A 228,659-nucleotide genomic window follows, 5' to 3' on the forward strand; every position below is an offset into this window, starting at 1 on the left:
CGGGTAGCCGACATCCATCAGGCATAGGCCATCGGGGGGAGCGGTGGGGCCAGCCTTGCAGCGGTCCCGGGCTTCCAAAGCCTCCTTCACACGGTCCGGGTGCCACTGGTGATGGCCGACCAGAGCCAGCGTTCCGACCATGTTGCGGACCTGATGGTGCAGGAAGGACCGGGCCTGCACGTCCACATGGACATGGTCGCCTGAGCGGGTGATGGTGAGTTCATCCAGCGTCCGCAGGGCGTCCCGGGCCTGACAGGCCGCCGCCCGGAAGGAGGTGAAGTCATGCCCGCCCAGCAGATGGTTAGCTCCCTCCTGCATGGCCTCGACATCCAGCGGGGCACGGATGTGCCAGACGAACCCTTCCTGCATGGCCGGACGGGCGGGACGGTTGAGGATGGTATAGCGGTAACGCCGCCATGTGGCGGAGAAGCGGGCGTTCCAGCCTTCAGGAGCCGGGGCGGCTTCCAGAATGGAAATGGGGTGGGGCTTCAGATGGTAGCCGATGGCGTCCCGCACGGCCTTGCGGCTGAGGGGGGCATCATCGGGAAAGTCCAGATGGGCCACGAGTCCGGCGGCATGGACGCCTGAATCGGTCCGGCCCGCCGTCACGCTGCTGACCCTGCGGCCCTGCGTGAGATGTTCGGCGGCCTCCTCGATGAGCTGCTGGACGGAAAGGCCACTTTTCTGGCGTTGCCAGCCGACATAGGGCCGCCCGTCAAACTCGATGCGGATGGCCCAGCGGCTGATGCCGGGCGGGGCGGCGTCAGTCAAGGCGCATCCCTCTGTCCAGTTTCGTGCCACGGAGGAAGGCCTCCCGGTCCATCATGGCCCGACCCGGTTTCTGGATGCGTTCGATCCGCAGGCAGCCTGTCCCGCAGGCAATGGTCAGTCTGTCATCCAGAACCGTGCCCGGAGCGGGAGCCGAGGCCATGAGGGCGGCAGTTTCGGCCTCGTCAGGCAGGCTGACGGCTCCGATGCGGTAGGTCTGCCCCTCCAGCAGCGTGTAGCTGCCGGGCCACGGGATGAAGGCCCGTACCTGACGTTCAATCTCTACAGCCGGGCGGCCCCAGTCGATCTGCCCGTCCCTGCGTTCCAGCCTTGGAGCATAGCAGCTCCGGGAATCATCCTGTGGAACGGCAGTCGGCTGTTCCTCCAGCGTGCGGACGACCAGCCGGGCACCGATCTCAGCCAGCCGGTCATGCAGGCTGCCTGCCGTGTCCTCGGGTGTGATGGGGGTGGCCTCGGAGAGAAGGACGGCTCCGGTATCCAGTCCCCTGTCCATCTGCATGATGCAGACGCCGCTTTCGGCATCTCCAGCTCGGATGGCGGACTGGATGGGCGAGGCTCCCCGCCAGCGGGGGAGCAGGCTGGCATGGATGTTCAGGCAGCCGAGCCGGGGAGCCTTCAGGATGGCTTCCGGCAGGATGAGGCCATAGGCGGCCACGATGGCGGCATCGGCCCTCAGGCTCTGGAAGAAGGCCAGCTCTTCATCATTGTGGCGCAGTTTTTCCGGGGTCCGCACGGGGATGCCGAGCGCATCGGCCGCCTCATGCACGGGCTGACGCCGTAGGGCCTTGCCCCGGCCGGCGGGACGGGGGGGCTGCGTATAGACGGCGACAATCTCATGCCCGGCATTGATCAGGCCATGCAGGGCCGGGACGGAAAAATTCGGCGATCCCATGAAAACGAGGCGCATGGCTTACCGTCTCCGCTTCTGTTCCTTGGCCAGACGGCGCATGATCATGTTGCGCTTCAGGGAGGACAGATGATCGACGAACAGGATGCCATCCAGATGGTCGATCTCATGCTGGATGCAGGTGGCCAGCAGGCCGTCCGCATCCTGTTCGATGGTCTGGCCGTCCAGATCACGATAGCGGACACGGATGGATTCCGGTCGGATGACCTCGGCATACTGGTTGGGGAGGGAGAGGCAGCCTTCCTCCCGCACGGCCAGTGTCTCGGTGGACTCGATGATCTCGGGATTGATGAGGACCATCGGGCGGCGGGGTTCATCCTCCCGGGCGACATCAACCAGAACGAAACGCTGGCTGAGTCCTACCTGTGGGGCGGCCAGACCGATGCCGGGGGCCTTGTACATGGCGGAGAACATGCCCGGCAGGGCCTCACGGAGGGCGGTCATGTCTTCCGGGCGGACTTCACGGGCCACCTGGCTTAGCACGGGCTGGGGAGCGACAAGGATTGATGTCGGGGCGATGTCATCAAGCCGGTCGAGGAACTCTAGATTTTTCATGGCGGCATGTTAGCGGCTGGGGATGGGTAATTCCAGCCTGTTCTTCATGCAGGGCGTGTGGGGAGTGTGCCTCTTGCATCGGGAGTGTGCCGCCCTCATATGTTCCGGTGCAGGCGATGCCTCGTGAGGGTTGTCTGTCCGTATTCACGTCTCGCTCCCTGAGGAGGCACCGTAACGTCATGTCATCTGGACGTCTTTTCACTTCTCCCATGTTTCTGGGGTTTGATCATCTGGAACAAATGCTTGAACGGGCATCAAAAACAGCATCGGACGGGTATCCGCCCTACAACATCGAGCAGCTGAGCCGTACGGCACTTCGCATCACGCTGGCGGTGGCCGGGTTCGTCATGGATGATCTCCAGATCACCCAGGAAGACAACCAGCTCGTGATCCGTGGGCGACAGGCGGACGACACGCAGGGGCGTGTTTTCCTGCATCGCGGGATTGCGGCACGTCAGTTCCACAAGGCTTTCGTCCTGGCGGAAGGAATCGAGATTGCCGGTGCCTGGCTGGATAACGGCCTGCTGCACATTGACCTTCATCGTCCGGAGCCGGAGGTGCGGGTGAAGCACATTGCCATCCAGCAGGGCAGTTCCGGGGGAGCCGTGCGGGCCCCGGCACCACCGGCCCGTGACGTGGAGCTGGCCCGTGATCTGCCTCCTGTTGCAGAGGAGGAGCTTTTTGGCCGGGAATGACGAGAGGGGAGCTTCCGCCAGCGGCAGGCTGGCGGGAGACATGCAGGAACGTGCCCGGGCGATGACGGGAGCGGAGCTGCGGGACTGGGGGATGAAGGAGGTCGCCTATTTCCGGACCATAACGCATGAGGGGGCCACGCTGGTGGCCATTCATGCAGCGGACGGCACCCCGGTTGGCATTGCCGAGGATGAGGACAGTGCCGTGGATGCCATCCTGGAGCAGGACATGGTGCCGACCTTCCTGCAATGAAGGGCCAGCCGTGGGGTTGCCCTTTCCTGGCGGATGGAAGGCTGGATCATCGTCTGTTTTGCGAGCGGCAACGTGTCTGGATCCAGTCAAACAGCAGCCATAGGGGAAGGACTATGACGACCATGCAGGCGAGGTCGAGGAGGTCGCTGTGTCCGATGCCCCAGTAGAGGCTCAGCTGGTGGGAGGTACGGTCCGAGATCATGCTGCACGTGACGAAAGAGCAGGTTTGTGAACCTTCGAACAGGATTTTTTTCATGGCCTCCCCAGCATCCGGAGTGGACATGGGCACATCCACTTTTCCTGACAGATGCTGTCAGCTCATTATGGCAGGGGTGTGAAAGAGTTTTTTCCCTTTACAGGGAGAAATTCTCTCCCAGATAGACCCGGCGCACGTCCTCGTTGGCCACGATGGCTTCCGGTGTTCCTTCCATCAGGACACGGCCGCCATGAAGTATGTAAGCCCGGTCGATGACCTCCAGCGTCTCACGCACGTTATGGTCCGTGATGAGAACGCCGATGCCACGGTCCTTCAGATGGGAGACGAGGGCACGGATCTCACTGACGGCAATGGGGTCGATCCCGGCCAGTGGCTCATCCAGAAGGATGTAGTTCGGCTGGCTTGCGAGGGCACGGGCGATCTCGAGACGGCGACGTTCACCGCCTGAAAGGGCCAGGGCGGGCGAGTGCCGCAGGCGGGTGATGCCGAACTCGGCCAGCAGGCCGTCCAGCATGGCCTGACGCTTGTCCCGGTCCTTCTCGATGGCTTCCAGCGCAACAAGGATGTTCTGCTCGACGTTCAGCCCCCGGAAGATGCTGGCCTCCTGCGGCAGGTAGCCGACGCCCAGCCGTGCCCGGCGGTACATGGGCAGGGGCGTGATGTCGGCACCGTCCAGAGTGATGCTGCCCATGTCCGCCTGCACGAGGCCGACGATCATGTAGAAGCTGGTCGTCTTTCCGGCCCCGTTCGGGCCAAGCAGGCCGACCGCCTCGCCCCGCTGGACATGCAGGGAGACGTCATGAACGACGGTGCGCTTCTTGTAGCTTTTTCCGATGCCACGGGCCGCCAGCCCCGGCATGACCTGCCTGTCTTCCATGATCACTTGCCTGTTTCGTTGGGAACGATCAGCCCCTGTACCGGATTGCTGGACCCGGAAAGCATGTGGGAGACGCCCGTCTTCAGGTTCACGATGGCCTGGGAGCCGTTGTTCTGGTTCTGTCCCTGTGTGACATGGACATGCCCGATCAGCCTGGCCAGCTCCGGCCCGGCGAGATAGACGCCACGGTCGCCGGTGGCGGTCTGCCGTTCGGTCCGGATGACGACATGACCCCAGCCATAGGCACGGTCCAGGTTGCCGCTTCTGGATTTCTCCGTGCCCGGGGCCTGGCTGGCCCTGTTGGCGGCCTTCTGGGCATCGGAAAGTTCCACGGCCTGCATGATGTCGGCCGTGATGCGCTTGCCGTCATTTGTGTTGACGGTTGCATCGCCCCAGCCGATGGAAACCCGTGTGTGCGGGTAATATTCCACCAGGTCCCGGGCCGTCATCAGCTGGCGTGGCGTGGTGAATTTCATCGCCTTGCCGGTCATCAGCAGGACGGCCTTGTCGACGTCATAGAGGCCGTGGTCACCCCAGCCCTGATCTTCCAGATTGTAGATGTGGACATGACCGAAAGCCTCGACCCGATACAGCTCCATGTCGTCATCGCCGCCAGCCTGGCTGCCGTTGCCGTCGGTGGTGGCCGTACCGGCAGGTTTCTGCTTGGGGCGCAGATAGCCGACCAGAGTGTCGGCATCCACCGTCATGTCTCCCCGCTGGGCACGGGCACCGCCCGTCAGGGTGACGGTCTGGCGGTTGTGGTCGTAAATCTCTTCCTTCTTCCAGAACAGATGGACCACCTGACCATGTGACTGGTCCTGGGCGGCAGTCTCGGCGGAGACGGCCTCCGAGGAGGGGACCAGGGCACCGGCCAGCAGACATCCTGTGGCGGCAAGGAGCGCATGAGGGCGGAAAGAAACAGGGAGACGCATCATGCTTCCTTTATGGGCCTTTCGGTGTCGTGGGAGAAGAGGGGGACGGGGATAAATCATCAAAATGATTCGTCCGTCCGGCTCCAAGGAACTGAAGCGTGTCCGTCTGCTGGTCCATGAAGGCCCCTTCGGCATCCTGCGTGCCGAACGGTCCCTCGGCATGGACCCAGTCATGCGTGGCAATGACCTGCTGTGGGAGGTCGATGTCGGCGGATGGACTGTTCAGCAGGACGCCGTCACTGCGGTAGATCACGACATGGCCATTCAGCGTGAGCGTCTGCTCATGCTGGAGATACATGCCATTGTCCGCCCTGGCATGGACCCACTGATGGTTGTGCAGCATGATGTCCGCTTCCGGCTCGATCATGTCGATGCGGTCATGTTCGCTCTGCTGGGCGATGCGAGCCGTGATGGTGTAGGGCCTGTTGTGTGAGTCGACATCACGGTAGGCCGCATGTTCCATCATGCCACTGTCCGTATGGGTCCGGCGCATGATGGCCAGAATGGCACTGTTCTGATGGATCAGGTGATTGATCTCCGGCCATGTTGCCACCGAGAGCAGCAGGAGGGCCGCCAGACCGGGCAGCACCCACTTGGCCCGCCGCATGAGCAGACGCCGCCGGGCCATGTCCTCGGCGGAAGGTGGCGTCCGCCGCCTGTTCATGGCCTCCTGACGCAGGGCATCCAGCTGGCGTGTCTTTTCCAGACGGTCGGAGTCAAAATCCTCCCGGTTGGGGGGCGGTGCGCTCATGAAAGACCTGCCCGCAGGAGGTCATGGAGGTGCAGGATGCCGACGGGGCGGCGGCCTTCATCCAGGATGAAAAGGCAGTTCACCGGCACGGTGCGGTCATTCATGAGGTGGCGCACGTCCTGCGCCCGCATGTCCGCCGTGCCCGTCAGGGGCGTGCGGTTCATGATCTCCACGGCCGTGGTGTTGTCGAGGTCACGGTCAAGGGCGGGGCGGAGGTCTCCATCGCTGATGAGACCGGCGAGGCGGCCCTCATCATCCAGAATGCCGATGCAGCCGAAGCTCTTGCGGGTGATTTCCAGAATCACGGCCCGGAGGGACATGTCCTCACGGCCCAGTGGCATGTCCTGCCCCGTATGCATGAAATTGCTGACGGGGCGGAGCTGGGCACCCAGCGTTCCTGCCGGGTGCAGAAGGCCGAAATCATGGGCATTGAAGTTGCGGCGTTCCAGCAGGGCGATGGCTAGTGCATCTCCCAGGGCCAGCTGGAGCAGGCAGGAGGTCGTCGGAGCCAGCCCCATTGGGCAGGCCTCCGGGGCCGCCGGAATGATGAGGGGAATCTGCACCGACTGGGCCAGCGTGGAGGTGGCCTTTGTCGTGAAGGCGATCTGCATGAGGTTCAGGCGGGCGGCATGGAGCAGGACCGGGGCCAGCTCGTTGGTTTCGCCAGAATTGGAAAGGTAGAGGATGACATCGCCCTTCTCCACCATGCCGAGGTCCCCGTGGGCCGCTTCCGCAGGATGGAGAAAAAGGGACGGTGTCCCTGTGGAGGCCAGGGTCGCATTGATCTTGCGGCCGATGTGACCTGATTTCCCCATTCCCGTCAGGATGAGGCGGCCTTTCATTGTCAGGATGGCATCAAGGGCGGCATCGAACCCTTCCTGCATGGGGCCATGCAGGGCCTCTTCCAGCTGCTCAAGCCCCCGACGCTCTGTCTGGAGGGCACGGCAGGCGGTCGAAAGGGAATGTGAGGTCATGGAAGGACTTTATCAGGCACGATGGGCAAAAATGTCTGACACATCATAGCCGAGAAGGTCCAGCTTTGCACGGGCGGGGAGGAAATCATAGCAGCTCTGGGCAAGTTCACGCCGTCCCTCCCGGATGAGCATGGCTTCCAGCTTCTCCCAGAGGGCATGGAGATGCAGCACGTCGGAGGCCGCATACTGGAGCTGTTCGTCCGTCAGGGTCGGGCTGCCCCAGTCGGAACTCTGCTGCTGCTTGGACATCTCGACGCCCAGCAGCTCCCGGCTGAGATAGGCGAGGCCGTGCCTGTCGGTGAAGGTATAGACAAGGCGGGCGGCAATCTTCGTGCAGATGACGGAGGAGAGCGTGATGCCGAGATAGTGCTGGAGCACGGCCACGTCGAACCGGGCAAAATGCATCAGCTTGGTGACGGAGCTGTCCTGAAGAAGAGCCTTGAGGTTGGGGCAGTGCCCGTACCCACGTCCGCCCAGATGTTCCGGCACGAACTGGACGAGATGTGCCTGACCGTCCCCGGAGGAAATCTGCACGAGGCAGAGCCGGTCCCGGTGCGGATTGAGACCCATCGTCTCCGTGTCGATGGCGATGGAAGGACCCAGCTTAAGACCGTCCGGGAGGTCGCCCTCATGAAGATGAATGGCGTTGCGCGGAGTGCTCATAATTTCACCGGATTTTTTCTGAGGGGTCACTTCTGCCCTGCCGGGAGGGGAGAAAGTCTTGGTGCCCAGAAGAAGACTCGAACTTCCACGTCCTTGCGGACACAGGCACCTGAAGCCTGCGCGTCTACCAATTCCGCCATCTGGGCACAAAGCTGTAAGAGGAAGCCGTCTCCGTGAGGAAGTCGCCTCAGCTCTGTGTGGATGCTTCTACGGGGTCTGCGGGATGTCGTCAACAGGGAAAATGCAGTTTCCTGAAAAATAGACGGAGAGAATCATGCCCTGCCCATAATGGACCGATATGGACCTATTATTCTTCATGAAACTGATAATCATCCGCAAAATTAGAAACATACCAGAGGTAATTGGTCAGCAATGTTGACTGTTTTTTTGTGGGCAAGCTGGTATCTGTGTAGAAACTGTTACGTTTATCCTGCCAGAGGTCCGTGTTTCCCTTCATGACCGTCGGGGCAGGCGCACCTGATGGTGTGGGCATTTCTCAGGGATCGATCTCATAATGGCTGAACAGATGCTGCGGTTCGTAAACTGCTCCCAGAAACTCCCGGACAAACGCTCGGCTGCCGAGAGACGGAAGGATTTTTGCGAGATTTACGCCGGGTTCAGCCCCCAGAGGGCGCAGGAGCAGGCGTCACGCTGTTCCCAGTGCGGGATTCCGTACTGCACGGTTCACTGCCCGCTGGGCAACGTCATCCCCGAATGGCTGCGCCTGACGACGGAAGGGCGGCTGAAGGAAGCCTATGAACTTTCCTCCAGCACCAACAGCTTTCCGGAAATCTGTGGCCGCATCTGTCCGCAGGACCGTCTCTGTGAAGGGAACTGCGTCATCCGTCCGGGTTTCAGCAGCGTGACCATCGGGGCCGTGGAGCGGTACGTCACCGAGACGGCCTTTGCGGAAGGCTGGGTCCTGCCCCGTCTGCCTGCCGAGGAAACGGGGCAGAGCGTGGGGATCGTCGGGTCCGGCCCGGCCGGTCTCGCCTGTGCCGAGCGTCTGCGGGCCGCAGGGCATGAGGTGCATGTCTATGAACGGCAGGAAAAACCCGGCGGGCTGCTGATGTACGGGATTCCGGGCTTCAAGCTGGACAAGAGCGTTGTGGAACGTCGCTGGAAGCTGCTGGAGGAGCAGGGAATCATCTTCCATCTGGGACAGTCCGTCGGGCATGGCGACGGTGCTCTGCCGCTGGAGGAGTTGCGCCAGCGGCATGATGCCGTTTTTCTGGCCACGGGCGTGTATCGTGCCCGGCAGGTGAGGGGGCCGGGGGCCGGTCTGGCCAATGTGGTGGAGGCCCTTCCTTACCTCAAGGCCTCCCAGACGGAGCATGGGACTGCTGGCCTGACAGCGAAAGGCAAACGTGTCGTGGTGCTGGGGGGCGGTGATACCGCCATGGACTGCGTCCGCACGGCCATCCGGCAGGGGGCGAGGGAGGTGGTCTGTGCCTATCGTCGGGACCGTGACAACATGCCCGGTTCCCGTCAGGAGGTTCTCAATGCGGAGGAGGAGGGAGCCCGCTTTGAGTGGATGCTGACACCGGAGGCTTTCCTTGGTGATGACAGGGTGAAGGCTGTCCGCCTGCGGGAGATGCGCCTCGGGGCAGCCGATGCGGCGGGCCGCCGGGCCGTGGAGCCGACGGAATCCACCCGTGAACTGAAGGCCGATCTGGTCATCTGTGCGCTGGGATTCGAGCCGGAAGACCTGCCGGTTCTCTGGAACCGGCCCGACCTCGCCGTGACACGGTGGGGCACGCTGGAGGTCTCCGGCAGCGGGCATGAAACCAGCCTGCCGGGGGTCTTTGCCGGTGGGGACATCGTCCGGGGGGCGAGCCTCGTCGTCTGGGCCATCCGGGACGGACGGGACGCCGCCGATTCCATCATGAACCATCTGTCTGCCGGGGCGGCCCGGACCGCAACATCTGTCGGGGAGTGTGCCTGATGACCACCATGAACGAAACCACGACCATGACATCCGCTCCGGAAACGGCACGGGACTTCGTGAAGGCCTATCAGGCCAATGTTGAACGGCTGGAAGGGCTGTATGACCCGGCGCAGGAGCATGATGCCTGTGGTGTAGGGCTTGTGGCGGCGATGGATGGCAGGCCCAGCCGTGCCGTGGTGCAGGCGGGCATCGAGGCCCTGGGCAACATCTGGCACCGTGGTGCCGTCGATGCTGATGGCAAGACGGGGGACGGGGCTGGCATCCATGTGGAAATCCCGCAGAACTTCTTTGAGGATGCCATCCATAATGCGGGTGACCTGCGGATCGAGGGACGCATTTCCGTCGGGATGGTCTTCCTGCCCCGCACGGATCTTGGAGCGCAGGAACGCTGCCGCCAGATCATCGAGACGGAAATCCTGCGGTTCGGCTATGGCATCTATGGCTGGCGTCAGGTGCCGATTGATACGGCCTGCATTGGCGAGAAGGCCAACGAGACCCGCCCTGAGATTGAGCAGATCATGATCCGCAACACGCTGGGGCGTGATGAGGAAACGCTGGAACGGGACCTCTACGTCATCCGTCGTCGGATCGAGCAGGAGGCGACACGGGCACAGGTGGAGCTGTACATCTGCTCCCTGTCCTGCCGCTCCCTCATCTACAAGGGCATGTTTCTGGCGGAAAACCTGACGGATTTTTACCCGGACCTGCTGGATGAGCGGTTCGTCTCCCGTTTTGCCATCTATCACCAGCGTTATTCCACCAACACCTTCCCGAAATGGAAGCTCGCCCAGCCTTTCCGCAAGATCGCCCATAACGGGGAGATCAACACGCTCTCCGGCAACGTCAACTGGATGCGGGCGCATGAGACACGGCTGAGCAGCCCGGTGCTGGATGACTACATGGAGGCCCTCAAGCCGGTCGTGCAGGTGGCGGGGTCCGACACGGCGGCTCTGGACAATGTCTTCGAGCTTCTGACCTTCGCCGGACGGACGGCACCATCCGCCAAGGCCCTGCTGATCCCGGCGGCGGCAGGGGCGAATTCCTCCCTGTCCGCCCGGGCCAAGGCGTTCTACCGCTACTGCAATGCCGTCATCGAGCCGTGGGACGGTCCGGCGGCCCTGTGCGGGACGGATGGCCGCTGGATCATCGCCGGGCTGGACAGGGCCGGTCTGCGGCCGCTGCGCTACAGCATCACGAAGGACGGGCTGCTGATCGTCGGGTCCGAGACGGGCATGGTGCGTGTACCGGATGAGGCCATCGCCCTGCGCGGGCGGCTCGGGCCGGGGCAGACCCTTGCGCTGGACCTCGATGAGGCCCGTTTCTATATGCCGGATGACGTGCTGGACATGCTTATCAACCGGCAGGATTATGAGAGCTGGATCAGGGACGGCATCGAGGATGTCGGGCCGCTGATGGCCCAGGTGACGGAACCGGACGGTATTGACGCCGAGACGCTGCGCCGCCGCCAGCTGGCCGTCAATCTGACCTATGAGGACATGGAGGCCACGCTCCAGCCGATGGTGGAGAATGGCAGCGAGGCTCTGGCCTCCATGGGGGATGACACGCCGCTTCAGGTGCTGTCCCGGCATTATCGGGGGCTGTCCCACTATTTCCGGCAGGGATTCAGCCAGGTGACGAACCCGCCGATCGACAGCCTGCGGGAAACACGGGCCATGAGCCTGGTGACGAGGCTGGGCAATCTGGGCAATATCCTTGCCGAGGAAGCGGGCCAGTGCCAGCTTCTCCAGCTTTCCAGCCCCATCCTGACGAATGGCGAGTTCAGCCGTCTTCAGGAGATGTGTGGCAGGCATGGTGAGGTCATCGACTGTACCTTCCCGCTGGCCGAGGGCGAGGACGGGATGCGGGCGGCTCTGACGCAGATATGCCAGAAGGCCGAGGATGCCGTGCGGGGTGGCTGTGCCCATCTCTTCCTGACCGATGAGCATGCCACGGAGGACCGTGTGGCGGTTCCCATGGTGCTGGCCGTGGCGGCTGTGCATGTCCATCTCATCAATCACAGCCTGCGGACCTTCACCTCCGTGAATGTCCGGGCCTCCGATGTGCTGGACGTGCACAGCCTCGCCGTGATGGTCGGGGTGGGAGCCTCCACGGTCAATCCGTGGCTGGCCCAGCAGAGCATTGCCGACCGTCTCCAGCGGGGGCTGTTCGGAAAGATGACCCTGCGGCAGGCCATGGAGCAGTACCGCAAGGCCGTGGACAAGGGGCTGCTCAAGATCATGTCCAAGGCGGGGATTTCGGTCGTCTCGGCCTATCGTGGCGGGTACAATTTCGAGGCGATCGGCCTCTCCCGTGCGCTTGTGGCCGAGTTCTTCCCCGGCATGGCGTCCCGCATTTCGGGCATCGGCCTGCCCGGTATCGCCCGGAACGTCATCAAGGCGCACAGGCAGGCATGGCAGCCTGCCAACGTGTCTCCGCTGCCCATCGGGGGGCGGTACAAGATCCGCCCGGGTGGGGAGGCGCACTCCTTTTCGGCCAGTGCGGTCCACATGCTGCAGACGGCAGTGCAGGCCAACAGCTACAGGCTCTTCCGCCGTTATGCGGACGCTCTGGAGGCGCAGGAGCCGGTCGCCCTGCGTGATCTGCTGGATTTCCGTTCCAGCGCACGGTCCATTGACGTGGATGACGTGGAAGGCATCACCCAGATCCGCCGCAGGCTGGTTGCCCCGGGCATCTCCCTCGGTGCGCTGAGTCCGGAAGCGCATGAGACGCTGGCCATCGCCATGAACCGCATCGGGGCGAAGTCCGATTCCGGCGAGGGAGGCGAGGACCCGGCCCGGGCCACACCACGGCCCAACGGGGACAATGCGTCCTCGGCCATCAAACAGGTGGCGTCCGGCCGCTTCGGCGTGACGGCGGAATATCTCAACAATTGCCGGGAGCTGGAGATCAAGGTCGCACAGGGGGCCAAGCCGGGCGAGGGAGGCCAGCTTCCGGGCTTCAAGGTCACGGAGCTGATCGCCCGTCTCCGTCATGCCACGCCGGGCGTCACGCTGATCTCGCCGCCGCCGCATCATGACATCTATTCCATCGAGGACCTCGCCCAGCTGATCTACGACCTCAAGCAGATCAACCCGGAGGCGACCGTGACGGTGAAGCTCGTGGCCCGGACGGGTATCGGGACCATCGCCGCCGGTGTGGCCAAGGCCAAGGCTGATGCCATCCTGATCTCCGGCCATTCCGGCGGGACGGGGGCCAGTGCCCAGTCTTCCATCTATTATGCTGGCCTGCCGTGGGAAATGGGGCTGAGCGAGACCCATCAGGTGTTGATGCTCAACCGTCTGCGCCACCGGCTGAAGCTGCGTGTCGATGGTGGAATCAAGACCGGGCGTGACGTGGTGATCGCCGCCATGCTGGGGGCCGAGGAGTTCGGCATCGGTACGGCGGCTCTCGTGGCAATGGGCTGCATCATGGTGCGGCAGTGCCATACCAATACCTGCCCTGTCGGTGTCTGCGTGCAGGATGAGGAGCTGCGGAAGAAGTTCGAGGGCACGCCGGAGAAGGTCATCAACCTTTTCACGCTGATAGCCGAGGATGTCCGCAACATTCTGGCCCGTCTGGGATACCGCTCCCTCGAGGAGATCATCGGCCGGACGGACCTGCTCCATCAGGTCTATCGTGGCTCGGATTATCTGGATGATCTGGACCTCAACGCCCTGCTGGTGCAGGCGGATACGGGCGGCTTTGCCCGTCACTGCACGCTGGAGGGACGCAACGAGGTCCCGGACACGCTGGATGCACAGATCATCGCCGATGCGCAGCCGCTGTTCGAGCGGCGGGAGAAGCTGCATCTGCACTATATCGTCCGCAACACGCATCGTGCGGTGGGGACGAGGCTGTCATCCCTCATCACCCGTCGCTTCGGCATGGCCAGCCTGCCGGAAGGGCATCTGACGCTCTCCCTGCGTGGGTCTGCCGGTCAGTCCCTTGGGGCCTTCGCCGTACAGGGGCTGCGCATCGAGGTGGAAGGTGATGCCAACGACTATGTCGGCAAGGGCCTCTCCGGAGCCACTCTGGTGCTGCGGCCCAGCAGTGCCACACCCTGCGCCACGGAGAAGAATTCCATCATCGGCAACACGGTGCTTTATGGTGCGACGGCGGGGGCACTCTTTGCCGCCGGGCAGGCCGGAGAACGGTTCGCCGTGCGGAACTCCGGTGCCGTGGCCGTGGTGGAAGGCTGTGGCTCCAATGGCTGCGAATACATGACAGGCGGTACGGTCGTTGTTCTGGGCAAGGCCGGGGACAATTTCGGGGCAGGCTTCACGGGTGGTACGGCCTATGTGCTGGACCGTGATGGTGACTTTCCGAAACGGGTGAATCACGACACGGTCATGTGCCAGCCCGTGACGGCCAGACGGTGGAAGGACGAGCTGCGGGGCCTCGTGGAGCGGCACGAGCGTGAGACGGGCAGTGCCTATGCGGCGGATATCCTGCACCACTGGGACGAGGTCTTGCCGAAGTTCTGGCATGTCGTGCCGAAGGACTATGCCCGCATCATCGGGTATGAGGAGGCCGATCTCAGAAGCCTGTCGGCCTGACGGGAGCCGCCGGGGCTGGGCTGGATGATGGGCTGTGACAGAAAAGAGAGTTTTCACAGCCTCCTCGCTTGGCTAGTCTGATGGGATGACGACATCATTTCTCAAGACACGCTCTCTTGCCCGTCTGCCGGAAGGCAGGCAGGTTTCTGCCCCGGAAGGTGAGGCGGCTGCGCCCGTGGCCGCCCCCCGCTGGGACCTTTCCGACCTCTATGCCTCCCCGGAAGACCCGGCCATTGAGTCGGATTTCGTCCGGCTGGAGCATGTGGCCCGGACATTCGAAAACCGCTGGAAGGGTACGCTGGGCAAGGCCTCTCCGGCCGATCTGGCCCATGCCCTCCAGGGCTATGAGGTGATCGAGGAGGGGCTAGGGAAGATCGGCTCCTATTCCCAGCTTCTCTTTGCAGCCCACACGACCGACCCCGCCTGTGGCCGTTTCGCCCAGAGCGTGCGGGAACGTCTGACCGCCATTTCAGCCTTTCTGCTGTTCTTCCCGCTGGAGCTGAACCGGCTGGATGATGCAGCCCTTGAGAAAGGCTTCAGCGAGAATGCGGAGCTGGCCTCATGGAAACCTTATCTGCGGGACCTGCGGGTCTTCCGCCCCTATCAGCTTTCCGATGAGGTTGAGCGTGTCCTGATGGACATGGCCGTCTCTGGCCGGAATGCGTGGGTGCGGCTGTTTGACGAGACCATGGCCGGGCTGATGGTCTCCTTCGAGGGGAAAGAGCAGCCGCTGGGCGACGTGTTCAATTACATGACGGACAGCGACCGGAAAAAGCGGGAAGAGGCGGCCAGGGCCATCAGTGCCACGCTGGCAGCCAACAACAAGCTGCTGGTGGACATCACCAACACGCTGGCCAAGGACAAGGCCACGATCGACATCATGCGGGGCTATCCTCGTCCTGTCAGTGGCCGCAACCGGGCGAACATGGTGGAAGATGAGGTGGTGGACGCGCTGGTGGATGCCGTGCAGTCGTCCTTCTCCCGTCTCTCCCATCGTTATTACGGCATGAAGGCCCGCTGGCTGGGGCTGGAAAAGCTGGAACACTGGGACCGTAACGCCCCGCTGCCTGATGTGCAGGACAGGCGGCTGAGCTGGGATGAGGGCAAGGCGATTGTCCAGCGTGCCTATCAGGATTTTGATGAGGAGATGGGCCGCCATGCCAGCACGTTCCTCAACAGCCCGTGGATCGATGCGGCAGCCGTACCGGGCAAGTCTTCCGGGGCGTTTGCCCATCCGGTCGTGCCCTCCGTGCATCCTTACCTGCTGATGAACTATCATGGCCGTCCCCGTGACGTCATGACGCTGGCCCATGAGATGGGGCACGGCATCCATCAGATGCTGGCCGGGAAGAAGCAGGGCTATCTCCGTTCCGACACGCCGCTGACGCTGGCCGAGACGGCCTCCGTCTTCGGGGAGATGCTGACCTTCCAGTCCCTGCTGGATGCGGAGAGTGATCCGAAACGCCGTCATCATCTGCTGGCCTCCAAGGTGGAGGACATGCTGAACACGGTCGTGCGGCAGATCGCCTTCTACCAGTTCGAGGTGCAGGTGCATGATGAACGCCGTAGGGGCGAAATCCCTGCCGAGCGTCTTGGTGAAATCTGGCGGGACGTGCAGACACGCAGCCTTGGCCCGGCCTTCAGCTTCACCCCGGATTATGACCTCTACTGGTCATACATTCCGCATTTCATCCACTCGCCCTTCTATGTGTACGCCTATGCCTTTGGCGACTGTCTGGTGAATGCGCTTTATGGCGTGTATCAGGACAGCCCGGCAGGCTTTGCGGAAAAATACAAGGAGATGCTTGCCGCCGGTGGCACGTTGCGCCATCAGGAGCTGCTCGCACCGTTCGGGCTGAATGCCGGTGATCCGTCCTTCTGGAACCGTGGTCTGGATGTCATTTCCGGGCTGATCGACCAGCTTGAGGCTGAACCGGCCGCATGAGGATGAAAGCCGGCCTGCATGCCATGCGGGCTGGCACACTGCCTGACAGGGCAACAGGTAAGGGTTGAGATCATGGCACGTGAACGTGACATCGACAGGACGGGCTTTGTCGATAACATGCAGCGCATGTTCCGGGCCTCCAGCATGGTGGGGGGTGTTGCGGCCCGCATGGCCGGGCACAAGCTGGGCCTGCGGAGCAACACGACCACCCATGCGGAGGAGCTGCGGGCCGTTCTGGGCAACCTGAAAGGCCCGATGATGAAGGCTGCCCAGCTTCTCTCGACCATTCCCGGTGCCCTGCCTGATGACTATGCCGAGGAGCTGGCCCATCTCCAGGCCAATGCGCCGCCGATGGGATGGAATTTTGTCCAGCGGCGGATGAGGGCCGAGCTGGGGGCGGGGTGGGAATCCCGCTTCCGGTCTTTCAGCCATGAGGCCGTGGCGGCGGCGTCGCTGGGGCAGGTGCATCGTGCGGCTCTGGCTGACGGACGTGAGGTGGCCTGCAAGCTGCAATATCCCGGCATGGCGGGAGCCATGGAGCAGGACCTCCGGCAGCTGAAGCGGGGTCTGGGCGTGTTCAGCCTCGTGGGCAATGCCATCCGGCAGGATGAGGTCTATGCCGAACTGGCCGAACGGATGCGGGAAGAGCTGGATTATACACGGGAGGCCAGCCACCTGCGGCTCTACAGGCTCATGCTGGCGGACGTGCCGGAAGTCACCGTGCCTGCTCCCGTACCCGGGCTGGTCACGGAACGGCTGCTGACGATGGACTGGGTGGGGGGGCGCTCCATGAAGTCCGTGCTGGAGGAACAGCTCCCGCAGGAAGAGCGCAACGCCATTGCGGTTGCGCTGTTCAAGGCTTGGTACAGGCCCGTCTATCATTATGGTGTCGTGCATGGTGACCCGCACATGGGCAATTTCACCGTGCGGCAGGATGGTGGGCTGAACCTGTTGGATTTCGGTTCCGTACGCATTTTCTCGCCCCGGTTTGTCGGTGGTGTTCTGTCTCTCTTCGATGCCCTGCGGGATGGCGATGAGGAACGGGCCTACGAGGCCTATCATGACTGGGGCTTCAGGGACATTTCACGGGAGCGGGCTGCCGTGCTCAATGAGTGGGCACGCTTCTTCTATCGTCCTCTCATGACGGATGAAATCTGCAACGTGGAAGAGAGCAACAACCCGCAGGAGGCCCGCCGGGTGCTGGAGCATGTCTATGACGGGCTGAAGCGCACGGGCGGCATCACTCTGCCACGGGAATTCGTCATGCTGGACCGCTCGGCCATCGGGCTGGGCAGTGCCTTCCTGCGGCTGGGAGCACGGGTGAACTGGCACCGGCTCTTCATGGAGCTGACGCAGGATTTCAATGTGGATGTTCTGGCGGCCCGGCAGAAGGATGCCCTGCGGAAGGCGCAGGTCCAGCCCGCCAGATGAAGGCAAGGCCGGACGGGTGAGCATACCGGTCCGGCCTTGCCTGTCAGGATGGGCAGGGAACTGTCAGCGGAAGAATTTGCTCAGCAGGTTGCCGCCGATTTCCTGGATCACGTCCTGCTGGAGGGCCTTGCCGAAGCTGGCGAAGCCGCTGCTCTGCTCACCGGAGCTTTCGCCCCCATTTTTCTCGCCGAGATGGCTCACCAGACCGGCCAGCTGGCCGACGAGGTCTCCGGCATGGCCTTGGCCATTCTGGAAGATGGAGGAAATCTGCTGGAGGCTCGCAGCCCATTCCCCAGCCTGCGTGTCGCCATTCTGCGAGGCGTCCTGCATCTGGCCGATCAGCCGGTCAATCAGCTGGAAGGCCTGCTGCGCCGTGTTGCGGAACTGCGTGTAGCTCTGCTCGATCTGTTCGATATCCATAAGGTTCTGACCTTTTTGTGGAAGTGGAGCCTCAATGGGCAGTCAAGAGGCAGACCAATGGTAAACAACCTCCCAAAAACTGCCAGTCTTTTTATGAGGAACAGGCAGTGAGGGGAAGAGGGTGCATTTATTCCAGTAAAGGCATCTTGTGGCAGCGGACAGATGTGCCCATTTAGGGGCAATGACAGTCTCTTCGTCGTCCCGCAGAAAGAAAAAACCTGTCGCACCCCGCCAGACGGATTTTTTCCCTGAAAAACAGCCCGCCAAACCGAAGATCAACCGGTTTGTCGTGAAGTCCGATTACGAACCCTCCGGGGACCAGCCGCAGGCCATCGCCGCCCTGCTGGACGGGCTGAAGGCTGGGGAGCGGGACCAGGTGCTGATGGGCGTGACGGGGTCGGGCAAGACCTTCACCATGGCCAAGGTGATTGAGGCGGCGCAGCGGCCCACGCTCATCATGGCTCCCAACAAGACACTGGCGGCCCAGCTCTATAGTGAGATGAAACAGTTCTTCCCCGACAATGCGGTGGAATATTTCGTTTCCTACTATGATTACTATCAGCCGGAAGCCTATGTGCCCCGCTCGGATACCTTCATCGAGAAGGACAGCCAGCGCAATGAGCGCATCGACCGGATGCGCCATGCTGCCACGCAGGCCCTGCTGGAAAGGAACGATGTCATCATCGTGGCCTCCGTGTCCTGCATTTATGGTATCGGCTCGCCCGAATCTTATGCCCGCATGAAAATCCGCCTCGTGCCGGGGGAGATCATCGACCGGGACGATCTGATCCGCCATCTGGTGGAGCTGCAATATCAGCGGAATGATCTGGCCTTCGAGCGTGGGTCATTCCGGGTGCGGGGGGAGCAGGTGGACATTTTCCCCATCCAGAACGAGGATAGGGCGTGGCGTGTCATGCTCTTCGGGGATGAGGTGGAGAGCATCACCGAATTCGACCCGCTGACGGGGGAGAAGACGGCTGATCTTGAAGAGGTCAGCCTCTATGCCAGCTCCCATTATGTGACGCCCCGCCCTACGCTCAATCAGGCGATGGTCAGCATCAAGGATGAACTGCAGGACCGCATCCAGTATTTCAGGGACAAGGGAAAGCCGCTGGAGGAAGAACGCATCCTCCAGCGGACCAATTTTGATCTTGAGATGCTGGAAACGACAGGCGTCTGCAAGGGGATTGAGAACTACTCCCGCTATCTTTCAGGTCGCCGTCCCGGTGATCCGCCGCCAACCCTCTTTGAATATCTGCCGGAAGATGCCCTGCTGATCGTGGATGAAAGCCATGTCGGCGTGCCCCAGATTGGCGGGATGGAACGGGGGGACCGTGCCCGCAAGGAAACGCTGGCAGATTTTGGGTTCCGTCTTCCCTCCTGTCTGGATAACCGGCCCCTGTCTTTTTCGGAGTGGGATGCCTTCCGGCCGCAGAGCATCTTCGTGTCCGCCACGCCGGGGCCGTGGGAGATGGAACAGACGGAAGGCGTGTTTGCCGAGCAGATCATCCGTCCGACCGGCCTGACAGACCCCATCACTATCATCCGACCCGTGGAAGGGCAGGTGGACGACCTGCTGCATGAGGCCAGGGCGACCATTGCCGAGAATGGCCGTGTCCTCGTCACGACCCTGACCAAGCGCATGGCTGAGGACCTGACGGAATATCTTTCCGAACATGGCGTGAAGGTGCGGTATCTCCATTCCGACATTGATACGCTGGAGCGCATGGAGATCATCCGGGACCTGCGGCTGGGAGCCTTTGATGTTCTCGTGGGCATCAACCTGCTGCGGGAAGGGCTGGATATTCCCGAATGTGCCCTTGTGGCGATTCTCGATGCGGACAAGGAAGGATTCCTGCGGTCCCGTACCTCTCTGGTGCAGACGATCGGCCGTGCGGCCCGTAACGTGAATGGCCGTGTCCTGCTCTATGCGGACAAGGAAACGGACAGCCTGCGCTACGCCATCGAGGAAACGGCCCGCCGCCGGGAAAAGCAGATGGCCTGGAACGAGGCGCACGGCATCACGCCGCAGACGGTCCGCAGCCGCATCAGCGACACGCTCTTTCAGGAAGAGCTGGCGGGCAAGGAAGCTCCGCCGGAGTCTGATCCGCAGCTCACCATTGACGATCTGCGCAAGAAAATGCGTGAAGCGGCGGCAGAGCTGGACTTTGAGCAGGCTGCCGCCCTGCGGGATGAGATCCACCGGCGGGAGGCCAGTGACATTGGCCTCATCGCTCCACCTCCGGCAGCTTCGCAGGCCAGACAACGCAAGACGACCAGACGGAAAAAGAAGGACTGACCATGCTGGAACTCAAGAGAGACGGGCAGAGCCTGACCATCCTGCCGGAGACGGGAGCTGCCCTTGGCCAGTGGCAGGTGCACGGGCATGACATGTTCCGTCCGGTCGCCAATCCGGCCCTGCGGAACCAGAAGGGCGTGGCCGTGGGGGCCTATCCTCTGCTGCCCTATGTCAACAGGATTGCTGACGGGCATTTTGCCTTTGGGGGGGAAGAGCACAGGCTGCTCCCCAACATGGAGGGCTGCCCGCATCCCATCCATGGCAATGGCTGGGAGCATGAATGGCAGGTGACGCACAGGGCGGACAGTCACGCCATCCTGACCTTCGATCACACGCCTTCTGATGATGGGGCTGGTCGGGGGGAGTGGCCCTATGCCTATCGGGCCGTCATGTCCTACGAGCTGCGGGCGGACGGGCTGCATGTCTCCATCGTGATCCGGAACAGCGATACGGTCGATCAGCCGGTCGGTCTGGGGTTCCATCCTTTCTTCCATGCGGAGGCTGGCTCCCGTCTGAAATTCGCGGCGGACTCGGTCTGGTTGACGGACGGTCACGGCCTGCCGACCGAAAAAAAGGTTTGCGAAGGTGAGTGGGATTTTTCGAAAGGACAGGCCCTTGAGGAGCTGAGGCTGGATAACGGGTTTGTCGGATTTGCCGGTCAGGCCCGGCTGGAGCAGCCCGGTGGCCTGCCGGGCCTGACGGTGGAGGCGGACCGGATTTTCTCGCATCTGGTGGTCTTCTCCCAGCCGGAGGAGGGCTATGTGGCCATCGAGCCGGTCACGAGCATGACGGACGCCATCAACAGACCGGAGGTTGCCGGACGTGGCGTGCATGTGCTGGCACCGGGGCAGAGCCTTGGCGGCATGATCCGCTTTCGTGCCGATGCCTCACGTCGCCCGGCGGAAGGCTGACGCCGGATGGCTGCCGAGAAGATTGCCCTGCACCGTTATCTTTCCCCACAGGGTGCGGCCCGGATGCGGGCGGAGCTGAAGGAGCTGACCCAGAAGGAGCGGCCGCAGGTCGTGGAGGTCGTCTCATGGGCGGCGAGTAATGGCGACCGTTCGGAGAATGCGGACTATCAGTATGGCAAACGCCGCCTGCGGGAGATTGACCGGCGCATCCGCTTCCTGACGAAACGGCTGGATCAGGCCGTGATCGTCGATCCGGCAGCCCAGGCCAACCGGAACCGTGTCTTCTTCGGGGCCACCGTCTGCTATGCGGATGAGGAGGACCGTCGCTATACCGTGACGATCCTTGGCGTGGATGAGGCCCGGCTGGAGCATGGGGAGGTCAGCCTGCAGGCTCCGGTGGCCCGTGCTCTCATGAAAGCTGCCGTGCATGATGAGGTCACCATGCAGACACCATCCGGCCCCGTCCTTGTGGAAGTGCTGTCCATCGCCTATCCGGCCCCGGCCTGATATGGTGGGGTCCTGAAAGAAACCGTTCGGTCCTGAACTGCTTTTGCGGAGTTATTCTTATGGTCCAGTCCTCTTCCTCCCGGCGGCGTGTTGCCGTGCAGATGGACCCGCTGGAAGACATCAACATTGACGGTGATTCCACCTTCGCCCTGATGCTGGAAGCCCAGCGTCGGGGGCACGAGCTGCATGTCTATCACCCCACCACCCTGTCCCTGCTGGAAGGGAAGGGCACGGCGGGCCGTCTCCAGGCCCGGAGCCGCAGGGTGACCGTGCAGCGGAAGAAGGGCGATCACGCCGCCTTTGGTCCGGAGGAGGTTCTGGACATCGGTTCATGTGATGTCGTGCTCATGCGCCAGGACCCGCCTTTCGACATGGGCTACATCACGGCGACCCACATGCTGGAGCATGTTCATGGCACGGGCGAGGGGCAGGCCCTCGTGGTGAATGACCCGGTGTCCGTACGCAATGCACCGGAGAAGCTGCTGGTCACGCATTTTCCCCAGCTCATGCCGCCAACGCTGGTGACGTGGGACCGGGAGGCGATCGTGGCCTTCCGGCAGAAGCACAGGGACATCATCCTGAAGCCGCTTTATGGCAATGGCGGAGCGGGCATTTTCCGGGTGAAGGAGGATGACGAGAATTTCTCTTCCCTGCTGGAGATGCACTTCTCCCGCTCCCGTGAACCGCTGATGGTGCAGCGTTACGAGCCTGCCGTGCGGCTGGGGGACAAGCGCATCATACTTGTGGATGGCGAGCCGATCGGGGCGATCAACCGTGTTCCCGCACAGGGCGATGCCCGCTCCAACATGCATGTCGGCGGCCGTGCTGAGCGTGTGGAGCTGACGGACCGGGACAGGGAAATCTGCCGGACCATCGGCCCGTACCTGAAGGAACATGGCCTCATTTTCACGGGGATTGACGTGATCGGGAACTGGCTGACGGAGATCAACGTCACCTCCCCGACGGGCCTTCAGGAACTGGACCGTTTTGACGGCATCAACAGTGCCGGGATGATCTGGGACTGCATCGAGGCCCGTCTCTCCTGACAGGTCGGAGACGGTGAGGGGGCGGCGTGCCGCTTCTCTCCGCTGCCAGGGCAGGTCAGTGACCGTGGCCTGATTTTCCTTCCTCACCGGAGGGTTTTTCCGATGGAGAGGAGGGGTGTTCTTCAGGGGATGAGGTGTCCGTTCCGGCTGTCTCATCCTCTTCCCTTTTGGGGGAAGGATACAGGTTCTCACGGAAGGGGATGGGCGTGCCGTCCGGGAAATAACCGTTGTCTATTTTCATGTTTTTCGGCCGCCTGTCCCGGGTAAAACGGTTGATGAGCCAAGGGAAGAGCCGGTCCTTGTAATAGACGACATACAGTGCTCCCCAGAAGAACAGGCAGAGAAGGAGCAGTATGAGATCAAGATGTTTCATCACATAATCCTGATATGAGTTCTGGTTCTGTATATGACAGGTAAACCAAATTTTTTCGCATAATATCGTCCGGATACCTTGTCAGCCAAGGGCGTTGGGAGGCAAGAAAGGGCGGACTGATCCGTATCAGTGGCGATAATGCTCCCCGCTTTGTTGGGGGCAGACAGTTGAGGCTGCATTTTCATGGTGTCTTCCCTTAAACCCCGTTCTTCTCTTGATGCTGATAGCGTGCGTGAGGCCTATCGCCGTTGGGCACGAATGTATGACAAGGTTTTTGGTGGTGTCTCCGCTTTCGGACGGCGGCGGGCCGTGGCGGCTGTCAATGCCCTGCCGGGGGAGCGTGTGCTAGAGGTTGGTGTCGGTACGGGGCTGGCCCTGCCTTCCTATGGAGCGGACAAGCGCATAACCGGAATCGATCTTTCCGAGGACATGCTGGCCCTTGCCCGGGAACGCGTGAAGCGTGATGGCCTGCGTAACATAGATGAACTTATGGTGATGGACGCCGAGCATACCAGCTTCGCTGATGACAGTTTCGACATCGCCGTCGGCATGTTCGTGGCGTCTGTCGTGCCTAACCCGGACTTGCTGCTGGCGGAGCTGAAACGGGTCGTCCGGCCGGGGGGACACATCCTTTTCGTCAATCATTTCCTTGCGACAGGGGGCGTCCGGCTGAAGGTGGAGAAGGTCATGGCCCGGGCCTCCCGTGCGCTGGGCTGGCACCCTGACTTTGCCATTGAATCCCTTCTGCCGCCGGAAGACATGGCCCGGGCGACCATCACGCCCGTTCCGCCAGCCGGGCTGTTCACCCTCGTGACATTGCCTCATGAGGGGACTAAGTAGGAAGCATCACCCGCTCCCGTGACGGAGCGGACGTTTCATTGTTGTAACAGGCTGGCGGAATAGCGTGACTTCAGGGCCATTATTTCAGACAGTGTCTTCCTCCCGTCGTGGGGGAAGTGGCGGGGCGTTTTTTCTGCTGGCGTTGTTTGCCGGTATGCTGGGGGGCGTCATGGGGCTGCCTTTCCTGCATATGCATCCCTCGGCGGGTGTCATCGTCTCCCATGCCGTGCTGATGACCTTCTATGTGGTCTGCCCCGCCTTTCTGGGAGGGATGGCCCCGTGGTTCCTGCCGGAGCTGCTGAAGGGTGAGGGCATGGCCCTGCCATCTGCGGCCCGCATCGGTTTTGGCGTGCTGGCCGTCGGGGCGTTCCTGCTGCCGGTCATGCCGTCTGTCGGGCTGGCTCTCTGGTGTGTCGGCGTTCTGGCTCTGGCCTTCAACGTGCTGGCCACCGTGCTGGAGATGCGTTCCATTCCGTTCCGTCAGTGCCCGCCCCTGGTCTGGGCCTTTCTGGCGGATGCCCTGTCCATGCTCATCATCGCCCCCGTCCTGCTGGCCTTCCTGCTGCGGAGCGGCATGGCCGGAGCCGGACCGGATGCCCTGCTGACGGTTCTGCGTGGCAGCGTGGAAATGACCCTGCTGAGTGTGCCGTCGCTCGGAATCATATTGGCGGCCCTGCTGCCCGTGGGCCTGAAGCAGGGACTGGTGGCCCGGTGTGCGCCCTATGCCTTCGGCATCATGGGCGTGGTGCCGGTTCTGCTCTGGGCGGACCATCTGTTCGGTGAGCTGTCATCCTCGGTTTACAGGGGAGGGCTGACCGTCGGGCTTGGGCTGCCCTGTCTGGTCCTGCTGGTGGCCTTTGCCGGTGATCTCTGGCGTGTGTCCCTGCCTTCCGGCTCTGTCGCAGGCTGGGCGTCCGGAGGGCTGGTCCTGCTGCTCGCCGGGTGGGCGGCGATGCTGACCGAACCTCTCTGGGCCTCGCAGACCATGCAGCCGGGGGCCTTCATGCTGGGTGCTGCCGGTCATCAGCTGGTGATGTTCGGCAGCCTTCTGGCCCTCAGTGCCGCCTTCTATGGCTGGTGCGGGAGCAGGCTGGTGCGGCGTGGCCGGTTCTTCGCCATTTTTGGGACGGTCCATGCGATGGTCACCTTTGCCGGTGCTCTCTGTTCCGTCCTGCCGCAGATGGTCCTGCCCGCCGCCCTGCTGATGGGAACCAGCCTGCTCATGTTTGCCCTGCCCGCCGGAATGGTGTGGTATGGTATGCTTGTTGAACGGACCCACGGGGTGACGGGACTTCTTCGTAAACAGTAAGGCGTTTTTCCATGCAGGCATCATCCGGTCTTTCAGCGTCTCCACTGGCACGGTTTCTGGGGACGCTGCGTGTGGAGGGGCAGGATGGAGATGCCGCCCTGCAGGACTGGATAGCCCTGCTCAAGCCGCGTGTGATCTCGCTTGTGGTCTTTACCGGCCTTGCTGGCATGGCCGTGGCCCCGAAATGGCCGCCAGTGCCCGTAGGGCTGGTCATCATTGCCTGCATCTGCATCGGGGCTGGTGCCGCCGGTGCCATCAACATGTGGTATGATCGTGACATTGATGCGATCATGAAGCGGACCAGGGTCCGTCCTGTTCCCGGTGGGCGTGTCCAGCCGACCAGTGCGCTGGTCTATGCGGTCGTGCTGTCGGTGGTCTCGGTCGTGCTGCTCTGGCTGACGACCAACCTGCTGGCCGCAGGTATTCTGGCCTTTTCCATTTTCTTCTATGGTGTGATCTACACCATGTGGCTCAAGCGCAGTACGCCGCAGAACATCGTGATCGGTGGTGCAGCCGGGGCCTTCCCTCCCATGATCGGCTGGGCGGCGACGATGGGATCGCTGGACGTGCTGCCGGTGGTGATGTTCGCCATCGTCTTTCTGTGGACGCCTCCGCATTTCTGGTCGCTCTCCCTCTATGCCTGCAAGGATTATGAGAGTGCGGGCATCCCCATGCTGCCGGTCGTGAAGGGCGCACGCCATACACGCTGGCAGATCGTCATTTACACTTTCATTCTGGGGGCCGTATCCCTCGTGCCGAGCGTGGTCGGGCAGTGTGGCTGGTTCTACACGGTCTGTGCCAGCCTGCTGGACCTCGGCTTTATCTATTACGGCCTGCGGGTCCTGTTCGACAGACAGGATGAGAAGGGGAACAGCCTGACGAAAGACAGGCCTGCCCGTCATGCGTTCCGCTATTCACTGGCCTATCTGTTCTTTCTCTTCTGTGGCCTTCTGATTGACAGGGTTCTTCTGGCATGAGCGATCGTAACACTCCCGTCCGCCGTCAGGGCCGTCTGTTCGGTATTGTCTTGGGGCTTTCCTTCTTCACGCTGGCCCTTTTTGTGGTGGCCTTGTACCGGTTGTGAGGCCTGTCCCGTAGGGGAGAAAGAAAATCCCCGCTTTCCTGTTCCATGGAGGGTTCAGGAAAGCGGGGGTTTTTCATTCAGGCAGAACGGAGAGGCAGGGTGAGCCGCCTCCCGTCCTGAGGGTCGATCACCCGGCCTGCTGGATGGCGGAAAGGATCCAGTTGCCCCGGCCATCAGCCCGGAGGAAGGTCCAGAGTTCCGTCACTGTCTGGCGTTCGGTCTTGCTGCCGTCCAGAACGTTGCCCATGCTGTCGGTGGTGACATCAATGGCGGAATATTGCAGGGCCACGGTGGCGTAGGTGATGGTGCCTTCCCGCCAGGCTTCGGACAGGTCACCCCGCAGGAACTGGACATCGGAGATGATGTTGCGGGCACCACGGCTCGTCAGTTCAGAAAGCTGGCTGTTGAAATAGCTGACCATTTCTGGCGTCGCCATGCGCTGGAGGGACATCATGTCCTGTGCGCTCCAGGCAGCCTGCACGTTCATCAGGAGGTGCTGGAAAGCACTGTAATCTTCATTCGTCAGCGTGACTTCCTGTGACGGTGCCTGCTGGGGCTGTGGACCGGAGAAGGGAGAGGCTCCGCCACCGGCAGCACCGAACGGACCGGCTCCCGAACCGCTGGACGTGTCGTTGGAGGAACGCTTACGCCAGAACTTGATGATGAGGTTGATGATGAAGGCGACGATCAGCACCTGAAGGAGGAAGCCGAAGAAGGACCCGCCGCCCCCGCTGAAACCGCTGAAGAAGCCATGCCCGCTCAGCATGCCGAACAGTCCGGCACCCAGAAAGCCGCCAGCCAGCCCTGTCAGGAAAGGATGACGCATGGCGAAGGATGGACGGACACTGCCGCCAAAGGCCGGACGGCTGAAGCTGCTCCCTGCGGCTGGAGCCGAATAGGAAGGGGAGGAGTAGGAGGGTGTCCGGGGCGTCATGCTGCGGTCCATGGGGCGGGTCCAGCTGGGAGCCACGCTTGTCTGCGGCGGTGCGCTCCACGTGCGGGAGCCACGGCTGCCCATGGAGGACCCCATGCCCGCCCTGGCATCGGCAGCCGGCGCAAGGGCGAAGAGCGGCAGGCAGAGCGTTGCCGCTGTAAGAGGAAGAAGACGAATACGCATAATCTTGGTCAGTCTCCAGCAAGACTCATCTGGTCAATACGGATGGTCGGAGCATGATGGCCCGCCATCAGGTTGAGATCATTGGCGGGGAGGAGCCGTGCAAACATGTCGGGCAGACTGCCTGCTACGGTGATTCCTGAAACAGGTTCGGCAATCTCGCCATTGCGGATCATGAAGCCTGAACCGCCACGGCTGTAATCCCCTGTCAGCATGTTGATGGCATTGCCCATCAGTTCTGTGATCAGCACACCTTCCTTGATATCACGTCTCAGCTCTTCAGGGGAGTGGGTGCCTGCATGAAGGAAGAGATTGGATGTCCCGGGTCGGACGCTTCCCTCGCCACTGCGGCTGGCCCGGCCATTGCTGGCGGGCAGGCCCAGCCTGCGGGCGCAGCGGCTGTCGAGCAGCCAGTGGTGGAGCCGTCCGTCTTCCACGAGGTTCAGGGGCTGGCAGGCCACGCCCTCCCCATCAAAGGGGCGGGAGCCGGAGAGGCGGGGCAGGGTCGGGTCGTCCGTGATGGTGATTCCCCGCCCAAACACGGCATCGTTCAGCCTGTCCTTGAGAAAGGAGGCTTCCTGCACGATGGCGGACCCGTTGATGGCTCCGGCGAAATGGGCCAGCAGGGACCCTGCCACACGGGGATCGAACAGGACGGGATAGAGGCCCGTCCTGGGGCGTACCGGATTCAGTCGGGCGAGGGCACGGCGGGCCGCCATGTGGCCGAGGCTGGCCGGACTGTCGAGGTCCGCCTGATGCACGGTATTGTGAAAGGCATAATCCCGCTGCATCAGCGTTCCCGTACCGGCCAGAATGCTGATGCCGTAACCGTGCCCGCTGCGCCGGTACTGTCCGGCAAAGCCCGAGCTGGTGGCCAGGGCGACGTCCTGAAGGGTCGTGCTGGCCGAGGCCCCGCTACTGTTGGTGATGCCGTCATGCGACAGGGCGGCGTCTTCCATCTCCCGTGCCCTGTCCAGCAGGGTCTCCATCGTGGGGGCGGCAGCAGGGTCGAGCAGGTCAAGTCCAGCAACCATGCTGGCCGGGACGGGAATGAGCGGCCGATCAGCCAGACCATCATCCGGGGATGGGGGAACGACCCTGGCCATGGCGCAGGCCCGCTCGGCAAGCTGGTCCAGGGCGGCCCGGCCCAGCTCATTCCCGGAGACGGTGGCGACACGTCTCCCATGAAAGACACGCAGCCCGAGGGACAGGCTCTCCGCATGGCGGAGGCCCTCCGCCTGGCCCTGCCGGATCATGGCCGAACGGCTCCGGCCACGGATCACGACAGCATCGGCATGGTCGGCACCGTGCTGGCGGGCGGCCCTCAGGGCGGCTTCAAGATGGGGCAGGAGGTCGGTCATGAGGTGTGCAGTGCGGCGTGGATGGCATCCGGCCCGGGGATGTTGCGGGCTGGCCCCATGGTCGCCAGCGTCGGGGCCCCGTTGAAGATGGTCCGGGCCATGGCCAGAACGTCCTCTTCCGTCACGGCGTCAATCCTGCGGATCATCTCCTCGGTGGAAATGATGCGGTCATGGACCTGAATCTGGCGGGCGATTTGGGCACAGCGGCTGCCCGTGCTTTCCAGAGACATGAGAAGCGAGGCCTTGAGCTGCGTGCGTGCCCGGTCCAGCTCCTCCCGGCCGATGCCTTTCTGGAAGGTGCGGAGTTCATTCAGGGCGGCAGGAATCAGTTCGTCCGTCTTGTCTGGTCCGGTCCCGGCATAGAGGCCGAACATGCCGCTGTCCGCAAAGGGGCTGGCAAAGGTGTAGACGCTGTAGACCAGCCCGCGCCGTTCCCGGATTTCCTGGAACAGACGGGACGACATGCCCCCCCCCAGCAGGGTGGAGAGGATCATGGCACTGTAATAGCCTTTTTCCCGATAGCCGGGGGCGGGGAATCCCAGCAGGAGGTGAACCTGGTCCAGTTTGCGGTCCGTCTGCTTCAGGCCGCCGACATACCGGCCCGGTACGGCCTGTGGAGGAGTGTGCGTGGGCAGGTCGGCAAAATGGGTGCGGACGAGGTCGACAACCTCGTCATGATGGAGGTTGCCCGCTGCGGCGATGACCATGTTCTGCGTGCTGTAATGCTCGTGCATGTAGGCCATGAGTGTCTCCCGGCTCATGCTGGCGATGCCATCCTCCGTGCCAAGGATGGGGCGGCCCATGGGCTGGTCGGGATAGGCACATTCCTGGAAATGGTCAAAGACGATGTCATCAGGCGTGTCGTTCGCCTGACCGATTTCCTGAAGGATGACCCCACGTTCCCGCTCCACCTCTTCCGGGAGGAAGGTGCTGTGGGTGAGGATGTCCCCGATGAGGTCCACGCCGAGAGGCAGGTCGTTCTTCAGCAGTTTGACGTAATAGGCCGTGTTTTCCCGGGCCGTGTAGGCGTTGAGATAGCCACCCACATTTTCGATCTCTTCCGCAATGCGGATGGCAGAACGACGTTCCGTTCCCTTGAAGGCCATGTGCTCAAGGAAATGGGCCGCCCCGTTGGTGGCCTCGCTTTCATGGCGGGTGCCGGCGGCAACATAGGCCCCGAATGAGACGGTTTCGACACGCTCCATCCGTTCCGTCACGATGTTGAGGCCATTTTCAAGGGTCGTACGTCTGATCTGTTCGCTCATGCAGTTCTGCGTGTCCATGTCTGATGAAGGAGTGGAAGTGTCTGGAATATGGGGTGCCGGGAGTCTTTTTCCAGTCCCCCCGTTTTTTACGGGGCAGACGGAAAAGGGGACAGCCTGATGAGGCCATCCCCTTTTCATGGTGTCCTTATCCGGTCCGGGCGGCCTCAGCAGCCCCGGTGTGCCCGTACGGCTGCCTTGACCTTCTCCAGGTCGTTGGGAAGAACCTCGTACCGTTCCTTGCGGGAGAACAGGTCCGCCAGATGGGGCGGCAGCTCGGGATGGATGCCGGTCGCCTTCTTCACGGCATCGGGGAATTTGGCCGGGTGGGCCGTGGCTGCGGCCACCATTGGCACGCCAGCCTCACGGAAGCGGCGTCCCGCTGCCAGCCCGATGGCGGAGTGTGGGTCCGCCAGATAATGGCTGCCAGCGTACAGCTCCTTCATCGTGGCGGTCGTCTGCTCGTCACTCAGGGCGATACCGTGGAAGGTCTCCCGGATCTGCTCCCAGGCATCATGCGGCACGGCCATGCAGCCCGTCTGCCGGAATTCTTCCATGATGGCCCGGCAGCGGTTGGGATCACGGCCCAGCATCTCGAACAGCAGACGCTCGAAATTGGACGAGACCTGGATGTCCATGGAGGGGGAGAGGCTCGGCTCGACCTGTCGCTTCGTCATGTCGTTGTTCAGCAGGAAGCGGGTCAGGATGTCATTCCTGTTGGAGCCGACGCAGAGATGGTCGACGGGCAGGCCCATCTGGCTGGCCACCCAGGCGGCCAGGATGTTGCCGAAATTGCCGGTCGGCACGGCGAAGGAGACCGGCCGGTCCGGTCCGCCCAGGGCGAGGGCGGAGCGGACGTAATAGGGAACCTGTGCGGCGATGCGTGCCCAGTTGATGGAGTTGACGGCGGAGAGGGCGCAGTCCGTGCGGAACGCTTCATCAGCGAACATGGCCTTGACCATGTCCTGGCAGTCATCAAAGTCACCTTCCACGGCGATGTTGAGGACGTTGTCCTCCAGCACCGTGGTCATCTGCCGCCGCTGGACTTCCGACGTGCGGCCGTACGGGTGGAGAATGACGATGGACACGTGTTCCCGGCCACGGAAGGCCTCTATGGCGGCGGACCCCGTGTCCCCGGATGTTGCGCCAACGATGGTGACATGATGGTTGCGCTGTTTCAGCACATGCTCGAAGAGGCGGCCAAGCATCTGCATGGCCATGTCCTTGAAGGCCAGGGTCGGGCCGTGGAACAGCTCCAGTGAAAAGAGGCCGTCTTCCACCTCGACCAGAGGGGCGACGGCTGCATGATCGAATCTGCCATAGACGTCCTGCGTCATGGCCCGGAGGGTGTCACGGTCTATGCTGCCCTCGGTGAACAGGCCGATGACCTCTGCCGCCAGATCGGCATAGGAGAGGCTGCGCCAGCTTGTCAGGGTATCGCGGGGAATGTGCGGCCAGTGATCGGGCATGTACAGCCCGCCATCACCAGCCAGACCGCTGAGCAGGATGTCGGAGAAGTCGGGGGCAGCGGCATCCAGTGTGCCGCGGGTAGATCGATAACGCATGCCCCCACTATATCACCGAAATGCCGTCAGGGCAGGGTAATTTCCAGAAGATGCTGGTGTTTGTCCCCGCCTGCCGGAGAGGCCCCGCCTGTGGAGGGCCGGGGAGCCACGAGGACGGCCAGGCGGCGCAGTGGTCCCTCCCGGCCCTTGAGCAGTGTGGCGGCCTGGGCACCGTAGAGCCTGTCATCATGCATGAGCCGCCACGGCAGCCGGTCCGCCCCGAAGGAGAGCAGATCCCCGTGGTCGATGTCGACCATGTAGAGCGTGTCGTTCCGGTCGATGGCCAGCCCGCCGAGGCTGGGGGTACGCCGCCAGTTCGTCATGGCCTCGATGCGTTCGGCCGGGCCAAGGCTGGTGTCGGTCAGGATGCCGGTGCCGATTCGGTAGAGGGGGCCTGTCGGTGTCTGGTAGAACAGCCATTCCCTGCTGCGGTCCAGCAGGAGGAAACGGACATTGCCGCCCGTCTCGGGCTGGCCAGCTGCCGTGGTGACAGGCTGGCCGTGACGCATGAGGGCACTGTGACCCATCAGGGAGGGCACGCCTTCCAGAAGACGCTGTGCCTGCCCGCTCTTGAGGTCGATCACCACGAAGGCCGGTGCTCCCTCGTCAATCAGGAATGCCTTCGTGTCCGTCACCTGAAGGGCCGAGATGTGGCTGCCGACCACGAGGGCCTCGCCAAGCCCGATATGGTCAAGGATGACGCCCGTGTCGGGAGCGATGTTGAGAAGGGCGGGCTTGGGAGCCTGCGTGACGGCCCAGAGGCCCTGGGCCGTGGCTGTGAAGGCGGTGATGGGAGGCAGTTCGTCCATCAGCGGGCCGAGACGGCCATCGACCGGGTCCAGCCGGTAGAGCTTGCCTGCCGTGCTCAGGGCAAAGGGCGACCCGTCAGGCAGGGACGTCAGGGCCGGGGCCAGCGGTCGGCTCACGGCCTGCTCGCTGACGATCTGGGCCGGGATCGCCGCATCCTTCCACGGGCGGTCCGCCTGGGCAGGAGGGCTGAGGCCCAGAAGGGCGGCGGCGAGGATAAAGGCTGAAGCCAGAAATGAGGACAGACATGTTTTCATGGCAGGTATTTTGGGGCTTCCGGGTGCTTTTGCAAGTTCTGCCTGTTCCGGCCCGTCCGGGTGGTGGGGGAACAACCGGCTGCCCGTGTCTCCCGGACAGCCCGGGCGAAGGGGAGGGCCATGCCCAGTGCGATGCCCGTGACCGGGGCCGTGAAAGCCCAGAGAAACAGCCCGTCCAGCCCGTCCAGAAGGCAGGCCCCGGCCAGTCCGGTGGCGGGCAGGACCCTGCGGACGTGCCGCTGCATTCTGCCGTCCGGTGGCAGATGGCAGGGATTCTGCCGCCTGTAATCGGGCAGGCCGTTGAGGTGGAGCAGCCAGACCATCGTCCACAGGCCTGCGAGCAGGAAGAAGCTGATCATGCCGTTTCTCCAGACTGATGACGCCTGAGATAGAGCAGGCTGGTCAGCCCCAGGCAGGCTGCCAGACCGTCAACGGAGCCGAACAGGAACGGGCGGCCCGTATGAAAGGGCCGCGTGAGCAGGTCCAGCCCTGTCAGGCCAAGGCCCATGACGGCCATAAGGCCGAGCTGGTGGCGGGCGGCCTGTCGGGTGATGAGACCATGAAACAGGGAGACCCCCCAGAGTCCGAAGAAGAGGGCCTCTTCCCACAGGATGGTGGAAAGGGAGGCCGGAGCCGGAAGACGGGTGCTCCAGAACAGGGCCAGAGTGGCCAGTGGCAGGCCCAGCAGGGTCGCCGTAGCCAGTGCCCTGTAGAGGTGCTGGAGTCCACTTCGGCATGGGGAGACGGTCCCGGCATGGGCCAGCCCGTTCCGTTCGGACTGGGCCAGCCCGTTCCGTTCGGACTGGAGGAAGAGCACGATTCCGGACCCGATGATGAGGCAGCCCACCAGACCGCTGAGGCAGTAGAGCCAGCGTGTCACGAGGCCCGCCCAGCGCAGGTTGTGCAGTCCCACGAAGAAGCCGTGTACGGTCGGGCAGGTGGCCCGGGGCGGCAGGGTGGGGTGGGAAGGCGTCAGGGCCTGTCTCTGGAGGCAGAAATGCAGGGTGTCGGGACCATAGAGGCCGATTTCCCTGCCGGTCTGCATGAAGAATCCATCCGCCACCGTGCCCCACTGCCGCAGGCCGTTTTCGGTCAGGCCGTCGATGATGGCGGGAGACAGGGAAAGCGGCATGGTGGTGCGGGCCTGATGGCGGCTGGCATGGCCTGAGGGGTGATGGGGCGGGTTCATCATGTGGATGAGCTTCTGGGACTGGAGGACCACGCCGGACAGGCCGATGATGAACAGGACAGGCAGACTCAGCGTGCCGCACAGCAGGTGCAGGTCCAGCCAGCGGCGTTGGGAGGCGGCCCGGGGGCGGAAAAGCAGCAGGTCCGGCAGGAAGCGGCGCAGCTGGAGCCACAGGCCTGTCAGCAGCGTGACGAGCAGACCGATGCCCACTATGGCCGTCAGCAGCTGCCCCCACGGGCTGGGCAGATGAAGGCTGGCATGGAGGGTCACGAAAAACGTACCGCCGGTGACGTCATGGTCTGTCAGCGGCAGGCCTGTGTCAGGCGCAAGGGCCGGACCGAGGAAGATGTGACCGTCATAGTGCCAGAGGCGGAACACGGGGTCCCGTGGAGAGGGCAGTTTGAGGAAGGCGAAGGTGCCCGTGTCGAGCTGTTTTTTCAGTTCCTGTCCGGCCTTCAGCAGGCCGGTGCGTGTCATGGCGGGCAGGGGGCTGTGGAGGGCGGTACGGGGCTGCATCCAGCCCTGAATTTCCGGGGAAAAACAGGACAGCGAGCCGGTGAAACAGAGAGCGAACAGGAAAAGGCCAGCCGGGAAGCCGATCCAGCGATGGAAAAGGCGCAGTGCGGTGCGGAGCCTTGGGGACATGATGGACGCAACACGGCATAAATGAGAATGATTCTCATTTATTACGGTGTCTGGATAGTTCTGTAAATGGGGCGGAGGGCAAAAATGACAGGGATGTAAAAAAAGGTGAGGGGAAAAGGGTTTTTTTGTGAAAAAAAGTTGAGAATGATTATCGTTAACATATAAAGCGGCACTCATTCAGTTTCACAGTTCAGGATGGGCACGCATGGTTATTCCTTTCCGTTTTTCACGCAGAACCGTCAGCCTCTGGTGCCTGCTGGCAGGCAGCACGCTGACAGGGCATCCCGTCTGGGCCGCCGGAGATGAGGGCGGAGAACAGCCAGCAAAGGGTCAGATGGCACGGTCCGGCCAATCGGATGGCAAGGCTGACATCAGGAAAAAGAGCGTCGGAAAGGACCGCCAGCAGGCGGACGCTCCCCCGGTGGAAACCATCCTCGTCAAGGCACGGCGGCGGGAGCAGATGGAAGTGAAGCTGGGCGGGCAGGCAGGCGTGCTGGGCAACAAGAAGGGGCTGGACCTGCCCTTCAACCTGCGCAGCTATACGTCCAGCATGATCCTGAACCAGCAGTCCCAGACACTGGGGCAGGTGCTTCAGAACGACCCGTCCGTGCGGACGACCTATGGTTTTGGCAATTTCTCGGAGACGTTCATCATCCGGGGGATGCCGGTTTACGGGGATGATGTGGCCATCAACGGCCTGTACGGAATCAGCCCCCGACAGCTGATTTCTCCCCAGCTCTATGATTCGGTGCAGGTGCTGAATGGGGCGAGTGCCTTCATCAACGGAGCCGCTCCCGGGGGAACGTCGGTCGGCGGCAACATCAACCTCCAGTTCAAACATGCGGGGAGCGAACCGCTCGCACGTCTGACGGGCGATTACACCAGCAGGGGCCAGGGTGGCGGAAGTCTGGATGTGGGACGTCGCTTCGGCAGGGATGACCAGTTCGGCATCCGTTTCAATGCGGCAGGCATGGACGGCCAGACCTCCATTTCCGGTGAGCGGCGTCATTCCGTTGCGCTGGGTCTGGATACGGACTGGCGCAATGACGACACCCGGATCAGCCTCGACATCAATTATCAGAACCAGAACGTCCAGCAGGGGCGGGGGTCCGTGGTACTGAATTCCGGCCTGACGGCCGTTCCCAGACCCACGAGACCGGGTCGCAACTGGAGCCAGGGCTGGAGTTATGAAGACATGCACTATGTGTTCGGGCTGCTCAATGTCGAGCATGACCTGAACAGCCATGTCATGCTCTATGGCACGTTCGGGGGCATGACAGGCCATGAGGAAGGCAATTACGACACGGTTTATGTTTCGGACGGGCTGAAAGGCACCGGCTTTGGATACGGGTCCTACGTGCCTTACCAGCAGACCAATGAAAGCACCCGGGGTGGCGTGCGGGCGCATTTCAGGACAGGTTTCCTGAAGCATGAGGTCAATGCTGGTGGGTCGGCCCTGTGGTCGGAGGCCTCTACGGGCTATGCGGGTGGCATGGTCGGCGATACGAGCCTGTATGCCCCCGGGACTCAGGCCAGGCCGGCGTCTGTCCATCATGTTTCGGCAACGCCAGCCACGAAGACGCAGCTTTACAGCCTGTTCTTCTCGGACATGATGTCTTTCTGGCATGACCGCATCGCCCTGACGGGAGGCTTCCGGTACCAGCACATTCTCCAGAACAGCTACCAGTACACGCCGACCCATTATTCCCGGGATGCCATCACGCCCGTGGTCGGGCTGGTGGTGCATGTGGCCCGCCATGCCTCGCTCTATTTCAACCGTGTGGAGGGGCTGAACCAGGGGCTTCAGGCCCCGGCACGGAGTTCCCTGTACCCCAATCTGGTCAATGCGCAGCAGTTCCTGTCACCGACACGGACCGTCCAGTATGAAGTTGGCGGGAAATATGACATTGGCCGCTTCAGTGCGTCCCTGGCCTTCTACCGGCTGGACCGGCCGACAGGGCTGGTCGAGGATTATGGGACGGAACAGATATTCAAGGCCAGTGGCAGGCAGCGCAATCAGGGCATCGAGCTGAACGTCAATGGCGAGATCATTCACGGGCTGCGCTTCAACGGGGGCAGTGCCCTCATCCAGGCCAAGCAGGTCAAGGGGGACTATGTCGGCAACAGGGCCGTCGGGATTCCCGGTTATACGATTAACGGGAATCTGGAGTATGACATTCCCTTCGTGAAGGGGCTGACCCTGACGGGGCGTGTCACCCATACGGGTCATCAGTGGGTCAATGTCCAGAACTCCCTGCGGATTCCGAACTGGACGACCTACGATCTCGGTGCCCGCTACACCTTCATGATGACACCGAAACGCCCGATGACTTTCCGTTTTGGCGTGGAGAACCTCACCAACAGCCATTACTGGGCTTCATCCTACACGGCGTTCAGCAGCGTGAACGGTTATCTGACCCAGGGGCTGCCACGGACCTTCAAGGCGTCCTTCTCGACCGACATGTGAACCGGGTCGGGCAGGGCCATGCCATGCAGGCACGCCCTGTTTCCGTCAGGAGATGTCCGCTTCCGTGTGGCGGAGCGTTTCCAGCAGGGCTGCCTGAAGGGCCTCTTCCTGTTCCGGCGTGGCCAGCTTGCGGCCCTCAGAATCCGTCACATAGAACACGTCCACGGCCCTCAGCCCGTAGGTCATGATATGGGCGGAAGAAATGTGCAGCTTCAGGCGGCTGAGCGTTGCGGTGATGTTGTGCAGCAGGGCCGGCCTGTCCCGCCCGTTGACCTCGACGATGCTGTGATTCTCCGACGCATCATTGTCGATGAGGACACGGGAGGGAATGGGAAGGGCCTCCAGCCGCCGGGCGAGGGGGAAGCTGGCGGCACTGAGTGTCTCGTCCAGATTGACGTCCCCTTCCATGACCTGCGTGATCGTCTCACGCAGGCGTTCCACATGTTCCGGCTCCAGAAAAGCCTCGCCGTGGGGGGCCTGGAACCAGAACGTGTCCAGCACCATGCCGTTGTGGAGCGTATGGATGCGGGCATCGGCGATGGTGGCCCCGCAGAGGGCCAGTGCCCCCGTGATGCGGGAGAAGAGGCCCGGCTTGTCCTTGCAGAAGACGGTCAGTTCCGTGATTCCCCGGCTCGGGAGGGGGACGATGTCCATGATGATGGCGTCGTCACGCCCGCCCGCCCGGTGTCGGCTTATCAGCCCGGCATGGCGGACATGGCTCTGCGGGTCGAAGCTCAGCCAGTAGCCGGGGCTGCCCAGTTTCATGAAGGAGGCGATGTCTGCGGAGGCCATGCCCTCATCCATCAGTGCCTGTTGGACGAAGGCCTTGTTGTGTTCCACCCGTTCATCATCTTCCCGGGCTTGCAGGCCGCCTTCCAGCACGTCGGCGATCCGGGTGTAGAGTCGCCCGAGCAGGGTGGCCTTCCAGGCGTTCCATGCCCGTGGGCCAACGGCCCGGATGTCGGCGATGGTGAGCAGGAGCAGCATCCGCAGCCGCTTGGGTGACTGGATGATGTCGGCCAGGTCCAGGATGGTCTGGGGGTCGTCAATGTCCCGGCTGAAGGCGGTGCGGGATAGCAGCAGATGGTGCAGGACCAGCCAGGAGACCGTGTCCGTGTCGCTGGCGGAGAAGCCGAGCTGCTGGCAGATGGAGGTGGCGATGTCGGCCCCGATCTCGGAATGGTCCCCGCCATGTCCCTTGCCGATGTCATGCAGCAGGGTGGCCAGATAGAGCAGGGGCCGCTGTGTCATGGTGCGGGCCAGCCTGTAGGCCAGCGGCAGCTCGTCCGTCATGCGGCCCTGCTCGATCATCCGCAGGACACGGACGGATTCGATCGTGTGGGCCTCCACCGTATGGATGTGATAGCCGTCAAACTGCGTCCGGCCCAGTATGCGGGACCAGCCGGGCAGGAGGTGGGAGAGGATGCCCGTCTCGTTGAGCAGGGGCAGCCAGAAGATGCGGCTGTGTTCGTCATCCTCCTCATGCTCCATCTCACTGATGGCTGGCTGACCGGGAAGAACGGCAGGCGGGACTTCGGATGCCGGTTCGCACAGCAGCTTTATGAAGAGCGACGAGGCTTCCTCATTGTGGCGCAGCGTTGCGCTGTGCCGTTCGAAGCGGATGATCTGCTGTATGGCGGCCGGGTGCAGGGCCAGCTGATGACGGCGGGCGCAGTCCAGAAAACGGAGGACGGTTATGGGTTCACGCACGAGGACCAGCGGGTTGGGCAGGCTCAGATAGCCGTCAATGCGCTGGAAGCCGTCCGGCCCCGGCTCGACCCGGGGAGGACGTTGCTGAAGCTGGTTGCGCAGGTGGAGCAGGATGGCGGGCTGGAAGACATGGGTCAGCCGCATCACGGCCCGGGCCATGAGGAAGTGGTGGCGCATGAAGCGTTCCACGCCCCGCTGGTGCCCGTGGTTGCCGTAGCGCATCCGTGCCCCGATGATGGGCTGTACGTCGAAGGTCAGCCGCTCCTCGTTGCGGCCCGTGATGTAGTGAAGGTTGAGGCGGACCGTCCAGAGGAAGTTCCAGAGGCTGCGGGTGCGGGATATTTCCCGTTTCGTCAGCAGGCCGAGCAGGGTGCAGGCTGGGGCCAGCCCCTGCGCCCGCTGGAGGTTGGACTTGATTGAAAGTCCGTTGCCCAGGACGGCGTAGCCGATCCAGTTCAGGACCTGAAGGTCCCGCAGGCCGCCCTTGCCTTCCTTGATGTGCGGTTCCACCAGATAGGGGGTCTCGCCGAACCGTCGGTGCCGGTCCTCACGCTGGGCGATGGCCTGGAGGACGAACCGTTCCAGGGCCGGGCCTTTCAGATGAGCCTCCAGCTTTTCCTGAAGGGACAGCACGAGGGCGTTCTGGCCATAGAGGGGGCGGATGTCCAGCAGGGTGGTGCAGGATGTCTGGTCCGTCCGAGCCATCTCCATGGCACTCTCTATGGTGCGGGTGGCATGGCCGACTCTCAGGCCCAGGTCCCAGAGCGTGTAGAGGACATATTCGATGGCCTGGATGAGCGTGTCGGAAGGGGGCCTGTCCGTCAGGAAGAGCAGGTCCACGTCACTGAAGGGAGCCAGAAGCCCTGCCCCGTAACCACCCGTAGCGCAGAGGCAGAAGGACTCGCCTCCGGCTGATGGATGGTCAGGATGGGGAAGGCCGGCATGGCGGGCCAGCTGCTCGATGATGTGGTCCATCAGCAGGGCCAGGTTGCGGGCCGTCGCCACGCCGCTGGTTTTGCGCTGCTCGAACTGCTGGTGGATGCGCCCCCTCTGTATGCCGAGTTCTGTCCTCAGTTTTTCCAGGGCTTCCTGACGGGGAATGGCTGGCTGGTAGGAGGAGGCTGCCCTGGGATGGGATGCGGCGGGGGCGGTGGGAGCAGACATGACGGCTCTTTTATTGGCGGCTGATTCTGACGGAAGCGTCGTAATGTTCAGAAAATCATTTTTCATCCGGAACGTCCACCTCGGAAAGCCCTTCGATCATGTTTTTCAGATGATAGAGGGCCGTGTGCGCCTCTCGTGGAGACAGGGAGTCGGGGTCAATCCCGTCCAGTTCGCGGCGCAGGGATTCCAGGGCAGCCAGCGTGGTGGAGGAGATGTCAGGGGAAGAAGGTGCGGGGTCGTCCGGGGCCGGTGGCATGGCCGCTCCGGCCTGTTCGAACAGGGGCAGGCTGGCGGGCTGTCCGGTCTGGCCCCGTTCGCTCTCGAGGCGTGCCAGCAGGACCCGTGCCCGCTGGAGGACGGAAGCCGGAATGCCTGCCAGTTTTGCCACATGCAGGCCCCAGCTTTTCTGGGCCAGTCCGGGCCGGACCTCGTGCTGGAAGACGACATGGCCCTTCCATTCCCGCACGGCCATGGTGCAGGCGGCCAGCCGGGGGAGGGTTTCCAGCAGGGCACCGAGTTCATGAAAGTGCGTGGCGAAGATGGTGCGGCAGCGCAGCTGGGAGTGCAGGGCCTCCAGCGTGGCCCAGGCGATGGAGAGGCCATCCAGCGTCGAGGTGCCCCGCCCGATCTCATCCACTACGACAAGGGAGCGTGGTCCCGCCTGATTGAGGATGGCGGCGGTCTCCGTCATTTCCACCATGAAGGTGGAACGCCCACGGGCCAGATCGTCGGCCGCCCCCACACGGGAGAAGAGCCGGTCCACGATGCCGATCGTCGCCTCCTGTGCCGGGACGGGCAGCCCTGCCTGCGCCAGAATGACGGCCAGGGCGTTCTGCCGCAGGAAGGTTGATTTCCCGGCCATGTTGGGGCCTGTCAGCAGGATGGCGTGTTTTTCCGGTGGCAGGGTGCAGTCATTGGCAATGAAGGCCGTGTCATGGGCGGCCTGGTCGTGCAGGGCTGCTTCCACCACGGGGTGACGGCAGGCACGGAGCGTGAAATCCTGCCCGTCAGTCATGGTGGGGCGGCACCATGTGCCACGGTCCATGATGCGGGCGCAGGAGATCAGCGCATCCAGCTCGGCCAGGGCACGGCCGACATCATCAAGGGCAGGGGTGTTGAGGCAGTGCTGGGCCAGGTCGGCAAAGAGGTGACGTTCCAGCTCGTCAGCCTTTTCCGATGCTTCCAGAATGGCCTGGTTGAGTGAGGAGAGTTCCTCATTGGAGAAGCGGGCCAGACTCGCCGTGCCCTGCCGCAGGCTCAGCCCCTCGTGCTGGCGCAGTTTCCTTCCTGCCGCCGCAGGAACCTCGATGACGTAGCCGAGCTGGTTGTGATGGCGGATGCGCAGGCTGGAAATCTCATAGTCTTCCGACAGGCGGACCTGCAGCTGGGCGATCAGGCGGCGGCTGTTGTCCCGCAGGTCCCGCTGGCGGTCCAGCTCGGCATCAAAGCCGGGAGCGATGACCCCACCATCTTCGATCTTGACGGGTAGCTCGGTGTTGAGGGCGGCCTCAAGCCGTTCTAGCAGGGTGTCGGCCCGCCCGTACAGACCAGCTCCGATATGGCGGATGCGCTCGGGCATGCCGGTTTCTGTCAGTCCGCCGAGTATCCCGGTGATCTGATCCGCTGCCCGGAGCGTGTCCCGGATGGCGGCAAGGTCCCGTGGGAGGGGGCGGCCGCTGGAGATGCGCCCCAGGGCACGGGCGGAATCGGGAGCCTGCCGGAGGATGTCCCGCAATGTTCCCGTGGGCTGGGGATGCTGGTGAAGCCAGCTCCAGCCCTCCTGTCGCTGCGTGATGAGGGTGAGGTCCGTGCTGGGGGTGCTGACCCAGTGGGCCAGAAGGCGGGTACCGGCCGCCGTGGCCGTCTGGTTGACGCTGGTGAAGAGCGTGTGCCTGTTGCCGCCATCCCGGGACTGGAGAATGTCGAGGCTGCTGCGGGTGGCCGGGTCCAGCCCCATGATGCTGTCCAGCCCGTGGTCGATGGGAGGGGCCAGCCGGGGCAGCCTGCCCGCCTGGCTGCGGCGGACATAGTCCAGCAGCACGGCACAGGCGATGACCTGCTCGTCACGGAAGTCTCCCAGCGCATCCATCTGGGCCACCTGATAGGCCGCCGTCACGGTGCGTTCTGCGGCCTCCCGGCTGGGGCGGGCCGTGGAGGGGGTGATGATTCCGGCATGGTCCGCCGGGATCAGGGCCGGGTCGGAGAGAATTTCCGAGGGGGAGAGGCGGGCCAGCAGCTCGGCCAGGGTATCGGCCTCCAGCCGGAGCAGTTCCAGCGTGCCGGTGGAAATGTCGATCCAGGCCGCCCCGAGGCAGTGCCTGCGGCGTCTGTCCGGGGCGACGATGGCCAGGAGCGTGTTGGCCCGTCCGGCCTCCAGCAGTTCATCTTCTGTCAGGGTGCCGGGCGTGATGACACGGACGATCTCCCGGCGGAGCGGGCCTTTCTGGCCCTTGCGGGGGATTTCCGTCTGTTCGGCCACGGCCACCCGGAAGCCTCGGCGGATGAGCCGGGAGAGATAGACCTGCGCCGTGCCCACGGGCACGCCACACATGGGGATGGGTTCCTCATCATGAGTCCCCCGGTGGGTGAGGGTGATGTCCAGCGCAAGGGCGGCCGCATGGGCATCGCCAAAGAAAAGCTCGTAGAAGTCTCCCATGCGGAAGAAGAGCAGGGCATCAGGCTCCTGATGTTTCAGGCTGAACCACTGCTCCATGGTCGGGGTGACCTTCCCCGTTCTCTGTGATGGAATGGGAGGGACGGATGGCTTCTGATCGACCATGCAGGGGAAAAGACCTCACCGTTTTTGATACAGGACTGGATATACCCCCGAGGTTAACAGGGATTTAAATGAAAATGCGACCATTTTCTTATCATGAGATGGTGATGGGAAGTCATGTACTGTCATGAGGGAGGGATAAACAAGGTCTTCTCTTGCCACAACCTGCCCCGGGGCGGCATGGTGGCCCCATGAGTACTGCACCAGAAAATCATGTTGTTTTTGAAGATGTTCTGCCGATGGCCCAGGGCCTGCTGGAAGCCGAGCGGGACGAGATCGCCAATCTGGCCAATATTGCGGCATTGCTGTTCGAGGCGATGGCGCAGGTCAACTGGGTCGGCTTTTACCTGATGAAGGGGGGCGAGCTGGTCCTTGGTCCGTTCCAGGGCCGGGTGGCCTGCACGAGGATCGCCGTAGGTCGAGGCGTCTGCGGGGCTGCCGTGGCCGAGCGGGCCGTGCAGCGTGTGGCGGATGTCCATGCCTTCCCCGGTCACATCGCCTGTGATGGAGCCTCGGAATCGGAGATCGTCCTGCCCATCATGAAGGATGGGGAGGTGCATGGCGTGCTGGACATCGACAGCCCCGTGAAGGACCGTTTCTCGGCAGAGGACCAGCAGAGGCTGGAGGCCCTTGTCCGGCTTCTGGAATCGCACATCTGATGGCGTGTCCCGCCTGTCTAGCGTCTGAAACGCCGGAGCAGGCGGGTACGGAGTTCTTCCAGCCCCAGCACACGCAGGGCCACGAGCAGCCCGCCATAGAGGGCTGCGCTGCTGCCGATCAGGACGATCAGGATGCAGAGCCGGGGCAGGGCGTGCCATTCCGGTAGGCCGGTGGCCAGAAAGCGGGCACAGCTCCAGGCCCAGATTCCCATGATGAGGGCCGCCACCATGATGCGGATGGCCCGTGACAGGCTCGTGACGGTGGGGCGGAACGAGTCCCGTTTCCAGAGCAGCAGGGCCAGTGCCCCCATGTTGACGATGGCGGCCAGCGTGCTGGCCAGCGGCGGAGCCAGATGGGCCAGCGTGCGGTACAGCAGCAGGTTGAGGGCCAGGTTGATCCCCATGGTGACGAAGCCGATGCGGACCGGTGTCGTGGTGTCGCCTTCGGCAAAGAAGGCCGGGGCCAGCAGCTTGATGATGATGAAGGCGGGCAGCCCGAGCGCATACATGCGGAGGGCTGCGGCGGAATTCTGCACGTCATGGGGCGTGAAATGCCCGTAGCCGAACAGGGTGGCCATGATCTCCGGTGCCAGGCTGAACAGGCCGATCATGGCGGGGAGGCTGAGCAGCAGGGCGTAGTTCAGGGCCTGGTTCAGGCTGGTCTGGAGGGCGGAGCGGTCATTGGCGGCGACGTGACGGGTGAAGAGCGGCAGCAGTGTCGTACCAAGGGCCGCCCCCAGCACGCCGAGGGGAAGCTGGTTGACCCGGTCCGCAAAATAGAGCCACGAGATGGAGCCTGTTGGCAGCAGGGTGGCGATGATGGTGTCGATGGTCAGGTTGATCTGCGTGACGCCGGAGCCGACCAGCCCCGGGAGCATCCGGCGCAGCAGCAGCCGGATGTCGGGCGACAGGGCCGGGCGGACCAGTGGCACCGTCAGTCCGGCCTTTCGGGCTGCCCAGAGCAGCCCGGCAAGCTGGGCGATACCGGAGAGGGTGATGCCCCATGCGCTGGTCGGGGCGACATGCTGGTGCCCCCAGAAGGCCCCTACAAGAATGGCGACGATCCCGACGATGTTGAAGGAAATGTACGCCGCCGAGGCGGCTGCGAAATGGTTGCGGGCATTGAGGATGCCGGCGACCAGGGCTGCCCCGCAGATCAGCACCGTATAGGGCATGGTGATGCGGGTGAGCTGCACGGCGATGGCGAAACGGCCCGTGCCGTGGGAGCGGAAGCCGGGGGCAATGAGGTCGATCACCCACGGCATGAAGATTTCTGCTAGAATGGTCAGCAGGCTCAGCCAGAGCAGCAGGAGGGAGAAGGCCTGCCCGGCCAGCAGAAGGGCAGCCGGTGGGCCTTCCTTCTCATAACGGGATGTGAAAAGCGGAACGAAAGCGGCGTTCAGGGCCCCTTCTCCGAAGAGGCGGCGGAACATGTTGGGCAGGCGGAAGGCGATCTGGTACGCATCCTGCACGGGGCCGGCTCCCAGAAACATGGCCAGAAGCTGGTCCCGCACCAGCCCCAGCAGGCGGGACAGCATGGTCCAGCTGCCAACGGTGAGAAGGTGACGCAGCATCGTTCAGGCGTGTTTCCGGCTTACCCGGCGGATCTCCTCCAGCAGGCGGGGGGCCTGGGGGTCTGTCAGCGGAGTGAACCAGCGGTGCAGCTTTCCCTGACGGTTGATGAGATATTTGTAGAAATTCCAGCGGGGCAGGGAGAGGAAGCCTCCTGCCTTCGCCAGCCAGCGGAACAGCGGAATGGCCTCCGTTCCCCGGACGACGGAGCGGGCCGCCAGAGGGAAGCTCACGCCATAACGACGCTGGCAGAACTGGCTGATCTGCTCCGATGTGCCTGGCTCCTGTCTGCCGAAATCATTGCTGGGCACGCCAAGCACGATGAGGCCATCTGGCGAGGAATGTCCCATGTCACGCCACAGGGTCTGGAGGCCCTCATATTGCTTGGTGAAGCCACATTCGGAGGCCGTGTTGACGACCAGTACGGGGCGGCCCCGCCACTGGGAGAGGTCAATCTCTCCGCCTTCAAGGGCGGGGAGCCGGAAATCATAAAAGCTGGTCATGATGGGGCCTATTCAAAACGGGTGGGACGGTCTAGCAGCTCGTCACGGGCCTGATGGGGGGTCAGCTCCCCGGACAGGAGACGGGTGATGACATTGATGATGGGGGTCTCGATGCCGAAACGCTGGCCAAGCTCCTGCAATGTCGGGGCTGTCAGAACGCCCTCGGCCACCGTGTCACGCTGGGCGAGGATGTCCTGTATGTTCTCGCCTTTTCCCATGGCCACGCCCAGGCTGTAATTGCGGGACCCGGCCCCCGTGGCGGTCAGGATCAGGTCGCCCATCCCGGCGAGACCATACATGGTGCGGCCCTGTCCTCCCATGGCATCGACAAGGCGGGCCGTTTCGGCCAGCGCACGGGTGATGATGGCGGCTCTGGCATTTTCACCCATCCCGGCACCGACACTGATGCCCGCCCCGATGGCGATGACATTCTTGGCCGCCCCGGCGATCTGCACGCCCAGCGGGTCCGTGCTGGCATAGAGGCGCAGGGTGGGGGTGGTGAGTCGTTCGGTCAGTGTCGTGACGAAGGCGAGATCATGGGCGGCCAGCGTGGCTGCGGCGGGCATTCCCCGGGCCACCTCGATGGCGAAGTTGGGGCCGGAGAGGACGGCGGCTGGTCGGCCGGGCATGGTCTGCCCCACGATCTGGAGCGGAAGCAGGAAGGTGCCCCGCTCCATCCCCTTGCAGCATGTGACGACCGGCACGTCGGGCTTCAGCTGCTTCTGGAGGGTCAGGGTGACATCCCGCAGTCCCTGCGTGGGGACGACAAGCAGCACGATGTCGGCTTCCGTCGGCAGGTCGCTGGTGACGGTGATGGCCTCCGGCAGGGTGACCTGTGGCAGGTGCGGCAGGGCACGGACTCCTGCCGGAACGGGGGTGCGTGTCCAGAGGGTGACCCGGGCGATGCGGGAGAGGGTGCAGGCCAGAGCGATGCCCCATGCTCCGGCACCGATGACGGCAATATGTGGCTGGACGGTCATGCGGATGGTTCCATCAGAGAGCTGTGTCCGGTGGAGGACGTTTCCTGTGTGGCCTGAGGCCGGTAGGGCTGGCGTTCACTCAGCGGCCAGCGGGGGCGGGGGGCCAGGGTGATGTCGTCCGGCACCTCGCCCTGTTTCAGCCGTTCCAGCGCAGCCCAGCCGATCATGGCGGCATTGTCGGTGCAGAGACGCAGAGGCGGTGCAAGGAAGGTGATCCCGTGCTGGCTGGCAATCTCTTCCAGCCTCTGGCGCAGCACGCCGTTGGCTGCCACGCCACCGGCCACCACGAGCGAGGTGACCTGCGGCACCAGAGCCAGGGCGTTGAGGATGCGGTCCGCCATCACGTCCGTCACGGCCTGCTGGAAGGAGGCGGCGAGGTCGGCGGCCACCTGCCGGGGCAGGGCCTCACGTCCGTATGGTTCGATGTGGCGGGCGACGGCCGTCTTGAGGCCGGAGAAGGAAAAATCGCAGCCGGGGCGGCCTTTCAGCGGGCGGGGGAGGCCGTAGGCCTGCGGGTCGCCTTCTCTGGCGAGTTTCTCCAGTGCCGGGCCGCCGGGCCAGCCCAGTCCCAGCATCTTGGCCACCTTGTCGAATGCTTCCCCGGCGGAATCGTCAATCGTGCCTCCGAGGCGGCGATACTGGCCGGTATCCTCCACGGTGATGCACTGGCAGTGTCCGCCAGAGACGAGCAGGGCGAGATAGGGGAAAGCCGGAGCCGTCTCACCCGGTCGCAGGGCCGCAGGCAGGCGGGGGGTCAGGATGTGGCCTTCGATATGGTTGATGCCCATGAAAGGCTTCCCGCAGGCCATGGCCAACCCCTTGGCGTAGGAACTGCCAACGATCAGCCCGCCAATCAGGCCGGGGCCGGTCGTGGCGGCAAAAAGGGCGATGTCCTCCAGCTCCAGCCCGGCCCGCCGGAGGGTCAGCTCCACCAGTTCCGGCAGGGCCTTCAGGTGGGCACGGGCGGCCAGCTCCGGCACGACACCGCCCAGGGCCGCATGATCCTCCTGCGAGAGGACGCTTTCCCCGAGCAGTGCTCCGTGGGCGTCCAGAATGGCGCAGGCGGTGTCATCGCATGAGGTCTCGATGGCCAGAAGCGGCGTCAGGTGGGAAATGTCAGACATGATCGGTTCATTATGGCGGATTCTTCGGAGCATGACACCCCTTCCAGAATCGGTTATGGAGGGAACACCATGAATGCTTCAAACTTTTCCTCCGCAGCACTTCAGAAAATTGCTGCCGAAGCGGCCCGCCGCTCCCATGTCCAGGCCCCGCCGGACCGCCGCAAACTTCCCCTGCGGGTCGGGACACGGGCGTCCCCGCTGGCACTGGTGCAGACGCGGCACTTCCTGACCCGGCTGACCCGTTTCTGTCCCGTCCTGCGGGACATGGGGGCCTTCAAGGAAGAGCAGATGCAGACCTCCGGAGACCTGAACCTCAAGGACCGTCTTGCCGAGATCGGTGGGAAAGGGCTGTTTTCCAAGGAGATTCATGAGCTTCTGGCCGTGGGCGGGATCGATTTTGCCGTCCACAGCCTCAAGGACCTTGAGACACACCTGCCGCCGGGGCTGGTGCTGGCCTGCACGATGAAGCGTGAGGATGCCCGTGACGTGCTGATGCTGCGCAAACGGGGCGTGAAGGTTGATCCTGAAAGACCGTTCGACTGTCTGCCGGAAGGGGCACTCGTGGGCTGTGCGTCCGTCCGCCGTCAGGCGCAGATGCTTCATGTCCGGCCGGACCTCCGCTTCACCCTGCTGCGGGGCAACGTGCAGACCCGGCTGGACAAGCTAGGGGCGGGACAGTGCGATGCGACGCTGCTGGCCTATGCGGGACTGAAACGCCTCGGCATGGAAGACCGCATCGACGTGCCGCTCTCTCCCGAGGTGATGCTTCCGGCCTCCGGGCAGGGTATCGTGGGCGTGACGGTGCGTGAGAGTGACCATGAGCTGCGGGAGCTGCTCTCCGCCATCGAGGACCCGGAGGCCCGGGCCGTGGCCACGGCGGAGCGTGCCCTGCTGGCGGAGCTTGACGGTTCCTGCCGGACGCCGATTGGCGGTTATGCCCAGCTCAAGGACGGGCGGCTTCACCTCTCCGGCCTTGTGGCCAGCGAGGATGGTACCTTCCTGCTGCGCCGGGAAATTGAAGGGTTGCCGGAAGATGCGGCCCGGATGGGCTACGAGCTGGCCTGTGAGCTGCGGCGGGACACGCCGCCCACCATTTTTGCCCAGATCGTGCAGCCCTGACGTCAATGCGTCCTGCGGTGCTGGTGACACGGCCCGAACCGGGGCTGGAGGAGACGGCCGGTGCCGTGCGGGCGCAGGGCTGGCGGGCAGTGGCCTGTCCCGTCATGAGGATGGTGCCGTCTCCGCCCCTTGCCGATCATCCGTGCAGGGCCATGCTGGTGACGAGCGGGCAGGCCCTGCCGTTTCTGGCCCGTCAGGACCGTGACCGTCTTCTGCTGACGGTCGGCCGCCGCACGGCGGAGCGTGCCGTGGCAATGGGGTTCCGGAATGTCGAGGCGGCGTCCGGGACGCAGGACGGGCTTGAGGCCCTCTGTCGGCAGAAGGGGCTGGATGGCCCTGATCTCATGCTGGCCTGCGGGCGGGGGCGGCATGGGCAGCCCTATGGTATCGGGCTGGCGGAATCTCTGGGAGCACGATGGGTCGAGGCCTATCAGGTCCACCCCATGAAAGCCCTCCCGGGGGAGGCTCTGGAGGTTCTGGAGGCGGGGGAGGCTGGTGCCGTTCTTTTCTATTCCAGCGAGACGGTGGCCCTGTTCATGGAGCTGTGTCCGCCAGAGCTGCACGGGCGTCTGGCGCAGTGCCGGTGTCTCTGCCTGTCCCATGTCATCGCAGGCCGTGCCGGGGAGTCCGGCCGCTGGAGGACGCTGGAAGTGGGTGATCCGTTGAAGCTTCTGGGGGTGAGGCGGCCCTGAAAAAAAAGGCGGACCGTGGAGGCCCGCCTTTCCCTGGTCAGACTGTCCGGGGGACAGGATCAGGCTTCGCCTTCCGGCTCGGGGAAGTTCTGTTCCTGTCTGGCATGCCACATGGCGGCGAAGTCGATCGGCTGGAGAGCGACCGGCGGGAAGCCGCCATCCCGCGTGACGTCGCTGATGATGGCCCGGGCGAAGGGGAAGATCAGGCGGGGGACTTCCACCAGCAGGATCGGCTCGATGAGGTCCTGCGGCGGGTTGTCCAGCGTGACGATGGCGGCATAGGCCAGCTCGGCGATGAAGACGACCGGGCCGGGTTCCTCGCTGCCTGCTGCCGGGGCTTCCGTGGCCTCGGCCCGGATGAGCAGCGTGACCTCATAGATGGACTGTTCCTTCTCGATGCGGCTGGCCTGCACGTCCACGTTCACGTTCACCTGCGGGGGGGCCTGAAGGGACGTGAATGTCGTGGCCCCACGGGGCACCTCGAAGGAGAGGTCCTTGGCGTACTGAAGGTTGATGGCCAGCGGCAGGGCCGGGGGGGTATTGTCCTCTGGTGCTTCGGGATTCGTCTTGTCAGACATCAGGATCATCCTTGCATGATGTGAACAGGGAGTGCCTACAGGCTGCCGGGCCGGCCTCTCGGTGTGGCATTCCGGTTTCCTGCCTGGGCAGGTCTTCACAAGGCGGTAGCATGTCTTCCGGGAGGGGCCAAGCAAGATGGACGATCTTTATGGCCGTTCCGCCCGGGACAGGCGGTGGAAGCTCTTGAGATTGCCACGGGAGCATTCTACCTTTAGGGCATCGTGCGGAGAGGTCGCCGCAGGCCTTGTTCCCGAATGTGATGATTAGGACGTGAGATGGCGGATTTCCCCTGGGATATCGTTTTTTGGGCCGTGCTGGCCGTCGTGACGGGCAGTGCCGTGTTTTTCGTGCTGGGACGCCGCGTGGGGGCCCAAGCCATCCGGCAGGAGCAGATGCCGGCAGCACGGGCCGTCGGGCAGCGGCAGGAAGGCGGAACGGTCGAGACCCCCAGGCCACCGCCTCTGCCCGGCCGTGTCGGGCCGGAGCAGAAAGCGACCGAATATGGTCTGCCAGAGGCGGGCACGCCTCTGGGGCAGTCGCTCGTCCGAGTCGGCGTGAGCATCAGCGGCTTCTCGGCGGAATATTTTCTCAAGAATGCCGAAGATGTGTTCGCCCGCACCATCAAGGCCTTCGCCTGCGCCGATGTCGGGACGCTGGAGAAGACCGTGAGTCCCGCCGTGCTGGACTCTTTCAGGAGTGTTCTGGAGGAGCGTCAGCGTCGTCAGGAGCAGGTGCATCTGGAACTCCGGCGCATTGAACGTCTGGACTATGTCACCGCCGTGACCGCTGACGCCACGGAGAGTGGAGCGGCCCGTCTCGGGGTCAGGATCGTGTCATGGCAGGTCAGCTACTGCCGGGATGCTTCAGGGACCATCATCGAGGGAACGGAAGCCCTGACGGAGTTCCGTGACCGCTGGACCTTTGAACAGGGCGTAAACGGCCAGTGGAAGGTGGTTGCAACAGAGGCTGACTGAGGCTACCCCGCTAGACAGGTTCGTCTCCCACCGGGGAGGTTGGGTATGTTGTAAGGCCCGGCAGGGTTCATGCCGGGGGCTGGTGTGCTCTGTTATGATAAGACGCTGTTTTTCTTCCGCTGGCCTGATGGTGGCCCCGCTGATGCTGGCCCTGGCCGGGTGCATGCCCGGTGTACCCACGGGCAAGGTGGGGGTGACGCCGGTCGGCTTCAGTTATCTTTCAGGCTGGGATCATGAGGATCACACCGCACTCCTCGGCATGGTGAAGCTGGAATGCCAGCGCATCGCCCATCTGCCGGAGGGTGCTCCTCTCGGGGGAGCCAGCACCCTGCCTTACGGGCGGCAGATGAAGGACTGGCAGAACGTCTGTGCGGCGGCCTCCGCCATGCAGGGCAGCAGTGCGACACAGGCCCGCCAGTTTTTCGAGAGCTGGTTCCAGCCTTACCTGATCAACCAGCAGGCCTTCTATACGGGCTATTATGATCCCGAGGTGTCGGCGTCCCTGACACAGGGAGGCGAGTACCAGATTCCGGTATATGGCCGTCCCAAGGACCTGCTACGGGGCCGCAACGAGAAGGGGGAGCTGGAGTATGGCCACTGGGTCAATTCCGTCTTCCGTCCCTATGACGACCGGGCCACGATTGATGGTGGCTCCCTCCAGGGGAAAGGGCTGGAAATCGCCTGGCTGAAAAGTCCGGTCGACCTGCTTTTCCTCCAGACCCAGGGGTCCGGCCGCCTGCGCCTTCCCGACGGGCAGCAGGTCTTTCTGGGGTATGATGGCCGGAACGGCCAGCCCTATGTGCCGATCGGCCGGGTGCTCGTCCAGCGCAGGCTGATGAAGACCGAGGACGTGGATGCCCAGAGCATCCGGGACTGGCTGGCCAGAAATCCCGATCAGGCCATGTCGGTGCTGGAGGCCAATCCGAGTTATGTTTTCTTTCGCCGTACGCAGCGCACGGCCGATGAGGGGCCGACCGGTGCGTTCGGTCTGCCACTGACCCCGCAGCGGTCTCTGGCCGTGGACAAGCGGTTCGTGGGTTACGGGATGCCTGTCTGGGTCGACATCAGCGGCAAGGATGCGCAGGGGCGGTTCGTGACGTGGTCCCGCATGACCTTCGCCCAGGATACGGGCAGCGACATACGGGGAGCCGGGCGTGGTGACCTCTTCCTGGGCTGGGGTGACAGGGCGGCGAAAATTGCCGGTGACATGAAGAATTACGGGCGGATGATGGTTCTCGTGCCCCTTCCGGCTCCCGGGGTCGGCGATGTCCCGCAGGACGGCACCGTGGCAGGAGCCAGCGCAGCAGGGGCGGGGCAGACATCTAGATGATACGTGCGCGTCGTGAGACGCTGGGGAGACATGCACTCATCCGGGGGGACTGCCTGAGCGTCATGCGGCGTATGCCTGCGGGCAGCGTGGATGTCGTGGTGACATCTCCGCCCTACAATCTCGGTCTGGCCTACCGCAGCTACAAGGACAGTCTCTCCGAGGAAAGCTATCTCGACTGGATGGAGCTTGTCTGCTCCAAGGTAGCCCGTGTCATGCGGGATGACGGGTCTTTCTTCCTGAACATCGCCGGGTCGTCGGCCCAGCCGTGGCTGCCCTTCGAGCTGATGGTCCGGCTGAGGAAGATTTTCACGCTTCAGAACCATATTTCATGGATCAAGTCCGTGGCGGTGGGTGAGGTGACATATGGACACTTCAAGCCGGTGAACTCACCCCGCTACGTCAACCGGAACCATGAGCACATTTTTCATCTGACGAAACTGGGTGACGTGGAGCTGGACAGGCTCGGGGCGGGCGTGCCCTTCACGGACAAGAGCAACATCAACCGCCGGCAGCATCGGGAAGACCGCCGCTGCCGGGGGGATACGTGGTTCATCCCCTATGAGACGGTGCGGAGCCGGTCGGCCCGGTACAGCCATCCGGGAACCTTTCCCGTCGCCCTGCCGGAGCGGTGCATCCGCCTGCATGGCCTGAGGCCGGACATGATGGTGCTGGACCCCTTCATGGGAACGGGGACCAGCCTCATTGCGGCGGAGTCCCTGAACGTGAGGTCCATCGGGATAGAGGCTGATACGACATATGTCCGGTTTGCACGCAAGCGGCTGCGTGCCATGATAGCGCAGGGCAATGATGCTGGGCTGTGATGAGAGACGGGGCGCAATAAGGTGGCAAGACGGATTCTGGGAGAGGATGAGGCGGCGTTGTGGCGTGCGTTCGTGCATGACGTGGCCCCTCTGCGGACAGGCCGGAATTCTGCGCCCGTTCCGGTGGCAGCGTCTTCTGGAAAGGAGGCCAAGGCTCCAGCCGGGGCCGGTGTGACCGGTGGCCGGGCAGGGCGCATGGTGACGGTCCGGCTGGTGGAGATGCCCGCCGTACAGCCTGTCCGTTCCCGTCCGGCACCGCATGTGGGCGTCCGCTCGCCCGGCCTGGATGACACGCAGTGGCGTCGCCTGTCCCGTGGTCAGATGAGGGTGGATGCCCGGCTCGACCTGCATGGCTATGTCGTGCAGGAGGCGTTCGAGGAGTTTCACCGTTTCATGCAGCGTAGCCGTGTCATGGGCTGGCGGTGTGTGGAGATCGTGACGGGGCTGGGGAGTGGCGCACGGGGCGGCAGCATCCGTCGGGAACTGCCTCAGTGGCTGCACCGTGCCGACATCGCCCCCATGGTGCTGGGGGTCGTGCACAGCCATCAGGGGAATCAGGGAGCGTTACGGTTTCTTTTACGGAAAAAACGGTAGAGAGATGATGAAGGATCATTCTCTCCTTGGAGAAGGAGGGAAGGTTTTCTATAACATTAATATCGAGAATGATTATCAATTGAGATAGGGGGATCACGAGGCAGGAGACGGGTCTTCTGCGGGATGGTCTTTCAGAGAGAAGGCGTAGGAACATGATTTCACTGAAGACCCTGCTGGGTTCCGCCAGTGTCATGCTGGCAGTTCTGGCTGGTGGCGTCCTGCCGGTCCATCAGGCGCAGGCGAAGGATGTCCGTGACATCACGGGAGAGGTCGTGTCCGTTCCCGACCATCCACAGCGGATCATTCTGGGGGAAGGGCGGCTGATCTACGCTCTGGAACCTCTGGAGGGCAGACACCTGTTCGACCACATCGTGGGCTGGCAGGGTGAATTCCGTGAGGCGGACAGACAGAACTACGAGCAGATGCTCAAGACGTTTCCGGAGGCCGACAGGGTCGCCGTGATCGGCCGGACGACTGCTGACACGATCAGTCCGGAGAAGGTCCTGGACCTCCATCCCGACCTCGCCATTTTCAGCACGACCGGTCACGGGCCGGGGCAGTCCGGCGACGTGACGGCCCGCCTGAAGGCGGCGCACATTCCCGTGCTGTTCGTGGATTTCCGGCAGGACCCGGTGAAGACGACCGTGCCCAGCATGCTCATCCTCGGCGAGGCCCTTGGTCATGAGGAAGAAGCTAGGGCCTATGCGGAGTTCTACGAGAGCCGCCTGAAGACCATCCGTGCGGTGGTGGACACCATACCGGAGGCCCAGAGACCCAGCGTGTTCATCAACATGCTGGCCGGTGCCCGGGAGAGCTGCTGCCACACGGCAGGCCGTGGCAACATGGGAGCCTTCATTGAGGCCGCAGGTGGCCGCAACATCGCCGCCGATCTTCTGCCGGGTTATATCGGGGATGTTTCCGCCGAGATGGTCATTGCCAGGAACCCTGACGTGCTGATCCTCGATGGCACCCGGGGACCGGGCAACAGCGGGCCGGGGCTGAAGATGGGGTCCCAGGTGACGCCGGAACTGGCGCAGGCCTCGCTCGACGCCCTGCTGAAAGCACCGGAGCTTGCCGGGCTGGGGGCTGTCCGCAACGGGCGGGCCTATGGAATCTGGCATACCTTCTATGACAGCCCGTTCAACATCCTGGCCATTGAGGTCATGGCGAAATGGTTCTATCCCGACCGTTTCAGGGACCTGGACCCGGATGCCGACCGCAGTCTGGTGCAGGGCCGCTTCACAGTGATGCCTAACAGCGGGACATATTGGATCAAGGCGAATGCCCATTAAAGAGACAGGAACGGAGACGGACGGGTCATCAGCCGAGATGGCCCGTCTGGCAGCCCGGCTGACAGGAATACAGACCTCTTACATAAAGCTGACCCGTCACAGGATCGGCCTTCTCGTTCTTCTGGCGGGGCTGATCGTCGTTTCCCTCCTGCTGGACTTCTCTCTCGGTCCGGCAGGTCTTGGGCCGAAGGCACTCATGCATGCGCTTCTCAATCCCTCATCCGGGACGAATGCGGTTATTGTATGGCATATACGCCTGCCTTATGCCCTGATGGCCGCCCTGGTGGGGGTCGCCCTCGGGATTTCCGGCGGGGAGATGCAGACGGTCCTGGACAACCCTCTGGCCAGCCCCTACACGCTGGGCGTGTCCGCAGCGGCGGCCTTCGGGGCCTCGCTGGCCATCGTGCTGCACTGGCATGTGCCTTACGTGCCGGAAAACTGGATGGTCCCGCTGGATGCGTTCGTCTTCGCCGTTGGTTCTGCCGGACTTCTGGAGCTTGTGGCTCGGGCACGGGGCCATTCCACCGCCATGGTCGTGCTGTTCGGCATTGCGCTGGTGTTCACGTTTCACGCCTTCGTGGCCCTGATGCAGTTCATCGCCGATGAGGACGCCCTTCAGGACCTCGTCTTCTGGACGATGGGCAGCCTGACCCGGGCTGACTGGGGCAAGATTTCCGTCATGGCCATCGGCTGCCTTCTGGTCCTGCCCTGCTGCTTCCGGGCAGCTCCGGCCCTGACGGCCCTGCGGCTGGGGGAAGACAGGGCGGCCAGCTATGGGGTGGACACACGGCGGCTGAGGATGATGTCCCTGCTGCGCATCAGTGTGCTGTCCGCCCTGGCGGTGTCCTTTGTCGGGACGATCGGCTTCGTGGGGCTTGTGGCTCCGCATATCGCCCGCCGTCTGCTGGGGGAGGATCACCGTTTCTATCTGCCGGGGTCTGCCCTGTGTGGGGGCCTCATCATGTCCCTGGCCTCCATTGCGGCCAAGAACATCCTGCCGGGCGTCGTGATCCCGGTGGGGATCGTCACCTCGCTGGTCGGGATTCCGTTCTTCCTCACCGTGGTTTTGAAAAAGGGGGGCTGACATGGTGGAGTGTCAGACGCATCAGCTCGAGGTTGAGAATTTCAGCGTCCATTACGGGCGACGGAAGGTCCTGCACGACATGACGCTCGCCCCCATGCGGGCGGGCCGGGTGACGGCCCTGCTGGGGCCGAACGGTTCGGGCAAATCCACCTTCATGCGGGGTGTGGCAGGCCTGACACGGGCGGAGGGGCGTGTCAGGCTGGCGGGGCAGGACCTTTCGGGACTTGGGGTGGGCGAGCGGGCCAGACTGGCGGCCTATCTGCCCCAGACCCTGCCGCCCGCCGTCCATCTTCAGGTGATCGAGGCCGTGATGGTGGCCCGTCGGGCCGGTGAGGCCGTGTCTGCCGAAATGGCCCTGAGGGAAAGCACCGACGTTCTAGAGGAGCTGGGCATCGGCAGGCTGGCCCTGCGTTACATGGACGAGCTTTCTGGCGGGCAGAGGCAGATGGTGGGGCTGGCGCAGGCTCTGGTGCGTCGCCCGGCCATGCTGCTGCTAGATGAGCCGCTGAGTGCGCTGGACCTGCGGTACCAGTTTGCCGTGATGGATGTTGTTCGCCGTGAGACACGCAGGCGCAACATCGTGACGCTGCTTGTCGTGCACGACCTGAACATCGCCCTCCAGCGGGCGCATGATGTCGTATACATGCGGGATGGCCAGCTTGTGGCGCAGGGAGCCGTCATGGCCGTGACGACCCCGGCGGTGCTGGGGCAGGTCTATGGTGTCCAGACCCGCCTTGAGGTCTGCCCCCGTGGCCTGCCTCACGTGCTGGTGGATGGTATTTTTGAGGATAATTGAGTGAGGCGCAATCTTTATTGTTGTAGGTTCAGGACTCATTGATATGAGTGGCCGGATGTGGTTTAGGCTCCGAAAGGGGACTAAAGGTGAGATATCTAATCGGCTGATGGACGAGCAGATGAAGTATTTGCAGCTTTTCTCCCGAAGGGCCACGACAAACCTCGTGTTATTGAGGACCGTTGTGTGTTGAGAGGGATCATTTTTGTTAACAGAAATGGTCTGTGTTGGCGTGATGCACCTCGAGTTATATTCTCGAGGCGGAAATCCCGAAAGAAACCAGCAAAACACGATCAACGGAAATGCAAAAGACGCAATCGTATTGAGATTATGTTCGGGAGGCTCAAAGGCCGGGAAGACAGGTCGCAACACCTTATGACGGACGCCCCTCCGTATTCTTCTCGGCAATCTGCCTCGCCGCAACCAGCATGAAATTATTTTTTATGCTTATTTAAAAAATCTGAAAGTGGTTTATATGGAATTCTTTTTAATTTTCCAAAATTAGTATCCTCATTGAAGTCTTTCCCTTCGGATTCTTTCCGTCCATACGTATTTTCATCTAAAGGAATTTCATTTCTTAATTTTTCTAATCCTGCTTTACTGCGGATAACAGGAGTTTCAAAGTTTCCATGCCATTTGCCGCCTGAAGTTAGAAGACGTTTATCTCGAGCGAGTACACAATCAATAACTGGAAAAGCTTCAACATCAATTATAGCCGGGCTTACGAAATCTGGATTATCACGCCTTTCCTGTAATTTATATGCAATTACAAGAAGAACATCTTTATCTGTTTTTACATTTTTAAGAGTAACTTTCTGAGATAGTCTCGCTGATGGCTCTCTAGGAGTAGGCGGTGTTTTCATTGAAATATTTTCATCAGGATTAACATAAAGAAGTTTCAATTCTATTCTAAGACCAGATTGTTTGTGCTCATAATCAGGATATCCTTCTCTTTCTCCAAGTATACCATCGGCTTTACTCAATCCATGCGCAAATCTTTCTGCCTGTTCCGATCCACCAGGGTCTTCATTACGAATAATTTTATCTAATTGAGGAATAGAGGCATCCACTAGGGTTCCTACAATAGTTCCTATTTGAGATGGCTCAAAAGTTTCAAGGGTATCTTTAGGAAGCTGTAATATGGGCAGTTGAACCCCAATAAGACTATAAACCGATTCTTTTAGGTATGAAAGCTTTTCTGCTGGAGGATGCTCGTAATCGTTGGGGTCAAGAGAATAATTTTTTGGGTCATATTTTTTTTTAGGCATTACATACTTTCCCTTATTTGCTCGGGGAGTAGTCTCAACCATGGAATATTAATAGCATTTGCCAAATCGACAAATTCTACAATATCTATTTTCCTTTGACCTTTTTCTATAAGACCAATAGTTTCTGCCGTTAAAAATGTTTTACCTTTTTGTTTTAAAATATTACTCACTTGGATAAGTGATAGTTCTTTACTTTTGCGTGCTGCTAACAGCGCACCGCAAATTGCAGCATGCCTCATATCATAGATAGCTTTAGTCATAATCACTCCCTTGTCTCCCGATGATCTTATGACGGAAACAAAAATCGTCTAAATATTCGAAATTTCTGTTTACACAGACGATCGTCTTGTGTACCCATCTGGAAAGTCTGAAGATGAGGGCATTATGGTGGGTAGACACAAATTAAATCCGGAGAGAAGGGAAACTATTCTTTTGCGCCTACAAGAGCTTCTTATGGCTAACTCTGGAGAAAATGCTTATGAGGAAGCATTTAAAATAATAGTTGCAAAAATATTTGATGAAATAAATGTAAAAAATAAAAAAAGTAAATTATTTAAGAATTATAAAACGCCAAAAGAAACCAGAGAAAATATTAATAAACTTCTTTATATGGCCTTAGAAAACTGGCCAGGTTCTTTAGAAGAAGGAAAAACAAATTTAAATGATACACATCTGGATATTTGTGTATCTGAGATTTCTAACATTACCCTATTAGACAAAAATATAGAAATAATAGATGATCTTTTTGAATATCTTGTTTCTTCTGATTCTAAAGGAAATAAAGGTCAATATTTTACACCAAGAAGTGTAATAGACTTTGCAGTTCATTTGATTGATCCCAAAATACACGAAAGTATTATAGACCCATCCTGTGGATCAGGAGGTTTTCTTGTACATTCATTGAATTATATAAAAGAAAAAAATAAAAATTCGTATAAAAATAACGTTTGGGGATTCGACTTTGATCCAAGAGCCGTAAGAATAGCAAGAACTTTACTCAGAATATCAGGAATAAAAAACCCAAATATATATAACGTTAATAGTCTAATAAACAATAAATCGCTTGATTTTTTAATAAAAACTAATAAAAATTGCTGCTTGCCAGCAAGTATAGAGTCGATTATGAATGTTGAATTCAACCAGAAATCTAAGTTTGATGTTTTATTTGCTAATCCTCCTTTTGCTGGAGAAATAAAGGAAGAGCATATATTAAACTCTTATGATATAAGTAAAGAAAAATCATCAATAGAAAGGGATGCGTTGTTTTTGGAAAGGTGTATAAACCTTTTAAATCCAGGAGGACGGTTTGCTATTATTTTACCCCATAATAAGTTGGCTGGAGTAGCATGGAAAAAATTACGAATATGGCTCATGCGGAGAGTGAAACTATCACTAGTTGTCGGACTTCCTCGTGCAACATTTATGCCGCATACACCTCAAAAAACAGCCCTTGTAATCGGAGAAAAACGGCGGAATAATGTTTCTTATCCGCCTAAAAATGAAGAAATAATGTTCTCTATTTGTGATAAAATTGGTAAAGATAGTTCAGGGCGTCTTATCAAGAAAATAGATTCAGACGAATTTTCTTCTCTATGGGAGCGATCCGATCATGATTTGCATGAAATATTATATCAATATCAAAATTATTTAGAAAAAAAGGAGAAAATATAATGTCTATTTTTAATATTATTAGAAGTGGATCTTTGTCAGAATACTATGTTTTGGCACCAGAGAGATATGATCCTCGTCGCTTGCAAAAAATTACACAGGATTCAGTAAGTTTGGAAGAGCTTTTTTCTATTGAGAATCCAACATTGTCAAAAAGAAATATTTTTGATAATGAAAAATATATTGTCATTGATACAGGTGATAGTTTTGAAGGTATAATAAATAATGGAAAAAAAGAAATTTTAGGGAAAGATGTTGGTAGTTCTAAGAAGACTGTTACATACGGAGATGTAATAATATCAAGGCTTAGGCCATATTTAAGACAAATTGGTTTTTTAGACAAAAGCTTTTTTGATGGAAAAAAAAATATATTAGTTAGTACTGAATACTTCATATTAAAATCGAGGGATTCTGATATAAACTCATCTTGGATTGTACCCTTCCTCTTGCTGAGTGAAATTCAAGAGTTATTATCAAGAGCACAAGAGGGGGGGCACCACCCAAGATTCAGTAAAGCTACACTTAGTGAGATAAAAATACCAATGAACATTGTTGATGATAGAAAAAGACTTTCCTTTGAAGTGGAAAAATATATAGATAGAATACAATTGAGCTACAAGTTTTTACGAAATCTAACCAATAATATAGAAAATATTATGCAAATCTAATGTTGATTTTTGGGGAAAAGCCTCTAGGCAGAGAACATGCTAGTTGTAGCGAGGCAGATTGCCGAGAAGAATACGGAGGGGCGTCCGTCATAAGGTGTTGCGACCTGTCTTCCCGGCCTTTGAGCCTCCCGAACATAATCTCAATACGATTGCGTCTTTTGCATTTCCGTTGATCGTGTTTTGCTGGTTTCTTTCGGGATTTCCGCCTCGAGAATATAACTCGAGGTGCATCACGCCAACACAGACCATTTCTGTTAACAAAAATGATCCCTCTCAACACACAACGGTCCTCAATAACACGAGGTTTGTCGTGGCCCTTCGGGAGAAAAGCTGCAAATACTTCATCTGCTCGTCCATCAGCCGATTAGATATCTCACCTTTAGTCCCCTTTCGGAGCCTAAACCACATCCGGCCACTCATATCAATGAGTCCTGAACCTACGGCCAGATGACGGCCGGTGGCATGGACATCAGGATGGCCTCCGTGTTGCCACCTGTTTTCAGGCCGAACAGGGTGCCCCGGTCATACAGGAGGTTGAACTCCACATAGCGGCCCCGTCGCCGGAGCTGGGCCTGACGGTCTTCGTCCGTCCAGGGGGTGAACATCCGCTTGCGGACGATGCCGACATAGCTGTTCAGGAAGGCTTCTCCCACGTCCCGGGTGAAGGCGAAGTCATTGGCGAGGTTCTGGCTGTCCAGCCAGTCATAGAAGATGCCTCCCAGCCCACGGGGTTCGTTGCGGTGCTTCAGGAAGAAATATTCATCACACCATTTCCTGAAGCGGGGGTAATATTCCGGATCGTGCCTGTCACAGGCTTTCTGAAAGGCCTGGTGGAACGTGGCCGCATCCTCGATGGCCTCCGGGCTTTTCGGGAACATGGGGGTGATGTCGCCGCCACCACCGAACCACCCCTTTGAGGTGATGATCATGCGGGTGTTGAAATGTGCCGCACTGACATGGGGGTTGCAGGGGTGCGCCACCAGCGAGATGCCTGTGGCGAAGAAGCGGGGGTCTTCCTCCGCACCGGGAATGGTCTTGCGGAATTCCGGCGAGAATTCACCCCAGACGGTGGAGACGTTCACGCCGACCTTCTCGAAGACACGCCCTTTCATGATGGACATGACACCGCCACCGCCTTCTGGCCGGTCCCAGGCCGTACGCTGGAAACGCCCCGGCTGCTCATGCCCGGCCAGAGCGGGAGCATCCCCGGCTGCCGCCTCGTCTTCCAGAGCCTCATAGGTGGCGCATATCCTGTCCCGCAGACTCTCGAACCAGCTGCGGGCCTCGTCCGTCAGGCCGGCATGGGGCAGGTCGGGCAGGGCAAAGGGCGTTGAGGATGGCATGGGCATCTCCTGATCTGTAAGGGCAGAAACGGGCAGGCGTGTTGCCCCGTATGTGTTGTCCTGACCATTCATAGGCCAAAGGTCTCATCATGACTTACTGGCTTTTCCTGATGCTGTAAAAAGGGGGGGCGGGCCTGCCTGTTGATTTTTGGGTTGGTCTTCTGAAACACTCTCCGCTATCTGATGGAGGACTGCCGGAAGGGTTGTGCGGGATTGTGTGACCTGCGGGCGGCCATCAGGTCGAGGCAGGATGAAGTGAGGATTTATGGTTGCAGACAAGATGATCGAGCCTGTCATTGGTGTCATCGGAGGTTCCGGCCTCTATGAGATTGACGGGCTGGAAAACCGGGAATGGCGTCGTTGTGAATCCCCCTGGGGTGCCCCTTCTGATGAACTCCTGTTCGGCACGCTGGAAGGCGTCCGCTGCGTGTTCCTGCCCCGTCATGGCCGTGGGCATCCCATTCCGCCATCCCGCCTGAACTACCGTGCGAACATTGATGCTCTCAAGCGGGCCGGCGTGACGGACATCATCTCCCTGTCCGCCGTGGGGTCTCTCAAGGAGGAGCTGGCCCCGGGCAACTTCGTGCTGGTGGACCAGTTCATAGACCTGACACAGGGGCGTCCCCGGACCTTCTTCGAGGAAGGCTGCGTGGCCCATGTCAGCATGGGTGAGCCGGTTTCCGCCCGCATGGCCACCACGCTGGCTGACGAGGCCGAGAAGCTGGGCATCACCGTCACACGGGGCGGCAGCTATGTCGTGATCGAGGGGCCGCAGTTCTCCACCCGGGCGGAGAGCCAGCTTTACCGCTCCTGGGGGGCGTCCGTCATCGGCATGACGAACATGCCGGAGGCCCGTCTGGCCCGTGAGGCCGAGATGAACTACGCCACGGTCGCCATGGTGACGGATTATGACTGCTGGCATGAAGAGCATGAGAACGTCACGGTGGAAGCCGTGGTCCGCACCATGAAGAGCAACTCCAAACATGCTCGGGAGCTGGTGCGCCGGGCCATTCCGGCCCTTGGCAAGGCCCGTCCCATCTGCACCGGCCCCGGTGCGGCTGAGCGTGCGTTGGATAACGCCATCATTACGCCACCGGAAGCAAGGGACTTTTCCGTTCTGGCCCGTCTGGATGCCGTTGCGGGGCGTGTGCTGTTCAGCTGAGCGGCCAGCCTGACGGTTCCGTGAAAGGAGGACCTCCCTGCCGGATGGCGGGGAGGTCTTTCCGTATGTGGGGCCTTCAGAAACCGTGCAGCAGGCCCCCGTCCACCGGGATACGGGTACCGGTGATGTAGGCGGCCAGAGGGCTGGCCAGGAAGGCGGCCATGTTGCCCAGCTCTTCCGGCTGACCGTAGCGGCCTGCGGGCACGCCATTTTCTTTTTGCCTGCGGAATTCTTCGAGCGGAATGCCAGCCTTCTCGGCCCGTATCCTGTTCAGGGAGACGATGCGGTCGGTCTCGAAGCGGCCGGGAAGAAGCGTGTTGACGGTCACACCATCACGGGCGACCTCCCGGGCGAGGGTCTTGCCCCAGTTGGCCAGGGCGGAGCGGAGTGCGCTGGACAGGACGAGATTAGGTATGGGCTCCACCACGCTGGTGGAGGATACCATGATGATCCGGCCGAACTGCCGCCGCCTCATGCCCGGCAGGTACTGGCCGACAAGCTGCATGACGGGAAGGAGCATCGTGGCGGCTTCCTTCTGCCAGAGGTCCGGGTCGCAGGCCGTGGCAGGCCCTATGGGTGGGCCGCCACCATTGCCGATGATGATGTCCGTTTCCGGCATGATGTCCCGCAGCGTCTCAAGGCAGGACCGGACACTGTCAGGGTCGGAGAAATCCATCCTGTGCCAGAGGGGGGTGGTGCCCGTTTCGTCTGCGAGGGATTGGGCCGTCTGGCGCAGCCTGTCTTCACTGCGGGCCAGAAGGCAGGTCTGGACGCCTTCCCGGGCCAGTGCACGGGCGATGCCCAGTCCAAGTCCCTGACTTCCCCCCATGATGATGGCGGAGCGGCCTTTCAGATGAAGGTCCATGTGGCAGTCTCCTGTTCCTGTGTGAGGCCCCGTCATGGGGCTGGCAGGGGGCAGGATCGGCTCCACACGGGGGGAAAACAAGAGGAAAGAGGGAGGGGCAGGAATGATAACGATATCCTGTCATTTTCCTGATGGTGTCAGGCAATAACGATTAAAAAAACAGCAGCATCATCGGCACGGCCTTCTTGACGCTACAGGGGGCCGTCACTATCTCTCACTCGCCCCGTTCGATCGGGGAGTTTACTGGTGCGCTGCTAGAATGAGCGCAATAACCCGGCTGCGCTGCTTTATGGAAGGGCCAGCCTAAAATGGAGTGATCCATGACGAAGTTTCGTCCCCTTCACGACCGTGTAGTGGTCCGCCGTCTGGACGGTGAAGAAAAAACCGCCGGTGGCATCATCATTCCTGAGACCGCCAAGGAAAAGCCGATGGAAGGCGAGGTCCTGGCCGTCGGGTCCGGTGCCCGCAATGAGCAGGGTCAGGTCGTGCCGCTGGATGTCAAGGCTGGCGATCGTGTCCTGTTTGGCAAGTGGTCCGGTACCGAGGTGAAGATCGGCGGTGAAGACCTGCTGATCATGAAAGAGAGCGACATTCTGGGCATCGTCGGCTGAGGCCACATTCCCGGATATTTTTCTCTCTGACCATCTTTGAAGGAATTAGGTGTTATGGCTGCTAAAGACGTGAAATTTGGTGCTGATGCCCGTGAGCGCATGCTCCGTGGTGTTGATATCCTTGCCAATGCCGTGAAGGTGACGCTCGGTCCGAAGGGCCGCAATGTCGTTCTGGACAAGAGCTACGGTGCCCCCCGCATCACCAAGGACGGCGTTTCCGTCGCCAAGGAGATCGAGCTGGCCGACAAGTTCGAGAACATGGGCGCACAGATGGTGCGTGAAGTGTCCTCCAAGACCAACGATGTGGCTGGTGACGGCACCACGACCGCTACCGTTCTGGCCCAGGCCATCATCCGTGAGGGTGCCAAGGCCGTCGCTGCCGGCATGAACCCGATGGACCTGAAGCGTGGCATCGACAAGGCCGTGCTGCGTGTCGTGGAAGAGCTGAAGACCCGTACCAAGAAGATCTCTTCCCAGGACGAGATTTCCCAGGTCGGCACGATCTCTGCCAACGGTGAGTCCGAAGTCGGCAAGATGATCTCCGAAGCCATGGAGAAGGTCGGCCATGAGGGTGTCATCACTGTGGAAGAGGCCAAGGGCCTGCACACCGAGCTGGATGTCGTGGAAGGCATGCAGTTTGACCGTGGCTACATCTCCCCGTACTTCGTGACGAACACGGAGAAGATGACGGCTGATCTGGAAAACCCCTACATCCTGATCCACGAGAAGAAGATCTCTTCTCTCCAGCCGATGCTGCCGCTGCTGGAAAGCGTCGTGCAGTCTGGTCGCCCGCTGCTGATCATCGCCGAGGAAGTTGATGGTGAGGCTCTGGCCACGCTGGTCGTCAACAAGCTGCGTGGTGGCCTGAAGATCGCTGCCGTTAAGGCTCCGGGCTTCGGTGACCGTCGCAAGGCCATGCTGGAAGACATCGCCATCGTGACCGGTGGTCAGGTCGTCTCCGAGGATATCGGCATCAAGCTGGAATCCGTCACGCTGGACATGCTTGGCACGGCCAAGAAGGTGCATATCGACAAGGAGAACACCACCATCGTCGAGGGTGCCGGTGCTGCCGAGGGCATCAAGGGCCGTTGCGCCCAGATCCGCTCCCAGATCGAAGCCACGACATCCGACTATGACCGTGAGAAGCTCCAGGAGCGTCTGGCCAAGCTGGCTGGTGGCGTTGCCGTCATCCGTGTCGGTGGCAGCACCGAGGTTGAGGTGAAGGAGCGCAAGGACCGTGTTGATGACGCCCTGCACGCAACCCGTGCCGCTGTTGAGGAAGGCATCGTCCCGGGTGGTGGTACGGCTCTGGCCCGTGCAAGCCTGCTGTTCGATGACCTGACCTTCGAGAACGATGACCAGCGTGCTGGTGCCCAGATCGTCCGCAAGGCCCTTCAGGCTCCGCTGCGCCAGATCGCCCACAATGCCGGTGAAGATGGTGCCGTGATTGCTGGCAAGGTGCTGGAACTGAGTAACTACAACGAAGGCTTTGACGCCCAGAAGGGTGAGTACAAGGACCTCGTGGCTGCCGGTATCATCGACCCGACGAAGGTCGTCCGCACGGCCCTTCAGGATGCAGCCTCCGTGGCTGGCCTGCTGATCACCACCGAAGCCATGGTTGCCGAGCGTCCGGAGAAGAAGTCCGACGATGCTGCCGGTGCCGGTATGGGTGGCATGGGCGGAATGGGTGGCATGGGAGGTATGGGCGGCTTCTGATCGCTCATCCTTTCCCATCCCGGTCACTACGGCCGGGATGGCCTCCTGTCCCGTACGGGCAGAAAGAAAAGCCTCGCTCTTTCGGGAGCGGGGCTTTTTTGTGTTTTAACGGTTCAGGAAGCCGTCAATGTCGGCCAGTGCTTCGGTCAGGGACAACCGCTGGACGGGTACGCCATCCGGGAAGGCCGAGAGAAGGCGGGACGGCATCCGGCTGTCCAGAATGATGAACACGCCCCGGTCATCAGCACGGCGGATGAGACGGCCGAAAGCCTGGCGCAGGCGCATCCGGGTGATGAGGTCGTCATAGTCACCCGGCCTGCCGCCGGAAAGATGGCGGCGGCGTTCCCGATGCAGGATGTCGGGCCGGGGCCAGGGGGTGCGTTCCATCACCACCATGCGGAGTGCCTCTCCGGGAACATCCACGCCATCCCGCATGGCATCCGTGCCCAGCAGGCAGCTGTTCGTCTCGGTACGGAAGACATCCACCAGCGTGGCGTTGTTCATGGCATCCACATGCTGGGCATAGAGGGGGATGTTCTTCATCCCCAGTGGCTCATGGATGCGGCGGTGGACGTCCTTCAGCCGTCGGATGGCTGTGAACAGCCCCAGTGCTCCTCCATTGGCAGTTTCAAAAAGGGCCTGAAAGGCCTGCGCCTGTGCTGCCGGGTCCCGTGAAACGTCCGTGATGATGTAGGCCCGTGTCTGGTGGGCATAGTCGAAGGGACTCATCAGGGCCGCCCGCATGGGGGGCTTGAGGAAATGCGCCGTGCCCAGACGGCGTTCGGCCTTTTCCCATCCGGCTTCCCCGTCCTCATCCGGACTGCGGTCCCGCAGGGTGGCGGAGGTGATGAGCAGCCCGTGCGTGGTGCTTTGCAGGGTGCTGGCGAAGGGAATGGTCGGGTCCAGCCAGTGGCGGTTCAGGGCGATGTCATGTCCTGCCTGTAGGAGCCGTGTGGCGGGCAGGGGTTCACGATGGATGAAGTCCACATAGGTGGGAAGCCCCCGCTGGATGGTCGGCTGGTCCATGATGGCCCGCATCATGCTGATCCACCCCTGGAGGCGGGAGAGGGCACGGCGGTACAGGCTGCGTATGGTTCCTTCCAGCCGCTGCTGGAAGCTGGTGTCCGGGTCTTCGTCCTGATTTTCCAGTGCTTCCTGAAGATGTTTGATGATCCGGTCCAGCGGGGTGACGATGTCCTGAAGGGCCGTGAGCAGGGCCTCGGCCCGTTCCCTCAGCGGGGCGGGGATGGGGTGCAGGTCGCATTCCTGCCGGGGGTAATGGCCCTGTTCGCCCCGTGTCTGCATCTGTATCTCATCCATGCGGGCATCAAGCTGCATGTCCAGCATCTGGAGGAAATCCTCGGCAGGCTGGGCGGGGGAGGATTCCTCCACTGCCGTGGCCAGGGGCATGTCCTCATCATCGTCACTGGAGGCAATGTCAGGGGAAGTGTCCTCCTCCGTCAGGGGGCTTTCCGGCTGGGGTGGGGTCAGACGGGCCTGTCTGGCTTCATGGAGGCGGCCGCTCCAGCCCGGGCGTGGAAGTCCTTTCTGGGTGGCATGGACGAGGTCCTGAAGACAGTCCTTCAGGGCAGGGAGACGCTCGAGCAGGTCTTCCATGCGGCGCATCAGCCCACGGGCACGGGAGCGTCCCCCTTCTGCCCCGAGGATCCAGCGGCGCAGGTCAGCCGCTTCCAGCCCGGAGAAGACCAGGGAGAAGGCACTGTCCGCCGCATCGGGGATGTGATGGCCCTCGTCGAAGACATAGCGGGTGGGGACGCCATTCTCGTCCGCCAGATTGCCGGGGGCCATGTCCTGCGGCAGCATGGCGTTCCACGCCGCCTGGGACAGGACGAGCGCATGATTGGCGATGACGAACCGGGCATGTTGCGCACGGCGTATGCCATGCTCGATGAAGCAGCTCTGATAATGCGGGCAGGCGGAATGGATGCATTCGCCCCGCCGGTCGGCAATCATGTTCAGCAGCCCGGGCTGGAACAGGTCCCCGAACCAGCCGGGCAGGTCGCCTCCCATCAGGTCGCCATCCTCCGTGGTTTCGGCCCAGAGGGCAAGAAAGACCAGCGGGATGAGGCCGGGCTGCCCCTGTGGCTGGCGGTTGAGGAGAGCTGTGGTGATGTCCTCCAGATTCAGGAGGCAGAGATAGTTTTCCCGCCCCTTGCGGATGACGGCAAGCTCGTGCCGTTCTGTCGGGCTGGGGTAAAGGCGGGTCAGTTCCTGTTCGATCTGCCGTTGCAGATGGCGGGTATAGGTGCTGACCCAGACCGCTCCGTCATTCTTTTCGGCCCAGAGGCTGGCCGGGGCGATGTAGCCCATCGTCTTTCCGGTTCCCGTTCCGGCTTCAGCCAGCATGATGTTGGGTGCATTGGCGACATCCCGGGGGGTGAAGGCATAGCTCGTGGCCGAGGCAAAGTCGGCCTGACCGGGGCGGGGTTCCGCATTCCTGCCCAGCAGGGCGGAAAGACGCCTGCGGGCTTCCTGCTGGCTGACAGGCTGGCTGCCGGCGGGCGGACGGGCGGCACGGTCCTCCCACTGGGGCAGGCGTTTCCATATTTTCAGGGCATCGGCCTTCCGGCCCCTGCTGGCAGGGGGGGGACCGTCCTGAGGAGGGAGGGCATCCTTCACGATGTCGTGCCAGCTCCATCCGGCCCGTTCCAGGGTGGGGAGCAGGAGGTGGAGCGTGGCGATTTTCTGGGGAGGCTGCCCTGACAGTTCATCGAGAAGATGACGGGCGATCCGGTAGAGGATGTCGGCCTGTAGGGGGGCCGTGTCAGCCGGTTCGGCAAGGCCCAGCTCCAGGGCGAGACCACGGGCCGTCGGGGTCACGCTGCGGGCCGGATGGACGAGAAGGAACAGCTCCAGCAGGTCCAGCCAGGGGGCGGGAGGAGGTTCCGGGGGCAGCTCCAGCAGGCGGAGCGTGGCAGGGCCGTGGATGAGCAGCGGCGGGGGCAGCAGGCGGAGCGTGTTGCGGACCTCAGGGAGGGGAGTGTCCAGCACCTCCCCGTCAGGCGTGATGAGGGAGGAGAGGCCGTGCCGGGCGATCAGGGCCGGAGCGTCGAGGAAGGAGCGGAACAGGCTGGACATCCCCTCCCTCATACACAGGAAGCCTCCTTTCTGCGAGGAGAAAGCGGCCCTGCCGCTCCCCTGAATACTTGACCGGGAGGGGGAGGGTTCATAATTAGTCCTATGCAGAAAAATACGCCTTCGTCTCAGAATGATTCGTCTTTCCCCAAGCTCTGGCCGTTTGAGGAAGCCCGTAAACTGGCCGCCCGCGTGGCAGACAGGGACCCCAGCAAACCGGTTCTGATGGAGACAGGCTATGGCCCCTCCGGCCTGCCGCATATCGGCACGTTTGGCGAGGTGGCCCGGACGACATGGGTCCGTCAGGCCTTTGAGAAGCTGACAGGCCGCAGGACCCGTCTTCTGGCGTTTTCTGATGACATGGATGCCCTGCGCAAGGTGCCGGGCAATGTCCCCCAGCAGGAGATGCTGGCCGAACATCTCGGCCTGCCGCTCTCCCGCATTCCCGACCCGTTTGGCACGCATGAGAGCTTTGCGGCGCACAATAATGCCCGCCTGCGCCAGTTCCTCGATGCGTTCGGGTTCGATTATGAATTTGCCTCCGCAACCGATTACTACACGTCCGGCATCTTCGATGCGGCCCTGAAGCGTGTTCTGGAAGAGCATGACCGTATCATCGAGGTGATCGCGCCCACGCTGGGCAGGGAGCGGCGGGCGACCTATTCCCCCGTGCTGCCGATCCATCCCGAGACGGGCCGTGTCATGCAGGTACCCATCATCAGCGTGAACCCGGAGGCCGGAACGGTCGTCTGGAAGGATGAGGATGGAAAGAGCTTCGAGACGTCCGTCTATGGCGGGCAGGCCAAGATGCAGTGGAAGGCCGACTGGGCCATGCGCTGGTATGCCCTGGGTGTCGATTACGAGATGTCCGGCAAGGACCTCATCGACAGCGTGAAGCTGTCCTCCAGGATATGCCGCATCCTTGGCAGCGAGCCGCCGCTGAACCTGACCTACGAGCTGTTCCTTGACGCCAACGGGCAGAAGATCAGCAAGTCCAAGGGAAATGGCCTTTCCGTGGAGGAGTGGCTGCGGTACGGCCCGTCGGAGAGTCTGGCGCATTACATGTTCCAGCAGCCGACCCGTGCCAAGCGGCTCTATACGGACATGATTCCCAGAGCCACGGACGAATATCTGGCCCTTGTACAGAAGGGCGGGCAGCAGGATACGGAGGAGTTCCTCTCCAATCCGGTATGGTTCATCCATGAGGGGAAACTGCGTCCGCAGGATACCAGCCCGGTTTCCTTCACGGCCCTGCTGAATCTGGCCAGCGTGGCCAATGCCCGGGAAGTGGAGACGCTCTGGAAGTTCCTGCGCCGCTATGATTCCAGCCTGTCGCCGGAGACGCATCCTTATGTGGCACGGCTGGTGCAGCATGCCCTGGATTACTTCAATGAGCGTGTCCGTCCGACCAAGGTGTTCCGTGCTCCGACGGAAACGGAGCGCAGGGGGCTGGAAGACCTTGCGGCAACCCTGAAGACCGTTCCGGACAATGCCACGCCTGATGACGTGCAGAATGTCGTGTTCGAGGTGGGCAAGCGGTACTTCGCCAAGCCGGAGCTGCGGTCCTGGTTCGGGTGCCTGTATGAGGTGTTGCTGGGCCAGAAGGAAGGCCCCCGTTTTGGCATCTTTGCGGCCCTGTTCGGGCTGAAGGAGACCGTGACCCTCATTGATGAGGCCTTGGCCCGTCCTGACGGGGCGACCGGAGAGGCCGTGACAGAGGAGAGCAGGGGCTAAGGCATGGCGGATCACTCCGGTGTTCCGTCCTCCGGCGGGGAAGCATCCCCGCCGTCTCCTGTCGGGGTACGGCTGAGACTTCTGCTGATGCGCCTGCCGGCACTGGTCGGGCTGGTCCTGCTCGTCTTCGCCGTCTGGGTGATCTGGCGGGAGATACAGCATCTCTCGTTGCAGCAGGTCATGGGCGGGCTTCATGCCATTCCTTCCGCAGCCTTGTGGAAAGGGGTGGGGGCCACCGTGCTGTCCTATGCCATCCTGTCCTTCTATGATGGTCTGGCCTGTCATCATGTGCAGGCCGGTGTCCCGTGGCGGCGGTCGGCCTTCGTGGCGTTCTGTTCCTACGTCCTGTCCCATAATCTGGGCTGTGCGGCCATCTCGGGCACGGCCGTGCGGTACAGGCTGTACCGCAACTGGGGCGTGCCGGGCGTGAAGATCGCCGGCATCGTGGCCTTCTGTTCCATCACGTACTGGCTGGGAATGCTTGGGCTGGTGGGTCTCATCCTGCTTACCCAGCCTGCCATCATCCCCTATGTCCGGCAGATGCCGCACTGGATGACGACACTGGGAGGTGGCGGCTGTTTCGTGCTTCTGCTGGCCTATGTGCTGCTGCCCTGCTGGAAGCGGGAAATACGCCTGTACCGATGGACCCTGACCTTTCCTGACTGGCGGATCGGGCTGGGGCAGATACTGTCCAGCATGGCGGACATGTCCGCCACGGCCCTGATCGCCTGGTGTGTGCTGGATACGCTGCCCGGTGGAAGCGGCCTGACGTTCGGCGGATTTCTCGCCATCTATATCGGGGCCTATACGGCGGGGCTTCTGGCTAATGTTCCGGGCGGGCTGGGGGTGTTCGACAGCACCATGCTGCTGGCACTGTCACCGTGGTTTTCCGTGCCGCACATCATGGCCGGAATTCTGGTTTTCAGGCTGTTCTATTACATCATCCCGCTGCTGCTGGCGGGCGTGATGTTCGCTGGGAATGAGCTGCTCATCAAGGGAGCTTCGCTGCTGGCCCGTTTCGGCAGGACGATGGAGCACAGCCAGAGCCTGCGTTCATCCGAGGCGGATTTTGCCACGATCGTTGCCACGGGCAGTCAGGCCATGCTGGGCATCGTCATCGTGGTCTATGCCCTGCTGGCTCCCTTGCCGCAGTTCCATTCCTTCTGGCAGGCCATCGTGCTTCAGGGGGCCGCCTTCCTGCTGACGCTCATCGGGGTCATGCTGGTCGGGCTGTCCTTCGGGCTGTCCCAGCGGGTGGTGCTGGCCTGGAGGCTGTCCGTCGGGGCCCTGTATGCCACGCTGGCCATACTGGCCGTGCGGCAGGCGCACTGGGTGGCCTTTGTCGTCGTGCTGGCCGTCCTGCTGGTGCTTCTGCCGTTCCGCAAGAATTATTACCGTCAGGCCTACTGGCGGGTGGAGCCGTTCTCTCCGTTCATTCTGGCTCCGTTCTCCCTCTGGCTGTGTGGACTGTCCGGTGTCAGCTGGATCGTGAGGCAGCGTCATCTGGGGCATGTCTGGTGGCGGTCGCTGATCTATGACGCCCATACGGCGGTTGGCCGGTGGTTTCTGGGCGGGGCGGCCCTCTGCTGTGTTCTGGGCTGCTGGCTGGCCCTCCGCAGGACACGGATTCATGTCACGCCGTGGAACATGGACACCCGCATCCGCTATGGCTGCCTTGAGGAGTCCGGTCTGGCTCTTGCCCTGCCATGTGGGCAGCTTTTCATCCCGGACGGGATGCTGCCGGATGCGACGGGCAGGGCGGCCTGTGCCGTGGTCCGGCTGAAGCCGTTTCTCCTGTCGGAGCCGGTCCTGCTCTGTCTGGGGGGAGCCGTGGGGGCCAGGGGGCGGCGGGCCGGTGCCGTGTGGCGGCTGCGTGATTATGCCGTGCAGGAGGGCTGCCGACTTGCCGTCCTGCAATATGGCGCACGGCAGGCTGACATCTATGCGTCATTCGGTCTGGGGCTGTTCTCTCTGGAGCAGGACGAGGGCTGGTTTCTCGTCTGCCGCCCGGAAGACTATCACGCCCTGAGGGCGGTTCTGGGCCTTCAGGCTCCGCCGTCCTCCTCCTCCTCATCATCATCATAGAAGGACATACCGTCCGGAATGGTCAGGTCCGGTCTGGCCGGGTAGGTTTCGAGGAGCCTGTACTGCTTTTCGTTTCCGGCAGGGATGACCTCCATCAGGCTGACATGGTCGACCGTCATGCTGGAGCTGTGGAACAGGTTGTGACGCTGTATCCAGGGGATGAGGTCGGTCGGTGAAGCAGGCGGCAGGCGGCCGATCGTCAGTTCCGGCACGGCGGGGCGGCGGGGCGGTGGAAACCCGGCCCGTCGCAGGGCAGAGGCCAGACGTTTCTGAAGGGCGACAAGCGGCTGCTGTGGCGTGACCCCGACGGTCAGACGGTCCTCCGTCTCGCCCATCTGGTGGCCGACCTGATGCAGGGCGAGGCAGAATGGCTCCCAGTGAAGCCGGGACAGGGCCATGTCGAGTTCTTCCATCTCCGGTCGGCTGGTGATCCGTCCGAGATGCTGGAGAGGGATCAGGCTCCGCTCGGCCGGTGTCCAGTGGACATCATCCAGACTGCCCCGCAGCAGGCCAAGTTCAGCCTGGAGGGTCGGGGGAAGGGTGAGGAAAAGGGAGAGTTTCATGCAGGCCTCCCGCCAGAAGGGAGATTAACGAAAAGAAAGACAGGGTTTCAGGGGGGCTGTCTTGACTTGGGGGGAAACTACCCCACATTCTACCCGGACGATAGGGGCGGTCATGATGGACCGTTCCTTCACGATATTTCTGGAATACAGGTGTCATGGCTTTCCATTCCGACTTTGAAGCAACACAGGGACGTACGGCGGCCGCCTTCGATGCAGGCCTGCGTGCTTACATGCTGCGTGTCTATAACTGGATGGCACTCGCTCTGGTGCTGACGGGGGCGACGGCCTATGCCGTCGTCCATACGTCGCTCCGTGCACTGTTCTTCCACATCGTGCAGAGGGGCGACATGTTCTCGGTCGCACCGACGGGACTGGGGATGGTGAGCATTTTTGCACCGCTGGCCTTCATCCTGGTCCTGTCCTTTGGCGTGAACCGTCTGTCCCGCTCCACGGCGCAGCTGCTCTTCCTGCTCTTCAGCGTGGCCATGGGGATCAGCATGGCGTCCCTTCTGCTGGCGTATACGGGGGCGTCCGTGGTCCGGACCTTCTTCATCGCCGCCTCGCTGTATGGCGTCATGTCGCTCTGGGGTTATGTGACCAACCGCTCCCTGATGGGTATGGGCAGTTTCCTGTCCATGGGACTCATCGGGCTTGTGATTGCCTCTCTGGTTAACATGTTCCTGCCTGCACATGGGCTGACGGTGCTGATCTCTTTCGTCGGAGTCCTGCTCTTCACGGGGCTGACGGCCTATGACACTCAGCGCATCAAGCTTTCCTACCAGCAGTATGCGATGTCCCTGCCTGCCGGGGAGCTGGGGAAGATGGGGGTCTATGATGCCCTGACGATGTATCTGAACTTTGTGAACCTGTTCCAGTTCCTGCTCCAGTTTACCGGCGTGCGGTCGGATGGCCGTGACTGATCCGTGATGAGTCGGATTGTTGCGCAGGCATGAAAGGGGCCGTATGGCCCCTTTTTTGTTGCGATTTTTTGCGACTGGAAAGAAAATAAGAAATTAAGCGTTACAGTTCTTGTTTTTAATGATTTTCTGGTGTTTTCTTGGGAACGGCGGATAACCGGTCTTTTTCTAAAGAAGACCGAATGGGTTCCTTTTTTTTGTCAGGCTTGCCCCCTTGTAATCTCCGCTGTTCAGGAAGATTAAAGTGGACGGCACTGGGGTCTCTGGGCTCCATATTTCATTTTGAGTACGGGGAGAGTTTCTCCCTGTTGTCAGGATACGAACGGGAAAGGCACATACAAGATGACAACGTTCGGTGGCGATTGCGCTATCCTGACTGTGTCAGAAAGTGTTCTCGCTTTTCTATGGCAGAACAACAGATAGAGGCAGGATCCATGAAAAGACTCTGGCGATTTTTCCCGGCGTTGCCTGCATTGATGCTGTCGGGCTGTACGGTTGATCTTCTTCAGCCGGCCGGTCCGATCGGGGAAGGTAATCGCGACATGATGGTGCTTGAATGGGCCGTCATGATGTGCGTTGTGGTTCCGGTGATCATTGCGACACTCGTATTCGCCTGGAAGTACCGGGCTTCAAATACGAAGGCGGAATATCTACGGAACTGGTCACATTCCAACAAGATTGAAGTGTTCATCTGGGGCGTACCCATTCTCATCATTCTTGTTCTGAGTGGCTTCAACTACTGGAGCACGCACTATTACGACCCGTACAGGCCGATCTCCAAGGAGATGCAGGTAAAAGTCGGTGCGCCCAATGCAAAACCGCTTCATGTGGAAGTGATTTCTCTGGACTGGAAATGGCTGTTCATTTATCCGGACCTTGGGATCGCAACCATCAACGAGCTGGATGTCCCCACGAAGACGCCTCTGGATTTCCGGATCACGTCTGACAGTGTGATGACGTCCTTCTTCATTCCCCAGCTGGGATCCCAGATCTACAGCATGGCCGGGATGGAGACGCAGCTCCACCTGATGGCAAGCCGTCCGGGCAACTTCCAGGGTGAGGCCGCCCAGTATACGGGGCCGGGCTTCTCCGACATGCGCTTCCGCACCATTGCCATGCCGCAGGAGCAGTTCGACGCCTGGGTGCAGAACGTCCGCAGTGGCGACAACCCGCATGTCGTCAAGGAAGCTCTGGACGCACAGACCTACAAGAAATACCATGCTCCGCCGCCTGCCCCGCATGACGAGGCACCGAAACCGGCTCCGGTCATGTATTTCTCCAGCGTACAGGCTGGGCTGTTTGAGAACGTCGTTGCGCAGTACAACGTCGGCATGACCCATGACCATCATGGGAAGGACATGGATGAGAAGTCCATGGACATGCATTCCGGATCTCATTCGGCAGCACCTTCCAATACCGGCATGTGAGGACTGATCTAAAGATGCTCGGAAAACTTACCCTTTCAGCCATACCGTATGATGTGCCGATCCTTGTCGGTACGTTCATCGGTGTGGCCGTGATCGGGATCGCCGTGCTTGCGGCGGTCACCTATTTCAAAAAATGGGGTTACCTGTGGCGCGAGTGGCTGACCACCGTCGACCATAAGAAACTCGCCATCATGTACGTCATCCTTGGCCTGGTCATGCTCGTGCGTGGCTTTGCCGATGCGCTGATGATGCGAACACAGCTTGCCCTTGCCTACGCAGGAAACCCCGGTTACCTGCCGCCGCACCATTATGACCAGGTCTTCTCGGCCCATGGTACGATCATGATCTTCTTCATGGCCATGGTGATGATGCAGGCCCTGTTCAACTTCGTGGTGCCACTGCAGATTGGTGCACGCGACGTCGCGTTCCCGCTGATCAACTCGATCAGCTTCTACATGACGCTCGTCAGTGCCATCCTCATCAACATCTCCCTCTTCATTGGTGAGTTCTCCAATGTCGGTTGGCTCGGCTATCCGCCGATCTCCGAACTGCAGTTCAACCCCGGCGTCGGTGTGGATTACTACATCTGGTCGGTGCAGATCTCCGGTATCGGTACGCTGCTGACGGGAATGAACTTCCTGACGACGATCATCAAGCTGCGTGCCCCCGGCATGAAGTGGATGCACATCCCCGTCTTCACATGGACGGCCTTCTTCGCCTGCATCATGATCCTGACGACCTTCCCGGTCCTGACGGTCTCCATGGCTCTGCTGGCTCTGGACCGTTATGTCGGGATGCACTTCTTCACCAATGATGGTGGCGGTAGCGTCATGCTCTACCTGAACCTGATCTGGTCCTGGGGTCATCCGGAAGTTTACATCCTCATCCTGCCTGCCTTCGGTGTGTTCTCCGAAATTGCGGCGACCTTCTCCGGCAAGCCGCTCTTCGGTTACGCCACGATGGTCATCGCAACGGGTATCATCACCTTCCTGGGCAGCCTCGTGTGGGTGCATCACTTCTTCACGATGGGTTCCGGTGCGGACGTGAACACCTTCTTCGGCATCATGACGATGTTCATCGCCGTGCCGACGGGTGTGAAGATCTTCAACTGGCTGTTCACCATGTACAAAGGGCGTATCCGTTTCGAAGGTCCGATGCATTGGATCGTCGGCTTCATGATCACCTTCTCCATCGGTGGCATGACGGGCGTGATGATGGCCATGCCGGCAGCGGACTGGGTCGTACACAACTCCCTGTTCCTGGTGGCCCACTTCCACAACGTCATCATCGGTGGTGTGTTCTTCGGCTACGTGGCCGGTCTGAGCTACTGGTTCCCGAAGGCTTTCGGCTTCAAGATGCGTGATGTCTGGGGCAAATGGGCGTTCCGCTTCTGGTTCGTCGGTTTTTACCTCTCCTTCATCCCGCTCTATGCTGTCGGTCTGGAGGGCATGACCCGTCGCATGAACCACTATGACAACCCGAACTGGCATCCCTGGCTGCTCGTGGCCTGCGTGGGCGTGTTCGTTCTGGCTGCCGGTGTGGCCTGCCAGCTCATCCAGTTCGTCCTCGCAGCGTTTGACGCCGTCAACAAGAAGCCGGATGCGCTGGATCTCACGGGTGACAACTGGGGTTCCGGTCGTACGCTGGAGTGGTCCATTCCGTCTCCGGTACCGCACTACAACTTCGCACGTCTGCCGGTCGTCCGTGGCCTGGACACGTTCCACATCGAGAAGGAGCTGGGCCGTCCGGCACCGGTCGCCGATCTGGAGCCGATCCACATGCCGAAATACTCGGCCGTCGGTCCCGTCCTGGGTGCCTGCGGGCTGCTCATCGGCTTTGCGCTGGTCTGGCACATCTGGTGGGCCGTCATCGTGGGGCTGGTCGTGGCTTTCTTCACCGTGGTTCACCGCAGTGCGAACCTCGATGTTGATTTCTACGTGACGGTGGAAGAGATCCGCGCTGATGAAGAAGCTTTTGCCCGGCGGCTTGCCGCTGCCAAGGCAGCAGAGTAAAGGGAGGCGATGAACACCATGTCTTACGACGCAACTCATGCGCCCTCTGCTCATCACGATGAGCATGAGCACCATCAGCAGGAAACCACGATCTTCGGTTTCTGGATCTACCTGATGACGGACTGTATCATTTTCGGCACGCTGTTTGCCGTCTTTGCTACACTCTGCCATCACTTCGCTGGTGGGCCGACGGGCAAGGAGCTGTTCGACATCAAGAATGTTGAGATCGAAACAGCCATCCTGCTCTTCTCTTCCATCACCTACGGCTTTGCTTCCATCAACGCCCACAAGAAGAACAAGGGTGCCGTGCTGGGCTGGCTTCTGCTGACCTTCCTGCTCGGCGTGTCCTTTGTCGCTCTTGAGATCAACGAGTTCCACGAACTTGTGGCCCGTGGCGCAGGTCCGGACAGGTCCGCCTTCCTGTCTTCTTTCTTCACGCTGGTGGGGACGCATGGACTGCACGTCACGATCGGTCTGATCTGGATGCTGGTCCTGTTCTTCCAGATCATGGGCAAGCAGGGACTGAGCACCCGGATGCAGACGAAACTGACATGCCTGAGCCTGTTCTGGCATTTCCTTGACATCGTCTGGATCTGCGTCTTTTCCTTCGTCTACCTGGGGAGTGTTGTCTAATGAGCGGAAATCATACGACATCGCACGAAGGTGAGAATCACGGGTCTTACGTCTCCTATATCGTAGGGTTCGTTCTGGCCGTGGTCCTGACGGTGGCGTCCTTCGCCGCCGTCCTCAGCAAGGCCTTCTCCTTCTGGCAGACGATTGCCGTTCTCGGTGTGCTGGCAGCGGTCCAGATGGTTGTCCATCTGGTCTTCTTCCTCCACATGGGGGTGAAGAGTGACTCGCAGCGTCAGAATCTGGCAGCGTTCCTCGTGACGGCCCTGATGGTCCTGATCGTGATCGCTGGTTACCTGTTCGTCCTCTGGGATGCTCAGGCAAACATGATGCCCGGCTGACAGCCCGTCATCATGTCTGTGACATGGAGGAACCGGTGGGGGGAGACCTCCACCGGTTTTTTCATGGCTGCCTGTCACTTCAGCAGTGCAGGCAAAGAAAAACCCTGAAGGCAGCACCTTCAGGGTTCATTCGTTCATCGGAAGGGAAAAGGCTGGTCAGTCCTTGTGCGGCTCTTCGGAGAGCATCTCACGCTTGCCTTCCTTCCCGTTCCATTCCTCACGGTCGGCCGGGGGCGTGCCTTTCTGGCTCATGTTCGGCCAGATGGCGGAGTATTTGGCATTGATCTCCATCCAGTCGGCGGCACGGGCATCACTGTCGGGGAAGATGGCTTCTGCCGGACATTCAGGCTCGCACACGCCGCAGTCAATGCATTCATCAGGATTGATGACGAGGAAGTTCTCACCGGCGTAGAAGCAGTCAACGGGGCAGACTTCCACACAGTCCATGAACTTGCAGCGAACACAGTTTTCTGTGACCACATAGGCCATTATTGCCGTCTCCGGTTTGGTGTTGCAGGCCAGCCAAACGGCCCATTTCAAAGATTCCAGCACTGATATGCCGAAAGCGGAGGGCCTTTTGCAAGCCTATTGTCAGAAATTGGCCGTCTTTTCCTCGATCCGTTCATAAAGGAGAGCAGCCTCTCTGGCAGGGCCTCGCCGCTCTCCCAGCTGCATGACACGCCATATGCATACCTCTCCCTGACGGTGGGGAGAGGCGAAGCTGACGATGTCTCCCGGCCGGAGGCGGGCATGGGTCTTGTGGGTCCGCTGCCCGTTGATGCGAACCCGCCCCTTGCGGATGAAGGCGGCACACAGGCCACGGGTTTTGGCCAGGCGGGTGTAATAGAGCCAGAGATCAAGCCGCTGTCCGTCCATCATGATGATCTGCCAGATGACCAGTTCTGGAGGGCGGCGAATGGTGAGTCGGCCTGCTTCCGGGCGGCTTTCTGCTCCCTGCGGCCCTCAGATGGTTTCTTTTGCCGGTTCCTGAGTCGTTCCGTGCCTTTCTGGCGGCCGGAAGGCCGTGTGTCCCTGCGGCCCGTCCGACCCAGAATGATGAGGGGCGAGGCGACGCTATACTGCCCGGCCGAAAGCGGCTGCGGCGCATGATGGGGAATGTTCAGGCTCTTGAGCAGGGCGGGCAGCAGGGCCGCCTTTATCCCGAGGGATGAAGCCAGTGTGTCGGGAGCCATGATATTGCGGCCGGGCTGCCTGCCATGAGGGCGAAGGGTGGAGAGCAGGGCATCCAGCCTGTCCAGACGGACATGCACGGGGCCGGCCTTTTCCCAGCCCGGCGGGGGGATGGGATGGCCATCGCTTGTGAGACAGATGCGGGCGGCATTGGGTGTGGCCTGCTGGCGGTCATGCCAGATGTTGTGGAGCAGGACCATCATCGGCAGGCAGGTCGCGCGGAAAAGCTGCGGGCAGTATATCTGCCGCCAGCCGATGCGAACCCCGCTGCGGTGCAGGCGTTTTCTCTCGGCAGGGGTGAGGGTGCGGTCTTCGGGCAGGGTAGGGGTGGTGCCGCCATCCTCCCGCAGGCGGTAATAGAGGCCACGCAGGGTGGGACTGTCCTGCAGCTTGTCTTCCAGACGGAAAAAGAATTCCAGAATGCTGCTGATCCGCTCCGTCATCAGGGCCTGAAGATGGGTCTGTACCTGTCGGCTCTGGTGGTTGTCCTGAAACTCACCGGGCAGAAGCTGGATGAAGGGGTGAAACAGGTCATCGCCCCGCACGAGGGTGGCAATGGGGGCACCTTCCCAGTGAATCTGCCTGTCATCGGTCAGGGTGAACCGGCTGATGTCCTGTGTGAGGAAATGGCGTATCCGGGCGGGCATGGCCTGCCGCAGGGCACGCCTGCCCGCCCGGCGCAGCAGGTCGCCTTCCCGACTGTCGGCGGGTGTGTCGATCTGCATGGTGAAGCCCACGATCTGCCCGACCTCGTGCCCTTCCACGATGATGCGGTTCTGGGGTGTGACGGCATGGAGAGCCTCGGAGGCCGCCCCGGGTTCAGGACGGCGGAGCAGGGCGGTGGCCCGCCTGTTGACGAAGCGTTCCTTCAGCCGTTCATGCAGCGTGTCGGAGAGGCGGTCCTCCACGGCACGGCAGCGTTCCTGCCACTGGCGGCTCTGGTGCATCCAGCCCGTTCGGGCAGCCACATAGGCGCAGACCCGCACGCCGGAGAGCCGGTGCATCAGCGTGTCCATGTCGCCATCCAGCCTGTCTAGCCCTCTCAGCTGGCCTTCCATCCACGCTGGAGGAATGCGGCGATGTTTCAGGAGGTCAAGGAACAGGCGGGCGCAGAGGCGTGTGTGGCTGCCGTCGCCCAGCTTGCGGAAGTCCGGAATCTGGCAGACATCCCAGAGCAGTTCCGTTGCCTTATGTCCACGGGCCACCTCCCGGATGTCGTCCATCTGCATGAGGCCGGTCAGGACATCCAGATCGGAGGCCGTGCGTCCGGTGATCAGGCCGGGGCGGGGAGGCTTGCGCATCAGGCTGCTGAGGAGCGTCTCGGGCGAGGTGTAATCCAGAGCCGTCTGCCGCCAGTAGACGGCCTTGATGGCCTCGAACTCATGGTCTTCTACTGCCTTGACGAGCTGCTGGCTCATGGGCGGGCAGGAGGCCGTCGTGCCGAAGGTGCCGTCTCTCATGCCCCGGCCAGCCCGACCGGTGATCTGGGCGACTTCCTGCGGCGTGAGGGCACGGGAGTTCTGGCCGTCAAACTTGTGCAGGGCGGCGAGGGCGACATGGTCCACATCCATGTTCAGCCCCATCCCGATGGCATCGGTGGCCACGAGATAGTCCACGTCCCGGTTCTGGTAGAGGGCGACCTGGGCATTGCGGGTACGGGGGCTGAGACGGCCCATGATGATGGCACAGCCACCCCGTTTCTGCCGGATGGCCTCGGCAATGGCATATACCTCCGTGGCGGAGAAGGCCACGATGGCCGAGCGTGGTGGCAGGCGGGTGAGATTGACCGGCCCGATGTTCGTCAGCCGGGAGAGACGTTCCCGGGTCTCGATCGTGATGCCGGGAACCAGCTGCCGGAGCAGCCCCCGGATGGTCTCGGCCCCCAGAAAGAGCGTTTCTCCCCTGCCACGGGCATGGAGGAGCCGGTCGGTGAAGATGTGGCCACGGTCCGGGTCTGCGGCGAGCTGTATCTCGTCAATGCCGACAAAATCCACCTTCCGGTCCAGCGGCATGGCCTCCACCGTGCAGGAGAACCAGCGGGCCCCCGGCGGGATGATTTTTTCCTCTCCCGTCAGCAGGGCGACATGGCGTTCGCCCTTCAGCTTCACGAGGCATTCGTAATTCTCCCGTGCCAGCAGGCGGAGGGGAAAGCCGATGATGCCGCTCTGGTGCGCCATCATGCGGGTTAGGGCGTAATGGGTCTTGCCGGTGTTGGTGGGGCCGAGTACGGCATGGATCATCCCCGTTGGCTGGGAGGCGGTCGGGGCAAAGGATGGATGTGGTCCCGTCATGACTGGAATGATCTTGCCTGAATCGGATAAAAGCAAGACATTCCATGCAGTTTTTCAGGAAGGCCAGAGTCACGCTCTGGATGATGGGACGGTATCCATATGTCTGACGCTCCGTTTTTGCCCCTCTGTACCTCTGGCGATGGTGGGGTGGTTCTGCCTCTCCATCTGGTGAAGGTGGGTGATGAGGCGACCCTTGCCTGCCTGTTGGGAGAGCATGAGGCGTTCCTGCGGCGGCAGGGTTTCGAGGGGCGTGCGGGGCAGTTCACCTTCCTGCCGGGTGGCTCCGGTGTGGTCGGGGCCGTGTTCTGCGTGGAGGAAGGGCGAGGCCCCATGCCTTATGGTGTCCTGCCTGCCCATCTGAAGGAAGGATGCTGGCAGCCGCAGCCCGAAGGGCAGGAGGAAGCCGCTCACGACGCCCTGCTGGAGGAGCTGGTTTTGGGGTTCTGCCTTGGGGCCTATGACCATTCACTGAAGCACGAGGGAAGCAAAGACCGGAAGACGGGGCCGCAACTCTGCATCCCGGCCAGTCTCGGGAAAGAGGCCCGGATTCTGGCCCGGGCCGCCTGGCTGGGGCGGGACCTCATCAACACGCCCGCTAATCTCATGGGACCGGCGGAGCTGGCCGCCGCCGCCCGCAGGATGCTGGAGGAGCGGAAGGTTGCGGTTGAGCTGGTGGAAGGTGAGGCTCTTGAGAAAGCCTATCCCTGTCTGGCGGCGGTGGGTGCCGGGTCGGACAGGCCGGCCGTGGTCGTGATCGGCCGTCGGGACGGCCGGAGCAAGGATGCTCCCCGCCTGTCCCTCGTGGGAAAGGGCGTCTGCTTCGATACGGGCGGGTATGACATCAAGCCCGGCTCCTCCATGGCAAAGATGAAGAAGGACATGGGCGGGGCCGCCCTGATGCTGGCACTGGCCTGTGCCCTGCTGGATGCCGGAACCGACATTGCGCTGGAAATCCGCCTCGGCTGTGTGGAGAACAGCGTCTCCGGCCATGCCATGCGCCCGGGAGACGTGCTGACAACCCGCAGGGGGCTGCGTGTCGAGGTGGGCAACACGGATGCGGAAGGCCGTCTCGTTCTGGCAGACCTTCTGGCAGAGGCTGCCGAGAGCCAGCCTGACGTCCTGCTGGATGCGGCGACGTTGACAGGAGCCGCCCGTGTGGCTCTGGGGCCTGATCTGCCCGCCCTTTTCAGCAATGACGAGGAGCTGGCGGAGCATATCCTGGCCTCTGGCAGGGAAGCTCACGACCCGCTCTGGCAGCTGCCGCTCTGGGCCGATTATGACGGCTGGATGGACAGCTCCATTGCGGACTGCAACAACCTGTCATCCCGCCCGATGGCCGGGGCGATCACGGCGGCCCTGTTCCTCCAGCGTTTCGTTCCGGAAGGGCAGACATGGGCGCATGTGGACACCTATGCGTGGAATGACACGGCCCGGCCCGGTCGCCCCGCAGGTGGGGAGGTGCTGGCCCTGAGGGCACTTTTCCGTGCGTTCTCGGAAAGTTTCTGAAAAGAAACAATTTGTAATGAGGCCCGTAGCCACCTGTTTTTCCTGCTGAACGCAGCGAAAAACAGGTTTTGGAATGGCAGACCTGCACTGAGGGTGCTTGTCATTTCGATGCAAAAACGTCACAAACTGGTCGGGTAATCGAGCCATTCCCATGAGAGCGTGACCTCATGCCGTGTCAGCGGGCATGAGAGGTCGAAAAATGGGACTGGAACCTGAAACTGGAAGCGACGAGGCCTTAATTATGAGTCGGAATGCTGATAACCGCATGCTTCAGCTGCTGCGTGATACGATCGTTTCCACGGTGCGTGGCGAGGGGCCGGACCTGTCGGCCCGTCAGCTGGCTGTGTTCCTGAGCTGCTATCTGGAGGACGGGGCGCATACGGTGCGGGGGCTTGCCCAGTCGCTCAACGTGTCCAAACCGGCCATCACCCGTGCGCTGGACCGGCTGAGCGAGCTGGACCTGGCCCGCCGCAAGGTGGACCCGCTGGACCGCCGTTCCATCCTCGTCCAGCGTACGCTGAAGGGATCGGCCTATCTGCGGGGTCTGCGTGGCGTGATGGAAGAGGCCTGTGGTGACGACATTGTCGTCCGTGCCCCGGTGCTGTCTTCCGTGGCCTCGTTCCAGACCCGTCGGGCTGGCTGACCTCTTGCCTGAGCCTGTCCCTTTCCTTGATCTGGCCGCCCAGCAGGCACGCCTCGGTTCCGGCCTGCGGGAGCGTCTGGACAGGGTGCTGACCCATTGCCGCTTCGTGATGGGGCCTGAGATTGAGGAGCTGGAAGAACGGCTTGCCCGGTATGGCGGGGCACGACATGCCATTGGCGTGTCCTCCGGGACGGATGCCCTGCTGGCCGTGCTCATGGCCGAGGATGTCGGCCCTGGGATGGCGGTCTTCCTGCCTGCCTTCACCTACACGGCCACGGCGGAGGTCGTCCTTCTGTTGGGGGCGACGCCGGTGTTCGTGGATGTGGATGCCCGGACCTTTCAGATCAGCCTGCCGTCACTGGAGCAGCGTCTGGCGGATGTCCGGCGGGCCGGTCGGCTGGAGCCGAAGGCCATCATCGGGGTGGACCTGTTCGGGCAGCCGGCCCCGTGGGATGAGCTGAATGGTCTTGCCAGCCGGGAAGGACTTTTCCTGATTGCGGACTGCGCCCAGTCATTCGGAGCCTCCTACAGGGGGCGCAGGCTGGGGCATGAGGCGAGGGCGACCACGCTGTCCTTTTTCCCGTCCAAACCTCTGGGCTGTTACGGGGATGGCGGGGCCATCCTGACGGATGATGATGACAGGGCCGCCCTGTATCGTTCCCTGAGGAGCCACGGCGAGGGGCGGCAGAGATACGAGGTCCGGCGCATAGGCCTTAATGCCCGGCTGGACAGCCTTCAGGCGGCCGTCCTGCTCGCCAAGATGGACGTCTTTGATGATGAGCTGAAGCGGCGTGAGGCCGTGGCCCGGGCCTATGATGCCGGTCTGCCATCTCTGGTCCGTCCTCCCGCCCGGGTACCGGACAGCCGGAGTGCTTGGGCTGTCTATTGTGTGACCCTGCCATCCCGTGCCCTGCGTGACAGTCTGCGTGACTGTCTGTCCGGGGCCAACGTTGCCACGGCCATCTATTATCCGAAGCCTCTTCATGAGCAGCCCGCCTATCAGGCACGGCATGATGGTGTTGCCCTGCCTGTGGCTGAGACGGTAGGAGGGCAGGTGCTGGCCCTGCCGATTCATGCCGATCTTTCGGATGAGGCTGTCGGGCGGGTCCTGGCGGTGATTGATCAGTGGGCGGAGGAACAGGGTGACACGCAACAATAAGCTTCTTCTGGTTTTCGCAGTCGCCGTGATCGTCCCGGTGGTGCTGATATGGACGGTGGCCTGGCCCATCCTGCGCCCGTGGAACCTGCCGGATGTCACCCGTGGAACCGTGCATGAGGCCGGAGACGAGCGCAACCTGATGGCGGATGAGATTGCCGCCATGAACCAGTGGCTGCATCAGCATCAGACGGGCTGGGGCATCGCCGGTGAGATTCCTCCCAAGGATGTTCCGGCTGAGGCTGTCTATCAGCTCACCAGTACGGATGGACGGGCCATCATCCTGTCAACGTGGCATTTCCGGCATGGTGCCGACGTGGTGGGCATCCAGACCAGAACGGGCGGAGCGTACCGGATGCGTTCCTTCGAACGGGGCACGCTCCACCTGCCGGACTAGGCGGTCCGGGAAGCTGGTCTCATTTTTTCTTTGAGGAAGGGTCCAGCTCTTCCTCTTCCTTTTTGGCGGCGGCCATTTTCTCCTGCCTGTTTTTGGCGATTTCCTGATGCGTCAGCTCGCTGGTCTCCAGCTGTGTCTTGGTGGCGTCGGCCAGGGGTTGGGTGGCCTTGTCGAACATCGCCAGAAGGGCTGCCGTGATGGGGGAGGCCAGGACAAGCCCCGGCACCCCGAGGATGGACCCGAAGACGCTCTGGGACAGGATGGCCAGTGCGGGCGGCATGTGGACGGCCCGCCGCTGGATGAGGGGAGCCAGGATGTTCCCCTCACAGAACTGGATGACGCTGTAGAGGATGGCGACGAAGAGGGCCTCCCTCGTGCCAAGGGAAAGGCTGATGAGCAGGGCGGGCACGGCCCCCAGAATGGCCCCGATATAGGGGATGAAGTTGCATAGCCCGGCCACGACCCCGAGGGCCAGTGCCAGCGGAATGCCGATCAGATACAGGCCGATGCCGGAGAAAAGGCCGACGGCCAGCATGTCCAGTGCCTGTCCTGCCGTCCAGGCCCAGAGGGTGTTGCCTGCGCTGTAGAGGAGGTCACGGGCTGATTCCCGCTGGTAGGGCGGCACGAGGCGCAGGAAGCCGTTGATGTACAGGGAAGGCGACACGGCGAAATAGAAGGCGGAGATCAGCACGACGAAAAGCGTGCCGACCAGCCCGAAGGCACTGCCCAGAAGTCCGGTTACGGACCCGGCGATGCCGAAGCCGAAGCTGCTGAGGGGCGTGGTCCTGTCATTCCCGCCCAGTGAGACGGGGAGATGGTCCAGCACCATCTGTCCGATGGTGGTCTGGGAGAGGTGGTAGCGTATGTCACCAGACTGGACGACCAGAGCGTTCTTTAGGCTGATGAACTGCTCGCCGATGGCGGGACCATTGCTCCAGACAAGAGCGGTGATGAGGCCGATGATGCAGAGGGCCACGAGGCTGACGGCTACCGGATAGGGGATGAACTGCATGTGGCGGCGCAGGATGCGGGCCAGCCCGTGCAGGACGATGGCCATCAGGGCGGCGGCAAACAGGACGGCCAGCACCTCACCCAGCAGCCAGACGGCCAGCATGATGAGTGAGAGGCAGAGCGTCAGGCGCATGATGCCGTAGATGCGGTCCAGTGCACTGGCGGGTGTCTGCTGGGCTACAGGAACGGGAGGACGGCTGAAGAAGAAAGACATCGGCTGGGCGGGTCCTGTAAGAGGCGGCTGAAGTGTGGAAGGATAATGTGGGTTATTCTGCCTGCGGTCAATTTACGGTGTTTTCAAGTTCATCCTGTGCCTCCAGCCAGTGCATTTCCGTTTCTTCCTGTTTCTGGCTGACGAGGGCGAGATCGCTGTTCAGTGTGGCGATGTCCTCGGCCCGGCTGGACTGGTAGAGGTCCGGGTCGGCCAGTTTGGCCTCAAGCTGTGCCTTGGCTTTTTCCAGCCGTTCCAGCCGTGTTTCCAGGTCACGGATTTTGCGGCGGAGTGGAGCGAGCTGGCGGGTCTGTTTCTTGCGCTGGGCACGCTGCTGGTTCCTGTCCGGCTGCGGGGTGTCGTCGTCCGTGTCTTTCCGGGACCGGGCCACCTGACGCTGGTTCTCCTGCGTGGCCTGTCTGGCCCGTTCGTCCAGCCATGTGCGGTAGTCGTCCATGTCGCCGTCAAAGGGCGTGATCGTCCCGTTTTCGGCAATCCAGAGCTGGTCGGCGACGGATTCCACCAGATGGCTGTCATGACTGATGAGAATAACGGCCCCTTCAAACTCACCGAGGGCACGGATGAGCGCATCACGGGCATCAAGGTCCAGATGGTTGGTCGGTTCGTCCAGTAGCAGCAGATGGGGAGCGTGGCGGGTGGCCAGAGCCAGAAGCAGGCGGGCCTTCTCGCCACCGGAGAGGCTGCTGACAGGTGTTTCCGCCCGTTCGGCATCCAGCCCGAAACGGGCCAGCTGGGCACGGACCTGTGGCGGGGTGGCCTCCTTCAGCGTACGGGCCATGTGCTGCACGGGTGTTTCATCCAGAACCAGCTCATCCGTCTGATGCTGGGCGAAATAGCCGACCCGCAGGCGGGAGGAGGCCTGCACCTCGCCGGACATGGGAGAAAGCTGCCCTGCCAGAAGTTTGGCGAAGGTGGATTTGCCGTGCCCGTTGCGCCCCAGCAGGGCGATCCTGTCCTCACTGTCCAGCCGGAGAGAGAGGCGGCGCAGGATGGCCGTTGCACCATAGCCGACAGACACGTCATCCAGTTTCAGCATGGGGGGTGGCAGGGCACCGGGGGCCGGGAAGGAGAAACGGGTGGGGGTATCCTCCACCACCGAATCAATCTGCGGGAGGCGGGCCAGAGCCTTCAGGCGGGACTGGGCCTGCTTGGCTTTCGTGGCCTTGGCCCGGAAGCGGGCCACGAAGGCCTCCATCTTCGCCCGCTGGTCCGCCAGCTTCTCGGCCTGCCGGTTCTGCTGGAGCCTCTGTTCAGTGCGTATCTGCACGAAGCGTTCATAGCCGCCGGGGGTGAGGGAGAGCTTCTTCTGGTCCAGATGGGCGATGGCCTGCACGCTGTTGTCCAGCAGCGCACGGTCATGGCTGACGATCAGGGCCGCACCGGGGAAGCGGGCCAGCCAGTTCTCCAGCCAGAGCGTGGCCTCGATGTCCAGATGGTTCGTCGGCTCGTCCAGCAGCAGGAGGTCTGGAGCCAGAAAGAGCGCACTGGCCAGCACCACACGCATCCGCCATCCGCCCGAGAAATCATTGACGGGACGCTGCTGCGCCGCCTGATCGAACCCCAGACCCGCAAGGATGGTGCTGGCCCGGGCTGGCGCACTGTGGGCATCGATGGCGAGCAGGCGTTCATGTACGTCCGCCAGACGGGTCGAGTCTGTCGTGCTGTCGGCCTCTGCCAGAAGGCGGGTGCGTTCCTCATGGCTGTTCAGGACCGTGTCCAGAAGAGAGAGGTGGCCGGAGGGTGTCTCCTGCTTCACCCGGCCCATCGTGGCACGGCCGGAAAGGGTGATGCTGCCGCCATCAGGGGCGATGTCACCGGCAATGGCGGCCAGAAGGGTGGATTTTCCTGCCCCGTTATGACCGATCAGTCCGATGCGCCGCCCGGGTTCGATGGTGAGGGAGGCCTGGTCGAGCAGGGTACGGCCTGCGATGCGCAAGGTAAGATCGGTAATGGAAAGCAGACTCACGCAGGCCCTCGGACGATGAAAATACGAAAAAAGATAGCCCGAACACTACCAGAAACAGGTTTTTTCCTCTAGGGGAGGCTGATTATAGACGTCTATTACTGAGGAGGGTCTTATGGCTCTGGAACGTACACTGTCCATCATCAAGCCTGATGCCACACGCCGCAACCTGACCGGCAAGGTGAATACTGTATTCGAGAATGCAGGCCTGCGCATCGTGGCCCAGAAGCGCATCCAGCTGACCGAGAAGCAGGCTGGTGCTTTCTACGAAGTCCACAAGGACCGCCCCTTCTTTGGTGAGCTGGTGTCCTTCATGTGCTCCGCTCCGGTGGTCGTGCAGGTTCTGGAAGGCGAGAATGCCGTTGCCCACCATCGTGACGTGATGGGTGCCACCAACCCGGCCGAAGCCGCAGAGGGAACCGTCCGCAAGCTTTATGCCCAGAGCATTGGCGAGAATTCCGTTCATGGCTCTGACAGCCTCGAGAATGCAAAGCGTGAGATTTCCTTCTTCTTTGCCGAGACGGAAATCCTGCCCTGATCCCTCTCTGAATGGAGAGCGGCATGGGGCATCGGCCCCTATAAGAAAGGGAGCCGGAGACGGCTCCCTTTTCTGTATCCAGCTGGTGGATTCTGTTCAGGAAATCTGGCGTCCCTCGATGAACCGGCGCAGTGTTTCCGGATAGAGGCGGTGTTCCTGCTCCAGAACACGGGCTGCCAGAGTGTCCGCATCATCACCGGGCAGGACGGGGACATGGGCCTGGGCCAGAATGGGGCCTTCATCCACACCATCCGTCACGAGGTGGATGGTACAGCCATGTTCCCTGGCTCCGGCCTTCAGGGCGGCCTCATGCGTATGCAGGCCGGGGAAGGCGGGCAGCAGGCTGGGATGGATGTTGATCATGCGGCCCTGCCACTGCTGGACAAGCCAAGGGGTCAGCACCCGCATGTAGCCTGCAAGGCAGATCAGTTCCGCACCGGAGGCCCGGACGGTCTCATCCAGTGCCCGTTCATGGGCCTCACGATCCTTGCCGTATTCCCTGTGGGGGATGCAGAGCGTTTTTATCCCGGCCCTGCTGGCCGTTTCCAGCCCAGCCGCATCGGCCCGGTTGCTGAGGACAAGAACGATCTCGGCAGGAAAGTCCGGCCGGGCGCAGGCTTCTATCAGGGCGACCATGTTGCTGCCACGACCGCTGATGAAAACGGCGATGGGGGTCTTCTTCACCATTGGTTCCTTAGCCCAGATTCAGCGGGGAGGTGAGGCGGAACGGCGTGCTGCTGCGGACGACACGGCCAATCAGCATGGCTTCTTCATCACGCTGTTCCAGCTCTGCCATGACCTTCTCCGGCTCGCTGGTGACCAGTACCATGCCGATGCCGCAGTTGAAGACCTTCAGCATTTCATCCTCGCTGACAGGTCCCTGTTCGGCAAGCCATGAGAAAATGCCGGGGATCGGCCAGCTCTGCCCGTCCACTTCCACACCCAGCCCTTCAGGCAGGACACGGGGCAGGTTCCCGGGCAGGCCGCCACCGGTGATATGGGCGCAGCCATTGATCAGCTTCTTCTCATGCAGGGCAAGGACGGTGCTGACATAGAGGCGTGTGGGCGTCAGGAAGGCTTCGGCCAGCGTCTGCTTCGGGGAGAAGGGGGCAGGGTCTTTCCAGCTCAGGCCGGAGGCATCCACGATGTGGCGGACGAGGGAGAAACCGTTGGAATGGACACCGGAGGATGGCAGGGCGATCAGGCTGTCGCCTTCATGGATGGTGGCGGGCAGCATGGCATCACGTTCCACGGCACCGACGCTGAAGCCTGCAAGGTCGTAATGGCCCTTGCCATAGAGGCCCGGCATTTCGGCCGTTTCACCTCCCACCAAGGCGCAGCCGCTTTCCTTGCAGGCATTGGCAATGCCCTTGATGATCCGTTCCGCCACGGAGACGGAAAGGCTGCCCGTTGCCATGTAGTCTAGGAAGAAGAGCGGCTGGGCACCCTGCACGATCAGGTCATTGACGCACATGGCCACGAGATCGATGCCGATCTCATCATGCAGGCCGCTTTCGATGGCGAGCAGGAGCTTCGTGCCTACACCATCCGTGCAGCTGACGAGCACGGGGTCCTTCAGACCGGCTGCCCTGGGGTCGAACAGGGCACCAAACCCTCCCAGCCCGCCCATGACACCGGGGCGTGCCGTAGCCTTGGCCGCAGGCTTGATGGCATCGACCAGGGCATCTCCGGCTTCGATGTCCACACCGGCTGCGGCGTAACTGGCACTGGGGGAGGAAGGTGTCTTGGTCATGGGGGTATGATGTCCCTGCTGGTTGATGCTGGTGCCTTTATAGAGCATCCTGCCTGAAGACGGAATGAGCGGGCTGGTCAAATCATTCAGCGATCGTGAAAGAATGATGCGGTCCCGTCCCGTCGTGGAAGCGGGGGCCGGACAGGACCGGGAGGATGGATGAGGCAGAGATGACAGGCACACGGGCACAGCTGGCACTGGACCTGCAGCAGGACCGCCCTTTTTCGGCCGAACGCTTCATAGCAGGGTCTTCCAATGCCTCGGCAAGGGCCTGGCTGGCCCGGCCCCGCTGGCCGGAAGGGCGGCTCTGGGTCTGGGGTCCTTCGGGAACGGGCAAGAGCCACCTTCTGCATGTCTGGGCGGAACAGACGGAGGCCGTGCATTTCGAGGCCGCAGCCCTTGCCTGTGACGGGGATGGTGCCCTCATGGTGGACGGGCAGGCACTGGGGCCGGGTTCGGCCCCTTTCGTCATCGACCATCTCGAGGGGCTGACGGATGAGGTCGCCCTGCTTCATCTGCTCAACCGTGCCCATGCGGCCGGACGGCGCGTGCTGATGGCTGCCCGCCACCCTCCGGCCCGTCGGGCCTTTCGGATACCGGACCTTGCGAGTCGACTGAGGGCGACGGTGACGGCCGGTCTGGAGGAACCGGAGGATGAGCTGCGGGCCACCCTTCTGCTTTCCCTTCTGGCAGAACGGCAGCTGGTCGTGTCCCAGTCCGTCACGGACTGGCTCTGGCGGCGTCTGCCCCGGACGGGTGCAGCCCTCGTGCAGGCGGTGCGGAAACTGGATGAGGCCGCCATGAAAAGGGGCACGTCCATCAACCGGACACTGGCCGTGGACGTGCTGGGGCCTCTGCTCGGTGAGGAGGAATGATGGCCGTTCATGAGGCGGCCCCTGCCGTGGTAGCCTGTCCAGCATGATTCTCATTCACCGGGTGCAGGGCTGAAATTCCTAGACAAGAATTGTCATGTTGACGGAAGGGATGTCTTATCAGGAAGATAATGAGCCGGCATTGTCCTGCGGACCAGCGGGGGAAGGAGATTATCGTGCCCACAATAGATGACGTGACGTTCACCGAGACGACGATGGCGAGCGGAGCGAAGCAGAAACACCCCGCCCGTTTCATAAACCGGGAACTTGGCTGGCTGGACTTCAACCAGCGTGTTCTGGATGAGGCCGAGAATCCGGAAACGCCGCTGCTGGAGCGGCTGCGCTTCCTGTCCATCAGTGCCGGCAACATGGATGAGTTCTATGCCGTCCGGGTGGCCGGTCTGGTGGACCAGCTGAAGGAAGGGAGCTGCAAGAAAAGCCCTGATGGCCTGACCCCGGCCCAGCAGCTTGAGACGGTGCGGCGGCAGGCCAGGCATCTCCAGCAGGAGCAGCAGCGGATATGGCAGGCCATGCTGGCCGAGCTGGAAGGGCAGAACATTCTGGTGAAGGATGTCGAAGACCTTCACCACCATGACCAGGACTGGCTGGCCACCTATTTCAGGGAGCAGCTTTTCCCCGTCCTGACGCCCCTGACACTGAACCCGACCCATCCCCTGCCTTTCATCTTCAGTGGCGGGCAGGCTCTGGTCCTGCACCTCAAGGAGCCGAAGACTCATCATCATGTCATGGATGGTCTGGTGGTCCTGCCGCAGCAGCTGCCCCGTTTCATCCGTCTGCCGGACAGGGATGAGGAAATCCGCTTCGTGATGCTGGAGGATGTCATCTCCCGGTTTGCGAAAAAGCTCTATCCGGGGATGCACGCTACCCGTGTCAGCGTCCTGCGCCTCGTCCGGGACCTCGACGCCGAGCTTGAGGAAGAGGCCGAGGACCTGCTGAACAGTTTTGAGAAGGCCGTGAAGGAACGCCGCCGTGGCGTCTGCGTCCATCTGGAGGTTGACGGCCACCTGCCCAAGTATCTTCTCCGCAAGCTGGGTGTGGCCAAGGATGAGGTCGTCCATCTCTCCACGATGGTCGGGGTGGGGGACGTGAAGCAGCTCATCATTTCCGACAGGCCCGAGCTGCTCTTCAGGCCGTATCAGGCCAGCATTCCCCAGCGTGTCCTGCAGCATGACGGAGACTATTTCGCCACGATCCGGGAGAAGGACCTGGTCGTCCATCATCCCTATGAAAGTTTTGACACGGTCGTCCACTTCCTCCAGCAGGCGGCACGGGACCCGGATGTCCTGTCTATCAAGCAGTCCATTTACCGGACATCGCATGACAGCCCGATCGTCGATGCCCTGATCGAGGCCGTCGAGGCCGGGAAGTCCGTCACGGTCGAGGTCGAGCTGCGTGCCCGTTTTGACGAGGAGGCCAACATCCGTCTGGCCCGTACCCTGGAGACCAGGGGCGTGCAGGTGGTATACGGGCTTGCCGCCTACAAGACCCACGCCAAGATGATCCTCGTCGTGAGGCGGGAGGGAGACCATCTCCAGTCCTACGCCCATTATGGCACGGGGAACTATCATCCCGGCACGGCCAGGATTTACACGGACATTTCCTACTTCACCTGCAATCCCGTGCTGGTTGAGGATTCGGCCCGTCTCTTCAACTGTATCACGGGGGCGGCTGTGCCGGAGCTTCAGGCCGTGGCCTTCTCGCCGCTCACCATCCGGCCGACACTGGAAAAACTGGTGCGGGCGGAGATGGACCATGTCCGTGCCGGGCGTCCCGGCCAGATATGGCTGAAAATGAACAGCCTTGTGGACCGGAAGCTGATTGACCTGCTCTATGAGGCATCACAGGCGGGCGTGAAGATCACCATCGTGGTGCGTGGCATGTGCAGCCTGCGTCCCGGCGTTCCGGGCCTCTCCGAAGGGATTGAGGTGCGGTCCATCGTGGGGCGGTATCTGGAACATGCCCGCGTCTTCGCCTTCGGCAACGGCCATGCGCTGCCGTCCGGTCATGCAAGGCTGTTCATCGCCTCGGCCGACTGGATGAAACGGAACATGGACCGGCGCATCGAGGCGATGGTGCCCATCCTTGACGAGGAAGCCTATGACCGCATCCTCGGGGAGATCATGGTGGTGAATGTCAGCGACACGTTGCAGAGCTGGGAAATGCAGCCCGATGGCGGCTGGAAACGTGTTGAACCTGGCCCCAGTCCGCTTTCCGCCCACAATTATTTCATGGAAAAAGCGTCCTCTTCAGATAAAGAGGCAGAAGCTCCGGTGACTCCCCAGCCGGACCCCGCAGACCTTCCGGCGATTCATGAGCCGGACGCCCAGAAAGGGGAAAGGCCCGTGAAGGAGGCATAAGAATGGCACATACGGCAGCGCAGTGGGAAGAGCGACGGTCTTGCCGGGCTGCGATCGTGGACCTTGGCTCCAATTCCGTGAGGATGGTGGTGTATGAGGGCGTGGCCCGCAACCCGGTCCCCATCTTCAACGAGAAGGCGACCCTGCGTCTGGGGGCAGGGCTGGAAGCCACGGGGATGCTGAGCGAGGAGGGCATCAGCCGTGCGCTGGAGGTCCTCGCCCGCTATCAGGCGATCGGTCAGGCCATGAAGGTGGAGCCGTTCGACGTTCTGGCCACCGCTGCCGTGAGGGATGCCCATAACGGAGCCGACTTCGTCAGGGAGGCCGTGTCCCGCATGCCGGAGGCCCGCTTCCGTGTCCTGAACGGGGAGGAGGAGGCCGACTATTCCGCAGCGGGTGTTCTCTGCGCCCTGCCGGAGGCTGACGGTGTCGTGGCGGACATTGGCGGGGGGTCGCTCGAGCTGATCCGGGTGAAGGATGGCGACTATTTCGAGGCCGGGACAACCCCGCTCGGGGTGATCCGGCTGCGGGAACGTTCGCAGGAAGACCTGGGAGAGGCCGGGAAGATCGCCAGAAAGACGCTGGCAGACGTGTCGTGGCTTGAAAGTGCGTCTGGCCGCCCGCTCTATCTGGTGGGGGGGGCCTTCCGTGCCCTGGCCCGGCTGCACATCGCCCGCATGGACTATCCCCTGAACATGGTCCACCTCTTCCGGCTGAGCCGGGAGGAGGCGGAGGACATGGCCGGATGGATCATCGGGGCCAGCCGCAAACAGCTGGAAAAGGTGGGCAACGTGCCCCGCAAGCGGATGGTCGATGCTCCCTTTGCCGCACAGGTCCTTCTGGCCCTTCTGGCCCAGACGAAAGCCCAGGAGGTTGTCTTCAGTGCGGAGGGGCTGCGTGAGGGCTGGTACATGCGGGAGGTTGCCGCCTCGGTTGCGGAAGAAGATCCGATGGAGGCCCTTGCCCGGGAGATGGCCGGGCGGCTGGGGCGCAATGCCTCCCTGGCCGAGCCGCTGATCACATGGGTGGCCCCGGTCTTCCTGACCGGGCTGGACTGGGTGGAGGATGCCTTCCTGGCGGCCCAGCTTCGGCTGGCCTGCATCATTTCTGATATCGGGTCGTACGATCATCCGCAGTACAGGGCCGAGCAGACATACCGGCGCATCCTGTACTGTCATGGTGTCGGTTTCTCTCATGAATCACGGGCGTTTCTCGCCCTTGTTCTGGCCGTGCGGTATGAGGTCAGTCGGGATGATCCGGTTCTTGAGCCGTCTCGCCGCCTGCTGGGCAAGGACCGCTATGAGGCTGCCGTACAGCTGGGGCTGGCCCTGCGTCTGGTCTATACGCTGTGCGCCGGTACGGATGTCCTGCTGGAAGGGACGCATCTTGCCATGAAGGATGACAAGCTGGTGCTCAGCCTGCATGGCAGCCGCCTGCGGTCTGGTGGCAGTGCCATTTCACGTCAGCTGGAACGTCTTGCCGAGGCTCTCGGCCTGAAACCTCTGCTGAGATGATGGAGAAGCGGGATCGGAGGGAAAGCGGCATCAGGCCTTGTGGCTGGTTTCCTGCCCGTCCTGCTCTTCTGGTGTTGTGGGTTCATGGGCTACAGAGCAGCCGCATCGCTCTTGCAGATCTGGCGGGTGCCTGAGCCTGTGGAAAACTTTCCCTAAAGCCGCCCGCCGTATCCCAGATCATATGCGGGTCGTCTGACGGCGGCGATGGTTTGTGGCCGCCTCATTCTGTATGAGCGGCCGTTGCGAACCATCAATCCTTATACGGGCGACGGCTGGCAGATGTTCCTGAGGGCATGCGTCACTTGAAACTGGGGCCTTCCGGTGATGCCGGTGCCAGTCAGTGCGGCTGGCGGAGCGGGGCCAGAAGGCGGTTCAGATAGTCCAGCTCGCTCTGGGGGCGGGTGCGGTCAGAGGCACGGCGTTGCAGCTCACGTTCGATGTCGTGGGCACGGTTGCGTTCATGATCCGGGATATGGGCGTCAGAATCAGGACTGTCATCCATTTTCCGGCCCAGAGGGTCCTGGTTGTCCGGCTGCTTTTCGTCCTCGTCGTGGCTGTCATCATCCTGTCCGCTGTTCGGGTCGTCATCCGGCGAGGCGGTTGTGGCCCCGTTCTGTTCATCCGGCGAGCTGGAGGCGGAGGGAGGAGGGATGAAGCCGAGATGCCCCTTGCTGCCCTTGCTGGCCTCGGACTGGTTCCGGCTCATGTCGTGGCGGGACTGTGAGAGGTCGTTCAGGACGGTCTGGATGTTTTTCACGCTCTCCTCGTCCTGACGGGTGGCCAGACTGGTCAGGACCAGTCCCATGTCCTTCTCGGCTTTCAGCAGGCTGGACATCTTCTTTTTCGTCAGCGTCTCACCACGGTGGTTGAGTGTTCTGGCCAGAAGGCGCAGGGCCTGCTGCGTGGCATGATCCTGCTGGCGGGCATCGGCGTGGCGCAGGACGGCGGCCTGATCCAGCTGTGCGGAGGCGGTGGAGGAGCCTCCGGTGGAAGGGGCCGCCATGCCAAGCTGGCTGAGCAGTTCTGCCGTGGACATCTGGGAAATGTCCTTGTGTCGGGTCTCCGTTTCTGGTGGCGGCTGTTCGGAGGCAAGCCGTTTCTGGGCATGGTTCAGCAGGTCCGTTTCCTGCCGGATGAGGTCCCGCAGGGCCAAACGCTGGGTCCGGGCTTCTGCCTGGGCCTTCATGGAGGCTGCCAGAGCCTGCATGTCGGGCAGGGTGGCCTGCCGCAGCTGTTCGGCCGGTTCCACCATCTCACGGAGATGGTCCAGAGCCTGTGCGGTCCGTCCTGCCAGTGCGTCGGACTGTACCTTGCCGGCTAGATGGACCCAGGGCATTCCCTTGCCACCGGGCATGGGCATGACCAGACCGTTCTGGCTGGCCTTCTGGAAGATGAAAGCCATGTGGCCGTCCAGAGCCGTTTTCAGTTCTTCCAGCTCGTCATGCAGTGTCTGCTGTTCGGCTGATGGTGGAGGGGCAGGCTGCTGCCCGAGGGCGATGAGGTGCAGGCGTATGGCGTTCTGCAGGGCACGCACATGCAGCATGGAGGCGGCGATGTCCCTGCCGGACTGCGCACGGTCTTCCGCATACAGGGCCATGAACCAGAGCTGGTCATTCAGGGCCGTGACGGGCATGGTGCCGGTGAGCTGTCGCTGAAGCAGGACAAGCGGCAGTGAAAGGTCGGTGGACAGGGGCAGTTCCGTCAGGAGGCCAAGCATGTGGGCGGCCTGTTTCCGGTCGTTCTGCCCTGTGGTGAGGTGAAGCCGCAGTTCAAGCAGGGCCCGGCTCAGCGGGTCATGGAACGGGCGGTGCCCCAGACGGAAGGTCTGGGCCTGGGAGCAGCCCTGCTTGCCGGACCCGCTGCGGGCGCAGAGGGTTCCGGCCACCTCAAGCCCGGCAAAGGGGCTGTCTGAAAGGTCGAGCCGTGTGTCCCCCTTGGCCTCTGCGGGCTGCTTTTCCAGAGGCAGGGGAATGGTCAGTTCATGGCCCTGGTCTGGCTGGCGGGAGGGCGGAATGATGGGCTGGAGCCGGACCTCCAGTTCAGCCACACCATGAGGCTGCGTCACGGACCAGGGAAAACTGGTGTGCCAGTCCTGATCTTTCGCACCTGCCTTTCCGGTCCAGCGGACATCAGGGGGCGTGTCGGCACTGATCTGCATGATCCAGCGGCCAAGCCTGCGCCCCCTGATCGACAGGGTGACTTTGCCACTTTTCCGCAGGGTGCTTTCAATCTGCCAGCCCCCATTTTGCAGCCGTGTCCTGCGTACATGGGACGTTCCATGCAGGGATGGCCGTCCGGCCGGAGCTTCCACTACGACATGGAGGAGGGCTCCCTCTGGTAGAGGGAGAGGGCTGGTGCTGCGGGCTGTCAGAAAGAGAGGTGGACCGGGGGCATAGGCGGGCCTGTCGACCCAGGCCTGCATGGCGGGGATGGGGGTGGCGTCATCATCCATGCCGGGGATGAAACCGGCCTTCAGCCGCAGGCCCGCCTGTGAACCGGCCAGACCGCCAAGGACGAAAAGGCAGAGCGTGAGCAGGATGGCCACGAGCCTGCCCGTCCAGTGCGTGAAGAGGCGGGGAGGCCGCAGATGGAGCGTTTCCAGGGACGTGAGGAGACGCTGCCTGTGGATGGTCCAGAGCTGTCCTTCCCGGTTTTTCTGGTCTTCCGAAAGTCCTTCGGGCAGGGCCGGACTGTCGGTCAGGGCAGCAAGCGGCGGGAAGCCCAGGCCGGAATCCCGCTCTATCCGCTGGTCGACCTGTTTCAGCGTGGGCTGTGGCAGGCGCAGGATGCGCCGGAAGGCCCAGCCCAGCACGCTGCCGAAGGTTGTCAGTTCCAGCAGGAAGTGCAGCCAGTCCGGCAGGGACTGGGGAAGGTGGAGCAGGGCCGCACAGCCCCACAGCCCTGCCAGCAGGACAGGCCAGCGGGCGTGATGCCAGCACTGCTCCATCCGCAGCCGACGGGCGGCCTGTCGCTTGAGACGGGCAAACCGGGGAGGAAGGAGGGCAGTTTTCACGATGTCAGGGGGTGGTCAGCCAGTCCGGGATGGTTTCCTGTGCGAGGAGTTCATCCAGGGTCTGGCGTCTGCGGATCAGGGCCTGCCGCTGCCCGTCGATCATGACCTGTGCGGCGAGGGGACGTGAGTTGTAGGTGGAACTCATGACGGTTCCGTAGGCTCCGGCATCCAAAAGGGCGATCAGATCACCTTTTTTCAGGGGGGGCAGATGACGCTGGCGGGCAAAGATGTCGCTGCTCTCACAGATGGGACCGACAACATCCACGACGTCCCCGCCCGTGGTGTCTTCCGGCGTGCGGAGGGGAAGGATGCCATGCCATGAATCATACATGGCGGGGCGCACCAGATCGTTCATCCCGGCATCAATGATGACGAAGCGGCGTGCGGCCTCCTTCACGTCGATGACACGGCCCAGAAGCACGCCAGAGGGGGCTGCCAGCCAGCGGCCCGGTTCCACATGAAGCCGCACGCCCAGATCGCCCAGCGTGTCGGCAATGACATCCGCCAGCATGGAGGGAGGAGGAGCCTGTTCGTCCCGATAGGGGATGCCGAGGCCGCCGCCGCAGTCAATGTCGGTGACGGACATCCCGTTTTCCCGCAGGGTGCGGACGAGTGCGGCAATCCGCTCATAGCCTTTGCGGAAAGGTCCTTCCGTCACCATCTGGCTGCCCAGATGGACGGCGAGGCCGACCAGCTCCACGCCGGGCATGTCCGTCATGGTTTTCCGGTAGAGGGCCGGGATGGCGTCATGGGCGATGCCGAACTTGTCCTCGGCCCGACCTGTCGTGATCTTGCTGTGTGTCTGGGCGTCAATGTCCGGATTGACACGGAAGGCGATGCGGGCACGCTGCTGCATCTTCCGTGCCAGGGCATCGAGCCGGTGCAGTTCTTCCACACTTTCGACATTGATCTGGCCGATCTGGTGACGGATGGCCAGTTCCAGCTCCTTGTCCGTCTTGCCGATGCCGGAGAAGACGATGTCCCGGGCCCTGATGCCAGCCGCAAGGGCACGGCGCAGCTCTCCGCCACTGACGACGTCGGCCCCGAAGCCACACTGCGCCAGAACGGTCAGACAGGCCTGATGATCCTGTGCCTTGACGGCAAAATGGCAGTGCACGGGCAGGTCCCTTGCCCTGAAGGCGTCCTGTAGTGCCCTGGCACGGCGGCGCAGCGTGTCGGCACTGATGACCCAGCAGGGCGTGTCATGCTGGGTGGCAAGGTCTGTCAGGGACGTGCCATCCATGACCAGCCCTCTGTCTCCCTCATAGGAGAGGTTGGGGTGGTTGTTCAGGAGGGTCTGGAGTGTCGGATCGGGACGTGTTGAAGTCATGCCCGCATGATTACAGATCGGCAGCAGAAATGGAAAGGTGCAACCGGTACGAAATGCGCCCGAGACCGGACATCTGACGATGCAGTTAAGCCCTGAAATGACCGCCGTAATGTTTTTCGGAAATCATGTGGTGCACCCGAGAGGACTCGAACCTCTAACCCCCAGATTCGTAGTCTGGTGCTCTATCCAATTGAGCTACGGGTGCGTGCCCGGATGACCGGGTAGAAAACAGCTGGTGCACCCGAGAGGACTCGAACCTCTAACCCCCAGATTCGTAGTCTGGTGCTCTATCCAATTGAGCTACGGGTGCGCCGTGTTGAGGAGGCTTCTATCCGGTCTGGGGCAGTGGTGCAACCCCGCCTGAGAAGTTTTTTTAAATATTTTCCAGCGGGATGCGTTCCGGGCGGTTTTCAGCGGCGGACCAGCGAAACATGGGCACGGCAGCGGGGGGAGGTGTAGGTTCCGCCAATGGCCGTGCCGACCGGGTAACCGTCAAAGGCCTGCCTGTAGGGGGTGCCGTTCATGCCCTTGTCGGTCAGGTCGGCCAGATAGTGCTGGTCGCCTTTCCTGTAGGTGCCCCGCAGGGTGGAGGAGGTCATGCCGGGGTTGAAGACGATCTCGTGCCCACGGATGCGGAGCGAGGACATTTCCTCCGTCGGGCAGGTGCCCTGTTCGGTGACGAGCCTGCCCATCCACAGGCCGTAAGGGTCGGTTGCCGGGTCGGGCAGGGAGGAGCAGGCTCCTAGGGCACAGAGGCTGAGAAGACAGGTGAGAAAGGCGGGACGCATGCACGGTTCCTGGAATGTAAGTTTGAAAATGCGGGCCGCCGCGGAAATCTTTGCCGGAAGGTAAAAACCGGTGGAGAATAAGGATGACGTTGGCGGTCGATCGTCCTATAGAGACTAGCACGAATTGAGCATTGTGCCATATCCAGCAGGCGAGGCCCGGAACTTGACGCAGAAAAACGCAGACACCCTTCAGCAGCTTGATGAAACCCTCCATGAAGACCGCATCCTGATTCTGGATTTCGGCAGCCAGGTGACCCAGCTGATCGCCCGTCGTGTGCGGGAAAGCGGGGTGTATTGCGAGATCTGGCCGTTCACTTCCCCGCTGGAGAAAATCCGTGAATTCAACCCACGCGGCATCATCCTTTCCGGCAGTCCGGCCAGCGTGCATGACGACAATGCGCCGACCCTGCCGGAAGGGCTGCTGGAGCTGAACCGCCCCATTCTGGGCATCTGCTACGGCCAGCAGGTTCTTTGCCATACGCTGGGCGGGCGTGTGGAAACCCATGACCATCGTGAATTTGGGCGTGCCTACATTGATGTCGCCGAGGAATGTGCGCTGTTCCACGGCCTCTGGGCACAGGGCGGGCGTGAGCAGGTCTGGATGAGCCACGGTGACCGTGTGGCGGCCCTGCCGCCGGGCTTCAGGGCCGTGGCCTATTCCGAGGGGGCACCGTTTGCCATCATCGCCAATGAGGAACGCCGCATCTATGGCGTGCAGTTCCATCCGGAGGTGGTGCATACGCCGCATGGGGCGGAGCTGATCCGCAACTTCACGCATGGTGTGGCAGGTTGTTCCGGCACGTGGACGATGGCCGGTTTCCGTGATCTGGAAATTGCCCGCATCCGCAAGCAGGTGGGTGATGGCAAGGTGATCTGCGGTCTTTCCGGTGGTGTGGACAGCTCCGTGGCGGCCAAGCTGATCCATGATGCCATCGGGGACCAGCTGACCTGCATCTTTGTCGATCCGGGCATCCTGCGTGCCGGTGAGGCTGACGAGGTGGTGAAGACCTTCCGTGACCGCTTCAACATCCGTCTGGTCCATCGTGATGCCTCCGACCTGTTCCTTGGCGAGCTGGCTGGAGTGACGGACCCGGAGGTGAAGCGCAAGACCATTGGCCGCCTTTTCATTGAAGTCTTTGAGCAGGAAGCCGCCAAGCTGGGCGGGGCGCAGTTCCTGGCGCAGGGCACGCTGTATCCGGATGTGATCGAGAGTGTCAGCTTCAATGGTGGCCCGTCCGTGACCATCAAGTCACACCATAATGTGGGCGGTCTGCCGGAACGGATGAACATGGAGCTGGTCGAGCCGTTGCGTGAGCTCTTCAAGGATGAGGTCCGTGCGCTGGGTCGTGAGATCGGTGTGCCGGAGCATATTGTCGGGCGGCATCCCTTCCCGGGGCCGGGACTGGCCATCCGCATTCCCGGTGACATCACCCGGGAGAAGCTGGATCTCCTGCGGAAGGTGGACAGCATCTATCTGGAGGAAATCCGCAGGGCTGGCCTGTATGATGAAATCTGGCAGGCTTTTGCGGTTCTCCTGCCTGTCCGCACGGTGGGCGTGATGGGTGACGACCGGACCTATGATCAGGCCTGCGCCCTGCGTGCCGTCACCAGCACGGACGGCATGACCGCCGAGGTCTATCCCTTCACCTTCGAGTTCCTCAACCGTGTCGCTGGCCGCATCGTGAACGAGGTACGTGGCATCAACCGTGTCACTTACGACATCACCTCAAAGCCCCCGGGCACGATCGAGTGGGAGTGAGATTTTTTACGGGGCCATAACATAGTGGCCCCGTAATGTGCAGGATTATTATCCAATGTGAACGAATGAAGAAAATTCTTCGTAAGTACTTTTGTTTTGACTCCGTGTCGAGTTAACCATGCGTCGGAACGTGACACAAGCCTCTTTGATTGATTCTGCTGATCTTAAACCACCTTTTAAGGCGTCTGTTAGATTGGGACAAAAGGGGATGGTGGGTTCTAGAATAAGTCTCCAGATTTCTTCGGCTTTTTTGGGGGAGGTTTTTACGCCGAAGCTAATTCGGAATTTGTTGGGTATTTTCTGATCCAGAATCGTTTCTAAACAACCACTGACTGCGGATGCAAGAAGATGGATTGAGCCTCTCTCTCTAAAATATTTAAGTACTTCCTCATCGGCCTCTACAAGCTCTTCTTCTTTTGCTTTATTTTGCAAGCTTTGTTTATAGTTTTCTAGACTCTTAATAAGAGTGTAGGCGCAGACAATATGGTCAGCGGAAGTTTTATCATTAAAAAATGTGCTATATAAATTATCCGAAACCCATATATCTGTCTTTTTATGGTATGCTACTTCAGGTTTATTATGGAAACTGGCCAAAGCTTGTCCTACGGTTGGTGAGCGAAGAAGATTGGGATTCCTTTTTATTACTTCTGATCCGCTGCCGCGCCTTCCTCCATTGTATTCAGCTTCTGGTATTTTTTTGAACTCCTCTTTGAGTCTCTTTTGTATGGAGTCTGTACTTCTAAAATCAGAGGCCTCGACAGTGTTTTGGCTATTGTTGTATTTAATTATGTCACGTATGATGTTTGATGTATTTCCCCCTGTTCTGTTTTTAACAAAACGGATTTGAACCCAAGCCTCTTGGGAAGGTGGTTCCTTCGAAGAACCGATTGCTCCTGTTGTTTGGGCTCCATTTACAATCGAGAGGCCAGAAACTACTATCTTATTCCCATCTATACGGAAATTGTTTGTTAATACGGTCAGTCCGTTATTGAAAGCCCAAAAATCTTCAGGGTTGCTTTTTATAGTATTTATAATACCTTGGTTTATATTCGACTCGCTTCTGCGCGATCCTAAGTAATCTCTCACATTTGCAGAAAACATGTTGGTTGTATATTTTTTGTATAATCTATGGAGTTCAGACGCTTGAATAGCTGTAGAGAAAGATTCCCAAGAGGGGCCGCTCATTGAATATCCCTCGCATACCTTTAAGCATATTTCTTCTTCCAGTAGAATGGGCGAGGATGTTGCTTTATAAAGTTCATGTATTTTATTTTTTCCAACTTCGGATACATCGACATTTATGTCATTTATTTTGTATAAATCATTTAATATGGCTCTTGCTGTATTCTCTACAACTCTGAGTTCATCTTTTACATTTTGAGATTCTGGCAGGTTATGGGTATACCAAATGTGGAATCTCTCAATATCGTTGTTTTTAAGTGCCGTCCTGAGTTCATTGGCCGCTGGCCTTAGTCTTTCAGGAACTTTATCGATGTGTTCCCCTAGAAGCCAGCCGAGTGCAGTGTTTAAATCTCCAGCTTTCTTGGCTGGTGCAGCACTTTTGGCTGTTTGGGCTTGATAACATTGCATGAGGATAGCATACTTGCCCTCCAAGTTAACATGTACGATATCACAGTTTTTATCATCGGGGCCGTCTACAAGGGAATCAGCGGCCAGAGTATCAAGGTCATCAAGACCAAAGCGCAACGAAAGTGCAAATAGACCTAAGCCGTTATCCCCGTACTTATGTAAATCGTCTCTCGCAGCGTAGGCGGTTTCCCAGCTTTTATTGGAGGGCATAAATTTGCTCCTGCTCCTGATTGTTTAAGATTGGTAATTTTCCTCTATCTGGTTGAAGAAAATTTTGACCTTTTTTAAGATTAGCGTTCTTTTGAAAGAAGTTACCACGCTTTTCTGGCAGGGCAGGGTTGCTGCCCGTGAGCGTATTTTTTGGACATGAGAGGGGGAATACGGCTTGCCCAAATGGCTGTCCCTTGGCAGGGATAAGGGGATGAGAGTACCTGTTTCCTTCATTCATATGTGGCTCGTGCGGGGTGTGCTGCCTGCGGCGGTCCTGCTTGCCGCCATGCCCGCCTGCAGGGCTGAAGCGGGACAGGATGAATCTCACAGGTCCCATCATTCCCATCATCATGCAAAATCGCATGAGCACGCCCATGCTTCAGGCAGGGGGCATGCTCATGAGTCGGCGGCCCGGCATGGTCGGGCGGCCCAGCACAGGGCTGCAGCGGATGCGGCCGCAGCGACGGGGGCGGCTAAGGCCGCCCAGCCTCCCGTGCCGGACAACGTCGGCACGGAGACGAAACTGCCGCTGCCCCGCTATGCCTCCATGCGGGCGGATCGTGTCTATATGCGGCGTGGCCCCGGTGAACGGTATCCGATCGACTGGGTGTATCACCGTCGTGGGTATCCGGTGCTGATCGAACGGGAATTTGGCGTCTGGCGTCTCGTGGAGGACCAGGACGGCCAGAAGGGATGGGTGCATCAGGTGACGCTGCATGGCAGCCGTTCCTTTATCATACCCGGTGCCCTGTCCTATGATGGGGATGCGTCTAAAGTTTCGACCACGGATCACGCTGATTCCCGCATCGTGGCATACATGCCCGTGGGAGCGGTGGCCCGGGGCCAGAATCATGACGTCCCTCTGATGAGTTCGGACAGGCCGGACCAGACGACCGTTGCCCTGCTGGAGCCGGGTACGGTCGGCAGGATCAAGGCCTGCCCGCAGGGCTCATCATGGTGTCATGTCACAGTCAGGGGCTATGACGGGTGGATCGAACGCCGCCTGTTATGGGGGGTGCAACCCGGTGAAATCATTCAGCCTGACTGAACAAATGAAAAGTCGAGGAATGTTATGACAGCCAACATCCATCATCGCCGCACTCGGATTGTTGCGACCCTCGGGCCGGCATCAGAAACCGCCGAGCAGATTCTCAACCTTGCCAAGATTGGTGTGAACGTTTTCCGCCTGAACTTCTCCCACGGTGCTCATGATGAACACGCTGCCCGTCATAAGGCCGTGCGTGAAGCTGAAGCGAAGCTGGGTCGCCCGCTGGCCGTTCTGGCCGACTTCCAGGGCCCGAAGCTGCGTGTTGGTGTCTTCAAGGATGGTCCTGTCCAGCTGAAGGTTGGCCAGAAATTCACGCTGGACCTGGACAAGGCCCCCGGTGATGCCCACCGTGTCAACCTGCCGCATCCGGAGATCATCGCCGCCGTTGATGTCGGCCACCGCCTCCTGCTGGATGACGGCAAGCTGGCCCTGCGTGTGACGAAGAAACACAAGGACTCTCTGGAGACGGAAGTCCTCGTGGGTGGCAAGCTCTCCGAGCGCAAGGGCGTGAATGTTCCTGACGTTGCCCTGCCGATCCCGGCCCTGACGGAGAAGGACCACAAGGACCTCCAGTTCGCCCTCTCCATCGGCGTGGACCTGATCGCCCTGTCCTTCGTCCAGCGTCCGGCGGACATCCAGGAAGCCCGTGACATCGTCAAGGGCCGTGCATGGATTGTCACCAAGCTGGAGAAGCCGCAGGCTGTCGAGTGCCTCGATGAGATCATCCGTCTTTCCGATGCGCTGATGGTGGCCCGTGGTGACCTGGGCGTCGAGCTGCCGGCCGAGGATGTGCCGGTCATCCAGAAGCGTGCCATCACCGAGGCCCGCCGTCAGGGCCGTCCGGTCATCGTGGCGACGCAGATGATGGAAAGCATGATCAGCAGCCCGGTTGCCACCCGTGCGGAAGTCTCCGACGTGGCAAATGCCGTCTATGACGGAGCAGATGCCGTCATGCTCTCCGCCGAGAGTGCTGCCGGTTCCTTCGGGCCGGAAGCCGTGGCCACGATGGCCCGTGTCACCGCCCGTGTGGAGCAGGACCCGGAATGGCGTGCCCGCATGGACCGTATGCGCCCGGTCTCCGAGCACACGATCCAGGGTGCACAGGCCAAGTCGGCCTTTGATGTGGCCCGCAACGCCCGTGCAGCCGCTCTGGCAGTGCATACGGAGAATGGCCGCAGTGCCGTGCTGGTTTCCCGTGAGCGTCCGCATGAGCCGATCGTGGCCCTGACGAACGAGACGACCTCCCGCCGCCTGTGCGTGGTCTGGGGCGTGTTCCCGAAGGTTGTTTCCAGCAAGGATGACGTGAAGGCCGTTGGTGAGTTCGCCAAGGGTGGTGAGCATGTTGTCCTGCTCGACAGCTCCAAGAACCTGCGCATCGTCAAGGCCTGATCCTTCGCTGATGCGTCTCCTGCTTCCCGGATGGTTCCGGCCGTCCGGGAGGGGGGAAGAAAAAAGAAGAAGCCCGGCAGACTGATCACCTGCCGGGCTTCTTCCGTATGGGGTGAAAGGCTGCGGATCAGGCCTGCCGGTTTTCCAGCAGACTCTGCCGGATGCGGCGGCCCCGCCGGATGCGTTCCGTGATGGCCTCGGAATCTCCGCTGCGGATGGCTTCGACCATGAGGTGGGCATCTTTCTCGAAACGCTCGAACGTGGCGAGCAGAACATCCCTGTTCGTCAGGAAGATGTCCCGCCACATGGTCGGGTCGGAGGCGGCGATGCGGGTGAAGTCCCGGAAGCCTGAAGCGGCATATTCCAGAACGTCCCCACGGAGGTCGGCAGAAAGCCGGTCTGCCGTGTCGCAGATGGTGAAGGCCAGCAGATGGGGCAGGTGACTGACCATGGCGCAGACCTGGTCATGATACTGGTCGGTAATCTGCCGGGTGCGGGCACCGCACCGCTGCCAGAACCGTTCCATCAGGCTCACGGCCTCAGGGGCGGTGCCTTCCGGGGGGACGAGAAGGGTCCAGCGGTCTTCAAACAGGGTGGCGAAGCCGGCATCCGGTCCGGAATATTCCGTTCCGGCCATGGGATGCGCCGGGACATAGCTGACCCCATCCGGCAGGAGGGCACCGATGTCCGGCCCCAGAGTGCCACGGACGGAGGCGACATCACTCAGGATGCTGCCCGGTTTCATGGCGGGAAGGATGCTGGTGGCGACGGGCCGGATGGCCCCCGTCGGGATGCAGAGGATGACGGCGTCGGACCGGGCCGCCGCTTCCTGCAGGGCGGTGGTGGTCTCGTCGGCAATGGCGAGGTCTTCCACCCGGTGCAGGACGTCCGGTGAATGGTCGGCCGCAATGAGATGGCGGGCCAGAGTACCGGTCTGCCGGGCACGGCGGAGGATGGAAGAGCCGATCAGTCCGGGACCGATGATGGTCAGCGTGTCGAAAAGAGGGGCATCAGCCATGACGGGTTTTCAGTCCATGAGGAGAGGATGAGGGGTCAGGAACGGCGCAGCTGCCGGAATTCATAGACCTGCCAGAGCAGCAGGACGGGAATGCCGATGACAATATCCCGTCCCCGCCGCAGAAGGGAGATGCTGATGGAAATGTCGGCACTGATGCCAAAAAGCTGGCCCAGGGCGACATAGCCTGCCTCCTGCACCCCCAGTGCACCGGGAACCAGAAATCCGGCGGACATGATGCCACACACGGCTCCCTCAATGGCCAGGGCGTTGAAGAAGGAACAGTGCGCTCCCAGCAGGATGAGCGAGAGCCATGTCAGCAGGGCACTGCCGAACCAGCAGAGGAGATGCAGCCCGGCCCCGAGGCCGATGCGGACGGGCTGGTCCCAGAGGCTTTCGATATAGACCTGAAAGTTCTCGCTGTTGTCGGCCAGGGCATCGTGCCAGTCGGCAGAGATGTGCCGGGCCAGGAAACGGGCCAGAGCCTGAAGGGCGTTGCCGCTGCGCTGCTGTGTCCAGATGAACCCGGCCATGCCGATGCTCAGCAGGACGATGCCTATGGTCAGGGGCCAGATGAAGCGTCCGGCATCAGCCTGGCCGACGAGGCAGAGAAGGGCGATGATGATGAAGGCGAGCTGGCCGAGCACTTCCGTCGTGATGTCGACGATGTTGGCGGCGATGCCTTCCGTCCAGCTGATGGGCTGTCCGTTCGTGGTGTGGCGGGCGTTGCCAGCCGTGGTGGCCCGTATGCCGATGAGCATTCCCCCAAGCTGGGAGAATGGCAGGCAGGCTGCGGCGGCATCCCGCACGAAACGGGAAAAGGTGAGACGCAGGAAGCTGATGTCGGCGATGCTGCTCTTCCAGGCCACACCCAGCAGGATGTTGACGGCAAGCTGGCAGACGATCAGCAGGATGAAGCCGTCAAGCCCGATCTTGGCCAGAGAGACCAGAATCGGATGGATGCCCGTGCGCAGCGTGAGAAAACAGAAGAGGACGACACCTGTCAGTGAAAGGATGAAGGGGAGTAGTTTTTTCAAGAGTGCCGCCATGTGTCTGTTCTGGTTTCTGCCCTTCTAGGCTACTCTGTGGCAGACGTCCAATGTCGGGGCTTTGCCAGCTGCGGCAGGGGCTATTATACCCGTCAGGTTGATGCAGCGAGGCAGGAAAGGGCGGAATATGGCAGAAGACATAACCCTGATCACCGGGGCGACCGGCTTTGTGGGATCGGCTGTTGCCCGTGTCCTTCTGGAAAGGGGGCACCGCCTGCGCCTGCTCGTCCGCCAGACGTCGGACCGCAGCAATGTTTCCGGCCTGCCGGTGGAGTTTGCCGTCGGTGATCTGTCTGATCCCCGGAGCATGGAAAAGGCCCTGGAGGGTGTGACATATCTCTTCCATGTCGCTGCGGACTATCGCCTCTGGGTGCCGGACCCGGATGTCATGATGAAGGCGAATGTCGAGGGAACACGGACCCTGATGCAGGCCGCCATGAAGGCGGGGGTGAAAAGGGTCGTGTACTGTTCGTCCGTTGCGGCCCTGGCGACGGCCCATGACGGCATTCCCGCCACCGAGTCCTCGCCCGTGACGGAGGACCAGATCGTCGGAGTCTACAAACGGTCGAAATACCGGGCGGAGCAGGAGGTCCTGCGTCTTGTCCGGGAGGAGGGGCTGCCTGCGGTCATCGTCAATCCTTCGACTCCCGTGGGGCCGAGGGACATAAAGCCGACCCCGACGGGACAGATGATTCTGGACTGTGCCATGGGGCGCATGCCCGCCTATGTGGAGACGGGGCTGAACATTGTCCATGTGGATGACGTGGCGGAAGGCCATGTTCTGGCCTTCGAGCGTGGCACCATAGGTGAAAAATATATTCTGGGCGGTGAGAACCTCATGCTGGGCGATCTGTTCCGCATGGTGGCCGGGATCGCCAACCGCAGACCGCCCCGCATCAGGCTCCGTCAGTCATGGCTGTACCCGGTGGCTTCCGTCTCGGAAATGCTGGCCAGGCATTTCAGAATCCAGCCCCGCGTGACACGGGAGATGCTGGACATGTCCAAGAAATTAATGTTTTTTTCTTCCGAAAAGGCCGAACGGGAGCTGGATTACCGGCCCCGGGAGGCACGCCATGCGCTGGCTGATGCCATAGCGTGGTTTCGGGAACATGGGCGGAGGTGAATTCCGCCATACGGGGGCGGTCAGGCTGACACGGTGATGATGTTTGTAGCGGTATTGTTTTCTCTGTTGGCCTGGGTAGGGTTGATGTTCTTTCATGGTCAGTTCTGGGTCGGCGGGCCTTGGCTGGCAGAGGGTGGAAAGGCCAGAGGGCGGCAGGATGGCCTTCCCGACGTGGCCGTGATCGTGCCGGCCCGGGACGAGGCGGCTTCCGTCCAGGCCTGCCTGACCTCCCTGCTGGAGCAGGACTATCAGGGGCGGTACCATGTCATTCTCGTGGATGATGAGAGCACGGACGGCACGGGCGACATAGCCCGCCGTCTGCCAGCCCCGGAGGGCCGCCTGACCGTCCTGTCCGGCAGGCCCCACCCGGCGGGCTGGAGCGGGAAGCTCTGGGCCGTCAGGCAGGGGCAGGAAGAGGCCATGAGGATTCTCCCGCCCGATGGCTATGTACTCCTTACGGATGCGGACATTGTCCATCAGGAGGATCATGTGTCCTCGCTGGTGCGGCGGGCGCAGGGCGACTCCCTCGACATGGTCTCGGAGATGGTCAAGCTGAACTGTGTCAGCTTCTGGGAAAAAGCCCTTGTCCCGGCTTTCGTCTATTTTTTCGCCATGCTCTATCCTTTCCGCCGTGTGGCTGATCCCCGTTCATCCGTGGCAGGGGCGGCAGGCGGTACCGTCCTGATCCGCCGTAAGATGCTGGAAAAGATCGGCGGGATACAGTCCCTCAGGGGTGCGCTGATCGACGACTGCACGCTGGGGGCGTATGTCAAGCAGGCGGGGGGGCGGCTCTATCTGGGATGCAGCGAACAGGCCTGGTCCATCCGCACCTACCAGACGCCGGGCGAGATATGGCACATGATCTCCCGGAACGCCTATGTGCAGCTGGGTTTCTCACCCTGGCGGCTGCTCAGGGCGATGGCCGGGATGGTGCTGGTCTGGCTCCTGCCCGTCCGTCTTCTCCTGTTCGGGCGGGGGAGGAACCGTGTGCTGGGTGGCTGTGCATATGCTCTCAGCTGCATTACCTTCATGCCGACCCTGCGCTGGTTCAACCTGTCATGGTGGCGTGTCCTCTCACTGCCGCTGGTGGCGGCCTTCTACATGATGGCCACTGTCGGTTCCGCCGTGAACCACTATCTGGGCAGAGGCGTCAGCTGGCGTGGGCGGTCTTATGAAGGAGCAGAATCATGAAGGCACAGTCTGGCGGGAGCACCATGCAGGATGATGCTGCGCTCTGGGGAACACGGGATGTCTCCTCCGACAAGGGCATGAAGGACGAGAACTTTCCCGTGGGATCGTTCCTGATCTCGGCGGCGCATCGGCCTGCCGTCCATGCCTATTACAATTTCGCCCGTATTGCGGATGACATGGTGGACAATACCCGCCTGTCCGCAGAGCAGAAGATTGCCCGCCTCACGGCCCTGCGTGAGGTGCTGTACGGGCAGCGGAACCCGCCGGCCGGCCGGGCCGACGCCTGGAGTGGCGTCATCCTCCGCACGGTCCTTCAGGAAAGGGGGCTGCCGCTCGAGCTGGCCGGGGACCTGATCACGGCCTTCATCATGGATGCGGAAAAGACACGCTATGCCCACTGGTCGGAGCTGCTGCATTACTGCCGCTATTCGGCCAACCCTGTCGGGCGGTTCCTGCTGATGCTGCATGGTGAGGGGGAGGAGACGTTCGGCCCGTCGGATGCGCTCTGCACGGCGTTGCAGATCGTCAACCACATGCAGGATGTCAGCAGCGACCTGAAAACGCTGAACCGCTGTTACGTGCCGCTTCCCTGGCTGGAGGCGGAAAACATCAGGCTGAAGGACCTCATCCTGGCCCGCAGCAAGCCGGGCGTGAGGCGGGTCTTTGATCACATGCTCGCCCATGTCGATGCCTTGAACGAGGAGGCGGCCCGCCTGCCATCCCTGATCAGGGACCGCCGCATGAGGCTGGAGGCCGCCGTGATCGTGGCACTCTGCCGCCGTCTCACCGGGCGTCTGCACAGGCAGGACCCGATTGCGGAGCATGTGGCCCTGACGAAGCTGGACGGCCTCCGGGCACTTGGCTGGGCCATGCGTTACGCCCGCTGAGGGAGCTGTTCTGCATGGCGGGGTCTTTGCCCGTGTGGAGTTTGCCGTTAGAAAAGGGCAGGCCTTGGAAGGTCTGCAAGATTGTCATGGCTGCGGCCCTTGAATGGATATGAGGAAGGTTATGGTCTCTGCTCGTCACGAAATGCCACAGGGTCTGCCATGTGCCCCATCGGATCTGCGGCATGTGGAGGAGATCGTGGTCCGTTCCGGCACGTCGTTCGGGAAAGGGATGAAGATTCTTCCTCCCGTCCGTCGGGACGGCATGTTTGCCATTTATGCGTTCTGCCGTGTCGTTGATGACATCGCCGATGGCGACATTCCGGTTGATGATCCGGCCGCAGCCCTAGAGAAATGGAAGGAGCGGATCGCCGCCCTGTATGACGGGCAGGCCGAGACTCCTCTGGAGCGTGTCCTGCTGGCGGCGGTCGAGCAGTTCGGCCTGAAGCAGGAGGATTTCATTGCCATCATCGATGGCATGGTGATGGACTGTGGCGAACCGATCGTCGCTCCGGATGAGGCCACGCTGGACCTGTACTGCGACCGTGTGGCCTCTGCCGTCGGGCGGCTTTCCGTGCGTGTTTTCGGCACGCCGGAGGAGTACGGAGACAGGCTTGCCCATCATCTTGGCCGTGCGCTCCAGCTGACGAACATCCTGCGGGATATTGCGGAGGACGCCTCCCGGGGGCGGCTCTATCTGCCCGCCGAACTGCTGCGGCGGTACAGCGTGCCGACCGATCCGGCGGAGGCCCTCTACGCCGTCGGGCTGGACGGACTGTGCCGCATCCTTGCCGGACGGGCGGAAGACCATTTCCGGCGGGCGGCGGAGCTGATGCGGCAGTGCCCGGCAGCCACGGTCCGTCCGGCACGCATCATGGCGGCCTCCTATCGGGTGACGCTGGCGGCCCTGAGGCGTCGTGGCTGGCGCAATCCTGAGACGCCCCTGCGGGTCTGTTCCATTCGCAAGAAGCTGGCCATGCTGCTGGCGGCGGCCGGGGTGATGCCGTGAGTCATGTGCATGTCATCGGAGGCGGGCTGGCGGGGCTTTCCGCCGCCGTGGAACTGGCTCCCCAGGCACGGGTGACCCTGTATGAGGCCGGTCCGGCCTGCGGGGGGCGGGCACGCTCCTTTCACGACAGGGCACTGGATGCGGTCATCGATAACGGGAACCATCTCCTGCTGTCGGCCAATCCCTATACCTTCCGGTATCTTGATCTTCTGGGAGCACGGGAGACGCTGAAGGGACCGGGAAAACCCGTTTTCCCGTGGCATGATCTGGAAGCGGACCTGACATGGACGCTGCGCCTCTCGCCGGGACGCATTCCGTTCTGGCTCCTGCGCCGGGGCAGCCGTGTGCCGGGCATGAAGCTGGGGGAGGTGATGGCCCTGCTGCGTCTGATGAAGGCGGACGACCAGACCCGTGTGGCGGACTGCCTCATGCCGGGGCAGTTTGCCCGCCGCCTGCTGGAGCCGCTCGCCGTGTCCGGCCTCAATACGGATGTCGAACGTGGCAGTGCCCGCCTGCTGGGCAACATCGTCCGTCAGACCCTGGCGAAGGGAGGGGCGGCCTGCTGCCCGTGGATGGCGGCCAATGGTCTGTCCGAGACCTTCGTGGAACCTGCCATGCGTCATCTCGCAGGGTTCCATGCCCAGGTCCTGACGGGCACCCGGGTCTCCGCTTTGAAGGAGGAGGCGGGCCGCATCGTGGCTCTGGAAACATCCGGCGGTTCCGTGGCTCTCGGGGAGGAGGATGCCGTCATCATGGCCGTGCCGTCACCCGTGGCGGCGGGCCTGCTGCCGGGGCTGGAAGGGCCGGACGAGTTCGAGAGCATCGCCAACGCCCATTACCGTCTCCAGCGGCCCCTGAAGCCACGGGGTTCCCTGAAACAGGCCGGGTTCATCGGGCTGGTGGGGGGCGTGGCCGAATGGGTCTTCCTGCATGACGAGGTGCTGTCCGTCACCGTCAGTGCGGCGAACCGGTGTCTGGACTGGCGCAATGAGGAGATGCTGGAACACATATGGGACGAGCTGCGCCGTGCCCTCGATCCGCTCATTGAGGGGTTTCTGCCGGAGGAGATGCCTGCCGCACGGCTGATCCGGGAGAAACGGGCCACCTTTGCAGCAACTCCGGAACAGGATAAAAAGCGGCCGGGGGCAAAAACCGCTTACGCCAATCTTGCCCTTGCCGGAGACTGGACGGATACTGGGCTGCCTTCCACGATCGAAGGTGCCATACAGTCTGGTCTGGCGGCTGTGGGGGCACTTGGTTTTCGCACGGCCTTTGCCGGGGCGGAGTGAGCCTGAAAACTGGTTTATGATCTCCGCACATGCTGGACGGGCGGCAGACCCCGGCGTGCGAGGATGTTGGAGGAGAGTTCAGTGAACGAGACGTTGTCCCGTCATAAGGTTGATGTCACCGTGGTGGAGCAGGCTGTCAGGGCGTCTCATGCCGCTTTGGGCAAGCTTCAGAAGAGTGACGGTCATTGGGTCTTCGAGCTGGAAGCCGATGCCACCATTCCTTCCGAATATGTCCTGCTCCGCCATTTCCTTGACTGTGTCGATGTCGGGCTGGAGCAGAAGATCGCCGCCTATCTGCGCAGGACGCAGGGGGCGCATGGTGGCTGGGCACTCTATACGGATGGCCGGTTCGACCTGTCGGCCAGCGTGAAGGCCTATTTCGCCCTGAAGATGGTGGGGGATGATCCCGAGGCCCCGCACATGCGCAGGGCCCGTGCGGCCATCCTCCAGCATGGCGGTGCGGAGAAGAGCAATGTCTTCACCCGCATCCAGCTGGCCCTGTTCGGCGAGGTGCCGTGGGACGCCGTGCCCGTGATGCCGGTGGAGCTGATGCTGCTACCCCGCAAGGCGTTCTTCTCGGTCTGGAACATGTCCTACTGGTCCCGGGCCGTCATTGCGCCGCTGCTTATTCTGGCGGCTCATAAGCCTCTGGCCATCAATCCTCGTGGCGTGCGGGTGCAGGAGCTGTTCAGGACCCCGCCTGCCCGCATCAGGAAGTGGATAGGCGGGCCGTACCGTTCCGTCTGGGGGCGGGTCTTCGCCTATCTGGACAGGGCCATCCGTCCCCTCGTGCCTTACGTCCCGGCTTCCATTCATGAGAAGGCCATCCGTGTCACGATCGAGTTCATCGAGAAGCGGCTGAGTGGTGGTGGTCTGGGAGCGATCTACCCCTCCATGGCCAACGTTATCATGGTGTACCGCATCCTTGGCGTGCCGGATGATGATCCGAGGGTCGTGCAGGCCTGGGAGGCCGTGCAGGGCCTTCTGGTGATCAAGGATCATGAGGCCTACTGCCAGCCCTGCGTGTCGCCCGTCTGGGATACGGGGCTGTCCAGCCTTGCCATGTTGGAGGCATCGACAGGAAACAGGGGCGTGATGCCTGCCGAGACGATGACGGCCCTGAAGAAGGCGGCCTCCTGGCTGAGGGAGCGGCAGATTCTGGATGTCAAAGGGGACTGGGCGATCAACACGCCGGATTTGCGTCCGGGGGGCTGGGCTTTCCAGTACGAGAATGACTATTACCCGGACGTGGATGACACGGCTGTCGTCGGCATGCTGCTGCACCGGATCGACCCTGAGGAAAACCACACCGCCATTGAGCGTGCGCGTGAGTGGATCATCGGGATGCAGAGCAGCAATGGTGGCTGGGGTGCCTTCGACATCGACAATGATCTCGAGGTGCTGAACCACATTCCGTTCTCGGATCACGGTGCGCTGCTGGACCCGCCGACGGTGGATGTCTCGGCCCGCTGCATTTCTTTCCTGTCCCAGCTGGGGCATCCGGAGGACCGGGAGGTGATCCGTCGGGGGCTGGACTATATCCGGTCCGAGCAGGAGGAGAATGGCAGCTGGTTCGGCCGGTGGGGCACGAACTACATCTATGGCACCTGGTCGGTGCTCTGTGCCCTTAACATCGCCGGTATCCGGCATGATGACCCGATGGTGGAGCGGGCCGTGGCCTGGCTGGAAAGCGTGCAGAATGATGATGGGGGCTGGGGTGAGGACTGCGCCAGCTATGAAGGGGCCGCACCGGGTGTCTACAAGACAAGCCTGCCAACCCAGACAGCCTGGGCCACGCTGGGCCTCATGGCCGTCGGCCGTCGGGACAGCGAGGCCGTGCGCCGTGGCATGGCCTATCTGATGCAGGAACAGGACGAGCAGGGGGAATGGCACGAGGCTCCCTACAATGCCGTCGGATTCCCCAAGGTCTTCTATCTGCGCTACCATGGCTACAAGCAGTTCTTCCCGCTCATGGCACTGTCCCGGTACCGCAATCTGGCCGATAGCAATTCCGGTCAGGTGGAGTTCGGCTTCTGATGCTGGGAATTCTGGCAGGGCTGAAACAGGAGGCACGGCTGGCGGCGCAGTTCTTCCCCGGTGCGAAGATTGCCCTCAGTCATGCCTGCGAGGCCGGGGCACGGCGTGCCCTGCTGGCTTTGCAGGAGGCCGGGGCGACGGAGCTGCTGTCTTTCGGTTGTTCCGGTGCCTTGGACCCGGCCCTGCCACCGGGGAGCGTGCAGGTGGCCGAATATGTCCAGCAGGATGGAGAGAACCACAGGGCGGACCCGGCCCTGAGTGCCCGTTTTGGGGCGGCGCAGGCGGCGGTACGGGGCGGCATCCTGCACAGTCCGGTCATGATCGGCACGGCCATGCAGAAGGCCGTCCTTTTCTCCCGGACAGGCTGTCATGCCGTGGACATGGAAAGCGGCCTTGTAGCCCGTTCGGGTCTGCCCTTTGCGGTGCTGCGGGTGATCTGCGATGATGCGGGCAGGGACCTGCCGCCCGCTGCCGTGGAGGGACTGAAGGACGGGCAGGTGCATGTTCCGGCCCTTCTGGGGTCCATCCTGCGGCATCCCGCCCAGATGGGGGACCTGATGGGCCTCGGGCGTGATGCGGCCCGTGCCCGGAAGGCGATGGTGCATTTCCTTCAGGGGCTGCCTGTCGCCCGGGTGTGAGGATGCTTGCGTTTCCCGTGAGGCTGGTCTAGAGAGGAGCGGTATTTTCCGGTCCTGATCAGGCCGGAGGTATATTTCGCACGCATGGCCCGGATTGCCTGGTGTCCCTGTCCTCACGGGGGCGTTGCCATGCGGAGGACAAACCAGAGAAAGAGAGTTTCAGACTATGGCAATGCCACAGTTCACGATGCGTCAGCTGCTGGAGGCTGGTGTTCACTTCGGTCATCACACACGTCGCTGGAACCCGGCAATGGCACCGTACCTGTTCGGTGTCCGCAACCAGGTGCACATCATCGACCTTCAGCAGACTGTTCCGCTGCTGGACCGTGCCCTGAAGCAGGTGCGTGACACCGTGGCTTCCGGTGGCCGCGTGCTGTTCGTCGGCACGAAGCGTTCCGCTGCCGACCTGGTGGCCGAGGCTGCACAGCGTTGCGGCCAGTACTATGTCAACCACCGCTGGCTCGGCGGCATGCTGACGAACTGGAAGACCATCACCGGGTCCATCAAGCGTCTGCGTGGCATTGACGAGATGCTGGCTGGCGACACGACCGGTCTGACCAAGAAGGAAGTCCTCGACATCACCCGTGACCGTGAGAAGCTGGAACGCTCCCTCGGCGGGATCAAGGACATGGGCGGCCTGCCGGACCTGCTGTTTGTGATCGACACGAACAAGGAAAAGCTGGCCGTTGAGGAAGCCAACAAGCTGGGCATCCCCGTGATCGCCGTGCTGGACAGCAACTCCGACCCGAAGGGCGTCACCTTCCCGATTCCGGGCAACGATGATGCCATCCGTGCCATCGCAACATACTGCGAGCTGGTTTCCGGTGCCGTTCTGGACGGCATCTCCGCCGAGCTGGCCGCTTCCGGTCAGGACATCGGGGCTTCTGCCGAGCTGCCGGTTGAAGAGACCGTCGTGGCAGAGAAGGCTGAGTAAGCATCTCCATCTGGCCCAAGGGCCATGCCAGACAGTCCGTTCCGCCCTCACACGGGCGGAGCGGATGGTGGATATTGTGACATGAACAGCTCATGCAGCCGTGGATGCGTCCCGGCTGCATGGGTGTTTTATCAGGGATGACAGAGATATGGCAGAAGTTACTGCTGCAATGGTGCGCGAGCTGCGCGATGCGACAAGCGCAGGCATGATGGACTGCAAGAAGGCCCTGACGGAAGCCAATGGCGACATGCAGGCCGCCATCGACTGGCTGCGCAAGAAGGGTCTGTCCCAGGCCGCCAAGAAGTCCGGCCGTGTTGCCGCCGAGGGTCTGGTGGGTGTTGCCGTTGAAGGCAGGAAGGCTGCTCTGGTCGAGGTCAATGCCGAGACGGACTTCGTGGCCCGCAATGATGCCTTCCAGCAGGCCGTGGAAGACATCGCCAAGGTTGCGCTGGAAGTCGGTGATGATCTTGAGGCCGTCAAGGCTGCCAAGATGCCGTCCGGCCGTACCGTTGCCGATGAGCTGACCCATCTGGTTGCCACCATCGGTGAGAACATGAGCCTGCGCCGTGTGGCCGTGCTGACCGTGCCGTCCGGCGTCGTCGCCAGCTACGTTCACGGTGCCCTGCGTCCGGGCGTCGGCCGCATCGGTGTTCTGGCCGCCATCGAGGCTCCTTCCGAGAGCGAGGCCCTGCTGACACTGGGTCGTCAGATTGGCATGCATGTTGCCGCCACCAGCCCGACCGCCCTGGATGTGGACAGCGTCGATGCCGCCGCCGTCGCTCACGAGCGCAAGGTGCTGGAAGATCAGGCCCGTTCCTCCGGCAAGCCGGAAGCCATCATCGAGAAGATGGTGGAAGGCCGCATCCGCAAGTTCTACGAGGAAGTGGTTCTGCTGGAGCAGGTCTGGGTGCATGACGGTGAAAGCCGCGTGAAGGATGTCGTCAAGAAGGCCGGTGCCAAGCTGGTCGGTTTCGCCCGCTACAAGCTGGGTGAAGGCATCGAGAAGGTCGAGACGGATTTCGCTGCCGAGGTTGCTGCGGCTTCCGGCCAGAAGAAGTAAGTTCTCGACGGTCTGTTGTCAGAAGAAGGGGGGGCTTCCGTCGGTATGGCGGGGCCCCTTTTTCTGTCCCTGGGGGGCATGGCTCATGGAATGGGAAGAACCTGCCATCATCCTGCGTCTCTCCCCGCATGGGGAAAGCAGCCTTCTCGTCCGTGTGCTGACACGGCGGAAGGGGGTCTGCCATGCCCTCGTGCGTGGGGGACGCTCCCGACGGCAGGCGGCCCTGTGGCAGGAGGGCAACCTGATCATGGCCCGCTGGAAGGCCCGTCTGCCAGAGCAGCTGGGTAACATGACAGCCGAGCTGGTGCGTCCCACGGCCTCTTTCCTGCTGGATCATCCTCTGGCCCTGGCCCTGCTCAGCAGTGCCTGTAGTCTGTGCAGCGAGGCCCTGGCGGAGCGGGAACCGCATGAGCCTCTGTTTGCCTCCCTGGCCCATCTCATGGGTGTGCTTAGCGTTTCGGCAACCCGGCCGCCCGTGGCCCTGTATTTCCGCTGGGAACTGATCCTGTTGCAGGAGCTAGGCTACGGCCTGACTCTGGACCGGTGTGCCGTCACGGGTGCCCGGGATGGGCTGGTGCATGTCTCGCCCCGTACGGGGCGGGCCGTGAGCAGCGAGGGAGCCGGTGAATGGAAGGACCGTCTCCTGCCCCTGCCGTCCTGCCTTCTTGACGAGGAGGAAGAGGGACAGCCGCAGGACTGGCTCGGGGCTGCCCGGCTGAGCGGGCATTTTCTGCAACGGGCCGTTTTTGCGGCGTATCACCGTCCCCTGCCAGCAGCCAGGGATCGCCTTGTGACCGCTCTCTACAGGCTTGCGGAGGACGGGGCCTCTGGACAGGATGAAGAAGAGCGTGTCTAACCTGTCCTCCGAACAGGCAGAACAGGAAGCAGGAGACCTTATGACGGGCGATCTCGCCGGGCATATCGAAGATACACGGCTGGCCGAAGCGTTGAGCGAGCGTTATCTGGCCTATGCCATGTCCACCATCACGTCACGTTCCCTGCCTGATGTGCGGGATGGCCTGAAACCGGTACATCGCCGCCTGCTTTACGCCATGCAGCAGCTCAAGCTGGACCCGACTTCCGGCTTCAAGAAATGTGCCCGTGTGGTGGGTGATGTCATCGGTAAGTTCCATCCTCATGGGGATGCGTCCGTCTATGATGCCCTGGTGCGTCTGGCGCAGGATTTTGCCGTACGCTATCCGCTGGTGGAAGGGCAGGGCAATTTCGGGTCCATTGATGGCGATGGGGCCGCCGCCATGCGGTACACCGAAAGCCGCATGACTGAAACGGCCCGCATCATGCTGGAAGGCATCAGCGATGATGCGGTCGATTTCCGTCCGACCTACGACAATGAGGATCAGGAACCGGTCGTCCTGCCGGGGCTTTTTCCCAATCTTCTGGCCAATGGGGCGGCCGGGATTGCCGTGGGCATGGCCACCAGCATTCCTCCTCATAATGCCGCCGAACTCTATCAGGCGGCCCGCCTGCTGATCGAGAAGCCGGACTGTAGCACGGAGGAGCTGCTGGATGTCGTGCCGGGGCCGGATTTCCCCACCGGTGGCCTGCTGGTTGAGGACCGCCAGACGCTCGTCCAGGCCTATGAGACAGGGCGTGGCAGCTTCCGCATCCGCGCACGCTGGGCGGTCGAGAAGGGCCGTGGTGGCGTATGGACCATCATCGTCTCGGAAATTCCCTATCAGGTGCAGAAAGGCAAGCTGATCGAGGACATTGCCAGGAAGATGGAAGAGAAGAAACTTCCTCTTCTGGCTGACGTGCGGGATGAAAGCACGACGGACATCCGGCTGGTTCTGGAGCCGAAGACCCGCAACTGTGAGCCGGATGTGCTGATGGAAACGCTTTTCCGGCACACCATGCTGGAAAGCCGCTTCAGCCTGAACATGAACGTTCTCAGCCAGGGGAAAATCCCCGGCGTGCTGTCCCTCAGGGAGGCCCTGAAGGCCTGGCTAGAGCATGTGCATGACGTGCTGGTCCGCCGCACGCAGCATCGTCTGGATGCCGTCCTGAAAAGGCTGGAAATTCTGGATGGCTTCCTGAAGGTCTATCTCAATCTCGATGAGGTCATCCGCATCATCCGGGAAGAGGATGAGCCGAAGCCTGCCCTCATGAAAGCCTTTTCCCTGAGCGAGCTTCAGGCGGATCATGTGCTGAACATGCGCCTGCGGTCCCTGCGGCGGCTGGAAGAAATGGAAATCCGCAGGGAGTGGGACGGTCTGGGCAAGGAGCAGGCGTCACTGGAGGCTCTTCTGGGGTCTGACAGGCGACGCTGGACCCGGATCGGAAAAGACCTTCAGAAAATGCAGGCCCTGTTCGAGAAGGGGCCTCATGCGCAGCGTCGGACGGTCATGGGGGAAGCCCCGGCCAGCATCGACACGTCCGCCGTTCTGGCCGTGGAGCGGGAGCCTGTCACCGTGCTGCTGTCTCAGGAGGGATGGGTCCGTGCCGTCAAGGGGCATGGGCATGACGTGGAGAATCACCGCTTCAAGGAAGGGGACGGGCTGGCCTGGCATGTCGAGTGCCAGAGCACGGACCGCTTGTGCCTGATGGCGGCGGGAGGCCGTGCCTTCACGCTGAAAGTGGCGGACCTGCCCCGGGGGCGGGGGTTTGGGCAGCCCGTGAGGACGCTGGCCGATCTGGCGCAGGATGACCAGGTGGTGTCCTTCTTTGCGCTCGAGGATGATGAGGCCCGGTATTTCCTTGCCACCAGTGACGGACGTGGGATGCAGGTGGCCGCCAGCAACCTTTCTGCCGAGAAACGGACAGGGCGGCAGGTCTTCAATCTGCGGGATGGTGCCCGTATCCAGTACGTCTTCCCGGCCGAGGGCACGCATGTCCTCTGCCTGACGACGGCAAAGCGGGCTCTGATTTTCCCGCTGGAGCAGGTGGCCGAGGTGGCGAAGGGGGGAGGCGTAAGCCTCCAGAAGCTGCCGGATGGAGCCGCCATCCAGCAGGTCCGTCTGTTCTGTCTGGCGGATGGTCTGGTCTGGAAGGAGGGGCAGAGGCCCCGCTCGCAGGAGGACCTCGCACCGCTGGAAGGACGGCGTGGGTCCGTCGGCAAGGCGGCACCACAGTGGATGCTGAGAAAATAGGGTGTCCGTGAACCGGTCCGTTACCTCGGGATGGCATCATCCGGGAGAGGCACGGACCGGTGCAGGACGTGACCGACGGGGGAGAAGGACATGACCGAGCTTTTTTCGCTTACGTTTCTGTTCGGGCTGCTGCATGTCGGCCTTTTCCTGGCCGTCACGGCCCACATACTGCTGACGAAGCGGGACACGGCGGCAGCCACGGGCTGGATAGGGGCCTGCTGGCTCATGCCCTATCTGGGACTGCTGCTCTATCTCTGCTTCGGGATCAACCGCGTGCGCCGTCGGGCACAGAAGCTGCGGGAAGACGTCAGCCCGGAAGAAACCGCCTTTCTGGCGACATGGTCCCATGATGCGGCAGACAGCTTCATGGCTCCTCTGGTGAGGATGCTGGATGAGCTGACGGGCCTTCCCCTCCTTAAGGGCAATGATGTCGTCTGCCTTCATGACGGGGACCGTGCATATCCGGAAATGCTGAAGGCCATCGGGGAGGCCCGGCACTCCATCCTGCTCTGTTCCTACATTTTCCGGCATGACCAGATCGGCCAGACATTCGTGGAGGCACTGGCGGCGGCGCGGGAGCGTGGTGTCGAGGTCCGGGTGCTGGTGGATGGTGTCGGCAGCGGCTACCTGTACAGTGCCATCATCCAGAACCTCCGGCGGCGGAACATACGCTGCGCCCGTTTCATGCACTCACTCTGGCCGTGGCGGATGCCGTTCATCAACCTGCGGGACCATCGCAAGATACTGGTGGTGGATGGTCATGTGGGCTTCATGGGCGGGCTGAACATCGGGGCGGAAAATCTGCTCAACCAGCCCAGAGGGCGGCGTCTCCCGGTGGCGGACACGCATTTTCGGCTGGAAGGCCCCGTCGTCCAGCAGCTTTCGGAGGTGTTCGTGCGGGACTGGGCCTTCACGACGGGGGAAACGCTGGAGGGAGACACTTTCTTTCCCGTTCCCGTGGCTGCCGGAACCGTTCCGGCCCGTGTCGTGACATCCGGGCCGGACATGGATGTCGAACAGATTGAGTATACCATCCTTCAGGCGATCATCCTGGCCCGCAGTCACGTCTGCTTCATGACACCCTATTTCATTCCGGATAGCCGCTTCGCCACGGAGCTGGGGCTGGCCGCCCTGAGGGGGGTGCAGATCGACATTGTCGTGCCCCGTCACAGCAACCATCCCGTGACGGACTATGCCCGCAATGCCTGCCTGAAAACACTCGTGAGTGCCGGCTGTCGGGTCTGGCTGGCTGATCCGCCCTTCAACCATTCCAAGCTGATGACGGTGGACGGGGCCTGGAGTTTCGTGGGCAGTGCCAACCTGGACCGGCGTTCCCTGCGGCTCAATTTTGAATGCAACATGACCCTGCATGACGAAAAGACGGCAGGGCATCTGGAAGATTTCATGTTCGGGCACCGCCATCATCGGCTGGAGCTGGCGGAGATCAATTCCTGGTCGCTTCCGGTCCGGCTGCGTGATGCCGCCTGCCGTCTTCTGCTTCCCTATCTGTGAGACCGGTTGAGGGGGCCAGGGTGACGGCGATGGGGCGGTGGTCTGATCCGAAACGGGGATAGACCCGCCGTTCCAGCAGGGAGAAGCCACGGACGAGACAGCGGTCCAGGCGGAGGGGCACCTTGTCGAGCATCCGGTGTGTCTGTTCCCGTGGTCCCACATCCTCGAAGCCCCGCAGCATGGCAGGTCCGACCTGGTTGAAATCTCCGATGATGATGGCCCGTTCCGACAGTTCCTGCCGTATGAGCCGCAGCTGGCGGCGGTTGAGGATGGGGCCGTGGGAAAGATGCACGTTGGCGATGCTGAAAGGGCCGAAGCCCGTGTCGAATTCCAGAATCTGTGCGGAGCGATGTGCCGCCAGTCCGGGCGGGAGCATCTGAAGGCGGGGAGGTTTCAGGAAGGGGTGACGGCTCCAGCAGGCGGTGCCGTGGACACGGCCCTCCGAGGCCAGACGGCTGAAATGCCCGTCCACCAGATCGGGCAGCCGGCTGGTGAAAAGGCGGCATTCCTGCATGAGCAGGATGTCAGGTTTCGTCGCCCGCAGCAGGAGGCGGACATCTTCCAGCGTGGCCCCATCCTCATGGAACAGATTCCAGCTGACGAGCCGGAGTGTAGGGGGTGTGGCAAGTGATGGTGTCGTGTCCTGCATGATCGTAACGGCCTGAGAATTAACAAAAAAGACCTGTCGGAACAGGTCTGGAGGAGGAGGACACCCCATACTGCCTCGTAAGGGGAGAAGTTCATAGCGGAATTGTGGCAGAAATCGTCCTGCCAGCGGGATAAAATATGGTGCTGCCGGTGAGGCGGTGTCCACAGGCCGCTAGGCAGGGACGGGCATGTCCGATAGGCTGGAACGGTCTGTATGACGGATCAGGAGGACGGGTGTGAAGCACGAAACGAAAACCGTAAAGACGGGGCCTGTCATTGGTGAAGGCTGGCAGAAATTCGCCACCTTCCTGACCCATGCCGGGCGGCAGGCTCCGGATCAGCGGGGCAGCTTTGTCAACATGCCGGTTGAGCGTGGCTCAACGGTCGTGTTCCCGACGGTCGAGGACATGGAGGCCCAGGGCGTCCATGCCTACGATCACAGGCTCGTCTATGGTGCGATGGGCAATCCCGTCCAGCACAGGCTGGAACAGGTGATTGCAGCATTGGAAGGCGGAAGCCATGCGCAGGTTGTCAATTCCGGTCTGGCAGCCTGTAGCGTGGCTCTGCTGGCGTTCCTGAAGAGCGGGGACCATCTGCTTCTGCCAGATTCCGTCTATGGTCCGACACGGCGTTTTGCGTTGGGAATGTTGGCCCGTTTTGGGGTTGAGACCGGCTTTTATCCGCCCCGTGCGGATGAGGCCACCCTGCGGGCGCATCTCCGGCCCAATACGGCCGTGGTCTTTGCCGAAAGCCCGGGCAGTCACACGTTCGAGGTGCAGGACGTTCCCCGGATCGCCCGTCTGGCGCATGGGGCCGGGGCACGGCTGCTGCTGGACAATACATGGGGAATCGGGGCCTTCCAGCCTTTCACGCATGGGGTGGACGTGTCCATTCAGGCCCTGACGAAATATCCCAGCGGCCATGCGGATGTGATTCTCGGGTCCATCACGGTCCAGCGTCAGGAACACTGGCAGGCCCTGCGCCGTGCCGCCATCGAGTTGGGAGCCTGTGGTGCCCCGGACGACTGCTGGCTGACCCTGCGGGGCCTGAAGACCATGGCTGTCCGCCTGGCCCAGCAGGCCCGCTCCGCCCATGAGCTGGCCCTCTGGCTGGAGAGCCGCCCGGAGGTTGCCCATGTACGGCACCCGGCCCTGCCGGGCTGCCCGGGGCATGAGGTATGGAAGCGTGACTTCACGGATGCCAGCGGCCTGTTCGGTGTGGAACTGGCGGAGGGAATCACGCAGGAAGCCATGATCGCCATGCTGAACGGACTGAAACTCTTCAGCATCGGAGCCAGCTGGGGAGGCTATGAAAGCCTCGTCCTGCCGACCTCCGGTGGTCTGACACGGCATCATGAGGAGGGTCTGCCGAAGGGGGCAGCCTTCCGCATTCAGGTCGGGCTGGAGAATGTGGCGGATCTGAAGGCTGATCTGGCCCGTGGGCTGGACGGGCTGGCTCCCTGATCGTCAGAGAGGGGTGCGGTAGGAGAGAGCCTCTGCCGCATGGTGTTTCCGCACGGTCTCCGTGCCGTCAAGATCGGCGATCGTGCGGGCGACACGGAACATCCGTGTGATGCCACGATGTGAGAGTTTCATCCGCAGTGCCGCCTGTTCCGCAAGAGCCAGGGCGTCCGCCTCGAAGAGGAATCCTTCAGGTGACATGGTGCTGTTGCAGGCTCCCTGCCGCTCCATCTGCCGGTCATAGGCTGCCTGCACCCTGGCCCGTATCTCTGCACTGCTTTCCCCCGTGGGGGCACGGCTGATGGCTAGCGGCGAGAGTGAATGGATGTGAACGCACAGGTCCATGCGGTCCAGCATCGGGCCGGAGATGCGGGCCGTGTAGTCCTGCGCACAGCGTGGTGCCCGGTTGCAGGCCCGTTCGGCATCATGGACATATCCGCAGCGGCAGGGATTCATGGCGGCCACAAGCTGGAAACGGGCCGGATAGTGCGTATGACGTGCCGCACGGGAGATGGTGACCTCGCCTGATTCGACAGGCTGGCGCAGTCCTTCCAGACAGTTGCGGGGGAATTCGGGGAATTCATCCAGAAACAGCACGCCATTATGGGCAAGGCTGACCTCGCCGGGCATGGCTTTCGGGCCACCGCCGACGAGGGCGGGCAGCGTGGTGTTATGGTGCGGTGCCCGATAGGGCGGACGGCTGACGAGCTGCCCGGCAGGCAGCAGCCCGCCGATGCTGTGGATGCGGCTGGTCTCCAGTATCTCGGCAGGAGTGAGGTCCGGCAGGATGCCGGGCAGGCGGCTGGCCAGCATGGATTTTCCAGACCCCGGAGGGCCGGACATGAGCAGGGAGTGACGGCCCGCTGCGGCGATTTCCAGCACCCGACGGGCCTGCATCATGCCTTTCACGTCCCGGAGATCGGGGCCGTAATCGGGAGGCTGGGGAGCAGGCGGGGGTTCATCCGGCAGGGGCTGTTCTCTGCGGAGATGGCCGATCAGGGCCTTGAGGGACGGTGTCGCCACGATGTCGAGGGTCGGATGTCCCCAGCGTGCCTCCGCCCCCTGTGAGGCGGGGCAGATCAGTCCCTGTCCCTGGGTTGATGCCGTCAGGGCGGCACAGAGGATGCCGTTGACGGGGCTGACCGTACCATCAAGGGCGATTTCCCCTAGGGCGGCCAGGGTGGCCACGGATTCGGCAGGGACGACATTCATGGCGACCAGAACGCCAAGGGCGATGGGGAGGTCGAAATGTGCTCCCTCCTTGGGAAGGTCCGCCGGCGTGAGGTTGACGAGGATCCGTTTCGGGGGGAGGGCCAGCCCCATCGCCGAGAGGGCCGCCCGGACACGCTCCCGGGATTCGGCGATGGCCCGGGCGGGCATTCCGACAATGATGAAGGAAGGAAGCCCGCTGGAAATCTGGACCTCCACCATGACGGGCAATGCGTCGATTCCGGAGAAGGTGAAGCTCTGGATGCGGGCGAGGGAGGGGGGCATGACCGTCATGGCAGCGGGGTGTCCTCATGGGCCGGACATGCAGCCGCCCGGCAGCGGGGGCGGCCGGGCGGTGCAGGTTCTGAAGGGCCGGAGTCGGAGGAGAACGTCAGTCCTCGGCGTGGATCGGCCGGATGGACCGGGCACGCAGGGTACCCTTCAGGGTGCGGAGCTGTTCCAGCAGGGCCTTCTCAAGTTCGGGAACGTCCTGCCCCTCCTGTGCCTCGGCCTCCGTCACGACATAGCCAAGCTCCCCATCTGTCTGGAGGAACTGCGCCGTCAGATTGCAGGCGGCCTTGGCGAAAATGTCGTTGATCTGCCCGAGGATGCCCGGCTGGTTGGAATGGACATGCATGAAGCGCATCCCGCCGGGGCGTTCACCCAGCTGGACCTGCGGGAAGTTGACGGCACCGATGGTGGACCCGACGTCGGAATATTCCACCAGCTTCTGGGCGACCTCGACGCCGATGCGCTCCTGGGCCTCCATGGTGGACCCGCCGATATGCGGGGTCAGCAGCACGTTTTCCAGCCCCTGGAGCGGGGTCGTGAACCGTTCCTGGCTGCTCTTCGGTTCCACGGGGAAAACGTCGATGGCCGCTCCCATCAGATGGCCGTCCTTCAGGGCACGGGCCAGGGCCTCAAGGTCGACGACCGTGCCACGGGCGTTGTTGAGCAGGATGGAGTTTGGCTTCATGGCCCGGATTTCGGCCTCGCCGATCATGTTCTGTGTTTCTGGCGTTTCGGGAACATGCAGTGTCACGATGTCGGACTGGCCCAGCAGCTCCTCCAGAGAGCTGACGGCAATGGCGTTGCCGTGTGGCAGGCGGGGAGCGATGTCGTAGAAGAGCACCCGCAGGCCGAAGGATTCGGCCAGGACGGACAGCTGGGACCCGATGGAGCCGTAGCCCACGATGCCGACCGTCTTGCCCCGGACTTCCCACGCATTGTTGGCGGACTTTTCCCAGCCCCCCCTGTGGCAGGCCTCCGAGCGGGATGGAATGCGGCGCAGCAGCATCACGATCTCGCCCATGACCAGCTCCGCCACGGAACGGGTGTTGCTGAACGGCGCATTGAAGACGGGAATCCCGGCCATACGGGCAGCGTTGAGGTCCACCTGGTTGGTGCCGATGCAGAAGCAGCCGATGGCCATGAGGCGGTTGGCCGAGTTGATGACATCGGCCGTCAGCTGCGTACGGCTGCGGATGCCGACCATGTGGACACCCTGAAGGGCCTCCTTGAGGGCCTCACCTTCCAGTGCGCCTTTCAGCCGGGTGACAGAGGCGTAGCCCTGCTGCTCCAGATAGTCGGCGGCACTGTCGTGGATGCCTTCCAGCAGAAGAATCTTGATTCTGTTCTTGGCGAGGGAGAGGGGCATGTCGGGTAACCTCATCGTGGTAACCGGGTCAGCAGGCGTGACCTCATGAAGAATCGTTATCTATGTGTAATGGACATAACGTCAGGTGGAAAGGGCTTCCATGGCCTCATCACGCAGGGGTGTGCTGGCACAGGCCAGCACGGTGCCGTCACTTTCCAGTGTCAGCGGGGCGCCGGACCAGTCCGTCAGGCTGCCACCGGCTCCCCTGATGATGGGGGCCAGCGGTCCCCAGTCCCAGGGTTTGAGCGTGTCTTCGGCAATGAGGTCGATCTGTCCCAGAGCCAGCAGCCCGTAGGCATAGGCGTCTCCTCCCCATGAGGTCCGGCGGACCCTTTTCTGGAGAGACTGGAACTGCCGGAACCGGTCAGGGCGGAAGATTTCCGGTGCCGTGCAGGAAAGTTCGGCGTCCCTGAGGGAGACGGTCTGCCGGGTGCCGATGGTGCCGGGCATGTGCGGGGCGATGTAGCGGCTGGGTTCGCCATCCAGTCCCAGCCAGCGTTCATTGGTGACGGGCTGGTCGATCAGGCCCAGTACGGGGCGGCCCTCATGAAAGAGCGAGATCAGTGTCGTGAAGCTCGGCCTGCCGGTCACGAAGGAGCGTGTGCCGTCGATGGGGTCCAGCACCCAGAGCCAGTCCTGTGTCAGGGCACCGGAGGTTCCGGCCTCTTCCCCGAGGATGGCATGATGGGGAACGTGTTTTTCCAGCATGGCCCTCATGGCCGCCTCAGCCTCCCGGTCGGCCCGGGTGACGGGGCTGTCATCGTCCTTGGCGATGATGGTGAGGGACTGGCGGAAATAGGGCAGGATGACCTGTCGGGCGGCATCGGCGCAGCTCTGGGCAAGGGCCAGATGGGAGGAAAGATCAGACTGACGCATGAGGATTGTGCCTTTTTCCTGATGGGCTGATTGACGTGGGCAGGGCCGCACGGCAATCAGGGGTCATGCAACCGATTATTGTCATTCCCTCCAGAATTGCCTCCACAAGGCTTCCACGCAAGGCTCTGGCCGAGATTGATGGCGAGGCCATGATCATCCACGTTGCCCGTCGGGCCGTGGCCGCCGGGCTGGGGCCTGTCCTCGTGGCGGCAGGTGATGAGGAAATCCGGGATGCCGTGGCAGGCATAGCGGGTGTGGACGTCATCCTGACGGACCCGGCCCTGCCAAGCGGGTCGGACAGGGTGCAGGCGGCGATCGAGGTCTACGACCCGCAGGGGCGGCATGACTGCGTGATCAACCTTCAGGGAGACCTCCCCCTTGTGGAGCCGGAGACCCTCCAGCAGGCCCTGCGTCCGCTGGCAGAAGGGCGGTTCGACATCGGGACGCTGGTTGCCCCGGTGCAGGGTGCTGCGGAGCGTGATGCCGACTCGGTCGTGAAGGTGGCATGCAGTTTCAGGGGTGATGATGACGTGGCCCGGGCACTCTATTTCTCCCGGTCCGTGATTCCGTGGGGTGAGGGCGTGTACTGGCATCATGTGGGTGTCTATGCGTGGCGTCGTGAGGCTCTGGCCCGGTTCGTCACCCTGCCGCCTTCCGGGCTGGAGGAACGGGAAAAGCTGGAGCAGCTTCGTGCGCTGGAGGCAGGCATGACGATCGGCTGTGCCCGGATCGCCACGGCCCCTCTCGGGGTGGACACGCCGGAAGATCTCGTGAGGGTCCGGGCCAGGGTCGGGGAGCGGGCTTCATGCCGGTGATCGCATTTCAGGGGCGGCCCGGAGCCTATTCCGATCTGGCCTGCCGGGCCACACGTCCGGGCTGGGCCACGCTGCCCTGTCGCAGCTTTGCCGAGACGATCGAGGCCGTGCGGGATGGTCTGGCGGATGAGGCCCTTCTGCCATGCGAGAATTCCCTTGCCGGTCGTGTGGCGGAGATCCATGCGCTGCTGCCAGAAGCGGGACTGAAGATTGTGGGGGAGCATTTCCAGCGGGTGGAGCACTGCCTGTTGGGCGTGAAGGGCGCACGGCTTGAGGATGTGAGGCGTGTCCATACGCACCCCGTGGCGATGGCGCAGGTCCGGGGTCTTCTGGCACGGCATGATCTGGAGCCGGTGACGGAGTTTGACACGGCGGGAGCCGCCGAACTGGTGGCAGGTTGGGGGCGCAGGGAAGAGGCGGCGGTGGCGTCCTCTCTTGCCGGAGAGCTGAACGGGCTTGAGATTCTTCTGCGTAACGTGGAGGATGCCGCCCACAATACCACCCGTTTCTACCGTGTGGCTCCCCCGGATGCCGTGGTGGAGCATGTGGCGGGCCAGCTCATGATGACGACGCTGATCGTTCATGTCCGGCATGTTCCGGGAGCTTTGTGTGACGTCCTGAGCTGCTTTGCACGGCATGGGGTCAACATGACACGGATTGAGAGCTATATGCTGGGTGGCTCCTTTGAGGCATCCCGGTTCCTGATGGACATTGAGGGGGCACCGGATGATCGGAAGGTGCACGATGCCCTCCGGGCACTGGCCGGGGCCAGTCAGGATCATCATGTTCTGGGAACCTATCCCCGGAGTGCCTTCCGGGATGAGATGTGACCTTCCTACGGAGGGGAGGTCTCACTATAATGCAGTGCCGGGCTGGCGGGACCAGCCATGATATTGACGAGCAGGGACAAGGGCGGAGACAAGAGATGGCGCAGAATATTAACGAACGTTACCGTGGGTCGCTGACCGCCCTGATCACTCCCATGAAGAAGGATGGTGCGCTGGACGAGCAGGCGGCCACCCGGCTGATCGAGCGTCAGATCAAGGGTGGTACGACGGGTCTCATTCCGTCCGGGACGACCGGGGAAAGCCCCACGCTCTCCCATGAGGAGCATGGCCGTGTCGTGGAGCATTGCGTGGAGGTGGCTGCCGGGCGTGCGCTCGTGATGGCGGGTGCGGGTTCCAACAGCACGCACGAGGCCGTGGGCATGGCCCGCCATGCCCATAAGGTGGGGGCCGATGCCCTGCTGGTGGTCGTGCCCTATTACAACAAGCCGACGCAGGAAGGGCTGTACCGCCATTTCATGACGGTGGCTGATGCCACCCCGCTGCCGCTTTGGTTGTACTGCATCCCGGGCCGTTCCGTCGTGGACCTGACGCCGGAGACCCTGGGCCGTCTGGCTAGGCATCCGAACATTGTCGGTACGAAGGACGCCACGGCCAATCTGGCCCGTCCGCTTGCCGTGCGGCGGGAGGCCGGGGCCGATTTCAACCAGCTTTCCGGCGAGGATGGGACCATCCTGTCCTTTCTGGCTGCCGGCGGGCATGGCTGCATCAGCGTGACGTCCAATGTGGTGCCGGACCTCTGCTCCCAGCTTCACCGTCTCTGGCAGGAAGGGAAGGTACAGGAGGCCATCGCCCTTCAGGACAGGCTGATGCCGCTGCATGATGCGCTTTTTGCCGAGACCAGCCCGGCCCCGGCCAAATATGCCATGTCCCGCCTCGGGCTGTGTGAATCTACCCTGCGCCTGCCGATGGTGGAGATCACCGAGGCGACGAAGAAGCGTGTGGATGCCGCCCTGCATTCACTCGGGCTTCTGGATTAAGACGAAGACAGATGGCTGCCAGCAAGAAAAAGACAAAAGGCGGACTGATTTCCCACGGCATTGCCGCACAGAATCGGAAGGCCCGTTTCAACTACACCATTCTGGAAACGGTGGAGGCGGGCCTCGTTCTCAAGGGGCCGGAGGTGAAAAGCCTGCGGATGGGCCGTGCGACTCTGAGCGAGGCCTACGCCATCGAGCGGGATGGCGAGCTGTGGCTCCTGAATTCATATATTCCTGAATATCAGGGAGGCGTGCTTTCCCGGTTTGACACACGGGCACCACGCAAGCTGCTGCTGCACCGCAAGCAGCTGGCCAAGTACATAGGGGAAATTACCAGGGCGGGGGCATCGCTTGTCCCTCTGGATATCCATTTCAATGCCCGTGGCGTGGCCAAGGTGACCCTCGGTCTCGGCAAGGGGCGCAAGAAGGAAGACAAGCGGCACGCCATTGCCGACCGTGACTGGCAGAGGGACAAGGCCCGTCTGCTGCGCAACAAGGGGCGCGGGGACTACTGACGGTTCAGTGAGGGAGTTCTTCAGGGCTTCCTCCTCGGCATCTGGCACGGTCCTGGTGGCCGGACATGAAAAACCCCCACGGTCAGGGCAGACCGTGGGGGTTTCTGCGTCAGGATGGTCGCCCTGAATTATTCGGCAGTGATCTGCACGGCCTCGGGGCCCTTGTGACCCTGCACGACCTTCATGCCGATCGGCTGTCCGTCAGCCAGACCATGCAGGCCGGACCGCTCCAGAGCCGAGGCGTGGACGAACACGTCCTTGCCGCCATTCTCTGGCGTGATGAAGCCGAAACCCTTGGTGGTGTTGTACCACTTGACGATTCCACGCATCTCCTCGGCCTGGGACAGGTCCGGGGCAGGGTGGAAGCGTTCCTGACGCATGGGAGCGGCAGGGCGGCGGGGGGGTTCTGCCATCGCCGTGCTGGCATCGACAGAAATCACCTCGGCAACCTGACGGCCTTTGGGACCCTGGCCGACACGGACGACAACGGTCGTACCCGGAGCAGGTTCGGTATGGCCGAGGGAACTGAGCGTGTTGGCGTGGAGGAAGACATCCCCGCTGCCGTCGCTCAGGCCAACGAAGCCGAACCCGCGTTCGGTGTTGAACCATTTGACGGTGCCGGTGATTTCAGGACCAGTCGGCGTGATCTGCGGGCCACCACGACCGCCGCCACGGCGGGGGGCACCACCGCCGAAGCCGCCGCCACGCGGGGCATCGTAACTGCCGCGATCATCAAAATAGGAAGGCTGGGTCATGAAATCGCGGTCAAAGCCGCCGCGGCGGGAGGAAAAGGAGCTGCGGTCGGATCTATTATTTCTCAAGGGTCTCGTCCCGTATTGGGGTCATCAGGGAGGAAACAGTCATCCTGCCTCCTCGGGTCATTCAGCTGGAAGCATGACTACATGTTCCACTTGTCAAAGTAGCATGTTTTTCCAATTACGCCACAAGGAAAAAGATGAAAATTTGATAATTTTTCCATCCCGTTATTGGGAAGTATTTTTTAAAACATAATTATTCTATATTTAAGTATAAAGATGAAGATAATGGATGTCTGTGAACCAGTAAATATTAATGAATGGTTCACTTGTTCTGGTGGTTTCCTAGCCTGATACAAGCAGTCTGTCCGGCACGGCCCGGTCGAACAGATGCAGGAGGTCCTGAAGGGCCGTTCCTCTTGGTCCTGTCAGGTCAGGGTCACGGGTGAGTTCACGCTGGCTGTCCTGCCGCATGGCTGTCAGGAGCAGGGAGAGGCGGGTCTGGTCGGCCAGCCGGAAGCCTGGCAGGCCGGACTGGCGGTTGCCCGTCAGGTCGCCACCACCACGGATGCGGAAATCCTCATCGGCGATCAGGAAGCCATCCTCCGTATCCCGCAGGAGGTGGAGGCGACGCTGGGCCGTGAAGCTGGTGCCCTCACTGTGCAGCAGCAGGCAGAAGGATTTCTGTGCTCCCCGCCCGACACGGCCACGCAGCTGATGCAGCTGGGCAAGGCCGAAGCGTTCGGCCTGTTCGATGACCATGATGGTGGCATTGGGAATGTCCACGCCGACCTCGATGACCGTGGTGGCGACCAGCAGGCGGGTCTGGCCTTTCTGGAAGGCCGTCAGGGCGTTCTGCCTCGTGTCGATGTCCTGCCTGCCATGAGCCAGCCCGATGATGGGGCCGAAACGTTTCGTCAGCTCCGCCCAGCGTTCTTCTGCCGCTGCGGCACTCTGCGTTTCGCTCTCCTCGATGAGGGGGCAGACCCAGAATATCTGCTTCCCCTGGTCCAGGGCCCGTTTCATGCCGGCGAAGATGTCGTCCAGCTTGCCCATGTTGTGCACGGTCGTATGGATGGGCTGGCGACCGGCCGGCTTGCTGTCCAGCCGGCTCACGCCCATCTCGCCCCATTCCGTCAGCTGCAGGGTGCGGGGGATGGGTGTGGCGGTCATGACGAGCAGGTCGGTGGCTGGTCCCTTGCTGGCCAGCCTCATGCGCTGCTCCACCCCGAAGCGGTGCTGCTCGTCGATGACGGCCAGGCCGAGGTCGGCAAAGGTGACGCCATCCTGAAAGAGTGCATGGGTGCCTATGGCGATCTTCGCATGGCCATCGGCCAGTTTCGCCAGTGCGACCCGCCGTGCCTTCCCCTTGACGGAGCCGCTGAGAAACACGAACGGCACCGGGCACAGGGCCTCGCACGTGCTGGCATGCTGCTGGGCAAGGATCTCCGTCGGGGCCATGAAGGCGGCCTGTGTTCCGGCCTCGACGGCCTGGAGCATGGCCGTCAGGGCGACGAGTGTTTTTCCGGCCCCGACATCGCCCTGGAGTAGGCGCATCATGGGGGCGGGACGTTCCATGTCCGCTGCGATTTCGGCCATGACACGTCGCTGTGCCGGTGTGGGTTCATGGCCGAAACGCTCAAGCAGGGTACGGCGCAGGGAGCCGTCGCCCACCAGCGGGCGGCCCGTGCGTGTTCGGGCCTGCATCCGGGCCAGCCCCAGGCAGAGCTGGTCTGCCAGAACTTCATCAGCTGCCAGCCGGGCACAGGCACGCTCCAGAATGGGAGTGGGGTCGTCGTCGGAAGGCAGCGTCTCGGGGAAGTGCATCAGCCCAAGAGCCGTGGCGAAGCCGGGCCAGTTCCGTTTTTTCACCAGGGGCGGGTCCAGCCATTCCGGGAGGTCGGGCGGGATCAGGGCCAGGGCGGCCTGCATGGCTTTCCGCACGGTGGAGGGAAACAGCCCGGCCGTGAGAGGCCACACGGCTTCCAGCCACGGGAACCTGTCCCTTTTTCCCCAGGCCATGATGTGGTCCGGACGGGAAAGGGTCAGCCGGTCATGGTAATGCCCGACCCTGCCGGAAACGAGGATTTCTGCCCCTTCCGGCGGGAGGAAGAGCCGCCCTTTCTGGAAGAAGGTGATCTCCAGCGTGCCGGTGCCGTCTCTGGTGGTCAGGATGGTGGGCTGGGAGGAGCGGACGGGGCGGCGGATGCCTGTCACACGGACATGGCTCGTCAGGATGTCGCCCGCTGGCAGTTTCCGTCCTTCGGCGACGGTCATGAGCCTGCGCCGGTCGATCAGCTTTTCCGGCAGGGTGAAGAGCAGGTCGATGATCCGTCTGCCCCCGCTGATCCGGCCCAGCATCGTGGCGTGGCGGGGGCCTGTGCCCGGCAGGCTGCTGATGGGAGCCAGAAGTGGCGCAATCCGTGCGGAAGGGGGAGCTAGGGGCATGGCATCGGGGGGGCGGGTGGCTTCCGGGCTGACAGGGGGGCTGTGGAGGGCTATAGGGTAGCAGAACCGGCCGATAATAAAAATGTCCTTAGTTGGAGAGCCTGCCCTGATGCCTGCTGATCGTTCCGCCGTTGCGTCCTTTGGTCCGACAGTCTGGGGGGTGCCCGATGGGGCGGTGGCGTTCCTGCTCCGCCAGCGTCTGGCGGAACATGAGGGGACGCTCGTTCATGTGGCGCATGATGATGCCGCCCTAGCGTCTCTGGCGGACATGCTGGGCTGGCTTGTGCCGGAAGTCACTGTCCTGCGCTTTCCGGCATGGGACTGCCTGCCCTATGACCGGATTTCCCCGAATCCTTCCATCGTGGCCGAACGTGCCGCCACGCTGAGCCACCTTCTGGAGCCACGGCCCAGGACGGGCCGCATCGTGCTGACGACCATCCATGCCATGCTCCAGCGTGTGCCGCCCCGTGCGGCCTTTGCGGGGCAGACCATCCATGTGAAGGTCGGTGATACGCTGGATGCGACCAGTCTGGCGGAACGGCTCGTGGGCAACGGCTACAGCCGTGTGGATACGGTGATGGAACGTGGCGAGTTTGCCATGAGGGGCAGCATTTTCGACCTCTATCCCGCTGATGCTGGAGAGCCTGTCCGGCTGGACCTCTTCGGGGATGAGGTGGATAACATTCGCAGTTTTGATGCCGCCACCCAGCGGTCCACGGACCAGCGGACGGAGTTCAGCCTGACGCCGGTTTCGGAATATGCGCTGGACCAGCCCAGCCTGAGCCGCTTCCAGACGGGCTGGCGGGACGTGTTCGGCGTGGGAGCGATGGAAGATGTCCTCTACCGCCAGCTTCTGGAGGGACGCAGGGCCAGCGGAGCGGAGCATTATCTGCCACTGTTCCATGATGGCGACGGCCAGCATATGGAGACCCTGCTGGATTACCTGCCGGATGCCGCCCTGAGTTTCGAGCGGGACACGCCGGAAATCCTGACGGCACGGCTGGACATGATCGCTGATCATTATCAGGCCCGCTGTGCCGCCGGGCATGAGGGGGAGCTGCCCTATCGGCCCCTGCCACCGCACCGGCTCTATCTGAACCGTCATGGCTGGGACGGGATGCTGAAGGGCCACCCCACCGTCCTGCTGTCGCCTTTCGCCCAGCCCGATGGCGCAGAAGGTGTGGATGCTGGATACAGGCCGGGACCGGTCTTTGCCAGCATGGGGGGTGCCGGACGGGAAGGGGTCTTCCACCAGTTTTCCACCCATGTGCAGGACTGGGCGAAGCAGGGGCGGCGGACCTATCTGACGGCCTGGAGCAACGGCTCCCGGGAGCGGATCAGCAGTCTGCTGCGGGACCATGACATTCCCTGCGAGAGTTTTGATGACTGGGCGCAGGCGGCGGGCATGGCCCGTGGGGTTGTCGGGCTTGTCGTGCTGGGCATGGAACGGGGCTTCACCGGGGAGCGTCTGGCCTTCGTGTCCGAGCAGGACCTGCTGGGGGAACGTCTGGCCCGTCCGCCCCGGCGCAGGCGCAAGGGCAATGACTTCATCACGCAGATCGGCGAGATTTCAGAGGGCGATCTCGTCGTGCATGAGGAGTATGGCATTGGCCGTTATGTCGGGCTGGAGACGGTGCGGGAAGGGCGTGTGGCCCATGATTATCTCTCCATCCTGTATGATGGTGAGCAGCGGCTCCTCCTGCCCGTGGAAAATATTGATCTGCTGAGCCGTTTCGGCTCCGAGCAGGGTGCGGTGCAGCTCGACCGTCTGGGCGGCAGCTCGTGGCAGGCCCGCAAGGCGAAGATGAAAACCCGTCTGCGGGAAATGGCCGGCGAGCTGATCCGCACGGCGGCGGCCCGTGCCATGAAGGAAGCGCCCATCATGGCTCCGGCCGAAGGGATGTGGGATGAATTCTGCGCCCGCTTCCCCTTCATGGAGACGGAAGACCAGTCACGGGCCATTGCGGACGTTCTGGAGGACCTGAGCAGCGGAAAGCCGATGGACCGGCTCGTTTGTGGTGATGTGGGCTTCGGCAAGACGGAGGTGGCCCTGCGGGCGGCCTTCGTGGCGGCCATGTCCGGAATGCAGGTGGCGGTGGTCGTACCCACGACACTTCTGGCCCGACAGCATTACATCGGCTTCAGGAAGCGGTTCGAGGGTCTGCCGGTGAAGGTGGAGCAGCTCTCCCGCATGGTCTCGGCCAGGGAAGCCACGAAGGTGCGGGAAGGGCTGGCCGATGGAACGGTGGACATTGTCATCGGCACTCATGCGCTGCTCTCGAAAGCCGTGTCGTTCGAGCGGCTTGGAATGCTCATCATTGACGAGGAACAGCATTTCGGCGTGTCCCACAAGGAGAAGCTGAAGGCCCTGCGGGAAGACGTGCATGTGCTGACGCTGTCCGCCACGCCGCTGCCACGGACGCTTCAGCTGTCCCTCTCTGGTGTGCGGGAAATGAGCCTGATCGCCACCCCGCCGACGGACCGTCTGTCCGTACGCACCTTCATCACGCCTTTTGACCGGGTGATGATTCATGAGGCCATTCAGCGGGAACGCTTCCGGGGAGGGCAGGTCTTCTGCGTGGTGCCCCGCCTGACGGACATGCGGCACATGGCCGACCGGCTGCGGGAGATCGTGCCCGATGCCCGCATCACGGAGGCTCATGGCCGCCTTACTCCCACCGAGCTGGAAACGGTGATGACGGAGTTCTCGGAGGGGAAATACGACATCCTGCTCTCCACCAACATCGTGGAGAGCGGGCTGGACATGCCCCGGGTCAACACGATCATCATTCACAGGGCGGACATGTTCGGTCTCGGGCAGCTTTACCAGCTGCGGGGCCGTGTGGGGCGTGCCAAGCAGCGGGGCTATGCCTATCTGACCTGGCCGCAGACGCATGTCCTGTCGGCTTCATCCGTCAAGCGGCTGGAGATCATGCAGACGCTTGATTCCCTCGGGGCGGGCTTCACGCTGGCCTCTCACGACCTTGACCTGCGGGGGGCGGGGAATCTCTTGGGAGATGAGCAGTCCGGCCACATCAAGGAGGTGGGGATCGAGCTGTACCAGCAGATGCTTCAGGATGCCGTGACGGACCTGCGCCGGATGAGGAATGAAGGCGAGGAGGAAGATACGGGCTGGACGCCGAACATCATCCTCGGCCTGCCGGTGCTGCTGCCGGAGGACTATGTGAAGGACCTGCCCGTCCGTCTCGGCCTGTACCGCCGCATTGCCGCCCTGAAGGATGAGGCGGATGTGGACGCCATGCGGGTCGAGCTGGTGGACCGGTTCGGCCCCCTGCCGCAGGAGGTGGAGAACCTTCTGGATGTCGTGATGATCAAGAAGCTCTGCCGTGAGACGGGCGTGGAGCGGCTGGAGGCAGGCCCGAAAGGCATGGTCCTCCAGTTCCGCAGGAACAGGTTCGGTAATCCTGATGGCCTGATCCGCTGGGCCGCCCGCAATGAGAAGGCCGGTGTGAAGATACGGCCTGACCACAAGCTGGCCATGGTGCGGGAAATGACCAATGCCGTGCGGATCAGCATGGCCCGGAAGATCCTGTCTTCCCTGACCAAACTGCTGGAAAAGGTCCGCACGGCAGAGGCGGTGTGAGTGGCCTTTAGGGCATCAGGCCTGTGTGACGAGGAACGGGTCGGCGGCTGGGCCGAACAGCTCGTAATGGAGGCGTTCCCTGCTGATGCCCTGGTCCCGCAGGGCCTGGATCATGGTGGTCATGAATCCTGCCGGGCCGCAGATGTAGAAATGGGCCTGCCCGTCATCGTGATTTTTCAGCCATGAGGGGGTCAGCCGCCCGGTATGGTGGTTGATGCCCTGGCTACGTGGGGGAAGGGTGCTGACCTGACTGTAGAACAGGTCGGCCGTGAACGCTCCCTTGGCGGCAAGTTCATGGAGCCTGTCGGAGAAGATGGTCTCCGCCGGTGCCGTCGCTCCGTGGATGAGGTGGACGGACGGGCATGAGTCCTGTGTGGCCAGCGTTTCCATCATGGACATGATCGGCGTGATGCCGGACCCTGCCGAGATCAGGACCAGAGGGTGCTTCACCTGTGGCGGCAGGGTGAAATCCCCGGAGGGGGCAGAGACATCCAGCACGTCGCCTTTTCCGGCGTGGTCATGGAACCAGCGGGAGACGGTTCCCTCTTCCTGCCGCCGGATGGTGATGCGGTAATGGTCATCGGCCGGGGCGGAGGAAATGCTGTAATTGCGGCGTTCCGTTCCGATACCGGGAAGGTTCAGCCGGAAGCTGAGATACTGACCCGGCTGGTGCCGCATGACAGGCTGGCCATCCACCGGCTGAAGGATGAAGGACGTGGTGTCGGCCGTTTCCTCATGTCGGCCGGTGATGCGGAAGGGCCGCCATCCCGTCCAGCCGCCTCTGCTGTCGGCGTGCTCCTGATAGATCTGCCGCTCCCGGCCGATCAGCACCTCGGCCAGAAAACCGTAGGCGTCCTTCCAGGCCTCCATGATCTCAGGTGTGGCCTGATCGCCCAGAACGTGGGCAATCGCCCCGAGCAGGGCTGTGCCAACATGGGGATAATGTTCCGGCAGGATGTTCAGCCCGACATGTTTCTCGGCAATGCGCTCGATCATGTCCTTCAGGGCGGAGGGATCATCAATATGACGGGCATAGGCGAGGACGGCGAAGGCCAGTGCCTTGGGCTGGTCACCCGTTTTCTGGTGGGACATGTTGAAGAGGTCACGGATGTTTTCGTCGCTCAGGAGCCGACGGTACATCTCCTTCGTGATGTCGAGGCCGTGTGCCTCCAGAGCTGGAAGGCAGGCCTTGACGATGGTGCGTGTCTGTAAGGAGAGGGACAAGGGGATGATCCTTCTAAAAGATACATATAAAATACATGTTTTAAGATAGGCCCATGAAATCTCCTGTCAAGACCGGGGGAAACAGGCGACGAAATTGGTTGGCAACAGACATCTTTCTGCTAGTTTCGGAGACGGGAGCCACTGCCATCATGTCTCCTGTTTTTCATGCAGGCTCGGGATGATGCCGAACAGCTGTTATGATCGGAAGGAGCTCTCGGAATGCGTCTGACCCTCTACACTGACTACGCCTTCAGGTCCCTGATCTATCTGGAAACGCAGAAGGAGCGTCTGGTCTCCATTGGTGAGATCGCCCGTGTCTATGGGGTCTCGGAAAATCATCTGGTCAAGGTGGTGCACAGGCTGGGGCGGCATGGTTTCATAAAGACGCTGCGGGGGCGCAATGGCGGATTGCGGCTGGGGCGGGAGGCTGGGGACATCTATCTGGGGGATGTCGTCCGCTGCACGGAGGATGATCTTGCTCTCGTGGGCTGCATGCGTCGGGATGAGGAGGCGTCCGGCTGCATTCTGGTGGGGGGGTGCCGCCTGAAACAGACCCTCCTGAAAGCCCGTTTTGCCTTCATGAGCGTGCTGGATGAGGTCACCCTGGCCGATGTCACTGCTCCGCACGAGCGCAAGGTCCTCATGCAGGCCGTGCAGGAGCTGACGACCGGGCTGGAACGCTAGGGAGCGGCGTCTTCAGGGAGTGCGGTTCCGCCGGGCCATGTCAGGAATTCCCGCCAGTTCGCATCGGTGTTCTGGTAGGCGAAGGGGGCGCAGGTATCGAGTGTCTGCTCGACCTGAAGATGGGGCACGAAGGCGAGTCCAGCAATGGACAGGAACCTGTTGATCCCGCTGAAGGGGATTTCATGTTCGTGCAGTGCCCGGGCGATCCAGTTCATCGTGCCCACGACCATGGCACCGGGGCCGGTCGAGACCCAGACATTTTCAAAAGTCCCGGTTTCCAGAACATGCCGGACCCGCTGGAACATGGTTTCCATGATGTGCCGCATGAGGGGATGGCCCGCCTCCTGAATGAGCACGTCATTGTCGAGGCACCACGGGCTGCCGACGGAATAGGACAGCAGCGTCCTGAAATCCGTGCCCCTGGTGATGTCTGTCAGGGGAGCACGGGCCACCACGTCAGCATCAATGTAGACGCCACCTTTGAGGTTCAGATGACACAGCCGCCAGAAGTCCGACCTCATGGCCGGATGGGGGCAGGCGTCATACAGGGCCGTGATCTCTGTGCCGTAATGGTCCTGAATGAAGGTACGGGCGGAGGCGTCGCATTCCAGCTGGAAGGTGAAATCCGGATTGATGGCCCGAAGGCCGTCCATCGCCGCCCGCACGTCATCCGGCGGGTCGGGACTGTCCCAGAACTGGACGACATGTTTCGGGATGCTGCGGGGAAAGACCTGCGGGACGCAGCGGGAGAGGACCGGGAACTGGTTCTGCTCCACGCCCAGGGGGAGAAGCTCGAAACAGGCCTCCTGATCCCCTCTGAGAGCACCGTCATACAGGGCCTGAAAGGGGGCCGGATAGCCGCCGAAATTACGGCTCACCACGGAAGCCCGTGGCAATGACGTAAAGCTCGCTTGATTCCTTGCGGGAGGCGGGCGGCTTGACGTGCTTGACGACGGCAAAGTTGCGTTTCATCAGGTCCAGCATGTCTTTCTCGGACCCGCCCTGAAAGACCTTGGCGATGAAGGCTCCATCCTCCGCCAGGATTTTCAGGGCGAAATCCAGGGCGTTCTCGGCCAGGGCCATGATGCGGATATGGTCGGTTGCGGCATGGCCGGTCGTGTTGGGGGCCATGTCGGACATGACGAGATCAGCCCGTCCGCCCAGCATGGTCTGGAGACGTTCCGGCATGTCGGCCTCCATGAAGTCACCTTCGATGATCTCGGCACCCGGCACGGGGTCAACCGGCAGCAGGTCCACGCCGATCACCTTGGCGGCTCCACGTTTGACGGCAATCTGTGCCCAGCCTCCCGGGGCGGCCCCAAGGTCCACCACCCGGCTTCCGGGCCTGATGAAGTGGAAGCGGTCATCCATCTCCAGCAGCTTGAATGCAGCCCGGGACCGCCAGCCCTGCTGCCGTGCAGCCGTCACGTAGGGGTCGTTCAGCTGGCGGTTCAGCCAGCGTTGCTGCGCCGGCGTGCGGCCCCGTGCCTTGCGGAGTTTCACGGTCTGGGTCCGCAGTGTCTGGGAGGTGGCGGCGTCATCCGCCGTATCCCGGGTGCCGGGCGTGCGGGAGTGGCGCAGGGGTTTGCCGGGGATGCGGGGTGGTGTGGTACCGCCCTTGGACCGGCGGGAGGAAGGTGGCGTATGTTTCGGACTCATGAGGGGAAAGATAGGCCCTTCCCGTCGCCCTGCAAAGCCTGTCTGTTGCTGCGTGCTCCCCTTTGCCTGTAAGGGGGCGATGGAGAGATGAGCGGAAAGGCTCGGTTTTGGAAGAACGGGACAGATCTTGAGACAGTTTTACGCAGCTTTTGTTCTGGCCGCTCTGGCCCTGTGTGCCGGTGCCGCCCTGGGGTATGGGCACATGCCCAGCCTGTATGGTGCCCTCATGGGCATGGAGGGGGTGGGCATCCTCGCCCTGATGGAGACGGCTGAATCCATGGACAACGCCATCGTGGATTATGGCATCCTCAAGACCATGTCGCCCCGCTGGCAGAAGCGGTACATCAGCTGGGGGATGCCGCTTTCCGTACTGGGGATGCGGTTCCTGTTCCCCGTGCTCCTTGTCGCTCTGGTGGCTGGGCTGTCGCCCTGGCAGGCGACCCGTCTCGCCATCATGGAACCCCAGCGTTATGCCGCCATCATGCTGGGCGCACGGGACATGATCTCCGCTTTTGGAGGGTCCTTCCTGCTGCTGATTGCGCTGAACTATTTTCTGGATGATGACAAGACGCATCACTGGCTTTCATGGCTGGAGCGTCCGGCGGCCCGTCTGGGCGGGGTGTCAGCCCTGCCGGTCGGGCTGACGCTGGCGGTCCTCATGCTCGTCACCCGCCTGATGGGGCAGGGACATGACCCGATGTCCTTCCTGTTCTGGGGCTGTGGGGGGATTGCGGCCTATATTCTGGGCAAGGAAATGCTGGTCTGGTTGATCGGTGAGCCGGGGGCGTCCCGCATGGCGACCGGCGGGGGACTGCTGACCTTCCTGTATCTGGAATTCATTGATGCCAGCTTTTCCTTTGATGGCGTCATCTCGGCCTTTGCGATCACGACGGACCCGGTCGTCATTGCGCTGGGTCTGGGCGTGGGGGCGATGTTCGTCCGCTCCATGACGCTCTCCATGCTGAGAACGAACGCTCTGGCCGAATATGTCTATGTGGAGCATGGAGCGTTTTACACCATTTTCGTTCTCTCCCTGCTGATGCTGGTCAGCGTGCTGGTGGAGGTGCCGGAGTGGGTGACGGGGCTTGTCGGGCTTCTCCTGATCGGCGGGGCATTTCTGGCGAGTGCGCTCCGGCGTCCGGTAAAATAAGGAAAAATTTCTTCATTCCCCTTGCGCCGTAAGGGGAATGAGGCTAGAACCCCTCCAGCAGACGCCGCTTGGGAGATAGTTTAGCGGTAGAACTACCGGCTCTGACCCGGTCAGCCCTGGTTCGAATCCAGGTCTCCCAGCCAGTCATGTGGTGTGTTTGCTCCAGGGGGAAGCCCCGACCGCTTGGGAGATAGTTTAGCGGTAGAACTACCGGCTCTGACCCGGTCAGCCCTGGTTCGAATCCAGGTCTCCCAGCCATTTTTCTCAGACAGGTTAATCGTTCCGTTACATTCTGCCCATGGGGTGGTTTGCGTAACAGGGTGCGCCGCTGTAAGCAGAAGCTCCCTGACCGAGACTGGATTATGGTGAGACTGTGGCTGCAAATATTTCTCCTGACCTGATCGCCCGTTATGGCGGCAACCTGCCACGCTATACCAGCTATCCTACGGCGGTCAGTTTTTCTGATGCCATCGGGCCGCAGGAGGTGGCAGGCTGGCTGAAGGCTCTGCCGCCGGAACAGTCCGTCTCCCTGTATTTTCATGTGCCGTTCTGTGACGAGCTGTGCCGCTTCTGTGCCTGCAATACGGCGGTGATGCGGCAGGAAGAGGCACGGGCAGCCTATGGTGAGCTTCTGCTGGATGAGATGCGCCGTATTGTTGCGCTGGTCGGGCGGGGGCGTGTGGTCCGGCATCTCCATTTTGGTGGTGGCACACCGACAACCCTGCCGGAAACGGCCCTGCGCAACGTGATGGCCGCCGTGAGGGAGCAGTTCCGGTTGGTTGATGATGCTGAAATCGCCATGGAGATGGACCCCCGTCACGTGCCGGAGGGTATGCTGCCCCTGCTGGCAGAGCTGGGTTTCAACCGCATCAGTTTCGGTGTGCAGGACCTCGACCGTACCGTGCAGGAGACCTGCGGGCGGGTCCAGTCCTATGAGCAGACTCTGTCCTGCGTGCAGCAGGCCCATGAGGCAGGCGTGCACGGGGTGAATATCGACCTGATCTACGGACTGCCTTATCAGACGGTCGAAAGCGTGCAGGATACGGCCCGGCGCATCGCCGGGATGAGGCCAGACCGTCTGGCCGTGTTCGGCTATGCCCATGTGCCGTGGAAGCAGAAACGTCAGCAGCTCATTCCGCAGGACTCTCTTCCTTCCACGGAGGAGCGTGTGCAGCAGGCCGCCATGATCGACCGGGTATTGGTCGAGGCGGGATACAGGCCCATCGGGCTGGATCATTACGCCCATCCGCAGGATGCTATGGCCCATGCCCATGAGGCAGGCACGCTGCACCGCAACTTTCAGGGATATACGATCGATTCATCACCCGTCCTGCTGGGGATGGGGGCTTCCGCCATCTCCATGACACCGGATGGTTTCCATCAGAACATTCCTTCCACGGCGGCGTACATTCGGGCGTTGAAGGACGGTGATGGTCTTCCCGTTGCCCGTGGGGTGTTCCGTACGGAGGAGGACCGCTGGCGGGGGAAGGTGATCGAGACTATCATGTGCCGTTCCGGTGTGGACCTGACTCCCTACATCCCGGCAGGGCAGGGTCTGGCACAGGCCTTTGCGGAAGAGCTGGCGGAGCTGCGCTCCTTCGAGGAGGACGGGCTGATCCGTTGGGAGGGCAACCGGGTGAGTCTGACAGAAAAGGGCGAACCGTTCCTGCGGCATCTGGCAGCCGTGTTCGATACACGGCGTAAGGAGCTGTCGGCGGGAGACGGAGACAGGGCGGCTCCCCGTTTCTCCTCCTCCCTGTGAGGGAAGAGGGCTGTCGACCGTTTTCCTTTGCCTACGGTTGTAGAGTGCGTTATGAGACCCTGCCAACAGCTTGATTTCGCCTTCCGGGGAAACGGGCTGACCTAGTTGTATCGAACAGGACGCACGAGTGGGGGCGTAGGCATCATGACCAATTTCCAGAATGACAAACTTTACAGCCGTGTGCGTGATGCCCTGGCCTTTGATGATGTCCTGATCGAGCCGGTTGAATCATCCGTCCTTCCCGGTCAGGTCAGCACGAAGACACGTCTTACCCGCAAGCTGGAGCTGAACATTCCGCTGCTTTCTTCCGCCATGGATACGGTGACGGAAGAGGAAATGGCCATCTCCATGGCGCAGCAGGGCGGCATGGGTGTCATCCATAAGAACCTGACGCTGGAAGGGCAGGCCGAGCAGGTCCGCCGCGTGAAGCGTTTCGAGGCCGGGATGGTGGTCAATCCTGTCACGGTGGGGCCGGACCAGACGCTGAGCGAGGTCCATGAGATCATGGCCCATCACGGCATTTCCGGCCTTCCGGTCGTGGAGAAGAGCGGAAAGCTGGTCGGCATCCTGACCAACCGTGACATGCGCTTCACCGAGAACAGGAGCACCCGGGTGCGTGACCTCATGACGCATGAGGGGCTGGTCACGGTCCGGCACGGGGCATCTCCGGATCAGGCCCGCCAGCTGCTGCATGATCATCGGATCGAGAAACTGCTGGTCGTGGACGATGCGGAACGCTGCATCGGTCTGATCACCGTCAAGGACATGGACAAGGCCATGACCCATCCGCTGGCCGTGAAGGATGCGGAGGGGCGTCTGCTCTGCGCTGCGGCCATTGGCGTTGGGGAGGATGGTCTCCGCCGTGGGGCGGCTCTTGTCGAGGCGGGCGTGGATGTGCTGGTGGTCGACACGGCCCACGGTCATTCCCGTGGTGTGCTGGAGACCGTGGCCCGCCTGCGTGACAGATATGCCGACGTGCAGCTGATCGCCGGCAACGTGGCCACGCCGGAGGCTGCCAGGGCGTTGATTGAATCCGGTGCGGACTGCGTGAAGGTCGGCATCGGTCCGGGGTCCATCTGTACGACCCGTGTCGTGGCCGGTGTGGGTGTGCCGCAGTTCTCCGCCGTGCTGGAAACGGCAGCCGCCTGTCATGAGCTGGACATCCCGGCCATCGCTGATGGTGGCATCCGCACGTCTGGTGACATCGTCAAGGCCATCGGGGCCGGTGCCGATGTCGTGATGGTTGGCTCCATGCTGGCCGGGTGTGAGGAAAGCCCCGGCGAAAGCTTCCTGTATCAGGGGCGGACCTACAAGGCTTATCGTGGCATGGGGTCCATGGGGGCCATGGCCCGTGGCTCGGCAGACCGCTACTTCCAGGGTGAGGTGAGGGACACGCTGAAGCTGGTGCCGGAAGGGATCGAAGGCCAGGTGCCCTACAAGGGGCCGATGGCCGCCGTCGTGCATCAGCTGATCGGTGGCCTGCGGGCTGGCATGGGCTATACCGGCTCCGCCACGATTGCCGATCTTCAGGCCCGTGCCCGTTTCCGCAAGATCACCAATGCGGGTCTGCGGGAAAGTCACGTGCATGACGTGACCATCACCCGGGAAGCTCCCAACTATCGGCTGTAAGGGCCATTTTTCCCTTTCCTGATGAAAGGAAACGGAGTAGGCGGGGGCCATGACCCCCGCTGCTCGTCTTTCTGGTGCGATTGATCTGCTTTGTGCGATCCAGAACGCACCGCACCGTCCGGCTGATGCCGTTGCCAACAATTTCTTCCGTGAACGCCGCTATATCGGTGGTGGGGACCGCAGGGCCATCTCCACCCTTGCGTGGGACGTGCTGCGGGCATGGCGTCGGCTGCACTGGCATCTGCGGGCGGACCTGCGCTACCGGCATGAGGATGTTTCCCCGAGGCTGCTCTGTGCGGCCATGCTGCATTTTGTCGGGCAGCCCCTTCCCTCTATCCAGTCCCTTTTCAGCGGGGAGCGTTATGCTCCGGCCCCGCTGAGTGAGCGTGAAATGGTCATGCTGGAGGCTCTGGAAGGGCAGGACATCAGTAGCGAGAAACAGCCGCTGCCGATCCGGCTGGAATATCCCGACTGGCTGCACCCTTATCTGGTGGAAGATTTTGGTGACAGGCTGGAGGAGGAAATGCGGGCTCTCATGGGGGCACCTTCCCTGGACCTGCGGGTCAATCTGTTGAAGGGAACACGGGAGGAGGCCCTGCGCCGTCTCCGGCGGGAAGGTTTTCAGGGGGAACCGACGGCCCTTTCCCCGTGGGGCATCCGGCTGGAAGGGCGTCAGCCCGTCACGGCAGCGGCCCTTTTCCGGGAAGGGCTGGTGGAGATACAGGATGAAGGCAGCCAGCTGATCGCAGCTGCCGTGGATGCCAGACCGGGGCAGAGGCTGCTGGACTACTGTGCCGGTGCCGCCGGGAAGACGCTGGCCCTGGCCATGACGATGGAGAATAAAGGGCAGATCGTGGCCTGTGACGTCTCCCGGGTCCGGCTGGATGGTGCCACGAAGCGTCTGCGCCGGGCGGATGTCCATAACGTCACCCGCCATCTTCTGAGTGAAGGCGACAAATGGGCGAAGCGGCGGGAAGGCCAGTTCGACACGGTGCTGGTGGATGCCCCCTGTTCCGGCACCGGGACATGGCGGCGCAATCCTGATGCCCGCCTGCGCCTGACGGAAGAGGACATAAAGGAACTCTGCGCCAAGCAGGCGGCCATTCTGGACATTGCGGCCCGTCTTGTCCGGCCGGGCGGGAAGCTGGTCTATGCCACCTGTTCCCTTCTGGGGGTGGAGAACGGAAAGCAGATCGAGGCATTCCTGAAGCGGCAGGAGGCCTACACCCTGTTGCCCGTGGAGAAACGTTCCACCCTCCTGCCGGAAGAGCTGCGGCAGGAAGCCCTTTTCTCCCTGACACCCCACGGTTTCGGGACGGACGGTTTCTTCGTGGCGGCCATGGAAAAAACGTCCCAGAACTGAGCCGCATGGAAGGACGGGCCGTCCGGTCCCTTGTCTGTCCTCGTGGCGGATTTGTGCATCTGTCATGAAAATGGCTAATACTTGGACAAAGGCCAGCCTGTCCTCGGTGCGGGGGGCGGGCGGTCCTGTCTGACTGGAGGAAACATATCCCCTATGGCCTATGATGTTCTCTTTGGTGTGGTGCTGACATTCGGGGCAGGGATGCTGGCACAGTGGGTTGCCTGGCGTCTGCGGCTCCCGGCCATCGTCCTGCTCTTTGCCATGGGGCTGCTCTTCGGCCCCGTGCTGGGCTGGCTTCATCCATCGGAGACACTGGGTCATGCGTTCCGTCCGCTGGTCTCCATGCTGGTGGCTCTGATCGTCTTCGAGGGCGGAATGGTGCTGGACATCCGGCAGCTCCGGGAGGCCGGGGAGGGCGTGGCCCGCCTTACGATGGTGGCCCTGCCCATCAACTGGATTCTGGGGGCACTGGCGGCCCATTATGTCGCCCATCTGGAGTGGGGAACGTCCTTTCTTTTCGGGGCCATCATCGTGGTGACGGGGCCGACGGTCATCCTGCCGCTGCTGCGGAGTGCCAAGCTCCATCCCCGGGTGGCGGCGTTCCTGCGGTGGGAGGCGATCGTCAACGACCCGCTGGGGGCCATCCTGGCTGCCGTCGTCATGCAGATCATGCTGCTGCATGTGGATCTGCATAAACAGATTTTCTTCGTTCATACCCTGCCGGACATGCTGCTGGCGGGGGCTGTTTCCGTGGCGGCGGGTATCTTACCGGCCTATCTGCTTCGTTACCTCTTCACCCGGGACCTGATGCCGGAGCTGCTGAAGGTACCCATCATGGTCACGCTGGCGTTGATCATTTTCGGGGCCTGCACGCTGGTGATGGAAGGGGCGGGGCTGATTGCCGTGACCGTCTTCGGCATGATGCTGACCAACCTGCATATTCCCGGTCTGAATGAACTGAAACGGACCAAGGAATCCCTGGTGGTCCTGATGGTGTCCGTCCTGTTCATCCTGCTGACGGCTGACCTGCACCGTGCCGTGCTGGCCCGGCTGTCCATTCCCATCCTGCTTCTGACGCTGGTCGTGCTGTTTGTCGTCCGCCCCCTGTGCATTTTCCTGGCCACGCTGGGGACAAGCATCAGCTGGCAGGAACGGATTTTTGTCGGATGGATCGCTCCGCGGGGGATCGTGGCGGCCGCCGTGGCCGGTGCGGCCGGGATCAAACTGTCGGAGGCGGGGTACACCTCGGCTGACCTCGTCATGCCGGCCGTGTTCTGCGTGATTGCCGTGACGATGATCTGTCACGGTTTTTCACTTGGTCCGCTGGCCCGGAGGCTGCATCTGACCCTTTCCAACGAGCCTGCCTTGGTCATTCTGGGCGGCAATGCCTGGTCGACCGATCTGGCGGCCTGCCTGAATGAGGAAAAGGTTCCCGTCCTGCTGGTGGACACGACGGCACAGGAGCTGATGTCCGCAGCACGGCGTGGGGTGCCGGTCCTCAAGGCGGAACTTCTCTCCGCGGCGGGGCAGGAAGCTCTGGAGGAACGACCGGCGGACTACCTGATCGCCACGACGGGGGATGCCATCTATAACGGGATGGTCTGCGGTCACATGGCCCCCCATATGGGGCGGGAGCGGGTCTATCAGGTCAGCCCCGGCGTGGCCCGGCTGGACCTGTATCGTGGCCTGTCCCGTGATGCCCGTGGCAAGGTGCTGGGGGAACCGGGCTGGAACTACACCTTCTTTGACACGCTGTTCAGCCGTGGCTGGCGTTTTGTCAGCGATACCGTGACGGAGGCGACCCTTGACCTGTTCGGGAAGGAAGAAAACCGGCTGGACCTGCTGGTCGTCCGCCGGGGGACGGGAATTTTCATACAGTCGGCAGAAGACCGGGCCAGAACCGTGCCCGTCATAGGCGATCTGGTCATCTCCATGAAGGCTCCGGAAGCCCGTGAGGTCGTGTCAGACGCAAAAGAGGAGGCAGAGCTGCGTGCAGAGAAGTAGTGCTCGGCGTCCATCCGGGTTAGGGTAGTACTCTATAGGAATGATGATCCCTTTGGTCCGTCTGCCTGCCGGTAGCTGGAGAGGGGAGATTTTGGGCGCACTACGGACAGGATTTTTGGGACATGAATGCTCATCACTCAATACTGATTGTTGACGATGATGATGCTTTGCGTCTTCTGCTAGCCGAGCAGCTGGAAGAGGATGGAGCGTACCGGGTTGAACAGGCTGCCACCCTTGCCGCCGCAGGGGACATCATGGGCCGCTCCACTGGTGGACGGATCGAGATCGTTCTGCTGGACGTGAACCTTCCCGATGGTGATGGACGGGACTTCTGCGCTGGTCTGAGACGCAGGGGAATTCATATCCCCATCATCATGATGACGGGGTCGCATGATGAGGATGACGTCATCCGTGGGCTGGATGCCGGAGCGAATGATTACGTCGCCAAGCCGTTCCGCATGGGGGAACTGAAAGCCCGCCTGCGGGCGCAGCTCCGTCTCTTCGAGAACAGCGAGGATGTCGTCTTCGATATTGGTCCTTACGTTTTCCATCCGGCCAGAAAGCAGCTGACGGATCAGAAGAAGGGCCAGCGCATCCATCTGACGGAAAAGGAAACGGCCATCCTGAAATATCTCTACCGTGCTGGCGGGCAGCCGGTGGAGCGGGACGTGCTGCTGCATGAGGTCTGGGGTTATCATGCCTCGGTGACGACCCATACGCTGGAGACGCACATCTACCGCCTGAGGCAGAAGATCGAGCCGGATCATGGCCGGGCCGGAATCCTGCTGACGGAAGGGGGCGGCTACTGCCTCAACCCCGATCTCTGAGGTCAGGAACAGGACGTGACGGAAAAAGGCTGGCAGGAGGGCATCCTGCCAGCCTTTTCTGCATGGTTCGCCGTCGGGCTGTCAGAGGTCGATGTCCATCAGAACGGGGACATGGTCGGAGGGAGAGGTCCAGTCTCGGACCGGGCGCAGGACGTCAATGGTCTTCAGGCCGGGGAGGATGTCCGGCGTCGTCCAGACATGGTCCAGACGGCGGCCCCGGTTGGACTTCTTCCAGTCCCGGTTGCGGTACGACCACCATGTGAAGAGCTTTTCAGGTTCCGGAATGGCCTTCCGCATGGCGTCCTCGAAGCCTTCCTTCATCCAGTCCAGAAGCCGGGATGTTTCCGGCGGCGTATGGCTGACGATTTTCAGAAGCTGACGGTGGCTCCAGACATCATGCTCCAGTGGAGCGATGTTGAGGTCGCCGACAAGGATGCTCCGCCGTGGCGGGTTGTTGCGGAACCAGTCCGCGGCTTCCTCGAGGAAGGCGAGCTTGTGGGCGAATTTTTCATTTTCCTGCGGGTCCGGAATGTCACCTCCGGCAGGGACGTAGAAATTGTGGATGGTGACCGGTCCCGATTCCGTCCGGATGGTGGCGGCCACGTGGCGGCAGTCTGTCCTGCCGCACCAGTCCGGCGTGCCGGGGACGGCTTCCAGCGGCAGGCGGGACAGGATGGTGACCCCGTTGTAGCTCTTCATGCCACGGTAGAGCTGATGGGGGAACCCCAGATCGGCCAGGGCTTCCTGCGGGTAGAGCGGGTCCGGAACCTTGGTCTCCTGAAGGCAGACGACGTCGGGATTCTGTTCTTCGATGAGACGCTGGAGCAGGGGGAGCCGGAGGCGTAGTGAGTTGATGTTCCATGTGATGAGGCGCATGGCCTTCTGATCTCCTCTGGAGTGGGAAAATTCAAGGGATGATCTTGCGATTGACAGGTTTTACCCCAATCTGGAGAGAATGAATAAGGAAAGTACCCTGCCCATGCCCGTCCTGATGATTGACACCCATATTGACATTCCGTGGGAGGAGAAGACAGCCGGGGGGCTGCCCTGCTGGGAGAAGCGGGATCAGGCGGACATAGCCCTGCGGGAGACGGAACGCCGTTTCACCCTGCCCAAGGCGGAGGCTGGTGGACTGGGAGCTGCCTGTCTTGCGGCCTATACGCCGCAGGCTTCCCTGGATGAGGCCGGGCATGAGGCGGCCTGGCGGCGGGCACGGGCCATGCTGGAGGCCATGGAAGAGATGGTGCCGCTGCATGTCCCCGGCCGGGCGGTCCTGTGCCGGACGGCACAGGATGTGCGGCGGACGGCCGGAGCCGGACAGGTGGCCCTGATTCCCGTCATGGAGAATGGCTACCCGCTGGCGGATGATCCGGCCAAGGTCGGGCATCTCGCCCGGCGGTACGGCATCCGTTACATCACTCTGACCCATAACGGTCACAACCTGCTGGCGGATTCGGCGGTCGTCCGGCAGGGGCCGGCAGAAGCTCATGGTGGCCTGTCCGCTCTGGGAAGGGAAGTCATCGGAGAGATGAACCGGCATGGTGTTCTGGTGGATGTGTCACATGCGTCCCGCAGGACCATGATGCAGGCGGTGGACGTCTCCACCGTTCCGGTCTTTGCCAGCCATTCCTGCGTGCGTGCCCTGTGTGATCATCCCCGCAATCTGGATGACGGACAGCTTGATGCCCTGAAGGCGAGTGGTGGCCTGATACAGGTTACGGCCATGGCTCCGTTCCTCCGCCGTGGCGGGGGTGGCACCCTGACCGACTTCGTGGAGCATGTCCTCTACGTCATCCGCAGGATTGGTGTGGAGCATGTCGGTATTTCGTCCGATTTTGATGGCGGTGGTGGCATGGAAGGCTGGCAGGATGCCAGCGAGAGCCATCATCTCCCTGCCGCTCTGGAGCGGGCGGGGCTGGACGGGTCGGAGATTCGGGCTGTCTGTGGTGAAAACATGCTCCATCTGATGGAGCGGGCGGAGAAGGAAATTGTGGAAAGTCAAACATAATTTTCTCTTTTTGCGGGAAACAGGAGCATTTTTTGCCCACTAATTTTTTCAGAAACGGGATTGACAGTCATTCCGGCCTTCAGGGACCAACGACCGGGGAGCAGGAAAGGAAAAATCTTTCATAACTCCTTATTTTTCAGATGGTTCCATTCATTGCCTATTTTTTGGGCAATCTATGGAAAAAGAAGAGAAACCCTGTGCTGTGTGCTTTTACCCTTGGAGTATTCACAGCTTTTTCCACAGGAATGGTGGATGAGTGTAAAGAGACTGTCATGAAGGCAGAAAAATGGCGGAAAACAGGGAAAGATGACTGAAACACCTCACGGCGTCGCTGCGATTCGGAAAGCCCTGAAGACGATTCCTGAAAGTCCCGGCGTGTATCGGATGCTCGGTGCCAAGGGAGAGGTGCTGTATGTCGGCAAGGCCCTGAGCCTGAAAAAGCGTGTCACCTCCTACACGCATGTGGTCCGCCTGCCGGAACGGCTGAGGCTCATGGTGTCCCTGACCGCCAGCATGGAGATTGTCGTCACCCGCACCGAGGCCGAGGCCCTGCTGCTGGAGGCCAACTACATCAAGAGAATGAAGCCCCGCTTCAACATCCTTCTGCGGGATGACAAGAGCTATCCGTGGCTCCTGCTGAGTGGGGACCATGCCTATCCCCGTCTCATGCGCCAGCGCGGGAAGCCCGTCAGGGGAGCCACCTACTGGGGACCTTTTGCATCCTCCAGAGCGGTGGACCAGACGATCCAGGTCATCCAGAGGGCCTTCATGCTGCGGACCTGTACGGACAGCGTCTTTGAATCCCGTACCCGGCCCTGCCTCCTGCATCAGATCAAACGCTGTTCCGCCCCCTGTGTGGAGCGCATCAGCCCGCAGGAATATCAGGGGCTGGTGGACCAGACGAAGGAATTCCTGAGTGGTGGCGGGCGGGAACTTCAGCAGCGTCTGACCAGGGAGATGGAAGAGGCGGCGGAAGAGATGGCCTTCGAGCGGGCGGCCCTGATCAGGGACCGCATACGGGGTTTTGCCAATCTCCGGGCTTCAGGGGCGATCAACCCCGTCAGCATCAGGGAAGCGGACGTGGTGGCTCTCTGGCAGCAGGCCGGGCAGAGCTGCATACAGGTTTTCTTCATCCGTGGAGGACGGAACAACGGCAACAGGGCCTTCTATCCTCGCCATGAGGCAGACGCCTCGGCAGCGGATGTGCTGTCTGCCTTTCTGCTCCAGTTCTATGAGGACAAGCAGCCTCCCTCACAGGTCATGACCAACCTTGAGCCATCCGAACAGCCCCTGCTGGCCGAGGCCCTGACCCTCCAGCGGGGGCAGAAGGTCCAGCTGCTTCAGCCACAGCGGGGCGAGAAGAAGGCCGTGCTGGATCACGCCGTGCTCAATGCCCGTGAGGCCCTGGAGCGTCGGCTGGCAGAAACGGCCGGGCAGGCCGTCCTGCTGGAGAAGGTGGCCGAACTGTTCGATCTGCCAGCCCCTCCCGGGCGGATTGAAGTCTATGACAACTCCCATCTCATGGGTCAGGCTCCTTACGGGGCCATGATCGTGGGAGGGCCGGAAGGTTTCGTGAAACGGGCTTACAGGAAGTTCGCCATCCGTGGCCCCGTGGCCCCGGGCGATGACTTCGGCATGATGAAGGAGGTCATGAGCCGCCGTTTCGCCAGGCTGGGCATGGAGGATGAAGGTGGGGAGGGCTGGCCTGACCTTCTGCTGATTGACGGCGGGAAGGGGCAGGTCCGTGCCGTGAAGGAGATACTGGCCGAGCGGGGCCTGTCCTCCATTCCCGTGGTGGGGATCGCCAAGGGCGTGGATCGCAATGCGGGGAGGGAGTGGTTCTTCGTGGACGGAAAGGAACCGTTCCAGCTGCCCGTGAATGATGCCGTCCTTTATTATCTCCAGAGGCTGCGGGACGAGGTGCACCGTTTCGTCATCACGACACACAGGGCGGGGCGTTCCAAGGCCCTGACCCGTTCCGGGCTGGATGACATCCCGGGTGTCGGCCCGACCCGCAAGAAGGCTCTCCTGACCCGTTTTGGCTCTGTCAGGCAGGTTCGGCAGGCGGCTCTGGAGGAGCTGGAAGGTGTACCGGGAATTAATCGTGAAATGGCGCAGGTCATTTATGGATATTTCCATCCAGAATGGGTAAGAGAACAGAGTGACGTCCTCGAAAAACCCTGACTGAGCACCGTGTTGGGGAGTGACCTGCCATATAGGGATATAAGGTGATCAATCTTCCCAATCTTCTCACGCTGTTCCGTATTCTTGTCATTCCGGTGCTGATCGGGTGTCTGGCAGCCGGTGGCCTGTGGGCAGACATGGCCTTCCTGCTTTATGTCGGAGCCTGCGTGACGGATTATCTTGATGGTGCTCTTGCCCGCCGACAGGGCCTGACGTCAGACCTGGGCCGGATGATGGACCCCATTGCCGACAAGCTCCTCGTGGGGGGGCTTCTGCTGGCTCTGGCGGGCATGGGGGGGCTGCGTTTTGGTTCGCTTTATGCGGCCATTCTCATCATGCTGAGGGAAATCCTCATCAGCGGCCTGCGGGAATATATGGCCTCCCGGAATGAGACGATCCCTTCCACCCGTCTGGCCAAATGGAAGACGGGAATGCAGATGGTGGCGATCGGTTTTCTGATTCTGGGACAGGGGGCGGTCGGCTCCCTGTATGACAGGGTCACGTGGTACTTTGGGGTGACAGGGGCTGCGCTGCTCTGGCTGTCCGTCATTCCGACCCTTCTGACAGGGACCGGGTACCTCAGGGCGACTGTGGCACGGATGCGGGGATAGACTGGTTTGAGATATCGGGTAGATCATTATAGAGGTGACGGGAGACGGACTATGTTCTTCCAATGTCAGGTTGTGACGGTTGCAAAGGGGATGGCATGAAAATCAGAGAAGGTAGCCTCAAGAAGGCAGGGGTCGTGATGTCCTTCTTTGCGGTGGGCTGCACTGGTTTTGCTGTCAGCTGTACGGGGCTGGACAGACATCTGAGCGGGACCGTCAATCCGTATGGCAATCCCAACACCCCCGACACCCGCAGCGAGACTGCCCAGCGCATCCGTGGGGCGAAGGTGAGTGCGACGCCTGTCCTGCCGGAGGATGGAGATGTCTGGCCCGGTCAGCCGGAGCCGGTGCCCAGCCTTCGGGATGTCAGCCGCTCCGATGCCCATTTTATCGAGAAATGGCAGAAGGCCCGTCCGCAGCTTGATGCCGACCTGCGGCAGCAGCTGGGTGATGGCCAGGGCATGAGCGTCGGAGAGGATGTCAGCCAGCGTTACGGGTCTGGCCGGGAAGTGATGCCGATTGGCAGGCCTATTGCGTCCCATGTGAAGGATAATGCTCCGCCTTATATGGAATCAGTAAATCGTGGCATTGTCGTCATTCCGAATGGTGATGGCACCGATACGCTGATCGCTCCGGATGGCAGCATCAAGATTGTCAGCCACAGCAAGGCGGCACTTTTTGAACATGCCAAGACATTTGGTCATGGTCATGGCAATGATGCGACAGGGCAGCCTACTTATGCGCAGCCGGATAACGGATATGTGGCCGAGGCTCCCCGCCATCTGCATGAAGATCAGCAGGCCCTGTCCGTACCCCCCGCCCTGCGGGCTGGGGCTGGCAGCGTTCCCGTGCAGGTACCTGCACCTCATGTGACGGCGAAGCCGCCTGTGGTTTCCCAGCATCCGCGGCCGAAGGCTGAGGTCGTGCCGGTGCCTGCGCCCCATGTGGCAGTGAAGCCGCCTGTGGTTTCCGAGCCTCCGCACCCGCAGCCGAAGGCTGAGATCGTGCCGGTGCCTGCGCCTCATGTGGCAGCGAAGCCGCCTGTTGTTTCTCAGCCTCCGCATCCGCAGCCAAAGGCTGAGGTCGTGCCGGTGCCTGCGCCTCATGTGGCAGCGAAGCCGCCTGTTGTTTCTCAGCCTCCGCATCCGCAGCCGAAGGCTGAGATCGTGCCGGTACCTGCGCCTCATGTGGCAGCGAAGCCGCCTGTTGTTTCTGAGCCACCGCACCCGCAGCCGAAGGCTGAGGTCGTGCCGGTACCTGCGCCTCATGTGGCAGTGAAGCCGCCTGTCGTTTCCGAGCCACCGCATCCGCAGCCGAAAGCTGAGGTCGTGGCGGGGCAGGATCATCCTGTCAGGCATAAGGCTCCGGCTGCTGAAACATCAGCCAGACATGCCGATGCGATGGTTGATGCGGCCCATCCGGTGGCGGAACTGTCGCAGCCGGAGAAGAAGGCCCACAAGGCGCAGCCTCATAAGGTGGCCGCTGCTCCTGAAAAACATGTGGCGGCTCCTGCGAAGAAAGAACGCCACTCCGGGAAGAAACATGGTGGGGACTATGTGGATGCGCTGGGCTTCGAAGCTCCCGTGCGTCATGCAAAGTCTCATCATGGCGATGGCGTGTATCAGTTTGACTGGGACAAATAAGACAGGCCTTTTGAGAAAAAGACCATAATCTGTCCCAATGGTGATATCCTGTGCCGGAAAGGGCTTGACCTGAAAGGCACAAGGTATCATTGTCCCGCTCAGGTATAGGGGATGTGCTGCTCCGACAATGATGAAGCGGCGTCCCATCACGCGGCAGCAGTCCGAGGGTAATATGGCCAAGACAAACGTAATCATGATCCGTCTCGTTTCTTCCGCAGATACGGGCTATTTCTATGTCACGAAGAAGAATGCCCGCACGGCGACGGGCAAGATGGAAGTGCGCAAGTACGATCCGGTCGTGCGCAAGCACGTTGTCTTCCGTGAGGCAAAGATCAAGTAATCATCAGTCTGGCTGATGAAGAGAAAGCGGCCTCCGGGCCGCTTTTTTTTATGTCCATCAGCTCATGGGAGAGGCCGGGAACGTTCTCAGTAAAGGGCGTTCTTCTCGCCATAGGGGATGACCAGGTCCCCCTTGCGGCTGCTGTTGAGCATCACCCGGCTGCGTTCGTCGAGCATGTCCGGGTCCAGGGCATTTTCATTCAGGGCCGTGACACGCCGCCGCCATATGTCCTGTTCCTTGTGAGCGTCCAGAAGGGCGGCCTGTGCCTGGGCCTGAAGTGTTTTCTGGTGCTGGTAGGCCTGTATGCCCAGATCACCATGCAGGGCATTCCAGAGGAAATAGACGGTGAGGAGCAGGAAGAGTGCTGGAGCGAATATGATGCCCAACCCACGCCGTAGCAGAATGATCATGCAGTGGCTCCTCAATGTTCATGGCGACCGGAAAAAGTTCTGACCACCATTTATAGGGGCTTCTGTGGCAGAGGCAAGGCAGGAGCGGGCATGAAAAAAGCCCCCATCCGAGGATGAGGGCTTTTTCTGCCTGACGGGCCAGTGTCCTGACCCGTGAGTGGTCAGCAGATTACTTGCGGACCTTCAGGATGCTGCGGCCGGCATACTTGGCACTGTCACCCAGCTGCTGCTCAATACGGATCAGCTGGTTGTACTTGGCCATACGGTCGGAACGGGAGAGGGAGCCGGTCTTGATCTGCCCGGTGTTCAGGGCGACGGCGAGATCAGCGATGGTGCTGTCTTCCGTCTCACCGGAACGGTGGCTCATCACGGTCGTGTAATGGGCACGCTGTGCCATTTCCACGGCGTGGAGGGTCTCTGTCAGGGAACCGATCTGGTTCACCTTCACGAGCAGGGAGTTGGCGACGCCCTTCTCGATGCCTTCCTTCAGGCGGGCCGGGTTGGTCACGAAGAGATCGTCACCGACCAGCTGGATGCGGTCACCCAGACGCTCGGTCAGCTCTTTCCAGCCTTCCCAGTCGTCTTCGGCCAGACCGTCCTCGATGGAGACGATCGGGAACTTCTTGGTCAGCTCCTCAAGGTAGGAGACCATCTCGCTGGAGGAGAAGCTCTTGCCTTCGCCCTTCATCTCGTAGCGGCCGTTCTTGTAGAACTCCGTGGAGGCACAGTCGAGGGCGATCGTGATGTCCGTACCGAACTTGTAACCGGCATCGGCCACGGCCTTCTCAATGTACTTGAGGCCTTCCTCTGTGGACTTCAGGTTGGGAGCGAAGCCGCCTTCGTCACCGACATTGGTGTTCAGGCCGTTCTTGTGCAGCTCCTTCTTCAGACAGGCGAAGATTTCGGAGCCCATGCGGATGGCTTCCGCCACGGAGGAGGCACCGACCGGCTGGATCATGAATTCCTGGAAGTCGATGGCATTGTCAGCATGTTCACCGCCGTTGATGATGTTCATCATCGGGACAGGGAGAACGTGAGCGAACGTGCCACCGATGTAGCGGTATAGCGGGAGGTCCAGCTCCTCGGCTGTGGCACGGGCCACGGCGAGGGACACGCCGAGGATGGCGTTGGCACCCAGACGGCCCTTGTTCGGCGTACCGTCAAGGTCGATCATGGCCTGGTCGATCTCGATCTGGTTCTCGGACTCCATGCCGCGCAGCTTGTCGGCAATCTCCGTGTTCACGGCGTTGACGGCCTTCAGGACACCCTTGCCGTGGAAGCGTTTTTTGTCACCATCGCGCAGCTCTACAGCTTCGTGGGCACCGGTGGAGGCACCGGAGGGAACGGCAGCACGGCCAACAACACCGGAGGCCAGCTCGACATCAACCTCAACAGTCGGGTTACCACGGCTGTCCAGAATTTCGCGGGCAATAATATCAACAATAGCGCTCAAGGGAATTCTCCTGACTCTATGCGGCGAACCCCGAACGGCCTATCATCAGGCACAGGTTAGGATCCGCTTTCGCTTTATTTCAGTCTCAAAATATGCGCCTGAGGTCAATTAAGATGCGACAATTTCCTGTCACGGCAGCCATGCTTGTTGCGCTTGGCGGCGTTTTTCCCTTTCTGGTGGGCATATGGCTGTTTCTGGCCGGGGTTCTGACCTCTCTGCCCCATCTCAGCCTGATCCTTCTGGCCTATGGGGGGTGTCTCCTGTCCTTCTATGGGGCCGTGCAGTGGGGTCTTCTTGCCAGCAAACCCACGATCATCCTGCCGACGGGGGAAGGGCTGCGGGACAGGCGTGCCCTGCTGCTGGGAGCGTTCGCCTTCCTGTGGGGGTGGCTGTCCCTCTCCGTCGGGCTGCTTGGCAGCCTGCGGACCGGTTTCGGTCTGGAGACGCTCGGTTTCATCGGCGTGTTCGCTCTGGAACGAATCGCCAACCGCTGCGGTGACCTTCCGCCGGGATATTTCATGGTCAGGGCCGTCAGCACAGGGCTGTGTGTGATCGGCTTCCTGCTCGCCCTGCTGTCCCCGCAGGGACAGTTCTAAGGGCGGGCAGGTCTTCCGTCAGAGGATCTCGGCCTTGACGAGCTGATCCAGCTTCTTGAGGGAGACCAGCAGGTCACGCATCCCGGCCAGAGGGATCATCGTCGGGCCATCACTGGGGGCCGTATCCGGCTCCTGGTGGGTCTCGATGAACAGGGCGCTGACACCTGTTGCGATGGCGGCACGGGCCAGAGGGGCCACGAACTCCCGCTGCCCACCCGTGGCCGTACCCAGCCCGCCCGGCTGCTGGACGGAATGGGTGGCGTCGAATACGACGGGGAAGCCCGTCCGGGCCATGATCGGCAGGCCACGCATGTCGTTGATGAGCGTGTTGTAGCCGAAGCAGGTGCCACGCTCGCAGAGCAGGATGCGGTCATTGCCGGTGGATTTCAGTTTGTCCACCACGTTCTGCATGTCCTGCGGGGCCAGAAACTGCCCCTTTTTCACATTGATGGCCCGGCCTGTCTTCCCTGCTGCCAGGAGCAGGTCAGTCTGTCGGCAGAGAAAGGCCGGAATCTGGAGGACATCGACAGCCTCGGCAGCCGGAGCGCACTGCTCCGGTGCATGAACGTCCGTCAGGACGGGAATGTCGAAGCGGGAGCGTATGTCGGAGAGGATTTTCAGCCCTTCCGTCATGCCGACGCCACGGGCGGCGTTGACGGAGCTGCGGTTGGCCTTGTCGAAACTGCTCTTGTAGATCAGCCCGATGTCCAGCTCCTGGCAGAGGTCGTGCAGGGCCTCCGCCATGAAGAAAGCATGGTCACGGGATTCGATCTGGCACGGACCAGCGATCAGCCGGAAGGGCTGATCCTGACCGATGACGAACCTGCCGAGGGAAACGCTCATGCTGTCTGTGTCTTCCGTGAAAGATGCTCTTTCCTGGCGGCACCGACAAAGCCCACGAAGAGCGGGTGAGGATCGAACGGCTTGGAAAGCAGCTCAGGATGATACTGGACGCCGATGAACCACGGATGGTCAGGATACTCCACGACTTCCGGCAGGACACCGTCCGGGGACATGCCGGAGAAGCGCAGTGAGGTTTTCTCCAGCACCTCACGGTAATGGACATTGACTTCCCAGCGGTGGCGGTGCCGCTCCCTGATGTCCGTCCGGCCATAGACCTCCGCCACACGGGACCCCTCGACCAGCTTTGCCGGATAGGCACCGACACGCATGGTTCCGCCGAGGTCTCCCCCTTCACGGCGGCGCAGCAGCTCCGTGCCACGGGCCCATTCCGTCATCAGGCCGACCAGCGGCTCATCCGTCGGGCCGAACTCCGTGGAGGAGGCTTTCTTCAGGCCAGCGAGGGAGCGGGCGCATTCAATCACGGCCATCTGCATTCCGAAGCAGATGCCGAGGAAGGGGATGCTGTTTTCACGGGCATAGCGCACGGCATTGATCTTGCCTTCGGAGCCACGCTCACCGAAACCGCCGGGAACGAGAATGCCGTCCATGTCCTTCAGAAGGTCTTCGAGACGGTCCTTCTCCTCAAGCTCCTCCGCATCAATCCAGTTCATGTGGACACGGACATCCTGGGAGATGCCACCGTGAAGAAGGGCTTCGGCAAGGGATTTGTAGCTGTCCAGCAGGGCCGTGTATTTGCCGACGATGCCGATGTGGACCTCGCCCTTGGGTTCCCGGACACCTCGGACGATCTTCTCCCAGCGGGAGAGGTCCGGGGCGGTCTCATGAGGGAGGCCGAAATAGCGCAGGACCTCACGGTCCATCCCCTGTTCATGGTAGGCGATGGGGCAGGCATAGATGGTGTCGACATCCAGGGCCGCAATCACCGCCTCGGGGCGGACATTGCAGAAGCTGGCGATTTTCTGCCGCTCGGTCTGCGGAATGGGCCGGTCGGAGCGGCAGAGAAGGATCTGCGGCTGGAGGCCGACATTCTGGAGCTCCTTGACGGAATGTTGGGTCGGTTTCGTCTTCAGCTCACCGGCGGAGGGAATGTAGGGCAGGAGCGTGAGATGGACACACATGGTGTTCTCATGCCCCAGATCATTGCGGAGCTGGCGGATGGCCTCCAGAAACGGCAGGCTCTCGATATCCCCGACCGTCCCGCCGATCTCGACCAGCACGAAGTCATAGCCGTCCGTGTCGGAGACCACGGCCTCCTTGATGGCGTCGGTGATGTGCGGGATGACCTGGACCGTGGCCCCGAGGTAATCCCCCCGGCGTTCACGGGCGATGACGTTGGAGTAGATGCGGCCTGTCGTGGTGTTGTCGGAGCGGCGGGCATGGACACCCGTGAAACGCTCATAGTGCCCGAGATCAAGGTCTGTCTCGGCACCATCATCAGTGATGAACACCTCGCCATGCTGATAGGGGCTCATCGTGCCCGGATCAACATTCAGATAGGGGTCCAGTTTCCTGATGCGGACCTTGTGCCCACGGGCCTGGAGGAGGGCAGCCAGAGCCGCCGAAGCGATACCTTTACCGAGGGAGGATACAACCCCACCCGTCACAAAAACAAAGCGCGTCATGGGAGGCCCTTATATAGTGAAGAGGGGGGGAAGGGGAAGCAGATTGTGTGCTCCGCTTCCCCAAAAAACGGATCAGGGATGCTGCGGTGTCTGGGCCGGTGCGGCAGGCTGCGTGGCGGGCGGATTGGCCAGGATGTCGCGGGTGCTTCCGCCGCTGGAGGCTCCACGGTTCAGCACGGCCAGGCACAGGCAGAGAATCATGAAGATGGCGGCCAGCACGGCGGTGCTGCGGGTCAGCAGGGTGGCCGTCCCACGGCCGGACATGAAGGAGCCAAGCCCCTGACTGCTGCCGACGCCAAGACCACCGCCTTCGCTACGCTGGATCAGGATAACGCCAATGAGGGCCAGGGCAACCAGAACAGTGAGGATAAGCAGTAATGTGGTCATGCAGTCAGGTCCAACAGGTTATGGGGAGGGCTGAGGCAGGGTCGCTTCAGCCGCAGCGTCGATGATGTCCAGAAAGCTCTGCGCTTCAAGGCTGGCACTGCCGACGAGCACTCCGTCCACGGCCTCGATGGACATGATGGAGGGTGCCTGCACGGCGGTGACAGACCCGCCATACAGGACCGGGACGCGAATGTCATCTGTCATGAGGCGCATTGGCAGCAGGGCACGGATCAGGGTGAGCTTCCTCTGGAGTTCCTCGCGGGAGGGCGTGATGCCGCTGCCGATGGCCCAGACAGGCTCATAAGCAAGGATTCCCCGGAAGCCCCGGGTCAGGGACCCTTCGATCTGGGTGGAGAGGACGCTGGCGGCCCGCCCTTCGTTCCGTTCGGCCAGATGCTCGCCGATGCAGACGATCGGCACCAGCCCGGCGGCCGTGGCGGCCTTCACCTTCTGGCGGATGATGGCATCCGTCTCGCCGTGGTTCTGGCGTCGCTCCGAATGGCCCAGGATGACATAGCGTGCACCGAGGTCCCGGATCATCGGAGCCGAGATGTCTCCGGTGAAGGGACCGGAGGAGGCGGGGTAACAGTCCTGCGCCCCCAGGGCCAGCCTTTCATGGGGCAGGTCGGCCGTCTTCAGGGCCTGATTGACGCCGTCAAGCTGTGTGAAGGGAGGACAGATGATGGTGTGGAGATGGGCCGGTGGAGGCGTGTCCTTCAGGCGGCGGGAGACATCCCGGGCGAGCTGGAGGCCGTGTTCGTGGCGGGCCTGCATCTTCCAGTTCCCAATGACGAATTTGGGTACGGTGGTCATTCTGCTCTCCCCGGTCTGCACGATGCATCCACTGCGCTTGGGCAAAGATAGGGACACGCCGTGCTGGTCAATCTGTGTCGGCATCTCTATGCTGGGGCAGCTTAGCGGGTTTCCTCTGCTAATGCTATTCTGCCATCAGTAAAGTGATATGCGCCTTCGATGATTACTGCCCTGCGTCATTTCCTGGTTGACTCCTGGCTCGGCCGGGTGATTGCCTTTGTGGTCTTTGCTTCCTTTATTGTTCTGGGGGGTACGTTTTTTGGACTGGGCGGCGGCATGGCCGGTCTGGGCGGTGATACCGTGGCGCAGGTCGGCTCGCACAAGATCACGCCCGTCGAGTTCCAGAAGGCCGTCCAGAGGCAGGTCGCCTATCTCATGCAGCAGAACGGGGGGGCGGTGGAGCTTCTGAGGACCCCCGAGGGCCGTCAGGAGATTGGACATGCGGCCCTGCGGAACCTCATCCTCGTTCATGAGGGGGCACAGGCCGGGAAGCGCAACGGTCTCAATCCGGGCGATGAAACGATTCGTGGCGTGATCTTTGCCATGCCGGATTTCAGGGACCCGAGCGGCCGCTTCAGCCCGCAGAAGATGGACAGTCTTCTTCATGTCAACAATCTCAGCCATCAGGACCTGATCCAGGAGACACGGCGTATGCTGTATGGCCGGGCGACCATGCTGGCTTTTGGTCAGACCGTGCAGCCCCCGGCGCAGGAAGTGGACTGGATGGTCAACCATGTCGGTCACGGGCAGGTGGTGGACATGGTGCGTCTGCCTTTCTCCCTGGGGGAGGTTTCCACCCAGCCGACCGATGAACAGCTGAAACGTTATTACCAGAACCATCTCTGGCAGTTCCGTCAGCCGGAGTACCGTCATGCCCGCATCGTGGTCATGACGGCAGGCAGCGTGGCAAAGACACTCCAGATTTCCGATGCCGACCTTCAGGCTTCCTATAAGATGAAGATGGAGGACTCGGTCGAGGCGGCCCGTTACAACAGCCCGGAACTGCGTTCCATCGAGGTTCTGGCGGTGACGGATGAAGCCACGGCGGGGCAGCTGGCCGCCGCCTGGCAGGGGGGGCAGACCTGGAAAGCCCTCCAGAAACAGTATCCTAGGGCCATTCCGGCCACGCTGGACGATGCACGGCAGACGGACCTGCCGGACCCGGCTCTGGCGAAGGTGGCGTTCGCCACGCCGGAAGGTCATGTGTCGCCCCCTGTCCATACGGCGGCGGGCTGGAGCGTGGTGCATGTGCTGTCCATCAAACCGGCGAAACATGCCAGCTTTGAGAGCCTGAAAGACAGCATCCGTGAAGACCTGGCGAACGAACGGGCGGCCGCCATGCTGAAGGACCGTCAGAGGGCCTTTGAGGAGGCCGTGGCCGGTTCCGTCACGCTGGACAAGGTTCCGGCGGATATCGGGGCATTCCCTCTGGAGGGAAGCCTGGATGCACACGGGAACCTGCCCGGTGGAGAACCGGCTCCGCTGCCGGGAGATGTGGCCCTGCGGCAGGCCATCATCAGTCAGGTCTTCAGCCAGAAGAAGGATGAGCCGCCACATGTCGTGACGGAACCGGATGGCAGCTCCTTTGCCGTTCTGGTGGATGATGTCACGCCGGGCAGGCAGGATTCCTATGAGACGGCCCGGCAGGCCGTGGTCGATGCCTGGATGGCGGATGCCCGGAAACATGCCACCGAGCAGCGGGCGACCGCCCTGTACCAGCAGGCGAAGAAGGAAGGACTGCGTCAGGCTCTGGCCGGGCAGAAGGAAGAGTCCCTGCTCCGGAAGGACGAGCATTTTTCCCGTCTCCAGCAGCGTCATGACGTGCCTGCCCTCATCCTGAGGGCCGCCCTTCAGCAGAAGGTCGGAGAGACAGCAATGCTTCAGGAAGGTGACGGGTACTGGCTCGTCAACGTGATCGGCACTTATGAGGAATCACCGACCCTGATGCAGGCCATCCGGCAGCGTCTGACGGTCCAGATGACCGGGGCCTACCGTAACGATCTTCAGGAGACGCTGGGCATGTCCTATACCCGGGCGGCTCCGCCCCGTCATTTCAACGCAGCCCTGTTCAATGACGTGAACGAGAGGGTGCTCAGCATGATTTCAGGAAGGCTAGGTCAGCAGTGAGCAGGATTTTACACCGGGTGGAGGCAGCAGACCTGCTGACACCCCTTTCTGTCTTTCTCCGTCTGTCCCGTCTGGCTGATGATCCGTACCGCCTCTTTTTCGAGAGTGTGGAAGGTGGTGAGGCCAGAGGGCGTTACTCCATCATTGCCCTGCTGCCGGACACGGTCTGGCGGTGCAAGGACGGTCAGGCCTTTCGGGATGGGCAGAAGGAAGAGGCTGCCCCGCTGGTCTCGCTGAAGGCCCTGCTGGATGAGAGCCGGATGGAGCTGCCGGAGGGGATGCCGCCGATGATCGGTGGCGTTTTCGGGGTGCTGGGCTATGACATGGTCCGGCAGATGGAAGAGCTGCCGAACCCGCCGCCCAACGACCTTGACCTGCCGGAGGGGGTGATGATCCGCCCCCGGCTGTTCGCCGTCTTCGACACGGTACGGGACGAACTCATTCTGGCGACGCCGCTGCGTGACGGTGTGGCGGTGGAAGAGGGAGAAGCCCTGCTGGCGGAAGCGGCTGAGGCCCTGCACCAGCCGGTGCCGGACCCGGCGGAAACTCTGCCGGAGGGAAGCCAGCTGGAGGCTCCCGTCTCCAACATCACCCATGAGGATTTCCTTCAGAAGGTGAAGACGGCGCAGGATTACATTGCCGCCGGGGATGCCTTCCAGATCGTGCCGAGCCAGCGTTTCACGACGGCCTTTCCGCTGTCGTCTCTGGCTCTTTACCGCAGCCTGCGGCGCATCAATCCGGCTCCTTTCCTGTTCCTGATGGAGCTGGGCGAGTTTACCCTCGTCGGGTCGTCGCCGGAGATTCTGGTGCGGCTGCGTGATGGCGTCGTGACGGTCCGCCCGCTGGCCGGAACCCGACCCCGTGGCCGGGACCGTGCCCATGATCTGGCCCTTGAGAAAGAGCTTCTTGCCGATGGCAAGGAGCTTGCCGAACATCTCATGCTGATCGACCTAGGGCGGAACGATGTCGGGCGCGTGTCCCGCCTGGGGACGGTGGAGGTGCCGGACCGTTTCGTGGTGGAACGCTACAGCCATGTCATGCACATTTCCTCCACGGTCACGGGCGAGATGAAGCCGGACTGCGGGGCACTGGATGCCCTTTCCGCCGCCTTCCCGGCAGGAACGCTGACGGGTGCGCCAAAGATACGCACCATGGAAATCATCGACGAGCTGGAGCCTACCCGGCGTGGCCCCTATGCCGGGTGCGTCGGCTATTTCGGTGCGGATGGTGACATGGACACCTGCATCGGCCTGCGCATGGCCCTGCTGAAGGATGGCCAGATGTACGTGCAGGCCGGCTGTGGCGTGGTGGCGGAATCTGATCCCGAGGCGGAATATCAGGAGACGAGGGCCAAGGCCCGTGCTCTCTTCACGGCGGCCGAGGCGGCCGTGAGCCAGGCCGTCCATAACGGATTGCAGAGGCTTTCTGCGGGAGGGGGATGTAAAACTCCCTTCGGCACCTCATCTGAGGGGACAGATATGACCTCTGGATGCGGGGAGACCGTCAGATGATTCTGCTGATCGACAATTACGACAGCTTCACCTTCAATCTGGTGCATCATTTTGGTGCGCTGGGCGTGGAGTGTGCCGTCAAGCGCAATGATGCCCTGACGGCGGACCGTGCGCTGGAGATGAACCCCTCGGCCATCGTGCTGTCGCCCGGCCCCTGTTCGCCAGATGAGGCAGGCATCTGCTGCGAGCTTATCAGGAAGGCGGCCGGAAAGGTGCCCGTGCTGGGTGTCTGTCTGGGGCACCAGTCCATCGGGCAGGTTTTCGGGGCTCGTGTCGTCAGGGCTTCCGTGCCGATGCACGGGAAGATCAACGCCATCCATCATGATGGAAGCGGGGTCTTCGCCGGTCTGCCGGACCCGGTGGACATGGTGCGTTACCACAGCCTGACGCTGGACCCGGACAGCATTCCTGACGAGCTTGCCGTCAATGCCAGGACGGAGGATGGCGTCATCATGGGGGTCCGTCATCGGGAACACCCGATTCATGGCGTGCAGTTCCATCCGGAAAGCATCGCCTCCAATTCGGGGCGTGAGCTTCTGGCCAATTTTCTCCGGCTGGCCGGTGTCCTGCCGGGCGGGCAGGGTGCTGCCGGCTGATGGGGAAGCAGGAAAAGCCCTTCACGAGGCTTCTCAGGAAGGTGGCTGCCGGGCAGGAGCTGGATGTGGCCGAGGCTGAACAGGCCTTCATGCTCGTCATGGAAGGGGCGGTCTCGGAGGCCGAGCTGGCCGCCTTCCTGACGGCCCTCCAGATGAGAGGGGAGACGGCGGAGGAGCTGTCCGGGGCCGTCCGGGCCGTCCGGCACAACATGCAGGCCCTTCGTGACGTGCCGGAAGATACGGTGGATGTCTGCGGTACGGGGGGAGATGGCCTGGGGACGCTGAACGTTTCCACGGCTACCGCCTTCGTGCTGGCCGGACTGGGCGTGCCGGTCGCCAAACATGGGGGGCGTGCCCTCTCCTCCCGTGCCGGGGCGACGGACGTTCTGGAGGCCCTGGGCATCCCTGCCGATGCGGACCATGCCCGGCAGGAGGAACGGCTGAGGGCGGATCAGCTCGCCTTTCTGGCTGCGCCCCATCATCATCCGGCCATGCGGATCGCCGCTCCTGTCCGCAAGCAGCTGGGATTCAGGACGCTGTTCAACCTTCTTGGGCCGCTCTGCAACCCGGCCCGGGTGCGGCGGCAGCTTGTCGGTGTATTCTCCGAGGTATGGTGCCGCCCCGTGGCGCATGTGCTGGGGGAACTTGGGGCTATCTCCGCCTGGGTCGTTCATGGCCACACGGATGAGGGAGGCATTGACGAGCTGACCCTTGCCGGTCCCACCCACAATGACGTGTGGGAGGATGGCCGGTTCTTCTCCTTCGAGCTGACGCCGGAGATGGCAGGGCTGCCTCATTATGAGGTGGCGGCTCTCAGGGGTGGTGATCCCGCCGAGAATGCACGGCGCATGGTCAGTCTTTTTGGTGGAGAAGCAGGCTGCTATCGTGATACAGTCCTGCTCAATGCAGCGGTTGGTCTGCATGTTGCCGGACGGGGCAACCTGCTCGAAGATGGTCAGCTTTCTGTTCCGGCACTTCGGCGCAACATTGCCGAGGCAGCACGTTCTCTTGATGACGGGTTGGCCCAGGAGGCTTTAATCCGGGCGCAAAGGAGTGTAAGTGCTCGGGAATGAACGCTAGAACCGTTCCTTAATGTTCCAAGGTAAAGATTCAGGACGATCATGATTTTTTTGCCACAGCGGTCGATGGCTGCTTTTGCTCCTGTCGAGGACGGCGGACAGTTTCCGGTTTCTGAAGCGTCTGCGGAGAGCGGCGCGCAGGAAGCATCCAGCCCGGAAGAGTCCCGGCCTGCTCCGGCAGCGGAGGGGGAGACTGTCAGCCCCGCTGGGGATGAGGGTGACGTGCTGGCCCGCATCTGTGCCCGGACCCGCCTCGATGTCGAGCAGCGGATGCAGGTCATGCCCCTGAAGGAGATCGCCGCCCGTGCCAAGGAAGTGTCCATGCCGACCCGGGGGTTCGGGCAGGCCCTCCAGCATATCACGGCGGACAGGCGTGTCGGTCTCATTGCCGAGGTGAAGAAAGCTTCGCCTTCTGCCGGTGTCCTGCGGCCTGACTATGACCCGGCCCAGATCGCCCGTTCCTATCAGAATGCGGGGGCGAGCTGTATTTCCGTCCTGACGGAAGGTTCCTGCTTCCACGGCAGCGTGGAGGACCTGAAGGCCGTGCGGGCTGCATGCAGCCTGCCGATTCTGCGGAAGGACTTCATCCTTGAACCGTGGCAGGTGCATGAAAGCCGCCTGATCGGGGCGGACTGCATCCTGCTCATCCTGGCGGCCCTGAAGGAAGACGAGGCTGTCGAGCTGATCGCCCTGGCCCGTGGTCTGGACATGGACGTGCTGCTTGAGGTGCATGATGAGGAGGAGCTGAACCGGGCACTGGCCTATGACAGCTTCCTGATCGGCATCAACAACCGGAACCTCAAGACGCTGAAGACGGACATCCAGACGACGCTGGACCTCGCACCGCAGGTTCCACCGGACCGGCTTGTCGTTTCGGAAAGTGGCATCGCCACGACCGAGGACCTGACGAAGGTCGGGGAGGCTGGATGCAGTGCCGTTCTGGTTGGTGAATCCCTTCTGAGGGAAGATGATCCCGGCCTCGCCGCACGGCGGCTGCTCGGTTTTTAAAGAGTACCAATCCAGTATAAAAAGTGGACGAACAGACTTCGCAACCGCTGGATTTCGGGGTGGAGTGTTGTTACAAGTCCGCCTCACGCAAAGTTGTTAACCCCGGGAGAGTGTCATGGGTTCTATGACGGATGCGCCGAGCCGCCAGAATGGCCCGGCGCTGTCGCAGGAAGAAATGGAGCGTGCCTACAGGGAAATGCTCCTGGTCCGCCGCTTCGAGGAGAAGGCTGGCCAGCTGTACGGCATGGGCCTGATCGGTGGCTTCTGCCATCTCTATATCGGTCAGGAAGCCGTCGTGGCCGGTATTGGCCTTGCCATGAAGAAAGGCGACCGTTCCATCACGTCATATCGTGATCATGGCCAGATGCTGGTCGCTGGCATGACGGCACGTGGCGTCATGGCGGAGCTGACAGGCCGTTCAGGAGGCTATTCCCACGGCAAGGGCGGCTCCATGCACATGTTCTCCAAGGAGCAGGAATTCTATGGGGGGCATGGCATCGTCGGTGCGCAGGTGGCCATCGGGACCGGTCTTGCCCTGACGAGTGCCTACAAGAAGGATGGGGCCGTTTCCATCGTGTATTTCGGTGAGGGTGCGTCCAACCAGGGGCAGGTTTATGAGAGCTTCAATCTCGCCGCCCTGCACAGGCTGCCCTGCCTCTATGTGATCGAGAACAACCGTTACGGCATGGGTACCTCCATCGAGCGTTCCTCCGCCTCCAAGGATCTCTCGAAGAATGCCGCCCCGTGGGGAATTCCGTCCCGCAAGGTGGATGGCATGGATGTGGCCGCCGTCTATCAGGCCGCCAGGGAAGCCATGGAGCATTGCCGCTCCGGCAAGGGACCGTTCCTTCTGGAGATGGAGACCTACCGTTATCGTGGCCACTCCATGTCCGACCCGGCGAAGTATCGCCAGCGGTCCGAGGTGGACGAGATGCGCCGGACACGTGATCCGATCGAAGCGTTGAAAGCAGAAATGATCAAGCACGGGATTGATGAATCCTTCTTCAAGGCAGTGGAACAGGATGTGAAGGCCACTGTGAAGGATGCTGCCGAATTTGCAGAAACCAGCCCTGAGCCGGATGCGTCCGAGCTCTGGACCGACGTTCTGGTGGGGGAATAACTCATGGCCTCTCCTATTCTCATGCCCGCTCTCTCCCCGACGATGGAGGAGGGAACACTGGCCCGCTGGGTCAAGAAAGAAGGTGATGTGGTCAAGCCTGGCGAGGTGATCGCCGAGATCGAGACCGACAAGGCCACCATGGAAATGGAAGCCGTCGAGGAAGGCGTGCTTGGCCGCATCCTCGTCACCGAGGGGACGGACCATGTGGCGGTGAACACGCCCATCGCCGTCCTGCTGGAAGAGGGTGAGGACGCCTCTGCGGCGGACGGGCTGGACCTTGGTCCCAAGGCCGGTCCTGCCTCCAAGGTGGAGAAGAACGTTCCTGCCCAGACGCCCGCCCCCCAGGCCCCGGCCAGCACCTCCACGACCGATCTGGTCGAACCTGAATGGGGTGAGACGGCCGAGATCACCGTGCGCGAGGCTCTGCGTGATGCCATGGCTGCCGAGATGCGCCGTGATGAGGACGTGTTCCTGCTCGGTGAGGAAGTCGCCCAGTATCAGGGTGCCTACAAGGTCAGCCAGGGTCTTCTGGATGAATTTGGTGAGAAGCGTGTCATGGACATGCCCATCACGGAGCATGGCTTCACCGGCATGGCCGTTGGTGCCGCCCTGTCCGGTGTGAAGCCGATCGTCGAGTTCATGACGATGAACTTCTCCCTTCAGGCCGTGGATCACATCATCAACTCTGCCGCCAAGACACGTTACATGTCCGGTGGTCAGATGTCCTGTCCGATCGTGTTCCGTGGCCCCAACGGGGCGGCGGCCCGTGTCGGTGCGCAGCACTCCCAATGCTTTGGCAGCTGGTATGCCCACATTCCGGGGCTGAAGGTCGTGGCTCCGTGGTCTGCGGCGGATGCCAAGGGGCTGCTCCGTGCGGCCATCCGTGATCCGAACCCGGTCGTGGTTCTGGAAAACGAGATCCTGTACGGCAGGAAGTTCCCGTGCCCGGTGGATGAGGACTTCATCCTGCCGATCGGCAAGGCCAAGATCGAGCGTGAAGGCAAGGACGTGACGCTGGTCGCTTTCTCCATCATGGTCGGCGTGGCTCTGGAAGCCGCCGAGCTTCTGGCCGAGCAGGGCATCGAGGCCGAGGTGATCAACCTGCGGACCCTGCGTCCGCTCGATACGGAAACGATCATCAGGAGCGTGAAGAAGACGAGCCGCATCGTGTCGGTGGAAGAAGGCTGGCCGGTTGCAGGCATCGGGTCCGAAATCTGCACGGTTGCCGTCGAGCAGGCATTTGACTGGCTGGACGCTCCTCCGGCCCGTGTCTGCGGGCTGGATATTCCTCTCCCTTATGCAGCAAATCTGGAGAAGCTGGCCCTGCCCAAGCCGGAATGGATTGTTGAGGCTGTGCGCAAGCAGTTTGGAGACTGAAACCGATGGCAACCAATATCTTAATGCCGGCCCTGTCTCCGACCATGACGGAAGGCACCGTTGCCCGCTGGCTTAAAAAAGAGGGTGACATGGTCCAGTCCGGCGATGTGATCGCCGAGATCGAGACCGACAAGGCGACCATGGAAGTGGAAGCGGCGGATGAGGGGATTCTTGGGAAAATCCTCATTCCGGAAGGGACCGAGCATGTGGCCGTGAAAACCCCGATCGCCATTCTGGTGGATGAGGGTGAGGATGTTCCGGAGGCCCCGGCCGCCGGAGCAAAGCCGGGACCGGAAAAGAAGGCTGAGGCAAAGGAGGAGACTCCGGCCCCGATCGAGATTTCTTCTTTCGATCCTGACAAGCAGTCGGTCGCACCTGAAAAAGGCAAGGGAGAGCGCATCTTCATTTCTCCTCTGGCCCGCCGCATTGCCAGGGAGCATGGGGTTGATATTGCCAGCCTGACCGGGACAGGCCCCAATGGCCGTATCCTGCGGCGTGACGTGGAGAAGGCGAAGGGGCAGAAGCCTGCTCCGGCTGCGTCGTCTGCGGCGGCTCCGTCAGCCGGTCATGTGGAGCATGTGAAGCATTCCGGAATGCGGAAGGTGATCGCCCGCCGCCTGACGGAATCCAAGACACAGGTACCGCATTTCTACGTCTCCGTTGATATCGAGCTGGATGCCCTGCTGGCCCTGCGCAGCCGCCTGAACAAAGCCCTGGAAGCCGAGGGCTGCAAGATCTCCGTCAATGACATGATGATCAAGGCTGTGGCCGTGGCCCTGAAGAAGCTGCCGGGTCTGAACGTCCAGTTCACCGAGACCGAGATGCTGCATTTCGAGGATGTGGACATTTCCATGGCCGTCTCCGTGCCGGATGGGCTGGTGACGCCGGTCATCCGTCAGGCCGACCGCAAGAGCCTCAGGGAGATCAGTCAGGAGGCCCGCAGCCTTGCGACCCGTGCCCGTGACGGCAAGCTCTCGCCTGAGGACTATCAGGGTGGAACATTCTCCATCTCCAACATGGGCATGTTCGGCGTGAAGGATTTCGCCGCCATCATCAATCCGCCGCAGGCCGCCATCCTTGCGGTTGCTTCGGGTGAGAAACGCCCCGTGGTGCGGGATGGTGAGCTGGCCGTGGCAACCGTCATGACGGCCACGCTCTCGGTGGATCATCGTGCCGTGGATGGTGCTCTTGGTGCGCAGTGGCTCAACACGCTGCGTGACCTCATTCAGAACCCTTATTCTCTGGTGCTTTGATCATGTCCGACCTTTTTGATCTTGTTGTGATCGGTGGTGGCCCGGGGGGCTATGTGGCCGCACTGCGGGCCAGCCAGCTTGGCATGAATGTGGCTCTGGTGGAGAGCACCCACATGGGTGGCGTGTGCCTCAACTGGGGCTGCATCCCCACCAAGGCCCTGCTGCGCTCCGCCGAAGTGTATCATACGCTCGGCCATCTCCAGGAGTATGGTCTTTCTGCCAGCCAGCCGTCTTTTGACCTTGCTGCCATCGTGAAGCGGTCCCGTGGCGTGGCGGAACGGATGGGGAAGGGCGTTGCCCATCTTCTGAAGAAAGCCAAGGTCACGACCTTTGATGGCCGTGGCAGGCTGGCCGGTCGCGCCGGTGAGGCGCATAAGGTCTCCATCACGAAAGATGGCAAGGAAACGGCCCAGATCCGTGCGCCTCATGTCATTCTGGCCACCGGGGCACGGGGGCGTCAGCTTCCCGGTCTGGAGACGGACGGCAAGCTGGTCTGGGGTGCCCGTGAGGCCATGACGCCGGATACGCTGCCCAGGCGGCTTCTGGTCATTGGTTCCGGTGCCATCGGCATCGAGTTTGCCTCTTTCTACCGTGATCTTGGCTGCGAGGTCACGATTGCTGAAGTGGCCGACCGTATCCTCATGACCGAGGATGCCGAGATCAGCGCACAGGCGCACAAGGCGTTCGAGAAGCGTGGCATGACCATCCATACGGGTGCGAAGGTCGGTCCGCTGAAGAAGGGGGCCAATGAGGTCTCCACCACGATCGAGACGGCAAAAGGCAAGGTTGACCTGACGGTGGACCGTGTGATCTGCGCCGTGGGCATCGTCGGTAACGTGGAAGACCTCGGCCTCGAGGGTACGAAGGTCAAGGTGGACCGCTCACACATCCAGACGGATGAGTTCTGTCGTACGGGTGAGCCGGGCATTTATGCCATTGGTGATGTGGCGGCTCCGCCGTGGCTGGCTCACAAGGCAAGTCATGAAGGTGTGATCTGCGTCGAGAAGATCAGCGGACGCTCTCCTGAGCCTCTCCATGCCCGCAACATTCCGGGCTGCATCTACGCCCGCCCGCAGGTGGCTTCCGTGGGGCTGAGCGAGGAGAAGGCCAAGGCAGAGGGCTACAAGGTCCGTGTCGGGCGGTTCCCCTTCCTGGCCAACGGCAAGGCCGTGGCCATGGGAGAGCCTGAAGGCATGACCAAGACGGTCTTTGACGCCGAGACGGGCGAGCTGCTCGGTGCCCACATGATCGGCTCCGAAGTCACGGAAATGATCCAGGGTTATGTCATTGCCCGTACGGGTGAGCTGACCGATGCCGAGCTTATGGAAACGGTCTTCCCGCATCCGACCATCTCGGAGACGATGCAGGAGGCCGTTCTTGCCGCTTATGAGGGTGCTCTGCACATCTGATTCATGGTCCAGCGTATCGTCATCAATCATCAGCGGGAGCGTATGGCGGCCATACGGCATCCTGAGAAGGCTCACCGGCCGGACAACCCCATCCAGAAGAAACCTTCATGGATCAGGGTGAAGGCTCCGGGGAGCAATCCCGTCTATGATGAGACACGAGAACTGATGCGCAGGCATGGCCTGGCGACCGTCTGCGAGGAAGCAGCCTGCCCGAACATCGGGGAGTGCTGGTCCCAGCGTCATGCGACCATGATGATCATGGGTGAGATCTGCACGAGGGCCTGTGCCTTCTGCAATGTCACGACGGGCCTTCCCAACCGGCTGGACCCTGATGAGCCTGCCCATGTGGCGGAGGCCGTGGCCAAACTGGGGCTGAAGCATGTGGTCATCACGTCGGTGGACCGTGATGACCTGCCTGATGGCGGGGCGCAGCATTTTGCCGACGTGATCGCTGCCATCAGGGCTGCGTCGCCCGGAACGACCATAGAAATCCTGACGCCCGACTTCCTGCGGAAGCCGGGTGCGCTGGAGGTGGTCGTGGAGGCCAGGCCGGACGTGTTCAACCACAACATCGAGACGGTACCCCGGCTCTATCCGGGGATCCGTCCGGGTGCCCGTTACTATCAGTCCGTCCGTCTTCTGGATGAGGCCAAGAAGCTTGATCCGTCCATCTTCACGAAATCCGGCATGATGCTGGGGCTGGGGGAGGAGAAGATGGAGGTGGCGCAGGTGATGGATGATTTCCGGATTGCGGATGTCGATTTTCTGACTCTGGGTCAGTACCTGCAGCCAACGGTTAAACATGCTGCGGTAAAATCTTTCGTCACACCGGACGAGTTTGACGATTATGGGGCCATGGCCCGTGCGAAGGGGTTCCTTCAGGTCAGTTCATCACCGTTGACCCGGTCATCCTACCATGCGGACCGGGACTTCGCCGAGCTGCGTGAGGCCCGGGCACGTCGTTTGAAAAGAGGTCAGGACTGATGCCGACACATGCCGAGCAGAGAATGATTCCTTACTCCGCCGAACAGCTTTTTGATCTGGTGGCGGATGTTGGCAAATATCCCGAGTTCCTGCCTTGGTGTGTGCGTTCCGTCATCCGGGCCCGTACGGAAAATGAACTGCTGGCGGATCTGACGATCGGCTTCGGGCCGTTCCGGGAGAGCTATACGAGCCGCGTGCGGCTGGAGCGGCCCCATCGCATCGTCGTGGGCTATGAGCGTGGCCCTTTCAAGCACCTGAAGAATGTCTGGACCTTCACGCCGGAAGGGCAGCAGTGCCGTGTCGATTTTTTTGTGGATTTCGAGTTCCGCTCCCGCCTGCTGCGGAATGCCATCGGGATGGTCTTCAATGAAGGCGTGAGACTGATGGTGAAGGCTTTCATCACCCGGGCTGGCAAGGTGTATGGCCCGCCAAAGGAAAACTGAAAGCATACATTGTAAATAAACTATTTCATTGCAGCAAAGACGATAAGGGTAGAAAGCTGTTTTATATGTAATATTTCTTTTAGATATGCGTGATTGTCTTGAAGAAATAATCGTCCTAGAATGCCTTCCGTCATCACATGGAAGGATGATTGAGGAGGATTTTATGAAGAAACTGTCTCTTTCTGCTCTCGCTCTGATCGGCCTGACCGCCGCTGCTGCTCCGGCTTTCGCTGCTGATGCCCACACGGGTGCAGGCCATCACCGTGGCCATCACCACCACGGCAAGAAGTGCGGCATGAAGCACGCTGGCCAGAAGAAGGACGACGGCAAGGCTCCGCAGGCTACTGAGGACCTGAACGCTTCTTCCCTGCAGAAGTCCCAGCCGGTTGTCCCGCCGACAGCTCCGGCCCAGCCTGCCGCCACGGACGCTGCTCCGGCCCAGGCCAACTGATCCAGAGCATTCTGTCAGTATGAAAACGGCCCCAGCGATGGGGCCGTTTTTTTATGTCCTGCATGTGCAGGGAGACATCACTGGCCGGAACGAATCGCATAGAGGGACATGTCGGCCTCGATATGTTCAATATAAAGCCGGGTTTCCCTGTAAGGGATGAGCATGATCCAGCGCAGAAGCGTGTCTTCATCATCAAGGGTGGGGGTGGCCGGGCTGTCCATCTGGTCCTGCCACTGTCTGGAGCGTGTCGGGCCTGCGTTGTATGCCGCCAAGGCATAGGGGAGGACATTGCCGGAGCGGGCGAGAAGGTCATCCATGAAGAGACTGCCGATCGTGACGTTGACGGTCGGGTCCAGCAGGTCGGAAGGGGACGTAAGGCTGTAAGGCAGGTTGTGGTGATGTGTCGTCTGTATGGCCGTGGGCAGCAGGAGCTGGGTCAGCCCCAGAGCGTGACGGGGGCTGACGGCAAAACTGTCCATGCTGCTTTCCTGCCGTATGAGGGCTGGCATGAGGCCATCAGGCAGGGAGGCAGGCAAGGCGACGGCGGGAGGTGGGTAGCCATCCGGATACAGGGTGAGGCCCTGACGGGCCAGCTGGCGGGCGGCAAGAATGGCAGCCTTAGGGAGATCGAGTGACAGGGCCAGCCGGGCGACGGCAATCTGTGCTGTCCTGTCAGTCTGGGTGCGGCCCTGAAGGTAGGTCAGGAACAGCGTTGCATTCATCATGTCGCCCGACTGGCGGAGCCGTGTGGCCGCATCCATCAGATCAGGGCGTGGACGAGCCTGTCCGGCAGCGGGGATGGGTGGCAGGGCCGCCAGCTGCTGTCTGAGGGCCGACCGGAACCGGGCATCCCTCAGAGCCGTGGAAAGGAAGGGGCTGTGATTCAGGCGGGCCAGAGCCAGCTGCCCATGGAAGGTCGTCGGGAGGGCGGCGGCCTTTCTGTAGAAAGGAGCGGCCTGGTCGGGATGTCCGTCTTCCATTGCCCGGCCCATCCAGTAAAGGCCGGTGGCACGCTGGTTCAGGTCTGTCATCGCAGCCAGTGCCCGGAAATGCGGGATGGCCCTGCCGGGGTCATGCAGGAACGAGAGTGCGACATAGCCAGCCATGAGGTGGCTGTCGGGGGTCTGCTCCGATGCCGGAATGGTTTCCAGAAGGGCAGAGCCGGTCTGCGGGGCGTCATTCCTGCCGGTACGGAGCAGCGCACGGACGAGAGATGTCCGCTCATCCTGCCATTGCAGGATGGTCGGTGCCGTCAGGGATGAGGCGGCTTTTCGGCTGGAGGACTGCGGCCAGAGCTGGACTGCCTCATCCAGCCTGTCATGGAGACGCAGATAGCGCAGCCGGTAATAGAGGAGGAAGTCATCACTCGTCGCAGGGACGGTCTGGAAGGCCGCATCCGCCTCGGCGGTGGCGAAACGGTTGGCCAGCCGTGCGGCCAGAAGGGGGCGCAGGGAAGACGGTACCCGCTGGAGCTGCTGCCGGGCGAGAGAAAGCGGGCCGGTGCGTTCCAGCCTTTCATAGCGTTTCAGCTCGTCATCCGGTGTCAGTGAGGTGGCGAACCGTGAGAGGAACGAGCGGCTTTCGCTGGCGGTCATGTCCGTGTCCCGCCAGAGCCTTCGTGCCTGGGAGGCCGGATCGGAGAGGAAGGGGACGCAGGCGGACAGCAGATCGCTGCGTGTTATGGGAAAGGCCGGACAGAGCGAACGGCGTGTCTGGGGATCGGGCGTGGCCAGCAGGGCCCGTTCATAACGGCTGCTGATCCTTTTCTCCAGCGGCCAGGCAGGCCGTTGACGGAGGAAGGCGGCATAGCGTTGCGCAGGGTAGCTCCCTCCGTCCGGAGCGGTCAGGGCCTTCCATTCATCCAGGCGGGAGGCGGAGGATGCGGAGGAAACGGGAGTGGTCAGGCCCAGCTCCTCTTCCAGCGACCGGTCGGCATCCCCCCGGGCCATGGAGACGGGCTGCAGCAGGGCGAGGGCCAGCAGCAGGCCGCCCCTCAGGAGGCGGGGTTTTTTCGGGAAGTCAGGAGGCGTGAGGGAAGAGTATCTCATGATAGCCCAGAAAGAAGAGGTGGATGCTGAGGCCTATCATGATGACGAACCCGAACCAGCCCAGCCAGCGCATGCGCAGCAGCAGGGTCGGCGTGTGCATGACGCCAAGGGTGATGATCAGGATGGACATGACCAGCCCGATGATGAGGATGACATGATGGTAGATGGAGAGGCAGGCGATGGCGAGTATGTTGTCCAGCCCCAGTGCCAGATCGGCGATGATGATTTTTGGTATGGCCTCGGCCAGACTCGTGGAATGGCTGCTTTCTTCGTCCGGGTCGGGAGAGGTGAGGGCGCGGAAGAGGGACCAGCTCGTCCAGAGAAGAAGGACACCCGCCACGATCTTCGTATAGGAGAAGATGAGCAGGTCGCTGAGGATGAGTGTCAGCCCGATCCGCAGGAAGGCGGCCAGGGCTGTGCCGAACATCAGGGCCTGCCGCCGGTACCTCCGCAGTTCCACCTTGGCGAGGGGGGAATGGAAGTCCTCATCCAGTCTGGTTGGCCTTATGCTGTCTATGATCTTCTTGAGGATGACCACATTGTAGCCGCTGAGGGCCAGGTTCAGGAGGATGGTCAGAAAGACCATCAGGATGAAGTGGGAAAAAGACATGGCCGTACTATGGATTGCAGTGTCTGGTCTCTACCGTTGCACCGGAGCATATAGACAGAAAAGGTTTCAAATGTGGAGAAACGATCGTCTCACGGAAAGCTTTTTGAAAAGACTGTCCGGTTTATGCTCTTGCAAAAGCTGGTTCATTCTCCTTAACACCTCTGGGCAAAAGGGTATCATTTGGGCTAATCAGGGCTGGATTGCTTTTCCTGCAGGAGTTACGTCATGGTTCCCCGCTACGCGCGCCCCCGGATGACGGCCATCTGGTCCCCTGTCAACCGTTACCGTATCTGGTTCGAGATTGAGGCCCTGGCCTGTGAAGCCCTTGCCCGCAGGGGCGAGATTCCGGCAGAGGCGGCGGAGGTCATCCGGACAAAGGGCGATGCGGCCATGGCGGCGTTCTCTGATGCGGATGTGGCGAGGATCGACGAGATCGAGGCGGAAACACGCCATGACGTCATTGCCTTCCTGACATGGCTTGCGGAGAAGGTGGGGCCGGAGAGCCGTTTCGTCCATATGGGCATGACGTCCTCCGATGTGCTGGATACCTGCCTTGCCGTGCAGCTGACACAGGCGACCGACATTCTCCTTGAGGACATGGACATCCTGCTGACCGCCCTGAAGAAGCGGGCCCATGAGCACAAACATACCGTCACCATCGGGCGGAGCCACGGCATCCATGCGGAACCCATGAGCTTTGGCCAGAAGCTGGCCGGACATTATGCGGAATTCGCCCGCAACCGTCGCCGCCTTGAGGTGGCCCGTGAGGAAATCGCCGTCTGTGCCATTTCCGGTGCGGTGGGGACCTATGCCCACATTTCTCCCGAGGTGGAGGAATATGTGGCCAGCCATCTGGGACTGAAGGCGGAATCCGTTTCCACGCAGGTGATCCCCCGTGACCGCCATGCGGCCTTCTTCTGCGCCCTGGGCGTGATCGCCAGCGGGATCGAGCGTCTGGCGACGGAAGTACGGCATCTCCAGCGGTCCGAGGTGCGCGAGGCGGAGGAGTTCTTCCATGCCGGCCAGAAGGGCAGCTCGGCCATGCCGCACAAGCGGAACCCGGTCCTCTCCGAGAACCTGACGGGTCTGGCCCGGCTCATCCGCTCCTATGTCACTCCGGCCCTGGAGAACGTGGCCCTGTGGCATGAGCGTGACATCAGCCATTCTTCCGTCGAGCGGAACATCTGCCCGGATGGGACGATCACGCTGGACTTCGCCCTGGCCCGCCTGTCCGGCATGATGGAGAAGCTGGTGGTCTATCCCGACCAGATGATCGCCAACGTGGAGAGCCTGGGCGGTGTGGTCCATTCCGGCGAGGTGCTGCTGGTGCTGGCCCGGGCCGGCATCTCCCGTGAGGACGCCTACCGCATCGTCCAGCGTGCCGCCATGGCGACGTGGACGAAGCTGGGCACGCCCGAAGGGCGGACCTTCCGTGAGAATCTGGAGGCTGATCCCGAGGTTGCCGGGCGTGTCGAGAAGGCCGTGCTTGACGATGCGCTGGACCCGGCCCGTCATCTGCGTGCCGTGGATCAGATTTTTGCCCGTGTTTTTGGCTGAGGATCATGGCCGGGCTGCGTCCCGGCCTGATCTCAGGCTCGTATAAGGGCATCCGGCTGTGTTAAGCTGTTAAGAATGCCTGATAGGTGTATCGAGTTAAGGATTGAATGAATGGCTCGCCGTCGTCAGATTTATGAGGGAAAAGCCAAGATCATCTTTGAGGGACCGGAGCCGGGGACGGTGGTCCAGTATTTCAAGGATGATGCGACAGCCGGCAATGGGGCCAAGAGTGGCGTCATCACGGGCAAGGGCGTCCTCAACAACCGTATCAGCGAATATCTGATGCAGCGTCTGGGGGAGCTGGGCATCCCCACGCACTTCATCCGCAGCCTGAACATGCGTGAGCAGCTGGTGCGTGAGGTGGAGATCATCCCGCTGGAGGTCGTGGTCCGCAATGTGGTGGCGGGGTCCCTGTCCAAGCGTTTCGGTCTGCCGGAAGGCGAGCGTCTGTCCCGCACCCTTGTGGAATATTACTACAAGAATGATGCGCTGAATGATCCGCTGATCTCCGAGGAGCATATCGCCACGTTCGGCTGGGCGCATCCGCAGGAACTGGAGGAAATCCAGAGCCTGGCCCTGCGGGTGAATGATTTCCTGTGCGGGCTGTTCACCGGTGTCGGCATCACGCTGGTCGACTTCAAGCTGGAGTTCGGCCGCCTCTGGCAGGGGGATGAGATGCGGATCGTGCTGGCGGATGAGATCTCGCCGGACAACTGCCGCCTGTGGGACAGCCGGACACAGGAAAAAATGGACAAGGACCGGTTCCGCCGGGACATGGGTGGCGTGGGCGAGGCCTATCAGGAGGTCGCACGCCGCCTTGGCATCCTCCCGGAGAACGGACAGGGTGAGAACGTATCTGCAGAAGGTGTACAATGAAGGTCAGGGTTTTTGTCTCTCTGAAGGATGGTGTCCTGGACCCGCAGGGCAAGGCGGTGGAGCATGCGCTGCATTCTCTCGGTTTCGAGGGAGCTTCCGGCGTGCGGATCAGCCGTGTGGTGGATCTGCATGTGAAGGCTGAGAATGCCGAGGCAGCCAGAAAGAAGGGCGAGGAGATGGCACGTGCCCTTCTGGCCAACGAAGTGATTGAAGACTTTCATGTGGAGGTGGTCGTATGAAGCCTATTCGACAGACAGGGCTGGTTTTGCTGCTGGGCGTGGCGTGCATGTTCCTGGGTACGGCAGCCCATGCGCAGCGTATTTCTTCTCTGTCCGGCGTGGAGCTGGGTGATCTCTGCCGGAAAGAGTCCAAGCGTGAGGCCTGCGGGTCCTACCTGGCTGGCGTGGTGGACGGGGCCGCATGGTCCCAGAGCTTCGGCACGCTGATGGGTGCCCGCCCGGCAACGGCTTTCTGCCTGCCTTCCGGGATCAAGGGCATACAGGTACGCTCCCTCGTCGTCGGCTGGCTGGCCGGTCACGAGAATGCGGCCAGCCAGCCTGCTGGCCGTGCCGTCTACCAGGCCCTGCATGACAACTATACCTGCCCCACGGGCATGGCCGGCATGTATGTCGAGCAGCGTGCCGAGGCGCAGAACATTTCATCCCTGCCGGGGCGTGGTCTTGTCTCCATGTGCACGCATGAGAGTGGTCTGCTGGCCTGTGACGGCTATCTGGCTGGCACGATGGACAGTGAGGTCTGGTCCCGCAACTATTCCACGGTCGAGGGCGTGCACACGCCGGTGGCGTTCTGCGTGCCGAAGGAGATCCGTGGTGCGCAGCTCCGTGCTCTTGTCGTGGGCTGGTATGCCGGTCATGAGGATGCCCTGAACGAACCTGCCGGACGTGGCATCTATCGTGCCCTGCATGACAATTATCCGTGCTCTTCCACGATACGCCCCATTGCCTCGGTACAGTCAGGGGGCAGAGGACAGTAAATGAAAACAGGTATCGTCGTTTTCCCGGGCACCAATCGGGAGCGCGACATGGCTCAGGCCTTCCGGGTGGTATCCGGCAAGACACCTCAGATGCTCTGGCATCAGCAGGATAATGTCGACGGGCTTGACCTGGTCGTTCTGCCGGGTGGTTTCAGCTTCGGTGACTATCTCCGCAGCGGGGCCATGGCGGCCCATTCTCCCATCATGAAGGCCGTGCGCCGGTTTGCGGAGAAAGGGGGCTATGTCCTCGGCGTCTGCAACGGTTTCCAGATTCTGACGGAAGCCCAGATGCTGCCGGGTGCGCTCCTGCGTAACGCAGGGATGCGCTTCCTCTCTCAGGACTGCCACCTGAAGGTGGAAGGCCGGGACAGCATCTTCACGTCAGGCTGGAATCATGGAGATGTCTTCCGTGCGCCGATGGCGCATGGTGATGGCAACTACACGGCTGCGCCCGACGTTCTGGACCGTCTGGAAGGTGAGGGCCGGGTGGCCTTCCGCTACTGCACGGCAGAGGGCCACGTGAAGGATGGCGACGAGCATGTGAACATGAATGGCAGTGCCCGTTCCATTGCTGGCGTCCTGAGCGAGAACCGTCGTGTCTGCGGCCTCATGCCGCACCCCGAGAATCTGACGGAAGAGATTCTGGGCGGTACGGACGGGCTGCCGCTCTTCACCGGGATCATGGAGGCACTGGGCTGATGACAGCAGCACCTGTTGATATCGAGCTTGCACGCTCTTTCGGCCTGAAAGATGACGAATACGAGACCGTGCTGTGCATCATGGGGCGGACGCCGAGCCTGACGGAGCTTGGCATTTTCTCCGTCATGTGGTCGGAGCACTGTTCCTACAAGTCGTCCCGTCTTCATCTCAAGACACTGCCGATCAAGGCACCATGGGTCATTCATGGTCCGGGTGAGAATGCTGGCGTGATCGACATCGGGGACGGGCTGGCGGCCGTCTTTAAGATGGAGAGCCACAACCATCCGTCTTTCATCGAACCCTATCAGGGGGCGGCGACGGGTGTTGGCGGCATCCTGCGTGACGTGTTCACCATGGGTGCCCGTCCTATCGCCAACCTGAATGCTCTGCGTTTCGGTGATCCGTCCCATAAGGACACGAAACGTGTCGTGGATGGTGTTGTCCGTGGGATTGGTGGATATGGCAACTGCATGGGCGTGCCGACTGTCGGTGGTGAGGTGAACTTCCACTCCTCCTACAACTGTAATCCGCTGGTCAATGCGATGACGGTCGGGCTGGCCCGGCAGGACCGTATTTTCCTCTCCGCAGCAGCCGGTGTCGGTAACCCTGTCGTCTATGTCGGTTCCAAGACCGGCCGGGATGGCATTCATGGTGCCACCATGTCGTCCGCCGAGTTTGACTCCGAGTCCAGCTCCAAGCGGCCCACGGTGCAGGTTGGAGATCCCTTCACCGAGAAGCTGCTTCTGGAGGCCTGCCTTGAGCTGATGGCCACCGATGCGGTGATTTCCATTCAGGACATGGGGGCCGCCGGCCTGACATCATCCGCCGTGGAAATGGCCAGCAAGGGCGGTGTCGGGATCGATCTGGACCTTGACCACGTTCCGCAGCGTGAAGCCAACATGCAGGCTTACGAGATGATGCTCTCGGAAAGTCAGGAACGCATGCTCATGGTGCTGCGTCCGGACCGGACGGAAGAGGCACGCAGGATTTTCGAGAAGTGGGAACTGGATTTCGCCATCGTCGGTCGGCTGACTGACAGCGGGCGGATCACGGTGCGTCATAACGGGAAGGTCGAGGCGGACATTCCGCTTGGACCTCTGGCCGACGAGGCTCCGGTCTATGACCGTCCGACCATGGAGTATGAGCGTCCGCCCGCCTTGGTCCCGCCTGCTGATCCGTGCGGCATCGAGAAGGGGCTGCTCCAGCTTCTGTCCAGTGCCAACGGGGCATCCCGGGCGTGGATATGGAACCAGTATGACAGTGGCGTGGGTGGTCAGACCGTACAGCGGCCCGGTGGGGCTGATGCCGCCATCGTGCGGGTGGAGGGGACCGATCGTGGCCTTGCCATGACGACCGACTGCACCCCCCGCTACGGACAGGCCGATCCTTATGTTGGTGGGGCACAGGCTGTGCTGGAGGTGTGGCGCAATCTGACGGCGACCGGTGCCAGACCGTTGGCCATGACGGACAACCTCAATTTCGCCAGCCCGGAAAATCCGCGCATCATGACGCAGTTCGTCGAAGCCGTGAAAGGCATCGGTGATGCCGGACGTGCTCTGGACTTTCCGGTCGTCAGTGGCAACGTCTCCCTGTACAATGAGACCCGTGGTGATGATGGTTCGGTGACGGCCATCCAGCCGGCTCCCGTGATTGGTGGCGTGGGTGTGCTGGATGACGTGCAGAAAGCTGTCGGCCTGGCCATGCCGCAGGATGGCGAGCTGCTTCTGGTTGGTGAGACCTGGGGTGAGCTGGGCCAGTCCATGTGGCTGAAGGAAATCCTCGGGCGTGAGGAAGGTGCTCCTCCGGCCGTCGATTTTGCGGCGGAGCGTCGGAATGGCGACTTCGTGCGTGAGCAGATACAGAAGGGGGCCATCCAGGCCTGTCATGACGTGTCTGACGGGGGTCTCATCGTCGCTCTGGCCGAGATGGCCATGGCAGGCAACACGGGCTGTACGCTGGATATTGCGCCGGATGATCTGCCGGAGCACATCTACTGGTTTGCGGAAGACCAGGCCCGGTATGTGCTGGCAACCCGCCAGGCTGATGCCGTGCTGGACGCCGCAAAGGCTGCCGGTGTACCGGTACGCCGTCTGGGGCAGGCCGGTGGCGAGGTGCTGAAGCTCGGTGATGTCATGGCCGTGCCGGTTCAGCAGCTGCGCAGTCAGCATGCCTCTTTTTTCCCCCGCTTCATGGGGAAGGAGGACGATGCTCCGGTCGTGCATCTGGATGAACTGTCCTGAGGGAACGGGAATGAGGAGTTTTCAGCCATGATGACAGCGGAAGAGATCGAAAGGACCCTTCGGGGAGCCTTTCCCGATGCCGAGATTGTGGTTGAGGACCTTGCGGGCGATGGTGACCACTTCGCCTGTGAGGTCGTCAGTGAGAAATTCCGTGGCATGCCACGGGTAAGACAGCACAAGCTGGTTTATGAAGCCTTCGGGGACCGTGTCGGGACAGAGCTTCATGCTCTCGCCGTGAAGACACGTATCCCTGACTGATTGAAAGGACATGCTCAGATGAATGATGCTGTTTTCCAGACCATCCAGTCCCTCGTGGACAGGAACCCCATCATGCTCTTCATGAAGGGTGACAAGCAGTTTCCGCAGTGCGGTTTTTCCGCCCGTGTCGTGCAGATTCTCAGCCATCTTGGGGTGGAGTTTGAGACAGAGAACGTGCTGGACAGTGCGGAGATGCGGCAGGGCATCAAGGACTTTTCCCAGTGGCCGACAATTCCCCAGCTCTATGTGAAGGGCGAGTTCATCGGTGGCTGTGACATCGTCACGGACATGTATCAGAGCGGCGAGCTGGAAAGCCTGCTGGCAGAAAAGGGCCTGCTGAAGCACGCAGGCTGATCCTGCCGGAACAGGGGCGAAAACCTGTCAGATAAATGCCGTGACGGTTTTTCTGCGCATTGCTTTCTTTGTCGTGGCGTGGTTAAACTGCCCATCATTTCTTGTGTACAAGTAACGTCCCTGTATTCCGTGGAGCAGGATGACAAAGTTGAGAGGATAGTGACATGGTGAAATCCCTTAAGGGAGGGGTTCTTTTCGGGCTTCTGGGGTTTGCAGGGCTGGCATCTGCTCCCGCAGCTCATGCGGATCGTGTTCTTACCGAGCATGAAGCGAGCAAACTGACATTCAGTGCACTGATTGCACCGCCGTCCGCATTCTACCATGCGCCTGTCCGTCATTCGCTGGCCCGTAGACACGCTGCGCCGGTCCGTCTGGCTGCGACGCATCATGTGGGCCGTTTCCAGCATGGTGTTGCCGTGCGGACCGTGGCCTTCCGTGGTCATGTCGTCAGCAGGCACCGTCGGAACACTCACCATCATCGTGGCTGATCTCGGCCAGCCTTGATGGAAAAGAAACCCCGTGGGCCTCGGGCTTCACGGGGTTTCTTTTTGATCGTTCTCACCATAGCTGGAGGGCGTTTTCGATCTGCTCGATGCTGCCTGCCCTGTCGATGACGAAGACATCCAGCCTGTTGTCGGGGCGTTGCCAGTCCGGCCTTGTTTCGATGATGAAACTGAAGGCCCGGAGAAGACGTTCTCCCTGCCTGTGTGACAGGGCATATCGGGCGTCGGCCAGTGTGCTGCGCTGCTTGACTTCCACGGCAAGGAGACAGTCTCCATTGTCCATCAGAAGGTCAATCTCGCCATGCGGTGTTCTGAAACGTCGGGCCAGAAGGGTATAGCCCTGCTGGATGAGGAAGTCTGCCGCCAGGGTTTCTGCCTGCAATCCTGCTTCATGGGCCAGACTGCCCCGTTTCCGACGGGAAGGAGACGGGGCAGGGGCTGGTGGCGTCTTACCGGGCACGCAGGAGGCGGGCGGCTTCGACGGCAAAGTAGGTCAGGATGCCGTGACACCCGGCACGGCGGAAGGCCATGAGACTTTCCAGGATGGTCCTGTCACGGTCCAGCCAGCCATTTTCGATGGCGGCCATGATCATCGAATATTCACCGGAGACCTGATAGGCGAAAGTGGGAGCGGCAAAGCTGTCACGGACCCGGCGGATGATGTCCAGATAGGGCATCCCAGGTTTGACCATGATCATGTCGGCTCCTTCTGCAAGGTCCATGGCGACTTCACGCAGGGCTTCGTCACTGTTGGCCGGATCCATCTGATAGCTCTTCTTGTCTCCGCCAAGCAGGGCGTCGGACCCGAGGGCATTACGGAACGGCCCGTAAAAGGCGGAGGCATATTTGGCGGCATAGGCCATGATGCGTGTCGTCTGATGGCCATTCTCGTCCAGCGTGGTCCGGATGGCTTTTATGCGCCCGTCCATCATGTCGGAGGGGGCGATGATGTCGATGCCGGCCCGGGCCTGGTTGAGAGCCTGCCTGCGGAGGACGTCAACCGATTCATCATTCAGGATGTGGCCGTCACGGACCAGCCCGTCATGACCGTGGGATGTGTAGGGGTCCAGAGCCACGTCACCGACCAGGGCAAGCTCCGGGTAGGTGGCCTTCAGCAGACGGGAGGCACGGCACATGAGGTTGTCGGGGTTCAGGGCTTCCGTGCCCGCCTCGTCCCGTATCTCCATCGGCGTGACGGGGAAGAGGGCAACGGCGGGGATGCCAAGCTCCACGGCCGGGCGGACATGCTCGGCCAGAAGGTCGAGGCTGACACGCTCCACGCCCGGCATGGCGTCCACTTTCTGGCGTTGCCCTTCGCCCTCACAGACGAAAATGGGCCAGATCAGGTTGTCGACATGCAGGTGGTTTTCGCTGACAAGCCGACGGGTGGCGTCGTCATGGCGGTTGCGGCGCAGGCGGGTATGGGGAAATGAAGTCATCATGATGTCGGCATGATGCCTTCTGGGCGGTCATCTGACCAGACAAAAAAACCACCCCGGTGGTGGGGTGGTTTCAGGTGGTTCAGTGATGGGTGTGTTTCAGGCGGCTGCGGTGCAGGCCATAGCAGGCATAGATGCCCATGCCGACGATCAGCCACAGGGCCAGCCTTATCCATGTCATGATGTCCATGGAGAGCATGACGGCCCCGCAGGAGAGAATGCCAAGGATGGGGACGATGAACGGGCCACCCGGTGTCCGGAAGCGGCGCACGGCCTCGGGCTGGCGCAGGCGCAGGACCATCACACCGAAACAGACGATGATGAAGGCGAGCAGCGTTCCGATGGAGGTCATCTTGCCGAGAATGTCGATGGGCAGACAGGCGGCCAGAAGGCTCGCCACCACGGCCGTGATGACGTGGGAGGACCACGGCGTGCGGCTGCGTTCGTTCAGTTTCTCGAAGAGGGACGGGAGCAGGCCGTCCTTGGCCATGGAAAGGCAGATGCGGCTCTGGCCCATCAGCAGTCCGTAGATGACGGAAATGTAGCCCAAGGCAATGCCAAACGTGACAAGGGCGGAGAACCAGGGAACATGCAGGCTGTGCAGGACGGTGGCCACGGGGTTGGGGTCATGCAGCATCGCCCGGTAATTGACGACCCCGACTATCACGAAGGAGAAGATGGCATAGATGATGGCGGCGAGGACCAGGCTGCCCAGCACGCTCAGCGGAATGTTGCGCTGGGGGTTGTGACTGTCCTGCGCAGCGGTGGAGACGATGTCAAAGCCGATATAGGCAAAGAAGATGAGACCGGCAGCCCGCATCACGCCGCTGGGCCCGAATGACCCGAACTGCCCCGTATTGGCAGGAATGAAAGGGTGAAGATTGGCAGCCTTGATGTGTGGCAGGCAGATGGCCGTCACGCTCCCGATGATCAGCAGCTTGAGGAAGACGATGGCCATGTTGACCCTGCTGGAGCTTCTGGTCCCGTACATCAGCAGGCCGGTGACGGCGAAGATGATGAAGACCGCCGGAGCATTGAACCATGCCCGCACGAACTGCCCGTCCGCCGTCATGATGGAGGCACCTGTGGGAGCGAGCAGGCGGGGGTCCAGCGAGATGCCGATTTCATGCAGCAGCGTGGAGAAATAGCCTGACCAGCTGGAGGCCACCGTGGAGGCGTTGACCGTATATTCCAGTATCAGGTCCCAGCCGATGATCCAGGCGATGCCTTCCCCCATGGAGGTATAGGCATAGGTGTAGGCCGAGCCGGATTCAGGGATCATGCCGGCCAGCTCCGCATAGCAGAGGCCTGCAAAGGCGCAGGCGATGGCGGCGATCATGAAGGAGAGCGTCACGGCGGGACCGGCATACTGCCCGGCGGCCACGCCGGTCATGGAGAACAGGCCTGCTCCAACGGTGACACCAACACCCAGGGCAACCAGCTGCCATGGTCCCAGGACACGCTGCAGTCCCGTCTCGGGGGCTGCCGTCTGGGATATCGGTTTGGTACGCCAGAAAGGCCGTCTCATGCAACTTGCTCCAAGATGTTTCAGGGTCGTTCAGAATGACAGGATGCGGGCCGGCTGTCCGTCCTGAGCTGACTGTGCCGTATGCTATAGGCGAAATAGATGACGGCACCAATGGCCAACCAGACAATTAGGCGCATCCATGTGATCAGGCTCATGGAGAGCATGACGCTACCGCAGGAGATGATGCCCAGCGAGGGGATGAGCAGCGGGCCGCCGGGCAGGCGGAAGGTGCGGGGTGCATCCGGGGCCGTGAAGCGCAGGGCGATGACGCCGGCACAGACGATGGCGAAAGCCGTCAGGGTCCCGATGGAGGCCATGTTGGCCAGAATGTTGATAGGCAGACAGCAGGCCAGCAGGCCACTCACGAGGAAACTCAGCATGTGGCTGGGTACGGGCGTGTGGCTCCGGCTGTTCATCCGGCGGAAGAAGGCGGGTAGCAGCCCGTCCTGCGACATGCTCATCAGGATGCGGCTCTGGCCCATCAGCAGCCCGTAGATGACCGAGACATAGCCGAGGCAGATGCCTCCCTTTATGAGCAGGCTGAGCCACGGGAGGTTGACGACATCCATGACGGTGGCGACCGGGCTGGGATCGTTGGCGAAGTGATGATAGTCCACCACACCCACCAGAACGGCCGAGAAAATCACGTAGACGATAGCGCAGATGATCTGGCTGCCCAGAATGGCGAACGGCATGGAACGCTGGGGGTTCTTCGTGTCCTGAGCCGCCGTGGAGACGATGTCGAACCCGATATAGGCCAGGAAGGCCATCCCGGCGGCCCGCATGACACCGCTGAAGCCGAACTCCCCGTAATGGCCTCCGTTGGGTGGAATGAAGGGATGGAAATGCGCCAGCTGGACATGGGGGATGCAGGCCACGATCATCCCGACCAGCACGCAGACCTTGATGCCCACGATGAGGCTGTTCATCCGGCCTGATTCCTTCATGCCCCGTGTCAGCATGATGGTGACCAGCCAGAGGATGAACAGGCACGGGGCATTGAACCACGCATGGGCCATGTGGCCATCCGGCAGTTCCACCAGCGTCATGGGCGGGTGCAGGAGCCGGGGGTCTATGACGATGCCCCAGTCCCGGAGGAAGGAGGTCATGTAGCCGGACCAGCTGGAGGCGACGGCCGCCGTGCTGACGGTATATTCAAGGATCAGGTCCCACCCGATGATCCAGGCCACGAGTTCCCCGAGGGCGGCATAGGCGTAGGAATAGGCCGAACCGCCGGAAGGGATCATGCCTGCCAGCTCGGCATAGCAGAGACCGGCGAAACTGGCGGCAACCGCGGCGATGAGGAAGGCAAGCGGAATGGCCGGACCGGCATAGAGGCCGGATGCTACGCCCGTGAGGGAAAAAAGACCGGCCCCTATGGTCACGCCCACCCCGATGGCAATGAGCTGCCACGTCCCGAAGATGCGTTTCAGCCCGGTGGAGGGAGGAGTGGAAGAGGTGATGGCCTTTTTGCGCCACAGGGATGACATCATGGGGAAGAAGGTCTCATGTCCGGTCGTTTCTGATCTGTCCCGGCTGAGGTGTCCTCCTGTGGGAAGTCACAGCCGGGGTGATCTTTCTTCTATGGAAGAATATTATAAATTTCCACCCTATTTTGTGGAATTGTTGCGTAGTCTGCTTTTTCTGATGCCATAAGCGAAATAGACGCAGAAGCCGACGGCCAGCCAGACGATCAGGCGCATCCATGTGAGCGGGCTCATGGACCCCATGACGATCCCGCAGGAAATGATCCCCAGCAGGGGCACGGCGAACGGCCCGCCCGGCACCTGGAAGCTGCGTGGTGCCTCGGGTGCCCGGAAGCGCAGGGCCGTCACGCCTGCACAGACGATGACGAAGGCGAGCAGGGTGCCGATGGAGGTCATTTCTCCCAGCGTGGCGATGGGGACGCAGCCCGTCAGGACGGCGGCCGTCGCCGCGGTGATGATGTGGGCCGTCCAGGGTGTGCTGGTGCCCCTGTGCAGTCTGGCAAGGAAGGGAGGCAGAAGGCCGTCATCGGCCATGTTCATGGCAATCCGGCTCTGCCCGATGAGCAGGCCGAACAGCACGGAAATGAAACCGAAGGTGATGCCGATTTTCACCAGCACGGCCATCCAGGGCATGTGTATCCTGTCCATGGCCGTGGCGACGGGGCTGGGATCATGGGCGAGGGCACGATAGTCCACCACACCAAGAAGGATGGTGGAGAAGACGACATAGATGACGGCGCAGGTCAGAAGGCTGCCTAGAATGCCGATCGGCATGTTGCGCTGGGGGTTCCTCGTGTCCTGGGCGGCCGTGGAGACGATGTCGATGCCTACATAGGCGAAGAAGGCCATTCCGGCGGCCCGCATGATGCCGCTGATGCCGAACTGCCCGAATGTTCCCGTGTTGGCCGGCATGAAGGGATGGAAGTGGCTGACATCCACGAAGGGCAGGCAGACGATGATCAGGCCGACGATGACGAGGATCTTCACCAGTACGACCAGCGAGTTGAGACGGACGGAGAAGTTTGTACCCCGCATCAGCATCAGGGTGATGATGAAGAGGAGCAGCATTCCCGGTGCGTTGCACCACGCATGGGCGGTGTGGCCGTCCGGCATGACGACATCCGTCATTGGCGGTGCAAGCAGTCTCGGGTCAATGATGATGTTCCATCCCTTCAGCAGGGAGGCGATGTAACCCGAGGCACTGGAGGCCACGGCCGCCGCCCCGACCGTATATTCTAGGATCAGGTCCCAGCCGATGATCCAGGCGACGATCTCGCCCAGTCCCGCATAGGCATAGGCATAGGCGGACCCGCCGGAGGGCAGCATCCCGGCCAGCTCGGCATAGCAGAGTCCGGCGAAGCTGGCGGCGATGGCGGCGATGAGGAAGGAGATGATGACCGCCGGGCCGGCATTCTGTCCGGCGGCGACGCCCGTGAGGGAAAAGAGACCCGTGCCAACGGTGACACCAACACCCATGGCGATGAGACGCCAGGGGCCGAACACCCTCTTCAGTCCACTGTTCTGACTTTCTGGAGGGGGGACTTGTTTTGTCTGCCAGAAGGGCAAGGTCATTGGTGGGTCTCTCGCATTTTTTAAACGTAATTAATCCGCAACGATAGACGCGCTTAGCTCTCGCGCCTATAGAAAGAAAAGAGTTTTTTTGCGGGAGATGGATGACAATGTCCAAAAGCACCAATCAGGCCGGTCTGCATTCCTTCTTTCATGCCCCCCTCAGGGAGAGGGACCATGAAGTCAGTGCAATCCTGAATGCCGAGCTTGAACGTCAGCAGGATGGCATCGAGCTGATCGCTTCTGAGAACATGGCGTCCTTCGCCGTAATGGAGGCCCAGGGGTCCGTCCTGACCAACAAATACGCCGAGGGTCTGCCGGGCCGCCGCTATTATGGCGGCTGCGTTGATGTGGACAAGGTCGAGAACCTTGCCATTGACCGTCTGAAGAAACTTTTCGGTGCCGAATTCGTCAATGTCCAGCCGCATTCCGGTGCCAATGCCAACCAGGCGGCCTTCATGGCACTGGCCAAGCCGGGTGACACCATCCTAGGCATGAGCCTTGCCGCTGGTGGGCACCTGACCCACGGTGCTGCCCCGAACTATTCCGGCAAATGGTTCAAGGCCGTCCAGTACGGCGTGCGTGGCGAGGACGGTCTGCTCGACTATGAGGAGATGGAGCGTCTGGCCCGTGAGCACAAGCCCAGCATCATCGTGGCGGGCAGCTCGGCCTATCCCCGCGTGATCGACTTCCCCCGTTTCCGCAAGATTGCTGATGAGGTCGGTGCCTATCTGATGGTGGACATGGCCCATTTCGCCGGGCTTGTGGCGGCTGGCCTCTATCCCAGCCCGGTTCCCCACGCTGACATCACGACCTCCACGACGCACAAGACGCTGCGTGGCCCCCGTGGCGGCATCATCATGACCAATGATGCGGAGATCGCCAAGAAGATCAATTCCGCCGTGTTCCCCGGTCTCCAGGGTGGCCCGCTGATGCACGTCATTGCTGGCAAGGCCGTCGCCTTTGGTGAGGCGCTGCAGGGTGAGTTCAAGGAGTATCAGCAGCGTGTGCAGGCGAATGCCCGTGCGCTGGCTGACGAGCTGCTGAAATGTGGGTTCGACATCGTGACGGGTGGTACGGACACTCATCTCGTGCTGGTGGACCTGCGCCCCAAGAAGGTGACCGGCAAGAAGGCCGAGGCCCTGATGGAGCGTGCAGGCATCACCGCCAACAAGAACGCCGTTCCGTTCGACCCGGAAAAGCCGTTCGTCACCTCTGGCGTGCGTCTGGGCAGCCCGGCCGCCACGGCCCGTGGCTTCGGAGAAGAAGAGTTCCGTCAGGTAGCCCGCATGATTGATGCGGTGCTGAGTGCCGACGAGAATGATGACGCCACGTTCGAGCGTGTCCGCAAGGAAGTCAGGGACCTGTGCTCCCGCTTCCCGATCTATGATCGTGCGTCTGCCTGATCATGTGCAGCTCTGCCGGGGGCTGGGGTGAAACCCGGTTCCCGGCAGGAAGGCCGTCCTTAAAGAGTGTCCGTCGTGATGATGCGGATGCGGTACTGGATGTGCTTCTCAATATCCCGCAGGCGGGTCCGTTCCTCCAGCGTGGCGAACGTGACGGCCCGCCCCTGTTTTCCCGCACGGGCTGTCCGGCCGATGCGGTGAATGTAGAGTTCCGGCGTCTGGGGCAGGTCCATGTTCACGACGAGCTGGATGTTGTCAATGTCAAGCCCACGGGCGGCAATGTCCGTCGTCACGAGGATGGACCCGGTCTGGCTCTGATAGCGGTCCAGAGTCTTCTTCCGGTCTCCCTGTGTCTGCCCGCCATGCAGGGCGATGGCCCTGTATCCGGTTTTTCTCAGGAGTTTTGCGACGGAATCGGCCTTCTGCTTCGTCTTCGTGAAGATGATGCTCCGGCCTGTTCCGTCTTTGCCCTGTGCCCCTGAACGTTCCAGAAGTGTCAGGAGCAGGGAGTCTTTCTGCGCCTCGGTGATGAACAGGGCCTGCTGGCGGATGCGCCGTGGCGTGACCTCTTCCTCGCCGGGTTCCACCCGCACGGGGTCTTTCGTGACCTGTTTGGCCAGTGCCATGACAGGTTCCGGCAGCGTGGCGGAACAGAAGATGGTCTGGGGCCGGTCGGCGATGTAGGGCACGAGAGCCGTCATGCTGGCGGAGAATTCTTCATCCAGAAGACGGTCGGCCTCATCCAGCACCAGATAGATGATGTGTTCCAGCGACAGTTCGCCTTTCTCCACGAAGTCCAGAAGACGGCCATGCGTGGCGACGATGATGTCGGCTCCCTGTTCCAGTGAGCGTGCCTGCTGGTCACGGGGCACGCCGCCGCAGATGACCCGTGTGCGGAGAGGAAGCTGGCGGCCCAGCTGGCGGCAGACCCCGGCCGTCTGCATGGCGAGGTCACGGGTCGGTTCCAGTATCAGGACCCGTGGAATGGACCCGGCGGATTCATCCTGCTTGAGGTGGGCCAGCTTCTGGAGGGCGGGCAGGACGAAGGCGGCCGTCTTGCCCGTGCCGGTCTGGCCGGGCAGGAGAACGTCACGCCCTGCCAGCAGGGGAGGAATGCCCTGCTGCTGTATGGGTGTCGGTCTGGTCATGCCTGCTTTCCGGGCGGCCTGTGCCAGCTGGTCTGAGAGGCCGAGGTCTGAAAAATCTGTTTGTGTCATGAATGTCGTGCCTGCCAGAAGAAGGATGTTGACGTGATGGACGGGACCATACCCGGAGGAGGTTAGGAATGCATGCAGCCATCATAGCCGAAGATTTTGCCGGAATGAGGTCCCAGGGGCGGGGGCTGGCAGAGCGGGCGGGCTTTTCATGGGAGTTTCATCCCGTCATCGTCAACAGGGCAAAACTCGTCTCACGTCTGTCCGTCCGTTTCTGGCCGCATTCTCCGGGTCTTTTTGCCCCATTCAGCCTTTCTTCCGCAACCCGTCTCATCATCAGTGTGGGTGGAAAGGGTGGCGTGGCTGGGGCGGCCCTTGGAAAACGGTACGGCCTGCCGGTGGTGCAGATACAGCATCCCCGGGCACGGCTGTCGCCTTTTGCCCTTGTCGTCGCCAGCAAACATGACCGCCTCGTGGGGCCGAACGTGCTGTCTGTCAGGACGGCCATGCATGATGTCACACCGGCCCGCCTGGAGCAGGCCGCCAACCTGTGGAAGGAGCGCATCCGGGCGGGAGCGGAAAAGGTTCTGGGGGTGCTTCTGGGTGGGGCCAACGGGCGGTATCGGCTGGAGGAGGCCGAGGCTGCGACCCTGTCGGAGGAGCTGGTCGGCTTCATGAGGATGACCGGGGCCCGCTGCGTGCTGACGCCTTCCAGAAGGACGTCACGGCAGGCTCTGGCGGTGCTGCAGGAGCGTCTGGTGCCTCTGGGGGCTGTCGTGATGGAGGGGGATGGGGGAGACAATCCCTATATGGGGGTTCTGGCCTGTTCTGATATTCTGGCGGTTACGCAGGACAGTGTTTCCATGATCTCCGAGGCGGTGGCGACGGACAGGCCCGTCTGCATCCTGCCTCTGGCGGGCCGGTCCTCCCGGCTGGAACATTTCGTGAGCATACTTGAAAAAGAGGGGCGTGTTCAGTCTTCTTTAAGGAAGACGTCATTTGTGTCCTGTGAAAGACTTGACGATACTTCCCGGGCAGCGGATGAAATACATCATCGCATTCAGGTCAGTCAGGAAGGATAAGCCCATGCTGGATATAAAGACATTTGGTCCGCAGGGCGGGAATGTCCTTTACAAGGCCCTGTCCCATCCTCTGGCCGTTGATGCGATGAAGCAGCTGGAACAGACGCTCAACGGCAGGAGTCTCGCCGTTTATGACCCGGAGGGGTATCTGCCGACAGTTCGTGGCCTGTATCCGGCCATACGGCCATCCGTCATACTGACACATGACAGCGAGCAGGTCGGGCAGCCTGATGGGCTGGGCGGGCAGAAACAGGCCGTCGTCCATCTGGCGGAGACCGAAGCGGAAGCCGTGCTGGCCCTGTCCTTCGATCATGACAGGATGCGCTCCCGCCTTGAAGGGTTCCTGGGAGGGAAGCCTCTCCACACCCTGGGAGAGGCGAGGCTGCCAGATGACTTTCTGCCCTATCGGAGGTCCTATCTGGATAGGTGCAATTTTGCCACCAATTTTGCCTTTTTTCGGGAAACGGAACAGTTCAGCACAAGGCTGGTTACGGCGAATTACTGGTCGAATTACGGTGCGGCGGAACTGCGCTACTGGCTGAGGCTTTTTGATGGAACCGGTCATGTTCTGGCCGAATGGTTCCAGGAGGTGGAGGACGCCGATGCGGGAGTGGTGATCGACAGCCGCACGGTGAAGGAGCAGTTCGGCCTGCCGGATTTCGTGGGACAGCTCTTCATCCATGTCATCGGAGCCAAAGGCCATGATGTCGTGAAATATGCGCTGGACAGTTTTGGCCGCAATGGCGACCCCAGCCTGTCGGTCACGCATGATGCCAATGCATGGCCGTCCATGAGGTTTGCCACATTGCCCGCACCTGATGCGGATGAGACGGTCCGTCTCTGGGTACAGAACAGTCATGGCACGGCCATTCCATCAGGGGCGATCACGCTGAACCCGATGGGTGAGGAAGACCACCGGGCCGTGGAGCAGGTCATCGGCCCTTATGAGACGGTTGCCGTTGATGTTGGTGCGTTGTTCCCTGACCTGAAATGGCCGGCCCAGCTGGAACTGCGGTCCGGGCGTCATCTGGTACGGCCCCGTTATGAGGTCGTGCAGAGGGGCCGGACCCGTATTGCTCACATGAACGTTGAGCGGGCCGATCTGCTGCCGGACCCGGCGATCCGCACCATGTCCCCGTTGCTTGGGCGTGGTTTCGTCCTGCCTTTCCCGGTGCTGGACCCGGCCGTCCATACGAGCTTTGTCCAGCCGACACCCATGTCGGAATCCCTGAAAAGCCTGCCGATGAGGCTGGACCTGTTTGATGAAGCCGGTCAGAGCTGTGGGAGCCATTTTCTGGGTGATCTGCCCCGTAATCATCAGGGAGCCGTGGCCCTGCATGAACTGATGGACCAGCCAGGCCATGCGGAGCTTGTCTATGATTTCCGGAATGGGGGTGAGGGGGATGGCTGGCCTCATGCGCTGATGCGTTACCGTCATGTCGGGACAGACCATGCTGCCGAGACGAGTTTTGGCGGGCATATTTTCAACACCATGATGACGTGGCGGAATGAGCCGCAGTCCTATGCAGGCCCACCGCCGGGCCTGACCACCCGGCTGTTCCTGAAGCTGGGGCAGCAGCTTGATGGCGTGACTCTGAGGAGCTTCTGCCATCTGATCTACCCTACCTCCCTGCGGGACGGGCGTCAGCCTTCCCGGACCTGTCTACATCTCCATGCGGCCAATGGAACTGAACTGGCGCAGGAAACCATCAGTATCCAGCCTTCCGGCTCCTGGCTTCTGAAGCCTCATGAGCTTTTCGATGCGGAGCTGCTTCAGCGGGCTGGAGAGGGGGGGTATGTTCTCATACGGGACCTGACCTGCCGCCTGTTCGGATATCATGGGCTGGAGAATGGAGTGGGCAGCTTTTCTCTGGATCACATGTTTGGTTTCTGAGGATAGGATTAAAATAATCTGTATGGTCGGCCCTTATCTCTCTTGCCATGGAACGTGAGCGGCGGTATAAGACGCTCACCAGAGAGATGGATGCGTAGCTCAGCGGTAGAGCACTGCCTTCACACGGCAGGGGTCACAGGTTCAATCCCTGTCGCATCCACCATGATTTTCCTAGAAAACTGCCGTTTTTGACCGTTAGTGGCGGCTGCTGCGTCGTTCGCCATCGTCCATGAATGACCGTAAAAACGTGCGAGTCGTCATGAGAATTGGCACAAAACTGACACAGCGTTTTCAGGGCTTATTCCCCCAGCAGGCCGCATTTTCCCGCAGGGCATAGTCCAGATCAGCCACCTGAATACGGAGGTTTTTCAGTTCAGGATGGGCGATAAGCTCGGCATAGGCTCCCTGCTGCTGCTCAACTGTGGGCGTCCGCAGGTTCAGGCACTGCTGACGGATGCGGACATCGCTGCACCCTCCCAGCAGGGCGAGGCCACAGGCAAGCACCAGAGCACAGGAGACGTACATCCAGAGCGGATTTTCTTGGCTCATTACTGGCCCTCCTTTCCGTCCCTCAGCTTTGCCAGCAGCTCATCATCCGTCTGTGGCGCACTGGCTGCGGCCTCGTTCATGCGGGCCATGGTGGCGTTCTGGGCATCCGCCTGGCTCAGGTTCTGCCGTTCAGACTGTACACGGGCGGCGTTGCGCCCCGCCCGGTACAGAACCCAGCCAAACAGGGTGAGGGCGGCGATTGCCGCCACCCCCAGCCCGGCGTAGAGATACATCATGCCCGTTGCCTTTTATTCTCAAGGCCAAGGTCCGGCTGACCATTTAGCACTGCATCATTGTGCAATTTGATGATATGCCGCCCAATGCCGTTCATATAGGGGCGGGCCAGTTCGGCAGGGTAAAGCCATGTGCCCGTGCGAGCGCAGCGATGGCAGATAATACCCTGCTGCTTGGCAAGGGCAGATAATGCATTGCCGATTTTTCGGCGTGGTCCGTTGCGGCCTTTCTGGGTCAAACCGTATTCCTCGCACCATTCCTTGGCTGTTTTATCCGTTACAGCTGCCGTGCCAGCTTGATGCGTTACGACCAGATTGGTGATCCGACTTTCCATCTCGGCCAGCTCTTCACGCATCTGGGCACGGGAGATGCTCTTTATCATCCCGCCCAAGACCTTGCGGGTATCGGCAGAGAGGGAGGTCCCGGCAATGGCATACCCGCCCGTCTTGCGGATGGTGGGGATGACCTCGGAGGTCAGCCATTTCTTGAACCGCTTAGCTTCCGGTTTTCGGCTTGTGAGGACGAGGGACCACAGGCCGGACTCATTGATGATGGTCCTGTCAGCGTTCAGGTTTCCACTGTTGTTAATAACCACAGTGGATTTTTCATCATCATCGAGCCGTTTTGCAGCTGTTGGGGTATGAGAGATATCCAGAACAGCGCAAACATCCGCCAGCATCCACCACGGTTCATTATTCTGCTCGATGACCCGAACTTCGTGCCCCTCAAAAGAGAAGGGAATGATGTTGCTCATGCTGCTTCTCCCGCTGCCAGTGCGATCTCGGATACGAAGTCCGCATATTCGTTGTTCTGGTGGGCGATCATCATGTTTATCAGCCCGGATAGGGCGATGCCTCTATTTTCTCGGTCAGGAATGGCGTCATCCACGACAGCAAGAGTGCCGATCAGATGGTTGAGGTTCTGCTGCATCAGGCGGCATGTGGAGATCAGCCGCTCAAGGCGGGCCTCTGGTGTGGTGGCCGTAAAGGCGTTAGATTTGGTTTCAGCCATGTCGAAAATCCTTCTTTCGATATTTGGTTAGGGCCGGGATGGAAGTTGCCTCTTCCTCTCGGCTCGTTTTTTATGTATAACCTAATTATGGATACGTCAATAGAGGTTATACCTAAAAAGAAGAAGCGTGGACGCCCAGCAACAGGAAAAGATCCATTGCTGACAGGTCGTGTACCGGCCTCCTTAATTAAGGCTTTGGAAGAATGGGCTGCTCGTCATGACATTACCCGTTCCGAAGCCATCCGCCGCCTCATCCAGCGGGGGCTGGAGGCGGAGGAGAGGGGGTAGCCATTTTGGCACCCCCTTGTTCCGTCATGCTGCGGAACTGACCTGCGCCGCATTCGGCACAGCCTTCTTCTCCTTCACGGCGGCCTGTACGTCCTCAATGCCCCGCTCGATCTGCCGGGCACCCTGTTCGACCTGTGACAGGCCCGAAATCAGGCCCTGTGCGTCCAGATGTTCGGCCAGAAGCGGCTCGAGGATGCCGCCCACGGCAGATAGGGCGGACGTGGCGGCATGGATGCGGGCCTTTGTGGCCGCACTCTCATGATCGCCCAGGGCGTTGGTGATGAGGACTTTAATGCCGCCGAACACGGTGGCGGGGGTAGCGTTTGTGTCAGCCATGGTCTTTTCCTTTATACTTGAGGGGGTCAGTCAACGGGTCGTGGTGCTGTCGGACCGTCCCGGCCTAACATGGTTGGCGGCCCAGCCGATGTTGAGGGCGACAGCCGAGATGACCCGGTAGGGAAGCACCCAGCGGGAGCCTGCGGCCGGGGGCCTGATGAAGACCGTCACCAGATTGCAGACGACGATGAGGAGGGCGGCATAGCCCTGCACGCTGCCGGGAAGGGCCGTGAGAAGGTCGGAAAAATTCATGAGATCCTCGGACTGTCAGGTGAGTGAAGGGAGTGGGAGGAAGCATCTCTGGCCACCCGTGCGACCAGCGGCCCGTAGGGGTTCTGTCCGTTCTCGAAGCGGATGATGGCGTTCATCAGGCCGGTGAGCAGGCGGGGGGATGGCGGGCCGAGCCGGGTATCCGGCTCCACGCCCAGCGCATGAGCCACGCCCCGGATGTAGGCGGCGGTATTGTTCTCGCTGGGCGGTGCCCACTTGCCGATGATGCCTGCCACCGTGTCGATGCCATCCCGCAGGATGTAGCGGCGGAGCTGGTCCCGCAGGGCGGCCAGCCCCGCCTCTGCCGTGGGGAAGCGGGCAAAGCGGGCGTTGGGTCCGGGTTCCAGCACTGCCCCGGCCTGTCCGACATAGTTCAGATTGCCCGGATTGTTGTTGCGGATGCCCCGTACTTCCATGGGCCTACCCTCCGATGTGAAAAATTTTCATGATGACGGCGACGATGATTCCGCCTGCTCCTGACCCACCGGCAATGAACATGCTGCGCCATGAGTTTCCGTGCCTGACCTGGGAGAGGATCTGTTCCAGCATCTGCTGCTGGGTGGCCTGCCTGTCCTTGACGACGGCCATGTCCATCTCGACGGCCCGGATGTCCTTCTTGATCTCCAGCCCCTCGGCACGGGTCAGGTACTGGCTGCTCATGGATGCCTCACCCCGGCCCCGGAGGCATCCACCCATGCACTTCCATTGAAGAAGACGGGCTGACCCGTCCCGGCACAGTCCGTGCAGAAGAAGGTCGTACCGACAGGAGCCGAAAGAGGCAGGGCGGAATAGGGGCGGGCTGTCAGGCTTGTCCCGCCAGATGCCCCAAATGTCATGAGGCCCTGAGCCGCCGGTGGAAGCTGGCCGCCATCAAAAATCCCGTGCTGGGCAGGAGGAACGACAATGCTGTCTGCGAAAGCCGTACCAGCCAGCAGGGATGCAAGAAGTGTGAGCGTGAAGCGCATGAGAGTCCGTCTCCGTCATCAGGAAGGACAGTCAATCATGTGTTTGTAATTCTGGTGTGTCTCATCGCCCATAGGGGCTCCATGTCGGCGATACGAGGAATCCCTGCCCCTGACTGCGCTGGACGAGCTTTTCATAGCGGGCCGTGTAGCCGGGATTTATCATGTCCTGTAGGCGGTAGATCACGCCATATTTCAGGGCGGCATTGATGCCCGGGATGTTGCCGAACGGTATCTGCCCGGAGGCAAAACGGACTAGATCGGCCAGATAGGTGCGGGCCTTCTCGGCATCGGGGCTGCCGACCAGTTCATCACGGGTGGCGGTGAATATCCCGGCGAGTTTTGCCATGTCTGCAATGGTCGGGCCTGCCAGTGTTTCAAGCGCACTGTTTCCGATTCGGTTCTGCTGGCCGAAGAGGAAGTCCCCATAGATGCCAGCCCCGCCACCCTGGGCCATGGCCGACATCCATGTGCGGACATCGCCTGCATCCCGTGGCTCTTTCCCGGCCAGAATGGCCTTGGCCTGCATGGCGACGTAGCCCAGCACGGTCGTGGCGGCGATCATGTGGATGATGCCGGGCAGGTCCAGCCCGTTGCGCTGCACCTCACGCTGATAGAAGCGGCGGATATGTGAGGCCGGGAAGCTCTTGAACTGGAGCATCAGCCGTGCGGCCTGTCCGAGCAGCGGGTTCACGTCATCCAGCCGGTTGCTGAACGCACGGAATTTTGCCTGCGTGCGGACATCCGGTTCCGTCATTCCCTCCCGTGTCTGGTCGGTGATGTAGGCATAGAGCTTTCTGGTCAGGCTGTCCCGCACGTCATCGGCCGTCTGGCCTTTTTCGATGAGGGGAGCCACGGCCCCGTCAGACAGGCGGCCCATCTCGCTGGGCAGGATATGGTCTTCTCCAGCGGCTGTCCGCACGGCCTGCCGCATCACGTCCCATTCCGGCCGGGTGATGCCGAAGCGTTGCAGGCTGGCCCGCAGCTTTCCATCAAGGGCCTCATAGGACAGACCGGCATTACGCCCCAGATTGTGGGAGAGCATCATGCCGACGCCCTCGGACAGGCTGTCCGTCCAGTATTGCAGGCCGTTGATGCGGTAGAATTTGTTGATGAGGTCGCTCATCTTTCCCAGCGGCGCATCATTGGCAGAGAAACGGCTCATCACGGATCCAAGATGTCCTTGAAGCCCCACGCCCAGCAGCCGGGCGATCTCTTTGCGCTCTGACGGGTTTTTGCTGCTCAGGCCCGGCGCAAGGGCTTTCAGGCTGTTCCAGTAGCTTTCCAGCAGCGGGACGCCATTGTGTCTCAGCACGGCGGCATTGATGGCCAGATCGGGCAGGGAGGAGATCATCACCCCGCCCAGTTTCGTGATCTGGTTCCACGCATGGGCGTAGGCCCCGATGGTTTCCACCGTCTTGTTGGCCGGCTGTCTGCCCCGGCCTGTCACGATGTCCAGCAGGGCACTGCGCTCCAGCCTGCGGAGCCTGTCCACCATTCTGGCATCAGCCCTCTCACGGGCGGCCTGCACGCTTTCCTCGATCATGCTGCGGAACATGTTCTCAGGGTTCGTGCCCAGATCGCCCATCACGGCAGCGTTGCGTGCCCCGCTGATGAGGCCCTTGAAGATGCTGTCCACCACATGACCCTGGCCGAACTTCCTGTTATAGGCCAGCCAGCCGTCAGCATCTTTGAAGTGCAGAACACGGTTCTGGCTGACCTTCTTGGCAAGGTTGGATGTGCCCCTGAAGCCGGAAAGCCAGTCCCGCCCGTTGGCATTGTCATGCTCACCGGTGGAGAGGTTCAGCCAGACATTGCGGAGGAAATCTTCCTTTGACTGCCTGGCGGGCATCATCTCGAAGGTACGGTCATCCAGCAGGGGAAGGATGGTATCCCGCCAGTTCTGATAGGCCCGGTCCGACCCGTCGCCCCGTATCTTCCACATGTCGTGGCTCTGGCGGGTGACGTAGTGGTCCACCTTGCCAATCCATGCGCCCTGCCTGTTCTGCATCAGACGCACGGTGTCCTGATAGCCGGACAGGATGCGGGCGGCCTCGGCAGCCAGCCTGTTGCCTGTTGGTGCCCCGGATTTCGGGTCATCAAGCCGCCACATCTCACGGGCCACATCGGCATCAAACTGCTCATCACGCTTCAGCAGTGCCCTGAAGACGCCTGCCTTGTCCAGATCGTGCATGAGAGGACCGAGAAGCTGGGCAGTGCGGGCGTGGCTGCTGGCATCCACGGAGAGGGCAGCACCATGCTCCCCGGTCTGCTTCCCGGCAAGAATGCCTTCAAGGGAGGCCACCTCATCACCGGGCACGATGCGGCGGCGCAGGGCGGCACGCACGATGAGGTTCTTCTTGCGGGCATTGGCCTCGATGATGGCGGCCAGACGTTCCTCATCGGCCATGCGGGCACCGGCCTTCTCCAGTGCCTCCCGTGGGGACAGGCCTTGTTTCATGTAGCGTCCGGCTTCCTTCTCCAGCCGACCGAACATCTCGTCAAGCTCTGCCTTGGACATTTCACGCCCGGCGGCTTTCTCGGCTTCACTGTAGCAGGGGTTCTCGTGGGTCATGGGGCTTTCCTTGTCAGGCAGGCGGCGGCGGAGGCGACGGCATCGGCATTACCGTCAGAGAGATCCTTTTCACGATGGATCTCTGCCAGCTCTTCGGGACTGATCTGGTCGCCCAGGGCGGCAAGCTGCCGGTCGATCTGGTCGGAACAGGCCTGCGCTTCGGTGATGGCTTGACTTTTCGGGGCAGTATTTCCATTGTCAGAGGAGCTGCTGTGGCGACTACTGGTATACACGCCATCACTGCCGGATTTTTCAGGTGATGGCGGGGGAAGGTCGGCACTCTTTTCGGCAGGGTGCGACAGGTTGGGGCGGCTTCCGTCCCATAGCAGCTTTCTTTTTTCCAGATATTTCGTGTCGAAAGCACTGGATGTACCGACACGGTAATAGCCATCCTCCTTCAAGAGATGGAGGACAGCCGTGTCATGTTTGTCTTTCCTGCCTCTGGCATCGCCCATATGGACGGAGAAATACGAACCAGTGTCGTGTCCGGCTTTTGCTTCCTCCTGCCTGATCTGGTTCATGTGCTGGAAGATGTGACGGATGTAGGAATCAATGTCTGCAAAACCATGCTCCCTTATTTCGTCACCATGACGGGCGGAAATGTGAAGCCTTCCATGCCCTCCACCTATGTCACGCCCGTTCTTTGTCAGTTTGGGAGCATGTTCTCCATCGCCGAGGATGACAGGCCAGTCAGGCACGCCATTGATCCCGGAAGGCATCCGCCCGACCATGACCGGGTTACGGCCTGCTGCTGAGAGATCCAGATGCTCAATACCGCTGGTCGGGAGTGGGGAAACATCCTGACCCTGTTCCGGGCTGGGGGCTGTTTCCCTCTGGGCAGCAAGCCCGGCACGGTTCTGCGTGACCTCATGATCTTCATGACCATGCAGGTTACGCATGATGGCTTCTGCCGCATCCTGCTGGATGGCATCAAGCCGCTGCCTTGCGTTCTGATAGGCCTCTTCCACATGGCCCTGCCAGCTGGCGTCGTGGCCTTTTCCCCGTTCTGCCTCGATGAGGCGCAGGGCCTGCTCCACGGCGTCTTCCGGGCTGTCCTTCTTCAGGATGGACCCAGCAAGATCGTAAAGGTCCAGCCCTTCAAGGCCTGAATCAAGATGCTGGGCATAGACGCCCAGACGCTGGCGGGTGAGGGCATGGAGAAGCTCCTGCGTGGCCCCGATGCGCTCCATGTGGGTGGCACGGCCATGGTCCAGCATGTCCGCATACCGCTCCCATGTGGCATGGCCGGATACCCGCATGGCATCCTCCATGGCGGCATCTGGGTGCAGCCCGGACAGGATGGCCTCCGTGGCATGGGCATGCTCTTCCGGCGTGAGGGTGATGTCTGCTGCCCGTGCAGCTTCATCGGCATCGTCGGCAGCCTGTGGCAGCTTCCCGGTCGGCATGGCAGGCTGGGGCGCAGCAGCATCTGGCTGCTCCGGCTCATCATCGGGACGCTCATACAGGGCCGCCTCATCCAGCGTATCAGCATGGCTCTGCCGGAGCTGGGAGAGGTCATCAGCAACCCTGTCCCGCAGGGGAGCCTGAGACACCGTTTCATCAGGCTCCGCACCATGCCCGGCCATGGTACGGTCAAGCTCGTCTCTGGCGTTCTGGACCTCATGAATGGTCAGCAGGCTCTCGGCATTGCCGGGACTGTCGCTGGCCATGGAAGCGAGACCATCGGCCAGAACCTGCCCCCTGGCACTGGTTCCGGCCCGTTCGAGACGTCGGCCAAAGGCATGGCCCAGACCATGCAGGCCACCCCCCATGATGCTGCCAAAGCCGATGTCCCGGAGGGCCTGACCCATGCTCCAGTCATTGTGCTCATCACGGTCAAGATACATGTTGAGCGGCTCGAGGGCCGCCATGCCGATGGCTCCCTGGCTGGCACCCTGTACCACACGTCCCGGCAGGCTGCCGGAGAGGGCCGCCCCGGCACGGCGGTTCAGCCCTTCGGCACTGAGCAGCCCGTCCGCCACACGCTCCATGCCCAATCCCTCGGCACGGGCGGCGGCACTGCCAAGGGCGAGACCGATGCGCTCCTCCCCAAGGCCGGGGATCAGGGCGGCGGCATAGTTGATGGGGTCCAGAAAAGCAGGGGCAGCCCCGGCAACGGTATTCAGGGTGCCGCTGATGATGCCGTCAGGCCCGTTGCGGATGGTGTTCTGCCGGATGAGATCAGCCTGCTTCTCATCATTGAGGGTCTGGGCAAGTGCAGAAGAAACAGGCCTGTCGAAGTTCAGAACACCCCTGATGCCATAGCGGGCATTGGCATCTTCCGGGCTTAGGGTATCGCCTTCGGTGCTTTTCGTCTCATGGCGCAGCCAGTCACCGATGCGGACGACCGGCATGTCATTGATGCCCGCCATGACGGATGCACCAAGCGACTGTTCAAGGGACGACTGCTGCCCCGCCAGTCCTTCATCCTGAACGCTCCTGAGCGTGTTCAGTCCGCCTGAAAATAATGACATATGCCCTCCCCATGGTGGGAGAGCATGTCAGGTGTTTGTAATTCTGGTGTAAGTTGATTAGAATTTTTTAGGATCGTGCTTCCAGAAAGAGAGAACTCGGGAGGAAGAATATGTGTGATATCACTCAGGAAATCAAAGAACAGATAAATAATCTAGAAAGATATGTAGCGATTAGGTCTCGTCTTTTGAGGATTTATTATTGTATAGAAAGAATTTCTAATATTTTAGATGATATTGGTGAGTCTTTTGATAAATGTAAATATGAAGAACTCCAAGAGTATTTTTCATTAAATGATGCTTTTATTATATCGTATGGGGCTATTTTCAATAGTAGCCTTGCTGCTAAGCATGTTAGCTTTGATGATAAAATATTTGATGATGATATTGAATTAAAAAATATACATAAAGATATAATGCAACAGCGGAATAAGATTGTTGCTCATCATGATTTTAGAGATAAGGAAGAAGTAACAGGCAGTGGTTTTTATATAAAAAGTCTTGTAGAATGTAAAGTTGATGAAAATACTGTCAAGCTAACAACCAGTATGGCATTTGATAAAAATTCCATTTTTGTCACCAAGGAGAGAGTAAGAAAATATAAAGAAATCTATAATAAAATTATGGCGTATAGGGATAAAAAAGAAAGAAAGATATTGGATAAGATAGAAAAAATTACGAATAAGAAGGTGATAGTTAATGGTGATATTTAATTAATATTGAATTTATAAATCTGAATGCCCATGTCAGTTCTTGTCACAGTAATGGTTAACGGTGGGGCTTCTTGATAGGGGAATAGAATTCAATCTGTTCCTGCATAGAGATAAGCCCCCCGATTTTTATCTAGTGCAGAAAAGGGCACCCGCCAAGGTGCCCCAAAATCCCCGCTAGGGCGGGGAACACGGAAACTGTGCAATTTTGCATAGTTTCAATTTCGGGCCATCCCCACGTGGGCGGGGAACACTCTTCTGGTCTGGTCCTATTTCCTCCAACTGGGAAAGAAGGGCCTGTGCAGAAATGCACAGGCCCCCAGAATGGTCAGGCCGCTTCCCCCGCTGCCCGTCTGATTTCAGAGACGAAATCGCTGTATTCTTCGTTCTGGTGACTGATGAGCAGGCGTACGAGACCCGCCAGAGGAACCCCGGCGTTTTCTCTGTCGGGAATGCTGTCTTCCACGACAGAGAGGGCGGATATCAGGTTGTCCCAGTTCTGCTGCACGTAGCGGCAGGTGGAAAGAAGCCGCTCAAGACGAGCCTCTGGCGTGGAGGCTGTGAAGGCGTTGGTTGGGCTGTTCATGCTGCTTCTCCCTTGCCAGAGAGAATATCCAGAACGCTCGGTTTCCATTTGAGCTGCTGCTGGCTGCCTGTGCCATGCTTCCGGGTTGTGTCGAACATGCGTCCGTAGGCTTTCCCGGCTTCCGTCATCGTCCAGTTGCTTCCGGTGGCGGAACCCGGTGTGCTGGTTTGCAGACCAGCTTCCGCTAGCATCTGATTGACCCGACGGCCAGACAGGCCCCCCAGTTTTTCACCCAGTTCAGTTGGCGTTAGGTAGTTGTCATTGTCCGGAGCGGCGAGAGAGGTCATCCCCATCATCTCCACCGGGCTTTCTCCGCACTTGTTCCGGCAGTAACGGTCGCCGTAGATCACGGCCTGATTTTTGTCGTAGCCCAGATTGAGTGCAATCTTGTAGCCAGTGTTGAAGGTGGACAGCACTGCCGGACGGCGTTTGCGAGCCGGTGTCGTGGTGCGGGTATGCGCCGCCTCTGTTTCCAGTTCCAGCCAACGATCAACAATTTTCAGTCGTAGGTCAGCCCGGTATCCTGCAATTAAGGTAATGGTCAGGTTTTTGGGAAGATTGTAGCATTTCCGCTGCTCCCCCTTGGCATCTATGTACGTCCCAGCCAACCGGCTCAGATTTGAGCCGGTTAGATTGCAGTCGGTTGCCATTTTCTCCACGTCACGGACAACGTTCTTGTGCTGCTTCCCCGTCAGCTCCGCAATCTCACGGCTGGACATGGTGAGAGGCATCGCTGTGATCGTGCTGGATTTTGACACATTATTGGTGCTATTACTCATCCCAGAGTGTTCCTTTCGAGGTTCATTGTTCAGAGGCGTTGGGATTGGCTTGCAGGCTTTCCAACGCCTTTTTTGTTATTTGCTGTTCAGTTCTCATCATTGTTCCTGTTGGCTTGATCGTAGATCTCCCGCAGAAGCAAGTTTAGCTCAGCCGTGAATGTCCGCCTTGCATCAAAAGCCCGCTTTCTGATCCATTCATGCACATCAGCATCAATGCGTGTGCTGGTTGGGCGTGGTGAATTTCCCATAATTTCTCCAAATGATTACTTGCACATCTTGTGAATTACGTTTTTGGCATATTAGATTCTTGGAGGTCAAGACCGATTTGCAATTATTTTTATGTGCCTATATCATCTTTGCACACACAAAATTGCAGGAGAGGTTAAATGGCGGCAGAACGTAAGAAAAAGCGGACGCCTAAGACGGAGTCTTTGACTATTAGGTTGGATCCTAAAATGCGTTTTGCTTTAGATTTTGTTGCTCGCATGAAGGGACAGACAATTACTAAAGTAATTGAAACGGCTGTAATGGAGAAAGCAGACAATGAGTTTGTTATTCATGAAACTTTTGATTGGAATGACGGAGAGGTTAAAGAGAAAAGAACATGGAAGGATTACTGGAATGTAAATGAAGCCGTCCGTTTTATAAATTTAGCAAGAGCAAAAGAAACAAATCCAACTTTTGAGGAAGAGTTTTGCCTTCAATTTATGGAAGATCATAATAATTATTTCTTTAAAGGGGGAGATGGCTCCCCGGACAAAGAAAAACTTGATGTTCTTTGGCCTCTGATGCCAGAATTTTTGGCTGTTTGGGAAGAAACAAAGGCAACAGATCGCGAGAAAGTAAAAATTATGATGGACAAGGCATTGATTAAAGCAGGGCTAATGCATGAAAATTTTGGTACTTGTGGGGAAGAACTTCCCTTCTAGGAACCGCCCCATGAAAAATCTCCTTCTCATCGCCGCCGCCGTGCTGGGGTCTGTGAGGTAGGCTGAAACAGTTGGTGCGTCTCAGCTGCCCAGCTCCACATCCACGCTGATGCTGGTGACGGTCACGGGGAGCGGCTGGTCGGTCTGGAGGATGAAGCTGCCCTTCTGGGTCCAGTTTGGTGTTGGTATCCGCATGGTCAGGCCGGAGATGAGCGCAGGGCCGGTGTCTTTCTTCTGGTAGGGATTGGGTGCTGACGGCCCGGCGGCGGCACCCTGACCGTCCAGCCCGTGGAATGTCTTTCCATCGTCTGTGGAGACGCTCAGGCCGGAGCTGTTGTAGAGCGAGGCATAGACCTTGCTGACCCGCTTGCGCCGGGCGAACTGTGGAGGGTTTCCGAGATCCAGCGGCAGGGTGACGGCCCGTGCATGGATGGGCAGCCCGACCGTGACCACGCTGCCGGGCCGTGGCAGGGTGAGGGTGCCGTCATTCCCCACCGTCAGCCCCGTGAAGCCCCGCCCGTCAATGCAGGCGGACACGGTTGCTCCTGCCAGATGCCCCAGCCCGGAGACGGTGCCGGTTTCCTTCCCCTCATAGCGCAGGCCGCAGTCCACGAACCATGAGCGGGTGATGTCGTCATTCTCCATCCCCAGCTGGCGGGACTGGATGCGCTCGATGGTGTAGCTCTGCCGCCCGGCAAGGCTGCGCTTCACCACCACATAAGGCGTATCCTCGATGGCCCCGTAGCCATTCTCCTCCGGCACGACCGCAACGGACTGGAAGGCCCCGCCCTCCGTCCTGTGCTGGTGCCATGCCATGACGTTCTGTTCCTTCAGGTAGGTCATGCCGAGCATCGTGCCGTCAGACCGCACGGCCCAGATCAGGTTGAAGGGGAACTGGGCGAAGGACCAGTCGGAGATCGTGTAGCCATAGAAGAGATGGTCAGCCAGGACGGACAGGTCATTGCCCTGATAGATCTGTGCGTACCAGTCATATTGCAGGTCACGGATATGGCTGCCCTTGTTCTCGATGAACAGCACGTCAGTATTGATGGGCAGGGGCTGCACGTCCGAGCTGCCCACGAACATCTGTGGTGTGGCCGTGAAGTTGCTGGGCGTGATGGGCGTGCCGGTCTGGCCGCCGGAGATCTTCCAGATGCCCGTTCCGGTGAAGGCCAGAAGGTCGGTCATCGGCACCAGATGCTTGATGGTGTTGACCTGCTGGCTGGCGATGGTGGCCGTTATGGCATCATCGGAGACGACCGGCGTGTGGATGTCGAAATTGGTGTAGTTGGCAGAGCGGGACATCCAGACGGTCTGGGGATAGGCGAGAGATCCGGCGAAGACACGCCTCTGCTGGAAATAGGTGACGGCAGAGGGATTGTTGCCACCATCAAAAGGGTTCCGGTGGGCGGGCGGCCCGTTCTCGATATCGGGAGCATAGTTCACGTCATCAAGGATGGTGGATGACGTGTTGCCGATCAGTCCCCACTGCCCGGCGAAACGGCGATAGACGTTGTAATAGTCCGCTCCCGTCACGGCAGGCCATGAGAGCGTGTTGTAGTTCCCGTAGTTCGTGTAATAGCCGATGTTGTAGTTGGTCACGAACCGCCCGACCTCCACGGGAACCTGTGACGTGACGGTGCTGGTTTTGCCAGTCACAGGGTCAGTGACGGTATTGGTCTGGGTTGTCATCTCCGTCTGGGAGGGGGCCAGAGTGGCGTTGCTCTCCGTGTTCCTCTCATTGGAGACGGAGGTGACGGCATATTCATATGTGACCCTGGGTACGCTGGTTGCCGTGCCTGCATTGCCAGCATTTCCTTCCACGGCAGAGGCTACGAGTGCAGAAGGGGCCTCTATCCCGGCACTGTAGGAGATCACCTCCAGCGTCCAGTCCAGCTCTCCGTGGCGGGAGAGGTTCATGGCCGGATAGCCGGAATGGGTGAGGGTCATCACGTCGGCAGACTGTGCATGGCGCAGCCAGAAGGCATCCCCGATGCTGTAAGGCGTTGCCAGCTCGTAGGGGCTGCCATCGGCATTGGCCAGATAGGCCCCGTTGCTGATGAAGCGGACATAGCGGTCGCCGAACTCCAGCACATAGGACTGGCTGTTGTTGTAGATGAAGGCGATCAGCTTCGGTGGTGGCCCGGAGGCATCGGCCCTGGACGTTCCGACATACTGCGTGCCGGGGCGGTTTGAGATGCCGCCCTGCACATGCACGAAGAAATTGGTCAGCTCGGCGGCACCGGAATGCCATTTCTCCATGTCGGCCCTGTATCCGACCAGGGGAGCCATCACGCCCCCGCTGAAGGAGCTGAACCATGTGAGGCCGACCTGCGGGCCGGAAGGGGGCTGGGCCATCAGCTGCATGTTCCCGTGAAGAAGGTCAGGGTGGTGTCATTGCCAATGGCGATCTGGCTGGAACCGCCATTATAGAAGAATGCCTGATAGTAATCTCCCGGTGACGATTCATCCTCCATGGAAAGGGACAGGGAATCTGATGTCGCAATGGCGGGCCTGCTGATGCCTGAAAGCTGCACACCATTGCGGAATATGGCGAGGCTGATCGTGGAACCGGCCGTGCATCCGCTGAGCACGACGGAAGACGTGATCTTTGAGATGCCCTGCCCTGGAGCATAGGTATTGTTATGGAACTTGTCGCCTCGGTTTGCCCCGACATTCGGGAATGAGACGATGGCCTGCGTGGATGGTGACACCATCTGGACTGATGTCTTGGTCGCCCGGAAGTGGGACCTCTCCCAGCTTTCAAAGAAGCTGGATGATCCTATGCGGTAGAACGGGTTTACCGTTTCTGGAATATTGTTTCTGTAAACGCCGTTATAGTTTGATGAACCGGTTTCTGAGACCAGATAAAGGGGTAGCGACTGTCCGTATAGGCTGTGCCGGTGAGGATGTTTCGGGCAAACTTGATGTTTCCTGCAATGCGGGCACCGATGCTCTGTATGAAAAAATCACAGTCGGTGATGGTGGCATCTCCGTCACGCTGCACGTCGATACAGAAAAAGCGCGCGCCAATGTCACAGTGCTGGATGAGGAAAACACCATAGCCGTGAAATGATATGCCTGTCCCTGCTCTGGCAAAGCCGCAGTTCTTGATGTGGGCATCCCCGCTCCATGACAGCTTCAGGTTACTTCCGGAGACATGGTCATTGCCGTCAAATTTTATGTTTTCGAAGCGGCACCATTGCGGCTGGGCATCATTGCCCAGTGTGTCGGGAGCGTAGACTTCCAGCTGATCAGTCATGTCTGCCCCGGCGATGATGCCAGCATTGCCAAAGCCTATGATGACCAGCTGTGGCGCATTGATGGTGGTCCAGCGGGTAATGACCCCTTTCTCAGGGGAGGCATTGGGGTAGGGCGTGCCAGAAAGCGGACGGGCATATATCTTGCTGTTGTGCCGGTACCATTTTCCATGGAGATGAACGGGTATGCCCAGTTCAATCCCGACGGTCATGGCGTCCTGTAATGCCTGGGTGTCATCTGTTGCGGTGGCATAGCCATTCTCGCCAACCTTATACCCGATGGCTGAGGTGGCCAGCATTTCGGGTCTGACGGAATCACTGCATATTTCCCACCAGCTGCCATCCAGAGACTGGATCCTGCCCGGATGAGAAGGTTGCGCCGGGACACGTCGGTAATGGGCTGTCGCCGGGTCAGAAGTGGCGGTGCGTGACAGGGCAATGAAATACGTGACATCGGCAGAAATATCCGTTTTTTCAGCTTCTTCAGCACTGGAGAAGAGAATTGCGTCAGACTTTCTGGCAATGAGGTCAGATAATGGATGATCAGTGCCGTTTATGATGATGGTGCCGTCATTGATGCGGGCATTGTTCAGCGTGGGACTGTCAAATGTCTGATGGCTGTTATCCGCAATGGCATCAGCCTTGTTGGAGAAGACGTTTTTCCATTCTTCGGCTGTCGGCGTGTAGCCCTGACGCCATGCAGGATATGAGGCAGGGCCACGGGATGATCCGAATTGACCGTTCATGCGTCGTATTCTCCAGTTTCATCATCAGCATTCGGATTGATGGTGGTGGTGTGATAGGGACGCCGCCAGCCGACAGGGCTGCGGCCAATGGTCAGGATGCCGACCCTGCCGTCAGGGGTATCTGCCGGGATGTATTGATGGTCATCATCAGCAATATCCCGTGTGGTCAGTCCGGTGGGGATGACGCCATTTTTGCCCATGGGAGGCGCATAGGGAGACGCAGCCGGAGAAGGAGGCTGGCTTCCGCCTGCCACATAGCCCACATCCAGCGTATTGCTGGTCTGATGGATGTCATGCCCATGATCGAGGCCAGAGAAGCGCACGCCCAGCCAGTCCGGCATGGTCTCGGTGTTTACGACATCCACACGCTGGTCAGCCAGGCAGGCCCGTTCCACCTCACGGCTGGCCTCCTGCTCCACGGCAGCGGTAGTATTGCCATCAATGCCGAGCGTGGTGGCGATGGCAGATGCAAGACAGAGCCAGAAAGCCCGACGGAAGGCGGCTGGCCAGTAGTCGATGTCCACGTTTTTTGTGATGTAGGTCGCGCTGACGGTCTGGCTGTCCGTCAGGATGACAGGGCGCAGCACTGTGCCCCCAGCCTTGCCCATGCCCTCGCCAAAACTGTCCCGCCGGTCGAACATCTTCATGCGCTGGTCCACGGGCCTGACGGTCTTTCCGTCATCGACCCGCAGAACCCGCACGCTGTCCTCCGGCATGAGGATTTCATACCGCCAGAGAGGGCTGTCACTGGCCACAGCCGTGCCTGTTCCCACGCAGCGGGGCCACTGCCATGTGTAGGCCGGTCCGCCAAAGCTGGCCGGATGGGCCAGCAGGCCGAGCAGCACGTCGTCATAATAGGCGGCGCAGACACTGGCCTCCACGGACCCATCATCAAACGCCGTGATGTTGCTCTGTGTGCCCAGGCGCATCAGTGCCCGCCTGCACAGGTCAATGGCTGTCGTCATGGCGTGACTTACCCTTTGGCGGCTGTCTTCTTGCCAGACTTCTCATCGGCAGCCGGTTCATCAGTCTGGGGTGGTGCACCGTCAGGGCGTGTCAGGTCTTCCTGAAAGGCCCGGCTGGTCACGTCCCTCCGGGCCAGCTTTCCAGCCTTTTCCTTGGCGGAACGGGCCTCGTCATCCAGCGGCTCAAGATTGAAGCCGGGGATGCCTGCATAATCCACTTCCTCACCAACGGTCAGAAAGTGACCGTTGATGAAGCTGTTCTGGATGACACGATATCTTGCCATGATCGCCTCACGCCACGTAGTTCTTGGGGTAGGCGATCTGGGCGGGAACATCGAGATTGATGCCCGCCGTCACCGTGCAGGATGTCATGGCCTGTGCCGGGTTGTAGGTCAGGCGCATGTAGCGGTAGGGCGTGTTGGAGAAGGCCGGTTTGGCCCGCACGGCAAACGGGCTGCCCGGCCCGATGAGGGAGAGGTCGATGCCCGGGAGCTCCTCCAGCGTGTTCCAGTTCTGGTTGTCCGTGGAGACCTGAATCTTCACGTCCAGCCTGCCACTGCTCGGAGAGGGCGTGTTGGGGAACTCGACCCAGACCTTGAAGCCCTCGGTCGGCCCGAAGTCACGGGGCTGGGAGAAGTCGACCACGTTGGTGGAGGGTGTGTCCTGCCCGGCGGGAGCCTGTGTCAGGTCCTGGGCGTTGGAGAAATTGAGCAGTCTGTCGGTGATCATGATGCGACCCCTTACTGGATGGTGTCTTCAGTGTTCATGATGGCGTCCACCACACGGATGGGGATGCCACGGAAGCGCAGCACCGGCTTGCCATCGAACTGGTCCTGCGTGAGCAGCACGTTGGTCTTGTTCATGGCCTGAATGGACAGGGCAGAAGCGATCGTGCGGTTCACATAGAAGACCGGGCGACCGAAGGAGAGCGGCGTACCGCCCGTAGCCCGTGTGGCGGACTGCACGTTGGAGGCGGAGCTGGGCATGGTCGGGGGCTTGAAGCAGGCTGCGGCCATCAGGGCGATCAGGTTGGCGGCATCCGGACCAGTCAGCTTTGGCACGTCGATGTTGCCGATGCGGACGAAATACCGCCAGTCACGGATGGTCAGGCCGCAGTCCCATTTGTAGTGCATCTGGTAGGCCTGATACGGGTTGCCGTTCTCGTCCAGAATGGGCGCATCAGTCGTGACATCCTTCTGCTGGAGACCGGCAACGGAGCCTTTCGGGAAGATGCCGAAGCCCGCTGTAGGCCCCCAGCAGCAGAGCCAGATGGAGGTGTTGGTGCTGCCACGGCCTCCCGCATCCATCACGTTGGCAGCGGAGGGAGCCTTGCCGGTATCCAGCGTGTTGAAACGGGGCGACAGACCCGTGAAGGCCGCCACGTCCTTCTGCTCGTTGCCGTAGATCAGGGTGCGGGCCATCTGCTGGTTCATTCCCTCAAGGAAGGCGAGGTCTTCAGACAGGCGGAAGGCGGCAACATCGCCTTCAAGGTTGGCCAAGGCCTTGTCGATGGTGGAATAGGTTTCCAGCATCCCGCATGTGTCCGTCACCTGTGCGGTGGTGGACTTGCCACGGGGCACACCGTAGTTGAGCATACGCCATGTGGCGGCTGGCAGGCCCGTGCGGACGGTCGTCTTGTTGCCTGTCGGCAGGTTGCCTTCCTTCCAGATGAGGTCTTCCAGAATCTCGTTGGTCTGGGAGAGCAGGTTGACGGTATCGGCAATGCCGCCATTCGGATCACGGCGGGCGGCCCAGTCGGCCAGTGTCAGAAATGTGCTGCTGTTGAGCGACATGGTTCAGTTGTCCTTGTCAGTTGGATCCGTAACGCCGCCGGGCGATGGCCTCGTAGCTGTTGTCTTTCAGCTCGCTGGCGGGTTTCCCCCGGTCGGGTGTCTGTGCAGCCCCCAGGGCCTTGCCGATGGCATTGAAGGCATGGATGACGGCAGGGTGATTGCCCGCCCCGGTTTCGACCAGAGCCTTGCGGAGGGCATCTTTCTCGCCCCCGAACTGGCTGAAGACATGGGCCACGTTCTGCATGACCTCGGGTTTCAGGTTCTCGCCATCGGAGAGCGTCCTGTCATTCAGGGCCGTGTCACGCCAGCCCTGCTGGATGGAGGCGTGCTGTTCGGCAAGCCCCGTCAGGCGGTTCTGGAAGAACTCCAGCCCGTGTTTCGTGACGGCATCGAACTGCTCCTGAGACAGCCCATGCTCACGGGCCAGAGCCTCGTAGGAAGACAGGGCCTCCCTGTCGATCTCCATGCCCTCGGGCGGGGTGAACTCGTATTTTTCGGGGGCCTTGGGCCTGTCTTCGCCCTTGGCGTCTTCATTCTCTGCCGGTTTTTCAGCAGGCTTCTCGCCAGAAGCGGCTGCATCGCTCTTTTCGCCAGACGGGCCTTCATTGCCCGTCAGGCTGGTGTTGTCTGCCGCTTCTGGCGTGGTCTGACCGGCCCCGGCATCAGTCGCCGGTGCATCAGATGTCGGGGTTTCAGCCATCTCCAGAACCTCCATCATTTATGATGGAGGAGAGAGTGTCAGGGCTTTGTAATTCTAGCGTATTTTTAGGCGCTCATTTTTTATGAATCGTTCTAGTTCGTTTTTTATTTTATTCATATCCTCGATAGTATTTTTTATTTTATCTTTTTGGTTGATATTATAGTTCGTTTTTAATATCATAATTGGAAGTTCATTTTTGAGAGAGAAAATTTCATCTATTTTTTTTATTTGATCATCTGGATAAATGAAAGAAGCTGTTATCTTTTCTTCAGTAAGTTTATTATTTCTTTCTAGTAATTTTTCTAAATTATCCAATATTTTTTTCTTGAAACACATCAGATTCAATCTGTATGTACTTATGCTATCATAAAATATCTCGAGGGATATTATGTAATTACATAATGCAACATGAAATTTCATTCTTTTTTCAAAAAGATCGAGAGCAAGTTTATCCTCTGCAATGTCTTTCTGTTCTCTTGTTATTTTACGAGCTTCATAACCAACATATAAGGCTGTAAATGCTGTAATTATTGAAGGAATTATTTTATAAATATTATCATCTTTTATGTTAAATTTGAAAAATCCAGAATAATATAATATAAATAAAGAAATATAAAGAACTATGATGGATATCAGTGTCTCTACTGTTTTTAATTTCATGACTTGAACCCTTGGTTGTCTTGCTGCTGTAGAATGTCCTATTTTTTGAGAAGAGATGTCAATATCTTCTTTATGCCGATGCCAGTAACAGCCATGTGCAGGAGGCGATACATCTGGAAAGAAACGGAACTCAGTCTGTCTCCATATAGGCGAAAAAGCCAGATTTTCATGCAGCCCCTCTAAATCACAGATGAAGATTATATTTCTTCCAGTTTTCCATCGTCGTCTGCCGATCAGGCCCATACCGTCCGGCCATGATGTCGCTGCGCTGGACAACAATCGGGTTGCCGTCCTTTCCCTGCAGGTACTGCCATTCTCCCGGCACCGTCCTGCTGGGGATGGCGAGGCTGTAGCCGCTGTTGTCCGACACTGAGACCCACTTGCCGGATGCTCTGGCATTGGCCAGTACCTGCTCGTTGGAGAGCTTTTCACTGACGCCGGGCAGTGGCCTGACCGAGACATCATCAGGCCTCAGCCGGGACATGAAGGTGGCGAGGGCGTCCTGTGTCGTGTCCATCTCGCCCTTCGGGGTCCGCAGGTAGCCGGATGTGTCATATTTCAGGTCCACCATGTCCTTGCGGGCCTGAGCCAGGGCGTCATTCACGTTCATGCCTTTGCCCATATAGCCCAGAGCCTGCATCTTCACCGTGTCATAGAAGTTCCTGTAGCTGGCTGGCCCTCCCTGCTGGAGGAGCATGGTCTGGCGCAGGTCGGCCAGACTGTTGCCCACAGGGTCGTTGCTGGCCGTGGCATTGAGCTGGACGGCATCCGGCCCGGCCAGACGTTTGAGGTCATCCGTCCCGGTCTGGATATTGCGCTGGAGAACGGCCCGTGCGGCTCCCTGCTGGGGCGTGTCCATGTCGGCAATGACCGCATAGGGGGCGGGCAGGCCCTTCTGCACCAGCTCATCCAGAATGCCATTCCATGCCGACCTGCCGTAATGCTGCCTCATGCCGTCCATGATTGGGGCGATTGCCTGTTTTGTCGGGTCGATGCCCGAAAGCCCGGTGATGATGCCATGTGCCTGATCGTCCGTCAGATAGCGGGGTCTGGTCACGCCCATCATCTGCTGCACGGCCCGCAGTTTTCCGGCATAGGCCTCAAAGGCTTCCGGCGTCTGGTTCTGCTGGTAGTCCTGCCATGCCTGCTGCACGGAGGGGTGCCCGGCGGCATAGCCTGCCGGGTCATCCCTCAGGGCCTTCGCCCGTCTGGTCATGGCAAGCTGGAGATGGGACTGTATCTGGGCACGGGTAACATAATCGTCCACATTCGCATCACCAAGAGCGGCTTGAGACGCCTGCATGTAGGCCCCGACCTGTGCAGGAGAGGCCCATTTCAGAGCGTTGAGGGCAAGGCCAGCCTGCCGCCTCTCATTCAGGCCAGAGACGATGCGGTCCGCCTCATCAGGCTGGTAGAGTGACCTGATCTGCTGTTCGGGCACCTGATCCTGCGTGTTGCCGTCCATGTAGGCGGCGGAGAGGTCATTGATCTGCCCATGCAGGGACGCCCTGGCATCCCGTGTCTGGGCCTCCCACAGCGCATTGTTGTGCATGGCCCGGGACATGGCGTGATCTTCAATTTCCTGCCCATAGCCACGTTCCTGCGCTACACGATGGATCTCTGCCAGCTTGGCGGAAAGGTCCGGCGGCGTGGCAGACGGGGCGGGAACATTGCGGGAGAGAGATGAGGCAACCCGTGAGACATAACGCTGTGTCTCATCATAGGGGATGGACTGCACGAACTGCTCGTCACTGATGGCCCCGGTGCGCGGGTCGCCATACTGCTTCAGCCACCTGTCCACCGTTCCCGGCCCTGCATTGTAGGCGGCACAGGCCAGCGTCTGGTTGTTGCCGTACCTGTCGCAGAGCTGGTGGAAGTAGGCCTGCCCCAGAGCACGGTTGTAATTCTCATCATGCAGGAAGCGGTTCTCATCCCACGGGATGCCGATGCGCCGGGCCGTTTCTTCTGCCGTGGCCGGGAGCATCTGGGCTATGCCGATGGCACCCTTGCCAGAGGTGATGGTGTTGCCATCCCTGTCCTTCTGCCTGCCTCCGCTTTCGGCCAGCAGCATGTTCTGCATGGTGGCGGACGGGTCGGCATCGGGCGGTACGGCCTGCGGTCCACCATGATCGTTCCAGACCTCATTGGCGAGGTTGTCCCCGACCTGCCTGTCATATTCGGGACGGATTGAGGCCAGCGTCTGGGCGAAGACGGGAGCGGACATGTTCTTCTCGTTGGAGAGGAGCATGTTCCGGGCACTGATGGCGTCGCCCTTCTGGGCCGCCGTGATGATGGCCGTGTGGAAGTAGCTGTCATTCCACTTCTGGATGTTCTGCAACGTGACAGGATGGTCCGCTCCGTAACCCAGCGTGGCATTGCGGGCGATGATGCTCTGCCTGCCCTGAGCATAGGCACTGGCGAACGCTGCCGGGTTGTCGCTGTTGGCGGCCCCGCTGCTGGCAAGGGAGGAGAGCGTGGCATCCTGCACGTTGTCCTGATAGCTCTGCCGCTGCCCGGCGGCATGGGCGGCCAGACTGCCCAGCGCACCATTCATGAAAGGCTCGCTTTCCTGAGCAAAGATACGCTGCTGTGCAGGTGTCAGGCCGTTCATGAGGGACTGCTGATACTGCCGGAAACCGTCAGCCGTTGGCTGCCATGCATCCAGTGCCGCCTTGTCCTTCAGGCCAAGAAAACCCGGATTCATCGGGTCTGACGGATCTCCGTACTGCACGACCTTGCCATGCTCCCGCAGGTCATTCATGGCGTTCTGCACGGCAGTGATGTCATCTTGTCGTTGCAGGCGGAAGGCGGCATCTGCCACATCACCTGCACCCTGCCCAAACTGTCCCAGACCACGGGCAATCATGCCGCCATAATTGGGGACGTTCAGTACTTCCGTTCCACCCGCTGATACCCGGTCAGGCAGTTTGTAAAGGTCATCCGTATAAGGAACCTGCGGCATGGATTATGCCCTCCATGGGGATGGGGTGGAGGAGGCGGCACCGGCTATTGTGTGGCCGTTACCACTGAATGGATCAGTGAAGGAGGAGCGGGCACTGCTTGCCATGTCGTTCCATTTCGGGGCGAAGGCAGACACGCCCTGCGCCAGTGATCCTGTGGCACCAAGCGCACCGGAGGCCCATGCGGCAGGCGTTCCGGCTGCGGCAATGCGGGCCTGATTGTTATAGGAGATCGCCTGATTGCTGTAGGCCGTGGACTGCGTGCTGGCATCATACTGGTCCGTCCCCACGGACAGGCCGGTATTGCGGGCCGTGGACTGCTGCACGTCAAGGGCGGACCCGCTGGCCGTGTCCACGCCATTTGCCGCCATGAAGGCCCGCTGGGCTGCCAGATGCTGGTCGCCCTGCTGGTAGTCCCTCTGTGCGTTCAGATAGCCCTGGTCGATGGAGTTCTGCGATGCCTGCGAGGCAATCTGGGCCTGCTGGCGGCTCTGCTCTTCCTGCGCCCTGTTGGAGGCGGACTGACTTTGAGCGGCGATGAGTGCGCCGGAGGCACTGGCGGCGGCGGAAACACCTGCTGCGATGGCGGCAATGGTGCCGGTGATGACGCACATCAGGCAAAACCTTTCATCTCAAAACGGCAGAACATGGCCCCATCAAGGCCGTGCGGCTGTGGTGAACCGATGGTGAAGCCCAGCCATGAAAGCCAGCGTCTGGCCCCGGTGTAACGGGCATCGACATGGTTCATGAGCAGGGCGTGCTGCTGCCGCCACTGGCCAACCCAGAAGCCTGTCTCCCGCAGGAAGGTCTTCTGGTGACGGCTGATGGCCGCCGTTCCGACCAGCCACGGGATGCCAACATCCATCTTTGGAGCGATACCGAACAGCGCAACGGGCTGTCCGTCATCCAGAAACAGGCCTGCCATGCCGCCCTGTCGTGATTCCGCCACGCTCCGGCGCATGGCGGGGAGGATGTGGCCATGCCCGGCCCGGATGACCTCCAGCGCATCATTCCGGCGGAGCAGGGGCGCAATCAGGTCGGCATCGGATGGTTCGGCAAAGCGGAAGGTCAGCATGGCGTCATCTCCGCTTCAGGGCGTCCGTCATCCAGTCTGTCAGCTGGATGCCGATGCTTCTCTGGCCCTCACGGTAGGCTGTTGCACCAGTATCGCCGGGCACGAATGAGGCACGGTCCCTGCCTGTGGCCTCGATGATGCGCCGGAGAAGACGCTGCCCCTCCGGCAGTTCCAGAACGGCCTGAATGTCAGCCTGTTCCTGCGTGGCCCGTGCCTTGCGGCGGTGTCCATGGTCCCTGATCTGTTCCTCATCATGCGGGTCGATCGTCATTCCCTGTTACCCCTGTGCTCCGGCTGCGAAACTGCCCATGATGGCCTGGAGGGCGTTCGTGCCACCTCCGACATCCGTGTCGGAGAGCGTCTTGGCCCCGGCTGCCATCTGTTGCGCCTGTTCTGCCATCTGCTGCTGTTGCTGCTGATAGGCCCGCTGCTGCCTCTGCTGGGCCACGAAATCCGGGTCTCTCAGGATGGACGGGTCCACACCCAGCAGGTCGCCATACCGGTCGATGGCGGCATCGAGATCCAAGTTGTCCATGATGGACGGGTCAGCACCGGCCAGAGAGCCAGCGAAGCGGACGATCTGCTCGATGCCGGTCGTCTCCGTGGCCCGCTGGGCCTGTGCCATGATGGAGCTGTAGGCGATCTTGATGTTATGGCCGTTCAGCTCATCAGGGCGGGGCAGGATGAGGCCGTGGCGTTCCATGATCTCCAGCGTCGTGGTGATGATCGGGTCAAGGGCCTCGTTGTGGAACCTCTCCAGCACCGGGCCGAGAGTGAGCATCTTCTCCTGCTGCCGGACATTGATCTCAGCTGCCGTCACGGGCTGGGTCGTCTCCATGCCCTGCGAGACCATCAGGATCAGGTCATTCCGCAGCGTCTTTCGTATCTGGTCCTGAAACTCGGCAATGCGCTGTTGCAGCGGCGTGACGTTCGGGCTGACCTGATAGACTGGCCGGATGCCAGCCCCGGAACCGGAGGCATTGAGGCCCGGAATGAAGTTCAGGCCGCCGGGCAGCAGATTGACCATGCTCTCTTGGAGAGATGCATCCGCCATGGTCGGAGGGCGGGCATATTTGTCGATGGCCTCGGCCAGCCTGACCTGCGCCACCTGTAGCGACTTGATGTCCGGCAGGGCGTCTTCACCGGGGCCATGCCCGTACACGTCATTGCTGGCCGTGGACCAGCGGGGCGCAATGAATGGCTTGCGGGGATAGGCCTCGATCAGCAGGGCAGGGTGCGTGTCATTGCCGTACTCGTAATAGATGCCGATATAGGGTGCCCCCTGCCAGCCGAACGCCCCGGCAATGCGGGAGCTGTTGGGCATGATGGCATGGACGATCGGCAGCTCCACCGTGAGCTGGCGGCTTTCCCAGAGGGACTGGACGGTCGGTGACACGTTCTCCAGCCCGAAACGCTGGACGATCTGGGCCACGTTCTGGACGTATTCACGGAACAGGGTATCGACCTCGCCACGGTCATTCTGGGCAAGGTAATACTCACCCGCCGTTAGCGGGTAGAAGCGAACGATGTCTTCATAGTCCTGAAGGATGATGCAGGCCGCCGTGCCGAAACCGGCCAGCTCCTCGTAGGTCTGGCTCATGGCGGCATAGAAATTGCCTGTAGCCAGCACCCGCTGGAGGCGTGACTTGGTGTCGGACAGCCAACGCTTGATCCTGTCATCATCATTCAGCTGGTCATTGTTCGTCTCCAGCCGGAACCAGTCACGGGCCGGGGACGTGATGCCTGCCATGAGGAAGGCCGCCAGATTGCCCAGGGCAATGCTGCCCGTCTTGTCCACGATCTGCGGGCCTTTGACACGCCCTCGGCTGGACTGGTTCGGCACATGAAAATAGCGGCCTCGTGTCGGCAGGATGTAATGGCTGATCTCCCGCCATGTGTCCCGCCAGACCAGCCTGTCAGAACGCAGCATGACGAGCCTGCGGTCGGCCTCGTCACGGAGGGACTGCATGCCTGCTTCATCACGCATCAATGCAGGCTGTTTTGTGGCGGGACGCTGGGCCATGTCAGCCGCCGAGCAGCGTCTTCGGTGCGCTGTTGTTCGTCTGGGACAGTCCCTGCGAGCCTGTCAGCAGGGTAGAGCCGAAGCCGCCAGCCAGCCGGGCGGCATTGGTGGCCTGCTGGGACTGCTGCTTGCCCGCCTGAGTGACCTGAGCAGCAGGGGACGGAGTAGGGAGCGGAGTGGAGAGGTGTGGAGCAGATGAGCACATAATGGGCCATCATGCAGGGCGTTTGTAATTCTGGTGTGTCTTTCACGCTTTTCACGCTGCCCAAGGATCATAATCCTGCATCTGCTGCGGACGTCCTCCCCAAGGTCCTCCAGCCTGATGGCTCTTCAGCACAGGATAGGCAAAAGTGAGGGCCAGCGCATCGGCCATGTCAGGCGAGGCAAGACCACGCTTCTTCATGTCTTCCTTGCGTTCCAGAACGATCTCGTTGCGGGGATTGAAGAAGTACCACGGGCCTGAGAGGTCAGTCAGAAGCGTCTGGTCGTCCGGTATTCCGCCTGTCTGGAGCCATGTCCTCATGGTGCCCCACATCTCGGCCCGCTTGTTGGCGTAACGTTCAGCATTGGTGTCGTAGTTGGCCCGGTCCGCCTTGGCCCCGAACTGTACTTCCATCAGGCCTCTGACATGCAGCTGGCGGCACCTGTCCACCACGCCAGCCCCGACACCACCGCCATCAATGAACACCGCATCAGCCCCGTACCGCTGGGCCTCATCAGCCACACGGGCGGCCAGCTGCATCGTGTCCACCTTCCGCAGGCAGATGGGGGGTATAATGCGGGCATCACGCCCCTTGCGGAAGAATATCACGCTCTGGTCGTCCCCGTATCGGGCTACGTCCACGCCCATGACCAGCGCATCGGTGATGATGGCGGACACCTCACGCCGGGCTGCCTCTGCCACCGTGTCCGTGCCGATGAACTGCATGGAGCCTGCCCGTGGAAACTGCCCTTTCACACGGACCCGCATGAAGTCGCTGTCCTCCCCGTAGGTCTCCGCCCATTGCTCGAACAGGGCCTTGTTGGTGCCGTCCACAGTCCGGCTGTCCACCTGCCTGCCGGACCAGCGATCCCGCTGACGGTTGAAGCACTCGAAGAAGCGGCCGCTCGGCTGCGTGGGGTTCCCGAACGCACACCAGATGATCTCGGTACCCTCATCGGTCAGGGCACCCTCTGCGACCTCCCAGACACGGTCTATGATGCCGCTGGCCTCATCAAAGATCAGGAGGATGCGCCGCCCCACATTGTGCAGCCCGGCGAATGCCTCAAGGTTCGTCTCGGACCACGTCACGGCATCCGCCCGCCACGTCTTGGAGTGGCCCGGCATGGTGCTGTGGATGCTCATGCCATGTACCCTGAACCAGTGCGAGCAGATGAGAAGCCGAAACCATTTTGAGATCTCGGGGAATGTTTTTGTCCGCAGCTGTGGTTCGGTATTGGCCGTGATGACCGCCTTGGTATCAGGGCATGTGCAGAGTGCCCATGCGGTGAGCATGGAGACTAAGGCTGATTTTCCGATCCCGTGGCCGGACGCCACGGCCTGTAGGGCAGGCATCAGCACGGCCCCCGGCTCGTATCCGGCCCGCATTTTCTCCCCGATGGAGCGCAGAATGTCCCGCTGCCATGCCCGTGGACCGTCAGCATCAGCCAGATCAGTCCCAGCCTGCCCCCACGGGAAGGCGAACAGCACGAAACCTTCCGGGTCCAGGGCGTATGATGCCACGGCCTCGGCAAGCTGGGCCTGTATGTCACTTTTCACGTGTGGATAGCCAGTCGGTCAATAATTTTAAAGCCCAAATAGGTCCAGCAAATGCCGCAATAAACAGAACCATGCCACCTATAAAAAAGGCTGCTTTTTTGATATGCGTCACGCATAAAATTATCAGTAAAATGATGAAGCAGGTGCATACAAATTTTTCTGTTTTATATTTCATAGATTATGCCTTTACTATCTGATTTTTATTGTTCTTCATCATTAGAACGCCCCTGAACCCTTTTACGCCCAGCGTCAATCAGCTCTGCCAGATTTCCCGTGACGTTCATATCAACGCTGGAGCGGTCACGGAAACGCTCAGGACGATGAGCCTTGAGCAGGGTGATGAGCAGCGTATCAGAATAGCGGTTCTGTGTAACGGGCCGACCTTCCTTGTCCAGCACCAGCCCTTTCCCGGTCGTGACGAACTCCGGCACGCCATCCCGTGCACGCCGCCATGCCTCTGCCTCCAGCGTGTCGATGGCCTTGTCCATTGCCTCATCCCACTCACGGGCGAACTGTTCATCACGCTCACGGCGAGCGTACAGGCCAGGGCGTGACAGGTCAGCCGCCTTGGCCGCCATGGAGATGTTGCCACATTTTGCCAGAGTATCCAGAAATACGCGCGTTGACCTGTTCATCCTGTCATCAGTACGGCTCACGCCACATCCTCCATGACCACTTGCCT

The 228,659-nt window shown here is 61.2% G+C and carries 205 protein-coding genes, 6 tRNA genes and 4 pseudogenes (2 of these 215 cut by a window edge); 110 read left to right on the forward strand and 105 right to left on the reverse strand.

Features of this window, described 5'->3' with window-relative positions; genetic code table 11:
- The 3 genes in view from truA to def are tightly spaced (at most 3 nt apart) and all read right to left on the reverse strand, a layout consistent with a single transcriptional unit that may run on beyond the window.
- Positions 1–771, reverse strand: the 5' portion of a protein-coding gene (gene truA, locus CPA56_RS01760) for a tRNA pseudouridine(38-40) synthase TruA (RefSeq protein ID WP_182040316.1). Its footprint begins 21 nt before the window's first position; 771 of the gene's 792 nt are visible here — the first part of the coding sequence; its start codon is at positions 769–771; the stop codon falls past the left edge of the window.
- Complete coding sequence (gene fmt, locus CPA56_RS01765; protein ID WP_182040317.1) at positions 764–1,696, reverse strand: methionyl-tRNA formyltransferase; 933 nt, start codon at positions 1,694–1,696, stop codon at positions 764–766. Before fmt ends, truA begins: the two co-directional genes overlap by 8 nt.
- 3 nt (positions 1,697–1,699) lie before the next feature.
- Positions 1,700–2,251, reverse strand: coding sequence for a peptide deformylase (def, locus tag CPA56_RS01770; RefSeq protein WP_182040318.1), 552 nt, complete (start codon positions 2,249–2,251; stop codon positions 1,700–1,702).
- Between the two features lie 179 nt (positions 2,252–2,430).
- Here def and CPA56_RS01775 point away from each other — a divergent pair, with 179 nt between their 5' ends.
- Entirely contained in the window at positions 2,431–2,946 is a 516-nt protein-coding gene (locus CPA56_RS01775; protein WP_182040319.1) for an Hsp20 family protein, read from the forward strand.
- Entirely contained in the window at positions 2,933–3,196 is a 264-nt protein-coding gene (locus CPA56_RS01780) for a DUF1150 family protein (protein ID WP_227449646.1), read from the forward strand. The genes CPA56_RS01775 and CPA56_RS01780 overlap by 14 nt, the downstream gene beginning before the upstream one ends.
- A gap of 46 nt (positions 3,197–3,242) precedes the next feature.
- On the opposite strand, the gene CPA56_RS01785 is transcribed toward CPA56_RS01780, so the two are convergent.
- The 7 genes from CPA56_RS01785 to CPA56_RS01815 form a co-directional block, all read right to left on the reverse strand.
- The gene (locus tag CPA56_RS01785) at positions 3,243–3,479 is read right to left on the reverse strand and encodes a hypothetical protein (protein WP_182040320.1); all 237 of its coding nucleotides are present in this window, start codon (positions 3,477–3,479) and stop codon (positions 3,243–3,245) included.
- Between the two features lie 70 nt (positions 3,480–3,549).
- On the reverse strand, positions 3,550–4,290 hold the full coding sequence (gene lptB, locus CPA56_RS01790) for an LPS export ABC transporter ATP-binding protein (protein WP_182040321.1): 741 nt from the start codon (positions 4,288–4,290) through the stop codon (positions 3,550–3,552).
- 2 nt (positions 4,291–4,292) lie between these two features.
- On the reverse strand, positions 4,293–5,225 hold the full coding sequence (locus CPA56_RS01795; protein ID WP_229707270.1) for an LptA/OstA family protein: 933 nt from the start codon (positions 5,223–5,225) through the stop codon (positions 4,293–4,295).
- Between the two features lie 7 nt (positions 5,226–5,232).
- Positions 5,233–5,973, reverse strand: coding sequence for an LPS export ABC transporter periplasmic protein LptC (lptC, locus tag CPA56_RS01800; protein WP_182040322.1), 741 nt, complete (start codon positions 5,971–5,973; stop codon positions 5,233–5,235).
- Positions 5,970–6,947: a KpsF/GutQ family sugar-phosphate isomerase gene (locus CPA56_RS01805; protein ID WP_182040323.1), complete on the reverse strand. Its 978-nt coding sequence runs from the start codon at positions 6,945–6,947 to the stop codon at positions 5,970–5,972. The genes lptC and CPA56_RS01805 overlap by 4 nt, the downstream gene beginning before the upstream one ends.
- A gap of 12 nt (positions 6,948–6,959) precedes the next feature.
- Complete coding sequence (locus CPA56_RS01810) at positions 6,960–7,610, reverse strand: ribonuclease D (RefSeq protein WP_182040324.1); 651 nt, start codon at positions 7,608–7,610, stop codon at positions 6,960–6,962.
- A gap of 59 nt (positions 7,611–7,669) precedes the next feature.
- Positions 7,670–7,756, reverse strand: a tRNA-Leu gene (locus CPA56_RS01815).
- Between the two features lie 368 nt (positions 7,757–8,124).
- Between CPA56_RS01815 and CPA56_RS01820 the strand changes: the two genes are divergently transcribed.
- The 4 genes from CPA56_RS01820 (at position 8,125) to CPA56_RS01835 (ending at position 17,490) form a co-directional block, all read left to right on the forward strand.
- Positions 8,125–9,555: an NAD(P)-dependent oxidoreductase gene (locus CPA56_RS01820; protein WP_182040325.1), complete on the forward strand. Its 1,431-nt coding sequence runs from the start codon at positions 8,125–8,127 to the stop codon at positions 9,553–9,555.
- The gene (gene gltB, locus CPA56_RS01825; RefSeq protein ID WP_407645626.1) at positions 9,555–14,114 is read left to right on the forward strand and encodes a glutamate synthase large subunit; all 4,560 of its coding nucleotides are present in this window, start codon (positions 9,555–9,557) and stop codon (positions 14,112–14,114) included. Before CPA56_RS01820 ends, gltB begins: the two co-directional genes overlap by 1 nt.
- Positions 14,115–14,199: 85 nt before the next feature.
- Positions 14,200–16,059, forward strand: a complete 1,860-nt coding sequence (locus tag CPA56_RS01830) for a M3 family oligoendopeptidase (protein WP_182040326.1) — start codon at positions 14,200–14,202, stop codon at positions 16,057–16,059.
- Positions 16,060–16,131: 72 nt separating this feature from the next.
- Positions 16,132–17,490: an ABC1 kinase family protein gene (locus tag CPA56_RS01835; protein ID WP_182040327.1), complete on the forward strand. Its 1,359-nt coding sequence runs from the start codon at positions 16,132–16,134 to the stop codon at positions 17,488–17,490.
- A 63-nt stretch (positions 17,491–17,553) separates the two neighbouring features.
- Here the strand turns inward: CPA56_RS01835 and CPA56_RS01840 are convergent, their stop codons facing one another.
- Positions 17,554–17,910: a hypothetical protein gene (locus CPA56_RS01840; RefSeq protein WP_086431097.1), complete on the reverse strand. Its 357-nt coding sequence runs from the start codon at positions 17,908–17,910 to the stop codon at positions 17,554–17,556.
- A gap of 181 nt (positions 17,911–18,091) precedes the next feature.
- On the opposite strand from CPA56_RS01840, the gene uvrB reads away from it, so the two are divergent.
- Genes uvrB through gshB form a run of 4 tightly spaced genes read left to right on the forward strand, consistent with a single transcriptional unit; the run spans position 18,092 to position 22,673 of the window.
- Positions 18,092–20,209 (forward strand): excinuclease ABC subunit UvrB, encoded by a 2,118-nt coding sequence (gene uvrB / locus CPA56_RS01845; protein WP_182040328.1) that lies wholly within the window; start codon positions 18,092–18,094, stop codon positions 20,207–20,209.
- Positions 20,210–20,211: 2 nt separating this feature from the next.
- Entirely contained in the window at positions 20,212–21,120 is a 909-nt protein-coding gene (locus CPA56_RS01850; RefSeq protein WP_182040329.1) for an aldose 1-epimerase, read from the forward strand.
- Between the two features lie 6 nt (positions 21,121–21,126).
- Complete coding sequence (gene greB / locus CPA56_RS01855) at positions 21,127–21,627, forward strand: transcription elongation factor GreB (RefSeq protein ID WP_182040330.1); 501 nt, start codon at positions 21,127–21,129, stop codon at positions 21,625–21,627.
- Between the two features lie 59 nt (positions 21,628–21,686).
- The gene (gshB, locus tag CPA56_RS01860) at positions 21,687–22,673 is read left to right on the forward strand and encodes a glutathione synthase (RefSeq protein WP_182040331.1); all 987 of its coding nucleotides are present in this window, start codon (positions 21,687–21,689) and stop codon (positions 22,671–22,673) included.
- 55 nt (positions 22,674–22,728) lie between these two features.
- Here the strand turns inward: gshB and CPA56_RS01865 are convergent, their stop codons facing one another.
- Entirely contained in the window at positions 22,729–23,046 is a 318-nt protein-coding gene (locus CPA56_RS01865; protein WP_182040332.1) for a hypothetical protein, read from the reverse strand.
- 183 nt (positions 23,047–23,229) lie between these two features.
- Here CPA56_RS01865 and CPA56_RS01870 point away from each other — a divergent pair, with 183 nt between their 5' ends.
- From CPA56_RS01870 to CPA56_RS01880, 3 genes are all read left to right on the forward strand, one after another.
- Positions 23,230–23,886 (forward strand): class I SAM-dependent methyltransferase, encoded by a 657-nt coding sequence (locus CPA56_RS01870; RefSeq protein WP_182040333.1) that lies wholly within the window; start codon positions 23,230–23,232, stop codon positions 23,884–23,886.
- A gap of 91 nt (positions 23,887–23,977) precedes the next feature.
- Complete coding sequence (locus CPA56_RS01875) at positions 23,978–25,195, forward strand: heme-copper oxidase family protein (protein WP_182040334.1); 1,218 nt, start codon at positions 23,978–23,980, stop codon at positions 25,193–25,195.
- 11 nt (positions 25,196–25,206) lie between these two features.
- The gene (locus tag CPA56_RS01880) at positions 25,207–26,172 is read left to right on the forward strand and encodes a heme o synthase (RefSeq protein WP_182040335.1); all 966 of its coding nucleotides are present in this window, start codon (positions 25,207–25,209) and stop codon (positions 26,170–26,172) included.
- 234 nt (positions 26,173–26,406) lie between these two features.
- Here CPA56_RS01880 and CPA56_RS01885 read toward each other — a convergent pair whose 3' ends face one another.
- From CPA56_RS01885 to CPA56_RS01915, 7 genes are all read right to left on the reverse strand, one after another.
- On the reverse strand, positions 26,407–27,396 hold the full coding sequence (locus CPA56_RS01885; protein WP_182040336.1) for a Tim44 domain-containing protein: 990 nt from the start codon (positions 27,394–27,396) through the stop codon (positions 26,407–26,409).
- An 8-nt stretch (positions 27,397–27,404) separates the two neighbouring features.
- A complete protein-coding gene (locus tag CPA56_RS01890) occupies positions 27,405–28,754 on the reverse strand; it encodes a TldD/PmbA family protein (RefSeq protein ID WP_182040337.1) in 1,350 nt (449 codons plus the stop codon).
- A complete protein-coding gene (locus CPA56_RS01895) occupies positions 28,751–30,019 on the reverse strand; it encodes a M16 family metallopeptidase (protein ID WP_182040338.1) in 1,269 nt (422 codons plus the stop codon). Before CPA56_RS01895 ends, CPA56_RS01890 begins: the two co-directional genes overlap by 4 nt.
- Positions 30,020–30,183: 164 nt before the next feature.
- Positions 30,184–31,581: a threonine synthase gene (thrC, locus tag CPA56_RS01900; protein ID WP_182040339.1), complete on the reverse strand. Its 1,398-nt coding sequence runs from the start codon at positions 31,579–31,581 to the stop codon at positions 30,184–30,186.
- A gap of 26 nt (positions 31,582–31,607) precedes the next feature.
- Entirely contained in the window at positions 31,608–32,645 is a 1,038-nt protein-coding gene (locus CPA56_RS01905; protein WP_182040340.1) for a hypothetical protein, read from the reverse strand.
- Positions 32,642–33,004, reverse strand: coding sequence for a hypothetical protein (locus CPA56_RS01910; protein WP_182040341.1), 363 nt, complete (start codon positions 33,002–33,004; stop codon positions 32,642–32,644). Before CPA56_RS01910 ends, CPA56_RS01905 begins: the two co-directional genes overlap by 4 nt.
- A complete protein-coding gene (locus CPA56_RS01915; protein ID WP_182040342.1) occupies positions 33,001–34,479 on the reverse strand; it encodes a PepSY-associated TM helix domain-containing protein in 1,479 nt (492 codons plus the stop codon). The genes CPA56_RS01910 and CPA56_RS01915 overlap by 4 nt, the downstream gene beginning before the upstream one ends.
- 205 nt (positions 34,480–34,684) lie before the next feature.
- Here CPA56_RS01915 and CPA56_RS01920 point away from each other — a divergent pair, with 205 nt between their 5' ends.
- Positions 34,685–36,946 carry a TonB-dependent receptor gene (locus CPA56_RS01920; protein ID WP_182040343.1) on the forward strand — a complete coding sequence of 754 codons (2,262 nt, stop codon included), beginning with the start codon at positions 34,685–34,687 and terminating at the stop codon, positions 36,944–36,946.
- A gap of 45 nt (positions 36,947–36,991) precedes the next feature.
- Here the strand turns inward: CPA56_RS01920 and CPA56_RS01925 are convergent, their stop codons facing one another.
- Together CPA56_RS01925 and mutS are read right to left on the reverse strand one after the other, a co-directional pair.
- On the reverse strand, positions 36,992–39,820 hold the full coding sequence (locus tag CPA56_RS01925) for a [protein-PII] uridylyltransferase (RefSeq protein ID WP_229707271.1): 2,829 nt from the start codon (positions 39,818–39,820) through the stop codon (positions 36,992–36,994).
- Positions 39,821–39,875: 55 nt separating this feature from the next.
- Entirely contained in the window at positions 39,876–42,599 is a 2,724-nt protein-coding gene (mutS, locus tag CPA56_RS01930) for a DNA mismatch repair protein MutS (RefSeq protein ID WP_229707272.1), read from the reverse strand.
- 188 nt (positions 42,600–42,787) lie between these two features.
- Here mutS and CPA56_RS01935 point away from each other — a divergent pair, with 188 nt between their 5' ends.
- Positions 42,788–43,255 carry a GAF domain-containing protein gene (locus tag CPA56_RS01935; RefSeq protein WP_182040345.1) on the forward strand — a complete coding sequence of 156 codons (468 nt, stop codon included), beginning with the start codon at positions 42,788–42,790 and terminating at the stop codon, positions 43,253–43,255.
- 17 nt (positions 43,256–43,272) lie between these two features.
- On the opposite strand, the gene murJ is transcribed toward CPA56_RS01935, so the two are convergent.
- Genes murJ through tsaD form a run of 4 tightly spaced genes read right to left on the reverse strand, consistent with a single transcriptional unit; the run spans position 43,273 to position 47,434 of the window.
- Entirely contained in the window at positions 43,273–44,829 is a 1,557-nt protein-coding gene (murJ, locus tag CPA56_RS01940; RefSeq protein WP_182040346.1) for a murein biosynthesis integral membrane protein MurJ, read from the reverse strand.
- Positions 44,830–44,832: 3 nt separating this feature from the next.
- On the reverse strand, positions 44,833–45,330 hold the full coding sequence (locus CPA56_RS01945; protein ID WP_182040347.1) for a glutathione peroxidase: 498 nt from the start codon (positions 45,328–45,330) through the stop codon (positions 44,833–44,835).
- A gap of 8 nt (positions 45,331–45,338) precedes the next feature.
- A complete protein-coding gene (locus tag CPA56_RS01950; RefSeq protein ID WP_182040348.1) occupies positions 45,339–46,310 on the reverse strand; it encodes an NAD(P)H-dependent glycerol-3-phosphate dehydrogenase in 972 nt (323 codons plus the stop codon).
- Positions 46,307–47,434: a tRNA (adenosine(37)-N6)-threonylcarbamoyltransferase complex transferase subunit TsaD gene (gene tsaD, locus CPA56_RS01955; protein ID WP_182040349.1), complete on the reverse strand. Its 1,128-nt coding sequence runs from the start codon at positions 47,432–47,434 to the stop codon at positions 46,307–46,309. The genes CPA56_RS01950 and tsaD overlap by 4 nt, the downstream gene beginning before the upstream one ends.
- 69 nt (positions 47,435–47,503) lie before the next feature.
- On the opposite strand from tsaD, the gene hemC reads away from it, so the two are divergent.
- Positions 47,504–48,553, forward strand: coding sequence for a hydroxymethylbilane synthase (hemC, locus tag CPA56_RS01960; protein ID WP_182040350.1), 1,050 nt, complete (start codon positions 47,504–47,506; stop codon positions 48,551–48,553).
- A gap of 5 nt (positions 48,554–48,558) precedes the next feature.
- Positions 48,559–49,245 carry a uroporphyrinogen-III synthase gene (locus CPA56_RS01965; protein ID WP_182040351.1) on the forward strand — a complete coding sequence of 229 codons (687 nt, stop codon included), beginning with the start codon at positions 48,559–48,561 and terminating at the stop codon, positions 49,243–49,245.
- Positions 49,246–49,304: 59 nt separating this feature from the next.
- Here CPA56_RS01965 and secB read toward each other — a convergent pair whose 3' ends face one another.
- The gene (gene secB, locus CPA56_RS01970) at positions 49,305–49,823 is read right to left on the reverse strand and encodes a protein-export chaperone SecB (protein WP_182040352.1); all 519 of its coding nucleotides are present in this window, start codon (positions 49,821–49,823) and stop codon (positions 49,305–49,307) included.
- 276 nt (positions 49,824–50,099) lie between these two features.
- Between secB and CPA56_RS01975 the strand changes: the two genes are divergently transcribed.
- From CPA56_RS01975 to CPA56_RS09575, 9 genes and pseudogenes are all read left to right on the forward strand, one after another.
- Positions 50,100–50,798 carry a Tim44/TimA family putative adaptor protein gene (locus CPA56_RS01975; protein ID WP_182040353.1) on the forward strand — a complete coding sequence of 233 codons (699 nt, stop codon included), beginning with the start codon at positions 50,100–50,102 and terminating at the stop codon, positions 50,796–50,798.
- A gap of 94 nt (positions 50,799–50,892) precedes the next feature.
- Positions 50,893–52,128 carry a murein transglycosylase A gene (gene mltA / locus CPA56_RS01980; RefSeq protein ID WP_229707275.1) on the forward strand — a complete coding sequence of 412 codons (1,236 nt, stop codon included), beginning with the start codon at positions 50,893–50,895 and terminating at the stop codon, positions 52,126–52,128.
- Positions 52,125–52,949, forward strand: a complete 825-nt coding sequence (locus CPA56_RS01985; protein WP_182040354.1) for a DNA-methyltransferase — start codon at positions 52,125–52,127, stop codon at positions 52,947–52,949. The genes mltA and CPA56_RS01985 overlap by 4 nt, the downstream gene beginning before the upstream one ends.
- A gap of 21 nt (positions 52,950–52,970) precedes the next feature.
- Positions 52,971–53,543 carry a Smr/MutS family protein gene (locus CPA56_RS01990; RefSeq protein ID WP_182040355.1) on the forward strand — a complete coding sequence of 191 codons (573 nt, stop codon included), beginning with the start codon at positions 52,971–52,973 and terminating at the stop codon, positions 53,541–53,543.
- Between the two features lie 152 nt (positions 53,544–53,695).
- Entirely contained in the window at positions 53,696–54,835 is a 1,140-nt protein-coding gene (locus CPA56_RS01995; protein ID WP_182040356.1) for an ABC transporter substrate-binding protein, read from the forward strand.
- Positions 54,825–55,919: a FecCD family ABC transporter permease gene (locus tag CPA56_RS02000; protein ID WP_182040357.1), complete on the forward strand. Its 1,095-nt coding sequence runs from the start codon at positions 54,825–54,827 to the stop codon at positions 55,917–55,919. The genes CPA56_RS01995 and CPA56_RS02000 overlap by 11 nt, the downstream gene beginning before the upstream one ends.
- A 1-nt stretch (position 55,920) precedes the next feature.
- Entirely contained in the window at positions 55,921–56,715 is a 795-nt protein-coding gene (locus tag CPA56_RS02005) for an ABC transporter ATP-binding protein (RefSeq protein ID WP_182040358.1), read from the forward strand.
- A gap of 141 nt (positions 56,716–56,856) precedes the next feature.
- Positions 56,857–56,961: pseudogene (locus tag CPA56_RS09570) on the forward strand (IS5/IS1182 family transposase); the annotation flags it as partial.
- Between the two features lie 12 nt (positions 56,962–56,973).
- Positions 56,974–57,167: pseudogene (locus tag CPA56_RS09575) on the forward strand (hypothetical protein); the annotation flags it as partial.
- Here the strand turns inward: CPA56_RS09575 and CPA56_RS02015 are convergent.
- Positions 57,147–57,980, reverse strand: coding sequence for a hypothetical protein (locus CPA56_RS02015; RefSeq protein WP_182040359.1), 834 nt, complete (start codon positions 57,978–57,980; stop codon positions 57,147–57,149). The pseudogene CPA56_RS09575 and the gene CPA56_RS02015 overlap by 21 nt on opposite strands.
- On the reverse strand, positions 57,980–58,240 hold the full coding sequence (locus CPA56_RS02020; protein WP_182040360.1) for a hypothetical protein: 261 nt from the start codon (positions 58,238–58,240) through the stop codon (positions 57,980–57,982). The genes CPA56_RS02015 and CPA56_RS02020 overlap by 1 nt, the downstream gene beginning before the upstream one ends.
- Before the next feature lie 124 nt (positions 58,241–58,364).
- On the opposite strand from CPA56_RS02020, the gene CPA56_RS02025 reads away from it, so the two are divergent.
- Positions 58,365–59,651: an HsdM family class I SAM-dependent methyltransferase gene (locus CPA56_RS02025; RefSeq protein ID WP_182040361.1), complete on the forward strand. Its 1,287-nt coding sequence runs from the start codon at positions 58,365–58,367 to the stop codon at positions 59,649–59,651.
- Positions 59,651–60,316: a restriction endonuclease subunit S gene (locus tag CPA56_RS02030; RefSeq protein ID WP_182040362.1), complete on the forward strand. Its 666-nt coding sequence runs from the start codon at positions 59,651–59,653 to the stop codon at positions 60,314–60,316. Before CPA56_RS02025 ends, CPA56_RS02030 begins: the two co-directional genes overlap by 1 nt.
- Before the next feature lie 23 nt (positions 60,317–60,339).
- On the opposite strand, the pseudogene CPA56_RS09580 reads toward CPA56_RS02030, so the two are convergent.
- The 3 genes and pseudogenes from CPA56_RS09580 to hemF form a co-directional block, all read right to left on the reverse strand.
- A pseudogene (locus CPA56_RS09580) lies at positions 60,340–60,521 on the reverse strand (IS5/IS1182 family transposase); the annotation flags it as partial.
- A gap of 12 nt (positions 60,522–60,533) precedes the next feature.
- Positions 60,534–60,650 (reverse strand): annotated as a pseudogene (locus CPA56_RS09585) (IS5/IS1182 family transposase); the annotation flags it as partial.
- A gap of 103 nt (positions 60,651–60,753) precedes the next feature.
- Positions 60,754–61,659 (reverse strand): oxygen-dependent coproporphyrinogen oxidase, encoded by a 906-nt coding sequence (gene hemF / locus CPA56_RS02040; protein WP_182040363.1) that lies wholly within the window; start codon positions 61,657–61,659, stop codon positions 60,754–60,756.
- A 265-nt stretch (positions 61,660–61,924) separates the two neighbouring features.
- Between hemF and CPA56_RS02045 the strand changes: the two genes are divergently transcribed.
- Positions 61,925–62,821 carry an S-methyl-5'-thioadenosine phosphorylase gene (locus tag CPA56_RS02045; RefSeq protein WP_182040364.1) on the forward strand — a complete coding sequence of 299 codons (897 nt, stop codon included), beginning with the start codon at positions 61,925–61,927 and terminating at the stop codon, positions 62,819–62,821.
- 76 nt (positions 62,822–62,897) lie between these two features.
- Here the strand turns inward: CPA56_RS02045 and CPA56_RS02050 are convergent, their stop codons facing one another.
- Positions 62,898–63,686: an SDR family oxidoreductase gene (locus tag CPA56_RS02050; RefSeq protein ID WP_182040365.1), complete on the reverse strand. Its 789-nt coding sequence runs from the start codon at positions 63,684–63,686 to the stop codon at positions 62,898–62,900.
- Between the two features lie 320 nt (positions 63,687–64,006).
- Between CPA56_RS02050 and groES the strand changes: the two genes are divergently transcribed.
- Together groES and groL are read left to right on the forward strand one after the other, a co-directional pair.
- Positions 64,007–64,297, forward strand: a complete 291-nt coding sequence (gene groES, locus CPA56_RS02055; RefSeq protein WP_043560528.1) for a co-chaperone GroES — start codon at positions 64,007–64,009, stop codon at positions 64,295–64,297.
- A gap of 54 nt (positions 64,298–64,351) precedes the next feature.
- Positions 64,352–66,013 (forward strand): chaperonin GroEL, encoded by a 1,662-nt coding sequence (gene groL / locus CPA56_RS02060; RefSeq protein ID WP_043560525.1) that lies wholly within the window; start codon positions 64,352–64,354, stop codon positions 66,011–66,013.
- A gap of 105 nt (positions 66,014–66,118) precedes the next feature.
- Here the strand turns inward: groL and CPA56_RS02065 are convergent, their stop codons facing one another.
- Positions 66,119–69,112 carry an ATP-dependent DNA helicase gene (locus CPA56_RS02065; protein ID WP_182040366.1) on the reverse strand — a complete coding sequence of 998 codons (2,994 nt, stop codon included), beginning with the start codon at positions 69,110–69,112 and terminating at the stop codon, positions 66,119–66,121.
- 102 nt (positions 69,113–69,214) lie between these two features.
- Here CPA56_RS02065 and CPA56_RS02070 point away from each other — a divergent pair, with 102 nt between their 5' ends.
- Positions 69,215–70,843 carry a lysine--tRNA ligase gene (locus CPA56_RS02070; protein ID WP_182040367.1) on the forward strand — a complete coding sequence of 543 codons (1,629 nt, stop codon included), beginning with the start codon at positions 69,215–69,217 and terminating at the stop codon, positions 70,841–70,843.
- Between the two features lie 3 nt (positions 70,844–70,846).
- On the forward strand, positions 70,847–72,928 hold the full coding sequence (locus CPA56_RS02075) for a lysylphosphatidylglycerol synthase domain-containing protein (protein ID WP_182040368.1): 2,082 nt from the start codon (positions 70,847–70,849) through the stop codon (positions 72,926–72,928).
- Here CPA56_RS02075 and thpR read toward each other — a convergent pair.
- Complete coding sequence (gene thpR / locus CPA56_RS02080) at positions 72,889–73,491, reverse strand: RNA 2',3'-cyclic phosphodiesterase (protein ID WP_182040369.1); 603 nt, start codon at positions 73,489–73,491, stop codon at positions 72,889–72,891. The two genes, CPA56_RS02075 and thpR, sit on opposite strands and share 40 nt — an antisense overlap.
- A 155-nt stretch (positions 73,492–73,646) precedes the next feature.
- On the opposite strand from thpR, the gene CPA56_RS02085 reads away from it, so the two are divergent.
- The 5 genes from CPA56_RS02085 (at position 73,647) to cyoD (ending at position 78,818) form a co-directional block, all read left to right on the forward strand.
- Positions 73,647–74,411: a Bax inhibitor-1/YccA family protein gene (locus CPA56_RS02085; RefSeq protein ID WP_182040370.1), complete on the forward strand. Its 765-nt coding sequence runs from the start codon at positions 73,647–73,649 to the stop codon at positions 74,409–74,411.
- 473 nt (positions 74,412–74,884) lie between these two features.
- Positions 74,885–75,835, forward strand: coding sequence for a ubiquinol oxidase subunit II (cyoA, locus tag CPA56_RS02090; RefSeq protein ID WP_229707341.1), 951 nt, complete (start codon positions 74,885–74,887; stop codon positions 75,833–75,835).
- Between the two features lie 14 nt (positions 75,836–75,849).
- Complete coding sequence (locus tag CPA56_RS02095; protein ID WP_182040372.1) at positions 75,850–77,847, forward strand: cbb3-type cytochrome c oxidase subunit I; 1,998 nt, start codon at positions 75,850–75,852, stop codon at positions 77,845–77,847.
- A gap of 18 nt (positions 77,848–77,865) precedes the next feature.
- Positions 77,866–78,480, forward strand: a complete 615-nt coding sequence (gene cyoC, locus CPA56_RS02100; RefSeq protein WP_182040373.1) for a cytochrome o ubiquinol oxidase subunit III — start codon at positions 77,866–77,868, stop codon at positions 78,478–78,480.
- Complete coding sequence (cyoD, locus tag CPA56_RS02105) at positions 78,480–78,818, forward strand: cytochrome o ubiquinol oxidase subunit IV (RefSeq protein ID WP_182040374.1); 339 nt, start codon at positions 78,480–78,482, stop codon at positions 78,816–78,818. The genes cyoC and cyoD overlap by 1 nt, the downstream gene beginning before the upstream one ends.
- Before the next feature lie 156 nt (positions 78,819–78,974).
- Here cyoD and fdxA read toward each other — a convergent pair whose 3' ends face one another.
- The 3 genes from fdxA to CPA56_RS02120 all read right to left on the reverse strand — a co-directional run bounded on the left by fdxA (position 78,975) and on the right by CPA56_RS02120 (position 82,300).
- Positions 78,975–79,307 (reverse strand): ferredoxin FdxA, encoded by a 333-nt coding sequence (gene fdxA, locus CPA56_RS02110; protein ID WP_043561359.1) that lies wholly within the window; start codon positions 79,305–79,307, stop codon positions 78,975–78,977.
- A 102-nt stretch (positions 79,308–79,409) separates the two neighbouring features.
- Positions 79,410–79,697, reverse strand: a complete 288-nt coding sequence (locus CPA56_RS02115) for an RNA-binding S4 domain-containing protein (RefSeq protein ID WP_195805073.1) — start codon at positions 79,695–79,697, stop codon at positions 79,410–79,412.
- Positions 79,694–82,300 carry a helicase-related protein gene (locus CPA56_RS02120; RefSeq protein WP_229707279.1) on the reverse strand — a complete coding sequence of 869 codons (2,607 nt, stop codon included), beginning with the start codon at positions 82,298–82,300 and terminating at the stop codon, positions 79,694–79,696. Before CPA56_RS02120 ends, CPA56_RS02115 begins: the two co-directional genes overlap by 4 nt.
- 99 nt (positions 82,301–82,399) lie before the next feature.
- On the opposite strand from CPA56_RS02120, the gene CPA56_RS02125 reads away from it, so the two are divergent.
- From CPA56_RS02125 to CPA56_RS02140, 4 genes are all read left to right on the forward strand, one after another.
- A complete protein-coding gene (locus CPA56_RS02125; RefSeq protein ID WP_182040375.1) occupies positions 82,400–83,806 on the forward strand; it encodes a leucyl aminopeptidase family protein in 1,407 nt (468 codons plus the stop codon).
- A gap of 241 nt (positions 83,807–84,047) precedes the next feature.
- Positions 84,048–84,449, forward strand: a complete 402-nt coding sequence (locus CPA56_RS02130) for a MarR family transcriptional regulator (RefSeq protein WP_182040376.1) — start codon at positions 84,048–84,050, stop codon at positions 84,447–84,449.
- A gap of 4 nt (positions 84,450–84,453) precedes the next feature.
- Positions 84,454–85,608: a DegT/DnrJ/EryC1/StrS family aminotransferase gene (locus CPA56_RS02135; RefSeq protein WP_182040377.1), complete on the forward strand. Its 1,155-nt coding sequence runs from the start codon at positions 84,454–84,456 to the stop codon at positions 85,606–85,608.
- Positions 85,592–86,002, forward strand: a complete 411-nt coding sequence (locus CPA56_RS02140; protein ID WP_182040378.1) for a hypothetical protein — start codon at positions 85,592–85,594, stop codon at positions 86,000–86,002. Before CPA56_RS02135 ends, CPA56_RS02140 begins: the two co-directional genes overlap by 17 nt.
- Positions 86,003–86,021: 19 nt before the next feature.
- Here CPA56_RS02140 and CPA56_RS02145 read toward each other — a convergent pair whose 3' ends face one another.
- Together CPA56_RS02145 and CPA56_RS02150 are read right to left on the reverse strand one after the other, a co-directional pair.
- A complete protein-coding gene (locus CPA56_RS02145) occupies positions 86,022–87,227 on the reverse strand; it encodes an AI-2E family transporter (RefSeq protein WP_182040379.1) in 1,206 nt (401 codons plus the stop codon).
- A 67-nt stretch (positions 87,228–87,294) separates the two neighbouring features.
- Positions 87,295–89,211, reverse strand: coding sequence for an ABC-F family ATP-binding cassette domain-containing protein (locus CPA56_RS02150; protein WP_182040380.1), 1,917 nt, complete (start codon positions 89,209–89,211; stop codon positions 87,295–87,297).
- A 112-nt stretch (positions 89,212–89,323) separates the two neighbouring features.
- Here CPA56_RS02150 and ndk point away from each other — a divergent pair, with 112 nt between their 5' ends.
- The gene (gene ndk / locus CPA56_RS02155; protein WP_043560494.1) at positions 89,324–89,746 is read left to right on the forward strand and encodes a nucleoside-diphosphate kinase; all 423 of its coding nucleotides are present in this window, start codon (positions 89,324–89,326) and stop codon (positions 89,744–89,746) included.
- Between the two features lie 96 nt (positions 89,747–89,842).
- Here the strand turns inward: ndk and purN are convergent, their stop codons facing one another.
- Complete coding sequence (purN, locus tag CPA56_RS02160; RefSeq protein WP_182040381.1) at positions 89,843–90,433, reverse strand: phosphoribosylglycinamide formyltransferase; 591 nt, start codon at positions 90,431–90,433, stop codon at positions 89,843–89,845.
- A gap of 7 nt (positions 90,434–90,440) precedes the next feature.
- Positions 90,441–91,499: a phosphoribosylformylglycinamidine cyclo-ligase gene (purM, locus tag CPA56_RS02165; RefSeq protein WP_182040588.1), complete on the reverse strand. Its 1,059-nt coding sequence runs from the start codon at positions 91,497–91,499 to the stop codon at positions 90,441–90,443.
- A gap of 155 nt (positions 91,500–91,654) precedes the next feature.
- Here purM and CPA56_RS02170 point away from each other — a divergent pair, with 155 nt between their 5' ends.
- The 3 genes from CPA56_RS02170 to CPA56_RS02180 all read left to right on the forward strand — a co-directional run bounded on the left by CPA56_RS02170 (position 91,655) and on the right by CPA56_RS02180 (position 96,263).
- Positions 91,655–92,374 carry a DnaA/Hda family protein gene (locus CPA56_RS02170; protein ID WP_182040382.1) on the forward strand — a complete coding sequence of 240 codons (720 nt, stop codon included), beginning with the start codon at positions 91,655–91,657 and terminating at the stop codon, positions 92,372–92,374.
- A gap of 167 nt (positions 92,375–92,541) precedes the next feature.
- Entirely contained in the window at positions 92,542–94,749 is a 2,208-nt protein-coding gene (locus CPA56_RS02175) for an RNA degradosome polyphosphate kinase (protein WP_407645634.1), read from the forward strand.
- A gap of 2 nt (positions 94,750–94,751) precedes the next feature.
- Entirely contained in the window at positions 94,752–96,263 is a 1,512-nt protein-coding gene (locus tag CPA56_RS02180; protein WP_182040383.1) for a Ppx/GppA family phosphatase, read from the forward strand.
- A gap of 337 nt (positions 96,264–96,600) precedes the next feature.
- On the opposite strand, the gene CPA56_RS02185 is transcribed toward CPA56_RS02180, so the two are convergent.
- From CPA56_RS02185 to CPA56_RS02205, 5 genes are all read right to left on the reverse strand, one after another.
- A complete protein-coding gene (locus CPA56_RS02185; protein WP_182040384.1) occupies positions 96,601–99,276 on the reverse strand; it encodes a DUF4175 family protein in 2,676 nt (891 codons plus the stop codon).
- Positions 99,277–99,280: 4 nt separating this feature from the next.
- Positions 99,281–100,606 carry a diaminopimelate decarboxylase gene (gene lysA, locus CPA56_RS02190; protein WP_182040385.1) on the reverse strand — a complete coding sequence of 442 codons (1,326 nt, stop codon included), beginning with the start codon at positions 100,604–100,606 and terminating at the stop codon, positions 99,281–99,283.
- Between the two features lie 128 nt (positions 100,607–100,734).
- Positions 100,735–100,811 (reverse strand) — tRNA-Arg (locus CPA56_RS02195).
- Between the two features lie 28 nt (positions 100,812–100,839).
- A tRNA-Arg gene (locus CPA56_RS02200) sits at positions 100,840–100,916 on the reverse strand.
- 100 nt (positions 100,917–101,016) lie between these two features.
- Positions 101,017–101,394, reverse strand: a complete 378-nt coding sequence (locus CPA56_RS02205; RefSeq protein ID WP_182040386.1) for a hypothetical protein — start codon at positions 101,392–101,394, stop codon at positions 101,017–101,019.
- Positions 101,395–101,557: 163 nt separating this feature from the next.
- Between CPA56_RS02205 and guaA the strand changes: the two genes are divergently transcribed.
- A complete protein-coding gene (gene guaA / locus CPA56_RS02210; protein ID WP_182040387.1) occupies positions 101,558–103,153 on the forward strand; it encodes a glutamine-hydrolyzing GMP synthase in 1,596 nt (531 codons plus the stop codon).
- Positions 103,154–103,201: 48 nt separating this feature from the next.
- On the opposite strand, the gene CPA56_RS02215 is transcribed toward guaA, so the two are convergent.
- Positions 103,202–104,953: an AIPR family protein gene (locus CPA56_RS02215; RefSeq protein ID WP_182040388.1), complete on the reverse strand. Its 1,752-nt coding sequence runs from the start codon at positions 104,951–104,953 to the stop codon at positions 103,202–103,204.
- Between the two features lie 211 nt (positions 104,954–105,164).
- Between CPA56_RS02215 and CPA56_RS02220 the strand changes: the two genes are divergently transcribed.
- On the forward strand, positions 105,165–106,001 hold the full coding sequence (locus tag CPA56_RS02220) for an SH3 domain-containing protein (RefSeq protein ID WP_182040389.1): 837 nt from the start codon (positions 105,165–105,167) through the stop codon (positions 105,999–106,001).
- A 24-nt stretch (positions 106,002–106,025) separates the two neighbouring features.
- Complete coding sequence (gene pyk / locus CPA56_RS02225; protein WP_182040390.1) at positions 106,026–107,390, forward strand: pyruvate kinase; 1,365 nt, start codon at positions 106,026–106,028, stop codon at positions 107,388–107,390.
- A gap of 127 nt (positions 107,391–107,517) precedes the next feature.
- On the opposite strand, the gene CPA56_RS02230 is transcribed toward pyk, so the two are convergent.
- Both CPA56_RS02230 and CPA56_RS02235 read right to left on the reverse strand, forming a co-directional pair.
- Entirely contained in the window at positions 107,518–108,408 is an 891-nt protein-coding gene (locus CPA56_RS02230) for a prephenate dehydrogenase/arogenate dehydrogenase family protein (protein ID WP_182040391.1), read from the reverse strand.
- Between the two features lie 35 nt (positions 108,409–108,443).
- Positions 108,444–109,454: a lysylphosphatidylglycerol synthase domain-containing protein gene (locus CPA56_RS02235; protein WP_182040392.1), complete on the reverse strand. Its 1,011-nt coding sequence runs from the start codon at positions 109,452–109,454 to the stop codon at positions 108,444–108,446.
- Between the two features lie 127 nt (positions 109,455–109,581).
- Here CPA56_RS02235 and hpnA point away from each other — a divergent pair, with 127 nt between their 5' ends.
- The 12 genes from hpnA (at position 109,582) to cls (ending at position 124,238) form a co-directional block, all read left to right on the forward strand.
- Positions 109,582–110,577, forward strand: a complete 996-nt coding sequence (gene hpnA / locus CPA56_RS02240; protein ID WP_182040393.1) for a hopanoid-associated sugar epimerase — start codon at positions 109,582–109,584, stop codon at positions 110,575–110,577.
- A 36-nt stretch (positions 110,578–110,613) separates the two neighbouring features.
- Complete coding sequence (locus CPA56_RS02245; RefSeq protein ID WP_182040590.1) at positions 110,614–111,768, forward strand: glycosyltransferase; 1,155 nt, start codon at positions 110,614–110,616, stop codon at positions 111,766–111,768.
- Positions 111,769–111,791: 23 nt separating this feature from the next.
- The gene (gene hpnC / locus CPA56_RS02250; RefSeq protein WP_182040591.1) at positions 111,792–112,655 is read left to right on the forward strand and encodes a squalene synthase HpnC; all 864 of its coding nucleotides are present in this window, start codon (positions 111,792–111,794) and stop codon (positions 112,653–112,655) included.
- 121 nt (positions 112,656–112,776) lie between these two features.
- The gene (gene hpnD / locus CPA56_RS02255) at positions 112,777–113,661 is read left to right on the forward strand and encodes a presqualene diphosphate synthase HpnD (RefSeq protein WP_182040394.1); all 885 of its coding nucleotides are present in this window, start codon (positions 112,777–112,779) and stop codon (positions 113,659–113,661) included.
- Positions 113,658–114,950: a hydroxysqualene dehydroxylase HpnE gene (gene hpnE, locus CPA56_RS02260; protein ID WP_182040395.1), complete on the forward strand. Its 1,293-nt coding sequence runs from the start codon at positions 113,658–113,660 to the stop codon at positions 114,948–114,950. Before hpnD ends, hpnE begins: the two co-directional genes overlap by 4 nt.
- Positions 114,951–115,013: 63 nt before the next feature.
- Positions 115,014–116,987, forward strand: a complete 1,974-nt coding sequence (gene shc, locus CPA56_RS02265; protein WP_182040396.1) for a squalene--hopene cyclase — start codon at positions 115,014–115,016, stop codon at positions 116,985–116,987.
- A complete protein-coding gene (locus tag CPA56_RS02270) occupies positions 116,987–117,625 on the forward strand; it encodes a phosphorylase family protein (protein WP_182040397.1) in 639 nt (212 codons plus the stop codon). The genes shc and CPA56_RS02270 overlap by 1 nt, the downstream gene beginning before the upstream one ends.
- A gap of 166 nt (positions 117,626–117,791) precedes the next feature.
- On the forward strand, positions 117,792–118,559 hold the full coding sequence (rpsB, locus tag CPA56_RS02275) for a 30S ribosomal protein S2 (protein WP_182040398.1): 768 nt from the start codon (positions 117,792–117,794) through the stop codon (positions 118,557–118,559).
- A gap of 148 nt (positions 118,560–118,707) precedes the next feature.
- Positions 118,708–119,619 (forward strand): translation elongation factor Ts, encoded by a 912-nt coding sequence (tsf, locus tag CPA56_RS02280; protein WP_182040399.1) that lies wholly within the window; start codon positions 118,708–118,710, stop codon positions 119,617–119,619.
- A gap of 85 nt (positions 119,620–119,704) precedes the next feature.
- Complete coding sequence (recO, locus tag CPA56_RS02285; RefSeq protein WP_182040400.1) at positions 119,705–120,475, forward strand: DNA repair protein RecO; 771 nt, start codon at positions 119,705–119,707, stop codon at positions 120,473–120,475.
- A gap of 40 nt (positions 120,476–120,515) precedes the next feature.
- Positions 120,516–122,726 carry a DNA topoisomerase IV subunit A gene (parC, locus tag CPA56_RS02290; RefSeq protein WP_182040592.1) on the forward strand — a complete coding sequence of 737 codons (2,211 nt, stop codon included), beginning with the start codon at positions 120,516–120,518 and terminating at the stop codon, positions 122,724–122,726.
- Positions 122,727–122,816: 90 nt separating this feature from the next.
- Entirely contained in the window at positions 122,817–124,238 is a 1,422-nt protein-coding gene (cls, locus tag CPA56_RS02295; RefSeq protein WP_182040401.1) for a cardiolipin synthase, read from the forward strand.
- Here cls and CPA56_RS02300 read toward each other — a convergent pair.
- Complete coding sequence (locus CPA56_RS02300) at positions 124,171–124,887, reverse strand: endonuclease/exonuclease/phosphatase family protein (RefSeq protein ID WP_182040402.1); 717 nt, start codon at positions 124,885–124,887, stop codon at positions 124,171–124,173. The genes cls and CPA56_RS02300 overlap by 68 nt on opposite strands.
- A 235-nt stretch (positions 124,888–125,122) precedes the next feature.
- Here CPA56_RS02300 and metC point away from each other — a divergent pair, with 235 nt between their 5' ends.
- Positions 125,123–126,349, forward strand: coding sequence for a cystathionine beta-lyase (metC, locus tag CPA56_RS02305; protein WP_326831284.1), 1,227 nt, complete (start codon positions 125,123–125,125; stop codon positions 126,347–126,349).
- Positions 126,350–126,352: 3 nt separating this feature from the next.
- On the opposite strand, the gene CPA56_RS02310 is transcribed toward metC, so the two are convergent.
- The 3 genes from CPA56_RS02310 to CPA56_RS02320 all read right to left on the reverse strand — a co-directional run bounded on the left by CPA56_RS02310 (position 126,353) and on the right by CPA56_RS02320 (position 130,088).
- On the reverse strand, positions 126,353–127,849 hold the full coding sequence (locus CPA56_RS02310; RefSeq protein ID WP_182040403.1) for a YifB family Mg chelatase-like AAA ATPase: 1,497 nt from the start codon (positions 127,847–127,849) through the stop codon (positions 126,353–126,355).
- A 97-nt stretch (positions 127,850–127,946) separates the two neighbouring features.
- On the reverse strand, positions 127,947–129,212 hold the full coding sequence (gene serA, locus CPA56_RS02315) for a phosphoglycerate dehydrogenase (protein ID WP_182040404.1): 1,266 nt from the start codon (positions 129,210–129,212) through the stop codon (positions 127,947–127,949).
- Between the two features lie 81 nt (positions 129,213–129,293).
- Positions 129,294–130,088: an inositol monophosphatase family protein gene (locus tag CPA56_RS02320; RefSeq protein ID WP_182040405.1), complete on the reverse strand. Its 795-nt coding sequence runs from the start codon at positions 130,086–130,088 to the stop codon at positions 129,294–129,296.
- Between the two features lie 65 nt (positions 130,089–130,153).
- On the opposite strand from CPA56_RS02320, the gene CPA56_RS02325 reads away from it, so the two are divergent.
- The 4 genes from CPA56_RS02325 (at position 130,154) to smpB (ending at position 133,243) form a co-directional block, all read left to right on the forward strand.
- The gene (locus CPA56_RS02325; RefSeq protein ID WP_182040406.1) at positions 130,154–130,903 is read left to right on the forward strand and encodes a 3-deoxy-manno-octulosonate cytidylyltransferase; all 750 of its coding nucleotides are present in this window, start codon (positions 130,154–130,156) and stop codon (positions 130,901–130,903) included.
- A complete protein-coding gene (locus CPA56_RS02330; RefSeq protein ID WP_182040407.1) occupies positions 130,894–131,733 on the forward strand; it encodes a prephenate dehydratase in 840 nt (279 codons plus the stop codon). Before CPA56_RS02325 ends, CPA56_RS02330 begins: the two co-directional genes overlap by 10 nt.
- A gap of 95 nt (positions 131,734–131,828) precedes the next feature.
- Positions 131,829–132,728, forward strand: a complete 900-nt coding sequence (dapA, locus tag CPA56_RS02335) for a 4-hydroxy-tetrahydrodipicolinate synthase (protein ID WP_182040408.1) — start codon at positions 131,829–131,831, stop codon at positions 132,726–132,728.
- 11 nt (positions 132,729–132,739) lie between these two features.
- Positions 132,740–133,243 carry an SsrA-binding protein SmpB gene (gene smpB, locus CPA56_RS02340; protein ID WP_182040409.1) on the forward strand — a complete coding sequence of 168 codons (504 nt, stop codon included), beginning with the start codon at positions 132,740–132,742 and terminating at the stop codon, positions 133,241–133,243.
- A 128-nt stretch (positions 133,244–133,371) separates the two neighbouring features.
- Here smpB and CPA56_RS09540 read toward each other — a convergent pair whose 3' ends face one another.
- Positions 133,372–134,064 (reverse strand): cold-shock protein, encoded by a 693-nt coding sequence (locus tag CPA56_RS09540; protein ID WP_326831285.1) that lies wholly within the window; start codon positions 134,062–134,064, stop codon positions 133,372–133,374.
- A 279-nt stretch (positions 134,065–134,343) separates the two neighbouring features.
- The gene (gene recG / locus CPA56_RS02350) at positions 134,344–136,446 is read right to left on the reverse strand and encodes an ATP-dependent DNA helicase RecG (RefSeq protein WP_182040410.1); all 2,103 of its coding nucleotides are present in this window, start codon (positions 136,444–136,446) and stop codon (positions 134,344–134,346) included.
- 109 nt (positions 136,447–136,555) lie between these two features.
- On the opposite strand from recG, the gene mfd reads away from it, so the two are divergent.
- Positions 136,556–140,050, forward strand: a complete 3,495-nt coding sequence (gene mfd, locus CPA56_RS02355) for a transcription-repair coupling factor (protein ID WP_182040411.1) — start codon at positions 136,556–136,558, stop codon at positions 140,048–140,050.
- Positions 140,051–140,065: 15 nt separating this feature from the next.
- Here the strand turns inward: mfd and hmpA are convergent, their stop codons facing one another.
- Entirely contained in the window at positions 140,066–141,280 is a 1,215-nt protein-coding gene (gene hmpA, locus CPA56_RS02360; protein WP_182040595.1) for an NO-inducible flavohemoprotein, read from the reverse strand.
- Between the two features lie 213 nt (positions 141,281–141,493).
- Between hmpA and CPA56_RS02365 the strand changes: the two genes are divergently transcribed.
- On the forward strand, positions 141,494–141,958 hold the full coding sequence (locus tag CPA56_RS02365; protein ID WP_182040412.1) for an Rrf2 family transcriptional regulator: 465 nt from the start codon (positions 141,494–141,496) through the stop codon (positions 141,956–141,958).
- Here the strand turns inward: CPA56_RS02365 and CPA56_RS02370 are convergent.
- Both CPA56_RS02370 and CPA56_RS02375 read right to left on the reverse strand, forming a co-directional pair.
- Complete coding sequence (locus CPA56_RS02370; protein ID WP_182040413.1) at positions 141,955–142,839, reverse strand: glycosyltransferase family 32 protein; 885 nt, start codon at positions 142,837–142,839, stop codon at positions 141,955–141,957. The two genes, CPA56_RS02365 and CPA56_RS02370, sit on opposite strands and share 4 nt — an antisense overlap.
- The gene (locus CPA56_RS02375) at positions 142,826–143,617 is read right to left on the reverse strand and encodes an RlmE family RNA methyltransferase (RefSeq protein WP_182040414.1); all 792 of its coding nucleotides are present in this window, start codon (positions 143,615–143,617) and stop codon (positions 142,826–142,828) included. The genes CPA56_RS02370 and CPA56_RS02375 overlap by 14 nt, the downstream gene beginning before the upstream one ends.
- A gap of 127 nt (positions 143,618–143,744) precedes the next feature.
- Here CPA56_RS02375 and CPA56_RS02380 point away from each other — a divergent pair, with 127 nt between their 5' ends.
- The 8 genes from CPA56_RS02380 (at position 143,745) to CPA56_RS02415 (ending at position 152,352) form a co-directional block, all read left to right on the forward strand.
- Positions 143,745–144,767 (forward strand): DUF475 domain-containing protein, encoded by a 1,023-nt coding sequence (locus CPA56_RS02380; protein WP_182040415.1) that lies wholly within the window; start codon positions 143,745–143,747, stop codon positions 144,765–144,767.
- Positions 144,768–144,836: 69 nt separating this feature from the next.
- Positions 144,837–144,910: transfer RNA gene (locus tag CPA56_RS02385), tRNA-Gln, on the forward strand.
- 41 nt (positions 144,911–144,951) lie between these two features.
- Positions 144,952–145,025, forward strand: a tRNA-Gln gene (locus CPA56_RS02390).
- A 115-nt stretch (positions 145,026–145,140) separates the two neighbouring features.
- Positions 145,141–146,529, forward strand: a complete 1,389-nt coding sequence (hemN, locus tag CPA56_RS02395; protein WP_182040416.1) for an oxygen-independent coproporphyrinogen III oxidase — start codon at positions 145,141–145,143, stop codon at positions 146,527–146,529.
- A 144-nt stretch (positions 146,530–146,673) separates the two neighbouring features.
- Entirely contained in the window at positions 146,674–148,158 is a 1,485-nt protein-coding gene (guaB, locus tag CPA56_RS02400; protein ID WP_182040417.1) for an IMP dehydrogenase, read from the forward strand.
- Positions 148,159–148,207: 49 nt separating this feature from the next.
- Positions 148,208–149,521, forward strand: coding sequence for an RsmB/NOP family class I SAM-dependent RNA methyltransferase (locus CPA56_RS02405; protein ID WP_182040418.1), 1,314 nt, complete (start codon positions 148,208–148,210; stop codon positions 149,519–149,521).
- A gap of 153 nt (positions 149,522–149,674) precedes the next feature.
- Positions 149,675–151,525 (forward strand): cation:proton antiporter, encoded by a 1,851-nt coding sequence (locus CPA56_RS02410; RefSeq protein ID WP_182040419.1) that lies wholly within the window; start codon positions 149,675–149,677, stop codon positions 151,523–151,525.
- Positions 151,526–151,647: 122 nt separating this feature from the next.
- On the forward strand, positions 151,648–152,352 hold the full coding sequence (locus CPA56_RS02415) for a response regulator transcription factor (RefSeq protein ID WP_182040420.1): 705 nt from the start codon (positions 151,648–151,650) through the stop codon (positions 152,350–152,352).
- Between the two features lie 81 nt (positions 152,353–152,433).
- Here CPA56_RS02415 and CPA56_RS02420 read toward each other — a convergent pair whose 3' ends face one another.
- Entirely contained in the window at positions 152,434–153,228 is a 795-nt protein-coding gene (locus CPA56_RS02420) for an exodeoxyribonuclease III (protein WP_182040421.1), read from the reverse strand.
- 79 nt (positions 153,229–153,307) lie between these two features.
- Here CPA56_RS02420 and CPA56_RS02425 point away from each other — a divergent pair, with 79 nt between their 5' ends.
- The 5 genes from CPA56_RS02425 (at position 153,308) to rpmG (ending at position 159,135) form a co-directional block, all read left to right on the forward strand.
- Positions 153,308–154,360 carry a dipeptidase gene (locus CPA56_RS02425; protein WP_229707282.1) on the forward strand — a complete coding sequence of 351 codons (1,053 nt, stop codon included), beginning with the start codon at positions 153,308–153,310 and terminating at the stop codon, positions 154,358–154,360.
- Positions 154,361–154,666: 306 nt separating this feature from the next.
- Positions 154,667–156,544 carry an excinuclease ABC subunit UvrC gene (gene uvrC, locus CPA56_RS02430; protein ID WP_182040422.1) on the forward strand — a complete coding sequence of 626 codons (1,878 nt, stop codon included), beginning with the start codon at positions 154,667–154,669 and terminating at the stop codon, positions 156,542–156,544.
- Positions 156,545–156,588: 44 nt separating this feature from the next.
- Entirely contained in the window at positions 156,589–157,155 is a 567-nt protein-coding gene (pgsA, locus tag CPA56_RS02435; protein ID WP_182040423.1) for a CDP-diacylglycerol--glycerol-3-phosphate 3-phosphatidyltransferase, read from the forward strand.
- Positions 157,156–157,250: 95 nt separating this feature from the next.
- The gene (locus CPA56_RS02440; protein WP_182040424.1) at positions 157,251–158,795 is read left to right on the forward strand and encodes a hypothetical protein; all 1,545 of its coding nucleotides are present in this window, start codon (positions 157,251–157,253) and stop codon (positions 158,793–158,795) included.
- Between the two features lie 172 nt (positions 158,796–158,967).
- Complete coding sequence (gene rpmG / locus CPA56_RS02445; RefSeq protein WP_043561310.1) at positions 158,968–159,135, forward strand: 50S ribosomal protein L33; 168 nt, start codon at positions 158,968–158,970, stop codon at positions 159,133–159,135.
- Between the two features lie 86 nt (positions 159,136–159,221).
- On the opposite strand, the gene CPA56_RS02450 is transcribed toward rpmG, so the two are convergent.
- Together CPA56_RS02450 and eno are read right to left on the reverse strand one after the other, a co-directional pair.
- On the reverse strand, positions 159,222–159,545 hold the full coding sequence (locus CPA56_RS02450) for an FtsB family cell division protein (protein WP_182040425.1): 324 nt from the start codon (positions 159,543–159,545) through the stop codon (positions 159,222–159,224).
- A 169-nt stretch (positions 159,546–159,714) separates the two neighbouring features.
- Entirely contained in the window at positions 159,715–160,998 is a 1,284-nt protein-coding gene (gene eno / locus CPA56_RS02455; protein WP_182040426.1) for a phosphopyruvate hydratase, read from the reverse strand.
- Between the two features lie 113 nt (positions 160,999–161,111).
- Here eno and CPA56_RS02460 point away from each other — a divergent pair, with 113 nt between their 5' ends.
- A complete protein-coding gene (locus CPA56_RS02460; RefSeq protein WP_182040427.1) occupies positions 161,112–161,594 on the forward strand; it encodes a DUF3429 domain-containing protein in 483 nt (160 codons plus the stop codon).
- An 18-nt stretch (positions 161,595–161,612) separates the two neighbouring features.
- On the opposite strand, the gene kdsA is transcribed toward CPA56_RS02460, so the two are convergent.
- The 4 genes from kdsA to tpiA form a co-directional block, all read right to left on the reverse strand.
- Complete coding sequence (gene kdsA / locus CPA56_RS02465) at positions 161,613–162,437, reverse strand: 3-deoxy-8-phosphooctulonate synthase (protein ID WP_182040428.1); 825 nt, start codon at positions 162,435–162,437, stop codon at positions 161,613–161,615.
- Positions 162,434–164,080 (reverse strand): CTP synthase, encoded by a 1,647-nt coding sequence (locus CPA56_RS02470; protein WP_182040429.1) that lies wholly within the window; start codon positions 164,078–164,080, stop codon positions 162,434–162,436. Before CPA56_RS02470 ends, kdsA begins: the two co-directional genes overlap by 4 nt.
- 72 nt (positions 164,081–164,152) lie before the next feature.
- Positions 164,153–164,467 carry a preprotein translocase subunit SecG gene (gene secG / locus CPA56_RS02475; protein WP_182040430.1) on the reverse strand — a complete coding sequence of 105 codons (315 nt, stop codon included), beginning with the start codon at positions 164,465–164,467 and terminating at the stop codon, positions 164,153–164,155.
- 18 nt (positions 164,468–164,485) lie between these two features.
- On the reverse strand, positions 164,486–165,364 hold the full coding sequence (gene tpiA / locus CPA56_RS02480; protein ID WP_229707286.1) for a triose-phosphate isomerase: 879 nt from the start codon (positions 165,362–165,364) through the stop codon (positions 164,486–164,488).
- A 75-nt stretch (positions 165,365–165,439) separates the two neighbouring features.
- Between tpiA and CPA56_RS02485 the strand changes: the two genes are divergently transcribed.
- The 12 genes from CPA56_RS02485 to CPA56_RS02540 all read left to right on the forward strand — a co-directional run bounded on the left by CPA56_RS02485 (position 165,440) and on the right by CPA56_RS02540 (position 178,638).
- On the forward strand, positions 165,440–167,407 hold the full coding sequence (locus CPA56_RS02485; RefSeq protein WP_182040431.1) for a peptidylprolyl isomerase: 1,968 nt from the start codon (positions 165,440–165,442) through the stop codon (positions 167,405–167,407).
- Complete coding sequence (trpE, locus tag CPA56_RS02490) at positions 167,404–168,918, forward strand: anthranilate synthase component I (protein WP_182040432.1); 1,515 nt, start codon at positions 167,404–167,406, stop codon at positions 168,916–168,918. The genes CPA56_RS02485 and trpE overlap by 4 nt, the downstream gene beginning before the upstream one ends.
- A complete protein-coding gene (locus CPA56_RS02495; RefSeq protein ID WP_182040433.1) occupies positions 168,915–169,514 on the forward strand; it encodes an anthranilate synthase component II in 600 nt (199 codons plus the stop codon). The genes trpE and CPA56_RS02495 overlap by 4 nt, the downstream gene beginning before the upstream one ends.
- Complete coding sequence (trpD, locus tag CPA56_RS02500) at positions 169,514–170,587, forward strand: anthranilate phosphoribosyltransferase (RefSeq protein ID WP_182040434.1); 1,074 nt, start codon at positions 169,514–169,516, stop codon at positions 170,585–170,587. Before CPA56_RS02495 ends, trpD begins: the two co-directional genes overlap by 1 nt.
- A gap of 48 nt (positions 170,588–170,635) precedes the next feature.
- Positions 170,636–171,601, forward strand: coding sequence for an indole-3-glycerol phosphate synthase TrpC (gene trpC / locus CPA56_RS02505; RefSeq protein WP_182040435.1), 966 nt, complete (start codon positions 170,636–170,638; stop codon positions 171,599–171,601).
- A gap of 115 nt (positions 171,602–171,716) precedes the next feature.
- Positions 171,717–172,721 (forward strand): pyruvate dehydrogenase (acetyl-transferring) E1 component subunit alpha, encoded by a 1,005-nt coding sequence (pdhA, locus tag CPA56_RS02510; protein ID WP_182040436.1) that lies wholly within the window; start codon positions 171,717–171,719, stop codon positions 172,719–172,721.
- A gap of 3 nt (positions 172,722–172,724) precedes the next feature.
- Positions 172,725–174,098: a pyruvate dehydrogenase complex E1 component subunit beta gene (locus tag CPA56_RS02515; RefSeq protein WP_182040437.1), complete on the forward strand. Its 1,374-nt coding sequence runs from the start codon at positions 172,725–172,727 to the stop codon at positions 174,096–174,098.
- 5 nt (positions 174,099–174,103) lie between these two features.
- Entirely contained in the window at positions 174,104–175,351 is a 1,248-nt protein-coding gene (locus CPA56_RS02520; RefSeq protein WP_182040438.1) for a pyruvate dehydrogenase complex dihydrolipoamide acetyltransferase, read from the forward strand.
- A gap of 2 nt (positions 175,352–175,353) precedes the next feature.
- The gene (gene lpdA / locus CPA56_RS02525; protein ID WP_182040439.1) at positions 175,354–176,760 is read left to right on the forward strand and encodes a dihydrolipoyl dehydrogenase; all 1,407 of its coding nucleotides are present in this window, start codon (positions 175,354–175,356) and stop codon (positions 176,758–176,760) included.
- A gap of 3 nt (positions 176,761–176,763) precedes the next feature.
- The gene (gene lipA / locus CPA56_RS02530; protein WP_182040440.1) at positions 176,764–177,744 is read left to right on the forward strand and encodes a lipoyl synthase; all 981 of its coding nucleotides are present in this window, start codon (positions 176,764–176,766) and stop codon (positions 177,742–177,744) included.
- Entirely contained in the window at positions 177,744–178,187 is a 444-nt protein-coding gene (locus CPA56_RS02535; RefSeq protein WP_182040441.1) for a type II toxin-antitoxin system RatA family toxin, read from the forward strand. Before lipA ends, CPA56_RS02535 begins: the two co-directional genes overlap by 1 nt.
- 163 nt (positions 178,188–178,350) lie before the next feature.
- Positions 178,351–178,638 carry a hypothetical protein gene (locus tag CPA56_RS02540; RefSeq protein ID WP_182040442.1) on the forward strand — a complete coding sequence of 96 codons (288 nt, stop codon included), beginning with the start codon at positions 178,351–178,353 and terminating at the stop codon, positions 178,636–178,638.
- Between the two features lie 77 nt (positions 178,639–178,715).
- Here the strand turns inward: CPA56_RS02540 and CPA56_RS02545 are convergent, their stop codons facing one another.
- A complete protein-coding gene (locus CPA56_RS02545) occupies positions 178,716–180,686 on the reverse strand; it encodes a lytic transglycosylase domain-containing protein (protein ID WP_182040443.1) in 1,971 nt (656 codons plus the stop codon).
- A complete protein-coding gene (locus CPA56_RS02550) occupies positions 180,658–181,296 on the reverse strand; it encodes a TerC family protein (RefSeq protein WP_182040444.1) in 639 nt (212 codons plus the stop codon). The genes CPA56_RS02545 and CPA56_RS02550 overlap by 29 nt, the downstream gene beginning before the upstream one ends.
- Before the next feature lie 225 nt (positions 181,297–181,521).
- Here CPA56_RS02550 and purB point away from each other — a divergent pair, with 225 nt between their 5' ends.
- The 9 genes from purB to CPA56_RS02595 all read left to right on the forward strand — a co-directional run bounded on the left by purB (position 181,522) and on the right by CPA56_RS02595 (position 188,762).
- Entirely contained in the window at positions 181,522–182,853 is a 1,332-nt protein-coding gene (purB, locus tag CPA56_RS02555; protein ID WP_182040445.1) for an adenylosuccinate lyase, read from the forward strand.
- A 111-nt stretch (positions 182,854–182,964) separates the two neighbouring features.
- Complete coding sequence (gene purC, locus CPA56_RS02560) at positions 182,965–183,729, forward strand: phosphoribosylaminoimidazolesuccinocarboxamide synthase (protein ID WP_182040446.1); 765 nt, start codon at positions 182,965–182,967, stop codon at positions 183,727–183,729.
- Entirely contained in the window at positions 183,726–183,968 is a 243-nt protein-coding gene (gene purS, locus CPA56_RS02565) for a phosphoribosylformylglycinamidine synthase subunit PurS (RefSeq protein WP_182040447.1), read from the forward strand. The genes purC and purS overlap by 4 nt, the downstream gene beginning before the upstream one ends.
- Positions 183,965–184,723, forward strand: a complete 759-nt coding sequence (locus tag CPA56_RS02570) for a Rap1a/Tai family immunity protein (protein ID WP_182040448.1) — start codon at positions 183,965–183,967, stop codon at positions 184,721–184,723. The genes purS and CPA56_RS02570 overlap by 4 nt, the downstream gene beginning before the upstream one ends.
- Positions 184,724–185,422: a phosphoribosylformylglycinamidine synthase subunit PurQ gene (purQ, locus tag CPA56_RS02575; protein WP_182040449.1), complete on the forward strand. Its 699-nt coding sequence runs from the start codon at positions 184,724–184,726 to the stop codon at positions 185,420–185,422. It abuts the gene before it with no gap.
- A complete protein-coding gene (gene purL, locus CPA56_RS02580) occupies positions 185,422–187,662 on the forward strand; it encodes a phosphoribosylformylglycinamidine synthase subunit PurL (RefSeq protein ID WP_182040450.1) in 2,241 nt (746 codons plus the stop codon). The genes purQ and purL overlap by 1 nt, the downstream gene beginning before the upstream one ends.
- A 30-nt stretch (positions 187,663–187,692) precedes the next feature.
- Positions 187,693–187,920 carry a BolA/IbaG family iron-sulfur metabolism protein gene (locus tag CPA56_RS02585; RefSeq protein WP_182040598.1) on the forward strand — a complete coding sequence of 76 codons (228 nt, stop codon included), beginning with the start codon at positions 187,693–187,695 and terminating at the stop codon, positions 187,918–187,920.
- A gap of 18 nt (positions 187,921–187,938) precedes the next feature.
- A complete protein-coding gene (gene grxD / locus CPA56_RS02590; RefSeq protein WP_182040451.1) occupies positions 187,939–188,274 on the forward strand; it encodes a Grx4 family monothiol glutaredoxin in 336 nt (111 codons plus the stop codon).
- A gap of 164 nt (positions 188,275–188,438) precedes the next feature.
- A complete protein-coding gene (locus CPA56_RS02595) occupies positions 188,439–188,762 on the forward strand; it encodes a hypothetical protein (protein WP_182040452.1) in 324 nt (107 codons plus the stop codon).
- A gap of 70 nt (positions 188,763–188,832) precedes the next feature.
- Here the strand turns inward: CPA56_RS02595 and CPA56_RS02600 are convergent, their stop codons facing one another.
- From CPA56_RS02600 to CPA56_RS02620, 5 genes are all read right to left on the reverse strand, one after another.
- Positions 188,833–189,159, reverse strand: a complete 327-nt coding sequence (locus CPA56_RS02600; RefSeq protein ID WP_229707289.1) for a YraN family protein — start codon at positions 189,157–189,159, stop codon at positions 188,833–188,835.
- A 67-nt stretch (positions 189,160–189,226) separates the two neighbouring features.
- Complete coding sequence (gene hemB / locus CPA56_RS02605; RefSeq protein WP_182040454.1) at positions 189,227–190,219, reverse strand: porphobilinogen synthase; 993 nt, start codon at positions 190,217–190,219, stop codon at positions 189,227–189,229.
- A gap of 79 nt (positions 190,220–190,298) precedes the next feature.
- Positions 190,299–191,744 (reverse strand): amino acid permease, encoded by a 1,446-nt coding sequence (locus CPA56_RS02610; RefSeq protein ID WP_182040455.1) that lies wholly within the window; start codon positions 191,742–191,744, stop codon positions 190,299–190,301.
- A 20-nt stretch (positions 191,745–191,764) separates the two neighbouring features.
- A complete protein-coding gene (locus CPA56_RS02615; protein ID WP_182040456.1) occupies positions 191,765–193,237 on the reverse strand; it encodes an APC family permease in 1,473 nt (490 codons plus the stop codon).
- A 117-nt stretch (positions 193,238–193,354) separates the two neighbouring features.
- On the reverse strand, positions 193,355–194,803 hold the full coding sequence (locus CPA56_RS02620) for an APC family permease (RefSeq protein WP_182040457.1): 1,449 nt from the start codon (positions 194,801–194,803) through the stop codon (positions 193,355–193,357).
- A 107-nt stretch (positions 194,804–194,910) separates the two neighbouring features.
- On the opposite strand from CPA56_RS02620, the gene glyA reads away from it, so the two are divergent.
- Complete coding sequence (gene glyA / locus CPA56_RS02625) at positions 194,911–196,206, forward strand: serine hydroxymethyltransferase (RefSeq protein WP_182040599.1); 1,296 nt, start codon at positions 194,911–194,913, stop codon at positions 196,204–196,206.
- Between the two features lie 59 nt (positions 196,207–196,265).
- Here the strand turns inward: glyA and CPA56_RS02630 are convergent, their stop codons facing one another.
- Positions 196,266–197,423 carry a DEAD/DEAH box helicase gene (locus CPA56_RS02630; protein WP_182040458.1) on the reverse strand — a complete coding sequence of 386 codons (1,158 nt, stop codon included), beginning with the start codon at positions 197,421–197,423 and terminating at the stop codon, positions 196,266–196,268.
- Positions 197,424–197,491: 68 nt separating this feature from the next.
- Between CPA56_RS02630 and CPA56_RS02635 the strand changes: the two genes are divergently transcribed.
- From CPA56_RS02635 to CPA56_RS02645, 3 genes are all read left to right on the forward strand, one after another.
- Positions 197,492–198,442, forward strand: a complete 951-nt coding sequence (locus CPA56_RS02635) for a mitochondrial fission ELM1 family protein (RefSeq protein ID WP_182040459.1) — start codon at positions 197,492–197,494, stop codon at positions 198,440–198,442.
- A gap of 4 nt (positions 198,443–198,446) precedes the next feature.
- The gene (locus CPA56_RS02640) at positions 198,447–200,336 is read left to right on the forward strand and encodes a hypothetical protein (RefSeq protein WP_182040460.1); all 1,890 of its coding nucleotides are present in this window, start codon (positions 198,447–198,449) and stop codon (positions 200,334–200,336) included.
- Positions 200,337–200,424: 88 nt separating this feature from the next.
- A tRNA-Val gene (locus CPA56_RS02645) sits at positions 200,425–200,499 on the forward strand.
- Between the two features lie 128 nt (positions 200,500–200,627).
- Here the strand turns inward: CPA56_RS02645 and CPA56_RS02650 are convergent.
- Genes CPA56_RS02650 through CPA56_RS02665 form a run of 4 tightly spaced genes read right to left on the reverse strand, consistent with a single transcriptional unit; the run spans position 200,628 to position 202,130 of the window.
- Entirely contained in the window at positions 200,628–200,885 is a 258-nt protein-coding gene (locus CPA56_RS02650; RefSeq protein ID WP_182040461.1) for a hypothetical protein, read from the reverse strand.
- The gene (locus tag CPA56_RS02655; protein ID WP_182040462.1) at positions 200,885–201,121 is read right to left on the reverse strand and encodes a hypothetical protein; all 237 of its coding nucleotides are present in this window, start codon (positions 201,119–201,121) and stop codon (positions 200,885–200,887) included. Before CPA56_RS02655 ends, CPA56_RS02650 begins: the two co-directional genes overlap by 1 nt.
- On the reverse strand, positions 201,118–201,873 hold the full coding sequence (locus CPA56_RS02660) for a BRO-N domain-containing protein (RefSeq protein ID WP_182040463.1): 756 nt from the start codon (positions 201,871–201,873) through the stop codon (positions 201,118–201,120). The genes CPA56_RS02655 and CPA56_RS02660 overlap by 4 nt, the downstream gene beginning before the upstream one ends.
- Positions 201,870–202,130, reverse strand: a complete 261-nt coding sequence (locus CPA56_RS02665; RefSeq protein WP_182040464.1) for a hypothetical protein — start codon at positions 202,128–202,130, stop codon at positions 201,870–201,872. The genes CPA56_RS02660 and CPA56_RS02665 overlap by 4 nt, the downstream gene beginning before the upstream one ends.
- A gap of 156 nt (positions 202,131–202,286) precedes the next feature.
- Here CPA56_RS02665 and CPA56_RS02670 point away from each other — a divergent pair, with 156 nt between their 5' ends.
- Positions 202,287–202,418: a ribbon-helix-helix protein, CopG family gene (locus tag CPA56_RS02670; RefSeq protein ID WP_229707290.1), complete on the forward strand. Its 132-nt coding sequence runs from the start codon at positions 202,287–202,289 to the stop codon at positions 202,416–202,418.
- A gap of 24 nt (positions 202,419–202,442) precedes the next feature.
- On the opposite strand, the gene CPA56_RS02675 is transcribed toward CPA56_RS02670, so the two are convergent.
- The 7 genes from CPA56_RS02675 to CPA56_RS02705 form a co-directional block, all read right to left on the reverse strand.
- Entirely contained in the window at positions 202,443–202,754 is a 312-nt protein-coding gene (locus CPA56_RS02675) for a hypothetical protein (RefSeq protein ID WP_182040465.1), read from the reverse strand.
- 30 nt (positions 202,755–202,784) lie between these two features.
- A complete protein-coding gene (locus CPA56_RS02680) occupies positions 202,785–203,006 on the reverse strand; it encodes a hypothetical protein (RefSeq protein WP_182040466.1) in 222 nt (73 codons plus the stop codon).
- Positions 203,003–203,440 (reverse strand): structural protein P5, encoded by a 438-nt coding sequence (locus CPA56_RS02685; protein WP_182040467.1) that lies wholly within the window; start codon positions 203,438–203,440, stop codon positions 203,003–203,005. The genes CPA56_RS02680 and CPA56_RS02685 overlap by 4 nt, the downstream gene beginning before the upstream one ends.
- A gap of 4 nt (positions 203,441–203,444) precedes the next feature.
- The gene (locus tag CPA56_RS02690; RefSeq protein ID WP_182040468.1) at positions 203,445–203,684 is read right to left on the reverse strand and encodes a hypothetical protein; all 240 of its coding nucleotides are present in this window, start codon (positions 203,682–203,684) and stop codon (positions 203,445–203,447) included.
- Entirely contained in the window at positions 203,681–203,989 is a 309-nt protein-coding gene (locus tag CPA56_RS02695; RefSeq protein WP_182040469.1) for a hypothetical protein, read from the reverse strand. The genes CPA56_RS02690 and CPA56_RS02695 overlap by 4 nt, the downstream gene beginning before the upstream one ends.
- 61 nt (positions 203,990–204,050) lie before the next feature.
- Positions 204,051–206,561 carry a hypothetical protein gene (locus CPA56_RS02700; protein WP_182040470.1) on the reverse strand — a complete coding sequence of 837 codons (2,511 nt, stop codon included), beginning with the start codon at positions 206,559–206,561 and terminating at the stop codon, positions 204,051–204,053.
- Positions 206,558–209,035 (reverse strand): hypothetical protein, encoded by a 2,478-nt coding sequence (locus tag CPA56_RS02705; RefSeq protein ID WP_182040471.1) that lies wholly within the window; start codon positions 209,033–209,035, stop codon positions 206,558–206,560. The genes CPA56_RS02700 and CPA56_RS02705 overlap by 4 nt, the downstream gene beginning before the upstream one ends.
- A 110-nt stretch (positions 209,036–209,145) precedes the next feature.
- Between CPA56_RS02705 and CPA56_RS02710 the strand changes: the two genes are divergently transcribed.
- Positions 209,146–209,745, forward strand: a complete 600-nt coding sequence (locus tag CPA56_RS02710; RefSeq protein WP_182040472.1) for a hypothetical protein — start codon at positions 209,146–209,148, stop codon at positions 209,743–209,745.
- 325 nt (positions 209,746–210,070) lie between these two features.
- Here the strand turns inward: CPA56_RS02710 and CPA56_RS02715 are convergent, their stop codons facing one another.
- Together CPA56_RS02715 and CPA56_RS02720 are read right to left on the reverse strand one after the other, a co-directional pair.
- Positions 210,071–210,328 carry a hypothetical protein gene (locus tag CPA56_RS02715; protein WP_182040473.1) on the reverse strand — a complete coding sequence of 86 codons (258 nt, stop codon included), beginning with the start codon at positions 210,326–210,328 and terminating at the stop codon, positions 210,071–210,073.
- A complete protein-coding gene (locus CPA56_RS02720; RefSeq protein WP_229707291.1) occupies positions 210,325–211,107 on the reverse strand; it encodes a Rha family transcriptional regulator in 783 nt (260 codons plus the stop codon). Before CPA56_RS02720 ends, CPA56_RS02715 begins: the two co-directional genes overlap by 4 nt.
- 386 nt (positions 211,108–211,493) lie before the next feature.
- Between CPA56_RS02720 and CPA56_RS02725 the strand changes: the two genes are divergently transcribed.
- On the forward strand, positions 211,494–212,036 hold the full coding sequence (locus tag CPA56_RS02725) for a hypothetical protein (protein ID WP_182040474.1): 543 nt from the start codon (positions 211,494–211,496) through the stop codon (positions 212,034–212,036).
- A gap of 81 nt (positions 212,037–212,117) precedes the next feature.
- Here CPA56_RS02725 and CPA56_RS02730 read toward each other — a convergent pair whose 3' ends face one another.
- The 19 genes from CPA56_RS02730 to CPA56_RS02820 all read right to left on the reverse strand — a co-directional run.
- The gene (locus CPA56_RS02730) at positions 212,118–214,394 is read right to left on the reverse strand and encodes a hypothetical protein (RefSeq protein ID WP_182040475.1); all 2,277 of its coding nucleotides are present in this window, start codon (positions 214,392–214,394) and stop codon (positions 212,118–212,120) included.
- Positions 214,394–214,753, reverse strand: coding sequence for a hypothetical protein (locus tag CPA56_RS02735; RefSeq protein ID WP_182040476.1), 360 nt, complete (start codon positions 214,751–214,753; stop codon positions 214,394–214,396). The genes CPA56_RS02730 and CPA56_RS02735 overlap by 1 nt, the downstream gene beginning before the upstream one ends.
- 83 nt (positions 214,754–214,836) lie before the next feature.
- A complete protein-coding gene (locus CPA56_RS02740; RefSeq protein WP_182040477.1) occupies positions 214,837–216,042 on the reverse strand; it encodes a hypothetical protein in 1,206 nt (401 codons plus the stop codon).
- Positions 216,039–217,007 (reverse strand): hypothetical protein, encoded by a 969-nt coding sequence (locus CPA56_RS02745; protein WP_182040478.1) that lies wholly within the window; start codon positions 217,005–217,007, stop codon positions 216,039–216,041. The genes CPA56_RS02740 and CPA56_RS02745 overlap by 4 nt, the downstream gene beginning before the upstream one ends.
- Before the next feature lie 8 nt (positions 217,008–217,015).
- Positions 217,016–217,291, reverse strand: a complete 276-nt coding sequence (locus tag CPA56_RS02750; protein ID WP_182040479.1) for a hypothetical protein — start codon at positions 217,289–217,291, stop codon at positions 217,016–217,018.
- A gap of 7 nt (positions 217,292–217,298) precedes the next feature.
- Positions 217,299–217,736, reverse strand: coding sequence for a hypothetical protein (locus CPA56_RS02755; RefSeq protein ID WP_182040480.1), 438 nt, complete (start codon positions 217,734–217,736; stop codon positions 217,299–217,301).
- An 11-nt stretch (positions 217,737–217,747) separates the two neighbouring features.
- A complete protein-coding gene (locus CPA56_RS02760) occupies positions 217,748–218,800 on the reverse strand; it encodes a major capsid protein (RefSeq protein ID WP_182040481.1) in 1,053 nt (350 codons plus the stop codon).
- A 16-nt stretch (positions 218,801–218,816) separates the two neighbouring features.
- Entirely contained in the window at positions 218,817–219,500 is a 684-nt protein-coding gene (locus tag CPA56_RS02765) for a hypothetical protein (RefSeq protein WP_182040482.1), read from the reverse strand.
- Between the two features lie 54 nt (positions 219,501–219,554).
- Positions 219,555–220,403 carry a hypothetical protein gene (locus CPA56_RS02770; RefSeq protein ID WP_182040483.1) on the reverse strand — a complete coding sequence of 283 codons (849 nt, stop codon included), beginning with the start codon at positions 220,401–220,403 and terminating at the stop codon, positions 219,555–219,557.
- The gene (locus CPA56_RS02775; RefSeq protein ID WP_182040484.1) at positions 220,345–223,122 is read right to left on the reverse strand and encodes a transglycosylase SLT domain-containing protein; all 2,778 of its coding nucleotides are present in this window, start codon (positions 223,120–223,122) and stop codon (positions 220,345–220,347) included. The genes CPA56_RS02770 and CPA56_RS02775 overlap by 59 nt, the downstream gene beginning before the upstream one ends.
- Before the next feature lie 3 nt (positions 223,123–223,125).
- On the reverse strand, positions 223,126–223,734 hold the full coding sequence (locus tag CPA56_RS02780) for a virion core protein, T7 gp14 family (RefSeq protein WP_182040485.1): 609 nt from the start codon (positions 223,732–223,734) through the stop codon (positions 223,126–223,128).
- Positions 223,734–224,195, reverse strand: coding sequence for a hypothetical protein (locus CPA56_RS02785; protein ID WP_182040486.1), 462 nt, complete (start codon positions 224,193–224,195; stop codon positions 223,734–223,736). Before CPA56_RS02785 ends, CPA56_RS02780 begins: the two co-directional genes overlap by 1 nt.
- 4 nt (positions 224,196–224,199) lie before the next feature.
- On the reverse strand, positions 224,200–224,466 hold the full coding sequence (locus tag CPA56_RS02790; protein ID WP_182040487.1) for a Bbp19 family protein: 267 nt from the start codon (positions 224,464–224,466) through the stop codon (positions 224,200–224,202).
- Between the two features lie 6 nt (positions 224,467–224,472).
- A complete protein-coding gene (locus CPA56_RS02795; protein ID WP_182040488.1) occupies positions 224,473–226,218 on the reverse strand; it encodes a portal protein in 1,746 nt (581 codons plus the stop codon).
- Position 226,219: 1 nt separating this feature from the next.
- Positions 226,220–226,423, reverse strand: coding sequence for a hypothetical protein (locus tag CPA56_RS02800; RefSeq protein WP_182040489.1), 204 nt, complete (start codon positions 226,421–226,423; stop codon positions 226,220–226,222).
- Between the two features lie 51 nt (positions 226,424–226,474).
- On the reverse strand, positions 226,475–227,977 hold the full coding sequence (locus CPA56_RS02805; protein ID WP_182040490.1) for a terminase: 1,503 nt from the start codon (positions 227,975–227,977) through the stop codon (positions 226,475–226,477).
- On the reverse strand, positions 227,967–228,152 hold the full coding sequence (locus CPA56_RS02810) for a hypothetical protein (RefSeq protein WP_182040491.1): 186 nt from the start codon (positions 228,150–228,152) through the stop codon (positions 227,967–227,969). The genes CPA56_RS02805 and CPA56_RS02810 overlap by 11 nt, the downstream gene beginning before the upstream one ends.
- A gap of 25 nt (positions 228,153–228,177) precedes the next feature.
- Entirely contained in the window at positions 228,178–228,633 is a 456-nt protein-coding gene (locus CPA56_RS02815) for a hypothetical protein (RefSeq protein WP_182040492.1), read from the reverse strand.
- A protein-coding gene (locus CPA56_RS02820) for a winged helix-turn-helix domain-containing protein (protein ID WP_182040493.1) crosses the window boundary here: on the reverse strand, positions 228,630–228,659 show its end. The gene runs 309 nt beyond the window's last position; only the last 30 of its 339 coding nucleotides appear in the window; its start codon lies off the right edge, out of view — the gene reads right to left on this strand; it ends in the stop codon at positions 228,630–228,632. The genes CPA56_RS02815 and CPA56_RS02820 overlap by 4 nt, the downstream gene beginning before the upstream one ends.

The sequence above is a fragment of the Bombella mellum genome (assembly GCF_014048465.1).
GTDB lineage: Bacteria > Pseudomonadota > Alphaproteobacteria > Acetobacterales > Acetobacteraceae > Bombella > Bombella mellum.

Excerpts from the sequence above, each read along its gene's own strand:
- fmt (WP_182040317.1), bottom strand. The coding sequence starts at position 1,696 with ATGCGCCTCGTTTTCATGGGATCGCCGAATTTTTCCGTCCCGGCCCTG.
- def (WP_182040318.1), bottom strand. The coding sequence starts at position 2,251 with ATGAAAAATCTAGAGTTCCTCGACCGGCTTGATGACATCGCCCCGACA.
- CPA56_RS01775 (WP_182040319.1), top strand. The coding sequence starts at position 2,431 with ATGTCATCTGGACGTCTTTTCACTTCTCCCATGTTTCTGGGGTTTGAT.
- CPA56_RS01785 (WP_182040320.1), bottom strand. The coding sequence starts at position 3,479 with ATGTCCACTCCGGATGCTGGGGAGGCCATGAAAAAAATCCTGTTCGAA.
- lptB (WP_182040321.1), bottom strand. The coding sequence starts at position 4,290 with ATGGAAGACAGGCAGGTCATGCCGGGGCTGGCGGCCCGTGGCATCGGA.
- CPA56_RS01795 (WP_229707270.1), bottom strand. The coding sequence starts at position 5,225 with ATGATGCGTCTCCCTGTTTCTTTCCGCCCTCATGCGCTCCTTGCCGCC.
- lptC (WP_182040322.1), bottom strand. The coding sequence starts at position 5,973 with ATGAGCGCACCGCCCCCCAACCGGGAGGATTTTGACTCCGACCGTCTG.
- CPA56_RS01805 (WP_182040323.1), bottom strand. The coding sequence starts at position 6,947 with ATGACCTCACATTCCCTTTCGACCGCCTGCCGTGCCCTCCAGACAGAG.
- CPA56_RS01810 (WP_182040324.1), bottom strand. The coding sequence starts at position 7,610 with ATGAGCACTCCGCGCAACGCCATTCATCTTCATGAGGGCGACCTCCCG.
- CPA56_RS01820 (WP_182040325.1), top strand. The coding sequence starts at position 8,125 with ATGGCTGAACAGATGCTGCGGTTCGTAAACTGCTCCCAGAAACTCCCG.
- gltB (WP_407645626.1), top strand. The coding sequence starts at position 9,555 with ATGACCACCATGAACGAAACCACGACCATGACATCCGCTCCGGAAACG.
- CPA56_RS01830 (WP_182040326.1), top strand. The coding sequence starts at position 14,200 with ATGACGACATCATTTCTCAAGACACGCTCTCTTGCCCGTCTGCCGGAA.
- CPA56_RS01835 (WP_182040327.1), top strand. The coding sequence starts at position 16,132 with ATGGCACGTGAACGTGACATCGACAGGACGGGCTTTGTCGATAACATG.
- CPA56_RS01840 (WP_086431097.1), bottom strand. The coding sequence starts at position 17,910 with ATGGATATCGAACAGATCGAGCAGAGCTACACGCAGTTCCGCAACACG.
- uvrB (WP_182040328.1), top strand. The coding sequence starts at position 18,092 with ATGACAGTCTCTTCGTCGTCCCGCAGAAAGAAAAAACCTGTCGCACCC.
- CPA56_RS01850 (WP_182040329.1), top strand. The coding sequence starts at position 20,212 with ATGCTGGAACTCAAGAGAGACGGGCAGAGCCTGACCATCCTGCCGGAG.
- greB (WP_182040330.1), top strand. The coding sequence starts at position 21,127 with ATGGCTGCCGAGAAGATTGCCCTGCACCGTTATCTTTCCCCACAGGGT.
- gshB (WP_182040331.1), top strand. The coding sequence starts at position 21,687 with ATGGTCCAGTCCTCTTCCTCCCGGCGGCGTGTTGCCGTGCAGATGGAC.
- CPA56_RS01865 (WP_182040332.1), bottom strand. The coding sequence starts at position 23,046 with ATGAAACATCTTGATCTCATACTGCTCCTTCTCTGCCTGTTCTTCTGG.
- CPA56_RS01870 (WP_182040333.1), top strand. The coding sequence starts at position 23,230 with ATGGTGTCTTCCCTTAAACCCCGTTCTTCTCTTGATGCTGATAGCGTG.
- CPA56_RS01880 (WP_182040335.1), top strand. The coding sequence starts at position 25,207 with ATGCAGGCATCATCCGGTCTTTCAGCGTCTCCACTGGCACGGTTTCTG.
- CPA56_RS01885 (WP_182040336.1), bottom strand. The coding sequence starts at position 27,396 with ATGCGTATTCGTCTTCTTCCTCTTACAGCGGCAACGCTCTGCCTGCCG.
- CPA56_RS01890 (WP_182040337.1), bottom strand. The coding sequence starts at position 28,754 with ATGACCGACCTCCTGCCCCATCTTGAAGCCGCCCTGAGGGCCGCCCGC.
- CPA56_RS01895 (WP_182040338.1), bottom strand. The coding sequence starts at position 30,019 with ATGAGCGAACAGATCAGACGTACGACCCTTGAAAATGGCCTCAACATC.
- thrC (WP_182040339.1), bottom strand. The coding sequence starts at position 31,581 with ATGCGTTATCGATCTACCCGCGGCACACTGGATGCCGCTGCCCCCGAC.
- CPA56_RS01905 (WP_182040340.1), bottom strand. The coding sequence starts at position 32,645 with ATGAAAACATGTCTGTCCTCATTTCTGGCTTCAGCCTTTATCCTCGCC.
- CPA56_RS01910 (WP_182040341.1), bottom strand. The coding sequence starts at position 33,004 with ATGATCAGCTTCTTCCTGCTCGCAGGCCTGTGGACGATGGTCTGGCTG.
- CPA56_RS01915 (WP_182040342.1), bottom strand. The coding sequence starts at position 34,479 with ATGTCCCCAAGGCTCCGCACCGCACTGCGCCTTTTCCATCGCTGGATC.
- CPA56_RS01920 (WP_182040343.1), top strand. The coding sequence starts at position 34,685 with ATGGTTATTCCTTTCCGTTTTTCACGCAGAACCGTCAGCCTCTGGTGC.
- CPA56_RS01925 (WP_229707271.1), bottom strand. The coding sequence starts at position 39,820 with ATGTCTGCTCCCACCGCCCCCGCCGCATCCCATCCCAGGGCAGCCTCC.
- mutS (WP_229707272.1), bottom strand. The coding sequence starts at position 42,599 with ATGGTCGATCAGAAGCCATCCGTCCCTCCCATTCCATCACAGAGAACG.
- CPA56_RS01935 (WP_182040345.1), top strand. The coding sequence starts at position 42,788 with ATGAGTACTGCACCAGAAAATCATGTTGTTTTTGAAGATGTTCTGCCG.
- murJ (WP_182040346.1), bottom strand. The coding sequence starts at position 44,829 with ATGCTGCGTCACCTTCTCACCGTTGGCAGCTGGACCATGCTGTCCCGC.
- CPA56_RS01945 (WP_182040347.1), bottom strand. The coding sequence starts at position 45,330 with ATGACCAGCTTTTATGATTTCCGGCTCCCCGCCCTTGAAGGCGGAGAG.
- CPA56_RS01950 (WP_182040348.1), bottom strand. The coding sequence starts at position 46,310 with ATGACCGTCCAGCCACATATTGCCGTCATCGGTGCCGGAGCATGGGGC.
- tsaD (WP_182040349.1), bottom strand. The coding sequence starts at position 47,434 with ATGTCTGACATTTCCCACCTGACGCCGCTTCTGGCCATCGAGACCTCA.
- hemC (WP_182040350.1), top strand. The coding sequence starts at position 47,504 with ATGAATGCTTCAAACTTTTCCTCCGCAGCACTTCAGAAAATTGCTGCC.
- CPA56_RS01965 (WP_182040351.1), top strand. The coding sequence starts at position 48,559 with ATGCGTCCTGCGGTGCTGGTGACACGGCCCGAACCGGGGCTGGAGGAG.
- secB (WP_182040352.1), bottom strand. The coding sequence starts at position 49,823 with ATGTCTGACAAGACGAATCCCGAAGCACCAGAGGACAATACCCCCCCG.
- CPA56_RS01975 (WP_182040353.1), top strand. The coding sequence starts at position 50,100 with ATGGCGGATTTCCCCTGGGATATCGTTTTTTGGGCCGTGCTGGCCGTC.
- mltA (WP_229707275.1), top strand. The coding sequence starts at position 50,893 with ATGATAAGACGCTGTTTTTCTTCCGCTGGCCTGATGGTGGCCCCGCTG.
- CPA56_RS01985 (WP_182040354.1), top strand. The coding sequence starts at position 52,125 with ATGATACGTGCGCGTCGTGAGACGCTGGGGAGACATGCACTCATCCGG.
- CPA56_RS01995 (WP_182040356.1), top strand. The coding sequence starts at position 53,696 with ATGATTTCACTGAAGACCCTGCTGGGTTCCGCCAGTGTCATGCTGGCA.
- CPA56_RS02000 (WP_182040357.1), top strand. The coding sequence starts at position 54,825 with ATGCCCATTAAAGAGACAGGAACGGAGACGGACGGGTCATCAGCCGAG.
- CPA56_RS02005 (WP_182040358.1), top strand. The coding sequence starts at position 55,921 with ATGGTGGAGTGTCAGACGCATCAGCTCGAGGTTGAGAATTTCAGCGTC.
- CPA56_RS02015 (WP_182040359.1), bottom strand. The coding sequence starts at position 57,980 with ATGCCTAAAAAAAAATATGACCCAAAAAATTATTCTCTTGACCCCAAC.
- CPA56_RS02020 (WP_182040360.1), bottom strand. The coding sequence starts at position 58,240 with ATGACTAAAGCTATCTATGATATGAGGCATGCTGCAATTTGCGGTGCG.
- CPA56_RS02025 (WP_182040361.1), top strand. The coding sequence starts at position 58,365 with ATGGTGGGTAGACACAAATTAAATCCGGAGAGAAGGGAAACTATTCTT.
- CPA56_RS02030 (WP_182040362.1), top strand. The coding sequence starts at position 59,651 with ATGTCTATTTTTAATATTATTAGAAGTGGATCTTTGTCAGAATACTAT.
- hemF (WP_182040363.1), bottom strand. The coding sequence starts at position 61,659 with ATGCCATCCTCAACGCCCTTTGCCCTGCCCGACCTGCCCCATGCCGGC.
- CPA56_RS02045 (WP_182040364.1), top strand. The coding sequence starts at position 61,925 with ATGGTTGCAGACAAGATGATCGAGCCTGTCATTGGTGTCATCGGAGGT.
- CPA56_RS02050 (WP_182040365.1), bottom strand. The coding sequence starts at position 63,686 with ATGGACCTTCATCTGAAAGGCCGCTCCGCCATCATCATGGGGGGAAGT.
- groES (WP_043560528.1), top strand. The coding sequence starts at position 64,007 with ATGACGAAGTTTCGTCCCCTTCACGACCGTGTAGTGGTCCGCCGTCTG.
- groL (WP_043560525.1), top strand. The coding sequence starts at position 64,352 with ATGGCTGCTAAAGACGTGAAATTTGGTGCTGATGCCCGTGAGCGCATG.
- CPA56_RS02065 (WP_182040366.1), bottom strand. The coding sequence starts at position 69,112 with ATGTCCAGCCTGTTCCGCTCCTTCCTCGACGCTCCGGCCCTGATCGCC.
- CPA56_RS02070 (WP_182040367.1), top strand. The coding sequence starts at position 69,215 with ATGCAGAAAAATACGCCTTCGTCTCAGAATGATTCGTCTTTCCCCAAG.
- CPA56_RS02075 (WP_182040368.1), top strand. The coding sequence starts at position 70,847 with ATGGCGGATCACTCCGGTGTTCCGTCCTCCGGCGGGGAAGCATCCCCG.
- thpR (WP_182040369.1), bottom strand. The coding sequence starts at position 73,491 with ATGAAACTCTCCCTTTTCCTCACCCTTCCCCCGACCCTCCAGGCTGAA.
- CPA56_RS02085 (WP_182040370.1), top strand. The coding sequence starts at position 73,647 with ATGGCTTTCCATTCCGACTTTGAAGCAACACAGGGACGTACGGCGGCC.
- cyoA (WP_229707341.1), top strand. The coding sequence starts at position 74,885 with ATGCTGTCGGGCTGTACGGTTGATCTTCTTCAGCCGGCCGGTCCGATC.
- CPA56_RS02095 (WP_182040372.1), top strand. The coding sequence starts at position 75,850 with ATGCTCGGAAAACTTACCCTTTCAGCCATACCGTATGATGTGCCGATC.
- cyoC (WP_182040373.1), top strand. The coding sequence starts at position 77,866 with ATGTCTTACGACGCAACTCATGCGCCCTCTGCTCATCACGATGAGCAT.
- cyoD (WP_182040374.1), top strand. The coding sequence starts at position 78,480 with ATGAGCGGAAATCATACGACATCGCACGAAGGTGAGAATCACGGGTCT.
- fdxA (WP_043561359.1), bottom strand. The coding sequence starts at position 79,307 with ATGGCCTATGTGGTCACAGAAAACTGTGTTCGCTGCAAGTTCATGGAC.
- CPA56_RS02115 (WP_195805073.1), bottom strand. The coding sequence starts at position 79,697 with ATGATGGACGGACAGCGGCTTGATCTCTGGCTCTATTACACCCGCCTG.
- CPA56_RS02120 (WP_229707279.1), bottom strand. The coding sequence starts at position 82,300 with ATGACGGGACCACATCCATCCTTTGCCCCGACCGCCTCCCAGCCAACG.
- CPA56_RS02125 (WP_182040375.1), top strand. The coding sequence starts at position 82,400 with ATGTCTGACGCTCCGTTTTTGCCCCTCTGTACCTCTGGCGATGGTGGG.
- CPA56_RS02130 (WP_182040376.1), top strand. The coding sequence starts at position 84,048 with ATGAGTCGGAATGCTGATAACCGCATGCTTCAGCTGCTGCGTGATACG.
- CPA56_RS02145 (WP_182040379.1), bottom strand. The coding sequence starts at position 87,227 with ATGTCTTTCTTCTTCAGCCGTCCTCCCGTTCCTGTAGCCCAGCAGACA.
- ndk (WP_043560494.1), top strand. The coding sequence starts at position 89,324 with ATGGCTCTGGAACGTACACTGTCCATCATCAAGCCTGATGCCACACGC.
- purN (WP_182040381.1), bottom strand. The coding sequence starts at position 90,433 with ATGGTGAAGAAGACCCCCATCGCCGTTTTCATCAGCGGTCGTGGCAGC.
- purM (WP_182040588.1), bottom strand. The coding sequence starts at position 91,499 with ATGACCAAGACACCTTCCTCCCCCAGTGCCAGTTACGCCGCAGCCGGT.
- CPA56_RS02170 (WP_182040382.1), top strand. The coding sequence starts at position 91,655 with ATGGATGAGGCAGAGATGACAGGCACACGGGCACAGCTGGCACTGGAC.
- CPA56_RS02180 (WP_182040383.1), top strand. The coding sequence starts at position 94,752 with ATGGCACATACGGCAGCGCAGTGGGAAGAGCGACGGTCTTGCCGGGCT.
- lysA (WP_182040385.1), bottom strand. The coding sequence starts at position 100,606 with ATGACTTCAACACGTCCCGATCCGACACTCCAGACCCTCCTGAACAAC.
- CPA56_RS02205 (WP_182040386.1), bottom strand. The coding sequence starts at position 101,394 with ATGCGTCCCGCCTTTCTCACCTGTCTTCTCAGCCTCTGTGCCCTAGGA.
- CPA56_RS02215 (WP_182040388.1), bottom strand. The coding sequence starts at position 104,953 with ATGCCCTCCAATAAAAGCTGGGAAACCGCCTACGCTGCGAGAGACGAT.
- CPA56_RS02220 (WP_182040389.1), top strand. The coding sequence starts at position 105,165 with ATGAGAGTACCTGTTTCCTTCATTCATATGTGGCTCGTGCGGGGTGTG.
- pyk (WP_182040390.1), top strand. The coding sequence starts at position 106,026 with ATGACAGCCAACATCCATCATCGCCGCACTCGGATTGTTGCGACCCTC.
- CPA56_RS02230 (WP_182040391.1), bottom strand. The coding sequence starts at position 108,408 with ATGGCTGATGCCCCTCTTTTCGACACGCTGACCATCATCGGTCCCGGA.
- CPA56_RS02235 (WP_182040392.1), bottom strand. The coding sequence starts at position 109,454 with ATGGCGGCACTCTTGAAAAAACTACTCCCCTTCATCCTTTCACTGACA.
- hpnA (WP_182040393.1), top strand. The coding sequence starts at position 109,582 with ATGGCAGAAGACATAACCCTGATCACCGGGGCGACCGGCTTTGTGGGA.
- CPA56_RS02245 (WP_182040590.1), top strand. The coding sequence starts at position 110,614 with ATGATGTTTGTAGCGGTATTGTTTTCTCTGTTGGCCTGGGTAGGGTTG.
- hpnC (WP_182040591.1), top strand. The coding sequence starts at position 111,792 with ATGCAGGATGATGCTGCGCTCTGGGGAACACGGGATGTCTCCTCCGAC.
- hpnD (WP_182040394.1), top strand. The coding sequence starts at position 112,777 with ATGGTCTCTGCTCGTCACGAAATGCCACAGGGTCTGCCATGTGCCCCA.
- shc (WP_182040396.1), top strand. The coding sequence starts at position 115,014 with ATGTTGGAGGAGAGTTCAGTGAACGAGACGTTGTCCCGTCATAAGGTT.
- CPA56_RS02270 (WP_182040397.1), top strand. The coding sequence starts at position 116,987 with ATGCTGGGAATTCTGGCAGGGCTGAAACAGGAGGCACGGCTGGCGGCG.
- rpsB (WP_182040398.1), top strand. The coding sequence starts at position 117,792 with ATGGCAATGCCACAGTTCACGATGCGTCAGCTGCTGGAGGCTGGTGTT.
- tsf (WP_182040399.1), top strand. The coding sequence starts at position 118,708 with ATGGCAGAAGTTACTGCTGCAATGGTGCGCGAGCTGCGCGATGCGACA.
- recO (WP_182040400.1), top strand. The coding sequence starts at position 119,705 with ATGGAATGGGAAGAACCTGCCATCATCCTGCGTCTCTCCCCGCATGGG.
- parC (WP_182040592.1), top strand. The coding sequence starts at position 120,516 with ATGACGGGCGATCTCGCCGGGCATATCGAAGATACACGGCTGGCCGAA.
- cls (WP_182040401.1), top strand. The coding sequence starts at position 122,817 with ATGACCGAGCTTTTTTCGCTTACGTTTCTGTTCGGGCTGCTGCATGTC.
- CPA56_RS02300 (WP_182040402.1), bottom strand. The coding sequence starts at position 124,887 with ATGCAGGACACGACACCATCACTTGCCACACCCCCTACACTCCGGCTC.
- CPA56_RS02310 (WP_182040403.1), bottom strand. The coding sequence starts at position 127,849 with ATGACGGTCATGCCCCCCTCCCTCGCCCGCATCCAGAGCTTCACCTTC.
- serA (WP_182040404.1), bottom strand. The coding sequence starts at position 129,212 with ATGCCCCTCTCCCTCGCCAAGAACAGAATCAAGATTCTTCTGCTGGAA.
- CPA56_RS02320 (WP_182040405.1), bottom strand. The coding sequence starts at position 130,088 with ATGCGTCAGTCTGATCTTTCCTCCCATCTGGCCCTTGCCCAGAGCTGC.
- CPA56_RS02325 (WP_182040406.1), top strand. The coding sequence starts at position 130,154 with ATGCAACCGATTATTGTCATTCCCTCCAGAATTGCCTCCACAAGGCTT.
- CPA56_RS02330 (WP_182040407.1), top strand. The coding sequence starts at position 130,894 with ATGCCGGTGATCGCATTTCAGGGGCGGCCCGGAGCCTATTCCGATCTG.
- dapA (WP_182040408.1), top strand. The coding sequence starts at position 131,829 with ATGGCGCAGAATATTAACGAACGTTACCGTGGGTCGCTGACCGCCCTG.
- smpB (WP_182040409.1), top strand. The coding sequence starts at position 132,740 with ATGGCTGCCAGCAAGAAAAAGACAAAAGGCGGACTGATTTCCCACGGC.
- recG (WP_182040410.1), bottom strand. The coding sequence starts at position 136,446 with ATGCCCCTAGCTCCCCCTTCCGCACGGATTGCGCCACTTCTGGCTCCC.
- mfd (WP_182040411.1), top strand. The coding sequence starts at position 136,556 with ATGCCTGCTGATCGTTCCGCCGTTGCGTCCTTTGGTCCGACAGTCTGG.
- CPA56_RS02365 (WP_182040412.1), top strand. The coding sequence starts at position 141,494 with ATGCGTCTGACCCTCTACACTGACTACGCCTTCAGGTCCCTGATCTAT.
- CPA56_RS02375 (WP_182040414.1), bottom strand. The coding sequence starts at position 143,617 with ATGAGTCCGAAACATACGCCACCTTCCTCCCGCCGGTCCAAGGGCGGT.
- guaB (WP_182040417.1), top strand. The coding sequence starts at position 146,674 with ATGACCAATTTCCAGAATGACAAACTTTACAGCCGTGTGCGTGATGCC.
- CPA56_RS02405 (WP_182040418.1), top strand. The coding sequence starts at position 148,208 with ATGACCCCCGCTGCTCGTCTTTCTGGTGCGATTGATCTGCTTTGTGCG.
- CPA56_RS02410 (WP_182040419.1), top strand. The coding sequence starts at position 149,675 with ATGGCCTATGATGTTCTCTTTGGTGTGGTGCTGACATTCGGGGCAGGG.
- CPA56_RS02415 (WP_182040420.1), top strand. The coding sequence starts at position 151,648 with ATGAATGCTCATCACTCAATACTGATTGTTGACGATGATGATGCTTTG.
- CPA56_RS02420 (WP_182040421.1), bottom strand. The coding sequence starts at position 153,228 with ATGCGCCTCATCACATGGAACATCAACTCACTACGCCTCCGGCTCCCC.
- CPA56_RS02425 (WP_229707282.1), top strand. The coding sequence starts at position 153,308 with ATGAATAAGGAAAGTACCCTGCCCATGCCCGTCCTGATGATTGACACC.
- uvrC (WP_182040422.1), top strand. The coding sequence starts at position 154,667 with ATGACTGAAACACCTCACGGCGTCGCTGCGATTCGGAAAGCCCTGAAG.
- CPA56_RS02440 (WP_182040424.1), top strand. The coding sequence starts at position 157,251 with ATGAAAATCAGAGAAGGTAGCCTCAAGAAGGCAGGGGTCGTGATGTCC.
- rpmG (WP_043561310.1), top strand. The coding sequence starts at position 158,968 with ATGGCCAAGACAAACGTAATCATGATCCGTCTCGTTTCTTCCGCAGAT.
- CPA56_RS02450 (WP_182040425.1), bottom strand. The coding sequence starts at position 159,545 with ATGATCATTCTGCTACGGCGTGGGTTGGGCATCATATTCGCTCCAGCA.
- CPA56_RS02460 (WP_182040427.1), top strand. The coding sequence starts at position 161,112 with ATGCGACAATTTCCTGTCACGGCAGCCATGCTTGTTGCGCTTGGCGGC.
- kdsA (WP_182040428.1), bottom strand. The coding sequence starts at position 162,437 with ATGAGCGTTTCCCTCGGCAGGTTCGTCATCGGTCAGGATCAGCCCTTC.
- CPA56_RS02470 (WP_182040429.1), bottom strand. The coding sequence starts at position 164,080 with ATGACGCGCTTTGTTTTTGTGACGGGTGGGGTTGTATCCTCCCTCGGT.
- secG (WP_182040430.1), bottom strand. The coding sequence starts at position 164,467 with ATGACCACATTACTGCTTATCCTCACTGTTCTGGTTGCCCTGGCCCTC.
- tpiA (WP_229707286.1), bottom strand. The coding sequence starts at position 165,364 with ATGCCGACACAGATTGACCAGCACGGCGTGTCCCTATCTTTGCCCAAG.
- CPA56_RS02485 (WP_182040431.1), top strand. The coding sequence starts at position 165,440 with ATGATTACTGCCCTGCGTCATTTCCTGGTTGACTCCTGGCTCGGCCGG.
- CPA56_RS02495 (WP_182040433.1), top strand. The coding sequence starts at position 168,915 with ATGATTCTGCTGATCGACAATTACGACAGCTTCACCTTCAATCTGGTG.
- trpD (WP_182040434.1), top strand. The coding sequence starts at position 169,514 with ATGGGGAAGCAGGAAAAGCCCTTCACGAGGCTTCTCAGGAAGGTGGCT.
- trpC (WP_182040435.1), top strand. The coding sequence starts at position 170,636 with ATGATTTTTTTGCCACAGCGGTCGATGGCTGCTTTTGCTCCTGTCGAG.
- pdhA (WP_182040436.1), top strand. The coding sequence starts at position 171,717 with ATGGGTTCTATGACGGATGCGCCGAGCCGCCAGAATGGCCCGGCGCTG.
- CPA56_RS02515 (WP_182040437.1), top strand. The coding sequence starts at position 172,725 with ATGGCCTCTCCTATTCTCATGCCCGCTCTCTCCCCGACGATGGAGGAG.
- CPA56_RS02520 (WP_182040438.1), top strand. The coding sequence starts at position 174,104 with ATGGCAACCAATATCTTAATGCCGGCCCTGTCTCCGACCATGACGGAA.
- lpdA (WP_182040439.1), top strand. The coding sequence starts at position 175,354 with ATGTCCGACCTTTTTGATCTTGTTGTGATCGGTGGTGGCCCGGGGGGC.
- lipA (WP_182040440.1), top strand. The coding sequence starts at position 176,764 with ATGGTCCAGCGTATCGTCATCAATCATCAGCGGGAGCGTATGGCGGCC.
- CPA56_RS02535 (WP_182040441.1), top strand. The coding sequence starts at position 177,744 with ATGCCGACACATGCCGAGCAGAGAATGATTCCTTACTCCGCCGAACAG.
- CPA56_RS02540 (WP_182040442.1), top strand. The coding sequence starts at position 178,351 with ATGAAGAAACTGTCTCTTTCTGCTCTCGCTCTGATCGGCCTGACCGCC.
- CPA56_RS02545 (WP_182040443.1), bottom strand. The coding sequence starts at position 180,686 with ATGAGATACTCTTCCCTCACGCCTCCTGACTTCCCGAAAAAACCCCGC.
- CPA56_RS02550 (WP_182040444.1), bottom strand. The coding sequence starts at position 181,296 with ATGTCTTTTTCCCACTTCATCCTGATGGTCTTTCTGACCATCCTCCTG.
- purB (WP_182040445.1), top strand. The coding sequence starts at position 181,522 with ATGGTTCCCCGCTACGCGCGCCCCCGGATGACGGCCATCTGGTCCCCT.
- purC (WP_182040446.1), top strand. The coding sequence starts at position 182,965 with ATGGCTCGCCGTCGTCAGATTTATGAGGGAAAAGCCAAGATCATCTTT.
- purS (WP_182040447.1), top strand. The coding sequence starts at position 183,726 with ATGAAGGTCAGGGTTTTTGTCTCTCTGAAGGATGGTGTCCTGGACCCG.
- CPA56_RS02570 (WP_182040448.1), top strand. The coding sequence starts at position 183,965 with ATGAAGCCTATTCGACAGACAGGGCTGGTTTTGCTGCTGGGCGTGGCG.
- purQ (WP_182040449.1), top strand. The coding sequence starts at position 184,724 with ATGAAAACAGGTATCGTCGTTTTCCCGGGCACCAATCGGGAGCGCGAC.
- purL (WP_182040450.1), top strand. The coding sequence starts at position 185,422 with ATGACAGCAGCACCTGTTGATATCGAGCTTGCACGCTCTTTCGGCCTG.
- CPA56_RS02585 (WP_182040598.1), top strand. The coding sequence starts at position 187,693 with ATGACAGCGGAAGAGATCGAAAGGACCCTTCGGGGAGCCTTTCCCGAT.
- grxD (WP_182040451.1), top strand. The coding sequence starts at position 187,939 with ATGAATGATGCTGTTTTCCAGACCATCCAGTCCCTCGTGGACAGGAAC.
- CPA56_RS02595 (WP_182040452.1), top strand. The coding sequence starts at position 188,439 with ATGGTGAAATCCCTTAAGGGAGGGGTTCTTTTCGGGCTTCTGGGGTTT.
- hemB (WP_182040454.1), bottom strand. The coding sequence starts at position 190,219 with ATGATGACTTCATTTCCCCATACCCGCCTGCGCCGCAACCGCCATGAC.
- CPA56_RS02610 (WP_182040455.1), bottom strand. The coding sequence starts at position 191,744 with ATGAGACGGCCTTTCTGGCGTACCAAACCGATATCCCAGACGGCAGCC.
- CPA56_RS02615 (WP_182040456.1), bottom strand. The coding sequence starts at position 193,237 with ATGATGTCATCCCTGTGGCGCAAAAAGGCCATCACCTCTTCCACTCCT.
- CPA56_RS02620 (WP_182040457.1), bottom strand. The coding sequence starts at position 194,803 with ATGACCTTGCCCTTCTGGCAGACAAAACAAGTCCCCCCTCCAGAAAGT.
- glyA (WP_182040599.1), top strand. The coding sequence starts at position 194,911 with ATGTCCAAAAGCACCAATCAGGCCGGTCTGCATTCCTTCTTTCATGCC.
- CPA56_RS02630 (WP_182040458.1), bottom strand. The coding sequence starts at position 197,423 with ATGACACAAACAGATTTTTCAGACCTCGGCCTCTCAGACCAGCTGGCA.
- CPA56_RS02635 (WP_182040459.1), top strand. The coding sequence starts at position 197,492 with ATGCATGCAGCCATCATAGCCGAAGATTTTGCCGGAATGAGGTCCCAG.
- CPA56_RS02640 (WP_182040460.1), top strand. The coding sequence starts at position 198,447 with ATGCTGGATATAAAGACATTTGGTCCGCAGGGCGGGAATGTCCTTTAC.
- CPA56_RS02650 (WP_182040461.1), bottom strand. The coding sequence starts at position 200,885 with ATGAGCCAAGAAAATCCGCTCTGGATGTACGTCTCCTGTGCTCTGGTG.
- CPA56_RS02655 (WP_182040462.1), bottom strand. The coding sequence starts at position 201,121 with ATGATGTATCTCTACGCCGGGCTGGGGGTGGCGGCAATCGCCGCCCTC.
- CPA56_RS02660 (WP_182040463.1), bottom strand. The coding sequence starts at position 201,873 with ATGAGCAACATCATTCCCTTCTCTTTTGAGGGGCACGAAGTTCGGGTC.
- CPA56_RS02665 (WP_182040464.1), bottom strand. The coding sequence starts at position 202,130 with ATGGCTGAAACCAAATCTAACGCCTTTACGGCCACCACACCAGAGGCC.
- CPA56_RS02675 (WP_182040465.1), bottom strand. The coding sequence starts at position 202,754 with ATGGCTGACACAAACGCTACCCCCGCCACCGTGTTCGGCGGCATTAAA.
- CPA56_RS02680 (WP_182040466.1), bottom strand. The coding sequence starts at position 203,006 with ATGAATTTTTCCGACCTTCTCACGGCCCTTCCCGGCAGCGTGCAGGGC.
- CPA56_RS02685 (WP_182040467.1), bottom strand. The coding sequence starts at position 203,440 with ATGGAAGTACGGGGCATCCGCAACAACAATCCGGGCAATCTGAACTAT.
- CPA56_RS02690 (WP_182040468.1), bottom strand. The coding sequence starts at position 203,684 with ATGAGCAGCCAGTACCTGACCCGTGCCGAGGGGCTGGAGATCAAGAAG.
- CPA56_RS02695 (WP_182040469.1), bottom strand. The coding sequence starts at position 203,989 with ATGCGCTTCACGCTCACACTTCTTGCATCCCTGCTGGCTGGTACGGCT.
- CPA56_RS02700 (WP_182040470.1), bottom strand. The coding sequence starts at position 206,561 with ATGACCCACGAGAACCCCTGCTACAGTGAAGCCGAGAAAGCCGCCGGG.
- CPA56_RS02705 (WP_182040471.1), bottom strand. The coding sequence starts at position 209,035 with ATGTCATTATTTTCAGGCGGACTGAACACGCTCAGGAGCGTTCAGGAT.
- CPA56_RS02710 (WP_182040472.1), top strand. The coding sequence starts at position 209,146 with ATGTGTGATATCACTCAGGAAATCAAAGAACAGATAAATAATCTAGAA.
- CPA56_RS02715 (WP_182040473.1), bottom strand. The coding sequence starts at position 210,328 with ATGAACAGCCCAACCAACGCCTTCACAGCCTCCACGCCAGAGGCTCGT.
- CPA56_RS02720 (WP_229707291.1), bottom strand. The coding sequence starts at position 211,107 with ATGAGTAATAGCACCAATAATGTGTCAAAATCCAGCACGATCACAGCG.
- CPA56_RS02725 (WP_182040474.1), top strand. The coding sequence starts at position 211,494 with ATGGCGGCAGAACGTAAGAAAAAGCGGACGCCTAAGACGGAGTCTTTG.
- CPA56_RS02730 (WP_182040475.1), bottom strand. The coding sequence starts at position 214,394 with ATGGCCCAGCCCCCTTCCGGCCCGCAGGTCGGCCTCACATGGTTCAGC.
- CPA56_RS02735 (WP_182040476.1), bottom strand. The coding sequence starts at position 214,753 with ATGGTGTCACCATCCACGCAGGCCATCGTCTCATTCCCGAATGTCGGG.
- CPA56_RS02740 (WP_182040477.1), bottom strand. The coding sequence starts at position 216,042 with ATGAACGGTCAATTCGGATCATCCCGTGGCCCTGCCTCATATCCTGCA.
- CPA56_RS02745 (WP_182040478.1), bottom strand. The coding sequence starts at position 217,007 with ATGACGACAGCCATTGACCTGTGCAGGCGGGCACTGATGCGCCTGGGC.
- CPA56_RS02750 (WP_182040479.1), bottom strand. The coding sequence starts at position 217,291 with ATGGCAAGATATCGTGTCATCCAGAACAGCTTCATCAACGGTCACTTT.
- CPA56_RS02755 (WP_182040480.1), bottom strand. The coding sequence starts at position 217,736 with ATGATCACCGACAGACTGCTCAATTTCTCCAACGCCCAGGACCTGACA.
- CPA56_RS02760 (WP_182040481.1), bottom strand. The coding sequence starts at position 218,800 with ATGTCGCTCAACAGCAGCACATTTCTGACACTGGCCGACTGGGCCGCC.
- CPA56_RS02765 (WP_182040482.1), bottom strand. The coding sequence starts at position 219,500 with ATGGCTGAAACCCCGACATCTGATGCACCGGCGACTGATGCCGGGGCC.
- CPA56_RS02770 (WP_182040483.1), bottom strand. The coding sequence starts at position 220,403 with ATGGGCCTGATCGGCAGACGACGATGGAAAACTGGAAGAAATATAATC.
- CPA56_RS02775 (WP_182040484.1), bottom strand. The coding sequence starts at position 223,122 with ATGCCGCAGGTTCCTTATACGGATGACCTTTACAAACTGCCTGACCGG.
- CPA56_RS02780 (WP_182040485.1), bottom strand. The coding sequence starts at position 223,734 with ATGTGCGTCATCACCGGCACCATTGCCGCCATCGCAGCAGGTGTTTCC.
- CPA56_RS02785 (WP_182040486.1), bottom strand. The coding sequence starts at position 224,195 with ATGCTGACCTTCCGCTTTGCCGAACCATCCGATGCCGACCTGATTGCG.
- CPA56_RS02790 (WP_182040487.1), bottom strand. The coding sequence starts at position 224,466 with ATGACGATCGACCCGCATGATGAGGAACAGATCAGGGACCATGGACAC.
- CPA56_RS02795 (WP_182040488.1), bottom strand. The coding sequence starts at position 226,218 with ATGGCCCAGCGTCCCGCCACAAAACAGCCTGCATTGATGCGTGATGAA.
- CPA56_RS02800 (WP_182040489.1), bottom strand. The coding sequence starts at position 226,423 with ATGTGCTCATCTGCTCCACACCTCTCCACTCCGCTCCCTACTCCGTCC.
- CPA56_RS02810 (WP_182040491.1), bottom strand. The coding sequence starts at position 228,152 with ATGAAATATAAAACAGAAAAATTTGTATGCACCTGCTTCATCATTTTA.